Origin of the sequence: Methylobacterium phyllostachyos (assembly GCF_900103445.1) — a bacterium.
Classification (GTDB): Bacteria; Pseudomonadota; Alphaproteobacteria; order Rhizobiales; family Beijerinckiaceae; genus Methylobacterium; species Methylobacterium phyllostachyos.
This window is the reverse complement of the sequence record NZ_FNHS01000007.1, coordinates 113210-327591: the sequence shown is the minus strand read 5'-3', so window position 1 is coordinate 327591 and position 214382 is coordinate 113210. Positions and strand designations below refer to the sequence as shown.

Annotated in this window: 190 protein-coding genes, 1 pseudogene and 1 riboswitch (1 of these 192 cut by a window edge); of the genes and pseudogenes, 95 read left to right on the top strand and 96 right to left on the bottom strand. The window is 69.8% G+C overall.

Translation table 11 applies throughout. The annotated features are described in order from the left end of the window. The 4 genes from BLQ49_RS13780 to BLQ49_RS13765 form a co-directional block, all read right to left on the bottom strand. The coding region (locus BLQ49_RS13780; protein WP_091716466.1) for a HAMP domain-containing methyl-accepting chemotaxis protein at positions 1 to 1559 on the bottom strand (1559 nt) is incomplete at its 3' end. Between the two features lie 17 nt (positions 1560 to 1576). Next, on the bottom strand, positions 1577 to 2038 hold the full coding sequence (locus BLQ49_RS13775; protein WP_091716503.1) for a chemotaxis protein CheW: 462 nt from the start codon (positions 2036 to 2038) through the stop codon (positions 1577 to 1579). Beyond that, positions 2038 to 3999 (bottom strand): chemotaxis protein CheA, encoded by a 1962-nt coding sequence (locus tag BLQ49_RS13770; protein ID WP_091716465.1) that lies wholly within the window; start codon positions 3997 to 3999, stop codon positions 2038 to 2040. The genes BLQ49_RS13775 and BLQ49_RS13770 overlap by 1 nt, the downstream gene beginning before the upstream one ends. 433 nt (positions 4000 to 4432) lie before the next feature. Next, positions 4433 to 5584 carry a methyl-accepting chemotaxis protein gene (locus tag BLQ49_RS13765; RefSeq protein ID WP_091716502.1) on the bottom strand — a complete coding sequence of 384 codons (1152 nt, stop codon included), beginning with the start codon at positions 5582 to 5584 and terminating at the stop codon, positions 4433 to 4435. Positions 5585 to 6032: 448 nt separating this feature from the next. On the opposite strand from BLQ49_RS13765, the gene BLQ49_RS13760 reads away from it, so the two are divergent. The 3 genes from BLQ49_RS13760 to BLQ49_RS13750 all read left to right on the top strand — a co-directional run bounded on the left by BLQ49_RS13760 (position 6033) and on the right by BLQ49_RS13750 (position 8864). Next, positions 6033 to 6320, top strand: coding sequence for an STAS domain-containing protein (locus tag BLQ49_RS13760; protein WP_091716464.1), 288 nt, complete (start codon positions 6033 to 6035; stop codon positions 6318 to 6320). Between the two features lie 21 nt (positions 6321 to 6341). After that, entirely contained in the window at positions 6342 to 6707 is a 366-nt protein-coding gene (locus tag BLQ49_RS13755) for a response regulator (protein WP_091716463.1), read from the top strand. Positions 6708 to 6827: 120 nt separating this feature from the next. Then, positions 6828 to 8864: a molybdopterin-containing oxidoreductase family protein gene (locus BLQ49_RS13750; protein WP_091716462.1), complete on the top strand. Its 2037-nt coding sequence runs from the start codon at positions 6828 to 6830 to the stop codon at positions 8862 to 8864. 10 nt (positions 8865 to 8874) lie between these two features. Here the strand turns inward: BLQ49_RS13750 and BLQ49_RS13745 are convergent. Continuing rightward, positions 8875 to 11046, bottom strand: a pseudogene (locus tag BLQ49_RS13745) (TonB-dependent receptor). 627 nt (positions 11047 to 11673) lie between these two features. Between BLQ49_RS13745 and BLQ49_RS13740 the strand changes: the two are divergent. Beyond that, positions 11674 to 13848 (top strand): FUSC family protein, encoded by a 2175-nt coding sequence (locus tag BLQ49_RS13740; protein ID WP_244507580.1) that lies wholly within the window; start codon positions 11674 to 11676, stop codon positions 13846 to 13848. A gap of 135 nt (positions 13849 to 13983) precedes the next feature. Here BLQ49_RS13740 and BLQ49_RS13735 read toward each other — a convergent pair whose 3' ends face one another. Beyond that, positions 13984 to 14214, bottom strand: a complete 231-nt coding sequence (locus BLQ49_RS13735) for a hypothetical protein (RefSeq protein WP_091716460.1) — start codon at positions 14212 to 14214, stop codon at positions 13984 to 13986. A 483-nt stretch (positions 14215 to 14697) separates the two neighbouring features. Here BLQ49_RS13735 and BLQ49_RS13730 point away from each other — a divergent pair, with 483 nt between their 5' ends. The 7 genes from BLQ49_RS13730 (at position 14698) to BLQ49_RS13700 (ending at position 20336) form a co-directional block, all read left to right on the top strand. After that, positions 14698 to 15588 (top strand): serine hydrolase domain-containing protein, encoded by an 891-nt coding sequence (locus BLQ49_RS13730; protein ID WP_244507579.1) that lies wholly within the window; start codon positions 14698 to 14700, stop codon positions 15586 to 15588. Between the two features lie 74 nt (positions 15589 to 15662). Beyond that, entirely contained in the window at positions 15663 to 16271 is a 609-nt protein-coding gene (gene pth, locus BLQ49_RS13725) for an aminoacyl-tRNA hydrolase (protein ID WP_091716458.1), read from the top strand. A 45-nt stretch (positions 16272 to 16316) separates the two neighbouring features. Further along, on the top strand, positions 16317 to 16544 hold the full coding sequence (locus BLQ49_RS13720) for a hypothetical protein (RefSeq protein ID WP_091716457.1): 228 nt from the start codon (positions 16317 to 16319) through the stop codon (positions 16542 to 16544). After that, positions 16528 to 16983 (top strand): PIN domain-containing protein, encoded by a 456-nt coding sequence (locus tag BLQ49_RS13715; protein WP_091716456.1) that lies wholly within the window; start codon positions 16528 to 16530, stop codon positions 16981 to 16983. The genes BLQ49_RS13720 and BLQ49_RS13715 overlap by 17 nt, the downstream gene beginning before the upstream one ends. Positions 16984 to 16998: 15 nt before the next feature. After that, the gene (ychF, locus tag BLQ49_RS13710) at positions 16999 to 18096 is read left to right on the top strand and encodes a redox-regulated ATPase YchF (protein ID WP_091716455.1); all 1098 of its coding nucleotides are present in this window, start codon (positions 16999 to 17001) and stop codon (positions 18094 to 18096) included. 148 nt (positions 18097 to 18244) lie between these two features. Beyond that, positions 18245 to 19234, top strand: a complete 990-nt coding sequence (locus BLQ49_RS13705) for a MaoC/PaaZ C-terminal domain-containing protein (protein WP_091716454.1) — start codon at positions 18245 to 18247, stop codon at positions 19232 to 19234. Positions 19235 to 19292: 58 nt separating this feature from the next. Further along, on the top strand, positions 19293 to 20336 hold the full coding sequence (locus BLQ49_RS13700; protein WP_091716453.1) for an aldo/keto reductase: 1044 nt from the start codon (positions 19293 to 19295) through the stop codon (positions 20334 to 20336). Between the two features lie 7 nt (positions 20337 to 20343). On the opposite strand, the gene mtnA is transcribed toward BLQ49_RS13700, so the two are convergent. Further along, positions 20344 to 21447: an S-methyl-5-thioribose-1-phosphate isomerase gene (gene mtnA / locus BLQ49_RS13695; RefSeq protein ID WP_091716452.1), complete on the bottom strand. Its 1104-nt coding sequence runs from the start codon at positions 21445 to 21447 to the stop codon at positions 20344 to 20346. Positions 21448 to 21615: 168 nt separating this feature from the next. On the opposite strand from mtnA, the gene BLQ49_RS13690 reads away from it, so the two are divergent. The 6 genes from BLQ49_RS13690 (at position 21616) to BLQ49_RS13665 (ending at position 27558) form a co-directional block, all read left to right on the top strand. Next, positions 21616 to 24267 carry a DNA translocase FtsK gene (locus BLQ49_RS13690; RefSeq protein ID WP_091716451.1) on the top strand — a complete coding sequence of 884 codons (2652 nt, stop codon included), beginning with the start codon at positions 21616 to 21618 and terminating at the stop codon, positions 24265 to 24267. 444 nt (positions 24268 to 24711) lie between these two features. After that, the gene (locus BLQ49_RS13685) at positions 24712 to 25200 is read left to right on the top strand and encodes an Hsp20 family protein (RefSeq protein ID WP_091716450.1); all 489 of its coding nucleotides are present in this window, start codon (positions 24712 to 24714) and stop codon (positions 25198 to 25200) included. Positions 25201 to 25329: 129 nt separating this feature from the next. Beyond that, positions 25330 to 25878, top strand: a complete 549-nt coding sequence (locus BLQ49_RS13680) for an Hsp20/alpha crystallin family protein (RefSeq protein ID WP_091716449.1) — start codon at positions 25330 to 25332, stop codon at positions 25876 to 25878. A 99-nt stretch (positions 25879 to 25977) separates the two neighbouring features. Beyond that, positions 25978 to 26391, top strand: coding sequence for a hypothetical protein (locus BLQ49_RS13675; protein WP_091716448.1), 414 nt, complete (start codon positions 25978 to 25980; stop codon positions 26389 to 26391). Between the two features lie 14 nt (positions 26392 to 26405). Continuing rightward, positions 26406 to 26750 (top strand): hypothetical protein, encoded by a 345-nt coding sequence (locus tag BLQ49_RS13670; protein WP_091716447.1) that lies wholly within the window; start codon positions 26406 to 26408, stop codon positions 26748 to 26750. A 25-nt stretch (positions 26751 to 26775) separates the two neighbouring features. Then, positions 26776 to 27558, top strand: a complete 783-nt coding sequence (locus BLQ49_RS13665) for an NADH dehydrogenase ubiquinone Fe-S protein 4 (protein ID WP_091716501.1) — start codon at positions 26776 to 26778, stop codon at positions 27556 to 27558. Positions 27559 to 27748: 190 nt separating this feature from the next. Here BLQ49_RS13665 and BLQ49_RS13660 read toward each other — a convergent pair whose 3' ends face one another. The 3 genes from BLQ49_RS13660 to BLQ49_RS13650 all read right to left on the bottom strand — a co-directional run bounded on the left by BLQ49_RS13660 (position 27749) and on the right by BLQ49_RS13650 (position 31144). After that, positions 27749 to 28789 (bottom strand): aldose epimerase family protein, encoded by a 1041-nt coding sequence (locus BLQ49_RS13660; protein WP_091716446.1) that lies wholly within the window; start codon positions 28787 to 28789, stop codon positions 27749 to 27751. Between the two features lie 4 nt (positions 28790 to 28793). Further along, a complete protein-coding gene (locus BLQ49_RS13655; protein WP_091716445.1) occupies positions 28794 to 30068 on the bottom strand; it encodes a nuclease in 1275 nt (424 codons plus the stop codon). Positions 30069 to 30214: 146 nt separating this feature from the next. After that, positions 30215 to 31144 carry a hypothetical protein gene (locus BLQ49_RS13650; RefSeq protein ID WP_244507578.1) on the bottom strand — a complete coding sequence of 310 codons (930 nt, stop codon included), beginning with the start codon at positions 31142 to 31144 and terminating at the stop codon, positions 30215 to 30217. A 323-nt stretch (positions 31145 to 31467) separates the two neighbouring features. Here BLQ49_RS13650 and BLQ49_RS13645 point away from each other — a divergent pair, with 323 nt between their 5' ends. Genes BLQ49_RS13645 through BLQ49_RS13635 form a run of 3 tightly spaced genes read left to right on the top strand, consistent with a single transcriptional unit; the run spans position 31468 to position 33982 of the window. Then, the gene (locus tag BLQ49_RS13645) at positions 31468 to 32418 is read left to right on the top strand and encodes a lipid kinase (RefSeq protein ID WP_091716443.1); all 951 of its coding nucleotides are present in this window, start codon (positions 31468 to 31470) and stop codon (positions 32416 to 32418) included. Beyond that, positions 32415 to 33179: a TerC family protein gene (locus BLQ49_RS13640; protein WP_091716442.1), complete on the top strand. Its 765-nt coding sequence runs from the start codon at positions 32415 to 32417 to the stop codon at positions 33177 to 33179. The genes BLQ49_RS13645 and BLQ49_RS13640 overlap by 4 nt, the downstream gene beginning before the upstream one ends. Further along, a complete protein-coding gene (locus tag BLQ49_RS13635; RefSeq protein ID WP_091716441.1) occupies positions 33179 to 33982 on the top strand; it encodes a transporter substrate-binding domain-containing protein in 804 nt (267 codons plus the stop codon). Before BLQ49_RS13640 ends, BLQ49_RS13635 begins: the two co-directional genes overlap by 1 nt. A 184-nt stretch (positions 33983 to 34166) precedes the next feature. On the opposite strand, the gene leuS is transcribed toward BLQ49_RS13635, so the two are convergent. Then, on the bottom strand, positions 34167 to 36749 hold the full coding sequence (gene leuS / locus BLQ49_RS13630; protein ID WP_091716440.1) for a leucine--tRNA ligase: 2583 nt from the start codon (positions 36747 to 36749) through the stop codon (positions 34167 to 34169). A 452-nt stretch (positions 36750 to 37201) separates the two neighbouring features. On the opposite strand from leuS, the gene BLQ49_RS13625 reads away from it, so the two are divergent. Continuing rightward, positions 37202 to 37909, top strand: coding sequence for a YggS family pyridoxal phosphate-dependent enzyme (locus tag BLQ49_RS13625; protein ID WP_091716500.1), 708 nt, complete (start codon positions 37202 to 37204; stop codon positions 37907 to 37909). Positions 37910 to 37912: 3 nt separating this feature from the next. Here BLQ49_RS13625 and BLQ49_RS13620 read toward each other — a convergent pair whose 3' ends face one another. Then, on the bottom strand, positions 37913 to 38479 hold the full coding sequence (locus tag BLQ49_RS13620) for a L,D-transpeptidase family protein (protein WP_091716439.1): 567 nt from the start codon (positions 38477 to 38479) through the stop codon (positions 37913 to 37915). Positions 38480 to 38845: 366 nt separating this feature from the next. On the opposite strand from BLQ49_RS13620, the gene BLQ49_RS13615 reads away from it, so the two are divergent. The 9 genes from BLQ49_RS13615 to holA all read left to right on the top strand — a co-directional run bounded on the left by BLQ49_RS13615 (position 38846) and on the right by holA (position 48512). Continuing rightward, the gene (locus tag BLQ49_RS13615; RefSeq protein WP_091716499.1) at positions 38846 to 39532 is read left to right on the top strand and encodes a response regulator transcription factor; all 687 of its coding nucleotides are present in this window, start codon (positions 38846 to 38848) and stop codon (positions 39530 to 39532) included. A gap of 64 nt (positions 39533 to 39596) precedes the next feature. Beyond that, positions 39597 to 40088, top strand: coding sequence for a cyclic nucleotide-binding domain-containing protein (locus BLQ49_RS13610; protein ID WP_091716438.1), 492 nt, complete (start codon positions 39597 to 39599; stop codon positions 40086 to 40088). Positions 40089 to 40138: 50 nt separating this feature from the next. Beyond that, positions 40139 to 40984 (top strand): 2,3,4,5-tetrahydropyridine-2,6-dicarboxylate N-succinyltransferase, encoded by an 846-nt coding sequence (gene dapD, locus BLQ49_RS13605; RefSeq protein ID WP_091716498.1) that lies wholly within the window; start codon positions 40139 to 40141, stop codon positions 40982 to 40984. A gap of 85 nt (positions 40985 to 41069) precedes the next feature. Further along, complete coding sequence (locus tag BLQ49_RS13600) at positions 41070 to 41927, top strand: alpha/beta fold hydrolase (RefSeq protein ID WP_091716437.1); 858 nt, start codon at positions 41070 to 41072, stop codon at positions 41925 to 41927. A 523-nt stretch (positions 41928 to 42450) separates the two neighbouring features. Further along, complete coding sequence (locus tag BLQ49_RS13595) at positions 42451 to 43338, top strand: acid phosphatase (RefSeq protein ID WP_091716436.1); 888 nt, start codon at positions 42451 to 42453, stop codon at positions 43336 to 43338. Between the two features lie 130 nt (positions 43339 to 43468). Next, on the top strand, positions 43469 to 45697 hold the full coding sequence (locus BLQ49_RS13590; RefSeq protein WP_091716435.1) for a TonB-dependent siderophore receptor: 2229 nt from the start codon (positions 43469 to 43471) through the stop codon (positions 45695 to 45697). A 117-nt stretch (positions 45698 to 45814) separates the two neighbouring features. Then, positions 45815 to 46795: an AEC family transporter gene (locus tag BLQ49_RS13585; RefSeq protein ID WP_091716434.1), complete on the top strand. Its 981-nt coding sequence runs from the start codon at positions 45815 to 45817 to the stop codon at positions 46793 to 46795. Positions 46796 to 46928: 133 nt separating this feature from the next. Beyond that, positions 46929 to 47474 (top strand): LPS assembly lipoprotein LptE, encoded by a 546-nt coding sequence (gene lptE, locus BLQ49_RS13580; RefSeq protein ID WP_091716433.1) that lies wholly within the window; start codon positions 46929 to 46931, stop codon positions 47472 to 47474. A 6-nt stretch (positions 47475 to 47480) separates the two neighbouring features. Next, on the top strand, positions 47481 to 48512 hold the full coding sequence (holA, locus tag BLQ49_RS13575) for a DNA polymerase III subunit delta (RefSeq protein WP_091716432.1): 1032 nt from the start codon (positions 47481 to 47483) through the stop codon (positions 48510 to 48512). Positions 48513 to 48646: 134 nt separating this feature from the next. Here the strand turns inward: holA and BLQ49_RS13570 are convergent, their stop codons facing one another. The 4 genes from BLQ49_RS13570 to mnmG all read right to left on the bottom strand — a co-directional run bounded on the left by BLQ49_RS13570 (position 48647) and on the right by mnmG (position 53210). Beyond that, complete coding sequence (locus BLQ49_RS13570; protein ID WP_091716431.1) at positions 48647 to 49540, bottom strand: ParB/RepB/Spo0J family partition protein; 894 nt, start codon at positions 49538 to 49540, stop codon at positions 48647 to 48649. 61 nt (positions 49541 to 49601) lie between these two features. After that, positions 49602 to 50459 carry a ParA family protein gene (locus tag BLQ49_RS13565; RefSeq protein WP_091716430.1) on the bottom strand — a complete coding sequence of 286 codons (858 nt, stop codon included), beginning with the start codon at positions 50457 to 50459 and terminating at the stop codon, positions 49602 to 49604. After that, entirely contained in the window at positions 50456 to 51094 is a 639-nt protein-coding gene (gene rsmG, locus BLQ49_RS13560; protein ID WP_091716429.1) for a 16S rRNA (guanine(527)-N(7))-methyltransferase RsmG, read from the bottom strand. Before rsmG ends, BLQ49_RS13565 begins: the two co-directional genes overlap by 4 nt. 229 nt (positions 51095 to 51323) lie before the next feature. After that, a complete protein-coding gene (gene mnmG, locus BLQ49_RS13550) occupies positions 51324 to 53210 on the bottom strand; it encodes a tRNA uridine-5-carboxymethylaminomethyl(34) synthesis enzyme MnmG (RefSeq protein ID WP_091716427.1) in 1887 nt (628 codons plus the stop codon). 389 nt (positions 53211 to 53599) lie between these two features. On the opposite strand from mnmG, the gene BLQ49_RS29685 reads away from it, so the two are divergent. Then, positions 53600 to 53749, top strand: a complete 150-nt coding sequence (locus BLQ49_RS29685) for a hypothetical protein (RefSeq protein ID WP_167627704.1) — start codon at positions 53600 to 53602, stop codon at positions 53747 to 53749. 147 nt (positions 53750 to 53896) lie between these two features. On the opposite strand, the gene BLQ49_RS13545 is transcribed toward BLQ49_RS29685, so the two are convergent. Continuing rightward, on the bottom strand, positions 53897 to 54118 hold the full coding sequence (locus BLQ49_RS13545) for a heavy-metal-associated domain-containing protein (protein ID WP_091716426.1): 222 nt from the start codon (positions 54116 to 54118) through the stop codon (positions 53897 to 53899). 64 nt (positions 54119 to 54182) lie between these two features. After that, positions 54183 to 55079, bottom strand: a complete 897-nt coding sequence (locus BLQ49_RS13540; RefSeq protein WP_244507577.1) for a MipA/OmpV family protein — start codon at positions 55077 to 55079, stop codon at positions 54183 to 54185. Positions 55080 to 55363: 284 nt separating this feature from the next. Here BLQ49_RS13540 and BLQ49_RS13535 point away from each other — a divergent pair, with 284 nt between their 5' ends. Next, complete coding sequence (locus tag BLQ49_RS13535) at positions 55364 to 56818, top strand: EAL domain-containing protein (RefSeq protein ID WP_091716424.1); 1455 nt, start codon at positions 55364 to 55366, stop codon at positions 56816 to 56818. Between the two features lie 19 nt (positions 56819 to 56837). Here BLQ49_RS13535 and BLQ49_RS13530 read toward each other — a convergent pair whose 3' ends face one another. The 5 genes from BLQ49_RS13530 to bla form a co-directional block, all read right to left on the bottom strand. Further along, positions 56838 to 58121, bottom strand: a complete 1284-nt coding sequence (locus BLQ49_RS13530) for an OprO/OprP family phosphate-selective porin (protein ID WP_091716423.1) — start codon at positions 58119 to 58121, stop codon at positions 56838 to 56840. A gap of 259 nt (positions 58122 to 58380) precedes the next feature. After that, on the bottom strand, positions 58381 to 59229 hold the full coding sequence (panC, locus tag BLQ49_RS13525; protein WP_091716422.1) for a pantoate--beta-alanine ligase: 849 nt from the start codon (positions 59227 to 59229) through the stop codon (positions 58381 to 58383). Positions 59230 to 59323: 94 nt separating this feature from the next. Further along, complete coding sequence (locus tag BLQ49_RS13520) at positions 59324 to 59674, bottom strand: hypothetical protein (protein WP_244507576.1); 351 nt, start codon at positions 59672 to 59674, stop codon at positions 59324 to 59326. Positions 59675 to 59744: 70 nt separating this feature from the next. Then, complete coding sequence (locus BLQ49_RS13515) at positions 59745 to 60233, bottom strand: aminoacyl-tRNA deacylase (protein WP_091716421.1); 489 nt, start codon at positions 60231 to 60233, stop codon at positions 59745 to 59747. 19 nt (positions 60234 to 60252) lie between these two features. Beyond that, positions 60253 to 61134, bottom strand: coding sequence for a class A beta-lactamase (gene bla / locus BLQ49_RS13510; RefSeq protein WP_091716420.1), 882 nt, complete (start codon positions 61132 to 61134; stop codon positions 60253 to 60255). A gap of 142 nt (positions 61135 to 61276) precedes the next feature. Here bla and mnmE point away from each other — a divergent pair, with 142 nt between their 5' ends. Then, positions 61277 to 62602 carry a tRNA uridine-5-carboxymethylaminomethyl(34) synthesis GTPase MnmE gene (gene mnmE / locus BLQ49_RS13505; protein ID WP_091716419.1) on the top strand — a complete coding sequence of 442 codons (1326 nt, stop codon included), beginning with the start codon at positions 61277 to 61279 and terminating at the stop codon, positions 62600 to 62602. A 7-nt stretch (positions 62603 to 62609) separates the two neighbouring features. Here the strand turns inward: mnmE and BLQ49_RS13500 are convergent, their stop codons facing one another. Continuing rightward, the gene (locus tag BLQ49_RS13500; RefSeq protein WP_091716496.1) at positions 62610 to 63095 is read right to left on the bottom strand and encodes a hypothetical protein; all 486 of its coding nucleotides are present in this window, start codon (positions 63093 to 63095) and stop codon (positions 62610 to 62612) included. 177 nt (positions 63096 to 63272) lie between these two features. Further along, positions 63273 to 64895, bottom strand: a complete 1623-nt coding sequence (locus BLQ49_RS13495) for an ABC-F family ATP-binding cassette domain-containing protein (protein ID WP_091716418.1) — start codon at positions 64893 to 64895, stop codon at positions 63273 to 63275. Between the two features lie 184 nt (positions 64896 to 65079). Between BLQ49_RS13495 and BLQ49_RS13490 the strand changes: the two genes are divergently transcribed. Further along, positions 65080 to 65340: a hypothetical protein gene (locus BLQ49_RS13490; RefSeq protein ID WP_091716495.1), complete on the top strand. Its 261-nt coding sequence runs from the start codon at positions 65080 to 65082 to the stop codon at positions 65338 to 65340. A 37-nt stretch (positions 65341 to 65377) separates the two neighbouring features. On the opposite strand, the gene BLQ49_RS13485 is transcribed toward BLQ49_RS13490, so the two are convergent. The 4 genes from BLQ49_RS13485 to BLQ49_RS13470 all read right to left on the bottom strand — a co-directional run bounded on the left by BLQ49_RS13485 (position 65378) and on the right by BLQ49_RS13470 (position 68140). Beyond that, positions 65378 to 65776, bottom strand: coding sequence for a type II toxin-antitoxin system VapC family toxin (locus tag BLQ49_RS13485; protein ID WP_091716417.1), 399 nt, complete (start codon positions 65774 to 65776; stop codon positions 65378 to 65380). Next, a complete protein-coding gene (locus BLQ49_RS13480; RefSeq protein ID WP_091716494.1) occupies positions 65773 to 66039 on the bottom strand; it encodes an AbrB/MazE/SpoVT family DNA-binding domain-containing protein in 267 nt (88 codons plus the stop codon). The genes BLQ49_RS13485 and BLQ49_RS13480 overlap by 4 nt, the downstream gene beginning before the upstream one ends. Before the next feature lie 152 nt (positions 66040 to 66191). After that, positions 66192 to 67103: a KPN_02809 family neutral zinc metallopeptidase gene (gene ypfJ, locus BLQ49_RS13475; RefSeq protein WP_091716416.1), complete on the bottom strand. Its 912-nt coding sequence runs from the start codon at positions 67101 to 67103 to the stop codon at positions 66192 to 66194. Positions 67104 to 67249: 146 nt separating this feature from the next. Continuing rightward, complete coding sequence (locus tag BLQ49_RS13470; RefSeq protein WP_091716415.1) at positions 67250 to 68140, bottom strand: uracil-DNA glycosylase; 891 nt, start codon at positions 68138 to 68140, stop codon at positions 67250 to 67252. Between the two features lie 237 nt (positions 68141 to 68377). Here BLQ49_RS13470 and BLQ49_RS13465 point away from each other — a divergent pair, with 237 nt between their 5' ends. The 3 genes from BLQ49_RS13465 (at position 68378) to BLQ49_RS13455 (ending at position 74191) form a co-directional block, all read left to right on the top strand. After that, entirely contained in the window at positions 68378 to 70051 is a 1674-nt protein-coding gene (locus tag BLQ49_RS13465) for an electron transfer flavoprotein-ubiquinone oxidoreductase (protein WP_091716414.1), read from the top strand. A gap of 277 nt (positions 70052 to 70328) precedes the next feature. Continuing rightward, positions 70329 to 72197: a tetratricopeptide repeat protein gene (locus tag BLQ49_RS13460; RefSeq protein ID WP_091716413.1), complete on the top strand. Its 1869-nt coding sequence runs from the start codon at positions 70329 to 70331 to the stop codon at positions 72195 to 72197. A 320-nt stretch (positions 72198 to 72517) separates the two neighbouring features. After that, positions 72518 to 74191, top strand: coding sequence for a formate--tetrahydrofolate ligase (locus BLQ49_RS13455; protein WP_091716412.1), 1674 nt, complete (start codon positions 72518 to 72520; stop codon positions 74189 to 74191). Positions 74192 to 74220: 29 nt separating this feature from the next. On the opposite strand, the gene BLQ49_RS13450 is transcribed toward BLQ49_RS13455, so the two are convergent. From BLQ49_RS13450 to BLQ49_RS13440, 3 genes are all read right to left on the bottom strand, one after another. Beyond that, a complete protein-coding gene (locus tag BLQ49_RS13450) occupies positions 74221 to 74652 on the bottom strand; it encodes a type II toxin-antitoxin system VapC family toxin (RefSeq protein WP_091716411.1) in 432 nt (143 codons plus the stop codon). Then, positions 74652 to 74909 carry a type II toxin-antitoxin system Phd/YefM family antitoxin gene (locus BLQ49_RS13445; protein ID WP_091716410.1) on the bottom strand — a complete coding sequence of 86 codons (258 nt, stop codon included), beginning with the start codon at positions 74907 to 74909 and terminating at the stop codon, positions 74652 to 74654. The genes BLQ49_RS13450 and BLQ49_RS13445 overlap by 1 nt, the downstream gene beginning before the upstream one ends. Before the next feature lie 132 nt (positions 74910 to 75041). Next, complete coding sequence (locus BLQ49_RS13440; RefSeq protein WP_091716409.1) at positions 75042 to 76409, bottom strand: 8-oxoguanine deaminase; 1368 nt, start codon at positions 76407 to 76409, stop codon at positions 75042 to 75044. A gap of 191 nt (positions 76410 to 76600) precedes the next feature. On the opposite strand from BLQ49_RS13440, the gene BLQ49_RS13435 reads away from it, so the two are divergent. Together BLQ49_RS13435 and BLQ49_RS13430 are read left to right on the top strand one after the other, a co-directional pair. Further along, the gene (locus BLQ49_RS13435; RefSeq protein WP_244507586.1) at positions 76601 to 77113 is read left to right on the top strand and encodes a MarR family winged helix-turn-helix transcriptional regulator; all 513 of its coding nucleotides are present in this window, start codon (positions 76601 to 76603) and stop codon (positions 77111 to 77113) included. After that, entirely contained in the window at positions 77110 to 77817 is a 708-nt protein-coding gene (locus BLQ49_RS13430) for a response regulator (RefSeq protein WP_091716407.1), read from the top strand. Before BLQ49_RS13435 ends, BLQ49_RS13430 begins: the two co-directional genes overlap by 4 nt. An 18-nt stretch (positions 77818 to 77835) precedes the next feature. Here BLQ49_RS13430 and BLQ49_RS13425 read toward each other — a convergent pair whose 3' ends face one another. From BLQ49_RS13425 to rho, 14 genes are all read right to left on the bottom strand, one after another. Further along, positions 77836 to 78966, bottom strand: coding sequence for a M20 family metallopeptidase (locus BLQ49_RS13425; protein ID WP_167627701.1), 1131 nt, complete (start codon positions 78964 to 78966; stop codon positions 77836 to 77838). 207 nt (positions 78967 to 79173) lie between these two features. Continuing rightward, entirely contained in the window at positions 79174 to 79410 is a 237-nt protein-coding gene (locus BLQ49_RS13420; protein ID WP_091716405.1) for a hypothetical protein, read from the bottom strand. A gap of 101 nt (positions 79411 to 79511) precedes the next feature. Continuing rightward, a complete protein-coding gene (locus BLQ49_RS13415; protein WP_091716404.1) occupies positions 79512 to 80336 on the bottom strand; it encodes a 2-keto-4-pentenoate hydratase in 825 nt (274 codons plus the stop codon). A gap of 109 nt (positions 80337 to 80445) precedes the next feature. After that, on the bottom strand, positions 80446 to 81384 hold the full coding sequence (locus tag BLQ49_RS13410; protein WP_091716403.1) for a Brp/Blh family beta-carotene 15,15'-dioxygenase: 939 nt from the start codon (positions 81382 to 81384) through the stop codon (positions 80446 to 80448). Positions 81385 to 81389: 5 nt separating this feature from the next. Further along, the gene (locus BLQ49_RS13405; RefSeq protein ID WP_091716402.1) at positions 81390 to 82142 is read right to left on the bottom strand and encodes a bacteriorhodopsin; all 753 of its coding nucleotides are present in this window, start codon (positions 82140 to 82142) and stop codon (positions 81390 to 81392) included. 125 nt (positions 82143 to 82267) lie between these two features. Then, positions 82268 to 83158 carry a TIGR01459 family HAD-type hydrolase gene (locus BLQ49_RS13400; RefSeq protein WP_208859053.1) on the bottom strand — a complete coding sequence of 297 codons (891 nt, stop codon included), beginning with the start codon at positions 83156 to 83158 and terminating at the stop codon, positions 82268 to 82270. A gap of 131 nt (positions 83159 to 83289) precedes the next feature. After that, positions 83290 to 84486: an extracellular catalytic domain type 1 short-chain-length polyhydroxyalkanoate depolymerase gene (locus BLQ49_RS13395; protein WP_091716401.1), complete on the bottom strand. Its 1197-nt coding sequence runs from the start codon at positions 84484 to 84486 to the stop codon at positions 83290 to 83292. Positions 84487 to 84662: 176 nt separating this feature from the next. Further along, entirely contained in the window at positions 84663 to 85385 is a 723-nt protein-coding gene (gene dnaQ, locus BLQ49_RS13390) for a DNA polymerase III subunit epsilon (RefSeq protein WP_091716400.1), read from the bottom strand. 72 nt (positions 85386 to 85457) lie between these two features. Further along, a complete protein-coding gene (locus tag BLQ49_RS13385; RefSeq protein ID WP_091716492.1) occupies positions 85458 to 85667 on the bottom strand; it encodes a hypothetical protein in 210 nt (69 codons plus the stop codon). Between the two features lie 69 nt (positions 85668 to 85736). Further along, the gene (gene coaE, locus BLQ49_RS13380; protein WP_091716399.1) at positions 85737 to 86375 is read right to left on the bottom strand and encodes a dephospho-CoA kinase; all 639 of its coding nucleotides are present in this window, start codon (positions 86373 to 86375) and stop codon (positions 85737 to 85739) included. Further along, entirely contained in the window at positions 86372 to 87232 is an 861-nt protein-coding gene (locus tag BLQ49_RS13375; RefSeq protein ID WP_091716491.1) for a shikimate dehydrogenase, read from the bottom strand. Before BLQ49_RS13375 ends, coaE begins: the two co-directional genes overlap by 4 nt. Then, positions 87229 to 88215, bottom strand: a complete 987-nt coding sequence (locus BLQ49_RS13370) for a cation diffusion facilitator family transporter (RefSeq protein ID WP_091716398.1) — start codon at positions 88213 to 88215, stop codon at positions 87229 to 87231. Before BLQ49_RS13370 ends, BLQ49_RS13375 begins: the two co-directional genes overlap by 4 nt. Positions 88216 to 88230: 15 nt before the next feature. Then, on the bottom strand, positions 88231 to 88842 hold the full coding sequence (locus BLQ49_RS13365) for a Maf family protein (RefSeq protein ID WP_091716397.1): 612 nt from the start codon (positions 88840 to 88842) through the stop codon (positions 88231 to 88233). Positions 88843 to 89140: 298 nt separating this feature from the next. Beyond that, the gene (rho, locus tag BLQ49_RS13360; protein WP_091716396.1) at positions 89141 to 90502 is read right to left on the bottom strand and encodes a transcription termination factor Rho; all 1362 of its coding nucleotides are present in this window, start codon (positions 90500 to 90502) and stop codon (positions 89141 to 89143) included. Between the two features lie 400 nt (positions 90503 to 90902). On the opposite strand from rho, the gene BLQ49_RS13355 reads away from it, so the two are divergent. The 3 genes from BLQ49_RS13355 to BLQ49_RS13345 all read left to right on the top strand — a co-directional run bounded on the left by BLQ49_RS13355 (position 90903) and on the right by BLQ49_RS13345 (position 93612). After that, complete coding sequence (locus BLQ49_RS13355) at positions 90903 to 91406, top strand: DUF3429 domain-containing protein (protein WP_091716395.1); 504 nt, start codon at positions 90903 to 90905, stop codon at positions 91404 to 91406. Positions 91407 to 91763: 357 nt separating this feature from the next. Continuing rightward, on the top strand, positions 91764 to 93302 hold the full coding sequence (gene hisS / locus BLQ49_RS13350) for a histidine--tRNA ligase (RefSeq protein ID WP_091716394.1): 1539 nt from the start codon (positions 91764 to 91766) through the stop codon (positions 93300 to 93302). A gap of 67 nt (positions 93303 to 93369) precedes the next feature. Continuing rightward, a complete protein-coding gene (locus tag BLQ49_RS13345) occupies positions 93370 to 93612 on the top strand; it encodes a hypothetical protein (RefSeq protein WP_091716393.1) in 243 nt (80 codons plus the stop codon). A 151-nt stretch (positions 93613 to 93763) separates the two neighbouring features. Here the strand turns inward: BLQ49_RS13345 and BLQ49_RS13340 are convergent, their stop codons facing one another. Then, positions 93764 to 95011, bottom strand: a complete 1248-nt coding sequence (locus BLQ49_RS13340; RefSeq protein WP_091716392.1) for a histidine-type phosphatase — start codon at positions 95009 to 95011, stop codon at positions 93764 to 93766. A 420-nt stretch (positions 95012 to 95431) separates the two neighbouring features. Between BLQ49_RS13340 and BLQ49_RS13335 the strand changes: the two genes are divergently transcribed. Next, positions 95432 to 96571, top strand: a complete 1140-nt coding sequence (locus tag BLQ49_RS13335; RefSeq protein WP_091716490.1) for an ATP phosphoribosyltransferase regulatory subunit — start codon at positions 95432 to 95434, stop codon at positions 96569 to 96571. Beyond that, the gene (gene hisG / locus BLQ49_RS13330; RefSeq protein ID WP_091716391.1) at positions 96568 to 97548 is read left to right on the top strand and encodes an ATP phosphoribosyltransferase; all 981 of its coding nucleotides are present in this window, start codon (positions 96568 to 96570) and stop codon (positions 97546 to 97548) included. The genes BLQ49_RS13335 and hisG overlap by 4 nt, the downstream gene beginning before the upstream one ends. Positions 97549 to 97603: 55 nt before the next feature. On the opposite strand, the gene BLQ49_RS13325 is transcribed toward hisG, so the two are convergent. The 3 genes from BLQ49_RS13325 to BLQ49_RS13315 all read right to left on the bottom strand — a co-directional run bounded on the left by BLQ49_RS13325 (position 97604) and on the right by BLQ49_RS13315 (position 99614). Continuing rightward, a complete protein-coding gene (locus BLQ49_RS13325) occupies positions 97604 to 97951 on the bottom strand; it encodes a lysozyme inhibitor LprI family protein (protein WP_091716390.1) in 348 nt (115 codons plus the stop codon). An 84-nt stretch (positions 97952 to 98035) separates the two neighbouring features. Then, entirely contained in the window at positions 98036 to 98467 is a 432-nt protein-coding gene (hemJ, locus tag BLQ49_RS13320; protein WP_091716389.1) for a protoporphyrinogen oxidase HemJ, read from the bottom strand. A 10-nt stretch (positions 98468 to 98477) separates the two neighbouring features. Further along, entirely contained in the window at positions 98478 to 99614 is a 1137-nt protein-coding gene (locus BLQ49_RS13315; protein WP_091716388.1) for a uroporphyrinogen decarboxylase, read from the bottom strand. A 461-nt stretch (positions 99615 to 100075) separates the two neighbouring features. On the opposite strand from BLQ49_RS13315, the gene BLQ49_RS13310 reads away from it, so the two are divergent. Beyond that, positions 100076 to 100906 carry a pyruvate, water dikinase regulatory protein gene (locus BLQ49_RS13310; protein WP_091716387.1) on the top strand — a complete coding sequence of 277 codons (831 nt, stop codon included), beginning with the start codon at positions 100076 to 100078 and terminating at the stop codon, positions 100904 to 100906. Between the two features lie 135 nt (positions 100907 to 101041). On the opposite strand, the gene crcB is transcribed toward BLQ49_RS13310, so the two are convergent. From crcB to BLQ49_RS13260, 10 genes are all read right to left on the bottom strand, one after another. After that, on the bottom strand, positions 101042 to 101431 hold the full coding sequence (gene crcB / locus BLQ49_RS13305) for a fluoride efflux transporter CrcB (RefSeq protein ID WP_091716386.1): 390 nt from the start codon (positions 101429 to 101431) through the stop codon (positions 101042 to 101044). A gap of 83 nt (positions 101432 to 101514) precedes the next feature. Further along, a riboswitch (Fluoride riboswitch) is annotated at positions 101515 to 101587 on the bottom strand. Between the two features lie 48 nt (positions 101588 to 101635). Continuing rightward, the gene (locus tag BLQ49_RS13300; RefSeq protein ID WP_091716385.1) at positions 101636 to 102145 is read right to left on the bottom strand and encodes a hypothetical protein; all 510 of its coding nucleotides are present in this window, start codon (positions 102143 to 102145) and stop codon (positions 101636 to 101638) included. Positions 102146 to 102321: 176 nt separating this feature from the next. After that, the gene (gene lanM, locus BLQ49_RS13295) at positions 102322 to 102747 is read right to left on the bottom strand and encodes a lanmodulin LanM (protein ID WP_091716384.1); all 426 of its coding nucleotides are present in this window, start codon (positions 102745 to 102747) and stop codon (positions 102322 to 102324) included. A 120-nt stretch (positions 102748 to 102867) separates the two neighbouring features. Next, complete coding sequence (locus tag BLQ49_RS13290) at positions 102868 to 104145, bottom strand: hypothetical protein (protein ID WP_425283997.1); 1278 nt, start codon at positions 104143 to 104145, stop codon at positions 102868 to 102870. Between the two features lie 185 nt (positions 104146 to 104330). Next, entirely contained in the window at positions 104331 to 105251 is a 921-nt protein-coding gene (locus tag BLQ49_RS13285; RefSeq protein ID WP_091716383.1) for a tetratricopeptide repeat protein, read from the bottom strand. Beyond that, positions 105251 to 106180: a VWA domain-containing protein gene (locus tag BLQ49_RS13280; RefSeq protein ID WP_091716382.1), complete on the bottom strand. Its 930-nt coding sequence runs from the start codon at positions 106178 to 106180 to the stop codon at positions 105251 to 105253. Before BLQ49_RS13280 ends, BLQ49_RS13285 begins: the two co-directional genes overlap by 1 nt. Positions 106181 to 106457: 277 nt before the next feature. Continuing rightward, positions 106458 to 107492, bottom strand: coding sequence for a VWA domain-containing protein (locus BLQ49_RS13275; protein ID WP_244507575.1), 1035 nt, complete (start codon positions 107490 to 107492; stop codon positions 106458 to 106460). Beyond that, entirely contained in the window at positions 107489 to 107965 is a 477-nt protein-coding gene (locus BLQ49_RS13270; RefSeq protein WP_091716381.1) for a DUF4381 domain-containing protein, read from the bottom strand. The genes BLQ49_RS13275 and BLQ49_RS13270 overlap by 4 nt, the downstream gene beginning before the upstream one ends. 27 nt (positions 107966 to 107992) lie before the next feature. After that, positions 107993 to 108856: a DUF58 domain-containing protein gene (locus BLQ49_RS13265; protein ID WP_208859052.1), complete on the bottom strand. Its 864-nt coding sequence runs from the start codon at positions 108854 to 108856 to the stop codon at positions 107993 to 107995. A gap of 251 nt (positions 108857 to 109107) precedes the next feature. Continuing rightward, the gene (locus tag BLQ49_RS13260; RefSeq protein WP_091716380.1) at positions 109108 to 110109 is read right to left on the bottom strand and encodes an AAA family ATPase; all 1002 of its coding nucleotides are present in this window, start codon (positions 110107 to 110109) and stop codon (positions 109108 to 109110) included. Between the two features lie 217 nt (positions 110110 to 110326). Here BLQ49_RS13260 and BLQ49_RS13255 point away from each other — a divergent pair, with 217 nt between their 5' ends. The 3 genes from BLQ49_RS13255 to BLQ49_RS13245 all read left to right on the top strand — a co-directional run bounded on the left by BLQ49_RS13255 (position 110327) and on the right by BLQ49_RS13245 (position 114767). Then, complete coding sequence (locus tag BLQ49_RS13255; protein ID WP_091716379.1) at positions 110327 to 111037, top strand: MgtC/SapB family protein; 711 nt, start codon at positions 110327 to 110329, stop codon at positions 111035 to 111037. 138 nt (positions 111038 to 111175) lie between these two features. Further along, positions 111176 to 113884, top strand: coding sequence for a PAS domain S-box protein (locus tag BLQ49_RS13250; RefSeq protein ID WP_091716378.1), 2709 nt, complete (start codon positions 111176 to 111178; stop codon positions 113882 to 113884). 196 nt (positions 113885 to 114080) lie between these two features. Beyond that, positions 114081 to 114767, top strand: coding sequence for an SDR family oxidoreductase (locus BLQ49_RS13245; RefSeq protein ID WP_091716377.1), 687 nt, complete (start codon positions 114081 to 114083; stop codon positions 114765 to 114767). A 6-nt stretch (positions 114768 to 114773) separates the two neighbouring features. Here BLQ49_RS13245 and BLQ49_RS13240 read toward each other — a convergent pair whose 3' ends face one another. Further along, positions 114774 to 115106 (bottom strand): hypothetical protein, encoded by a 333-nt coding sequence (locus BLQ49_RS13240; protein ID WP_244507574.1) that lies wholly within the window; start codon positions 115104 to 115106, stop codon positions 114774 to 114776. A gap of 284 nt (positions 115107 to 115390) precedes the next feature. Between BLQ49_RS13240 and BLQ49_RS13235 the strand changes: the two genes are divergently transcribed. The 4 genes from BLQ49_RS13235 (at position 115391) to rnhA (ending at position 118908) form a co-directional block, all read left to right on the top strand. Beyond that, positions 115391 to 116236 carry a C40 family peptidase gene (locus tag BLQ49_RS13235; protein ID WP_091716375.1) on the top strand — a complete coding sequence of 282 codons (846 nt, stop codon included), beginning with the start codon at positions 115391 to 115393 and terminating at the stop codon, positions 116234 to 116236. A 121-nt stretch (positions 116237 to 116357) separates the two neighbouring features. Beyond that, positions 116358 to 117359: a 4-hydroxy-3-methylbut-2-enyl diphosphate reductase gene (gene ispH / locus BLQ49_RS13230; protein WP_091716374.1), complete on the top strand. Its 1002-nt coding sequence runs from the start codon at positions 116358 to 116360 to the stop codon at positions 117357 to 117359. Between the two features lie 90 nt (positions 117360 to 117449). Beyond that, positions 117450 to 118415 (top strand): homoserine kinase, encoded by a 966-nt coding sequence (locus tag BLQ49_RS13225; protein WP_091716373.1) that lies wholly within the window; start codon positions 117450 to 117452, stop codon positions 118413 to 118415. Between the two features lie 7 nt (positions 118416 to 118422). Beyond that, complete coding sequence (gene rnhA, locus BLQ49_RS13220) at positions 118423 to 118908, top strand: ribonuclease HI (RefSeq protein ID WP_244507573.1); 486 nt, start codon at positions 118423 to 118425, stop codon at positions 118906 to 118908. Between the two features lie 92 nt (positions 118909 to 119000). Here the strand turns inward: rnhA and BLQ49_RS13215 are convergent, their stop codons facing one another. From BLQ49_RS13215 to zwf, 3 genes are all read right to left on the bottom strand, one after another. Further along, the gene (locus BLQ49_RS13215; protein WP_091716372.1) at positions 119001 to 119288 is read right to left on the bottom strand and encodes a type II toxin-antitoxin system RelE/ParE family toxin; all 288 of its coding nucleotides are present in this window, start codon (positions 119286 to 119288) and stop codon (positions 119001 to 119003) included. Continuing rightward, positions 119285 to 119572, bottom strand: a complete 288-nt coding sequence (locus BLQ49_RS13210) for a CopG family ribbon-helix-helix protein (protein WP_091716371.1) — start codon at positions 119570 to 119572, stop codon at positions 119285 to 119287. Before BLQ49_RS13210 ends, BLQ49_RS13215 begins: the two co-directional genes overlap by 4 nt. 123 nt (positions 119573 to 119695) lie before the next feature. After that, positions 119696 to 121222 carry a glucose-6-phosphate dehydrogenase gene (zwf, locus tag BLQ49_RS13205; protein ID WP_091716370.1) on the bottom strand — a complete coding sequence of 509 codons (1527 nt, stop codon included), beginning with the start codon at positions 121220 to 121222 and terminating at the stop codon, positions 119696 to 119698. Positions 121223 to 121391: 169 nt separating this feature from the next. On the opposite strand from zwf, the gene dmeF reads away from it, so the two are divergent. Beyond that, complete coding sequence (gene dmeF / locus BLQ49_RS13200) at positions 121392 to 122384, top strand: CDF family Co(II)/Ni(II) efflux transporter DmeF (RefSeq protein ID WP_091716369.1); 993 nt, start codon at positions 121392 to 121394, stop codon at positions 122382 to 122384. A 163-nt stretch (positions 122385 to 122547) separates the two neighbouring features. On the opposite strand, the gene BLQ49_RS13195 is transcribed toward dmeF, so the two are convergent. The 6 genes from BLQ49_RS13195 to BLQ49_RS13160 all read right to left on the bottom strand — a co-directional run bounded on the left by BLQ49_RS13195 (position 122548) and on the right by BLQ49_RS13160 (position 133807). Then, positions 122548 to 124083, bottom strand: a complete 1536-nt coding sequence (locus tag BLQ49_RS13195; RefSeq protein WP_280140972.1) for an efflux transporter outer membrane subunit — start codon at positions 124081 to 124083, stop codon at positions 122548 to 122550. A 170-nt stretch (positions 124084 to 124253) separates the two neighbouring features. Next, positions 124254 to 127706 (bottom strand): efflux RND transporter permease subunit, encoded by a 3453-nt coding sequence (locus BLQ49_RS13185; protein ID WP_091716366.1) that lies wholly within the window; start codon positions 127704 to 127706, stop codon positions 124254 to 124256. Further along, a complete protein-coding gene (locus BLQ49_RS13180) occupies positions 127703 to 128548 on the bottom strand; it encodes an endonuclease domain-containing protein (RefSeq protein WP_244507585.1) in 846 nt (281 codons plus the stop codon). The genes BLQ49_RS13185 and BLQ49_RS13180 overlap by 4 nt, the downstream gene beginning before the upstream one ends. Continuing rightward, entirely contained in the window at positions 128548 to 131670 is a 3123-nt protein-coding gene (locus BLQ49_RS13175) for an MdtB/MuxB family multidrug efflux RND transporter permease subunit (RefSeq protein ID WP_091716484.1), read from the bottom strand. The genes BLQ49_RS13180 and BLQ49_RS13175 overlap by 1 nt, the downstream gene beginning before the upstream one ends. Before the next feature lie 244 nt (positions 131671 to 131914). Beyond that, positions 131915 to 133303, bottom strand: coding sequence for an MdtA/MuxA family multidrug efflux RND transporter periplasmic adaptor subunit (locus tag BLQ49_RS13165; RefSeq protein ID WP_091716365.1), 1389 nt, complete (start codon positions 133301 to 133303; stop codon positions 131915 to 131917). Positions 133304 to 133594: 291 nt separating this feature from the next. Further along, positions 133595 to 133807 (bottom strand): hypothetical protein, encoded by a 213-nt coding sequence (locus tag BLQ49_RS13160; RefSeq protein WP_244507572.1) that lies wholly within the window; start codon positions 133805 to 133807, stop codon positions 133595 to 133597. Positions 133808 to 134144: 337 nt separating this feature from the next. Between BLQ49_RS13160 and BLQ49_RS13155 the strand changes: the two genes are divergently transcribed. The 4 genes from BLQ49_RS13155 to BLQ49_RS13140 all read left to right on the top strand — a co-directional run bounded on the left by BLQ49_RS13155 (position 134145) and on the right by BLQ49_RS13140 (position 138380). Next, the gene (locus BLQ49_RS13155; protein ID WP_091716364.1) at positions 134145 to 135299 is read left to right on the top strand and encodes an aminotransferase; all 1155 of its coding nucleotides are present in this window, start codon (positions 134145 to 134147) and stop codon (positions 135297 to 135299) included. 81 nt (positions 135300 to 135380) lie between these two features. After that, a complete protein-coding gene (locus tag BLQ49_RS13150) occupies positions 135381 to 135857 on the top strand; it encodes a DUF4112 domain-containing protein (protein ID WP_091716363.1) in 477 nt (158 codons plus the stop codon). 352 nt (positions 135858 to 136209) lie between these two features. Beyond that, positions 136210 to 137421: an ABC transporter permease gene (locus BLQ49_RS13145; protein ID WP_091716362.1), complete on the top strand. Its 1212-nt coding sequence runs from the start codon at positions 136210 to 136212 to the stop codon at positions 137419 to 137421. 425 nt (positions 137422 to 137846) lie between these two features. Next, on the top strand, positions 137847 to 138380 hold the full coding sequence (locus BLQ49_RS13140) for a Ros/MucR family transcriptional regulator (RefSeq protein ID WP_091716361.1): 534 nt from the start codon (positions 137847 to 137849) through the stop codon (positions 138378 to 138380). 57 nt (positions 138381 to 138437) lie between these two features. On the opposite strand, the gene BLQ49_RS13135 is transcribed toward BLQ49_RS13140, so the two are convergent. After that, positions 138438 to 139871, bottom strand: coding sequence for an FAD-linked oxidase C-terminal domain-containing protein (locus BLQ49_RS13135; protein ID WP_091716360.1), 1434 nt, complete (start codon positions 139869 to 139871; stop codon positions 138438 to 138440). Positions 139872 to 140064: 193 nt separating this feature from the next. Between BLQ49_RS13135 and BLQ49_RS13130 the strand changes: the two genes are divergently transcribed. Both BLQ49_RS13130 and BLQ49_RS13125 read left to right on the top strand, forming a co-directional pair. Further along, positions 140065 to 141090: a KpsF/GutQ family sugar-phosphate isomerase gene (locus BLQ49_RS13130; RefSeq protein WP_091716359.1), complete on the top strand. Its 1026-nt coding sequence runs from the start codon at positions 140065 to 140067 to the stop codon at positions 141088 to 141090. Between the two features lie 66 nt (positions 141091 to 141156). Next, on the top strand, positions 141157 to 141912 hold the full coding sequence (locus BLQ49_RS13125) for an alpha/beta hydrolase family protein (protein ID WP_091716358.1): 756 nt from the start codon (positions 141157 to 141159) through the stop codon (positions 141910 to 141912). Positions 141913 to 142001: 89 nt separating this feature from the next. On the opposite strand, the gene BLQ49_RS13120 is transcribed toward BLQ49_RS13125, so the two are convergent. The 3 genes from BLQ49_RS13120 to BLQ49_RS13110 all read right to left on the bottom strand — a co-directional run bounded on the left by BLQ49_RS13120 (position 142002) and on the right by BLQ49_RS13110 (position 144597). Beyond that, on the bottom strand, positions 142002 to 142748 hold the full coding sequence (locus BLQ49_RS13120; RefSeq protein WP_091716357.1) for an SHOCT domain-containing protein: 747 nt from the start codon (positions 142746 to 142748) through the stop codon (positions 142002 to 142004). A gap of 102 nt (positions 142749 to 142850) precedes the next feature. Further along, positions 142851 to 143450, bottom strand: coding sequence for a nitroreductase family protein (locus tag BLQ49_RS13115; RefSeq protein WP_091716356.1), 600 nt, complete (start codon positions 143448 to 143450; stop codon positions 142851 to 142853). 79 nt (positions 143451 to 143529) lie between these two features. Continuing rightward, a complete protein-coding gene (locus BLQ49_RS13110) occupies positions 143530 to 144597 on the bottom strand; it encodes a GSCFA domain-containing protein (RefSeq protein ID WP_091716355.1) in 1068 nt (355 codons plus the stop codon). A 73-nt stretch (positions 144598 to 144670) separates the two neighbouring features. On the opposite strand from BLQ49_RS13110, the gene BLQ49_RS13105 reads away from it, so the two are divergent. Further along, a complete protein-coding gene (locus BLQ49_RS13105) occupies positions 144671 to 145705 on the top strand; it encodes a WcbI family polysaccharide biosynthesis putative acetyltransferase (RefSeq protein WP_091716354.1) in 1035 nt (344 codons plus the stop codon). A gap of 66 nt (positions 145706 to 145771) precedes the next feature. On the opposite strand, the gene BLQ49_RS13100 is transcribed toward BLQ49_RS13105, so the two are convergent. Beyond that, entirely contained in the window at positions 145772 to 146176 is a 405-nt protein-coding gene (locus tag BLQ49_RS13100; protein WP_091716353.1) for a response regulator, read from the bottom strand. A gap of 343 nt (positions 146177 to 146519) precedes the next feature. On the opposite strand from BLQ49_RS13100, the gene pal reads away from it, so the two are divergent. From pal to glmM, 6 genes are all read left to right on the top strand, one after another. Continuing rightward, on the top strand, positions 146520 to 147014 hold the full coding sequence (gene pal / locus BLQ49_RS13095; RefSeq protein ID WP_091716352.1) for a peptidoglycan-associated lipoprotein Pal: 495 nt from the start codon (positions 146520 to 146522) through the stop codon (positions 147012 to 147014). 119 nt (positions 147015 to 147133) lie between these two features. After that, a complete protein-coding gene (gene ybgF / locus BLQ49_RS13090; protein WP_091716482.1) occupies positions 147134 to 148156 on the top strand; it encodes a tol-pal system protein YbgF in 1023 nt (340 codons plus the stop codon). 115 nt (positions 148157 to 148271) lie between these two features. Beyond that, positions 148272 to 149396, top strand: a complete 1125-nt coding sequence (gene tilS / locus BLQ49_RS13085) for a tRNA lysidine(34) synthetase TilS (RefSeq protein ID WP_208859051.1) — start codon at positions 148272 to 148274, stop codon at positions 149394 to 149396. Between the two features lie 3 nt (positions 149397 to 149399). Continuing rightward, on the top strand, positions 149400 to 151322 hold the full coding sequence (gene ftsH / locus BLQ49_RS13080; protein WP_091716351.1) for an ATP-dependent zinc metalloprotease FtsH: 1923 nt from the start codon (positions 149400 to 149402) through the stop codon (positions 151320 to 151322). A 163-nt stretch (positions 151323 to 151485) separates the two neighbouring features. Then, a complete protein-coding gene (locus tag BLQ49_RS13075) occupies positions 151486 to 152232 on the top strand; it encodes a sulfite exporter TauE/SafE family protein (RefSeq protein WP_091716350.1) in 747 nt (248 codons plus the stop codon). Positions 152233 to 152372: 140 nt separating this feature from the next. Next, positions 152373 to 153713, top strand: a complete 1341-nt coding sequence (glmM, locus tag BLQ49_RS13070; RefSeq protein ID WP_091716349.1) for a phosphoglucosamine mutase — start codon at positions 152373 to 152375, stop codon at positions 153711 to 153713. A 121-nt stretch (positions 153714 to 153834) separates the two neighbouring features. On the opposite strand, the gene BLQ49_RS13065 is transcribed toward glmM, so the two are convergent. Further along, complete coding sequence (locus BLQ49_RS13065) at positions 153835 to 154167, bottom strand: MmcQ/YjbR family DNA-binding protein (protein ID WP_091716348.1); 333 nt, start codon at positions 154165 to 154167, stop codon at positions 153835 to 153837. Between the two features lie 300 nt (positions 154168 to 154467). Here BLQ49_RS13065 and BLQ49_RS13060 point away from each other — a divergent pair, with 300 nt between their 5' ends. The 3 genes from BLQ49_RS13060 to BLQ49_RS13050 all read left to right on the top strand — a co-directional run bounded on the left by BLQ49_RS13060 (position 154468) and on the right by BLQ49_RS13050 (position 156866). Continuing rightward, positions 154468 to 155457, top strand: a complete 990-nt coding sequence (locus BLQ49_RS13060) for an outer membrane protein (RefSeq protein WP_091716347.1) — start codon at positions 154468 to 154470, stop codon at positions 155455 to 155457. A gap of 222 nt (positions 155458 to 155679) precedes the next feature. Then, positions 155680 to 156585: an outer membrane protein gene (locus BLQ49_RS13055; RefSeq protein ID WP_091716346.1), complete on the top strand. Its 906-nt coding sequence runs from the start codon at positions 155680 to 155682 to the stop codon at positions 156583 to 156585. Positions 156586 to 156626: 41 nt separating this feature from the next. After that, positions 156627 to 156866: a hypothetical protein gene (locus BLQ49_RS13050; protein WP_091716480.1), complete on the top strand. Its 240-nt coding sequence runs from the start codon at positions 156627 to 156629 to the stop codon at positions 156864 to 156866. Between the two features lie 86 nt (positions 156867 to 156952). On the opposite strand, the gene BLQ49_RS13045 is transcribed toward BLQ49_RS13050, so the two are convergent. Next, positions 156953 to 157501 (bottom strand): HNH endonuclease, encoded by a 549-nt coding sequence (locus BLQ49_RS13045; RefSeq protein WP_091716345.1) that lies wholly within the window; start codon positions 157499 to 157501, stop codon positions 156953 to 156955. Positions 157502 to 158036: 535 nt separating this feature from the next. On the opposite strand from BLQ49_RS13045, the gene BLQ49_RS13040 reads away from it, so the two are divergent. From BLQ49_RS13040 to BLQ49_RS13030, 3 genes are all read left to right on the top strand, one after another. Continuing rightward, positions 158037 to 160721 (top strand): DUF3772 domain-containing protein, encoded by a 2685-nt coding sequence (locus BLQ49_RS13040; protein ID WP_091716344.1) that lies wholly within the window; start codon positions 158037 to 158039, stop codon positions 160719 to 160721. Between the two features lie 81 nt (positions 160722 to 160802). Next, entirely contained in the window at positions 160803 to 161312 is a 510-nt protein-coding gene (locus tag BLQ49_RS13035) for a CAP domain-containing protein (protein ID WP_425283995.1), read from the top strand. Between the two features lie 489 nt (positions 161313 to 161801). Further along, on the top strand, positions 161802 to 163577 hold the full coding sequence (locus BLQ49_RS13030; RefSeq protein WP_091716343.1) for a glucan ABC transporter ATP-binding protein/ permease: 1776 nt from the start codon (positions 161802 to 161804) through the stop codon (positions 163575 to 163577). Between the two features lie 191 nt (positions 163578 to 163768). Here BLQ49_RS13030 and BLQ49_RS28980 read toward each other — a convergent pair whose 3' ends face one another. The 3 genes from BLQ49_RS28980 to BLQ49_RS13020 form a co-directional block, all read right to left on the bottom strand. After that, positions 163769 to 164665 carry a hypothetical protein gene (locus tag BLQ49_RS28980; protein ID WP_143012253.1) on the bottom strand — a complete coding sequence of 299 codons (897 nt, stop codon included), beginning with the start codon at positions 164663 to 164665 and terminating at the stop codon, positions 163769 to 163771. 434 nt (positions 164666 to 165099) lie between these two features. Further along, on the bottom strand, positions 165100 to 165966 hold the full coding sequence (locus BLQ49_RS13025; protein WP_091716342.1) for an alpha/beta fold hydrolase: 867 nt from the start codon (positions 165964 to 165966) through the stop codon (positions 165100 to 165102). Then, complete coding sequence (locus BLQ49_RS13020; protein WP_167627700.1) at positions 165945 to 166862, bottom strand: YihY/virulence factor BrkB family protein; 918 nt, start codon at positions 166860 to 166862, stop codon at positions 165945 to 165947. The genes BLQ49_RS13025 and BLQ49_RS13020 overlap by 22 nt, the downstream gene beginning before the upstream one ends. Before the next feature lie 187 nt (positions 166863 to 167049). Here BLQ49_RS13020 and BLQ49_RS13015 point away from each other — a divergent pair, with 187 nt between their 5' ends. From BLQ49_RS13015 to BLQ49_RS13000, 4 genes are all read left to right on the top strand, one after another. Further along, complete coding sequence (locus tag BLQ49_RS13015; protein WP_244507571.1) at positions 167050 to 167916, top strand: DMT family transporter; 867 nt, start codon at positions 167050 to 167052, stop codon at positions 167914 to 167916. 231 nt (positions 167917 to 168147) lie between these two features. Then, positions 168148 to 169701, top strand: a complete 1554-nt coding sequence (locus BLQ49_RS13010; RefSeq protein WP_091716339.1) for an FAD-dependent oxidoreductase — start codon at positions 168148 to 168150, stop codon at positions 169699 to 169701. 78 nt (positions 169702 to 169779) lie between these two features. After that, positions 169780 to 169986: a hypothetical protein gene (locus BLQ49_RS13005; RefSeq protein WP_091716338.1), complete on the top strand. Its 207-nt coding sequence runs from the start codon at positions 169780 to 169782 to the stop codon at positions 169984 to 169986. A gap of 470 nt (positions 169987 to 170456) precedes the next feature. Then, complete coding sequence (locus BLQ49_RS13000; RefSeq protein ID WP_091716337.1) at positions 170457 to 172139, top strand: acyl-CoA dehydrogenase family protein; 1683 nt, start codon at positions 170457 to 170459, stop codon at positions 172137 to 172139. A gap of 186 nt (positions 172140 to 172325) precedes the next feature. Here the strand turns inward: BLQ49_RS13000 and BLQ49_RS29680 are convergent, their stop codons facing one another. Beyond that, complete coding sequence (locus BLQ49_RS29680; RefSeq protein WP_167627699.1) at positions 172326 to 172502, bottom strand: hypothetical protein; 177 nt, start codon at positions 172500 to 172502, stop codon at positions 172326 to 172328. Between the two features lie 260 nt (positions 172503 to 172762). Next, on the bottom strand, positions 172763 to 174019 hold the full coding sequence (locus BLQ49_RS12995) for a glycosyltransferase family 4 protein (protein ID WP_091716336.1): 1257 nt from the start codon (positions 174017 to 174019) through the stop codon (positions 172763 to 172765). 112 nt (positions 174020 to 174131) lie between these two features. Here BLQ49_RS12995 and BLQ49_RS12990 point away from each other — a divergent pair, with 112 nt between their 5' ends. From BLQ49_RS12990 to BLQ49_RS12970, 5 genes are all read left to right on the top strand, one after another. Then, positions 174132 to 175391 carry a glycosyltransferase gene (locus BLQ49_RS12990; protein ID WP_091716335.1) on the top strand — a complete coding sequence of 420 codons (1260 nt, stop codon included), beginning with the start codon at positions 174132 to 174134 and terminating at the stop codon, positions 175389 to 175391. Positions 175392 to 175721: 330 nt separating this feature from the next. Beyond that, positions 175722 to 176075, top strand: a complete 354-nt coding sequence (locus BLQ49_RS12985) for a phasin (RefSeq protein ID WP_091716334.1) — start codon at positions 175722 to 175724, stop codon at positions 176073 to 176075. A 234-nt stretch (positions 176076 to 176309) separates the two neighbouring features. Beyond that, positions 176310 to 176876: a hypothetical protein gene (locus BLQ49_RS12980; RefSeq protein ID WP_244507570.1), complete on the top strand. Its 567-nt coding sequence runs from the start codon at positions 176310 to 176312 to the stop codon at positions 176874 to 176876. 119 nt (positions 176877 to 176995) lie between these two features. Then, positions 176996 to 178255, top strand: coding sequence for an N-acetylmuramoyl-L-alanine amidase (locus BLQ49_RS12975; protein ID WP_091716333.1), 1260 nt, complete (start codon positions 176996 to 176998; stop codon positions 178253 to 178255). A 170-nt stretch (positions 178256 to 178425) separates the two neighbouring features. After that, positions 178426 to 180852 carry a penicillin-binding protein 1A gene (locus tag BLQ49_RS12970; protein ID WP_091716332.1) on the top strand — a complete coding sequence of 809 codons (2427 nt, stop codon included), beginning with the start codon at positions 178426 to 178428 and terminating at the stop codon, positions 180850 to 180852. 421 nt (positions 180853 to 181273) lie between these two features. On the opposite strand, the gene purQ is transcribed toward BLQ49_RS12970, so the two are convergent. The 5 genes from purQ to BLQ49_RS12945 form a co-directional block, all read right to left on the bottom strand. Continuing rightward, positions 181274 to 181954 (bottom strand): phosphoribosylformylglycinamidine synthase subunit PurQ, encoded by a 681-nt coding sequence (purQ, locus tag BLQ49_RS12965; protein ID WP_091716331.1) that lies wholly within the window; start codon positions 181952 to 181954, stop codon positions 181274 to 181276. After that, positions 181954 to 182193 (bottom strand): phosphoribosylformylglycinamidine synthase subunit PurS, encoded by a 240-nt coding sequence (purS, locus tag BLQ49_RS12960; RefSeq protein ID WP_091716330.1) that lies wholly within the window; start codon positions 182191 to 182193, stop codon positions 181954 to 181956. Before purS ends, purQ begins: the two co-directional genes overlap by 1 nt. Before the next feature lie 114 nt (positions 182194 to 182307). Then, the gene (locus BLQ49_RS12955) at positions 182308 to 182547 is read right to left on the bottom strand and encodes a hypothetical protein (RefSeq protein WP_091716329.1); all 240 of its coding nucleotides are present in this window, start codon (positions 182545 to 182547) and stop codon (positions 182308 to 182310) included. 95 nt (positions 182548 to 182642) lie between these two features. Then, complete coding sequence (locus tag BLQ49_RS12950; RefSeq protein ID WP_091716328.1) at positions 182643 to 183242, bottom strand: ActR/PrrA/RegA family redox response regulator transcription factor; 600 nt, start codon at positions 183240 to 183242, stop codon at positions 182643 to 182645. A 46-nt stretch (positions 183243 to 183288) separates the two neighbouring features. Continuing rightward, the gene (locus BLQ49_RS12945; RefSeq protein ID WP_091716327.1) at positions 183289 to 184680 is read right to left on the bottom strand and encodes an ActS/PrrB/RegB family redox-sensitive histidine kinase; all 1392 of its coding nucleotides are present in this window, start codon (positions 184678 to 184680) and stop codon (positions 183289 to 183291) included. 275 nt (positions 184681 to 184955) lie between these two features. Between BLQ49_RS12945 and BLQ49_RS12940 the strand changes: the two genes are divergently transcribed. The 10 genes from BLQ49_RS12940 (at position 184956) to BLQ49_RS12895 (ending at position 196507) form a co-directional block, all read left to right on the top strand. Beyond that, positions 184956 to 186233: a polyhydroxyalkanoate depolymerase gene (locus tag BLQ49_RS12940; protein WP_091716477.1), complete on the top strand. Its 1278-nt coding sequence runs from the start codon at positions 184956 to 184958 to the stop codon at positions 186231 to 186233. Between the two features lie 577 nt (positions 186234 to 186810). Then, on the top strand, positions 186811 to 188397 hold the full coding sequence (locus BLQ49_RS12935) for an ABC transporter substrate-binding protein (RefSeq protein ID WP_091716326.1): 1587 nt from the start codon (positions 186811 to 186813) through the stop codon (positions 188395 to 188397). A 15-nt stretch (positions 188398 to 188412) separates the two neighbouring features. After that, on the top strand, positions 188413 to 189354 hold the full coding sequence (locus tag BLQ49_RS12930; RefSeq protein WP_091716325.1) for an ABC transporter permease: 942 nt from the start codon (positions 188413 to 188415) through the stop codon (positions 189352 to 189354). Next, entirely contained in the window at positions 189351 to 190322 is a 972-nt protein-coding gene (locus BLQ49_RS12925; RefSeq protein WP_091716324.1) for an ABC transporter permease, read from the top strand. Before BLQ49_RS12930 ends, BLQ49_RS12925 begins: the two co-directional genes overlap by 4 nt. Further along, on the top strand, positions 190322 to 191320 hold the full coding sequence (locus BLQ49_RS12920) for an ABC transporter ATP-binding protein (protein ID WP_091716323.1): 999 nt from the start codon (positions 190322 to 190324) through the stop codon (positions 191318 to 191320). The genes BLQ49_RS12925 and BLQ49_RS12920 overlap by 1 nt, the downstream gene beginning before the upstream one ends. Beyond that, the gene (locus BLQ49_RS12915; RefSeq protein ID WP_091716322.1) at positions 191317 to 192333 is read left to right on the top strand and encodes an ABC transporter ATP-binding protein; all 1017 of its coding nucleotides are present in this window, start codon (positions 191317 to 191319) and stop codon (positions 192331 to 192333) included. The genes BLQ49_RS12920 and BLQ49_RS12915 overlap by 4 nt, the downstream gene beginning before the upstream one ends. A gap of 261 nt (positions 192334 to 192594) precedes the next feature. Further along, positions 192595 to 193734 (top strand): amidohydrolase/deacetylase family metallohydrolase, encoded by a 1140-nt coding sequence (locus tag BLQ49_RS12910; RefSeq protein WP_091716321.1) that lies wholly within the window; start codon positions 192595 to 192597, stop codon positions 193732 to 193734. 157 nt (positions 193735 to 193891) lie between these two features. Then, positions 193892 to 194665: an ABC transporter ATP-binding protein gene (locus tag BLQ49_RS12905; protein WP_091716320.1), complete on the top strand. Its 774-nt coding sequence runs from the start codon at positions 193892 to 193894 to the stop codon at positions 194663 to 194665. Next, the gene (locus BLQ49_RS12900; RefSeq protein ID WP_244507569.1) at positions 194658 to 195608 is read left to right on the top strand and encodes an ABC transporter permease; all 951 of its coding nucleotides are present in this window, start codon (positions 194658 to 194660) and stop codon (positions 195606 to 195608) included. Before BLQ49_RS12905 ends, BLQ49_RS12900 begins: the two co-directional genes overlap by 8 nt. 449 nt (positions 195609 to 196057) lie before the next feature. Beyond that, on the top strand, positions 196058 to 196507 hold the full coding sequence (locus tag BLQ49_RS12895) for a Ros/MucR family transcriptional regulator (protein ID WP_244507583.1): 450 nt from the start codon (positions 196058 to 196060) through the stop codon (positions 196505 to 196507). Between the two features lie 25 nt (positions 196508 to 196532). On the opposite strand, the gene BLQ49_RS28975 is transcribed toward BLQ49_RS12895, so the two are convergent. The 6 genes from BLQ49_RS28975 to BLQ49_RS12870 all read right to left on the bottom strand — a co-directional run bounded on the left by BLQ49_RS28975 (position 196533) and on the right by BLQ49_RS12870 (position 203725). Further along, a complete protein-coding gene (locus BLQ49_RS28975) occupies positions 196533 to 196832 on the bottom strand; it encodes a hypothetical protein (RefSeq protein ID WP_143012252.1) in 300 nt (99 codons plus the stop codon). A gap of 189 nt (positions 196833 to 197021) precedes the next feature. Continuing rightward, positions 197022 to 198626: an ABC transporter ATP-binding protein gene (locus BLQ49_RS12890; RefSeq protein WP_091716318.1), complete on the bottom strand. Its 1605-nt coding sequence runs from the start codon at positions 198624 to 198626 to the stop codon at positions 197022 to 197024. A gap of 3 nt (positions 198627 to 198629) precedes the next feature. Beyond that, positions 198630 to 200051, bottom strand: a complete 1422-nt coding sequence (locus tag BLQ49_RS12885) for a M20 family metallopeptidase (RefSeq protein ID WP_091716317.1) — start codon at positions 200049 to 200051, stop codon at positions 198630 to 198632. Positions 200052 to 200101: 50 nt separating this feature from the next. Beyond that, complete coding sequence (locus BLQ49_RS12880) at positions 200102 to 201037, bottom strand: ABC transporter permease (RefSeq protein ID WP_091716316.1); 936 nt, start codon at positions 201035 to 201037, stop codon at positions 200102 to 200104. A gap of 10 nt (positions 201038 to 201047) precedes the next feature. Then, positions 201048 to 201965, bottom strand: a complete 918-nt coding sequence (locus BLQ49_RS12875) for an ABC transporter permease (protein ID WP_091716315.1) — start codon at positions 201963 to 201965, stop codon at positions 201048 to 201050. A gap of 239 nt (positions 201966 to 202204) precedes the next feature. Further along, the gene (locus BLQ49_RS12870) at positions 202205 to 203725 is read right to left on the bottom strand and encodes an ABC transporter substrate-binding protein (RefSeq protein ID WP_091716314.1); all 1521 of its coding nucleotides are present in this window, start codon (positions 203723 to 203725) and stop codon (positions 202205 to 202207) included. A 170-nt stretch (positions 203726 to 203895) separates the two neighbouring features. Between BLQ49_RS12870 and BLQ49_RS12865 the strand changes: the two genes are divergently transcribed. Then, a complete protein-coding gene (locus tag BLQ49_RS12865) occupies positions 203896 to 204789 on the top strand; it encodes a LysR family transcriptional regulator (protein WP_091716313.1) in 894 nt (297 codons plus the stop codon). A gap of 16 nt (positions 204790 to 204805) precedes the next feature. On the opposite strand, the gene BLQ49_RS12860 is transcribed toward BLQ49_RS12865, so the two are convergent. Beyond that, positions 204806 to 205561, bottom strand: coding sequence for a CDP-diacylglycerol diphosphatase (locus tag BLQ49_RS12860; protein ID WP_091716312.1), 756 nt, complete (start codon positions 205559 to 205561; stop codon positions 204806 to 204808). A gap of 152 nt (positions 205562 to 205713) precedes the next feature. Between BLQ49_RS12860 and BLQ49_RS12855 the strand changes: the two genes are divergently transcribed. Beyond that, positions 205714 to 206718 carry a DUF2891 domain-containing protein gene (locus BLQ49_RS12855; RefSeq protein WP_091716311.1) on the top strand — a complete coding sequence of 335 codons (1005 nt, stop codon included), beginning with the start codon at positions 205714 to 205716 and terminating at the stop codon, positions 206716 to 206718. Positions 206719 to 207045: 327 nt separating this feature from the next. On the opposite strand, the gene BLQ49_RS12850 is transcribed toward BLQ49_RS12855, so the two are convergent. Beyond that, entirely contained in the window at positions 207046 to 209877 is a 2832-nt protein-coding gene (locus BLQ49_RS12850) for a PAS domain-containing protein (protein ID WP_091716310.1), read from the bottom strand. Between the two features lie 426 nt (positions 209878 to 210303). Between BLQ49_RS12850 and BLQ49_RS12845 the strand changes: the two genes are divergently transcribed. Both BLQ49_RS12845 and BLQ49_RS12840 read left to right on the top strand, forming a co-directional pair. Then, entirely contained in the window at positions 210304 to 213600 is a 3297-nt protein-coding gene (locus BLQ49_RS12845) for a DEAD/DEAH box helicase (protein ID WP_091716309.1), read from the top strand. Positions 213601 to 213879: 279 nt separating this feature from the next. Beyond that, positions 213880 to 214314 (top strand): GlcG/HbpS family heme-binding protein, encoded by a 435-nt coding sequence (locus tag BLQ49_RS12840; RefSeq protein WP_091716308.1) that lies wholly within the window; start codon positions 213880 to 213882, stop codon positions 214312 to 214314. Between the two features lie 7 nt (positions 214315 to 214321). On the opposite strand, the gene BLQ49_RS12835 is transcribed toward BLQ49_RS12840, so the two are convergent. Continuing rightward, on the bottom strand, positions 214322 to 214382 hold the 3' portion of the coding sequence (locus BLQ49_RS12835; protein WP_091716307.1) for a PAS domain-containing protein. It continues 491 nt past the right edge of the window; 61 of the gene's 552 nt are visible here — the last part of the coding sequence; its start codon lies beyond the right edge, outside the window; the stop codon is at positions 214322 to 214324.

Genomic DNA, 214382 nt, shown 5'->3' with positions numbered 1-214382 from the left:
ATCTCCTGCACGATCGTGATCTTCTGCGCGATCGTCTGCATCGCCTCGACCGCGCGCCCCACCGCGGCGCCGCTGGCCTCGGCGTCCTGCGCCGATTGCCGGGCGATCGCCTCGGTCTGGCCGGCGTTCTCGGCGTTCTGCTTCACGTTGGCGGCCATCTCCTCCATGGAGGCGGAGGCTTCTTCCGTCGATGCGGCCTGCTCGGTCGAGCCCTGCGACAGCTGCTCGGCCGAGGACGACAGCTCCTGAGATCCCGCCGACACGTTACCGGCCGCGGAACTCGCCTCGGTCACCACCGCCCGCAGCTTCTCCAGCATCGTCTGCAGGGAGAGCCCCATCTTATCCCTGTCGGAAAGCGGCTTGGCCTCGACGGTCAGGTCGCCCTGCGCGATCCCGTCGGCCAAAGCCGCGGTGGCGTTGAGGTTGACGGTCATCCGATTCATGGCGGCGATCAGGTCGCCGATCTCGTCGTCGGAGTTCGCCGTGATCGTCTGGTCGAGATCGCCAACCGCCACGGCTTCGGCGAGGGACACCGCCCGGGCGAGGCTGCGCGCGATGGAGAGGGCGAGCCAGCCGGCGATGACGAGGCCGATGAGGAATGCGCCGGCGACCGTGCCGAGCAGGATCGTCTGCCCGTCGCGGGAGGCGGCCTCCGCCTGTTCGATCGCTGCGGTCTTGCGCTTCTCCTGGAAGCCGATCAGCGCATCGAAGGCCTGCGCCGCCTCGGTGGTGGCGGTCGAGTACTCGCCCGATGCCAGGGCGACGGCCTGGAGCGAGGCGCCGCTCTCCACCAACGCGAGGGTCTTGTCGGCCGTGGCGTTCCAAGCATCGAATTTCCGCCGCAGCCCATCGACCGCCACCCCCTTGCCGTTGGCGGCGCGGACCAGCGCGTCCAGGTCGTTCGCGAGTTCGAGGCGGCTCTCCTTCGCGGCGTTCACGCGCTCCGTGAGCAACGCCTGCGTGCCCGCGCCCGTCACCGACTGCATCTGGCCCCAGGCCCGTTCGAGCCGGATCTGGAAGGTCGATACGGCGTGGCGGAGGTCGCCACCCGCCGAGGTACCGGCCTTCGCGGCGATCCCTTCGAGTTCGGCCCGCAGGGCGACCATCGCCGGGCGGCCGGCGGTCTCGAGATGGGCCCAGGTCCGGGCCGCGGAGTTGAGGCGCGTCAGCTCAATGACCCGGCTGCCGAGCGTCCGCTGCTTTTCGAACTTGCCGAGCGCCGTGTCGAACAGGTGCCGAGCCTCCTCGACGAACAGCAGGGGCTTGGCCTTGCCGAGTTCCGCCAACGCATCGGCCTCGCATTCCGAAGCACGCTGGGCGAAGTGCGCCATCCGGTCCTCGCTGGCGCTGATCACCACCGCACGCGTGTTGGAGACGGCCCGGATCGTCATGGCCTTGGCGGACAGGATACGGTTCTGCACCTCGGCGCGCTCGACGACGAAACGCATGGCCTCGTCGGCCGCGGTGAGCCTCTGATACCCGACGCCGCCGGCCAATGCGGTGAGCACGAGCATGAACCCGAAGCCGCCGGCCAGCTTGGCCTTGATCGAGAGTCGCATAGCGAAAGTCCAAATTCTCAGTTCAAGAGCTGCGGCATGTCCGGAATGATGACAAAGTCATCCCCGGACTTGACGATGGAGCGGATGTATTCGGGCCGCCACGCTGTACCGATCGTCGGCACTTGCTGACGGGTCTCCAGGGCGACCGCGGTCACTTCGAAAACCTTGTCGGCCACCAGCGCCACCAGGATCGGGTCGCCGTCGATGTCGAGCTCGATCACCACGAAGCGCGTGTCGGGCGTCGCGGCCGTCACCGGCATGCCGAAGCGCGTGCGGATGTCCGCGAGCGGCACCACGTTGCCGCGCACGTTCACGATGTGGGCGAGATGGGGCCGCGCCCCGGCCACCCGCGTGGTCGGGATCGGATCGATGATCTCCCGCACCATCCCGGCCTCGAGGGCGAAGGTCTCGGTGCCGATGCCCAGCATCACCACCTGCAGGGTGCCGTCCGCCCGGCCGGCCTCGACGAAGTCGGTCATCATGCCACCTCCCGATAGTCACCCTGGCCGGCCGCGTGCCCGCCCGCCGTGATCTGGGCGGGATCGATGATGAGCGCCGCGGTCCCGTCGCCGAGGATCGTGGCGCCCGAGAAGGTCGCGACGTCGGCATGAAGCTTCGACAGCGACTTGATCACCGTCTGGTGGTTGCCGAGGATCTGGTCGGCCACCAGACCGATCCGGGCCTCGCCCACCGCGACGATGATGACCTTCTGGTGGGGGTCGGGCTCGCCCGCCGCGTCGAACAGGTCGCGCAGCCGCAGGAACGGCACGAGGGCACCGCGGATGTCGAGGAAGTCCCGGCCGCGGCCCTGGCTTCGGTCCGCGGGCAGCTCGATGCATTCCTCGACGACCGCCAGGGGCAGGACGTAGCGGGCCTCGCCGACCCGGATCAGCAGCCCCTCGATGATCGCCAGCGTCAGCGGCAGGCGCAGCACGATGGCCGTGCCGGCGCCGGGCTCGGTGGTGATGTCGATGGAGCCGCGCAGGCCCTCGATGGTCTTCTTGACGACGTCCATGCCGACCCCGCGGCCCGAGAGCGCCGAGATCTCCTGCGCGGTGGAGAAGCCGGGGGCGAACAGGAACTGGTAGACCTGCTGGTCGGTGAGCGGCGTGCCGGGCTGGACGAGCCCCCGCTCCTCGGCCTTGGCGCGGATGCGGGCCACGTCGAGGCCCGCCCCGTCGTCGCGCACGCTCACCAGGACCTGGGCGCCGGCATGCTCGGCCGTGAGCGCGATCCGCCCGGTCGCGGCCTTGCCGGAGGCTGCGCGGCGCTCGGGCGCCTCGACGCCGTGATCGATCGCATTGCGGATCAGGTGCACGAGCGGATCGGCGAGGCGCTCGATCACGGTCTTGTCGAGTTCGGTCTCCTCGCCATCGGTCACGAAGGTGACGGGCTTGCCGAGATCGCGCGACAGGTCGTGGACCAGGCGCCGGAAGCGGCTGAACAGCGTACCGATCGGCACCATCCGGATGCCCATGGCGGTGTCGCGCAGCCGCGCCGACAGGCGCTCGATCTCCTCCGCGATGGTTTTGATCCCGGCGTCGGCGTGCAGGCCGGCCATCTGGCTCAGGCGCGCCTGGGCGATCACCAGCTCGCCGACCCGGTCCATCAGCTCGTCGAGCCGCTCCGCCTCCACCCGCATGGTGGCGGCGGCCCGCGGCGGCGCACGGCGCTCGGCCGGGCCGCGGACGGACGCATCCCGCTCCACGGCCGGCGCGACCGGATCGGCGGCCGGCGGAACCGGATCGGGCGCCGAGACGGGCAGCTCGCCGGCGAGGGGCACCAGGGTGAGTTCCATGACGTCCTGCACGAACAGGAACACGTCCTCGATCGCCGCCCGCTCGGCGGAGCCGACCAGGGTGACGTCCCAGCCGATATGCAGGCTTTCCGGGTCCAGATCCTCGATATCCGGGAGAACAGCGAGGCGGGGCACGACCGTGCAGGCGCCGAGATCGCGCAGTTCGTCCAACAGGGCCAGCGGGTTGGTGCCGTTGTGCAGGATATCGGGCGCAAAGCTGATCCCGATCTGCCAGCCCGTCGGCGCGGGTTCGGCCGGCGGCGCCGGCGCACCGCTCACGAGCCGGTCCAGCTCGGCCAGGATCGCGTCCCCGATCACCGCGGTATCGGAATCGGGGTCCTCGATCAGCAAGCGGATATAGTCCTTCGCCGAGAGGGCGACGTTGACGAGCTCGACACTCGTCGCGATCGCACCGCGCCGGACAAGATCGAATGCCGTCTCGAAATCGTGCGTGAAGGCGGCGACCCGGTCGAAGCCGAACATCGCGCCGGAACCCTTGATCGTGTGCAGCGCCCGGAAGGCCGTGTCGATCAGCGTCGTGTCGTCCGGCTGGTCGCCAAGATCGAGCAGCGTGGTTTCCAGGCGGTCGAGAAGCTCATTGGCTTCGGCCAGAAAAACCTCTCGAGGATCAAGCGTTGTCATGGTCAAGAAGATCCAAATACAGCGATACCGATCTCGGTGAAACGACCACCTGATCGCCTCCCACGGGTCAATCTATGCAGATGATTTAAACAATACCGCGGGGCGCTGCAGCGTTGTCGCCCGATGTTCCCGACCGACCGGCCGAACCCTAGCTTAGAATTGTTCACTTACGCTTCTTAAGAGTTCGTGTCCACGAAATTTTACAGATTATGATTTCGAACTTGAATGAGTTTCACTAAGAACGTAAATAACTAGAGAACACGCAAGCTTGGACGAAGGCGGGAACAGCACTGAGCAGTTTTTGTTCTTTTTGCGCGAAAAGAGTTATTGGCTGCACGAGCCAAATTTTTTCTGTCCTGCGCGAACGGAAGATCTAGTCAGCGCTTGATTTCGGCTGGCTTTGACACAGTGCCGGGCGACGCACGCGCGCGGCTCAGAACAGATCGACTCCGGCGAAGGGATCGGTGACGTCCGAATCAGATTGCGGCGCGGCCGGCGCGCCGAGCAGGCGCTGGGACATCCGAGCCCGGATCTCGCCGAGGGTGCAGGCGGCGATCGCCTCCGCGATCCAGGCGGATTGGGCCACCGGGCTCACCGGGGGGCCGACCGCTGCGCCCGTCTCGTCGGACAGGTGGTGCAGGCGGGCCTCCGCGGCGCGCAGCAGCACCTGCAAGTTCTGCAAGCGCTGCTTCGCCAGATCCTGGAACTGCATGGTGACGATGGCGCCGGAGACGTCCCCCGCGATGGCCTCCGTGGTCCGGACGGTCTGCGACAGAACATTGGCGAATCGCCGGTTCTGCTCGACCAGGGCCTCCATGACCAGGCGCACCCGGGCATCGGCGCTCCGGCTCTCGTCCGACATGTCGATCGTCGCGATGTCGTGCAGCAGGCTATGGCTGCTGCGCAGGCCGGTCGCGATCGAGCCGATTTGCCCCTTGATTACCCCCGAGAGGGCGTTGATGGAGCCCGCGAGCCCGCGCACCTCGTCGGCCACCACCGCGAAGGCCCGTCCGGCCTCTCCGGCGCGGGCCGCCTCGATCTTGGCGTTGAGCGCCAGGAGGTTGGTCTGGCGGTTGATCTTCTCGATCTGCGCCACGCTGCCGTCGATGGAGCCGAGTTCGCCGAGCACGGCGCTCAGCGCATCCGTCAGGGTCGTACCGCGGGACGACAGTAGGGCGATCTTGCCGATCAGCGAGGACAGGATGGCGCCGAGGCCCGCGGCCACCTCCGCCAGGGGCTGTTCGGACCCGTCGATGCGCACCGACTGGATCGCGCTCGCCAGCCCCTGCACGATCTCGGACTGCCCGCGGGTCGTGTCCGCAATGCGCTGGAACCGCTCCGAGAGCCCGTCGACGTGGGCCTCGAGATCCGTCGAGACGATCCCGAGTTCGTCGATCAGGGCGTCGAGCATGGCCCGCTGCCGGTCAGACAGGTCGAGCCAGACGTGAAGCAGGTCGGTGAGGCCGCGCCGCCCGTCAGGCGCCTCCGGGGCCGAGCGCGGGTCCTGCCGATCCGTCGACCGGCGCTCCGGCTCCGCGGCCCCTGTCTCATGCTGGCTGAGATGCGCGCGATCCCGGAAGGACATCCGCGTGTATTCCTTGAGCTCGGCCCGAGCAACCGACGGCGGCATACCATCGTTCTAAGTCTTATCCCAAGTGCTCGGCTCAGCGACTTGGACGGCAATCCCTCTCCTCCGAATCACGTTAAAAATTTATGCTCCAATCCGCATGTTATCAAAAACGTGATCGGTATTTTTGCTTGAAGCTTGAATACCAATATTGTCGAAATCGATTCATTGATAGTTGATATGGCGGTTTTGAGAATTAGCTCAATATCAGCAAAACCCTCTCCGGCGACAGTCAGGGTATTTATAGAGGCTTCTCAATATGAGCCGATATCGCATCGGATCGGATGGAAGGATGAATGTCGAATTTGTTTGACCGATGCATGCGAATGGGGGAAAATTTAAGACATCCGGCTTCTGAAGTGATCGGCAAGGGTCGATCCGCGCGAGCACATCCATCCGAGGCGTCATGTCAAAATCCCGAACACTCAGAATGCCGGCGCAGTGTGATCTTCGATCGGTCCAGCAACTCCGGGACGAGATGCTCGCTGCCTTCGGCGGCGATTCGCCGGTCACGCTGGATTGCACCGCCGTCGAGCGGGCCGACGTGGCCTTCGTCCAGCTCGTCCTGGCGGCCGAGCGGTCGGCGGCCCGTCGCGGCGCGACCCTCACGTTGACGAATCGGACCACGGGTCTCGACATCGCCTTTCGCCGGGCGGGTCTCGACCCATCCGCCCCGCCCACGCCTGTCCTCTGACGCGCAGATTCGGATCACGCCATGGCAACTGTTCTCACGGTCGACGACTCACCCAGCATCCGCCAGATGATCAAGGTCGTGCTGGGACCAGCTGGCCATACGGTGGTCGAGGCCGGCGACGGCGCGGAAGGCCTGGCCAAGGCCAAGGCGGAGCCGGTCAACCTTGTGATCACCGATCTCAACATGCCGGTGATGAACGGAATTGAGATGATCCGGCAGCTCCGGCAAGTACCGTCCTGCACTGGCGTGCCGATCCTGTTCCTGAGTACCGAGTCGGATGAAGGCATGAAGCAGCAGGCCAGATCCGCCGGCGCGACCGGCTGGATCACGAAGCCGTTCAAGCCCGAGCAGCTCCTGGCCGTCGTTTCGAAACTGATCCGCACCTGAGGCGTCGGCCCGCCGGCATGCCATCAATTGAGGCGCGCCCTGTGCCGCCTCAAAAACGCACGGTCTTTGCATCATCGCTGACGTTCCCTCATCCCTGCCGGTGCTACGGGAGTGCGTCGCTTGGTCCGGACCGTCTGCCCGCATGATTGCCCCTCCGCCTGCAGCCTCGACGTGCAGGTGGAAGACGGCCGCGTCGTCTCGGTCCGCGGGGGCGACAACCCCTACACGGCCGGGGTGATCTGCGCGAAGGTCAGCCGCTACGGCGAGCGCGTCCACCATCCGGACCGGCTCCTCCACCCGCTGGAGCGGGTCGGCCCGAAGGGGAGCGGGGAATGGCGGCGGATCTCCTGGGATACGGCGCTCGACCGGCTGGCCGCGGCCTTCGCGGAGACGGCGGAGCGCGACGGCCCCGAGGCGGTCTGGCCGTACAATTCGGGCGGCACCATGGGCCTCGTCCAGCGGGACGGGATCCACCGCCTGACCCATGTCATGGGTTATTCCCGGCGCAAGCGCACCATCTGCACGGCGATCGCCATCGCGGGCTGGAGCGCAGGGACCGGCCGGATCGCCGGGCCGGACCCGCGCGAGATGGCGCTGTCGGACCTGATCGTGGTCTGGGGCGGCAACCCGGTGAGCACCCAGGTCAACGCGATGACCCATATCAGCCGCGCCCGGAAGACCCGGGGCGCCAAGCTGGTGGTGATCGACCCCTACCGCACCGGCACCGCGGCGGCCGCCGACCTCCACCTCGCCCCCCGGCCGGGCACCGACGGGGCGCTGGCCTGCGCGGTGCTCCACGTCCTGTTCCGCGACGGCTACGCCGACCGCGCCTACCTCGCCGCCCATGCCGAGGATACGGCGGCGCTGGAGGCGCATCTGGCGTCGCGCACGCCGGAATGGGCCGCGGCGATCACCGGCCTGGAGCCCGCCGCCATCGAGGCCTTCGCGGCGCTCTACGGCCGGACGCCACGCAGCTACATCCGCTGCGGTTTCGGCTTCACCCGCAGCCGCAACGGCGCCGTGAACCTCCACGCGGTGACCTGCCTGCCGACCGTCACCGGGGCGTGGCAGCACGAAGGCGGCGGTGCCCTTTGGCAGCAGGCTGCAATCTTCAACTGGGACAAGACCCTGACGGAGGGGCTCGACGCCAAGGCGCCCGGCGTGCGCGAGCTCGACATGAGCCGGCTCGGCGCCATCCTGGCCGACGATCCCGACGCCCTGCAGGGCGGCCCGCCGGTGCGCGCCATGCTGATCCAGTCGGCCAACCCCGCGGTCTCGGCCCCCGACAGCGCCCGGGTGCGCGCCGGGCTCGCGCGGCCGGACGTGTTCGTGGCCGTGCACGAGCAGTTCATGACCGAGACCGCGGCGCTGGCCGACCTCGTCCTGCCGGCCACCACCTTCCTGGAGCACGACGACATCTACGGGGCCGGCGGCCATACCCACATCCAGGCGGGGCCGGCGATCCTGCCGCCGCCGGGGGAATGCCGCTCGAACCACGCGCTGCTGTCGGCCCTCGCCGACCGCCTCGGCGCGGACCATGCGGGCTTCCATTTGAGCGCCCGGGAACTGGCCGACGTTACCCTGGCCCGGTCGGGCTGGGGCGGCCTCGACCGGCTGGAGGCGGCGGGCTGGATCGACGCGCAGCCGGATTTCGCCGAGAGCCACTTCCTCAACGGGTTCGGCCATCCGGACGGACGCTTCCGCTTCGCCCCCGACTGGGCGGCGCTCGGCCCCCGGGCGGCCGGGATGCCGGCCCTGCCCGATCACTGGCCGGTGGCCGAGCCCGCCGACGCGGATCACCCGTTCCGGATGATCGCCCCGCCGGCCCGGCAATTCCTCAACACGACCTTCACCAACCAGCCCGAGTCCCTCCGCCGGGAGGGGCGGCCGACCTGCCTGCTGCATCCGGAGGATGGCGCACGGCTCGGGGTCGCCACGGGCGACGCCGTCGAACTCGGCAATGCCCGCGGCCGGGTGCGGCTGCACGCCCGCCTCGCCGAGGGACAGCAGCCGGGCGTCGTCGTGGTCGAGAGCCTCTGGCCGAGCGCATCCTTCGCGGACGGCGGCGGGATCAACACGCTGATCGGGTCGAGGCCGGCGGCGCCCAACGACGGCGCCGCCTTCCATGACACCGCAGTGTGGGTGCGGGCGGCCTGAGACACCCCGCTCAGAGATCCACCGCCATCGACAGCAGGTAGGTGCGCGGCGCGCCCTGGAAGAAGGTCCCGAACGAGGCGACGCCGGTCCAGTAGTTCGTCCCCGTCACGTTCAGCACGTTGGCCCGGAACGTCGTCGGGCGCCCGCCGATCGCGGTCGCATAGCGCAAGCCGAGATCGAGGCGTGCCCAGTCCGGCAGCGCCTGCCGGTTCGCGAGGTCGACGAACTGGCGCCCGGTGTAGATCACCGCGCCGTCGAGGGTCAGGCCGGTCAGGCCCGGCAGGTCCCATTCGGCGCCGAGGCTCGCCTGCACCGGCGGCACCCCGATCGGCCGGTGACCGAGATTGGCGGCGAGCGCGGTCCGGACGAGCCGCCCGTCGAGCAGCGTCATGCCGCCGAGCACGCGCAGCTGCGGCGTGATCTCGCCGAACAGGTTGAGTTCGAGCCCGCTCACGCGCTGTTCGCCAGTGGCGGCGAAGCGGTTCTGCGGGCCGAGTTCGCCGCCGGGCCTCGTGATCCGGAAGGCCGCCAGCGTGGCGCCGATCCGGCCGAGATCGAGCTTCACGCCGGCCTCGACCTGCCGGGCCACGGACGGCGCCAGGATCTCGCCGGAGTTTTTGGCGACCGTCGGAGCGAGATCGCCCCGGCTCAGGCCCTCGATGTAGTTGCCGTAGAATGAGACCGCCTCCCAGGGCCGGACCACGAGACCGGCGACCGGGCTGGCGGCGCTCCGGTCGTAGGCGGTGGTCGGCGTGCCGACATTCGACACGTAGTTGTGGGCCTCGATCCGCTGGCCGCGCACGCCCAATGTCAGCAGGACGCGCTCGTCCAGCGCCGCGAGCGTGTCGGCGATCGAGATCCCCGACAGGGTGCTGTCCGACAGGCGCGGCCGGCCGGCGCCGTCGATCGGCGCGATATAGGCCACGCGGGCGGGCGCGTAGAGGTTCGACAGGTAGGCGCCGCGACCGGGGGAGACCCACCGCCCCGTCGTCTCCGCGTAGGACGAGGCCTGCAGGGTGACGGTGTGGTGGAAGAACCCGGTCTCGAACCGCACCCGCAGCCCGCCGTCGTAGGTGAGGCGATCGACGCCGAGGGCGTAGAATTGCGGCGTGCTGGTCGTGTCGCCGCGCAGGTTGAGGATCGTCGGCGCCGACTGGAAGTAGCGCTCCACGGCGCCGCGCGAACCGCCGATATCGGCGAACAGTGTGAGCTGGTCGGTGAGGTCGTACTCGGTGCGCAGCAGGCCGCCGCGATCATCGACGTCGGAATATTCCCAGGGCTGGGTCAGGTTCAGGCGGCCGGCGGGCGCCCGCGGCACGGGCACGCCGGCCTTGAGCTGGAACGGGCGAAGCGGCGCATCGAACCGGTCGGTCTGCGCCAGCAGGTAGAGCCAGGCCCGGAATCGCTCACCCTGATAGTCGAGGGCCAGCGCCCCGACGCCGGTCGTCTCGGCCTGACGGTCGAAGGGTGTGGCGCCCCCGTGCAGGCTGCCGACCACCCGGGCGCCCCATTCCCGCTGGGTGCCCTAGCGGCGGGCGGTGTCGAGTTGCACGCCGCCCTGGGCCGCCGAGCCGTAATCCAGGGTGACCCGGGTGAGGTCCGCGCTGGCGCGCTTGGGCACCGCGTTGACCACGCCGCCGACCGCGCCGTTCGGCGAGACCCCGGTCAGCGCCGCGGAGGGTCCCTTCAGCACCTCGATGCGCTCGGCGTAGTCGGCGAAGATGCGAAAGCTCGGCGCGATGCCGTACAGGCCGTCGAACGCGACCTCGCCGCTGGTGTTCTCGTTGGCGGGAAAGCCGCGCACGGAGAAGGAATCGAACGGCGCCCCCGTGCTCTGGGTCGCGCGGACCGACGGATCGAGGACCAGGACCTCGTTGACCGTCCGGGCCTGCCGGTCACGGATCAGCGTGTCGGTGTAGCTGGTGATGCTGAAGGGGGCCTTGCGCGCCTCGACATTGCCGAGGAGGCCGAGCCGCCCGCCCTGCGCCACCTGCCCGCCGGCATAGGCCGGCATGAGCCCGCGGGGCGCCGACGACCCTTCGACGGAGAGTTCTTCGAGCACGACGTCAGGGCCGGCCGGCTGTTCTTCGGCCGCAGCGATGGTGATGAGGGACAGTAAGCCGACGGATAAGATCGATAACGTTCGTGCGCAATCAGCCGAAATCTTCAAACACAATCGCATCTTCGATCCAGCCGCCCGATAGTGTCCGGCCGGATGAGCTCGCCTTATCTGAACGAGCGCATCCGTTTTCCGATCCGGGTCGGATCTTTCATTTCAAAAATAATTCGGCAAGTTTAGGATTGTAGTTCTTCTTTTTATAAGTTCCAGAATACGTCTTCTTCGAGAGATTGTTTTGTTTTTCGGAGTAGCTCTTGTTTCATTTAAAGATATTATCGGGATAATCCTCATTCTCGCCAGGAGTTGTCACACGCGGACGGATTGCGAGTTCATAAGCATCGGTCCGCGCATAGGCGCGGCACGGTCCCATCCCCCTCCCCTGCATAAGCGACGATGTTCACCCAACTGCGCCGACACACTCTCCTCCCCCCTTCCGGGGATGAGTTGGAGGAGGGGGTGGTGCAGGAGACACCGTTCCGCATGATCCTGAACCACCCCCGCCCTTGGCCCCTCCCCGCAAGGGGGAGGGACAAGCGCGTTCTCCTGGGAGCGTCCAGCTTCGGAGAGACGTGTGAATCCGCAAGCCTGCACAAGGGAGAGCCCGGGGCAACGGAGGCCGTGGCCATTCCACCCCGGCGCACGAAAGGGCTTGCGCGGCCGGGCGGATCCGGACAGGCCCGGTTCCGGTTCATGCCGGGGCGTCACGCCCGCGTCCGGAGACCGCGCTTGGCCGCCCCGAGTCCGACAGCATCCCGTCCCCCCGCATCGCCACCCACGCGCGACCGGCGCCCCCGGAGCGCCGCCGGTCGGGGCAGCCTGAATCGGCCCGGCGGCGACCTCGGGCGCCTGCCGACCGGCCTCGATCTGCGGAACATCCGCCTCGTGGAGGGCGTGCGCGCCGCCTTCGCGTTCGGCGTCGTCATCCTGATCAACATCTGGCTGCAATGGCCGCCGCTGCTGACCATGGCGCTCGCCGCCAACCTCGCCTGCTTCTGCGACACGGGCGGGCCGATGCGGGCGCGCCTGCGGGTGCTCACCGCCTTCTCGCTCCTCGGCGGCCTGCTCTGGGCCGGGCTCGGCCTGATCCAGCCGTTGGGGCTGCCGGTCGTCGTGCCGGTGGCCTGCGCGCTGATCTTCGCCTGCTCGTATGCCCGCGTCTGGAGCGTGCAGGCGCAGGCCGCCGGCAATGTGCTGGTGGTGGTCCTGTGCATCGCCCTCGACCGGCCGCTCACCCTGGCGCAGGCGGGCACCACCGTGGTGATGTTCGCGGCCGGCGGCCTCTGGGCGACGTTCCTGGCCCTGGTGATCTGGCGGCTACACCCCTACCGGCCGGCCCACCGGGCGGTGGCCGAGGTCTGGCGCGACCTTGCGCGGCTCTGCGGCGACCTCGAACGGCTGGTCGCCCTGCCGGAGCCCGACACGGCGGCCTTCGACGGCCACGCGCGCGGCCACCGGCGCGGCGTGCGCACGAGCATCGAGACCGCGCGGACCATGATCCTCGACCTCGCCCGGTCCCGGGAGCGCGTCTCGGACCGGACCGCCCAGGCGCTCCTGCGCCTGGAGAGCGCCGAGCAGATTTTTTCGGCCTTGATCGCAGTCAGTGAGCTGATCGACAGCCGGCCCGACGCGCGCCGTCGTGCTCTCGCAAAGATCTTCCTGCGGCGCCTGCGCCCCCTGCTGGTGACCATCGCGCGGGCGATCCGTTACGATGTCGATCTCGACATCGCCCGCCTGGAACACTCGATCGCCCGGGCCGCCGAGGGCCTGTCGGAGGATCCGACCCTGGCGCGGCTGGCCGAGCGGATCGTCGGGCGCGTGCGGATCGGCGCCAAGCTCTCGACCCCGGAGGGCTATCGCCCCGGCGGCACGCTGACCGAGGGCGGCCGCATGGACCGCTGGACCCGCTATATCGAGCCGCTGCGCCAGAACTTCACCTTCGCGTCGCCGAACCTGCGCCACGCGCTGCGGGCGAGCACCGTCGCGGCCCCGGCCCTCGCCGCGACGCTGACCTATGCGGGCGCCTTCACGCACTGGCTGGTGATGACCGTGGTGCTGACCATGCAGCCCTTCTACGCGGCGACGTGGCAGCGGGCGCTGGAGCGGATCGGCGGCACGGTGCTGGGCGGCCTCGTGGGGGCGGTGCTGGCCTATTACGCCACGACCCCGCTCGCCGAGGCCGGGCTGATCCTCGTGCTGTCGATCGTCGGCTTCGCGGCGCGCCAGATCTCCTACGGCTTCTTCATCGCCTGCCTGACGCCCCTGGTGGTGCTGCTGGTGGAGTTGCTGGAACCCGGCCACAGCTCCTGGGAGATCGTCGCCATGCGGGGCGGCTTCACGGTGCTGGGCGGCGTGATCGCGGTGGCGAGCTGCCTCGTTCTGTGGCCGATCTGGGAGCCCGATCAGGTCCGCCAGGAATTACGGCGCGCGCTCAAAGCCCATGCGGCCTTCGCGGAGGCCGTGCTGGGGGCCGCCGCCGGGCCGGACCGGGAGGCCGCAATCCTGGCCGGCGCCCGCGCGGCCGGCCTCGCCCTCAACGACCTGGAGGCCGCCCTGTCACGGGCCCTGCAGCAGCCCCGGGCCGGGCACCATCCGGAGGTCGAATCCGCCCTGGTGGCCGACGCGACCCTGCGCCGGATCAGCGCCCGGCTCACCGTGCTGCGGCACGCCCCCGAGGCCGTAGACCCGGAGGCCGAGGCGTGGCGGGCGTGGATCGCCGCGACTCTGGCGGCTCTGGGCGAGGACCGGCCGCTGCCGGAGCGGCCCGCCCTCGACCGGGGGCAATCGCTCACCCGGCTCGTGAGCCAGGTGGATCTCTTGGTCGGAACCCTGCGGCCGGGGGAGATCCGCGGGGGCACGCCTGTCTGACACGGCCGTGTCCTGGTCTCGAAAGGTCGAGACCTTTCGCGGGTCCAGGGCAGAGCCCTGATAAACGTCTCAGGGTTCCACCCTGAGAACCCGCCAACGGGCTTCCGCCCTTTGGAAACCCGGATCCTGTTCGCCTCAGAACCGCGGCAGGGCGTTCGCCGGGCCGCCGGCATGGGGGCCGGCGTAGCGGTAGGCGAGCGGCCGGCCGTAGGGGGCGGGGACCTGCGACGCCACCGCGCCGTTGCCGATCCAGCCCGAATAGGCCGAGGCGGGATAGGGCGAGTGCTTGGAGTCCAGGCCCTGCGCGAGGGCTGGTGTGGCAACCGCGGCGACAAGAGCGGCAGCGGCGAGTATGCGGATCGTCATGATGATCTCCGAACGTGTTCGGTTGACTTCAGCGGGACGTCATCCGGTCAATCGTGTCGGGTGAGGAAGATCGTCGTCGTCATGGACGGACTGGCGGTCTCGATCGCTCGGCTTTGCTTGGCCGATGGTGACTTCTCAACCGAAATACTCTGCTTCCGGTTCGCGTATTGCTGTGCGTTGGCGCACGGGACCCGCCGGGAGGGTTTCTCGACGCGGATCGCGGCCGACATCCTTTCTCGGGTTGCTGGAGCGGGATAGAAGATCCGCCGCCCCTTTGCGTCGAATTCCGGGCTCGGCCAAATGCAAGATCGTACAGGAAACCGAAACGCCGATTCTGGTCGGCCACGTGACCTGACCGTAACCTTGCAATTACGCAGGCCTGCATCGCGGCGTGGGGTTTTACTGGGGATCCTGGCTTGCTCGTCAGCCGCGGTCGCGGCGGGTCATGACGAGCGCGACGCGCCGGGATGGCGAGACGGGGCGTTGCAAGCGCTCGCCGCGGAGATCCGAGCGGAGGGTGTCACGGCCTTCCTGATCCTTCGGCAGAACCGCCGCATCGCAGCCTGGGGCGACACCGCCCGCAGGGTCAACGTCGCCTCGATCCGAAAGAGCCTGCTGAGCGCCCTGTACGGGATCCCGGTGGCGGCCGGCCGCATCCGGCTCACCAGCACGCTGGCCGAACTCGGCATCGACGACCTCCCGCCCGGCCTGACCCCGCTGGAGCAGCGCGCGACGGTGCGCGACCTCCTGATGGCCCGCTCGGGCATCTATCACCCGGCCGCGTCCGAGACCGCCGACATGCGCCGCAAGCGGCCGCCGCGCGGCAGCCATGCCCCGGGCTCCTTCTGGTACTACAACAACTGGGACTTCAACGCGCTCGGCACGATCTACCGTCAGGCGACCGGCGAGGACATCTTCGCGAGCTTTGCCCGGCGCATCGCCGAGCCGATCGGGATGGAGGATTTCTCCGCCGCGGACGGGCGGTCCGTCAGCGAGGCGGCGTCCCGGCATCCGGCCTACCGGTTCGATCTCTCGGCGCGGGATCTGGCCCGCTTCGGCCAACTCATCCTCGGCGGCGGCCAGTGGCAGGGCCGGACCCTCATCCCGGCGGACTGGCTCGGGGAGTCGACACGCCCTTACTCGCGCACGGATCATGACGATCTGGGCTATGGCTATCTGTGGTGGACGCTCGATGCCGAACGGTTCGGCCCGGATGCCGTGATGGCCTCCGGCTATGGCGGCCAGAAGCTCGCGATCCTGCCCGCCAAGCAGCTGGTGGTGGTGCAGCTGGTCGAGAAGCGGGACGGCCCGCACCGCGACCGCACCGCAATCTTCCTGGACCGGCTAGCGCGCATCCTGGCGGCGGCGCCGTAGGCGCAGGAGGGGTGCGTCCGGCGGGGAAGCGTGCCACAGACCGCGCCGAACGGATCCTGCCGGAAGCCCTGGACATGAAGTTGATCGTCGGCCTCGGAAATCCGGGCGCGCGCTACGCGGGCAACCGGCACAATATCGGCTTCCTGGCCGTCGACGCGATCGCCCGCCAGCACCGGGCGAGCCCGTTCCGCCACCGCTTCCAGGGCGAGGCCGCCGAGGTGGTTCTCGGCACCGAACGGGCGATCCTGCTGAAGCCCTCGACGTTCATGAACGAGTCGGGCCGTGCGGTCTCGGAGGCGCAGCGCTTCTACAAGATCCCGCTCGGCGACGTGATCGTGCTCCATGACGAACTCGACCTCGCCCCCGCCAAGCTGCGGGTTAAGCTTGGCGGGGGCAATGCCGGCCATAACGGGCTGCGCTCGATCACGGCGCAATGCGGCAACGACTATCGCCGGGTGCGGCTCGGCATCGGCCATCCCGGCGACAAGGCGCTGGTGCACGCTTACGTGCTCAACGACTTCGGCAAGGCCGAGCAGCCCTGGGTCGAGGATCTCGGCCAAGCGGTGGCCGACCACGCCGCGCTGCTGGCGGCCGGCGAGGATGCGAGCTTCCAGAACAAGGTCCACCTCGCCATGGCGGGCCGCGGCTGGGACGAGGTGAAGACGCTGGGCGCGAAAAATTGACACGCAAACACGAGGACACGCTATGGATCGGCCTCGGAGGCTGCCATGAAGAACGTCACCGTGACGATGGATGAGGCCCTGCTGCAGCGGGCGCGTATTGCTGCTGCGCGCGACGGCAAGAGCCTGTCGCGCTTCATCGCCGAGGCCGTGGAGCAGCGTGTCGGCCGGCCGCTGACGCAGCGGGAGGCGCTCGAACGCTTCCTGGCCGGCCCTCTCATGAATCTGACGGACGAGAACGGCAAAGCACCCTCGCGCGATGAACTTTACGATTGAACCGATCTTCATCGACACGAATGTGCTGATCTACGCACGCGACGATCGCAGCGCCGACAAGCGGGAGCGCGCACGGGCGTGGCTGGCTGCCATCACGGATTTGGGCTGCGCGCGTACGAATCTTCAGGTTCTCAACGAACTCACGCGCTGGATCCTCAAGAACGAGCCGGGGCGTTCGCTGGGCGACATCCAGAACGAGGTCGAGACGATCGGGGCCTGGGGAGCGCGCCCAACCGATCAGGATGACACCGAACTGGCGTGGCTCGTTCGCAAGAATCTCGGCTATCAGTGGTTCGATTGCCTCCTGGTGGCTGCGGCCCAGCTCGCCGGATGCCGCTACTTCCTGACCGAGGACATGGCGCATGGCGCGGTGTTCGACGGCCTCACCCTCATCAACCCTTTCCGCACGTCGCCCGACGATGTGCTGCGACGAACCTGATCACGGAACGGACCCATGGGCTTCAAATGCGGCATCGTCGGCCTGCCGAACGTCGGCAAGTCGACCCTCTTCAACGCGCTGACGCAGACCGCGGCGGCCCAGGCGGCCAATTACCCGTTCTGCACCATCGAGCCGAATGTCGGCGAGGTGGCGGTGCCGGATCCCCGGCTCGACGACCTCGTCCGCATCGCGGGCTCGAAGGAGAAGATCCCGACCCGGCTGACCTTCGTGGATATCGCCGGGCTGGTGCGCGGTGCCTCCAAGGGTGAGGGCCTGGGCAACCAGTTCCTGGCCAATATCCGCGAAGTCGACGCCATCGCCCACGTGGTCCGCTGCTTCACGGATGGCGACGTCACCCACGTGGAGGGCAAGGTCGATCCGGCCGCCGACATCGAGACCATCGAGACCGAGCTGATGCTCGCCGACCTCGACAGCCTGGAGCGCCGGGCCGTCGCCCTGGAGAAGAAGGCCAAGGGCGCCGACAAGGAGGCCAAGGAGACCCTCGACCTCGTCAACCGGGCGCTGCCGCTCCTGCGCGAGGGCAAGCCGGCCCGCCTCGTGGAGCGCAAGCCCGACGAGGAGAAGCTGTTCCAGTCGCTCGGCCTGATGACGGCGAAGCCCGTGCTCTACGTCTGCAACGTCGACGAGGGCGATGCCGACAAGGGCAATAACTATTCGGACGCGGTCTTCGCCCGCGCCAAGGCGGAGGGCGCCGTGGCCGTGGTGGTCTCGGCCAAGATCGAGAGCGAGATCGCCGTGATGCCGGAGGCCGACCAGGCCGAGTTCCTGGAGGCGGTGGGCCTCGCCGAGCCGGGCCTCAACCGGGTGATCCGCGCCGGCTACGATCTCCTCGGCCTCGTCACCTACTTCACGGTCGGCCCCAAGGAGGCCCGCGCCTGGACGATCACCAAGGGGACCCGCGCCCCGGGGGCGGCCGGCGTGATCCACTCGGATTTCGAGAAGGGCTTCATCCGCGCCGAGACCATCGCGTTCAAGGACTACACGGCGCTCAACGGCGAGGCCGGCGCCCGGGACGCCGGCAAGCTGCGGTTGGAAGGCAAGGAGTACGTGGTGCAGGACGGCGACGTGCTGCATTTCCGCTTCGCCAACTGAGTTCGGCTCCCCCCGTCATCGCGCGCGCAGCGAAGCAACTCAGCGCAGCGCGCGCTCGGCGAGCGTGGCGCCGCTGGATTGCTTCGCTGCGCTCGCAAAGGCAGCGTATCCCGATCCCCTGCCCTGCCGGCCAACGAGGCGCGTTGCCATGCCCGATCCCGCCTTCGAAGATTTCTCCGTCGGCGACGTGATCGTCGGCGAGCCGCTGACGGTGACCCGCGACGCCATCGTGGGCTTCGCCAAGGCGTTCGACTTCCAGCCGTTCCATCTCGACGAGGCGGCGGCGGAAAGAACCTTTGCGGGCCGGCTGATTGGTTCGGGCTGGCACACGGCCGCGCTCGGCATGCGGCTGCTCCAGCAGGGGCCGTTCCGGGGCGGCTCGTCGCTCGGTGCGCCGGGGATCGACGACTTGCGCTGGCTCGCGCCGGTGCTGCCGAATGATGCCCTGACGCTGACCTTCCGGGTCCTCGGCCTGCGGGATTCGGCCTCGAAGCCCGGCCTCGGCTTCGTCACCGCGGAGGTCGCCCTCGGCAACCAGCGCGGTGAGACGGCGCTGACCCAGCGCTTCACCTTCATGCTGGCCCGCCGCGGCACCGATCCCCTGCCCCCGCGCCCCGTCGCGATCGGCGAGCCCGGCCCCGTGACGGAGCCGGAGGATGCCGAGCTCCTGCCGTTCCTGCGCGATGCCGAGATCGGCGCGACCCGCGACCTTGGCCCCTACCCGTTCAGCGCCGAGGCGATCATCGCGTTCGCGCAGGCCTACGACCCGCAGGCCTTCCACCTCGACCCCGAGGCGGCCGAGCGCAGCCATTTCGGGGGCTTGTGCGCCTCCGGCTGGCACACGGCCGCCGCCTACATGAACCGGCTGCTCACCACCCGCGCCCGCGACGAGGCCTACACGGCCGCGCGCGGACCCGTGCCCGAGGCAGGCCCCTCCCCCGGCTTCAAGAACCTGCGTTGGCTCAAGCCCGTCTATGCGGGCGATACGGTGCGGTTCAGCGCCAAGCTCACCGACAAGCGCGCCTCGGCCTCGCGGCCTGGTTGGGGCCTAGCATTCGCCCGCAACACAGGGGTGAACCAGCGCGGCGAGCCGGTCTTCGCCTTCGACAGCGCCGTGTTCCACCGTTGGGAACCCTGAGCGCACCGCACGTCGTCCCGCGCGTTGTCGCCCTGGGCAGGAACCGGATCAGACGCGCATGTACCAGAAGAAGCTCGGCAACACGGGGCTGTTCGTCTCGGAACTCTGCCTCGGCACGATGACGTTCGGCGGCGGCGCCGGGATGTGGCGTCAGATCGGCGCCCTCGATCAGGCGGAGGCCGGGCGCCTCGTCGGACGGGCGATCGAGGCCGGGATCAACTTCATCGACACGGCCGATGTCTACGCGGAAGGGCTCTCCGAGACGATCACGGGCCAGGCCCTGCGCGACCTCAAGGTCCCGCGCGACAGCGTCGTCGTGGCCACCAAGGGCTACGGGCCGACGGGGCCGGGCGCCAACGCGAAGGGTGCCTCGCGGCTGCACCTGATCGACGCCTGCAAGGCGAGCCTCAAGCGGCTCCAGCTCGATCACATCGACCTCTACCAGATCCACGGCTTCGACCCGGCAACCCCCATCGAGGAGCAGGTGCGCGCCCTCGACATCCTCGTGCAGCACGGCCATGTGCGCTACGTCGGCGTCTCGAACTGGGCGGCGTGGCAGGTCGTCAAGGCGCTGGGGATCAGCGCGCGGGCCAGCCTCGCCCGGTTCGAGACCCTGCAGGCCTATTATTCCATCGCGGGCCGCGACCTGGAGCGGGAGATCGTCCCGATGCTGCGCTCGGAGGGGCTCGGCCTTCTGGTCTGGAGCCCGCTGGCCGGCGGCCTGCTCAGCGGCAAATATTCCGAGGGCGCCGGTGAGGGCCGGCGCGCAAGCTTCGATTTCCCGCCGGTCGACCGCCCCCGGGCCGAGACCTGCATCGCGGCGATGCGGCGGGTAGCGGAGGCTCGCGGCGTCTCGGTGGCTCAGGTGGCGCTCGCTTGGCTCCTGCACCGCGAAGCGGTGACCAGCGTCATCGTGGGCGCCAAGCGCCTCGACCAGCTGGAGGACAACATCGCCGCGACCGAACTCAGCCTCACCGGCGACGAACTCGACGCCCTGGACGCGGTGAGCGCCCTGCCCGCCGAGTATCCGGGCTGGATGTTCGAGCGGCAGGGCGCCCGGGCGCAGCAGCTCGCAGAATCCGGCCGGCCCGGCGTCCGGTGACGGCCCCTCACGCCGCCTGTCGGCGCTCCGGGTAGAGCCCGTACAATCCTTCGGCGCTCGCGTCGCACACGCCGCGCTCGGTGATGATGCCGGTCACCAGCCGGGCCGGCGTCACGTCGAAGGCTGGGTTGGCCACGGGGCTGCCGGGCGAGACCACTTCGATCGTGGCGAAGCTGCCATCGGCCAGCCGCCCGGTCATGTGGGTGACCTCGCGCCCGTCGCGCTCCTCGATCGGGATCTCCTTCACGCCGTCCTGCAGCGTCCAGTCGATGGTCGAGAAGGGCAGCGCCGCGTAGAACGGCACGCCGGTGTCGTGGGCGGCGAGCGCCTTCAGGTAGGTACCGATCTTGTTGCACACGTCGCCGCGCGCCGTGGTACGGTCCGAGCCGACGATGCAGAGATCGACCTGCCCGTGCTGCATCAGGTGGCCGCCGGCATTGTCGGCGATCACCGTGTGGGGCACGCCGTGGCCGTTCAGCTCGAAGGCCGTCAGCGCCGCCCCCTGGCTGCGCGGCCGGGTCTCGTCGACCAGCACGTGGACCGGAACGCCTTGTTCGTGGGCAGCGTAGACCGGCGCCAGCGCCGTGCCCCAATCCACCGTGGCAAGCCAGCCGGCATTGCAGTGGGTCAGCACCGTGATGGGCCTATCGCCACCCTTGGCCTTGTGCAGGTCGGCGATGATCTGGCCGCCATGGGCGCCGATCGCCCGGCAGCTCGCAACATCCTCCTCGGCGATGCGGCCGGCCTCCGCGAAGGCGCGCTCGAAGCGCTCGTCGGGCGCCACCTGCCGCAGGTTGGCGGCGACCCGGTCCAGCGCCCAGCGCAGGTTGACCGCGGTCGGCCGCGTGGCGGCGAGCGTGGCCACCGCCCGGTCGATCCCGTCATGGGAGGCATCCGCCCGCATGGCGAGCGCCAGCCCGTAGGCCGCGGTGACGCCGATCAGCGGCGCGCCGCGCACGATCATGGTGCGGATCGCCACGGCGGCGTCGTCCAGCGTGGCGAGGCGCTTCAGCTCGAACGCGAAGGGCAGGCGTGTCTGGTCGATCACCTGGACGCTCACCCCATCGGGGTCCGGGAAGATCGTGCGGTAGGGCTGGCCGTCGATGTTCATAGCCGAACCTGTGCCACAGCGGGGCGGATTTTGCACCCTCGCGGGCCGCACCGCGACGGCCTGGGCACGCGCAACCGGCGACCGGTCAGGCTTCCTCAACCTTAGCGGCTCGTTAAGGCGGCCGTGCCTAGCCTCAGGGGTAAGTTCCCGTTCCGCGTCCGGTCCCGCATGCGCTCGCTTCGCCGTCCCGCATCGCCCTACGATACCTTCGTCGACAGCGTCCGCCCGTTCCTGGGCAAGCGCCTGACGGAACTCGGCGGGCTCGTGCTGTTCACCGGCGCGGTGGCGCTGACCGTGGCTCTGGCCACGTGGTCGATCGACGACCCGAGCCTGAACCACGCCACCGACCATGCCGCCCACAACGTGCTCGGCCAGCCGGGCGCCGTGGTGGCGGATCTCTGCATGCAGATCCTCGGCCTCGGCTCGCTCGCCTTCGTGCTGCCCCCGGCCCTCTGGGGCGTGCGGCTGATGCGCGAGCGCGACCTGCCCGATGGCGGAATGCGCATCGCGCTCTGGATCATCGGCTTCTGCGCCGCGAGCGCGGTGGCGAGCGCCCTGCCGCCGACGACGCGCTGGCCGCTGCCCACCGGCCTCGGGGGCGTGGCCGGCGACGGGCTGCTGTCGATGGCCCGGGTGATCGTCGGGGCGGTCTCGTCGGCCGCCGCCCACCTCGTCGGGTTCGTCTACGCGGCGGTGGCGATCCTCAGCCTCACCGGGGCCTGCCGCTTCGGCGCCGTGGAGGAGGAATCGTTTCACGATGAGCCCTATCCCGTCCGCCGTCCGCCGGTCAGGAACCGCGACGAGCGCGAGGATGCCGACGAGCCGGGACTCGGCCTCGTAGGGATCGGCGCTCTGGCGCAGGGCCTGATGCGGCTGCGCCTCGCGGCGTCCGACCGGATCGCCGGGTGGCGGTCGGGCCGGGCCGAGCCCTTCGACGGCGCCTCTCCGGCGCTGGCGGCCCGGCGCGCCTTCACGGATGCGGACCTGCCCTGGGCCGACCATCTGCCCGAAGGCGCCCAGCCCGGTACCGGCCGGCGCGAGCCCGTCTTCGACGCGCCGGACGCTCTGCCCGCCGATGCGGCATCCGATCCCTCGGCGATGCCGCACGATGATGGGTTCGAGACGGCGCAGCGCCCGCAGCCCCAGCGCGCGCCGCAGCGCCCCCAGCCGCCCCAGCCCGAGCCGACCGCCTCCCGGGTCGCTCCGCCCGCCCCCGCACCGGTGGCAGCCCGCCGCGCGCCGGCGCCACCGGTCCGGCCCGAGGATTATGCCCTGCCGGCCCTCGACCTGCTGGCGGCACCCCGCGGCCCGTCCCAGGCCAGCTTGGTCTCGGCGGATGCCCTGGAGCAGAATGCCACCCTGCTGGAGGCGACGCTCGGCGACTTCGGCGTGCGCGGCGACATCCTGGCGGTGCGGCCCGGCCCGGTCGTCACCCTCTACGAACTCGAGCCGGCGCCGGGCACCAAGTCCAGCCGCGTGATCGCGCTGGCCGACGACATCGCCCGCTCCATGTCGGCCGTCTCGGCCCGTGTCGCCGTGGTCCCCGGCCGCAACGCCATCGGCATCGAGCTGCCGAACGAGACCCGTGAGACCGTCTATCTGCGCGAGCTGCTGGCCTCGACGGATTTCGCCGAGAGCAAGCACAAGCTGGCGCTCTGCCTCGGCAAGAACATCGGCGGCGAGCCGATCATCGCCGACCTCGCGCGCATGCCGCACCTGCTGGTGGCCGGCACCACCGGCTCGGGCAAGTCGGTGGCCATCAACACCATGATCCTCAGCCTGCTCTACCGGCTGAAGCCGGAGGAGTGCCGCCTGATCATGGTGGATCCGAAGATGCTGGAGCTGTCGGTCTATGACGGCATCCCGCACCTGCTCTCCCCGGTGGTGATCGACCCCAAGAAGGCGGTGATCGCCCTCAAGTGGGCCGTGCGCGAGATGGAGGAGCGCTACAAGAAGATGTCCAAGATCGCCGTCCGGAATATCGACGGCTACAACGCCCGGGTCGCCGAGGCGGCCGAGCGCGGCGAGGTGCTGACCCGGACCGTCCAGACCGGCTTCGACCGCCATACCGGCGAGGCGGTGTTCGTGGATGAGGCGATGGACCTGTCGCCGCTGCCCTACATCGTGATCGTGGTCGACGAGATGGCCGACCTGATGATGGTGGCCGGCAAGGACATCGAGGGCGCGATCCAGCGTCTGGCCCAGATGGCGCGGGCGGCGGGCATCCACCTGATCATGGCGACGCAGCGCCCGTCGGTGGACGTGATCACCGGCACGATCAAGGCGAACTTCCCGACCCGGATCAGCTTCCAGGTGACCAGCAAGATCGACTCGCGCACGATCCTGGGCGAGATGGGCGCGGAGCAGCTGCTGGGCCAGGGCGACATGCTGTTCATGGCCGGCGGCGGGCGCACGACCCGGGTGCACGGGCCGTTCTGCTCGGACAGCGAGGTCGAGACCGTCGTGGCGCATCTGAAGCGCCAGGGCCGCCCCAGCTACCTCGACGCCGTCACGGCCGATGACGAGGAGGGCGCGCCCGAGAAGGGCGGCAAGGGCAAGGCCGGCGCGGCGGAGTTGGAACTCGACGGCGCGGTGTTCGACCAGGGCTCGTTCGGCGAGGCCGGCGGCGACCTCTACGAGCAGGCCGTGCAGGTGGTGCTGCGCGACCAGAAGGCCTCGACCAGCTACATCCAGCGCCGCCTGCAGATCGGCTACAACCGCGCGGCCTCGCTGATGGAGCGGATGGAGGTGGAGGGGATCGTCGGACCGGCCAACCACGCCGGCAAGCGCGAGATCCTGATGGAGGACGCGGTCGGCTGAGGAGCGCCGGGCGGTGTCGCGTCCACGGCACCTATTCCTCCGCAGAGCTACGCTGTTCACGCTTCGCGGGCCGGGGCGCGCGCTCCTCCCCCTTGTGGGGATGAGGTGGGGGTGGTGCAGACGACACCGCTGCGCCTCATCCTGAACCACCCAAACCCCTGGCTCCTCCCCACAAAAGGGAGGGGAAAAACGCCGGCTCTTCAGAAAGCAGGGGTCGAACCCAGACGCATGAATCCGCAAGCTCGCAGCGGGGCAGAGGACCCGCATCCGATCGCTTGATGCGGACCCCGGCATCCGGACCACGAAAAATTTCGTCCTCTTGCGGAACCCACACGCCACCCACACGTTACGCGCGTGCGAGGCCCACAAACGGGCTCGCAGGAGGGCGCCGGCCACGGTGTCCGGCGTCGCTTGTAGTCACGTTGCTCAGTGGAGGATGTGGTTATGAGGACTTACGACGTTTCGCCCCTGTTCCGGTCGTCCGTCGGGTTCGACCGCCTGTTCGATCTGCTCAACCAGGCCGAGCGCGTCGAGCCATCCGCCGCCTGGCCGCCTTACAACATCGAGAAGGTCGCCGAGGACCAGTACCGCATCACCATGGCGGTCGCCGGCTTCACCCCCGATGAGATCGAGCTGACCCAGCAGGACACCACGCTGCTGGTGTCGGGTCAGAAGGCGGGTCAGGAGGGCGAGAAACAGTACCTCTACCGCGGTATCGCGGCGCGCTCCTTCCGCCAGACCTTCAATCTGGCCGAGCATGTGAAGGTGGTGGGTGCGTCCCTGGAGAACGGCCTGCTCACCGTCGCGCTGAAGCGCGAGGTGCCGGAGGCCCTGAAGCCCCGCCGCATCGCGATCGGCGGCACGACGGCCGTGGCCGGTCAGGACAACGCCCCGGCCCAGATCGGCCGCGAGCGCGAGGCCAAGGCGGCCTGATCCGGCATCCGCTGGCCCGGGCCCCGCCGGGGCCGGACGGATACCCCGGACGACACTCCAGACGACACTCTCTTGCGGGTCCCCGGACCCGGGGCCCGCTCCTGCAACACCTGCAATGGAGAGAGCACCATGAGCGTGAGAGATCTGATTCCCTGGAACCGCAGCACCAGCAGCCCGGTCCCGGCCGGCCTGTCGAACGAGCCGGCCAGCCCGTTCCTGGCGCTGCACCGCGAGGTGAACCGCCTGTTCGACGACGTGTTCAACGGGTTCGGCGTCCCGAGCCTGGCCGGCTCGAACTTGGCGGGCTCGACCTTGGCGGGCCGGAGTTTCGGCTGGCCGAGCGTCGAGGTTGTGGAGGCGGATGGGGGCCTGCGCGTCTCAGCCGAGTTGCCCGGCCTCGACGAGAAGGATGTCGAGCTCCTGGTCGAGGACGGCGTGCTCACCCTGAGGGGTGAGAAGCGCGCTGAGACCACCGACAAGGAGCGCGGCTATACGGAGCGCAGCTACGGCCGCTTCGAGCGGTCGATCGCCCTGCCCTTCACGGTGCAGGAGGACAAGGCCGAGGCGACCTTCCGCAACGGCGTCCTCACCGTGACGCTGCCCCGGGCAGCCGATGCGCCGGAGCGACGCCGCCGTATTGCGATCAACGGCCAGGGCGCGCCGGCCTCCAAGCACTGAGCGCCGCCGGGGCGGTTTGAGACGGAACGCATGACGCGGCGGCCGGCGCCCTCCAGGGCGCGCCGGCCGCCCCAGCCTTTGCCCGCACGGGAGGATTTCATGCAGCAGATCGACACCCATCCCATTCAGGCCGGTATCAATCGGCTGGGCCCGGTGGCGGCGGCCAATCTCCGGGCGCCGGCGGTCGACCCGTTCGAGGCCTTCGTAGCGCCGGGTGACGTCTTCCGACATCCGAGCGAGGTGCTGACCTATCCCGGCCTGTCGTCGGCCGAGAAGCGGGCCGTCCTGGCTTCCTGGGCCTCCGACGCCCGGGCGGTCGAATCCTGCCCGAACCTGCGCTGCCTGCCCGGCTGCCGGGCCGAGCCGGTCCCGGTCGATGAGATCCTGGAGGCGCTCCAGGCCCTGGACGAGGACTCGCCCATACCCGCGGCGCCGCGCCGGCCCCTGTTTCCCGCGGCCTTCACCAGCCGCTGGGGCGGTGGGGAGGTGACGCCCAGCTCAGCCCTGAACTGATCCGGAGGCGTACCATGGCGACGTTCAACCTGAAGGATCGACGCCACGTCCCGTGGCCCTCCCGGCGGGACAGGAACCGTGCCCCGCTGGAGGCGGTGAACAGAACCGTGCTGGTGAGCTGGCTCCTGTCTGCCGTGCTGTGTCTCGCCCTTGCGGCGCCCTGCCCGCCCCCGGTCCTTCCCTGGGTGACGGCCGGGCTCCTGAGCCTGTCGGGCTTCGGCTGGCTCGGCATCGCCCTCACCGGGGACGAAAAGCCGGCCGCCTCCCCGCACCTGACGGCCTGGGACGCCGCGTTGCTGTCCTTCGCGGCGAGCTTCGGTGTGCAATCCGCGGCGCGCCTCGGGCTCCTCGGAGCCTGAGGGCGTCCTCGATGTGGAGGCTGTCATGCAGGATAGGAACGGACATCGCGAGATCGGACATCGTGAGATTGGACTTCGCGAGATCGGACTTGGACATAACGGACCGCCGCTGGGGATCGTCGCCGCGTCCTGGCTGGCTGGGCGCCAGGCGCTGATCCACCGGCGCAAGCGGCCGGTCGAGACGGCAGGCCGCGCCCGGGAGGGGGATTGGGTCCTTACCTTCGAGCGCGAATCGCCACCGGAGATCGAACCTCTGATGGGCTGGACGGGCGGCAGCGATCCCCTCGCCACGGAGGTGGAACTCACCTTCCCGACCCGGGCCGGGGCAATCGCTTACGCGGAGCGCCAGGGCCTCGATTATCGCGCCGAGCCCGAGGCGATGAGCCCGATCGGACCCCGGCCAGTCGCGCCGCCAGTCCCGACCTGGCGCCCGGGCCGGCGCCGCCCGCCCCGGGGCGAGCCGCCGCGCGGGTCGGCCCAAACCCTGCACCGGGATGGGCCGCGGATGCCGGATCTGGAGCGGGCCCTGGTCAACCCGGCGGCGGTGTTCGACAGCCCCGCGGCGGTGCTGGGCCATCCCTGGCTTCACAGGACCTGCAAGCAGGAGATCCTGCGGCGCTGGGCCTGGGACGAGTACCTGAAGGAGGTGGCAGCCGCCGAGGGCATGGCTGAGGGCGAGCCGTCGCGGCTCGACGCCGTGAAGGCGGCTCTCCTGGCGCTCGGCGAGAGCTGGCGCCCGCATCCCGCCGCGCCCGCGGCCGCGGTTCCGGTCATCGCCGAGACGGATCTGGAGCGTGCCGCCGCTTGAGGTCGGCCTGTCGGGTCGCAATCGATACCGAAATGCACCCGCAAGGTGGCCCGCCCCTCAGCGTGATCGTGACGGCGCGCATCGACGCCGAGCGGTGCAGGCCGCCCTGCTCGCACAGGGTGCGCATCGGCTGCACGCCGCGGGGGCCGGCGAGGTGGGCTCGCGCTCCGCTGAGGACGATGCGGCGCCCCTACACCACGGAGAACCGGAACTCCGTGGTGGTCGCAAACGTCTCGCCGGGCCGCAGCACCGCGGAGGGAAAATTCGGGTGGTTCGGGGCGTCGGGAAAACCCTGTGTCTCGAAGCAGACCCCGTCCCCGGAACGATAGATCCGGCCGGACGGCCCGATCAGGGTGCCGTCGAGGTTGTTGCCGCTGTAGAGCTGCAGCGCCGGTTGCGTGGTCCAGACCTCGAGCCGGCGCCCGCTGCCCGGATCGGTGCAGGTGGCCGCCGGCCGCAGCGTCCCGGCGGGTTCGCGTAGCGCGAAGGTGTGGTCGTAACCCTTGGCGTAGGCGAGTTGTGGATCCCCGGTGCGGATCCGCTCCTCCAACGTCCGCGGGGTGCGGAAATCGAACGGCGTTCCGGCGACCGGCTGGAGCGCACCGGTCGGGATCTGGGTCGCATCGGTCGGCGCGAAGGTGTCGGCCTCAAGCTGCACGACGTGGCCGAGGACGCTGCCCGCCCCCTCCCCGGCAAGGTTGAAGTAGCTGTGGTTGGTGAGGTTCAGGATCGTGGGCCGGTCGGTCACGGCGGCGTAGTCGATCCGCAGCACACCCTCCGCCCGCAGGCTGTAGGTCACGCGGACATCGAGGTTGCCGGGAAACCCCTCCTCCCCGTCCGGCGAGCGCCGGCTCAGGACGAGGCGCGTCGCATCGGACTGGTCCGTCCGCCACAGGCGCTTCCCGAAATTCAGCGGGCCGCCGTGCAGGGTGTTGGGCCCCTCGTTCACCGGCAGCTGGTAGTCGTGCCCGTCGAGGCTGAAGCGCCCGCCCGCGATACGGTTGGCGTAGCGTCCGACGATCGCGCCGAAGCTCGGGCTCACGGTCTCATAGCCCTCGAGCGTCGCAAGGCCGAGCACGACGTTGGCCGGACGGCCAGCGCGATCGGGAACCTCGATCGCCGTGACGGCCGCGCCGAAATCGATGATGGCGACCCGCAGGGCGCCCCGGCTCAGGACGTGGCGGACGACCGGTTGGCCGTCCGTCGTCGTCCCGAAGAATGGGCTCGGCATTCCTCTAGCGCTTCCAGACGCCGAGCCGCTCGCTCCGAGCGTGATCCTCGGCCGCGACCAGTTCGGGGCTCGCCTCCGGGGAGGCACGGCCGCCGCCGTTGAACAGCACCACCTCGGAGAGGTCGCGCCCATCCACGAGGCAGTTCATGGTCGTGCTGCCGGAGGCGGGCTGGCAGGTCACCGGCCGGCTGCCGATGTAGCGGGCGAGTTCCTCGGCTTGGCCGCCCCGCACCCATTCGACGCCGAACAGGTGCACGACCTTGCCGCCGACCTTGAGGGTCGCGGTATCGATCACCTGGGCCTGTCCGGCCACGGCGTTCGGTGGCAGCGGCGTGTCGGGCTCGGAATCGCCGCCCGTCTCGGGCGGCGGCGTCACCGTGTCGGGGGCAGCGGCGGGCGCGCTTTGGGAAACGCCGTTCGGGGTGCCACTCGGAGCGTCCGGCCGGGACGTGGCCGGAGCGGCCGGGCGTTTGGATTCCGGAGCTGGGTGTTCCAGGACGAGCCCCGCGGCGACCACCGCCGCCAGGGTACCGATCCCCGCACCCACCAGCAGGCGGCGGTGCCGGCGCGCACCCTCATCCTCGTGGCCTCCGCCGAAGCCGATCCGGTCGCGCAGATGGTCCAGACTGCCGCGGACAGCCTCGCCGAACCGGCCGGGTCCGGTGTTCCAGGCTGGCTCTACGCCGGCAATCGGCGCGGATGTCTGCGCAGGGCCGGCCTCGGCGGCAGCCTCAGCGGGGCGGGCGAACCGGCCCCGCAGGGTCGTCCGCAGGGTGGCGAACCGGCCGGCGGCGTTCTGCGCCAGGACCCGGCCCTGCTCCGACGAGCGCTCCGCCAGGGAGCGGGCCCGTTCGGACTGGGTGCCGACGAAGCGCGCGGTGGCGGCCTTCATCTCGTAAGCGCCGGTCAGCAGCGCCGAATCCCGGGGCTCCTCGCCGGGCGCCGGAACCGGGTCAACCTCGGGCTCGGGCGGCAGGAACAGGGCGGGATGCCGGGCGTGCAGGTCCGCCACGAGATCCGCCAGGGTCATCGGCTCGGACGTGCCGTCCCGCAGGCGGAGGTTGCCCTGCCGGTCGAGCACCCGCGGGCCGGCCCCGTCCGAATCGGGGGCGCAGGCGGCCTCGGCCAGGAGCTCGAGGGTCCGTACCGCCACGGGGCGCGGACGGGCGCGGACGATCTCGGCCCGGATCGCCGCGCGCAGGGCGAGGCGGCCGGGATCGTCGAGGGCCGGACGGTCCGGCTCCACCTCCTGTTTCCCCAACACGGTCGAAGACGTCATCCACCCGATCCCGGCATCAGCCACGCGACCCGAGCCCATCGGCCGGACCCACGCGGAAGCGCCAAACAAAACGTCCGATCACCGGGATTTATCCCCTCGGCCGTCCCCATGCACCCGCTCAGCAGCGGGACGATGATGGTGGCTCTTTACGCCTTGCCAGGCGAAGCAGCCAGGGTTCCGGCCTGGATGCTCCGCCGCAGGACCCGGCCGGTCTCCCCGAGGATGTAAGGCCGCGTGCCCGCAAAGCCCACTTCCAGGACAAGTTCGGCCTCGCCACTGGAAACGGCGCCGCGCCCCGGATTGGCCGTGCGGAAATCGACGCGCGTGCGGATCGTGCAGGTCTCGGCATCGCAGGCGGCCTGCATCGCCCGCGGCTCGTAGCGCCGCTCGGGCCAGCGCTGAACGAAGCTGCGCTTCTCGGCCACAAGCCCCGCCGTTGTGATCGGCCGACCGTAGAACCGCACCCGCGTCGCGTAGAACTGGGTCGCGGCCCCCACCATGGTGTCGCCGGAGCCCGAGACGGTGGCAAGATAGCGGGCCGTCAGCGCCCGGGCGGCAGCGGCGCGCTCGGCTGAGGCGCCCGGCGCCGCGCCGAGGGCAGCCGGCGTCTCGGCAAGCCGGTGTGGGCGGCGGACCTCGTGATGCGCGGCATGCCGGGCCTCGTGGCGCACGTCTTCGCGCGCTTCCTGGCGGCGCAGGCCCGCCCGGACCGGCGGACGCTCCAGGGCGGCTGCTCGCTTCGAATCCGGCACCCGCGTCGCGGCCGCCTTCGGCAGGGCATCCTCACCCGGCTCCGGTCTGGCAGCTTGACGGGACGGTGCGGCAGCGCCTTCGGGCTGGATCTTCGCCTGCGCAGTGCTGGTATCCTGGACACCGGAATCCTTCACCACGCCCTTCGCCGCCTCCTTGGCCGGCTCCTTGGCCGCAGCCGACACGGCGGCCCGCGGCGGCGGGTCGACCCAGCCGCTCCGGCCCGCCGGGCCCTGCTGCTGAGCCGCGGCGGTGCCGGCGAGGGCGAGCGGCAGGATCAGACCGAGGGCAAGGGTCTGTGGTCGTGCGGGGCGGGTGGCGGACATCGGTGCCTTCCTGGCGGCCGGGGCGGGCATGAATGGGAACGCGCCTGCGTGGGGGACGAGTTCCACGAACGGTTCGGGCGCGCCTTACATCCTGCCCGATCGTACGGCGGCGACCAGCCCTGGATTGCGGGGATGATGGGGTTGCGTTCGTGCGTTTGGGTACCAAGTCGGGGACAGTCACGGTCGAGGTCGATCTCGGCTCTGGGCGTTCCCTGGTTTCATCCGTTCGCTCCCCCGCCGCCCTCCGAGGATTCTGTGGTCCGACCCGACACCGAGGCCTATCCGACCCCGCGATCCCCGACCCTAAGATCGAGGAGCCGCCGATGAGCGCTGCACCGCGCCGGGCCCTGCTGATCTGCAACGCCAAGGCTCGCAACGGCGGCCTCGACCTCGACGAGGTCCGCCGGATCCTGCGCGCGGGCGGCATCGAGCCGGTGGAGCCGCCGCCGGACGCCGATTGCCGCGAGGAGATCGGCAAGCAGGCCGGGGCGGTCGACCTCGTGATCCTCGGCGGCGGCGACGGCACCATGAACTTCGCGGCCCCCGCTCTGGTGGAGAGCGGCCTGCCGCTGGCCATCCTGCCGCTCGGCACGGCCAACGACCTCGCCCGCTCCCTCAACCTGCCGCTCGATCCCCTGGAAGCCGCCCGCTTCATCCCGACCGCGCAGGCGCGGCCGGTCGATCTCGGCTGGGTCAACGGCCACTACTATTTCAATGTGGCGAGCATCGGATTCTCGGCGGAACTCGCGGGCGAGCTGACGGCGGACGCGAAGAAGACGTTCGGCGTGCTGGGCTACGCGGTGGCGGCGATCCGGGTGCTGCGCCGGGTCCGGCCCTTCACGGTGACGATCGAGCACGACGGCGTGGTGGAGAAGGTCACCACCATTCAGGTCTCGGTCGGCAACGGCCGGCACTACGGCGGCGGCATGACGGTCGCGGAGAGCGCCTCGGTGGATGACGGCAAGCTCGATTTCTACAGCCTGGAGATCAACCATTGGTGGCGGCTGATCGCGCTGCTGCCCGCGCTGCGGCGGGGCACGCACGGCCGGGCCGCCGACGTGCGCGCCTTCGAAACCCAGGAACTCCGGATCTCGACCCGCCGGCCCCGCCCGGTGAACACCGACGGCGAACTGACCACGCACACGCCCGCCCATTTCAAGGTCGTCCCGAAGATCCTGCAGGTCTTCGCCCCCGAGCCGGTGCGCGGTCCGAGCCCGTTCGACCTCCTGGCGCTGGGCAGCCGCCTGTTCCCCAGCAGCGAGGGCCCCCAGTGACCGACCTGATCCAGCTCGCCAGCCAGCCCGCCGTCTGGGCCGCCCTCGCGACCCTCGTGGTGATGGAGGTGGTGCTCGGCGTCGACAACCTGATCTTCATCTCGATCCTGACCAACAAGCTGCCAGCCGAGCAGCAGACCCGGGCCCGGCGCATCGGCATCGGGCTGGCGCTGGTGTTGCGGCTCGGGCTGCTGGGCACCGTCGCGTTCATCGTGCACCTGACCGAGCCGGTCTTCTCGGTGTTCGGCCAGGACTTCTCCTGGCGCGACCTGATCCTGATCGGCGGCGGCCTGTTCCTGCTCTGGAAGGCCACCAAGGAGATCCATCACAGCGTCGATCCCGATCCGGAGACCCAGGAATCCGGCGGCGGCGGCCTCGGCTTCGGCGCGGCGATCGGCCAGATCCTGCTGCTCGACCTCGTGTTCTCGATCGACTCGATCATCACGGCGGTCGGCATGACCGAGCATGTGCCGGTGATGATGGTGGCGGTGATCATCGCGGTCGCGGTGATGCTGATCGCCGCCGAGCCGCTCTCGGCCTTCATCGCCCGCAACCCCACCGTGGTGATGCTGGCGCTCGGCTTCCTGATCATGATCGGCATGGTGCTGATCGCCGAGGGTTTTGGGGCGCACGTGCCGAAGGGCTACATCTACACCGCCATGGCGTTTTCGGCCGGTGTCGAGGGCCTCAACATGCTGGCGCGCCGCCGCCGACGCGGCAGCAAGGGGGCGGCGCCGACGGGTCAGGTCGAGCGGGCCTGATGCGGATTCTTGCGGCGGCGCTCTGCGGGCTTCTCCTCCCGGCCCTTGCCCACGCGGAGACGACGCCCATGCCGCCCGTGTCCCTGACGCCCGATCCCGCGATCCTGCACGATCTCGCCCCCACCGGCACCCTCCGGGCGGCAATCAACCTCGGCAACCCGGTGCTGGCGCAGGCCGGACCGGATGGGCCCATGGGGGTCTCGGCTGACCTCGCCCGGGCGCTCGCCGCGCGGCTCGGCGTGCCGGTGACGTTCGTGACCTTCCCGGGGGCCGGCGCGGTCTCGGGCTCGGCAGGGTCGGGGAGCTGGGACATCTGCTTCCTGGCGATCGACCCCAAGCGAGCCGAGGGCATCGCCTTCACGGCGCCCTACGTGCTGATCGCCGGCAGCTACCTCGTGCTGGAGGCTTCACCAATCCGGTCCCCGGAGGCGGTCGACCGCGACGGCGTGCGGGTCTCGGTGGGTCGCGGCAGCGCCTACGACCTGTTCCTGAGCCGGAGCCTCAAGCACGCGACCCTGGTGCGGGCGCCGACCTCGGCCGAGGCGGTCACGGCCTTCGCGCGGGACGGGCTGGAGGTGGCGGCCGGGGTGGCGCAGCCGCTCGCCGCCTATGCGACCACGCATCCGGAGGTGCGGCTGCTGCCGGGGCACTTCATGGAGATTCCGCAGGCGATGGGTTTGCCGGTCGGGCGCGCGGCGGGGGCGGCCTATCTCGCGGCGTTCATCGCGCAGGCGAAGCGGGATGGGCTCGTGCGCCGCGGCCTGGAAGCCAGCGGTCAGGATCCGGGATTGGCGGCGCCGTAGCTTATAGGGCGGCCATCCAACTCTCGACCTCATCCTGAGGTGTGAGCGCAGCGAGCCTCGAAGGAGGGCTCCAGGGATCGCACGCTGGCTGAAGGTCTCCTTCGAGGCCTCCGCTGCGCTCCGGCACCTCAGGATGAGGTGCCGGTTGGGAGTGCGCCGGCCAGGGTCGCCGCCGCCCGACGCGTCACACCACCAGATTCACGATCCGCCCCGGCACCACGATCACCTTCCGGGGCGCCCGCCCCTCCAGGATAGTCTGCACCGCCTCCAGCGCCAGGGTCGCGGTCTCGACAGCCTTGGCGTCGGCGTCCCGCTTCACGGTGACGTCCGCCCGCTTCTTGCCGTTGATCTGGACCGGCAGGGTGATCTCGTCCTCGACCAGAAGCCCGGCCTCCGCCTCCGGCCAGGGCGCCTGCGCGACGAGACCCGGGCGGCCCAGCACCGACCAGCATTCCTCCGCCAGATGCGGCATCATCGGGGCGATGAGCTGAACCAGGATGCCCGCCGCCTCCTTGGCGACCGCCGGCGAGACCGGGCCGCGCAAGCCATCCTCCAGGGCGTTGGCCAGGGTGTAGATGTGGGCCACGCAGCGGTTGAAGCGCAGGCGCTCGATATCGTCCTGCACGGAGGCCAGCGCCCGGTGGGCGGCCTTGCGCAGGGCGAGATCCGCGGCGCCGTCGCCGGTGGCCTGCCCGGCGGCGTTCACCAGCCGCCAGACCTTCTGGACGAAGCGGGCCGCGCCCTGCACGCCCTCCTCGGTCCAGATCACGTCGCGCTCGGGCGGCGAGTCGGAGAGCATGAACCAGCGCGCCGTGTCGGCCCCGTAGCTCGCGATGATGTCGTCGGGATCGACCACGTTCTTCTTCGACTTCGACATCTTCTCGATCGGGCCGATCGCGATCGGCGCCTGAGTTTTCACGTGAAACGCGCGGCGCTCGCCCTCCTCGGTGGCGAAGCGGATCTCGGCCGGGGGCACCCAAGCGCCGGCCGCGTCCTTGTAGGTCTCGTGCACCACCATGCCCTGCGTGAACAGGCCGGCGAACGGCTCGGCAACGCCGGCCCAGCCGGTCTCGCGCATCGCCCGCATGAAGAACCGGGCGTAGAGCAGGTGCAGGATCGCATGCTCGATGCCGCCAATATACTGGTCCACCGCCAGCCAGCGATCGACCACGGCGCGGTCGGTGGGAGCGTCCGTGAGCCAGGGCGCGGTGAAGCGGGCATAGTACCAGGACGAATCGACGAAGGTGTCCATCGTGTCGGTCTCGCGCCGGGCCGGGGCGCCGCATTGCGGGCAGGCCACGTTGCGCCACGCGGCGTCCCGCTCCAGCGGGTTGCCGGGCTTATCGAAGGAGACCTCCTCGGGCAGCTTCACCGGCAGGTCGGCTACCGGCACGGGGACCGGCCCGCAGGACTCGCAGTGGATGATCGGGATCGGGCAGCCCCAGTAGCGCTGGCGCGAGACGCCCCAGTCGCGCAGGCGGAACTGCACCTTGCGGGTGGCGACCCCCTCCCCTTCCAGGCGCCGCGCCACGCTCTCGAAGGCTGCGTCGGTGCTCAGCCCGTCGAGGAAGCGCGAATTGATCATCCGCCCGTCCTCGACATAGGCGGTGTCGGTGATCACGAACGTCGCCGGGTCCTGGCCCTCGGGGCAGACCACGGGCGTGTTGCCGAGCCCGTACTTGTTCGCGAAATCGAGGTCACGCTGGTCGTGTGCCGGGCAGCCGAACACGGCGCCAGTGCCGTATTCCATCAGGACGAAGTTCGCCACGTAGACCGGCAGCTCCCAGGACGGGTCCAGGGGATGGCGCACGGTGAGCCCGGTGTCGAAGCCGTGCTTCTCGGCGGTGTCGATCGCGGCCTGCGCGGTGCCGGTGCGGCGGCACTCCTCGATGAAGGTCTGGAGCGCAGGCCGGTCCGCGGCCAGAGCGGCGGCGAGCGGATGGTCGGCGGCGATCGCCAGGAACTTGGCACCGAACAGCGTGTCGGGCCGGGTCGTGTAGACGGTCACCGAATCGGCGGCGCCGGCCACCGGCCGCGCCAGGGCGAACCGGACCTCCAGCCCCTCCGAGCGGCCGATCCAGTTCTTCTGCATCAGCCGGACCTTCTCCGGCCAGCGATCCAGCCCGTCGAGGGCGGTCAGCAGATCCTCGGCGAAATCGGTGATCTTGAAGAACCACTGGGTCAGCTCGCGCTGCTCCACCAGGGCGCCGGAGCGCCAGCCGCGCCCGTCGATCACCTGCTCGTTGGCCAGGACCGTGTGGTCCACCGGGTCCCAGTTCACCTTGGCGGTGCGGCGGGTAACGAGGCCCTTGTCCAGGAAGTCCAGGAACATGCGCTGCTGGTGCTTGTAGTAGTCGGGATCGCAGGTCGCGATCTCCCGGCTCCAGTCGAGCGACAGGCCCATGGCCTTCAGCTGGTCGCGCATCGACGCGATGTTGGCGTAGGTCCAGTCCCGCGGGTTGACCTTGCGCTCCATGGCGGCGTTCTCGGCCGGCAACCCGAAGGCGTCCCAACCCATCGGGTGCAGAACGTTGAAGCCGCGGGCGCGCTTGTAGCGGGCCACCACGTCGCCCATCGCGTAGTTGCGGACATGGCCCATGTGGATGCGCCCCGACGGATAGGGGAACATCTCCAGCACATAGTATTTCGGGCGGGGGTCGGAATTGTCGGTCTCGAACAGGCGCTGCGTGGCCCAGGCCTCCTGCCAGCGCGGCTCGGCATCCTTGGCGTTATAACGCTCGACGGGTTGGGTGGTCGTGCTGGTCATGGATCCGGCGGGGTCAGGGGCTCGTCGGTCGTTCCGCGGAACGACGACGGCACGGTTGCGCCGCGATAGCATATCTGCGCGGGAGCCGGTCAACGCAGCGCGCGATTCGGGCTTGCGTGGGGCGCGCGAGCGCATAGGTCCGCCGAGACGAGAAACGAGATGGCCTCAATGCCGGGGTCATCCCATCCACCCCCTCATCCTGAGGTGCCCGCGTCAGCGGGCCTCGAAGGAGGGTTCCAGAGATCGCGCGGCCGGCTGGAGGACTCCTTCGAGGCCTGCGCTGCGCGCCGGCACCTCAGGATGAGGGGATGGATGGGAGAGCTGGCCTTTCGGCACGGCCCGCATCGCTATCGTCTTGGCACCGTGGGACGCAGAGTGGCGCCCGACAGCGACAGGACAGGCACGCCATGGACGATCAGGCGATCGACACGAACGCCCCGGTGACGGACGGGATGGGGCACCGGACGGAAAAACCGCCGGTCGGGCAGGCCGATGTGGCCGCCGGGCTCGCCGAGGTGCGGGCGGCGATCGCCCAGGCGGCCGAGGATTCGGAGCGCGACCCGTCCGAGGTCCAGCTGGTCGCCATCTCCAAGACCGTGCCGGCCGAGGGCATCCTGCCGGCGCTCAGGGCGGGGCAGCGTGTGTTCGGTGAGAACTACGTGCAGGAATCCACGGCCAAATGGCCGGCTTTGCGTGATCGCTATCCGGATGTGGAGCTGCACCTCGTCGGGCCGCTGCAATCCAACAAGGCCCGCGAAGCCGTGGCGCTGTTCGACGTGATCCATTCCCTGGATCGGCTATCGCTGGCGGCAGCTCTTGCCAAGGAGATCGACCGGTCCGGCCGGACCCCGAAGCTGCTGATCCAGGTCAACACCGGCGCGGAGCCGCAGAAGGGCGGCGTTCTCCCGGACCAGCTCGCCACGCTGCTCACCGAATGCCGCGAAACGCACGGGCTGGCGATCCAGGGGCTGATGTGCATCCCTCCCGCGGAGGATCCGCCCTCGGCGCATTTCGCCCTGCTGGCCCGGTTGGCCAAAGAGCACAACCTGCCGATCCTCTCCATGGGCATGAGCGCGGACTTCCCGGCCGCGATCCAGCTCGGCGCCACCCATGTCCGGGTCGGGACCGCCATCTTCGGGGCGCGGCGGCCGAAGACGTAGAAATCAGCCGATCCGCAGATGCGTCTGTGGCCCGAGACGGCGGATGAGCCGCAACAGGTCCGCCCGGGCCAGCGCGACGCAGCCCTCCGTGGGGCGATAGCCGTCCCGGGCGATGTGCAGGAAGATCGCTGAGCCCCGCCCCTTCCGGATCGGACCCCGGTTGTAATCAAGGTCGATCACCACGTCGTAGAGCCCGTCGTCCCGCCACATCGCTTCGGCGCTTACCCCCGGTGCCGGCAGGGGAAGCGGCCGGTTGTAGCGGCGGTCGCGGCGATCGTCGCACCACCCGTCCCCCGGTCGGGTCGCCCGCAGGGGCAGCGCCGTGCGCGGGCGGATCCGGAGGTGGTCCGGCCGGTAGGCGCCGCCGCGCAGCCGGAACCGCCCGCGCGGTGAGCCCCCATCGCCCTCGCGCTTGTCGCTGACGATGCCGCCGGCACCGAGCGCGCAGGGGATCACCGCCGGCCCGACCAGCAATTGACCCCGGCTCCTGTTGCCCACCACGGCCCGCACACGGATCTCCCGGACCGTCACGCGGACACCCGCAGCCTGTCCACCGAAGCGCCGCCGCATGTCCCCCCTCCTTCACTCGTAGCACCGCCCGCCCGGCGCGCTTTATGGCCGATCACCGCCGGTTGACCGATAAAAATTGCGCACAAGCCAATTTCCAGCCAGAAAGGCTGCACTATCCTTGGCTGGATCCTGGACTTCCGCGCCGGGATTCGGAAGGATTCTCGTCCGTGGCCTGTCGCGGGCCGGGCCCCTTCCGGTCCCGGTTCGGCTGGCCTGGTCACCGCATCCATCCCGGTGGGAAACACGGATGCGGACACGAAGCCTCCGCAGAATCACCGCGATCCTGCCGAGAACCGTCAGTTATCGCGCGCTGCGGCCGGGGCGGATCGCCCGCCCCTGTCGATGGCCTGCCCTGGGACCCGGACGATGCCGAATGCCTACCGCCTGCTGATCTGCGACGACGACGCGATCCTGCGCGACACCCTTACCGAGCAGCTCGACCTCTGCGAGGAATTCTCGGTGGTCACCGAGACGAACGCCGCGGACGCGATCCGGCGGGTGGCCGCGGAGCGCATCGACCTCGCCGTGATGGATGTCGGCCTGCCCGACCTCGACGGGCGCGAGGCCGTGCGCCGGATGCGCGCCGGCGGCTATCGCGGCCCGGTGATCATGCTCACCGCCCAGGATTCCGAGACCGACCATGTCGAAGGGCTGGAGGCCGGCGCCAACGACTACGTCACCAAGCCGTTCAAGTTCGGCATCCTGCTGGCCCGGATCCGCGCCCACCTGCGCAGCCATGAGGCCTCCGAGGATGCGGTGTTCCAGATCGGCCCCTACACGTTCCGGCCTGGCGCCAAGCTGCTGGTCGGCGAGCGCGGCTCGAAGCTGAAGCTCACCGAGAAGGAGACCGCGATCCTGCGCTTCCTCTACCGGGCGGGCCGGGCCGTGGTGAACCGCGACACGCTGCTGGCCGAGGTCTGGGGCTACAACGCCCACGTCACCACGCACACGCTGGAGACGCATATCTACCGGCTGCGCCAGAAGATCGAGCCGAACCCGGCCACCGCCGCCATTCTGGTGACGGAGGGCGGCGGATACAAGTTGCTGCCCTGACGAAAAGACGTTTACCGTATAGGCGATCAATCGAGTCGCGTATGCGCAGGGTGGTGAGGCGTTCTTGGGGCTCGACGACGATATCGCGATCCTCGCAGCCGCGCCGCTGTTCGGGTTCCTCGATCGGGATGCCCTGCGCCTGCTGACCTTCGCGGCCGAGCGCCGCGACCTTGCCGATGGCGACTTGCTGTTCGCCCGGGGCGATCCGGCCGATGGCGGTTTCGTGGTGATGTCGGGCACGATCCGGCTACCGCCCCGCACCGGCGCGGGCGAGGCGGTGCGGGCCGGGCGATCCGCGCTGATCGGCCAGCTCGCCCTGTTCGTACGCGGTACGCGCCCCACCGAGGCCCGGGCCGAGGGCGCCGCCGCGGTCATGCGGATCACCCCGACGCTGATGCGCCGTGTGTTGGAGGAGTTCCCCGATGCCGCGCAGGCCGTCCACGACACTCTGGCGGACGACCTCGCCGGTCTGGTGGCCGACCTCGATCAGGTGCGGGCGCTCCTCGTGGCGATCGACGGCATCTCCTCAGGTGACAGCCCCGGTGCCCGCTTGTAAGCACGGGCACCCGCCACGAGAGTGTTTCGACCTTCATGTCCCAGGCCGGCATGCCCCATTCCGATCTCGCCCAGACCATCGAAGCCGCCTGGGAGGACCGCGCCAATATCTCGACCGCCACCCAGGGCGCGGTGCGCGAGGCCGTCGAGGCGGCGCTCGACCTGCTCGATTCCGGCAAGGCCCGGGTCGCTGAGAAATCCGGCGACCAGGATTGGGTCGTCAACCAGTGGCTGAAGAAGGCGGTGCTGCTCTCCTTCCGCCTCAACGACATGGCGACCATCGAGGGCGGCCCCGGCGGCGCGCCCTGGTGGGACAAGGTCGCCTCCAAGTTCGCCGGCTGGGGCGAGGCCGAGTTCCGGGCCGCGGGCCTGCGCGCGGTGCCGGGCTGCTTCGTGCGCCGCGGCTCCTACATCGCCCCGGGCGCCGTGCTGATGCCGAGCTTCGTCAACCTCGGCGCCCATGTCGGCGAGGGGACGATGGTCGACACCTGGGTGACGATCGGCTCCTGCGCGCAGGTGGGGAAGAACTGCCACATCTCCGGCGGCGCCGGCATCGCGGGCGTGCTGGAGCCGCTCCAGGCCAACCCGGTGATCATCGAGGACGACTGCTTCATCGGCGCCCGCGCCGAGGTGGCGGAGGGCGTGATCGTCGGCCAGGGCAGCGTCCTGTCGATGGGCGTCTATATCGGCGCCTCCACCAAGATCGTGGACCGCACCACCGGCGAGGTGATGTATGGCCGCGTGCCGCCCTACTCGGTGGTGGTCTCGGGCACGATGCCCGGCAAGGCCCTGCCGGACGGCTCGCCCGGCCCGGGCCTGTACTGCGCGGTGATCGTCAAGCGCGTCGATGCCGGCACCCGGTCGAAGACCGCCATCAACGAGTTGCTGCGCACCTGACGCGCGTTGCCGTCAGCCAGGGCTTTGCCCTGGCGACCCACCCAAGGGCACGGCCCTTTGGGATCCCCGATCGGTGGAAAGCCGGATGGAAACGCAGGCGCTGAACCTCACGGTGGCGGGTCGGCCGGTGCCGACACCCTGCGACGGGATCGGGCAGGGGCCGGAGGCGCTGCTGCTCCCGGCCCTCTCGACCATCTCGGCGCGGGCTGAGATGCAGGCCCTCGCCCGTGCACTTGGGTCCGACTACCGTTGCCGCATCCCCGATTGGCCGGGCTTCGGCGCCCGTCCGCGGACGCGGGTGCCGCTGGCCCCGGAGACGTTCCACGCCTTCCTGGACGCGCTGCTCGACGCCGCTCCGGGCCCCTATGCGCTCGGGGTCGCAGCTGGCCACGCCGCCGGCTATCTGGTCGCGGCGGCGCGGCGCCACCCAAAAACCTTCGGCCGGCTGGTGCTGGTGGCACCGACCTGGCGGGGGCCGCTGCCCACCGCGATGCCGGACCGCGCCCACTGGTTCCCGCGCATCCGGCGGGCCGTGGAGGCGCCGCTCCTCGGCGAGGTCCTCTACCGGATCAACATCAGCCCGCCGATCATCGGCCGGATGATGCGCGCCCACGTCTTCGCCGATTCCGCCCGGGTGACCCCGGCTCTGATCCGCGAGAAGCACGCCATCACCCGCCAGCGCAACGGCCGGTTCGGCACCGCCGCCTTCGTGACCGGCGGTCTCGACCCGGCGGCGAGCCGCACGGAGTTCCTCGACCTGTTCACAGAGACGCTTCCGCCGATCCTGGTCCTGCGCCCCGAGGGCGCCCCGCGCCGCTCGGGCGCCGAGATGGACGCGCTGATCGCCTCCGGCCGGGTGACGGGCGCCGTGATCCCCGGGGCGCTCAGCCCGCACGAGGAGCACCCGGACGCCGTCGCGGCCGCGATCCGGAAGCCTGTCTGATCAGAAATCCGGGGTTTCCCAAGGGCGAGCCCTTGGGCAGGGGTTCGGGGGCGGAGCCCCTGAGATCCGGGCGCTGCCCTGGACCCGCGAAAGGTCTCGACCTTCCGAACCCGGGATCGAGGCGCACTTGGGTCAGCCGGGCTCCGAGGGTTCTTGGGGCGGGCACCCGGGGAGGTGCCGGCCAACGCGAACAGGGTTTCGTCCTCGTCCAGCGGCGTGAACATGCCGACCACGTCGTTGAGCCAGTCCCGCTCGAAGCCCATCCGCTCGGCGACGCGCCGGACCGACGGGGCGAGGGCGACAGGCTTCGAGGAGTCGGGCGCGGTCGAGCTGCTGAGCCATCGGGGGGGGGCCGGAAACGGTTCGCTCAGGGTTCGCGCCTTCGGCCGCCGGGCTCAACAGCGGGAATCCCGCCCCTGGACACGATCCCCCCGCCTGTGCACGGACTGATCGGGCTGGCTGAACCGTTCGTCCGGCAGCGCGGGGGCATCCCGCGGAAGCGTCCGACAGAGCCCCGGATCCGATGATGCGCCTCCCGCTCCGCCCTGCCTTCCCTTCGGCGATCCTCGTCCTTCTGCTGGCATCCGCTATCCCGGCCCAGGCCGAAGAGGCGCCCCGCCCTGCCCCGTCGGCGCAGCCCTCGGCCCCGCCCTCCCTCGGCGCCGATACGCTCAAGCCCGGCAAGCCGGCCGTGAAGCCCTACCTCGCCGACGCGGCGCTGCCGGACGCGGTCCAGATCCTGCCGCCGCCGCCCGGCCACGACGCGCCCCTCGACAAGGCCGACCGGGCGGCCTTCGCCAACACCCGCGCCCTCAAGGGCAGTCCCCGCTGGGAGATCGCCGCCAACGACGTGGCGGAGGGTGCGGCGGCGGTGCTGGAGAACTTCGCCTGCGTGCTCGGCACCCGGATCGACCAGGCCCGGGTGCCGGCCGTGATCAACCTGCTGGAGCGCGCCCGCCTCGACCTCGCCCATGCCACTCGGGGTCCGAAGGTTCATTACCGGCGCCTGCGCCCCTTCGTGGGTAACGAAGCGCCGATCTGTGTGCAGCGGACCGAGAAGCTCGCCGACAGCTTCAGCTACCCGTCCGGCCACGCGACGCAGGGCTGGGCCTACGCGCTGATCCTGGCCGCCCTGGTGCCCGAGAAGGCGACGCCGATCCTGGTGCGCGGGCGTGCCTATGGCGAGAGCCGAGTCGTGTGCGGCGTGCACTGGCTCAGCGACGTGGTGGCGGGACGCCTCACCGGCACGTCGGTTTTCGCCGCCCTGATGGGCGATCCGACCTTCCGGGCCGATCTGGAAAAGGCCCGCGCCGAGCTCCGCGCGGCCATGACGGGGGCCGGGACGCCCCCCGATCAGGCCATCTGCAGCCGGGAGACAGAAGCCTTGCGCGAGCCGCCGCTGGACTTCTAGGCTCGAATCGTTCCAGATTTTAAGTCTTCTAAGTGTGTGATTTACAACACGTTTCTGGCTTGATCAACAAAGCGTGAAGATCCCATCGTGAGCTGGAGTGCTGACAGAAGGCACGACAACAGGGTTCTCGATGTTCATGCGTTCCGCCCCCCTTGGGCTGCTTCTCGCCTCCACAGCCCTCGCAAGCCCCGCTTTTGCCCAGAGCTCGAGCGTCCAGCTCAACGAGATCTCCGTGGAGGCCGTCGGCCCCCGCCCGGCCCTTCCGGGCGGCGCCGGCACCGGCGGCGCCAACGTTAGCGGCGGTGACGGCAACAGCGCAGCCACGAGCGGCGGTGGCGGTGGCCCCTCTGGCGTCACCGGCTACGTCGCTCGGATCAGCCCCACCGCCACCAAGACCAACACCCCGTTGATCGAGACCCCGCAATCCGTCTCGGTGGTCACCCGCGAGCAGCTCAACGATCGCAACGTACAGAGCCTCAACGAGGCGCTGGCCTACACGCCGGGCGTGTCGAGCAACGTGTTCGGCTTCGACCCGCGCGCCGATTCCTTCTACATCCGCGGCTTCGCCGAGACCTATGACGGCATCTTCCGTGACGGGCTGCGCCAGACCGGCGTCGGCTTCGCCGTGCCGCGGATCGAGCCCTACGGAGCTGAGGCGCTGACAATCCTGCGCGGCCCGGCCAGCGGCCTCTACGGCCTGGGCTCGCCCGGCGGCATCGTCGACGTGACCAGCAAGCGTCCGGTTTTCGCCCCGTTTGGCGAAGTCTGGTTCCAAGGCGGCAGCTTCGACCGCTATCAGGGCAATTTCGACATCGGCGGCCCGATCGAGGGTTCGGACGGCACGATGGCGTATCGGCTGACCGGCGTCGCGCGCCAGTCCGACACCTTCCTGCCCGGCCCCGGCGTCCGGGACGACCGGTTCACCATCGCGCCGGCCTTCACGTGGCGGCCCGCAGCCGACACCACCTTCACGCTGCTCACCGAATTTCAGGAATCGAACGTCCCGGGCAATGCGAGCTTCTACAACTTCCCGGGCTTCCGGGTGTCACGGATCTACTCGGGCGACGGCGCGCTCAACACGTACCGGACGGATCAGCACCGCATTGGTTATGCCTTCGAGCATGTGTTCTCGCCGGATCTGATCCTGCGGCAGAACTTCCGCTATTCCGGCGCGGACGCGAACTTCTCGTACACGCAGGTTGATTCGGTCACAGGGCTCAGCGCGCAGCGCTCCACCGGCCTGTTAAAGCAGTCCCTGACCTCGTTCGCGGTGGACACCCAGCTCGAAGGCCATGTCCGGACCGGCCCGGTCGCCCACACGCTGCTGGCCGGCATCGACTACTATCACTACGACTTCGACAGCATCGCCGGCTTCGGCGTGGCGCCGGACCTCGACCTGCTCACCCTCAACTACGGGCGCCAGCCGATCGCCCGCCCCAGCATCGATCGCTCGTCGCGTCAGGCGCAGGATCAGGTTGGGCTCTACATCCAGGAACAGGCGAAGTGGGGGCAGTTCGTGCTCACGCTGACCGGCCGGCAGGACTGGGTCGCCTCCGATACGGCGAGCAACACCCGGGGCGTGATCGCCGGCCCGCAGAGCCAGAACGACAGCGCCTTCACATACCGCGCCGGCCTCAATTACGAGCTGGCCCCCGGCCTCGTGCCCTACGCGAGCTACGCCACGACCTTCACCCCGCAGGTCGGCGTCAATACGGTTACGGGCCGCCCCTACAGGGCCGCGACCGGCGATCAGATCGAGGCCGGCGTGAAATACCTGATCCCGGGCACGAACATCAGCGCCGCCATTGCAGGCTTCGACATCAACCAGACCAGCATCCTGCGTCAGGATCCCACGAACTTCGCCAACCAAGTGGCGACCGGCGCGGTGAATTCCCGCGGCTTCGAGATGGAGGCGACGGCGAATTTCGCGCCCGGCACCAACCTGACGGTTGCCTACACCCACCTGGATTTCCGCTTCGTCCGGCAGACTTCGGCCGTCACCGGCGCGGCCATCGACGGCAACCGGCTGTCGGGTATCCCGGGTGACACGTTCGCGTCCTTCCTGACCTACCTGTTCCCACCCTCCTCCGCGTTGCGCGGATTGACGATCGGCGGCGGCATCCGGTTCAATGCCAACAGCTTCGCCGATGACGAGAACACGGTGCGCAATCCCACCGTCACGCTGTTCGACGCGCTGGTGGCCTACGATTTTGCTGCGATCGATCCGAAGTACAAAGGTTTTCGCGCGCAGATCAATGCGTTCAACATCTTTGACCGGGACTACTACAACTGCCAAGCCGGCTACTGCTACCGCGGCGCCCCCGCGACCGTCATCGGCAGCTTGATCTACCGCTGGTAGCGGTCTCGCGGGCAGGGGGGCGGGAACACCGGCATGGCAGGTCCCCGCCCCCGGCACTGGAGATCGGCGGGCAATCCGTCCTAAGGCCGGAGCCTCGTCCTCCGGTCCGGACCCGCCATGCTGTCGACCCTCCTGGTCGTGCTGCCGATCTTCGCGCTCGTCTTCGCCGGGTGGCTCGCCCGGCGGATCGGCGTGCTCGGCGCCGCCGCCACCACGGAGCTCAACCGGTTCGTGGTCTTCCTGGCCCTGCCGGCGCTGCTGTTCGACGTCACCGCCCATGCCCACTGGGCCGCCCTCTGGAAGCCCGGCTTCATCGGCGCCTTCGGGCTGAGCAGTCTCGCGGTGTTCACGTTCACTGTCCTGATCCAGCGCGGGGCAGGGCGCCCCCTGGCGGATGCCGCCCTCGACGGCCTCAATGCGGGCTACGCCAATGTCGGCTTCATGGGCTTCCCCCTGGCGCTCGTCGCCTTCGGGCCGGAGGCGCTCGCTCCCACCACGGTGGCGGTGATCCTCACGGTCTGCGCCGTGTTCGCGGTGGCGATCGTGCTGATCGAGATCGGGCTGCGCCGGGCGGATCCGGCGAGCGGGCCGGGGGACTTGAATGCGGGTCGGTGTGTGCCGATCTGGCTTGCGGTGGGCCGCTCCCTGGTGCGCAACCCGTTGCTGGTCGCCCCGGCGCTCGGCGCCCTGGTGCCGAGCCTCGGCCTCGCCGTGCCGGCGCCCGTGGAGACGTTCCTGAAACTCCTCGGGGGCGCGGCCTCGCCCTGCGCCCTGGTAGCGCTCGGCCTGTTCCTCGCCCAGAAGCGCCGGAACCGGGGCGGGCCGGGGAGGGACGGGCACGCGCGGGTTGCAGGCTTACTGGTCGGGCTGAAGCTCGCCGCCCACCCGCTGCTCGCCTACGGGCTCGGCCGGTACGTGTTCGATCTCCCACCCCTCCTGCTCCACACCGCCGTGCTGATGGCGGCGCTGCCCACCGGCACCGGGCCGTTCATGCTGGCGGAGTTCTACCGGCGTGAGGCGGACCTGACCGCCACCGTGGTGCTGGTCTCCACCGTGCTGGCCGTGATCACCGTTTCCGGCTACTTGGCGACACTCTGAAACCAGACGACCACGCTCTCGCCGCATGGGGTGCGTAACAGAGGAATCGTAACACTTGGCCTTTAGCCTCGTGGCGCGGCACGCGGTGTCCGCGCTAGAACGATCCGGCGAAGCGGGGCGGAACGACAGCGTGATGGTGGGTACGGGCGTATCGGTTGCGGGGCGGATCGCACGCCTCGCCTGTGTGGTCGGGCTCAGCGTGAGCCTGTCGGCCTGTTTCCGCCCGCTCTACGGGCCGACCGCCTCGGGCGAATCGGTTCCGGCGCTGCTGGCCTCCGTGCAGGTGGACGACGTCGCGATGGCACAGGGCCAGGAGCGGCTCGGCCACTACCTGCGCAGCGAGCTGGTGTTCGACCTCGACGGCTCGGGCCAGCCCGCGACCAAGCGCTACCGGCTGAAGCTCTCGGGCTCCGAGATCGTGCAGACCCCGATCGTGTCCTCGACCACCGGCCGCGCCGAGGCCGGCACCCTGGTGGCCAACATCAAGTACAGCCTGGAGGATATGTCGGGCACCAAGGTCTACACCGAGGGTGTGGCGACCTCGACCGCGACCTACGATCGCTCGGTCCAGCGCTTCGCCAGCCAGCGGGCGGCGCGTGACGCCGAGATCCGGCTCGCCAGCGTGCTGTCCGACCAGATCAAGAGCCGGCTGGCCGCCGTGCTGTCGACGAAGCCGTAAGCCGACGTGGTTGCCGTCAAGGCCGGTGAGATCGAGGGGCTGATCCGGCGCGGGCCCGACCCGCGCATCCCGGTGATCCTGGTCTACGGGCCCGATACCGGCCTCGTGACCGAGCGCGCGCGCAAGCTCGCCGAAGATTTCGTCACCGACCCGTCGGACCCCTTCGCGCTGGTGCGGATCGACGGCGACGCGCTCGCCTCCGATCCGGGCCGGCTCTGCGACGAGGCCGGCACGATGGGCCTGTTCGGTGGCCGCCGGTCGATCTGGGTTCGCCCCGGGACCCGCAACTACGCGCCGGCCGTCGAGGCCGTGCTGGGCGCGTCGGTGGCCGATGCTCGCATCGTCGTGGAGGGCGGCGATCTCGCCAAGAACAATCCCCTGCGTACCCTGTGCGAGCGTTCACCCAAGGCGCTGGCGATTCCCTGCTACGCCGACGACGAGCGGACCCTTGCCGACCTGATCGACCGGACCCTGCAGGAGCGTGGCCTGCGGATCGACCGGGCCGCCCGGGAGGTGCTGGCGCGCAGCCTCGGTGGCGACCGCCGGGCGAGCCTGATGGAGATCGAGAAGCTCGCCCTTTACGCCGCGGGGGAGGGCACCGTGACGCTCGACCATGTGGAGGCCATCACCAGCGACGTGGCGGCGAGCGTGCTCAACACCCTGATCGACGCCGCCTTCGACGGGCGCCGGGAGGCCGTGGAGCGCGATTACCGGCGGTTCCGGCATGAGGGCCTGGACCCTGGCGTGGTGCTGGGCTCGGCCCTGCGGCACGCCCTGACGCTGCTGACGACCCGGCTGGACAACCCTGAGAAGACGCCCGCCATGATGGTGGCGACGTGGCGGGGCCTGCATTTCAAGCGCAAGGCCAGCCTGGAGGGGCAACTCGGCACCTGGGCACCCGGCACCCTACGTCAGGCTGCGGTGGCCCTACAGGCCGCCGTCCTGGCCTGCCGGCGGGCCGAGCCGGAGCTGGCGCATGCCCTGGCCTCCGCGGCGCTGCTGCGGGTCGCGGAAGCCGGGGCGCGCCGGCGGCGGTAGGATGCGGGTTTCAAAAGGCCAAGGCCTTTTGCGGGTTCAAGGCAGAGCCCTGATGGGTTCGGGCGAAGCCCGATGTCGGGGCTCTGCCCCAACACCCCGCCAAAGGGCTCGCCCTTCGGGAACCCCGCGTCCGCTCAGCCGTCCGACACCTTGAACCGGTTCAGCAGACCCTGCAGCTCGTCCTGGGTCTCGTAACGGATCCGGATCTCGCCCGAGGTCTCGTCCTTCGGCCGGTACGTCACCTCGACGCCCAGCGCCCGGCGGATCCGCAGTTCCAAGTCGCGCACCGGTGCCGAGCGCTCGGCCGAGAGGCGCGGGCGGCCGGGGCGGGGGGTCTCGGACGGCTCGGCCTCGGCCGAGGCCAGAGCCTCCACCTGCCGGACCGACAAGCCCTCGGCCACGACCCGGCGAGCCAGACCTTCCGGATCCTTCACCGACAGCAGGGCGCGGGCATGACCGGCGGTCAACTCGCCCGCCGACACGCGGTCCTGCACGGCGGGCGGCAGGTTGAGCAGGCGCAGGGTGTTGGCGAGATGGCTGCGGCTCTTGCCCAGAATCTCCGCCAGATCCCGCTGGGTATACGAGAAGTCCTGCATCAGGCGCTCGTAGCCCGAAGCCTCCTCGATCGGGTTCAGGTCGCTGCGCTGGACGTTCTCCAGGATGGCGAATTCCAGCGAGGCGCGGTCGTCGATCTCGACCACCACCACCGGCACCTCGTCGAGCCCGGCCCGCTGGGCCGCCCGCCAGCGCCGCTCGCCGGCCACGATCTCGAACGTGCCCGGCACGTCGCCGATCGGGCGCACCACGATCGGCTGGATCAGGCCGCGCTGGGTGATCGAGGTCGCCAGTTCCGCGAGTTCGACCTCGCCGAAGCTGCGCCGTGGGTTGCGCGGGTTGGGCCGCAGGAACTCGATGGCGACCTTGCGCTGCCCCTCGACCTTCTCGGGCGTCGGCGCGGCATCGCCGAAATCGCCGATCAGCGCGGCGAGACCGCGCCCCAGCCGGGGTCTTGCCCCCTCCTCCGCCATGCTTGCCACCCGTCTCACACTCCACACACACCCCTGAGTCCCAGGGGCTCTTCACGCGCCGTCAGGCGGCCGCCGGGACCCGGCCCTCGCGCTGGATCACCTCCGAGGCGAGGCGCAGATAGGCCTGACTGCCGGCACATTTCAGGTCGTACAGCAGGGCAGGCTTGCCGTGCGAGGGCGCCTCCGAGATCCGCACGTTGCGCGGGATCACGGTCTCGTAAACCTTGTCGCCCATGAAGCCGCGCACATCCGCCACCACCTGGGCGGAGAGGTTGTTGCGAGGATCGAACATCGTCAGCACGATGCCCTGGATCGTCAATTTCGGATTGAGGGCGCCGCGCACCTGCTCGACGGTCCGCAGCAATTGGCTGAGGCCCTCAAGGGCGAAGAACTCACATTGCAGCGGCACCAGCACGGCGTCGGCCGCCGCCAGGGCGTTGATGGTCAGGAGGTTCAGCGAGGGCGGGCAGTCGATCAGCACGTAGCTGATCCGGCTCAGGCTCGGCGCCTGGGTCAGGCTCTTCAGCGTGCCGCGCAACCGGTGCGCCCGATCGGGCAGGGTGGCGAGTTCCAGCTCCAGCCCGAGGAGATCCATGGTGGAGGGCGCGATCGACAGCCGCGGCACCGCTGTGGGGATCACCGCCTGGGCGAGCGACGCCTCGCCGGCCATCACCTCGTAGGTCGAGACCCGCCGGTTCGCCCGGTCGATCCCTAAGCCCGTCGAGGCGTTGCCCTGGGGGTCGAGGTCGATCACCAGCACGTCCTCGCCGATCGCCGCCAGCGCGGTGCCGAGGTTGATCGCCGTCGTGGTCTTGCCGACGCCGCCCTTCTGGTTGGCCAGCGCCAGGACACGCAGGGGGCGACGCACGGAAGACTCCATGGACCGGTCGGCGGGCTCGCCGAGGATGGCTTCGCTCATCGATGACTCGGGGCGGCGAGGGCGGTGACGCGCACGATCCGGGCGTCGGAATCGGTCCGGCTCGGCACGAGGTCGTTAACGACTGTCCACTGCGCAGCAGCCTGGGTCAATTCGGCATGCGCATCCCGGCCCTTCGGAAACAGTCCGGTGGTACCCGTTTTCAACAATGGCTGCGTCCACGTGAGGAGTTGCGTCAGGGGCGCGAGGGCGCGGGCGCAGACGATTTCGGTGGTTCCGACATATTCGTCGATCACCGTCTCGATCCGCGCGTTGCGCACCCGGGCCGGGGCGCCGGTGAGCCGGGCCGTCTCGGTGAGGAAGGCGCATTTGCGCGCGTTGCTCTCGACGAGATCGACCCGGATACCCCGCTCCGCCCCCGCGATGGCGAGGATCAACCCGGGGATGCCGGCGCCGGAGCCGAGATCGAGCCAGCGCTTCGCCCCAGGGGCGAGGTCGAGCAGCTGGAGCGCATCGTCGATGTGCCGGCTCCAGACCTCCGCCAGGGTGGCGGGGCCGACGAGGTTCTTGATCGGCTGCCAGCGGCGGAGCTGGGCGACGTAGAGGTCGAGGCGCTCGGCTGTTTCACGTGAAACACCGGAGGTGGCGAGGACCCGCGCGCGGTCAGAGTCGGTCATGGGCAGCTCGGAGATCCGGCGGGACAAATCGCCATGGTCCATCCAGCCCACGACCTCATCCTGAGGTGCCGCGCAGCGGCCTCGAAGGAGGGCTCCAGGGGTAGCACGGCCGGCTGGAGGGCTCCTTCGAGGTCTCCGCTGCGCTCCGGCACCTCAGGATGAGGGTGAGGGTGGGATGACGTGTGATCGACCCGAACTTCTTCGCGATCCCACGACCCGCTCCGCCCCATCACCGACTCACCGCCGCGACGCGGTCCCCGCGCCGGGCATGGGCGGCCAGCAGCGTCAGGGCCGCGGGCGTCACGCCCTCGATCCGGGCCGCCTGCCCCAGCGTGCCGGGGCGGATGGTCTCGAGCTTGGTGCGCATCTCGTTCGAGAGGCCGCTGATCGCCGCGTAGTCCAGGCTGGCCGGAAGCCGCACCGCCTCGTCCCGGCGGAAGGCCGCGATGTCGGCGTTCTGTCGGTCGAGATAAACCGCGTAGGTCGCATCGGTCTTCAGACGATCGGCGACCTGAGCCGGTACGGCGGCGAGGTCCGGCCAGATCACCGCCAAATCACGCCATGCGATTTCCGGATAGGCCAGCAGCTGGAAGGCCGTCCGCCGGATGCCGTCATGGTTCAGGCTGATCCCATGGCCGGCGGCCTGGCTCGGCGTCAGCGCGAGCGTGTCCAGTTGGGTACGGGCCGCGTCGAGCGCCTGCTGGGAGGCCGCGAAATGGGCCGCGCGCCCCGCGCCGACGCAGCCCAGATTGATGCCCCGCGGGGTCAGACGCGCATCGGCGTTGTCGACCCGCAGGGACAGGCGATACTCGGAGCGCGAGGTGAACATCCGGTAGGGCTCGCTGACTCCATGGGTCACGAGGTCATCGATCATCACGCCGAGATAGGATTCGGCCCGGTCGAAGGTCGTGATCTCACGGCCGCCCGCCCGGCGCGCGGCGTTCAGGCCGGCCACCAGCCCCTGCCCGGCCGCCTCCTCGTAGCCGGTGGTGCCGTTGATCTGCCCGGCCAGGAACAGGCCCGGACACCGCTTCACCTGAAGGCCGGTATCGAGCTCCCGGGGATCGACGTAATCGTACTCGATGGCGTAGCCCGGCCGCAGGATCTCGACCCGCTCCAGGCCCGGGATCAGCCGCACGAGCTCGTGCTGCACCGCCTCCGGCAGGGCCGTCGAGATGCCGTTCGGGTAGATCGTCGGATCGTCCAGCCCCTCGGGCTCCAGAAAGATCTGGTGGCCCTCCCGGTCGCCGAAGCGCACCACCTTGTCCTCGATCGACGGGCAGTAGCGCGGCCCCCGGCTGGCAATGCCGCCGGAATACATCGGCGAGCGGTGCAGGTTGGCGCGGATCAGGTCGTGGACCGCCTGCGTCGTCCGGGTGATGCCGCAACGGATCTGCGGGTTGGTGATGCGCTCGGTGAGCGTCGAGAACGGCACCGGATCGGCATCGGCGTCCTGCATCTCCAGGCCCGACCAGTCGATGGTCCGGCCGTCGAGGCGTGGGGGCGTTCCGGTCTTCAGGCGCCCGAGGCGCAGGCCGAGGCGGTCGAGGGTCTGGGCCAGCCCGACGGCCGGCGCCTCGCCGACCCGGCCGGCCGGGATCTGGCGCTCGCCGATATGGATCAGGCCGCGCAGGAAGGTGCCGGTGGTCAGCACCACCGCGCTGCAGGCGAGGCTGCGCCCGTCCGCCAGGACGAGGCCCTGGATCCGACCCTCCGCATCCAAGACCAGATCCTCGCAGGCCCCCGCCACCACGGTCAGGCCCGGCGTGTCGGCGATGGCCGCCTGCATGGCGGCGGCGTAGAGCTTCCGGTCGGCCTGGGTCCGGGGCCCGCGCACGGCCGGGCCCTTCCGGCGGTTGAGCAGGCGAAACTGGATGCCGGCCGCATCAGCGACCCGGCCCATCAGACCATCCAGGGCATCGACCTCGCGGACGAGATGGCCCTTGCCGAGCCCGCCGATGGCGGGGTTGCACGACATCGCGCCGATCGTGGTGGGATCGTGCGTCACCAGGGCGGTGCGGGCCCCGCAGCGCGCCGCGGCCGCAGCCGCCTCGACGCCGGCATGGCCGCCGCCGACGACCGCGACGTCGAACCGGTCGGGGGAGGGGAGGGGCATCGGGTCTCGAACAGGATCTGCGGGATTGTCGCCGGGTCGGATCCCTGAGGGATGATGCGGGCCGGGCGCGTTGCCTGCCGGTCTAAAGGCCGCCGGGCGGAGCGGTCAACGGGGCGCCCCGGCGCGGACCATTGCGGGTCAGCGGCTGAGCGTGCCACGCCGCGCGCTGAATACAGTATTATCCTCGTGCACAGCGCTCGAGCAAAATAGACGACGCTGCTTTACTTTTCATCAAACAATGAAGACTGGAGGAATCGTCTTGCCAGCGGATTCCACCCGTGCAAATCTGTCCCGTCCCCGATTCCTGGCCGGGCGCCCGTGTCCGGCAGGCACCCGGGAGACCTCGCTTCGCAGCGTCGCCCTGGCGACGCGCGGTGGGGGAGACAACGATGTCCTCGCTCACGATCGGCCTGGGAGCCGCCTGTTGCGCGGCCGGCGCCGCGGCCCATTTCCTCGACACGACCCATCGCAAGGAGGGCCTGTTCGGCCTTGCGGCCTTCGCCCTGCTGCTGACCGGGATGTACCTGACCCGCTCGTAGCGCCTGGCCGTCCCAGGATCCCGGGTTTCCAAAGGGCCCTGCCCTTTGGCGGGTGCTCAGCGCGGAGCCCTGAGACCTCCGGTCCTGAGCCATTCACCGGGGCTCTGCCCTGGACCCGCGAAAGGTCTCGCCCTTTCGAAACCCTGCTCAGCCCGTCATAGCCGTGGCGGTGTAGCCAGCCTTGGTGAGGGCGTCGGCGATCGCCAGCGCCTGGGCGTCGGTGCGGATCGCCACCTGCCCCGCGGGCCGGTCCACCTGAACCTCGGCCCCGGGGTCGAGGCGTTTGACCGTGCGGGTCACCGCGGCGGCGCAGCCGTCGCAGGTCATACCTTCGACCCGCATCAGCAGATCGGCGCGCGTCGCATCCATGTCGGCCTCCGTGAACTGGATCGCCGGGATGTCGGGGCTCGATCCGGTCCGCGCAAGCGGCAGCTCAGAACAGCGCCGGCATCCGGAACGCGTAGTCGATCCGCAGGCCGAACTGGTACTGGTTCGGATTGCCGAAGGGCCGGCGCACCAGCGGGCTGTCGCCGGAAGCGCCCAGGATGCGGGTATAGCCGGCATAGGCCGTGTACGCCCAGGTCTCGCTCTGCGTGTAGGTGACGCCGCCGAGCACACCGGCCGAGTAGAAGCTCGCCGGATCGTACGGGGTGACGCGGCCGTTGAGCGCGGCCTCCTGGGGCGAGACGCCGAAATACTTCCGGGCGTAGCTGGCATCGCCGATGTTGAAGCGCGGCCCGATGGAGAACAGGAACTTGTCCGCCGGGATCAGGTAGTCGGCCGCCACCGAGCCCACCATGCCGTGATGCCCGTAGACCCCCTGCCGGGCCTCAACGCGGGTGCGGATGAAGGAGACGGGGTAGAATTCCGCGAACACGCCGGGCTCGACCGCGAAGCGCGCGTCGCGCAAGCCGAACAGGTGGCGCCGGTCGTCGCCGTAATAGCGCCCCGGCACGAACCGCGCGGTCGGGCCAATGCGGAACGTGTCGCTGTCGTAGAGGGCCAAGCTGAAGCCGTCATCCGGCGTCGAGAAGCGGCGCGGCTCGCCGACCCGGCGGATATCGATCGAGGGGTAGCCCACCGCCGTGTAGTCGCTGGCCCCGGGATAGCGCGGGATCGCCTGGATCGAGCCACCCAGGGTGACGATCCAAGTGTTGGGATCGACCATGGCGAAGGTCGGCGTCTGTCGTGGAAGGTCAGCGGCGAGATCGGCGGCCCGGGCGACGGTCATGCCAAGATCGGCAACGAACAGACCGGTGCCCAGGGTGGTGCCCAAGATGGCGCCCGAGATGGCGCGGAGGCGGGGATTACGCGGGCGGACGGACTTCATGGCAACGCTTATGGCGCCTTTTGTTTTCGCGCGCATTTGCGGTGCGTGCAACGCACCCCGGATCGCGGCGTAATCGTGCGGGCCGTGACGATTCAGCAACGTTCCAGCGGGCGCAGGCGTCACACCGCCCGGAATTAACAGGCCGCCGGCGCGACAACACCGACCGACGGCCTTGCCGCGCCGGCCCGGCCGGGCCAATGATCCCTCGATTCGGTTCGCGCCCGGCGGGGCTTCGCCCGGGACTTCCCGGGGTCCGGCGCGCGAGCCTGGTAGGTGTTCAGACGATGGTCCCGGTCCTCGGCCGGTACGCGGGGCTGTTGACGGTCGCCCTCCTCGGGCTCGTCGTGTTCGGGCCGCTCGCCGTGTTCCTGCCGCTCTGGAGTGCGCTGACGCTCGGTGCCGCCGCGGCGGCAGGCTCCGGCCTCGCCCTGTCGCGCATCGCGGCCCTGAAGGCCCGCTGCGAGAAACTGTCGGGCGAGGTCGATCTGCTGTCCCGCCGCCTGCTCAAGGTCGAGACCGGTGCCGCCCAGCCGCGGCCGGAGACCGGCGAGCCCGCGCTCCGCGCCCAGATCGAGGAACTCACCGTCGAATTCGGGCTCCTTTCCGGCATCGTGCGCGACCTGACCAACGTGGTGAGCACGCAGGATGCCGAGATCGCGGGCCTCAAGGCCCGGCCCGAGCCGGCTCCCGCCCCCCCGGCGGCCATCCCGGCGCTGGTCGCAGCGGCACCCGTGGCGGCTCCTGTCCCGACAGCAGCAGCACCGCTCTCCGACTGGACCCAAGCCGCACCGCCGCCGCGCTCGCCCTTGCCGCCCGCGGCGGCAGCGGTTCCGCCCCGGCCCATTCCCCCGCAACCGGTCTCAGTCCGACCGATCCCGCCGCCCCGGCCCGCGCAGGATCCGGAGCGCGAGGCCGATATCATCCGCGCCTTCGAAGGGGACGGGCTGGAGATCCACCTTCAGCCGGTCGTCAGCCTGCCCCAGCGCAAGGTCGTGGCCTACGAGGCCCTGGCCCGGCTGCGGATCGAGGGTCGGGACCCCGCGGCCGCGGCCGAACCGGATGCGTTCCTGCCGGTGCTGGAGCGCCAGGGCCGCACCACCGAGCTCGACCGCCGCATGCTGCAGCGGGCCGCCGTCGTGGTACGCCATCTCGCCCGCCGCGGCAGCGACACCCTACTGACCTACGGCCTGTCGCCGCTGTCGCTGTTCGAGCCCAGCTTGCTGCGGGACCTCGGCCGCATGGTGGTGGAGGATCCGGCCCTGGCCGGGCTGGTGATCGCCCTGCCGCAGGCGAGCTGGCGGAGCCTCGACGCCGGCCAGCGCGGCCTCCTGGCGCCGATGCGTGGCCGGATCGGGTTTAGCCTCGACCGTCCGGACGACCTGCGTTTCGATCCGCTGGAACTCGCCGCGCTCGGCATCGGTCAGGTCAAGGTGCCGGCCGAGATGCTGCTGCGGCCGGAGGAGGCCAGTCGCAGCCTGTCCGACATCGCGGTCGAGGACACGGCCGCAGCCCTGGCGCGGGCTGGGATCCGCCTCGTCGCCACGGGGATCAGTGACGAGGCCGATATCCCCGACCTGATCGACCTCGACGTGGCCTTCGCCCAGGGCGCCGCCTTCGCGGCGCCGCGCCCGGTGCGGGCCGAGGTCCTGACCGCCCTGCCGCCCGAGGCGCCCCCGCCCCCCACGGAGCCCGGCCCCGAGCGCCGTTCCTTCCGCTCGGTCCTGCGCCGGGCGGTCTGAGCGTCCGCACCGCCCGAGCTCACCAGTAGATCTGCAGGCGCCCGATGATGGTGTCGACCGAGAACGGCGCGGTACCGTAGGTCTCGGACTGCGCGTCCCCGGGCCGCACGCGTCCGTGGACGTAGTTGGCGATCAGGCGGAGATTGGGTTCGGGATACCAGCTCAGACCGAGCGTCACGTCCTGCTCCAGGCCGCCGCGGAAGCCGCGGGTGTCCAGATCGATGGCACTGTAGCGCGCCGCCAGCTCGAACACGCCGGTCCCGCCCCGCGAGACCCGCTGGCCCTCCGCCACGGCGACGCCCTTGAAGGTCGCGTAAGTGGTGCCCCCCTGGGGGGCGCGTGTGTAGCCGCGGCCCTCCCCGTTCAGCACCCAGGCGGCCTCCACGTAGCCGCCCTGGAAGCCCAGGACCGAGGTGGCCATCCCGGGGCCGGCGAAGGGCTGAAGCGCCGCCCGGATATACTCGGCCTGAAGCAGGAACGGCCCCCGACGATAGGCGAATTCGGCCCCGAGCCGGGTGACCCGTGCGGCGTCGGGGAGGTCGCCGGTATCGACCAGCTGACGCTCGAACAGGGCCGAGCCCGCCGGAGCCGAGAAGCTGAAGGCGCCGTCGCTGCGGGAGCGGCGCCGGTCGATCACCGCCAGCCCGAGATGCAGGGTCTCGCGCTCCTCCAGGATCGGCGCGACCGTGGCGCGGCCGCCCACCGCCACCCCGTCCCCGGCAATGCCGTTGCTGGCGGCGTTGGCGAACACGCCGGCCACCGCGGTCCAGGCCTGCCCGTTCCGCCCGACCGCAACACCGAACCGGCGCTCCGGCACCAGGGCGTTGGCCCCCGAACGCTCGACGAACAGCGTGTCGTTGTTGCTCTGCAGCCATTCGAGGCTGAGCGGCACCTTCATGTTGCCCAGCGTCACGATCGTGTCCGGCAGCCCCTTCCAGGCCACGAACGCGTCGTTGATCGGCAGCACGGGATCGCTGAAATCGTACTGGAAGGCGATCAGCCAGTCCCGGCCGATCGTGAGCGTCGGCTCGATCCAGGAGCGGCGCACCGCGACGTGATCGGGGAAGGCCTCGGGCAGGCCGGGCCGGCTGAAGAGCGCGCCGCCGGCATCGATATGGAGCCGGCCACCGATCTGGAGGCTCACATCCGGCTCGGGAAAGGTGAGGCTCAGGCCCTTTTCGTCGTAGCGCAGGCGCTCGCCATAGGGTCCCGCCATGCCCTCAAAAGCGTCGCCCGCGCGGGCCGGCGCGATGCAGGCGAGGGTGGCGGCCAGAAAGGTGGGGGCCGGGCGGGCTCTGATCACGTCGCAAGCAGAGAGCAGGTCGGTGCCACGCCGCCAACATCACAGGGTTAGATCGCGCATGAAATCCCCCGCGGGTGGCTTGGCCGCCACGGCGGCTGCAATACCGACCGGCGGGACCAGCCTCAGGGCTGGATGTCGGCCCCCGGCGCCCTCTGACCTGGCCGCGTCCCGCCGGCCGAAGACGGCTGTTTCATCGCCGAGGAACCCGGGAGGCGCTGCGGTTGGGGAAGGGTGGCATGCCCCGGCGGAGCGGGTCCGCTCAGACCGCCAGATTGTCGATGAGCCGTGTCCGCCCCAGGAAGGCCGCAGCGAGGACCCGGGCCGGGCCATCCACCCGCTCGACCGGTGCCAGGGTTCGGGCATCGCAGACCGTGAGATACTGGACCCGGAAACCCGCCACCTCCAGGGCGGCACGCCCGGCTGCGATCCGGCCGGCGACGCCGGTGCCATTGCGTGAGGCGGCGGCGATGTCGGACAGAACCGCGTGGAGCTTCGGGGCGACCGCGCGCTCCTCGGGCGACAGGTAGCGGTTGCGCGACGACAGGGCGAGGCCGTCGGGTTCGCGCAGGGTTGGGACGCCACGGATCTCGACCGGAATGTCGAGGTCGGACACCGCCTGCTGGATCACCCGGAGCTGCTGGAAATCCTTCTCGCCGAACAGGGCGACGTCGGGGCAGACTTGGTTCAGGAGCTTGGTCACCACCGTGGCGACCCCGGCGAAGTGGCCGGGCCGGAACGGGCCGCACAGCCCCTCGGACAGGCCCGCCACCTCGATCCGCGTGGCGAAGCCGGGCGGGTACATGGTCTCGACCGAAGGCGTCCAGGCGGCGGCGGCACCCGCCTCCCGCAACAGGGCGAGGTCCGCCTCGAGGTCCCGCGGATACCGGGCGAAATCCTCGTTGGGGCCGAACTGGGTCGGGTTCACGAAGATGCTCGCCACCGCGCGCTGTCCGATCCGCCGGGCCTCCGCGATCAGGGCCAGGTGCCCCGCATGCAGCGCCCCCATGGTCGGCACGAGCACGACGCGCTCGCCTGCCGCCCGCCACGTGGTCACGCAATGGCGCAGGGCGGCGCGGTCGCTGAAGCGCTGAAGGACCGAATCGGGCACGGGACGGGCTCCGGGCAACGGGATCGCCCGTCTAGAACATGATGCGGGGGAGGGGAATCCGATCGGCGGTCCTGTGCCCCTCCGTACCCTCGGCTCAGGGGCAGTAGGGCAGCAGCGAGCGGCCGTAGGGATCGTCGATCCCGAGGGGTGGCGTGAACCCGTAATAGCTCGGATGCGACAGGCCGTATTCGGAGCCGACATAGCTCGGATCGTCCGGTGCGTTCGTGGGAACGGGCGCCCGCCGCGGCGTGCAGCCGACCGGAACGGCCCGGGTCCGGAGCGCATAGACCGGGGGACGGTCGATACCGTCGCTGCGCGGGAAGAAGCGCAGGCGGGTGCTGGTTCCCGGCGCATAGGCACCGCGGACATCGAGATCCGCCGCCATGCAGGAACCGCCGAGCCAGAGGGCGAATCCGAGCGCCATCAGCCCCGTGCGCTCGCCCATCCGATGCCGCCCCATCTCAACTGTCGGCGCGACCGTGGCCGAACAGGGTAAACGCTCGCTTACCCATGCTTCACGTGAGCGGGACCACCAGGGCCTTCAGCAGCGAGGTGAGGTCCCCCTCGGTCAGGCGGATCTGCAGACCCCGGCCGCCGCCGTTGACGTGGATCTCGGCCTCCGGATCCCCGAGGGAGCCAGCATCGACCGCCGTGGGGAAGGGCCGCTTCTGGCCCAGGGGGCTGATGCCACCGACATGATAGCCGGTCAGCCGCTCGGCATCGGCGGGCTTGAGCATCGCCGCCGCCTTTCCCGAGAAGGCGGCCGCGACCCGCTTCATCGAGACCTCCCGGTCCGAGGCCACCAGCAGGCAGACCGGGCGCCCGTCGACCGACGCCATCAGGGTCTTCAGCACGCGGCCGGGCGGGACACCCAGCGCCTCCGCGGCCTGGAGGCCGATGCGTTGGGCCTCCGGATCATAGTCGTAGGCGTGGAGGCTGTAGCGGAGGCCGGCCCGGTCGAGGATTTGGGTCGCCCGGGTTGTCTTTGGGGCAGTCTTGGCCATGGCTTGCGGTCGGAGTCTCCTACGCGGCGCTCACGCGCGTGGCGATAAGCCGGCCGATCTCGGCATGGGCCGCCTCGACCGTCGCCATGGGCGCCGTCGAGCCCGTGATGTACACGGCCGCCGTCACCGGTGCATGCCCCGGCGGCCGCAGGATCGCCACGTCGTTGATCGAGCCGTTGGTGCCGGTGCCGGTCTTGTCGCCCATCGTCCAATCCTTCGGCAAGCCGGCGCGGAGGCGCTTCAGGCCGGTCTGGCTCCCGACCATCCAGCCCTCCAGCCGGTCGCGCGAGGCGGGGGACAGCACCGTCCCGAGCAGGATCCGGCCGAGGCTTGCACGCATCGCCTCCGGCGTGGTGGTGTCGCGCGGATCGCCCGGAATCGCGCTGTTCAGGGTCGGCTCGTCGCGGTCGAGGCGGGTGACAGGGTCCCCGGTCCCCCGCAGCCATTCGGTCAGCCCCTCCGGTCCGTCGAGGCGCGTGAGGAGCAGGTTGACCGCGGTGTTGTCGCTCCACACAATCGCGGCCGCACAGAGATCGCCGACCGACATCCGCCCTGTGCCGCCCTGAGCCTCCAGGGCCTTCCGGGTCACCGGTGCGTAGCTCAGCAGGTCACCGGGGTGGTACGACAGGGTCCGGTCGAGGCTCTCGGACCCGGTCTCGACCCGCGCCAGGGTCGCGGCTACGGCCAGGACCTTGAAGGTGCTGCACATCGGGAAGCGCTCGTCCGCCCGGTAGCCGACCAGGATGCGCTCCGCTGATCCGGCCGCGACGCCGACCCGGCCACCGATTCGTCGCTCGATCGCCTCGAGCTCCGGCTCGGCCCCAGCCAGCGCGCGCCGCATCGGTGGGATCAGCGGTGCGGCGAGCATCAGGCGGCAGAGCGTGCGGCGCGTCCGATCCATCGGCTTCTCCTGCGGTTCGACGATCCGGATCCAACAGGATCGTGCGGTGCGGCGTCGGGATGGGTATAGGGTGGCCCCGCGTGTTTCACGTGAAACGCGTCAGGGCCCAAAGAATGGCAGAGCTTGTCCGAAGCTGCGAACCATGACCGAGACCGAGACCCTTTTCGCCCCGGCCAGCGGCTTCGGCCGGGCTGCCGTCGCGGTGGTCCGGATCAGCGGACCGGCCGCGCGGGATGTCCTGATCGCCCTGGGTGGGACCCTGCCGGCACCGCGCCGTCTGGCCCTGCGCAGGCTCCGGAACCCGGCCGACGGGACCGAGATCGACCGGGCACTGGTGGTCTGGCTCCCGGGCCCGGACACCTACAGCGGCGAGGACATGGCCGAGCTGCATCTGCATGGCGGGCCGGCCGTGCGGATGGGGGTGCTCACCGTCCTATCCCACATGCCCGGTTGCCGCGCCGCCGGGCCCGGCGCCTTCACCCGCCGGGCGGTGCTCAACGGCCGGATGGATCTCGCCGAGGCTGAGGCCGTCGCCGACCTGATCGACGCCGAGACCGAGGGCCAGCGGCGGCAGGCCCTACGCCAGCTCGACGGTGCCCTCAGCCGCCAGGTCGCGGCGTGGCGCGCGGAGGCGATCGACTGTCTGGCCGCCGCCGAGGCGGCCCTGGATTTCGCTGACGAGGGCGATGTGGACGATGTCGGGCTCGATACCGCCCTGTTCGCCCGGGCAGCCCGGCTGCGCGACCAGATCGCTGCCGCATTGCGCGACGGGCGGCGGGGTGAGCGGCTGCGGGACGGCTTCACGGTGGTTCTCGCCGGCGCGCCCAATGCCGGCAAATCGACCTTGCTGAACGCGTTGAGCCGGCGAGACGTCGCCATCGTATCGGAGATCCCTGGCACGACGCGGGACGCGATCGAGGTCCGGCTGGATCTCGGCGGCCTACCGGTGCTCCTCGTGGACACTGCCGGGCTGCGCGATACCCAGGAGCCCGTGGAGGCCGAAGGCATCCTGCGGAGCCGGGCACGGATCGACACGGCCGACCTCGTGCTGGCCCTGTTGCCCCCCGGCGGCGCGGCGCCCGATCTCGGTGACGGGGTCGATCAACCCCTGATCGTCCACACCAAAGCCGACTTATTAGCCGGCCATACAAATACTGAGCCGGGCAATGCGTTGCGAGTCTCGGCCCGAACCGGGCAGGGGCTCGATGCCCTCGTCGACGCCATCCAGACGCGTGCCGAGTCAGGTCTGGGACAGGGCGACGCGCTGATCACACGGGCCCGTCACAGGGCTGCCTTCTCGGCCTGTCTCGGGCATCTCGACCGATTGCTCGAAGCCGATGGCGGCCCGCCGGAACTCGCAGCCGAAGATCTCAGGCTTGCCGTCCGGGCCCTGGGCGAAGTGGCCGGCCATGTCGGCGTCGAGGACGTGCTCGACCGTTTGTTTGCCGGCTTCTGTATCGGAAAATAGCGGGCGTTCACGTCGCGTGCGGGATTCGCAGGACGCGCGGTCGCCAGATCCCGAGGGCGACATTCGCCGCCGAGACGAGGAGGAGAACCCACAAGGTCCCCCGCTCCCCGGGGAGCGAGACCGCCAATGTCGCGGGGTTGCCGAGGCCGGCCAGCACCTTCGCGCTCAGCTCGGCCTCCCGCTGCATCGGCCCCTGTACGTAGACCAAGCCGCCCTCGAACATCAGGACGCCGGTGGCGAGCTTCAGCCAGGCCCAGCCGGCGTTGAGGTAGGCCCGGTTCACCGCCATGGCCACCAGCCCGGACATCAGCGTCACGGCGAGCGACGGCAGGAAGACCCAGGTGGCGACGGCGCCCATCGCGCCGCGCGTCGCCGCGTAGCCGGGCAGGGCGGCTGGGTTCGGCGCGAGACTGAGCATGACCACCAGGGAGGCCAGCGCCCCCAGCAATCCGGCGGATCCCATCGTGTGGAGGAACTTGAGCAGGCGTCGCACGGCGTCTGGCACCCGGCCGTTTCGCGTGAGCCTAACCCGGGTGGTGTGCTGGCGTAAGCGGTGCAGCCGTCGCAGGGTGCCGTGACCCGTCTTTGCGAGCGGAGCGAAGCAATCCAGCGGGTCCCGAACCACCCAGGGCCGCGCTGCCCTGGGTCGCTGCGCGCGCGATGACGGCCCTCAGCTCCGCAGGCCCGGCGCCTCCTGGCCGGTGCGGGCCACGTACTCGGTGTAGCCGCCACCATACTGGTGGATGCCGTCCGGCGTCACCTCCAGCACCCGGTTGGAGAGCGCGGCCAGGAAGTGCCGGTCGTGCGAGACGAACAGCATCGTGCCCTCGTAATTGGAGAGCGCCGCGATCAGCATCTCCTTGGTGCCCATGTCGAGGTGGTTGGTCGGCTCGTCGAGCACCAGGAAGTTCGGCGGGTCATAGAGCATCAGCGCCATGACCAGCCGGGCCTTCTCGCCGCCGGACAGCACCCGGCAGCGCTTCTCGACATCGTCGCCCGAGAAGCCGAAGCAGCCGGCGAGCGCCCGCAGCGACCCCTGGCCGGCCTGCGGGAAGGCCTCTTCCAGGGTCTCGAACACGGTGCGGTCGCCGTCGAGCAGGTCCATGGCGTGCTGGGCGAAGTAGCCGAGCTTGACGCTGCCGCCGATCGTGACCGCGCCGTCATCCGGCTCCGTGGTGCCGGTCACGAGCTTCAGCAGCGTCGACTTGCCGGCGCCGTTGATACCCATCACGCACCAGCGCTCCCGGCGCCGCACCGAGAAATCGAGCCCCTCGTAGATCGTGCGGCTGCCGTAGCGCTTGTGCACCCCTTTGAGCATCACGACGTCGTCGCCCGAGCGCGGCGCCGGCTGAAACTCGAACGCCACCGATTGCCGCCGGCGGGGCGGTTCCACGCGCTCGATCTTGTCGAGCTTCTTCACCCGGCTCTGCACCTGGGCGGCGTGGGAGGCCCGGGCCTTGAAGCGCTCGATGAAGGCGATCTCCTTCGCCAGCATCGCCTGCTGGCGCTCGAACTGCGCCTGCTGCTGCGCCTCGTTGAGCTTCCGCTGGCCCTCGTAGAAGGCGTAATCACCCGAATAGGTGGTGAGCGCGCCGCCGTCGATCTCGATCACCTTGGTGACGATGCGGTTCATGAACTCGCGGTCGTGCGAGGTCATCAGCAGGGCGCCGTCATAGGCCTTGAGGAACGATTCGAGCCAGATCAGGCTCTCCAGGTCGAGGTGGTTGGACGGCTCGTCGAGGAGCATCACGTCCGGGCGCATCAGCAGGATGCGGGCGAGGGCGACGCGCATCTTCCAGCCGCCCGAGAGGGCGCCGACATCCCCGTCCATCATCGCCTGGCTGAAGCTCAGGCCGTCGAGCACTTCCCGGGCCCGGCCCTCCAGGGCGTAGCCGTCGAGCTCCTCGAACCGGGCCTGGACCTCGCCGTAGCGCTCGATCAACGCATCCATCTCGTCGGCCCGGTCCGGGTCGGCCAAAGCCGCGCCGAGCTCGGCGAGTTCGGCCGCCACCGCGCTCACAGGGCCGGCGCCGTCCATCACCTCGGTGACGACGCTGCGGCCGGACATCTCGCCGACATCCTGGCTGAAGTAGCCGATCGTGATGCCCCGGTCGGCCGAGACCTGCCCCTCGTCGGGCTGCTCCTGGCCGATGATCATCCGGAACAGGGTGGTCTTGCCGGCCCCGTTCGGGCCGACGAGTCCGACCTTCTCGCCCTTCTGCAAGGCGGCCGAGGCCTCGATGAAGACGAGCTGCCGCCCGTTCTGCTTGGTGATCTTGTCGAGGCGTATCATGGGGCAGGCTCTATCCGGCGGGCTCCCGGGCGCTTACGGCATTGGCCGCGGCGGCGCAAAGCCATGACGCCGCAGTGCGGGATAACGCTTGCGTCCCACGCAGACCTGGGCGCATGCCGGGACCCGAAACCAGGCTCGGCCGTTGCCCTACGCAACAGTTGCCATGGGCAACATGAGGAACGCGATGCTGTTCGGTTGGTGGAAGACAGGCCTGGACATGGCCATGCTGGGACTGGAAGCGCAGGGCGTGATCGCGCAGCGCCTCGCGATGTTCGCCCTCGGTGGACCCGCCGCCCAGGCGGAGGCACAGCTCATGGTGACCGAGAAGATGCTGGCCGCCGGCGAGGCCGCCCTGATGCTCGCCACAGGCGCCTCGAACGGCAAGGTGATCCGCAGCTACCGCCGGAAGGTTCAGGCCAACGCAAAGCGGCTGAGCCAAGCGTGACCCGCCCCGGTCGGGGGGGGGCCGGCCGGACGTGCGATTAGGCCAGGAGTCGGGCGGCTTCGCCCTGTTGCGACAGCAGCGCCACAGCCTTCTGATCGAAGGAGACGAAGGTCTCACCGCCCAGCCATCGGCCCTCATAGGCAATGACGCCATCGGCGAAGTCGCCGCCGGCCTCGAACAGCCTGAGGCCGGCTTCCACAGCGGGCCGGTTCATGGCGACGTTCCTCGCGTTGAGCAACGCGCGAATCGCAGCCGCCACATCCTCCGTCGTAAGCTTGGCGCCCCGCCGGAGGATCCAGACCAGCTCGCACAGACACGGCAGTGGAACCGCGATTGAGGCTGCGTCTCGGAGCAGGTTTCGCGCCGCGCGCGTTTGTGCAGGATCGTCGGCGAGAAGCGCACGCGCCAACACGTTGGTATCAATGGAGACGTTCATTCGTCGTCCCGCACGCCGGCCCAGCCCGCGGCGGTGATGTCGTTCATCGCCTCGATCGTCACCGGCTTGTCCAGCCTCACTTTGCCGTCAAGACTATGAAGAAAATCGTCGATAGAGCCGGCAGTCCGGGCCGCCCGTACGCGCAGCTCACCGCCCGGCAGTTTCTCGAAGTCGATTCGTTCCCCCGGCTTGATGCCGAGATGCTGCAGCAGATCACGCTTGAGCGTGATCTGTCCTTTCGCCGTCACCGCAAGGGACGCCATCACGACCTCCACGTGTCCGAAGCGGTGAAACAGGAATTGAAAAACCCATTCCCGTCAATGCGCGCAACGGAGCAATCCGGTGTCGCGCTGTCCCTGAGCCGTTTCGCTATGCTCGCAATGACTTGGTTGGCTCGTAAAGCCGTGAGCTGTCCTCAGTTCCCCGCCGTCCGGAACGTATCGCACGCCTTGGTCTGGCCGCTCTTGTAGCCGGCTGAGAACCAGCGCTGGCGCTGGGCCGAGGAACCGTGGGTGAAGGAATCCGGCACCACGTAGCCCTGCGAGCGCCGCTGCAGCGCGTCGTCACCGATCTGGGCGGCGGCGTTCAGGGCCTCGTCGATGTCGCCCTGGTCGAGTTCGGCGTATTTGTCGTTGGAATTCTTGGCCCAGACGCCCGCGAGACAATCGGCCATCAGTTCGATGCGCACCGAGAGGGCGTTCGCTTCGGTCTTGCTGGACGCCTGCTGCTGGCGGGCCTGGACCTTGCCGAGGATGCCGAGCACATCCTGCACGTGGTGGCCGACCTCGTGGGCGATCACGTAGGCGTAGGCGAAATCACCCTTCACGCCGAACTTCGAGGACATCTCCTTGAAGAAGCTCGTGTCGAGATAGACCTTCTTGTCGAGCGGGCAGTAGAACGGTCCCATCGCGGCTTGGGCTGAGCCGCAGCCCGAGCGGGTGCCGCCGGTGTAGAGCACCAGGGTCGTTGGGGTGTACTGCTTGCCGGTCTGCTGCGGCAGGATCTGGCTCCACACATCCTCGGTGTTGCCGAGGATCTTCGCGGCGAACCGGCCGCTCTCATCAGTCGGGGCCTGGCGGCGCTTGGCCTGCGTCTGCGGGTCGGTCTGCTCCTGCTGGCTGCGGCCGCCGCCGCCGATCTGCTGGGCGCCCCCGATCAGGATCGCCGGGTTGATACCCGTGAAATAGCTGATGATCAGCAGCACCACGATGGTGCCGATGCCGAGTCCGCCGGCGCCGCCGCCGGGAAAGCCCATGCCGCCACCACCGCCGCCCTCGCCCCGGCGATCCTCGACATTGTCGGAGCTGCGTAATTCGTCCCAGCGCATGGTGGGTCCCGCCATCGATGCTGCTGCGCCGGCCGCCCGTGGGCGGGACGCAAGGTGTCGTGCGTCGTCCTGTCCGGACGGCGGCGAACCGCCGACGGGAACGAAGCTCTAATGGCGGGAGGGGAGAGCCGGTTCCGCTTCCGCGGTCAAGCTTTCCCGTCGAGGAGGGCGCGCAGGGACCGGAAGTCCCGCCACGCCAGACGCTTCTGCACCGGCTGGCGCAGCAGGAAGGCCGGGTGGAGCGTGGCGAGGAGCTTCACCTCGCGACTCGGCAATTTGTACGGGAACAGCCGCCCACGGGTGCGCAGGATGCCGTCCTTGGAGCCGGTGAGCGTCTGGGTCGCGGGCGCGCCGAGGCAGACGATGATGTCGGGATCGACCAACTCGATCTGCCGCTCCACGAAGGGCCGGCACACCGCTACCTCCTGGGGGGTCGGGTTGCGGTTGCCCGGGGGCCGCCAGGGTACGATGTTGCCGATATAGGCGCTCGTCCGGTCGAGCCCGATCGCCTTCATCATCTTGTCGAGGAGCTGGCCCGAGCGGCCCATGAACGGCTTGCCGATCCGGTCCTCGTCGGCGCCCGGCGCCTCGCCGAGAAACATCACCCGCGCCTCGGGATTGCCGTCGGCGAAGACGAGGTTCTTGGCGGTGAAGCGCAGCGGGCAGGCGTCGAAATCCGCGAGAATCCGCTCCAGCTCGTCGAGGGTCTTGGCCTGTCGGGCCCGGGCGCGGGCGTCAGAGGCTGCCTCGTCGGGCTGAGCGCTGGCGGCCCGGCCGAAGGTCCGCGGCGCGGCGGCGGGCGGGGCCGAGCCGGGGGGCGGCACGAGGGTGTTGGCGACCGGAGTGACGGGCGATTCGGCGGCCCGGGGCGCCGACCGGCGCGGTGCCCGCAGGGTGGGCGCCGGCGTGTCGGCCTCGCTGAAGCGGTCGTGCGGGTGCTCGTCGAGGGCCGCGTCGGCACCGGCCTCCACGTGGAAGTCGAGATAGGCGATCAGGTCGGCTTGCGCGTCGGAGGGACTCGGCATGTGATCAGTCATGTGGGATCGCCGGGGCCTGTGGACAACTCTCGAAACCTCCTAGTCGGCCAAGGCCTTGCGTGACGGAACAGCGCGGCACGGCGCCCTGTCGTAACCCCTCCCTTGCGGCAAAGGGAACTTTGCCTTGAGCTTGAGCGTCGGCAACTTGCCTTTCTAGCTTGGAATCGCTTGAGACGGCATCAGCGTTGCCGGTCCGGCGAGAGATCGGGGCTGGAACAAAGAAAAGGAGAGGCGAGGATGGCGCTGCCCGAACGCGAGAGCATGGATTTCGACGTGGTCGTGGTGGGCGCCGGGCCGGCCGGCCTCGCCACCGCGATCCGCCTGAAGCAGCGCGCCGCCGAGATCGGCGAGGAAATTTCCGTCGTCGTCGTCGAGAAGGGCTCGGAGGTCGGCGCCCACATCCTGTCGGGGGCGGTGATCGATCCGATCGGCCTGGATCGCCTGCTGCCCGAGTGGCGCACAGACCCGGAGCGTCCGCTGAAGACCGAGGTTCAGCGCGACGAGTTCATGATGCTCACCAAGAACAGCGGCATCACCCTGCCGAACCTGTTCTTTCCCAAGCTCATGTCGAACCACGGCAATTTCGTCGGCTCGCTGTCCAACACCTGCAAGTATCTCGGTGCCCAGGCCGAGGCGCTCGGGGTCGAGATCTATCCGGGCTTCCCGGCCTCCGAGGTGCTGTTCGACGAGAACGGCGCCGTTGCGGGCATCGCCACGGGCGATCTCGGCATCGGCAAGTCGGGCGAGCCGCGCGACGACTACACCCGCGGCATGGAGTTGCGCGGCAAGTACACGGTGTTCGGCGAGGGCGCCCGGGGCAACCTGACCAAGGGGCTGATCCAGCGGTTCGAACTCAACCGGCACAGCGATCACTTCAAGTACGGGCTCGGCGTGAAGGAGCTGTGGCAGCTCGCCCCCGGCAAGTTCGAGCCCGGCCTCGTGCAGCACACGATGGGCTGGCCGCTGCCCAACAAGGCCGGCGGCGGCTCCTGGCTCTACCATTTCGACGACCACCTGCTCTCGGTCGGCTTCGTCACGCACCTGAACTACGAGAACCCGACCCTGTCGCCGTTCGAGGAATTCCAGCGCTTCAAGACCCACCCGATGATCGCCGAGACCTTCGAGGGTGCCAAGCGCATCGGCTACGGCGCGCGCGCCATCATGGAGGGCGGCTGGCAATCGGTGCCGAAGCTGGTCTTCCCCGGCGGCTGCCTCGTCGGCTGCTCGGCGGGCTTCGTGAACGTGCCGCGGATCAAGGGCTCGCACAACGCGATCCTGTCCGGCATGCAGGCGGCCGACGCCATCGCGGACGCCCTGAAGGCGGGCCGCGCGGGCGACGAGCTCACTGCCTACGAGGCCGGCTGGCGCGAGAGCCCCATCGGGCAGGACCTCAAGGCGGTGCGCAACGTCAAGCCGCTCTGGTCCAAGTACGGCACGCTGGTGGGCGTCGGCCTTGGCGGGATCGACATGTGGGCGACCTCGATCCTCGGCGCCTCGCCGTTCGGCACGCTCTCGCACGGCAAGCCGGACCACGCCTGCCTCAAGCCGCTCTCCGAGGTGACGCCGATCGTCTACCCGAAGCCCGACGGCAAGCTGACCTTCGACCGGCTCTCCTCGGTCTACCTGTCGAACACCAACCACGAAGAGGACCAGCCGCCCCACCTCAAGGTCCGCGATATGGAGCTGCAGAAGCGCTCCGAGCACGACGTCTACGGTGGGCCCTCGGGGCGCTACTGCCCGGCCGGCGTCTACGAATGGGTGGAGGATTCCTCCACCAGCGACGGGGTGCGCTACCAGATCAACGCGCAGAACTGCGTCCACTGCAAGACGTGCGATATCAAGGATCCCAACCAGAACATCGACTGGGTGACGCCGGAGGGGCCGGGCGGGCCGAACTACCCGAACATGTGAGGGGGCCCTCGGCTGAGGAGCCGAGGCACCCGTCTTTGCGAGCGCAGCGAAGCAATCCAGCGGCGCTACGCTTGTCGCGGTGGCGCTGCCCTGGGTCGCTTCGCTCCGCTCGCGATGACGGGAAGGCAGACGACGTGCTCCGCCGCCCCCGCGCCATCCTTTCGCCTTGCGGGGCTGGCGGGATGGGTTCAGTGTCCCCAGCGATTTTTCGGGGATAACCCGCCCGTTTCGCGCCCGGCCCCTTGGCGGCCCGGCGCCCAGGAGCCGCGATCGGTTCATGATGACATCCCGCGCCCGCCGGAGCGTTTCGGCGCTCGCCCTTCTGCTCGCCGCCGGCCTGCCGCAGGCCGTGCTGGCCGCGCAGCCGAAGGAATCGACCCCGGTGCTCGATTACGAGCCCGCGGATTCGCTGGAGGGCAACTTCCTCTCCGCCTACATCGCGGGCGCCGCCCGGGACACGGCGGCGGCCGCCACCTACTACCGCGAGGCCGTGAAGGCCGACCCGCGCAACGCCGAACTCGTCGAGCGCGCTTTCATCTCGCTCTTGGCCGACGGCGCCCTGCCGGACGCGTTCCGCACCGCCGAGAAGCTGATCGCCCGCGATCCGACCAACGGGCTCGCCAACCTCTCCCTCGGGGTGCGCCAGATCAAGGCCGGCCAATGGGCCGCCGCCCGCCAGAATTTTTCGCGCAGCGGCCGGGGCGCGGCGACCGATCTCACCGCCACGCTGCTCACCGCCTGGGCCTATGCCGGCGCCGGCGATGGCAAGAAGGCGCTGGAGACCGTCAACAAGCTCCGCGGCGAGCGCTACTACAACACCTTCCGCGATTACCACGCGGGCCTGATCGCCTCGGTGACCGGGGACAATGCCGAAGCCGAGCGGCGCCTCAAGGCGGCTTACGACGCCGACCACAACACCCTGCGCATCGTCGACGCCTACGCGCGGCTCGAGGCCAGCCTCGGCCGCACAGACCTCGCGATCCAGGCCTATTCGGATTTCGATCAGCTCTCGCCCCGCCACCCGCTGGTGCGCGACGCCCTCGACAAGCTCAAGGAGGGCAAGCCCCTCACGCGGCTGATCGCCAACGCCCAGGAGGGTGCCGCCGAGGTGCTGTACGGGCTGGGCTCGGCCGGCTCGACGCAGGGGGACGAGCTGCCGGCCGTCATCTACCTGCGGCTCGCCCTCTACCTCGCCCCCGACCATGCGCTCGCCCGGCTGACGCTGGCCGACACCCTCGATCGGATGAAGCAGCCCGAGCGCGCCAACGAGGCCTACGCGCAGATCCCGGCCAATTCCCCGCTCAAGCTCAACGCCGACATTCAGGTCGGCCTGAACCTGGAGCAGATGGGCAAGAGCGATGAGGCGCTGGAGCACCTCGACGCCACCATGAAGGCGCATCCCGACGACATCGACGTCATCACGGCGCTCGGTAACGTCCAGCGCGCGCACAAGAAGTACGAGGAGGCGGCCGCCACCTACACCCGGGCGATCGATCTGATCGGCAACCGGCCGCAGTCGAACTACTGGACGACCTACTACTTCCGCGGCACCGCCTACGAGCGCGCCAAGCAATGGCCGAAGGCCGAGGCCGATCTGAAGAAGGCGCTGTCCCTGGTGCCGGCCAACCAGCCGGCCGCCAAGGCGCAGGTGATGAACTACCTCGGCTATTCCTGGGTCGACCAGAACACCAACATCGACGAGGCGTTCAAGCTGCTGCAGCAAGCGGTCGATGCCAGCCCGCGGGACGGCATGATCGTCGACAGCCTCGGCTGGGCCTATTACCGCCTGGGCCGGTGGGACGACGCGGTGCGCGAGTTGGAGAAGGCGGTCGAGCTGAAGCCCGGCGACCCGACCATCAACGACCACCTGGGCGACGCCTACTGGCGCTCCGGCCGGCGGCTGGAGGGCAAGTTCCAGTGGCAGCACGCCAAGGACCTGAACCCCGAGCCGGACGACCTCGCGCAGATCAACGCGAAGCTGAAGGACGGGCTGCCCGAGATCGAGAAGCCGACCGCCACCGCCGAGACGGTGCCGGCCCCGGTCGCCGCGCCGCACAACGCCGAGAACCCGGAGCTCCCGAAGGGCGCGCCGCAGCCGCACGAGGCGCCGGGCGCCGCCGACAAGGCCAAGAAGTCGGGGGGGTAGTAGCGGACTGCACCGTCATCGCGAGCGCAGCGAAGCGACCCAGGGCAGCGGGACTTATCAGGACGTAGCGCGGCCCTGGGTTGCTTCGCTCCGCTCGCAAAGACGGGTTGGGGGCCGCCTTCGCCAGTCCCGGGCGGCCTGTGCCCGTTCACCATCGACAAAGGTATTTTGTCGCCCACCTCATAAAAATCGACGCGCTTTTCCCATTCGTTTGACGCACAGTGCGCAGCCGTTCGCGGGCGGCCGCCCGCACGGGTGGACATCCGCACGGCAACAGCCGGCGGCGGGCTCCGGGCCCGTGATTCAGGGAGGGAACGCCCATGCCGTCAGATATCGAGATCGCCCGCGCCGCGACCCTGAAGCCGATCGCGCAGGTTGCGGAAAAGCTCGGCATCCCGGACGACGCGCTCCACCATTACGGCAAGCACATCGCCAAGATCGACCACGGCTACATCACCGGGCTGGAGAACAAGAAGCCCGGCAAGCTCGTGCTGGTCACCGCGATCTCCCCGACCCCGGCCGGCGAGGGCAAGACCACCACCACGGTGGGCCTCGGCGACGCGCTGAACCGCATCGGCGAGAAGACCATGATCTGCCTGCGCGAGCCCTCGCTCGGGCCGTGCTTCGGCATGAAGGGCGGGGCGGCCGGCGGCGGCAAGGCGCAGGTCGTGCCGATGGAGCAGATCAACCTCCACTTCACCGGCGACTTCCACGCCATCACGGCGGCCCACAGCCTCGCGGCCGCGCTGATCGACAACCACGTCTACTGGGCGAACGAGCTCAACATCGACGTCCGCCGCATCCACTGGCGCCGCGTCGTCGACATGAACGACCGGGCTTTGCGCCAGATCACCCAATCGCTCGGCGGCGTCGCCAACGGCTTCCCGCGCGAGGACGGGTTCGACATCACGGTGGCCTCGGAGGTGATGGCGGTGTTCTGCCTTGCCAAGGACCTCGCCGACCTGGAGGAGCGCCTCGGCCGCATCGTCATCGCCGAGACCCGGGACCGCAAGCTCGTCACCCTCAAGGACGTGAAGGCGACCGGCGCCATGACGGTGCTGCTCAAGGACGCCTTGCAGCCGAACCTCGTGCAGACGCTTGAGGGCAACCCGGCGCTGATCCATGGCGGCCCCTTCGCCAACATCGCCCACGGCTGCAACTCGGTGATCGCCACCCGGGCCGGCCTGCGGCTCGCCGAGTACACGGTGACGGAAGCCGGCTTCGGCGCCGATCTCGGGGCGGAAAAATTCCTGGACATCAAGTGCCGGCAGGCGGGCCTGACCCCCTCGGCGGTCGTGGTCGTGGCGACGATCCGCGCCCTCAAGATGCATGGCGGCGTCGACAAGAAGAACCTCGGAGCCGAGAACATCGACGCCCTGGAGAAGGGGTTTGCGAATCTCGCCCGGCACGTGACGAATCTGCGCGGCTTCGGCCTGCCGGTGGTGGTCGGCGTCAACCACTTCTACGCCGACACGGACGCCGAACACGCCAAGCTGAAGGAGCTGTGCCGCGCGCGCCTCGACGTGGAGGCGATCACTTGCCGCCACTGGGCGGAGGGCGGCGCCGGGGCCGAGGAACTGGCCCGCGCGGTGGTGAAGCTTGCCCAGGCTGAGCCGGCGCCGATCCGGCACGCCTACGAGACCGAAGCACCGCTCACCGACAAGATCCGGGCGATCGCCACCAAGCTCTACGGGGCCGCCGACATCCAGATCGAGACCAAGGCGGCCGGCAAGCTCGCCACCTTCGAGAAGGACGGCTACGGCCACCTGCCGATCTGCATGGCCAAGACCCAGTACTCGTTCTCCACCGACCCGACCCTGATGGGTGCGCCCGAGGGGCATATCGTGGGCGTGCGCGACGTCCGGCTCTCGGCCGGCGCCGGCTTCGTGGTGGCGATCTGCGGGGAGATCATGACCATGCCGGGCCTCCCCCGGGTGCCGGCCGCCGACACGATCCGGCTGGATGCCAACGGGCAGATCGACGGGCTGTTCTGAGAAGCGCGCGCGGCCTTGCCAAGGTTGGCTCAAGGCCGCGCGGAACTTTCCCAAGGGTTCAGCAGGGACACACCGGTCCTCGCGAAGTCAACGACGTTGCGGGTTACCACCGTCGCGCCTCGGACGAGCGCCGTAGCGGCCATCAGCCCATCGCGGTAGGGCCGGGGATCCGGAACATGCAGGCGTGCGCTGCGACGGGCGATGGCTGCATCGATGGGCAAGATGCGATCGGAGAAGGTCGGTAGGACATGATCCTCCAGCCACGCGCGCAGGAGCGCCGCTTGAGCCGTATCCCTTCGTTCGACCTGCAGTATTCCGATCTCTAATTCCTGAATGACGATCACCGAGAGGAAGAGTTCGCTCGCCGGTATCGTGCTCGCCCAGGCTGTGACTCGTGGATCGGCCCTACCGGTCCGCGCCTTGCGCAGCTCCGAAACGACGTTGGTGTCGAGCAGGAACATCAGGAGAAGTCGGCCGCCCTAGGCAAATCGCCGGAACGCGGAAACTCGATCTCGACATCCTCGATGCCCGCCGGCCACCCCAAAGCTTCGATGATACTGGGCTGCTGCCCTGTCAGTCGCTCGTACTCGGCAATGCTGAGCAGGACATGTGCAGGCTTGCCGCGATCAGTGATGAAGACAGGTCCATCGGCCGCTGCCTTCTTGGCGCGGCCCGTATCCTGATTGAATTCTCGGCTTGTGAGAGTGGTGACCGCCATGCTCAAAGCTCAGATAAGATCGAACAGCTTTTGTAGAAACGTTACTACAAATTTCTGGTCTGAGCAATTGCGACTGCCCGCAGGGCTCTGCCCTGCACCCCCAAAAGGTCTCAAACCTTTTGAAACCGAGACTTACGCGCCCCCGAACAGCGCCACCGCCAACCGCGAATGGTCCTCGCGCAGGCGACCCACATCGACCCCCACTGGCTGCCCGTCGATCACCCGCCAGCGCCCCGCCACCATCACCCGGTCGGCCCGGTGGGCGCCGCACAGGACCAGGGCCGCCAGCGGATCGTGGGCGCCGGAAAAGCGCAGCTCGTCCAGGGTGAACAGCGCGAGATCTGCCTCCCGCCCCACCTCGATCCGACCGATATCGGAGCGGCCCAGGCACGCGGCCGACCCCTCGCTCGCCCAGCGGAGCGCGTCGAGATGCGTCACCGCCTCCGCGCCATAGGTGAGCCGGCTCAGCATCACCGCGTGGCGCACGCCCTCCATGAGGTTCGAGCTGTCATTCGAGGCCGAGCCGTCGACCCCGAGCCCCACGGGGGACCCCGCCGCCTCCAGCTCGCAGGTGCGGCAGCGGCCAGACGCCAGGGTCATGTTCGAGGTCGGGCAGTGGCACACGCCGACCCCCGCCTTGCCGAGCCGGGCGACCTCCGCGTCGTTGAAATGGATGCCGTGGGCGAGCCACACCTGGTCGTTCAGCCAGCCAACCTCCTCCAGATACTCCACCGGCCGGCACTGGAACATCGACTGGCAGTAATCGTCCTCGTCGAGCGTCTCGCCGAGATGGGTGTGCAGCCGGCAGCCGTAGCGGGCGGCGAGATCCGCACTCTCGCGCATCAGGCGCTTCGTCACCGCAAAGGGCGAGCACGGCGCGAGCCCGATCTGCACCATCGCGCCGGGAGCAGGGTCATGGAACAGGTTCAGCACCCTCTCACTGTCGGAGAGGATCGTGTCGTCGTCCTGCGTCAGCGCCTGGGGCGGCAGGCCGCCCTCCCGGTCGGACAGGCTCATCGAGCCGCGGGTCACGAAGGCACGGATGCCCAGCGCCCGGGCCTCGTCCACCTGGACGTCGACCGAATCCTCCAGCCCCTTCGGGAACAGGTAATGGTGGTCGCCCGCCGTGGTGCAGCCCGAGAGCAGCAGCTCGGTATAGGCGACCCGCGTGGCGAGCCGGAACGCCTCCGGGGTGATCCGCCCCCAGATCGTGTAGAGCGCCTTCAGCCAGGGGAAGAGCGGCTTGTTGATCGCGATCGGATGGGCGCGGGTCAGCGTCTGGAAGGCGTGGTGGTGGGTGTTGATCAGCCCGGGGATCACCACGTGGCGCGATGCATCAAAGGTCTCGTCCACCGGGCGGCTGGGCTGGGCACCCGCCGCCACGTGTTCGACGATCCGGGTGCCCTCCACCACGATCCCGCCTTCGGCCCCCACGGCCAGGATGGCGAGCGGGTTGCGGATCCAGAGGCGGCGTGGTGCCGGTTCAGCTGCTTGCGCCATGCGTCCGACCGCTCCCATTGCTCCGATAGCCCTGCCTAGCGGAGCGGAGGGAGTGCCGGCAACCGTCGCGTCACCGCCAAGCCCAGGGTTGACGGGCCCGGGCCGCCTTGAGAAACGTCACGGGGACTGACCTATCACCCGTTGGGAGCGGCCGCCCCGTGACACGGACAGCCCCGCGCCAAGAGGCCTTCGTGGAGAGCTTCGCGGCGACACCCGTCCCGGGGGCCGCGCCGGCCGCCCTCGGCAGCGACGACCTGATCGAACTCCTGTTCTTCGCCTATCGCGACTTCGTGGGCGACCCAGACCGGATCCTGGCGGATTACGGCTTCGGCCGGGCGCACCACCGGGTGCTGCACTTCGTCGACCGCTATCCCGGCCTGACCATCGCCGAACTCCTCGACATCCTGCGGATCACCAAGCAGAGCCTCAACCGGGTGCTCAAGGATCTGATCGGCCAGGGCTACGTCGCGCAGAAGCCCGGATCCAGCGACCGGCGCCAGCGTCTCCTGTACTGCACGGCCTCCGGGGCGGAACTGGCCGCCGACCTGACCCGCGTCCAGGCGCGCCGCCTCGCCCGGGCGCTGGCCGCGCCGGATGCCCGGGGCTCGCCGGAGGATTTTCTGATGGCGATGATCGAGCCGGAGGATCGGCCGGCGGTCCAGCGTCTGATGGCGCGGCGCGGGAGCGACGGGGGCGGCGCATGAGCCATCCCGCCCGGGCCGACCTGCCCGATGAGGCCCCGCACGTGCTGGTGGTCGACGACGACCGCCGCCTGCGCGAGCTGCTCGCCCGTTACCTCACCGACCAGGGGTTCCGGGTCACCGCGGCGGCGAGCGCCGCCGAGGCCCGGGCCCGGGCGCAGAGCGTGGTGTTCGACGCCATGGTGCTCGACGTGATGATGCCCGGCGAGAACGGCTTCGATTACGCCCGCAGCGTGCGCGAAACCTCCCGGGTGCCGATCCTGATGCTCACGGCGCGCTCCAATCCGAACGACCGGGTGATGGGCCTGGAGATCGGAGCCGACGATTACCTGCCCAAACCCTTCGAGCCGCGGGAGCTGACGCTCCGGCTCAACAACATCATCAAGCGCGGCGTGCGTCCCCGCGAGGCGGCGGCCGAGAGCGTGACGTTCGGGCCCTTCGCGTTCCGGATCGACCGGGGCGAATTGCGCCGGGACGATGAGCTGATCCGCATCACCGAGCGCGAGCGCGAGATCCTGACCATCCTGGCGCTGGCCGGCGGCGCCAACGTGGAGCGCGAGCAGCTCGCAGGGAGCGGGGGCGCAGCCGCCGAGCGCACGGTCGACGTCCAGATCAACCGCCTGCGCCGCAAGACCGAGGTCGATCCCGCCAACCCGGTCTTTTTGCAGACCGTGCGGGGGGTGGGCTACCGGCTCGCGGTGGATTGAGGCTTCGGTCGCTGGGCCTCACTCCGCATGGCCGCAGCACATCCGGAGCATCAAGTCTCTGTAGATGGCTTGCGCCTCCTCAATGCGCTCGACGAGGCAGTACTCGTCCGTCTTATGACACTGCGCCGCTTCGCCGGGTCCGATGACCACCGTGGCGACGCCGTCGAAGGCCGGCACGAGCGCCGACGCATCGGTGAAGTAGGGCGCCCCGGCTGGTTCCGCCGGCGCGCCCGTGCGCTCGCGCAGCAGAGACAGGAGCGGAGCGGCCGACGGATCGTCCGGATCAGTGGCGAATCCAGGGAAGCTCGTGACCACGCGGATCTCAGCCTCTGATCCGAAGAGGTGGCTCAGTTCGGCGATCAGCGCCGCGTGCTTCTGCTCCGGCAGGGTCCGGATATCTATGGTGAACTCGGCGAAGTCGGGGACGGAATTGATATTTTCCCCACCGCGGACAGTGGTGACGCAGGCTGTGGCGCTACCGAGCAAGGGATGACGGGCGCCGAAATCGTGGCCCTCAAGCGTCCGGATCCACTCCGCTGCCTTGCTGATGGCGTTCTCGCCCTCATGCGGCATCGAGGAATGTGCCGTCCTCCCGCGCGCAGAAACGACGACGCGAAGCGAGCCCTTGTGGGCGAATATGGGGGCGTTAGACGTCGGCTCGGCCACAATCAGGAGTTCGGCCGGCCCGAGGGCTTTCTCGCGACCGACATGGAAGGCGCCTTCACACCCCGTCTCCTCTCCGGCGGTGATCACGAGCGTGACACCGCGGCGGAAGCTGTGCCCGTCCTCGATCAGGTTGCACACAGCCGCGATGAACGCGGCTACGCCGGCCTTCATGTCGCTGGCACCGCGGCCGTACAGCCGGCCATCCTGCACGACCCCTTCGAAAGGCGGGAATCGCCATTCGTTCGATCCGAGGGGCACGACGTCGATGTGCCCGGTGAAGCAGAGCGGCTTGCCACCTGCCAATCCAGGGATGCGCGCGACCAGCGTCGGTCGATCTTTGGCGAACGCGTAGCTGGCGACGTCGAACCCGTGCTCGGTCAACAGTCGCGCAATGAACTCGGAACACGCTTTCTCCTCACCCGGCGGATTGATCGATCGGAACCGTATGAGCTGCTGCGCGAGGTCGAGACCGTTGAGAGGCATTGGTGCTTCCCCATGACGTTTCGCCTCTTTGTCGACGGCGGGCTCCGGGGCAGCCATGTTAGACGATGCAGACCCCGCGTCTTCATCGAAGATGGCCGCTTTCGGGACGAGTCCGAGGCTGTTCGGACGACGGGGTTGGGTCGAGAGTAGCCACCTTCCGCTCAACCCGCCTGGATTCCGGCGACGAACGGATGGAAGCTGGGAGCCTCACACCGCGCGCGGCTCGTCGGGCTTCAGCTTGAGCGCCTTGGCGATCCGGGTGGAGAGCCCGCCGACCAAAGCGACGTCGGCCTGGGGTTCGGCGAGGCCGCGGACGGCGTCCAGGGCCTCCTCGGCATTGGGTTTCATCACGGCGTAGACCACCGGGCGCGGCGCCTTGCGGGTGCGCTCCGGCGTCACGGCGACCAGGAAGGTGGTGTAGCGTCTCCGCGCGCGACCAGGCATGCTCTTGGATGTGGCATGGCAACTTGACAGCGCCAAGACCTGGACCCCGGGGCCGGCGCATGATCCATCGCGCGATCCCCCGATAATCCCTGCCGCCCGCCTCAGATCACGGTGAGGTCGAGATCGGGCAGCGGCAACCCGTCGATCCGGGCCTGCCAGCGCTGACCGAGCGCCACCGGCAACGCGTCGGTCAGGGTGCCGGTCGTGATGATCTCGCCGGCCGCGAGGGGCGGGGAGGGCGGATCGTTAGCCAGCACATCGACGAGGTGACTGAGGGCGGCGAGCGGGCCTTTGCCCATCACGTTCCGGCCGCTGCCCCGTTCGGCGAGCGCCCCATCCCGCAGGAGATCGACCGAGAACCGTTCGAGCCGGCCGATCCAGGTCGGCCGCTCCGCCGCAATGATCGGCACCCGTTCGCCGACGACCAGCAGCCCGTGCAGCCCGAAGGCGGCGACCGTGTCGGGGGCCGTGAAGCGCCAGCCGGGATAGAGGGACTGCACGATCTCGAATCCGGCGGCCGCCCAGGCGACGCATCCGATCAGGGCAGCTGCGTCCATGCCGGGTTCCGGGGCGCGGGCGAGTCCGAACACGATCTCCGGCTCAATGCGCGGTTCGACGAACGCGGCGAGCGCCACGGGGCCGGCTAGCGCGGCGCGATCGCACAGGGTCGTGTCGTAGATGTCGCCCCAGATCGGCGCCCGGACGCCGTACCGGTCCCAGAGGGTCGTGTTGGTGAAGCCGATCTTGCGGCCGACCGTCCGCTCGCCCCGGGCGACGCGCAGGCGGCGCACCTCCGCGGCCACCCGGTAGGCAGCCGGCAGGTCGAGGGTCGGATCCCAGCCGGTCAGCGGCGCGATCGGCCGGCGATGCTCGTGCGCAGCCAGGATGGTCCGGGCATGGGCGGCGGCCGAGATGGGGACGGTCATAGAGCGCGGCTCCCGAAACCGAACGTGGGTGCGGGGCAACCGGTCGTTTGTCCAGCGCGGATGGCGAGCGGGCGACGGTTCGGCCGACATGGCCTCCGGACCGTCGCGGTCATGGGCGCGACGACCGGGCCGCGAGGTGATCGAGCAGGATGTGGGGAACCGTCAGGGCGGACAGCATCCGGAGCGTCACGGTCAGGAGGTTGGCCACCGCATCCGGCGCGCCAGCGGCGTAGAGCGGCCAGAGTCCGGCGCCCAGGCCGAGGGTCAGGGCGAAGATCGGCAGCGCGGCCCGGACGGCTCGCGGCATCGTGTCGACGCCCGGGGCCTTCATCGGATCGCGCACCAGCGCCCGCATGTGCCGGGGCGCGTGGAGGCCGATGAAGTACAGGGTGAAGGCCGTGAGCGGCGGCAGCGCCAGGAAGGCCGCCGCCAGGACGGCCATCTCGGCGAGCACCGCCGGCCGCGGCCGGCCGACCAGAAGCCAGGCCGCCGCCAAGGCAAGCCAGAGCCAAGCGGCCGCCGACCACCAGCCGGGGAGTTCCGGCATCGGCACGCGGGCGACGACCGCGAAGACGCGCGCCGTTGCCGCCGGGTGCAGCAGCGCCGGCAGGGCGACCGGCAGGCCCCCGCGCACGAGGGCTTCGAACGGTCGGCCGGATCCGGCATCCTCCGTGCCGAAATGCAATACCGAGATGGCCAGGAACGCCGCCAGGGTGGCCAGGGGGGCGAGCTGCCACGCCAGGAGCACAGCGCCCGCGAGCCCCAGATACGGGACCGCGAAGACCGGAAACCACGCCCGCCCCCAGCGCGGACGCAGCAGGGGTGCCGCCACCGCGCCGTCCAGGGCCCCGTGGGGAACCCCGAGACCGATCACCGCCGTCAGCGCCACCAGCCAGGCGGCGTCGCGCGGCAGGCCGGAAGAGGCGACCAGCCCGAGCCCAACCAAGCCGGCCGCCCCTTGCAGGATTTGAGTCCCCGACGAGCGGATGCGGGCGCGGCGCACGCCGACCGCGATCCCGGGACGGGAGACGGAGGCGCGCGCCGCCATCGGCTTCAGGCCGCCCGGCGCAGCGGCGAGGCGGTGACGGGCCGTTCCTTGAGGTCGCGATCGACCGCGCGGGTCGTCTCGAGGGTCGCCATGATGCCGTAGACGACCTTGGCGGTCAGATCGAGGATCGCGATCACCGCCAGGGCGACGGTCGGCGATAGGAGGCCGAGGCCATCCTGACCGAGGAGCAGCACGATGGGGTAGCCGCACCAGACACCGGTCAGGAATACGGCATTGCGCAGGAAGGCCTTGCGCACGTCGGCCCGCTCCGTGGCGTTCTCCTCCCGCAACTGCACGAAGATCCCGTAGAACACCGCCAGGAAGGCGCCGCACGAGATGGCGAACCACGTCCACTTCACCGCGGCGACGTCGGACAGGCCGAACGCGAAGGCCGTCACGATCATGATCAGGTCGGAGCCGACCAGCCCCCAGACCACGGCCGGCCGGCGCAAACCGGAATGCATCGCGGTGCGGGCGAGGCCCACGAGCAGCAGGGGCGTGGTGAACGTCCAATCGATGTAGCGGGCGAAGTAGAACTGGCGCGCGGCCTCCGCGGCATCGGGACCGGCGGGCAGGACGACGCTCCCCTGGCCCGTGGCCATGGCGAAGTACGAACAGGCCGCGATGATCGGCACGATCCCGTGGATGATCCCGTCGGCCTCTTCGGCGGGAGTCCGCCGCTTGGCCAGGAACAGGATCGCGGCAGCTCCCGCCGCCATGCCTGCAAAACCCAGCCACAACCAGAATTGGGGCGTCATCGAAATCCCGCTGTCATATGGATGAAGTGTCTGCACGCGAACGCTGCAGCGCCTCTCCAATGGGACTTGGACGGGATTGTTTCGAAGGACCGGTGTCGCAGCAGGCTGCCGCGCGGCGTACCGTCCTACCAGCGCAGCCGCTCGATCACCGCGTCGGGATGCACCGCCTGCCGGCCGAGCCAATCCGCCACGTCGCCGAGCCGGTGGTGCTCGGCCGTGACGCCGAGTTCCTCCGCGTGGATGCCCCGGGCGACCAGCAGGCTCGCGATGCCGAATCCGCGTGCGCCCGCGATGTCGGTGCGGATCGCGTCGCCGATCGCCAGGACCCGGGCCGCATCGACCGGGGCGCCGGAGAGGTCGCCGCCCAGATCACGGTCCTTGGCGAGCGCCGCCTCGTAGACCGGCCGGTGCGGCTTGCCGGCATAGACCACCGGGCCGCCGATCTCCGCATAGGCCGCCGCCAGCAGGCCCGCGCAGGGGATCAGCCGGTTGCCGCTCTCCACCACGAGGTCGGGATTGGCGCAGATCATCGTCAGCCCGCGGGCGGCGAGCCGCGTCAGCTCCGGCCGGTAATCGTCGGCGGTCTCGCTGCGGTCGTCGAACAGGCCGGTGCAGACCACGAGGTCCGCCTCCTCCTCCGGCACGAGGCTGAGGTCGAGGCCCTGGAAGATGCCGAGGTCCCGCTCCGGCCCGATATGGCGGATCCGGGCGCCGGGCCGCGCCGCGATCAGGCCGCGGGTGAGGTCGCCCGAGGTGAGGATCGCGTCATAGGCCTCCCGCGGCACGCCGAACCGGTCGAGGATCCGCCCCACGCCGTCCCCGGGCCGCGGCGCGTTCGAGACCAGCACCACCCGGCGCGGCCGCGGCCCCGGCAGACCCCGGAAGCGAATCAGCGCCTCGCCCGCGGGCCCATGGGCCTTCTGACCGTCGTGCAGCACGCCCCAGACATCGCAGAGGATCAGGTCGTACCGATCGGCGATGTCGCCGAGGCCGTTCAGGGTCGGGATGGCGGTCATGGACAGTCCTGGTTTCAAAAGGTCCGGGACCTTTTGCGGGTGCAGGGCAGCGCCCCGCGTTCGGCGACCGTGGCTACACATCAGGGCTCCGCCCCGATACCCCGCCAAAGGGCTCGCCCTTTGGAAACCCGTTACCGGTGTTTCGGGCCGAGGCGGTGCTCGGCGAAGAAGTCGAGCATCGCCCGGGAGGCATCGGGGCCGTCGCGGTCCGTGTAGCTGCCCTCGGGGTGGCCGCCCGACCACGCGTGGCCGGCGCCGCGCACCCGCCAATCCTCCACCACCACCCGGCCGGACGAATCCCGATAGCGGGTGCGGGTGAAAGGGTGGCCGCGGCCCTCGATCGTCTCGGACCGCGCGGTCAGCCCCGCGACATCGGCCTGCGCCAGGACCTGATCGGCGTTGCGCACGCTCACCGTACCGTCGTCCTCGCCGTGGAAGATGATCGTGGGCACGCGGGTCGCCGCGGCGGGCGCCCCGAACGGCGTCACCGTGCCGAGGCCCGGTGCTCCGACCTGCATGGCCATCAGCGCCGAGCCGAGGTCGCGGGCGCAGCCGGCCGCGAGGCCCGAATGCACGCCTACGGCGGCGTAGAGGTCCGGATAGGCTCGGGCGATGTTGAGGGCGGCCGCGCCCCCCGCCGAAAGCCCTGCGATGTAGACCCGGGCCGGGTCGATCGGGTGTTCGGCCATGATGGCACGGGTGAGGCCCGCGATGATCGCCGGCTCGCCCGATCCGCGGGCCTGATCGCGGGGATCGTACCAATTCCAGCAGCGCTGGGCATGGGCCTGCCGGCTCTGCGCCGGGTAGGCGACGAACACGCCCGCGCGCTCGGCCAGGGCATTCATGCCGGTGCCGGCGGCGAAGTCGTCCGGGTTCTGGGTGCAGCCGTGCAGCATGACGACGAGCGGCGCCGGGTCGTCAGGACGGCTGGGGATGAACAGCTTGTAGTCGCGGCTGCCGGCGGCCACCGCATGGCTCAGGGACACGAAGCTGCTCGCCCGGGTGCCGGGACGATCGGGGGTGGCCGCAGGCTGCCGCAGGGGCTTGCCCAGTCCCTTCAGCACGGGCGCAAGGCCGCGCACGACCTGACCGACCACCTCGCGCACCCGCGTGCCGGCCTCGTCCGTGGCTCCATCGCGGCGGGGAGGCGTGTCGGCCGGGCGCGGCGGGGCGGCGTCCGGGACGCCGAAGCTCCGCTGGATCAGAGCGGTGGCCTCGTCCAGGCGGCCGAGGCCGGTGAGACGGGTCGCCTCGATCATGGCGGCGAAGGGCGAGCTGCCGGGGCCACGGGTGTGCCCGTCGTTGCGGCTGCCGAGATCGTCGGTCATGCGTGCGCGCCTCGCTGCCTCAGCATTCCTGTCGCGGCCGGGGCCTGCACGCCAACGCCACAGCATGGACCATCCTCCCCACCGGACCGGCGGGACTCAGACCTCGAATTGTGCGTTGCAATAAACGCCGCTCTGCTGCGCCGCAACACCCCGCGAACGCAGATCAGCCGGTCGCCTCAGGCTGGCTCGTCCGTCCCGATATACTCGGCCCAGATCGCGGCGGGACCGAGGCTCGCCCGGAAGGCCTCGTGGCGGGCGCGCTCCGCTTCGGTCAGCCGGCTCCGGTATGGCCGGGGCGCCGCGACGGCGCCCTGCTGGGCGAGCGGTCCGGCGAGAGGAGCCGCCGCCTCCACCGCCGTCAGTCCGAGGCTGGTCTGCTTGCCGCCGAGCAGCTCGACATAGACCTCAGCCAGGATCTGGGCGTCGAGCAGCGCCCCGTGCTTGGTGCGCTTCGTGTTGTCGATGCCGTAGCGGGCGCAGAGGGCGTCGAGGTTGTTGGCCGCCCCCGGGTGCTTGCGCCTGGCCATCGGCAAGGTGTCGACCACGTCCTCCAGCCGGATCGGGGGCGGGGCGCGGTCGCCGAGCCGCGCGTATTCCATGTTGAGGAAGCCGACGTCGAAGGGCGCGTTGTGGATCACGAGCCGCCCGTCGCCGAGGAACTCCAGGAGTTCGCCGACGATCTCGGCGAAGACCGGCTTGTCGGCGAGGAACGCGTCCGACAGGCCGTGGACGTTGAACGCGCCTTCGGAGACCGCCCGCTGCGGGTTGCAGTAGCGGTGGAAGGTCCGGCCCGTGGGGATGTGGTTGAGGAGCTCGACGGCGCCGATCTCGATCAGCCGGTCACCGCCCTTGGCTTCCGTGCCGGTGGTCTCGGTGTCGAGGACGATCTCGCGCAGCATGGGTTTCGCGGCTCGCAGACAAGGGGCAGAGCCTTAGCCTGATAGGCTCTCACGGTTAAGCTCCGGTGCCCCCTACCGTGAGGTGTTGCGGTAGACGCAGACGTGGCCCTGATCCTCGTAGCCGGCCGGGCAGGCGATGACGCAGGCGCCGGCAGCGAACTTTTTTGGTGGCGGACAGGAGGCGGCGTACTGAGCCTGTGCCGGTACGGGGCCGAAAAGGGTCGCCGCCGCCAGGACGCAGGTGAAGCCGGTTCGACCAATTCCATCGAAACGCCACGTCATCGCATCCACCTTGCGATTGGTCCGCTCCCCCGAAAACCACAACCGCAGACGTGCAACCGCGTGGCCGCGTCATCCGTTCGGCGGGTGCGGCGGCGCACGGCCCTCCGTCAGCTGGGCGACGATCCGCGCCACCTCGGCCTCGGCCGCAGGAAAGCCTCGGCTCGTGTCGATGATGAAATCCGCCCGCGCCCGCTTCTCGGCATCGGGCATCTGCTTGGCCAGGATCGCCGTGAAGGCGGCCTCGGTCATGCCGGGGCGGGCCAGCACCCGGGCCCGCTGAACCTCGGGCGGCGCGCTCACCACCGCGACCGCGTCGCAGCGGCCCTCGCCGCTGGTCTCGTAGAGGAGGGGGATGTCGAGGACGACGAGCGGCGCGTCCGCATGCCGGGCGAGGAAATCCGTGCTGGCCGCCCGGACCAGCGGGTGGACGATCTGTTCGAGCGCCGCCATCCGGTCGGGCGCGTCGAGCACCGCCGCGCGCAGGCGCGTCCGGTCGACGCCGCCTTCCGCATCGAGCACGCCGGGAAAAGCCGCCCCGATCGCCGCCGCGGCCGCGCCCCCCGGTCCATAGAGCGCATGGACGGCGGCATCCGCGTCGTGGACCGGGACGCCCCGCTTGGCGAACAAAGCCGCGGTGGCCGATTTGCCCATGCCGATCGAGCCGGTGAGCCCGAGCACGATCGGTCCGGACCCGGCCCTCGGCTTCATGAGGCCGGATTCGGGGCGAGATCCGCCACGATCCGGTCGCGCAATGCGGGGGTGACGGCCGGGCGGGGCCCGAACCACGCCGCGAAGCCCGGCACCGCCTGATGCAGCAGCATGCCGAGCCCGTCCACGGCGTCGAGCCCCCGGCGGCGCGCCGCCGCCAGGAGATCGGTTTCGAGCGGCGCATAGACGATGTCGGCCACCGCGGCTCCCGGCGGCAGGCGCGCGAGGTCGATTTCGAGGGGCGGCTGGCCCTTCATGCCGAGCGAGGTGGTGTTGACGAGGAGCCCGGCCTCGGCGAGCGCTGCCGGCAGGTCGTCCCAGGCGAGGGCGTCGGCGATGCCGGGGGCCAGCGCCGCCACCGCCTCGGCCCGGGCCGGGGTGCGGTTGGCGACGCGGATGCGCCGCATCCCCCGCTCGGCCAGCCCGACCACGATCGCCCGCGCCGCGCCGCCTGCGCCCAGCACCACGGCGGTGCCGTTGCCGCGCGCAGGCCAATCTGCCCCCAGGCTGTGATCGAGATGCGCGCAGAAGCCTGGGGCATCAGTGTTGTCGCCGCGGATCCGCCCGTCGGGCTCGACCACCAGGGTGTTCACCGCGCCGATCTTTTGCGCCCGCGGCGTCAGGGTATCGGCGAGCGCGCAGGCCGCCTCCTTGTGGGGGATCGTGACGTTGCCGCCCCGGAAGCCCGAATCCAGCAGCGCCCGGATGAACTCCGGAAAAGCCTCCGGGGTCACGTCGAGGCGCTCGTAGGAACCGGCAATCCCGTGCTCGGCGAGCCAGTGGCCGTGGATCAGGGGCGAGCGCGAATGGGCGATCGGGTGGCCGACCACGAAGGCGCGGGGGGTTCCGGTGGTCACGCCGCGCAATCCTGTGCGAGCCGGCAGGCTGGGCCGCCGGCCTCCTCGATCTGCATCGTGGCGTGGACGATGCCGAAGCGCGCGCGCAGCCCCTCGGCGGTCTCGGTCAGGAACCCGTTGTCGGGCACGCGATGGGTCTGATGGCCCTCCTGCATCACGAGATGGACCGTCAGGGCGACGCTGGTGGTGCTCATCGGCCAGATGTGCAGGTCGTGGAGGTCGGCGACGCCGGGCCGTTCGCGCAGGAAGCCGGTCACCGCCTCAGGGGAGATCTCCGACGGCACCGCGTCGAGCGACATCGCCACGCTGTCGCGCAGGAGCCCCCAGGTCGCCCAGACCACGAGGCCGGCGACCACGAGGCTGACGGCCGGATCGAGCCAGACGAGGCCGGTAAGCTGGATCACCAGGCCGGCGATCACCACCCCGGCCGAGACCGCGGCATCGGCCGCCATGTGCAGGAAGGCGCCGCGGATGTTGATGTCGCCCTTGGCGCCGCTGGCGAACAGCCACGCGGTGATGCCGTTCACCAGGATCCCGATGGCGGCTACCACCATCACGGTGGTGCCGGCCACGGGCTCGGGATGGACGAGCCGGACCAGAGCCTCCCAGATCACCGCTCCCATGGCGATCAGCAGGAACACGGCGTTGAACAGGGCGGCCAGGATCGAGGAGCCGCGATAGCCGTAGGTGAAGCGCGCGGTGGCCTGCCGGCGCACGAGGATCGCGGCGACCCAGGCGGCCACAAGGCCCAGAACGTCCGACAGGTTGTGGCCCGCATCGGCCACAAGCGACATGGAGTTGCCAAGATAGCCGTAGATCGCCTCCACCACCACGAAGACGGTGTTGAGCGCGATGCCGATCGCGAAGGCCGGCCCGAAGTTTTTTGGCGCATGGACGTGGCCGCCGGGCCCGCCATGAGAGTGGCCACCGTGGGAATGGCCCGCGTGATCGTGGCCGCCGTGCGAATGGTCGTGTCCGGCCAAGACGGTACTCCCCCTTCAGAACGCCAGGTAGCCGGCGGCGCGCAGCCGCGCGAGGAGCGGCAGAAGCGGCAGGCCCAACACCGTGCTGTGATCGCCCGCGACCGATTCGAACAGGTGGATCCCCGGCCCTTCGAGCTGGTAGCCGCCGACGCTCGCCCGCACGCGATCCTCGCCGGCACACGCCACATAGGCCGCGATCGCCCGGTCATCGAGGGGGCGCAGGGTCAGCCGGGCAGTCTCCACGAAGGTATCTTGGACGGTTCCGGCCAGCGCCACGGCGGAATGCAGGGCGTGGGTGCGGCCGGATAGACGGGCGAGCTGCGCCCGAGCGGCCGCAGCATCGGCCGGCTTGTGGAACACCGTGCCGTCGCAATCGAGCACCTGATCGGCGCCGAGGACGAGGCGTCCGGGGAACCGGGCTGCCACCGATTCGGCCTTGGCGCGGGCGAGGTGCAGGGCGAGATCGGGCGGCGACAGGCCGGCGCTCTGCGCCTCCAGGGCACGCTCGTCGACATCGGGCGCAGCGGTCTCGACCGGCAGGGCGGCGCTCTCCAGCAGGAGGCGCCGGGTGGGGCTGGTCGAGGCGAGGAGGAGCGGGTGCGGACCGGTCCAGGGCGAGCGGGGCATCGCGCCAGTGTCACGGATCCGGTGACGGGCGCAAGACGCGGATCGCGTCAGCGACGGGGCTGCGACGAGCCCCGCCGCCGGAATGGACCGACCGGCGGGGCTGTCGCGGGGCCGTTACGCAACCTGGCGCCCGGAGATGGTTGTGGCAGAGGCCGGTTAGGGGAAGGTCAACGGCTGGAAATTGGGGCCGATGCGTTCCGTGCCGGGGTGGGACAGGTGCCGCTTCTCTCCCTCCCCCGCAGAGGGGGGAGGGGTACGCGCGGGTGAGGTCCGGAACAGCTCCCCTGGATCGCCCGCCTTAGGTGTTCATCGAGTCGAAGAAGTCGCTGTTGCTCTTGGTCTGGCGCAGCTTGTCGAGCAGGAACTCGATCGCGTCGGTGACGCCCATCGGGTTGAGGATGCGGCGCAGCACGTAGGTCTTCTTGAGCGAATCCGGCGGGACCAGCAGCTCCTCCTTGCGGGTGCCCGAGCGGGTGATGTCGATCGCCGGGAAGATGCGCTTGTCGGAGACCTTGCGGTCCAAAATGATCTCGGAATTGCCGGTGCCCTTGAACTCCTCGAAGATCACCTCGTCCATGCGCGAGCCGGTGTCGATCAGCGCGGTGGCGATGATCGAGAGCGAGCCGCCTTCCTCGATGTTGCGGGCGGCGCCGAAGAAGCGCTTGGGCCGCTGTAGGGCGTTGGCGTCGACACCGCCGGTCAGCACCTTGCCGGAGGACGGCACCACCGTGTTGTAGGCGCGGCCGAGGCGGGTGATGGAATCCAGCAGGATCACCACGTCGCGCCCGTGCTCCACGAGGCGCTTGGCCTTCTCGATCACCATCTCGGCGACCTGCACGTGGCGGGTGGCCGGCTCGTCGAAGGTCGAGGCGATGACCTCGCCCTTCACCGAGCGCTGCATGTCGGTGACCTCCTCGGGCCGCTCGTCGATGAGCAGCACGATCAGGTAGCACTCGGGGTGATTGAGGGTGATCGACTGCGCGATGTTCTGCATCAGCACGGTCTTACCCGTGCGCGGCGGCGCCACGATCAGGGCGCGCTGGCCCTTGCCGATCGGCGCCACGATGTCGATGATCCGCGGCGAGAAATCCTTCTTGGTCGGGTTGTCCAGCTCGAGCTTGAACCGCTTCGTCGGGAAGAGCGGCGTCAGGTTGTCGAAGTGGACCTTGTGCTTGATCTTCTCCGGGTTCTCGAAGTTGATCGTGTTGACCTTCAGGAGCGCGAAATACCGCTCGCCGTCCTTGGGGCCGCGGATCGGGCCCTCGACGGTGTCGCCGGTCCGCAGGCCGAAGCGGCGGATCTGGGTCGGCGAGATGTAGATGTCGTCCGGACCCGGCAGGTAGTTCGAGTCGGAGGAGCGCAGGAAGCCGAAGCCGTCCTGCAGCACCTCGACGGTGCCCGAGCCGATGATCTCGACCTCCTTGGCAGCGAGCTGCTTCAGGATGGCGAACATCAGCTCCTGCTTGCGCATGGTCGAGGCGTTCTCGACCTCGACCTCTTCGGCGAAGGCCGTCAGGTCGGTGGGCGTCTTCGACTTGAGGTCCTGGAGCTTGACCTCGCGGACGCCTTCGAGGGCGGCCGGCATGGTGGGCCGATCGGCGGGCAGATCGGCCTGCTCCGCGGTCTCGATCTCGGCGAGGGCGTCGGGGTGTGGCGTCATGGGTGTCTTGCAACCGACGGAAAAGGTGGGGGGGCCGGTTCTATGCCAAAGCACCCGGGGGACGGGCGCCGAAGGGCGGGCCGCGCTGCGGCGAGGGGCCCGAGGATCAGATTGGCGAAACCGTACTGGCAGGACCCTCAAGCTCACGGGCGCGCTGCGGCGCAGACCTTGTGGTGAGGGCCCATCACAGATAACGCGTTTCCCGGCCGTACTCAAGAGCCCCAAATAGGCCATCGCGCGGACAGGAGCCATCGCGGATGTAGGCCCTCGCGGACGGGCCGCGCCGGGGTTAGACAGGCCGCGCAGCGGCCGGGACCGGAACCGGGTCGACACGGGATCGTTCACCGTCCCGGCGCTGCGGCGCAGCAGATCCGTAACCCGAGAGCCCCAACCGACCGCTATGCGCGACGACGCCACCGGACGCACCCTCACCACCCACGAGCCGCGCCGGATCCCATGGCTCGACATCGTGTTCGGCTTCGGCCCGATGGTGCCGATCGCGGTCGGCGCCGCCGCGGCGTGGTGGCTGAACGGTCAGCCGCTCGACTACCTCGTGGCCCTGTTCACCCTGCTGTACGCGGCCTCGATCCTGCTGTTCCTGGCCGGCGTCCACCGGGGCGTCAGCTTCCGGACCGAGGGCGGCCCGCGGCTGTCGCAGATCGTCACCATGCTGATCCTCTACGCGCTCGGGCTGTTCAGCCTGTGCGCCGCCGTGATGGGCAAGGCGGTGCCGGCGCTGGCGATGCTGATCCTCGGCTACGCCCTCATCGGGATCCTCGATCCGATCCAGGCCCGCGCCGGCGAGGTGCCGCTCGCCCATGCCCGCCTGCGCCCGCTCCAGATGCCCATCGCCGTGGTGAGCCTCGCGGCCCTGCTCTGGCTAAAGCTGACGGCGCCGTATTGAATCGCTGCCTCAGAAGACCTTTGCGGATGAACGACGCTCCTTTCCCGAACAGGTGGAGCGTCAGCGGAACCTGATCCGGGACCCAGCACAGGATACGCCGCGCAAGCGGCACACCGTGCGGATGTCAGGACGCTTCGCGGCGTCTCGCGCTGGATCCCGGGCCGCATTCCGCTATCGCTGCATGCGCCCGGGAAAGGGTCGGGTGTCAGATACAAGGGCGGCACTGACGGTTCCGCAAACCGAATTCCCCTTTCGCCCGGCATGCTCTAGAGCCCGGGCTAGGATCCCCGGCCGCCGGGGGCGACTCAATCCGATGCCGGATCCGGGCTTCGGCCCGCGAGAAGCGAACGCCTTCACATGTCCAAGCCCGAAACCGCGAAGCCCGAAACCCTGAAGCCCCGCCTGCCGCGCGGCTTCGTCGACCGCCGCGCCGGTGAGATCGCCGCGCAGCATCGGATGCTAGAGACGATCCGGCGGAGTTTTGAGCTCTACGGCTTCGAGGCCCTGGAAACCCCCTTCGTCGAGTACACCGAGGCGCTGGGCAAGTTCCTGCCCGACCTCGACCGGCCGAATGCGGGCGTGTTCTCGTTCCAGGATGACGACGAGGCGTGGCTCTCGCTGCGCTATGACCTCACGGCGCCGCTCGCCAGGTTCGTGGCCGAGAATTTCGACGCGTTGCCCAAGCCCTATCGCAGCTACCGAGCGGGCTATGTCTTCCGCAACGAGAAGCCGGGGCCGGGCCGCTTCCGCCAGTTCATGCAGTTCGACGCCGACATTGTGGGCGCCGGCAGCGTCGCGGCCGATGCCGAGATCTGCATGCTGATGGCCGACACGCTGAACCGGCTCGGGCTCGGCGGCCAGTACGTCGTGAAGGTCAACAACCGCAAGGTGCTCGACGGCGTGATGGAGGCCGCGGGGCTGGCGGGCGAGACCCGCGCCGGCCAGCGCCTCACCGTGCTGCGGGCGATCGACAAGCTCGACCGGCTGGGGGTCGACGGGGTGCGCCAGCTGCTGGGTGCCGGCCGCAAGGACGAGAGCGGCGACTTCACCAAGGGCGCGGGCCTCGACGAGGCGGCGATCGGGCGGATCCTCGCCTACGTGTCGTTCCAGGCCGATGCGGCGGATGGCGCCGACAAGGTGGCGTTCTGGGAAAAGTTTTTTGCCGGCTGGCACGATGCGGTCGGCGACTCGGAGACCGGCCGGGAAGGCATCGCCGAGCTGCACGCGATCATGCGCCTCTGCGCCGCCGCCGGCTACGGCCACGACGTGATCCGGGCCGATCCGAGCGTGGTGCGTGGGCTCGAATACTACACCGGCCCGGTCTACGAGGCCGAGCTGACGTTTCCCGTCACCAACGAGGACGGCCAGACCGTGCGCTTCGGCTCGGTGGCGGGGGGCGGGCGCTATGACGGGCTGGTCGGGCGCTTCCGAGCCGAGCCGGTGCCGGCGGCGGGCTTCTCGATCGGCGTCTCGCGCCTGTTCTCGGCCCTGCAGCTCGTGAACAGCCCGCTGCTCGCCGGCTCCGAAGCGCCTGGGCCGGTGGTGGTGCTGGTTCTCGACCGGGAGAACATGGCCGATTACCAGCGGCTCGTGGCGCTCCTGCGCGCCGACGGCATCCGGGCCGAGCTCTATCTCGGGTCTGCGGGCATGAAGGCGCAGATGAAGTACGCCGACCGCCGCCGTGCCCCGGTGGCGATCATCCAGGGCTCGAACGAGCGCGTGGCCGGCGAGGTCCAGATCAAGGACCTGATCGAGGGCGCAAAGGCGGCGGATTCCATCGCCAGCAACGCCGAGTGGAAGGCGGCCCGGCCGGCGCAGTTCTCGTGTCCCGAAGCCGATCTGGTGGCGCAGGTGCGGGCCGTGCTGGCTCGGCATTTCCTATCGACCGCGGGTTGAAACGCGAAGGCTCCGGCGGCGTTGTCCCCGGTCGATGCCGCGACCCTGTCGGCAGGGAGTGTCCGGGATGCGTGCTGAGACCCTGATCCTGTCGGCCGCCTTGCTGGTCGCCTGCGCGGCGCCGGCCGCGGCAGCCCGCCCGATCCCCGGCCTGCTGCCCAGCGCCGTGGCTCTGGCCACGCCCGGCACCGGCAGCGCTCCCATCCTCAGCGCCGGCGTCGCCGCGGGTCCCGCGCTCTCCGCCCTGACCCGGCGCAAACCGGGCCGTCGGCCCCGCGGGGCGCGCCTCGGCAGCGCCCGTCCACTCTGACAATTCGGATTCCCCAAGGGCGAGCCCTTGGGCAGGGGTTCGAGGGCGGAGCCCCGTGATCGGGCGAAGCCCGACACTGGACGAAGTCCGGCATCAGGGTTCTGCCCTGGACCCGCGAAAGGTCTCGACCTTTCGAAACCGGGACGCGGCGCTACCGCACGCAGACGGGCGGGAGGGCGGCGCGGACCTTGGTGGCGAACGCCTCCAGGTCGCAGCCGCCGTCCCGCGCGGGGCAGATCCCGATCGCCAGCGGCAGGGAGACCGGCGGATCGCTGGGGCCGAGCGCCCGGGCCGAGCGCAGCTGATCGAGGGTCTGGGCGAAGATCCGGATCCGGATCGTCCGCCTCCCGGTCTCCGGATGGTGCCAGACCTCGAAGGCGAGAGTCGCGCCGGGGGCCGTCGGGTCCGGCTGGCCGGGCAGCGACCAGCCGAGGCCGAGGGCGCCCGACAGGTTCGACAGGGTGGTGTCGTGGCCGGCCAGCACGACGAGGCGCGCGCTGGCCCCAAGCGGCGGGACGCCGAGGCCCCGGGGCGCCTCGCCCATCAACAGGTCTGCCAGCATCTGCAGCAGCGTCGCCGCGCGGAACGTGGCGATCTCGGGCGTCCGGCGCAGGAGGTCGGCCGAGCGCCGGTGGGCGGGCAGCAGCGCCGCCAGGGTCTCGGGCGTGCCCTGCCCCCAGGCGACCTGATCGGCCGGCAGGCCCTCCGCGTATTCCAGGAGCAGGTTCTCCGACACGGTGGCGGCCAGCGCCAGCGGGCCCTCGATCTTCGGCCCGGTGGGTGTGGCGACGAGGGTGCTCGGGCCGTCCAGGCAAGCTGCCGGGACCGCCTTGCAGGCCGCTGGACCCAGAACCCGTTTCAGTGCCGCGATGGCCTTCTCGGAGGGCTTGTCGGTCACCGCGGTCCCGCCCACCGTCCGACGCTGGATCGCCGCCAGGGCCTCGACCGGTTCCAGGGGACAGACGCGCCCGCTGTCGAACACCGGATCGACAGCGCCCACCGGCCCGTGACGCGCCACGAGGCCGCAACCCGGGACGATCGCGTCGGCCAGGATCTGGCCACTCCGGCGGGTGCGGTTCGCGGCGCCGTCCGCCCAGACCTGCACGGCGTTCACCGCCGGGCAGCCGGTCTCGGGCAGCAGCTCCGCCTTGGCGTAGACGCTGCGCAGGTAGGCCCCCATGCGCGACAGGGCCTCGGCGCCGTGCGCCGTCAGTTCGCCCGGCTCGGCCGGGAAGGCCGGCCAGGGCCGGCCCGTCCTGGTCTCCAGCGCGGCCAGCGAGGCAGTCGGCGCCCGTATGCCGTGGCGGGAGACCAACACGACCCGTTCGAGCTTGGGCTCGGCCCGGGCGGGCGCTTGGGCTGCGAGGAGGGTCAGGACGGCGATCCCGAGGCTTCGCAACCGGCCGGGAGCAGATCGGATTTTTCGAGCCCGCACGGTATTTCGACATCTCCTCATGGTGTGACCCGAGGATCCTGACCATGGATCAAGCTTTCAGGCCAGGGCAATCCGTCTCGGTTCAGATCATGTCGGGGCGGTAAACGGATGATGCGATAACATTCCCGGATGAACATGCATCATTTTTTGGCTTGATAATTTATATTCGAGGCCAATTTGATACGTAAATCCGTGTCTATCGCCCGGATATTGCGATTGATCATCACGAAGACATCGCGGCCGCGGGGCGCCGGGCTTTCCGGGCCGCAGCACCGGGGATCTCCACCGGTGGTCGCCCAGATGTGGGGCGTGCCGCCCCCCGCTATCGGCCACGGTCGCCAAGCCCGGCCGCGGTTGCTACAGAGCGCCCGCGAGGTGGACACGATGACACGACCGGAGGCAGGCGAGACGGGGGCGGGGGATGCGGCGCGCGCGCGGCTCTCCGCCCATCTGAATGCGGCGGGCTATCGGCCGGTGACGCCGCCGGTGCTGCAGCCGCTGGAGCCGTTCCTGGAACTGTCCGGCGAGGATATCCGCCGCCGGATCTTCGTGACCCAGGATGCGGGTGGGGCCGAGCTGTGCCTGCGGCCGGAATTCACGATCCCCGTCTGCCGCCTGCACCGATCGCAAGCCGACGGGCAGGCGGCCGATTACAGCTATTGCGGCCCGGTCTTCCGGCTCGCCGCCGACGAGCCCGACGAGTTCTTCCAGGCCGGGATCGAGTCGATCGGGCGGACCGACACGCCGGCCGCGGATGCCGAGGTGCTGGGCCTCGCCCTCGAAGGCCTTGCGCTGTTCGGCCGGCATGATCCGGCGGTCCGGCTCGGCGACATGGGCCTGACCGTGGCGCTCCTCGACGGGCTTGCGGTCCCGCCCGCGGCCAAGCGCCGGACGCTCCGGGCTCTGGCCGCCGGGCGCTCCCTCGATGCCGTGACCAACGGCGCCGGCGCGCGGCCCGAGGATCCACATGCCGGCCTGCTGGCGGCGATCCAGGGCCAGGATCCGCGCGGGGTGCGCGCCTTCGTGGAGGACGTTCTGGCGATCGCCGGGATCTCGGCGGTGGGTGGACGCAGCGCCGGCGAGATCGCCGAGCGCTTCCTCGCCAAGGCGGCCGCCCAGGCCCATGGCGGGGCCGGGCTCAACGCCGAGAACCGCGCCGTGCTCGACCGCTACCGCGCGATCGCCGGCCATCCGGACGCGGCGGCGCGCGACCTGCGGGCGCTGGTCGCCGAGGCGAATATCCGCCACGACGCCCTCTCGGCCGCCCTCGACCTGTTCGAGGAGCGCACCGGGTTCATCGCCGCCCGCGGCCTGCCGATCGAGCGGTTCCGGTTCCAGGGGGGCTTTGCCCGCAACCTCGACTACTACACCGGCTTCATCTTCGAGGTGGCCGAACCCGACGGGCCGATCCTGGTCGGCGGCGGGCGCTACGACGGCCTGCTCGGCCATCTCGGCAGCCCGGTGCCCCTGCCGGCCGTCGGCTGCACCTTCTGGATCGAACGTGTGGCGGGAGCCGGACGATGAGCTCTTCCGAACCCCTGATCCTGGCCGTCCCGTCCAAGGGCCGGCTTCAGGAGAACGCCAACGCGTTCTTCGGCCGGGCCGGGCTGAAGCTCGCGCAGGGCGCGGGCGCCCGCGACTACCGCGGCAAGCTTTTGGGCGTGCCGGATGTCGAGGTGCGCTACCTCTCGGCCTCCGAGATCGCCGCGCAGCTCGCCTCGGGGGCCGCCCATCTTGGGGTGACCGGCGAAGACCTGATCCGCGAGACCCTGCCGGACGTGCGCGATCAGGTGGAGTTGTTGACGCCGCTCGGCTTCGGCAACGCCACCGTGGTGGTGGCGGTGCCCCAGGCCTGGATCGACGTGCGTGACATGTCGGACCTCGACGAGGTCGCGGCGGGGATGCGCGCCCGCCACGGGCGGCGCCTGCGGGTCGCCACCAAATACGTGAACCTGACCCGCCGGTTCTTCGCCGAGAAGGGCGTGGCCGATTACCGGATCGTCGAGAGCCTGGGCGCCACCGAGGGGGCGCCAGCCGCAGGCTCGGCCGAGATCGTGGTCGACATCACCACCACGGGGGCGACACTCTCGGCCAACGCCCTGAAGATCCTGGAGGACGGCATCATCCTGCGCTCGGAGGCGAATCTCGTCGCCTCCCTGAAGGCGCCCTGGGGTGAGGGCCAGCGGGCGGCCCTGCGCACCGTGCTCGGCCGAATCGCCGCCGAGGAGCGCGCCCGGACGACCCGGGAGGTGCGCGCCGCCCTGCCGGAGAGCGGCACGATCGACCTCGCCACTCTGGCGGGCCTGCACGAGGCGGAACTGCCCTACGGCGCCCCGCGGGGACCCGAGGGCGAGATCGTGCTGCGCTGCCCGGAGGGCTCGGTGTTCGAGCTGGCCGGCGCGCTGGTCGAGGCCGGGGCGCGGGCCGTGACGGTGCGGCGGGTGGATTACGCCTTCGCGGCCGAGAACCCCCTGGCGGAGCGGCTGCTGGCGCGGTTGTGAGAGGGTTCGGACCTTCTGGATCGCGAAGATCGCCAGTCCGGCGGGGAGCCGTCGTTTACTGCGGCCCCTGCTTGGCGAATTCCGACAGCACCGCGCGCAGTACCTTCAGTCGCGCGTCGTAGGTGGCCGTCAGGCAGGCCACGTCGGCGCCGCAGGTCCGGCGCTCCTTGAGCCACGCCTCCTGATCCTCGCGCAGCTTCGTCTGGCCGCCCATCGGCAGCACAGCCTTCAGGATCTCGAACCGGGTCGCCATCTCGACGTCCCGGTCGTTGAGGGGGAGATGCGCGCAGATCGCCTTCTCGTCGGGCGCCTCGGCCTTGTCGCAGGGGAAGCTCGCCGCGTGGGCGGACGGGCTGAAGCCCAGGAGGGTCAGGGCCAGGGCGGTGGAAAGGCGCTTCGACATGGCCTCAGAACGAGCCGCCCCGCGAAAAGCTCCCAAGGCCACGCCGGCGTGGTGAATCCGGCCCGGGATCACAGGATCCCCGGATCAAAGGCCCGGCTTGACGATCGCCAGGATGACGATGCCGATCATCAGGAGCGTCGGCACCTCGTTGAGGATCCGGTAGAACCGAGGCGCGCGGGTGTTCCGGTCGGCGGCAAAATCCTTGATCATCCGGGCGAGCCAGCCGTGGATGCCCGACATCGCCAGCACCAGCACGAACTTCGCCTGCAGCCACGGGGCCGCGTAGTAGCCGCTCATCCAGGCAAGGCTCAGCCCGAACACCCAGGTGGCGATCATGGCCGGAGTCATGATCGCCTTGAGGAGCCGGCGCTCCATCACCTTGAAGGTCGCCGACTGCACCTCCGAGCCCGCCGGCAGGCCGGCATGGTAGACGAACAGCCGCGGCAGGTAGAGCATCCCCGCCATCCAGGCGATCAGGCTGATGACGTGGAGGGCCTTGATCCAGTCGTACAGCACGCGCTTGGCCTCAGCTCTGCCCGCGCAGCCGGGCGAGCATCCGCTCGACATGGGCGACCGGCGTCTGCGGCGTGATGCCGTGGCCGAGATTAAAGATGTGCGGCAGGCCGGCCGTCGCCGCCAGCACGGCATCGACCGCCGCGTCGAGGGCCGGGCCGCCCTCGATCAGCGTGTCGGGATGTAGGTTGCCCTGCGTCACCGTCGAGGCTGGGACCCGGCCGCGCAGGGCCTTCAGGTCCACGCCCCAATCGACCCCGACGGCGTCGGCGCCGGTCTCGGGCACCACCCGGGCATGGCCGTCGAGCCCCGAGCCGCGGGCGAACACGATGATCTTCGCCCCCGGCACCCGGGCGCGGACGCCCGCGATCATCCGGGCGATGGGTTGGAGCGACCAGCGGGTGAGGGCGTCGGCGGCGGGCGCGTCCGGCAGGGCGCTCTCGGCGACGTCGCCCACCGGCTCGACCACCCCGCCGGCGGCCGGCACGGCCTGCGGCAGGGTGCCGGCATGGGATTCGAAGATCTGCACGGCATCGGCGCCGGCCTCGAGCTGGCGCACGAGGTAGTCGGTCTGCACCGTGACGAGCCGGTCGATCAGGGTATCGACCAGCGCGGTATCGCCCTCGGCGAGCGCCCGCGCGGGGGCGAGGTCCGGGGTGCCGCGGCCGCCGATCATGTAGCTCGCCACCGTCCAGGGGGCGCCGCAGAAGCCGAGCAAAGTGGTCTCGCCGGGCAGTTCGGAGCGCAGCCGCTTCACCGTCTCGAAGACCGGCGCGAGATGATCCATCACCGCCGGGTCACCGGCCTCGCGCAATCGCGAAAAGTTGTCCCGTCCGTCGAGCGGGTCGAGCCGCGGCCCCTCGCCCTCCACGAAGCGCACGTCCTGGCCGAGCGCGTGGGGGATGACGAGGATGTCCGAGAACAGGATCGCGGCGTCGAAGCCGAAGCGCCGGATCGGCTGGAGGGTGACCTCGACGGCGAAGTCCGGGCTGTAGCAGAGGTCGAGGAACGAGCCGGCTTCCGCCCGGGTCGCCCGGTATTCCGGCAGATAGCGGCCGGCTTGGCGCATCATCCAGGCGGGGGGTGGCCCGATGGCCTCTCCCTCGAGGACACGCAGGACCTTGCGCTCCCCCTTCGGCGTCCCCGTCATCTGCGCTCCACCCCGTTTGCCCCACCCCGCATGCCCGTCGGCGCGCCTCCTGTCGAGTCGAGGCACGCCGATCCCCACACAGGCCCCTTCGAAAAGAAAAGAGAGATTCTAGGACTCTGTTTTTTCTATTGGGGGCCTGAGATTCGGGGTCACAAACGGGTCCACAGGCCGTCCCCGCCGCCGCGCCGTTAACGAGGCTTTAAAGGATTTGCTCCATCTTGAGGGAAGCGGATGGTCCATCAGCGGCTTGGCAACGCCGAGTCCTGTGCGCACCCCGATTGCGTCCCGGATTCTCCCACGGGCCCGGATTCTCACGCGGCCAATCAACGGCCTGTGAACGGCGGAGTCGATAACCGGACATCGCCTGACGCTGGACCGGCCCGGCGGGGCATCCTATCCACACTCATCGACTCCCCTGGCGGCCGGCGGTGGACAACCTGGGCCTCGCGAAAGGCGTCCGGATGGGCCGCAGCTATTTCCATCTCCACCTCGTCTCCGACTCGACCGGCGAGACGCTGATCAATGTCGGCCGGGCGGCCGCCGCCCAGTACGAGGGCGTCTCGGCGATCGAGCACGTCTATCCCCTCGTGCGCTCGGCCGCGCAGCTCGACCGGGTGATCTCGGAGATCCGGGCGGCGCCGGGCCTCGTGCTCTACACGCTGGTGGGCGGGGACCTCGGCGAGCGGCTGGAGGAGGTCGCCCGGGAGACCGGTTCGCCCTGCCTGTCGGTGCTGCGGCCGGTCCACGACCTGCTGCGCGCCTATCTCGGCGCCGAGACCACGGCCCGGCCGGGCGCCCAGCACATGCTGAACGCCGAGTATTTCAAGCGCATCGACGCGATGAACTTCACGCTGGCCCACGACGACGGCAACCTGCCGGAGGATCTGGAGGAGGCCGACGTGATCCTGCTCGGGGTCAGCCGGACCTCGAAGACGCCGACCTCGATCTACCTCGCCAACCGCGGCCTCAAGACCACGAACCTGCCGCTGGTCCCCGGCATGCCGCTGCCGCCGGCGATCGAGCGCGCCCGCAAGCCCCTGGTGGTCGGCCTGTTCGCCTCGCCGGAGCGGATCGTGCAGATCCGGCAGAACCGGCTGTCCAGCCTCAACGCCGACGAGTCGTCGCTCTACGTCGACCGCTCCGCGGTGGCCGACGAGATCACGATGTCGCGCCGGCTGTTCACCAAGAACCGCTGGCCGACAATCGATGTCACCCGCCGCTCGATCGAGGAGACCGCGGCCGCGATCGTCGATCTCTACCGCGACCACCGCCTGAAATTCATCGCGGACTAGGTCCGGGGATCCCAAAGGGCTCAGCCCTTTGGCGGGGTCCAGGGGCAGCGCCCCTGAGGCACCGGGCGAAGCCCCGCAGCAGGGTTCTGCCCTGCACCCGCAAAAGGTCGAAGACCTTTTGAAACCGGGACTTTTTCAGCTGCCACTCAGGACCGCCCGGACCAGAGCGAGGCCCGCCACCAAGCCTAGAAGGCCGGCCGCGACCGAGGCCAGCACGTAGAGGGCGGCCGTGGCGGTCTCGCCGCGCTCGTACAGGCTGATCGCGTCGAGCGAGAAGGTCGAGAAGGTGGTGAAGCCGCCGAGCATCCCGGTGGTTAGGAACAGCCGCGCCGGGTGACCGGCGGCACCCCGCAGGGCGAAGGCCTCGGCGAGCACGCCCATCAGGAACGAGCCCAGCACGTTGATGATCAGCGTGGCCAGGGGAAAGCCGAGGCCTGGCATCAGCCGCGATACCGCGACGTTGACGCCGTGGCGTGCCCCGCCGCCGAGCCCGGCTCCGAGGATGACGATGAGGGTGTTGATCATGCCTGCCCTTCCTGTTCGGTCGGGCGGCGTCGCGCGTCGCGGCTTCGGCGCACGGCCCCACCGCGGACGGCGGAACGCGCGCCCGTGCGGTAGGAGCCATCAGCCCGGCTTGGCGCGGCCGGGCGGTTGTCGGGGAGCTCCATCCCCATCGGCGACAGGCTTAGCGCAGGATCGCCGACAGGGGAATCCGGTTTTGCGGGCTCGTCACCGGGCGAAGGCGAAATGGCTGCGCTGCTCGATCTGGGCGGCGTAGAAATCCTCCACCACCTCGCGGACCACCTCGGCCAGCTCATCGCCCCGGTGCTCGTCGAGCTGGATGTCGCTGCCGACCGTCCGGCCGCTGGCGCAGCGCCCCGCACCGGGCATGAGCCGCTCGTTGTAGCGCTGGTTCAGGCCCGAGACCGAGATGAAGTTGCTGCCGCCGAGTTCCGGCCCGTACGTGATCTTGATCTTCTGCTCAGCCTCGGTCCCGCGCAGCTGCGCGCACAGGCTGATGAAGTTATCCTGATCGATCTTGGCCTCGAGGCCCGTGATGCTGCCGTGGACATTGTCCTCCTCGTTGAGCACCTCGGCCATGAGGTTCAGGACACCCATCACCGGCTGCAGCGCCCGGGTGCCTTCTTCGAGAAGTTTCTTACGGAAATCGTTGCTCCGGGCGTCGGCCTCCTGCAGCCGCGCGCGGAACCTGTCCTTGACGTCGATCGCGCGTGGCATCGCGCTCCTCCCTGTTGGTTCATCCGGTTCTTGCCCGACCGGATACTAGGAACCTATGGAGGTGACTCAGATGATGCAAGATCGTGCAAAATATTGATGCCTGCCCAGATCTTGAGCCATTGCACAGGAATAATACTTGCCCAGGAACTGTGCAATGGCCCGCGATCAGGTCGGCCTCACTTGAGGAGCTGCAGCAGGCTCCGTCCGGCCGGGGTCTTGAGTTCCTTGGCGTCGAGCTTGCCGTCGTTATCGGGATCGGCCGCCTTGAAGCGTTGCTCGACCAGGGCGAGGTATTCCTTGCGGTCGAGGGTTCCGTCCGCATCGGTGTCGGCGGCCTTGAGGTCCTTCTTGCTGAGCCGGCCCTTCAGCTCCTTGGCGTCGACGGTGCCGTCCTTGTCCTTCTCGGCACTGTCGAAGACCTTCCCGGCGGCCGCCTGAGCCTCGGCGAGGTCGATGGTGCCGTCATTATCGGTGTCGACCATCTTCAGCGTGCGCTCGGCGCCGGCGGACCGGGCGGAGGCCGCGACCGGAAGCGCTGCCGGCAGGACCAGGGCGGCACTGAGCGCCGCGGCGAGGACGGGTCGGGTCAGGATCGTGGGCATGTCGGAAGGGTCTCCATAGCGATCGGAACCGGCGACTCAAATCATGATTGTACGCGCCGTTCCCGGACCGCCCTTCACAAGGCGAGGATCGATGAACCCTTTGCGACGGAGCGGCTGCGCTCAGCGGGCCGGTCCGTCGAGGGGCGCCAGCCGGTCCGGGCCGGGCGCCGCGGCCACCGGTTGGGCGCGCGATAGGGCGCGGGCCAGAGCCGGCAGGTCCGGACCGGCCGCACCCGAGGCGCCGAACACCGACCGGTCGAGATCCGCGAAGGCGGCGGCGAGGTCGGGCCGCGCCCGCCAGATCCGGGCGAGTTCCGGCGCCTCGCGCAAAGCCACGTCGAGGGCGGCGCGGAACCCGGCCGGGTCCTGGGCGCGGGCCGCCGCCCACAGGCGGCGCCGGGTCGGTGCGGACAGCCGCAGGGTCGGCCGGCCGAGGCCGAAGCCGATCAGCGCCAGCCCGAGCCCGAAGGCGGCGAGCGCCGCGGCGGCGACCGTGAGCGGGGCGGGGATCGGCGGGGGCGCCCGGTCGGTCTCGCGGTCGGGCAGGCCGCCGCCGATCTGCCGCGCCGGGATCTCGGTCTCGCGCATCGTGCGGGTGTTGGTGTCGAACCAGGGGATCGCGATCGCGTCGAGGGGGATGATCTCCGGCACGCCGGGCTTCACATCCCACTGATAGGTGGCCCGCGCCACGGGGCCCGAGGGCGTCAGCAGGGTCTCGCGGGTGACGGGCCCTGCGAAGGTGATGATGCCGCGGGTGCGCATCACCGGACGGGGCGGCAGGCCCTCGGCCACCATGCCCTGGGCCTCCAGGGTGACGATCCGGCGGGCGGTCTCGCCGACCTTGATGGTCTCGGGGTCCGGGCTCCAGGAATCCGTGATTGCCACATCCTTGGCGGGCAGCCACCAGGGCTCCTTGGCGTCCGGGCCGCCGGTGGGGGCAGTCCATTGTGCCACCGGGAACGGGATCGGTTGCGAGCGCACCTCGACCACTCGGCGCTCGCCGACATCGTTGACGGTGAGCTTGTGGGTGAATGGCTCGATGGTGAACTGCCCGGCATGGTGCGGGAAGATCGCCACGGTGCGGTCGAATGCGATGGCGCTCTGGCCGTCGGGGAGCTTGGCCTTGCTCCAATGGTCGCGGCCGAGCTGGGTCCAGGAGAAGTTGGCGAGCGACGGCTGCACCACCTCCTCCAGCAGGATCGGCTGCTTGTAGACCCCGTGGATCTTCAACAGCACCATCTCGCGGGGGAAGGGGGCGCTGTTGCCGTTCAGCTCCGCAGTGACCGTGAGGGTGAGGTCGCCGGGTTCGATCTCGGCATGGGCGGGGAGGGGGGTGAGGGCGAGGAACAGGACGAGGTGCCAGACGCGCGTCCCCCTCCAATGCGCAAGGGCTCCGATGTTCGCATGTCGTCGGCCGTTGGGCTCTCTCCTCCCCCTTGTGGGGAGGAGCCGGAGGTGGGGGTGGTGCAGGATCGCGCGTGGCGGTGTCTTCTGCACCACCCCCACCCCTGACCCCTCCCCGCAAGGGGGAGGGGATTGGCGCATCTCGGCAAGGGTACGCCGACCCGAAACCCCAAAAAGCATCACCACGGGTTGCTCCCAGCGGGAATCGCGGTGCCGGCTTCGACCCGGCGGGTCTGCTCGGCACGCAGGCGCAGCTTGAGATAGCGGCCCGGATCGTCCGGTAGGGTCTGGAGCCAGAGCCGGTCCGGGCGGATCTCGTGGGCCTCAAAACTCTTGGTCACCCGGCGGACCTCGCGTTCGGGGGCCTCGGCCACCATGGCGGAGCCGCCCCCGGTCCGGCCGCGGCCGGCCGCATCGCCGGCCGAGCCCCGGGCCTGGCCCTTGCCGGTGTCGATCGATTGCTGCTCGGCCTTGCCGCGGCGGGCGACCTTGCTGTTGCCGGGGAGCGACGCGCTGGCGTTCGACTCCTTGTTGCCGGCCAGACCCTCGCCGCTGGAGGCGGCATTGATGTCGTTGTTCTGGTCCTGGTTGCTGGTGTTGTTGTAGCGGGCGCCGTACTGGGCGGTGCCGTTGGCGATGCCGCCGCCGGGGCCGCGGTCGATCACCTCGGCGCGCATCCGGGCGATCAGCGAGCGGTTGGCCTGGGCGTCGGCGTCCCGGGGGTTGAAGTGCAGGGCCTCGTCGTAGGCGGCGAGCGCCCCGTCGAGGTCACCGGCCTTGGCGAGCGCGTTGCCGAGGTTGTAGCTCGCCCGGCGGCCACCGGCGCGGAACAGCGCGATCGCCGCGTCATAGTGGCCGGCCTCGTAGAGGGCGGCGGCGCGCCAGGCCGGGTCGGTGAAGACATCGGCGGCGAGCCCCGGCAGGCCGATGCCCATCAGAAGGCGCCCGAACCCGGTGCGGGGCTGCGAGACGGCGAGCAGCGCAAGGAGACCGAGGCCGGCGAGTGCCAGACCGGCGAGCCGGGCGAGCCGCCGCCAGCGCGGCGGCAGGCCAGCCCGGAGCGGGGCGGCGAAGCCCGTATCGGGGAGGGTGAGCCGCATCACGCGCTCCTGCGAAACAGGACCAGGGCCGGCACGGCGGCGAGCAGCAGCAGCCAGCGCCCGAGATCCGCGTAGGCCAGCACGCCGTAGCCGCCCGCCGCGAGGTGCTGGGCCAAGCCGGCGCCGACCGCATCGAGCACCGGGCCGGGCGTCGCGATATCGGCCACCGTGCCGCCGCCGGCCCGGGCGAGGGCGTCGAGGGCGGCCCGGTCGGGCTTCGGGGCGTTCGCTGGCAGCGGCTTGTCGGCGGGGACGAACAGGGCCTGGAGCCGCCAGCCTTGTGCGGCGATGGCATGGGCTTCCCGCGTGGCGGCCTCGCCGATGCCGTCGCCATCGCTGATCAGCACCACGTCGGCCGACACCACGTTGGCCTCCGCGAGGGTGCGGCGGGCGAGCGCCAGCCCGCGCTCGGGGTGGGAGCCGCGATCCGGCACCGTGTCGGCGTCGAGCGCGAACAGGGTGGTGCCGAGGCTGTCGCGATCGGTGGTGGGCGAGGCGGCGAGGTAGGCGTCGCCCGCGTAGACCACCAGGGCGACCGCCCGGGTTCCGGCGGCCTCGGCGACCGCGGCGGCGGCCTGCCGGACCCCCTGGAGGTTGCCGCCCTCCGCGACCGAACGCGAGAGGTCGACGACGATCACGGTCTCGTCGAGATTGCGGAAGGTGCGCCCATCCGCCCGCTCCACGGCGGGCCCGGTCAGCGCCAGGGCGATCAGCCCGGCGGCCAGCGCGGCGGCGAGGTTCGCCTGCCGGCGTCCGCCCAGCACCGCGCCGGTGCGGGCGAGGTGGGCCATCAGCGCCGGATCCACCGCCCGGACCCAGTCGCCGAGCGGCGCCGAGCGGGATGCGGCGCGGAGCGCCAGCAGGACGACGACGGGGATCGCCAGGAACCACCAGGGGCGCAGGAGCGCGACGGCGTCGAGGGCGCTCATTGGGCTGACCCGGAGAAGGCGCGCGCGCTCCCTCCCCCCTCTGCGGGGGAGGGTGGCCCCCGAAGGGGGTCGGGAGAGGGGAGCGACGGTGCAGAATTGGGCTGTGTCCGTCGTGCAGGAAGCGGTTCTTCCCGAAACGTCGCTCCCCTCTCCCGACCCCTGCTGACGCAGGGGCCACCCTCCCCCGCACAGGGGGGAGGGAGGGGCGCGCGGCGCCGGTCGTCGCCCTTATCGATCCAGGGACGCGCCGGAGCCGGGACTTCAAACGCCGCACCCATCACGCCCCCCTCCGGCTGGCGAGCAACGCGGCGGCACTCAGCAGCGCCAGGGCGGCCGGCCAGGGCCAGAGGTCCCGGCGCAGCGGCAGGGGTGGGGCGAGGGCGCGGCCGCCCTCCAGCCGGTCGATCGCGTCGGCGACCTTGATGAGATCGTCGGTGGTGCGCACCCGGAACGCCTCGCCGCCGCTGGCCTGCGCCATGTCGCGCAGGGTCTCGGTGTCGACCACGTCCTGCTCGCCGTCGGCGTCGGCCATGTCGCGGGGGCCGAGCGCGATCGTGTAGACCTTGATGCCCAGCTCCTTGGCGAGGTCGGCGACATCCTTGGGGGCGGTCTGGCCGGCATTGTTGGCGCCGTCCGAGAGCAGGATCACGGCCTTCGCGGCCTTGCCGCCCGCGGGGTTGGACGCGGCGTCGCCCCCGGCGTCCCGCGGGTCCAGCCGCCGCAGGGCCAGGCCGAGCCCGTCGCCGATGCCGGTGGAGCGGCCGCTGATGCCGATCGTCGCCTCGTCCAGCGCGCGGGCGACCGCCGCGGTGTCGAAGCTCGGGGCGGCGGCCACGTAGGCCTGATCGGCGAAGATCACGAGGCCGATCCGGTCCCCGGCGCGGCGCCGGATGAAGTCGGTGCCCACGCGCTTGACCGCGGTGAGACGGGTCACGGTCTCGCCGTCGAGGGCGAAGTCGCGCCGCTCCATGGAGCCCGAGAGATCCATGGCGATCATGATCTCGCGGCCGGAGGCCGGCAGCGCGGTTGCCGGCATGACGAGGCGCGGGCCGCTGAGCGCCACCACGAGGGCGATCCAGAGCGTCCAGGTCAGGGCGGCCCGGCGCCGGCCGCGGGCGGCGAGATCGGCGCCGGAGCGTCCCGCACCCACCAGCGTGCCAGGGACGCGCAGCGCCCCGCTGCCGCCCTCGGGCTCGGCCGGGATCAGGCGGGCGGCCAGCAGCGGCAGCGGCAGGGCCAGGAGCGCCCAGGGCGCGGCGAGGTCGAAGGCCGACAGGAGAGCGCTGAGCCAAGCGGGCAGGAAGGCGCTCATGCCCGCACGTGCCCGATCAGGCGGCCGAGTTCGGCGTCCAGGGCGTCGAGGTCCGGCGCCTGCCGGCGGTACAGGCCGTCGGCCAGCACCCGCCCGGCGCCCCGCGTGAAGAAATCGGTCTTGAACAGTTCGTCGAGGCGGGCCGCCCAATCCGCACCGGTCACCTGGGTTTCGGCGTCGCCCGCGAGCGTCCGGCCGAGGCGGCGCAGCAGGCGGGCCTGGGCCAGGAGGCGCGCCTCCGGATCGAGGCCGCGGCTTCGGGCGAGTTCGGCGAGCGCCGCCCGGCGCACCGTGGCCCGCGTCCGGCCGCGCCAATAGCGGATGAGCCCCACCAGCAGGGCGGCGCAGAAGCCCAGAAGGGCCGCCGCGACGATTTCACCCTGCATGGCCCCCGCGGCGCCGCCCGGCAGATGGAGGCCGCGGAGCTGATCGAGGCCGAGGGGTGTCTCGGTGGGTATCGTGGCGGGGTTCATCGCCGTGTCCCTGGCGGCGACCCGGCCTCACAGCACCGCATCGAGGCGCTCCATCAGCGGCGCGTAGGCTTCCGGCCCGGTCTCGACATCGAGGCGCACGCCCGCGATGCCCCGGTGCGCGTAATCGGCGAGCCGGGCCTCGGCCTGTCCGGTGGCCGTCGTGGCCGGCAGCGCGGTTCCGCGGTGCCCGTCCGCCAGCGCGAAGGGGTAGTAGCCCGGCGGCCGGGCGCGCTCGAAGGCGTCGCTCACCAGGATCAGCCGGATGGCGATCCGCTCGGCCAGCAGGGTCAGGAGGTCATCGAAGCCGGGGCCCGGATCATCCAGGGCGCTCGCGATGACGACGTGGCCCCCGGCGGGGAGCAGGCTGCGGGCGAGGCCGAGCGTCGCCTCGAGGGGCGGCTCCGGCGCGGCGCGGGCGCTCGAGACCGTCCCCAGGGCCTCCGCATGGGCCTGCGCGAGGGCACCGGTCACCGCGATCATGGCGCGCTCGCCGCCCGCCGGCCGCAGCACCGTGGGGGCACCGGCCGACGCCACCGCGAGGCCGACCCGGCCGCCATCGGCCGCGACCCGCCAGCCGAGCAGCGCCAGGGCCTCGGCGGCGGCCACCGAACGCAGGGTCCGGCGGGTGCCGAACAGCATGGAGGGCCGGAAATCGGCGAGCAGCACCACGGCGCGGTCGCGCTCGTCGTGATGGGTGCGCACGTGGAGCTGCCCGGTCCGGGCGGTGGCGTTGCGGTCGATGAAGCGGCGGTCGTCCCCCTCCGACCAGAGGCGGACATCCTCCGGCTCGGAACCGCGGCCGCGACGGCGGGTGACGATGCCGCCGGGCAGGCCCGCCAGCGTTCGCGTCGCGGGCGCGGAGCCCCGGCGGGCGAGGTGGCGCAGGCCCATCAGGGCCTCGCCGGAGAGGTGGATGCCGCCGTCGGCGCTGCCTCTCCCTCCCCCCTCTGCGGGGGAGGGTGGGCCTCGCGTCAGCGAGGGTCGGGAGAGGGGAACCCGGCTTTCGGAAGGGGCGCGACCGTCATGAAGGCCGACGCTCAAACCCGCCCCGTCGCTCCCCTCTCCCCCCCTGCTCCGCAGGGTACCCTCCCCCGCGGAGGGGGGAGGGGGGGCGCGGCGCGGGATCTTCAGCCCGAACACCGTCAGAGCGCCCGCACCCGCTGCACCAGCTCGCCGACGAGCCCCCGGGCGGTCTTGCCCTCGGCGGCGGCCCGCCAGGTCAGGCCGATCCGGTGGGAGAGGGCGTCGCGGGCGAGTTCGGTGACGTCCTCAGGGATCACGTGGTCCCGGCCCCGCAGCCAGGCCCGGGCCTTGCCGGCCATCATCAGCGCCAGGGTGCCGCGCGGGGAGGCCGGGTGCTCGATCATGGCGCGCAGGTCCGGCGCCGCCGCATCGGTGCGGGTCGCCGCCACCAGCCGGACGAGATAATCCTTCAACGCCGGCGACACGTAGGTGGCGAGCGCCGCCTCCCGGGCCGCGCGCACGTCGGCGAGCGACAGGCGCACCGGCATCGCCTCGATATGATGCGTGATCTCGCCCTCCACGAGGTCGAGGATCGCCCGCTCGGTCTCAGCATCGGGCATCTCGACCACGACGTGCAGGAGGAAGCGGTCGAGCTGCGCCTCGGGCAGCGGGAAGGTGCCGGCATGCTCGATCGGGTTCTGGGTCGCCACGACCATGAAGGGGTCGGAGAGCCGGTGCGTCGCCCCCGAGACCGTCACCTGCCCCTCGCCCATGGATTCGAGCAGCGCCGACTGCACCTTCGGCGGCGCGCGGTTGACCTCGTCCACCAGCACGAGGGCGTGGAACAGGGGGCCGGGCAGGAACTCGAAGGTGCCGCTATCCTGGCGCCACACGGTGGTGCCGGTCAGATCCGCCGGCATCAGGTCCGGCGTGCACTGGATGCGCGCGAAGGAGCCGTCGAGCCCGTCGGCGAGGCGCTTGACCGCGCGGGTCTTGGCCAGACCCGGCGCGCCCTCGATCAGCAGGTGCCCGCCGGTGAGGAGCCCGATCAGCAGGCGCTCGACCAGGCCGGCGCTGCCGATCAGGCCGCGTTCCAGCCCCTCGCGGAGCGCCATGACGCGGCCGTGCAGGGCCGCATCCGGGATGGTCTCGGGTCGGCGTTCGGCGAGGGCGCCGCTCATGCGCGGACAAGTCCTGCGCGGGCCGGGGCCGCATGGGCTTTGTCCTGCATCCTGCACGTCTCCTCGGCCGGGTCCCGAATTCTTAAAGGATCCTCAGGCTTGTGCCGGTGTGCCCGCTGCCCGGTGCGGCCGTCAATCCCGGTTCAGACCTGCTTTCGGGCCGGGGCCGGGCCATGGTGTCACGGTTTCGTCACCGCCCTGCTCTCAAGAACCGCCGATGACCAGCTACGCCGCTCTCCCTGAAGAAGCGAAATCCGCGATCGGCCTGCTCGTGGCCTTCGTGCTCGGCACGATCATCGGGGCCGAGCGGCAGTACCGGCAGCGCACCGCGGGCCTGCGCACGGCGGTGCTGGTGGCGGTGGGTGCTTCGGCCTTCGTCGATCTCGGCATGCGGCTGACCGGGCCGGACGGCGGGGTCCGCACGGTGGCGTACGTGATCTCCGGCATCGGCTTCCTCGGAGCCGGCGTGATCATGAAGGAGGGGATGAACGTCCGCGGCCTCAACACGGCCGCGACCCTGTGGTGCTCGGCCGCTGTCGGGGCGTTCTGCGGCGCCGACCTGCCGCTCGAGGCGGTGTTCGTGATGGTGACGGTCCTGGCCTGCAACACGGCGCTCCGGCCGCTGGTGAACGCCATCAACCGCGCGCCGATCCGCGAATCCTCCACCGAGGCGACCTACGAGGTCCAGGTCACCACCGCGCCCGGTGAGGCCGGCCCGGCGCAGGACCTGCTGGTGGAGCTTCTGGAGGCGGCCAACTACCCGGTCAGCAGCGTCGAGGTGGAGGAGCGCGGCGAAACCGCGATCGACGTGGTGGCGACGCTGACGGCGAGCGCCGTGAAGGCCGAGGAACTCGACGCCGTGACCAACGAGCTGGCGCGGGCTCCCGGCATCCGCCACGCCACGTGGTCGGTCCAGACGGCGGATTGATTTTTTTCGGGGTAGAGCCCGGTTCGCCTGGGGGTATCAGGACTCCTGGCGATCCAACCCAGCTGCCCGGCAACTGCAGCGCGGGGTGGATAGTGGCCTTTAAGGTGACTACCCAAAGCGGCCGTGCGTTCATGCGGCATGGACCAGACCGCCGAAATCGCTGACCTGAAACGTCGCCTCATCGAGAGCGAGACGCGGCACCGCCTCCTGATCGGGGAATGGGCGCAGGCGGAGTGGGAGACGGATGCCGATGGCGTCGTCGTCGCCGATAGCCCGAGCTGGCGGGCATACACGGGCCAAACCGTCGACGCGTGGCTCGGCAAAGGCTGGCTCGACGCGATCCATCCCGACGACCGCGCTTTCGCCGAGCGTCAGTGGTGGGAGGCCATCGCGGCTCGCCGCATCGTGGATGCCGAGTTCCGCCTTCGCGCGCCGGATGGCGGGTGGCGTTGGACCAACGTTCGCGCGGTGCCTTTGCGCGATGCGCAGGGCAATATCGAGAAATGGGCCGGCCTGAACATCGACATCGATGCGCGCAAGCGAGCCGAGCTGGCGCTGCGGAGGAGCGAGGGGCGGCTGCGCGCCCTGTTCGAGTCCATCGACGAGGGCTACTCCGAGATGCAGGTCATTCTCGACGGGGAAGGCCGTGTCGTCGATTGGCTTCATCTGGCCCTGAACGGCAACTTCAGCCGGGTCACCGGCATCCCCGACATCACCGGGCGCCATGCGAGCGAAGTCTTTCCGAACTTGGAGGGAGAGTGGTTCAGGCGGATGGACCTCGCCTATCGCACCGGCGAACCACAGCGTTTCGAAACCGAGTTGGCGGAGCTGGGTCGCTGGTTCGACAACTACATCACCCGCTTGGGCGGCGAAGACGATGACCGGGTACTGGGGGTCTTCGGCGACATCACTGAGCGCAAGTTGGCGGAGCGGACGCTGCGCGAGAGCGAGGAGCGGCAGGCGTTTCTTCTGGCGCTGAGCGACGCGATGCGGCCGATCAGAAACCCGGTCGCGATCCAGCACACCGCCACACGGATGCTCGGCGAACACCTCGGAGCGAGCCGCGTCTTCTACGTGACCGTCGAGGATGACGGCGATACGGCAGACATCCTAGCCGACTACACGAATGGTGTTCCGAGTCGGGTCGGTCGGTACTCGCTCGCGACCTTCTCGTTGCACGGGCTCGGCGAGTGGCGCGCCGGACGGACGGCCAGTACCAGCGATGTCGACACCGATCCGCGCTACAGCGAGGCCGCACGAAAATCCTATGCCTCGGTGTCGACGCGAGCCGGGTTCGGGGTTCCCTTGATCAAGGACGGGCGACTGGTGGCGATCCTGGGCGTCAACCAGTCGACCCCTCGGCATTGGTCCGAGCAGGATCTGACCTTGACTGCCGAGGTTGCCGAGCGGACCTGGGCCGCTGTCGAGCGCGCCCGCGCCGAAGCCGCGCTGCAGGAGAGCGAGGAGCGGTTCGCGCAGTTCGCCGCGTCCTCGGCCGACGCACTCTGGATCCGGGATGCGGCGACCTTGGCGATGGAGTACGCCAGTCCTGCCATCGAGACGATCTACGGCGTGCCACCAAAAACCATCCTCGGGGATGTCAGGCAGTGGGCTGCCCTCATCGTGCCTGACGACCGCGACAGTGCCTTCCGGCAGCTCGAACGGGCTCAGCGCGGTGAAACGGTCGTGCATGAGTTCCGCATCCAGCGGCCGTCGGATGGTCGCTTTCGCTGGATCAGCAACACCGACTTCCCGCTTCACGACGCGGAGGGCCGGATCCAGCGCATCGGCGGCATCGCCCATGACGTGACCGAGGCCAAGCTCGCCATCGGGCACTCGGCGGTGCTGCTCGCCGAACTGCAGCACCGGGTGCGCAACATCATGGGCATGATCCGCTCCATGGCCAACCGCACCGCACCCGGTGCCTCGGACGTCGCGGATTACCGTGCGCTTCTGGAAGGGCGGTTGCTCGCGCTCGCCCGTGTGCAAGCCCTGCTCACGCGGGAGGCCAATGCCGGCGGCTCGCTCAAGGACATCATCGAAAGCGAGGTTGCGGCTCAAGCTCATCAGGGCGGGCAATATGCGCTGATCGGACCGGACGTCACACTCGCGCCCAAGGCCGTCGAGGTGCTGACGCTGGCCTTCCACGAGCTTTCGACCAACGCCCTCAAGTACGGTGCCCTGTCCGTCCCCGAGGGCCGCCTGACGGTGAGTTGGACGTCCAGCGAGAAGCGCGGAAAACCGTGGTTGGCGCTCGACTGGATTGAGGAAGGCGCGCCGCTACGCGAGCCTTCGACGCGTCGCGGCTTCGGCAGCGAGTTGATCGAGGGCCGTATCCCCTACGAACTGGGCGGCCAGGGGAAGATCACGATCTGCGCGGAGGGTGCGCGGTGCCACCTGGAGTTTCCCTCGCAGGGCGGTGAGAGCATATTAGAGACCGACGCGCCGCAGCCGACGGCCGTCTTCGGAGGAACGCTCGACATGGCCGGAGCCCCTGACCTGACGGGCCGCAGGGTCCTCGTCGTCGAGGACGATTACTACATGGCCTCCGACACCGCGGCGGCCCTGCGGGGTGCGGGCGCCGCGGTGCTCGGTCCTTGTCCGAACGAGAAGGCGACGCGAGAGCTGCTCGAAGATGAGGCGCCGACCCATGCAGTGCTGGACCTGAACCTGGGCGGAGAGGGGCCCCGTTTCGAGATCGCAAACCTGCTGAAGGCGCGCGGCGTGCCCTTCGTGTTCCTCACGGGCTACGATCCGGACGTGATCCCGCCCAACCTGGCGGATGTGGTGCGGCTGCAGAAGCCACTGCCGTTCCGCGACGTCATCGAGGCGGTGGGCCAGCTCTAGGCTCAAAGGGGCTGCCGAGAAGCAGACCCTTCTGGGACCGCAGAAGGGTCGAGCGTGGACGCGACGGCGACGTCCGCTCCAGTGGATCCGCTGTCCAGACGCGGACGGGCAGAAAACCACCCAACGCGGACCCTCACCCGGTCATGAAACCACGGGACCCAATGAAGCCTTATCAGGCCGATCCCGGAGACCGACCATGACCCAATCCCAGAAGAACGCGCTGATCGTCGGGGCCTCGCGGGGCCTGGGGCTCGGCCTCGTCGAGACGTTTCTGGCGCGGGGCTGGCGCGTCACCGCGACCCAGCGCAGCCCGTCCCCCGATCTCGCCCGGCTCGACGCACAATCCTTGCGCATCGAGACCGCCGACATCGACGACGAGGCGAGCGTCGTCGCCCTGCACGACCGTCTGGCCTCCGAGCGGTTCGATCTGATCTTCGTGGTGGCCGGCGTCGCCACGCAGGCGCACGATCCCGTGCATGCGGTGCCGCGGGAGGTGGCCGCGCAGGTCTTCCTCACCAACGCGGTCAGCCCGATTCGCTTCGCGGAAGCGTTTCTGGATCGCCTTGCCCCCGGCGGCAGCATCGCGCTGATGAGCTCGATCCTCGGTAGCGTCAGCCTCAACGAGTCGGGCGGCTGGGAGACTTATCGGGCCAGCAAGGCGGCGCTCAACACCTTGGCGCGCAGCTTCGAGATCCGCCACCGGGCCGAAAATATCTCGGTGCTGATCCTGCACCCGGGCTGGGTGCGCACCGACATGGGCGGACAAGAGGCCGATATCGACGTCGCCACCAGCGTCACGGGCCTCGCCGACGTGATCGAGGCCCAGCTCGGCCGGCCGGGCGCCCAGTATCTCGATTACCGGGGCGAGACGCTGGCCTGGTAGGGCCGGTCAGCGCGAGGGCGCGAGGGGCCGGGAGCGGCGCTCGATCACCACGGTCGGGCGGGTGCGCCGCTCCACGACAACGGTGCGCGGCGCGCGGCTCGGGCTGGCCTGGGTCAGGATCCGCTCGGGCACGCGCTCGGGCTTCGCCGTCTTGGCCGCCAGGACATGGGGGCGGACCTCATCGACGGCCAAGCCCATCAGGCCGGCGGCGATCTCGGCCTGCTGCTCGACATCGTCGGCAAGGTCCTGGGCGGCCGCGACCGCCTCGGTGATCGTCGGCGGCTCGCGGCGCACCCGGATCGGCGGCAGGTCGGCGAAGCTCTTCTGCGTCTTCTTCACGGGGCGACTCGCAGTCTTCATGGGACAGACATAGCGCCTTCCGTCCCGGTTGTGCAGTGCATCAAAAACGTTTGACCGCCGCCGCGGACGCATGCCTGACGGGTCGTTTCCGCCGCCGCGCACAGGCTAGCAGCGGCGGCGAGGACGCGAACCCGTCGCCTCCGACTCGTTTCCCGCCGGCGACCGCGTGCGACATAGACGCGCATTCGTGCACGCACAATGGTTTCTTGCGCCCGGCGCGAAGCCGCAACCCATCGTGAAGGCAGCTGTGATAGCGTCGCCTCATGACCGAGACCCTCGATCCGCGGCTGACCCCCGCCCGCGCCGACATCGCCGATGAGCGCCTGCGCGGCCGGGTCGAGGCCACCCGCTTCGTGGCGGGCAGCCCCCGCCGGGTCACGGCCGCCTCGGCCCCCCTGCGGCGTGAGCCCTCTCCGGTGGCCGGGCTCGACACGGAGGCGCTGCTCGGCGATGCCGTCACCCTCTACGACACGGCGGACGGTTTCGCCTTCGTGCAGCTCGCCCGCGACGGCTATGTCGGCTACCTGCCCGCCGACAGCCTTGGCCCGGCCGGGCCGGAGCCGACCCACCGGGTCACGGCCCTGCGCACCTTCCTGTACCCGGAACCCGACCTGAAGCGGCCGGTCCTGGCCCATCTGAGCCTCGGCGCACGACTCGTCGTGACCGGGGAATCGGGCGCTTACCTAGAGACGCACGGCGGCTACGTGTTCGCCCGCCACTGCGCCCCGGTGGCGGAGCACGCACCGGATTACGCCGCCACCGCGATGCGCCTTGTCGGGACGCCCTACCTCTGGGGCGGCCGGACAACGCTTGGGCTCGACTGTTCCGGCCTCGCCCAGCTCTGCCTCGACATGGCGGGCCTGCCCTGCCCACGCGACGCCGACATGCAGGAGCGCGCCCTCGGGACAGCGCTGCCGCTCGATGTCGCGGGCCTGCGCCGGGGCGATTTCGTATTCTGGCGCGGCCATATGGGGCTGATGCTCGATGCCGAGACGCTGATCCACGCCAACGGCCACCACATGGCGGTGGCGGTGGAGCCCCTGGCCGAGGCCGTGGAGCGGATCCAGGCCCACAGCTACGGGGCGGTCACGGGGCTCCGGCGCCTGTAAAACGACACGGGTCCAAACCGCGCGGTAATCGTGCTACACGTGGGTCCCGCCTCCGTCGCACGGTCCGGTTCCACCACTTGGCCTGTTGACAGGATAGCCCCGCCCTCGCCACATCCCCTGCATGACCGCTACGATCACGCCCTCCGAGCCCGTCGCGAGTGCCTCCGGCAAGCCGCCGCTGGAGATCCTGCTCTGCGCCCCACGCGGCTTCTGCGCCGGGGTGGTGCGGGCCATCGACGTGGTGGAACGAGCCCTCGCCATCTACGGGCCGCCCGTCTACGTCCGTCACGAGATCGTCCACAACAAGTACGTGGTCGAGAGCCTGAAGCGGAAGGGCGCCGTGTTCGTCCGCGAACTCGACGAGGTGCCGGATAGCGGCGCCCCGGTGATTTTTTCCGCCCACGGCGTGGCGAAGACGGTACCGGCGAACGCCGATTCGCGTGGGCTCACCACGATCGACGCCACCTGCCCGCTGGTGACCAAAGTCCACCGCGAGGCCGAGATCCATCACAAGCGCGGCCGCCACGTGCTGCTGGTCGGCCATTCCGGTCACCCGGAGGTGGTGGGCACGATGGGCCAATTGCCCAAGGGCTCGATCACCCTGGTTGAGGATCTCGACCAGATCGCCGCCCTGAACCCCGAGAATCCCAACAATCTCGCCTGGGTGACCCAGACGACCCTGTCGGTGGACGACACCCGGCACATCGTCGAGGCGCTCAAGCAGAAATTCCCGGCCATCACCGGGCCGCACAAGGACGACATCTGCTACGCCACCACCAACCGCCAGGAGGCGGTGAAGCAGGTGGCGCCGCTGGTCGATGCGCTGATCGTGGTCGGCTCCTCGAACTCCTCGAACTCGCAGCGCCTGCGCGAGGTCGCCGAGCGGGTCGGCTGCCCGATCACCCGCCTCGTGCTGCGCGCCGAGGAGATCGACTGGCCGGCCTTCGAGGGTATCCGCAAGCTCGGCCTCACCGCCGGCGCCTCGGCCCCCGAGGTGCTGGTCGAGGAAATCATCGACGCCTTCGCGGCCCGCTACGACGTGATCGTCGATACGGTCTCGACCGTGATCGAGGACATGGTGTTCCCGCTGCCGCGGGAGCTGCGCAGCGAGGCCGCCGAGTAGGCAGCCTGGACACAGACGCAGCAGGTCTTATGCAGGGGCGCTTCGGCGCCCCTCGTCGTATCGAAGTTCCAAAATTCAGAGCGCGAACACGTGGCCGTCTACACCGAGGTATCCGACGCGGCGCTCGCCGACTTCCTATCGGCTTACGCGATCGGCAGCCTGCTCTCCTTCAAGGGCATCGCCGAAGGCGTCGAGAACTCGAATTTCTTTCTTCATACCACCGACGGCTCCTACATCCTGACGCTCTACGAGAAGCGGGTGCGGGAAGCCGACCTGCCGTTCTTCATCGGGCTGATGGAGCATCTCTCGGCCCGCGGCCTGGCCTGCCCGCAGCCCGTGCGGGACCGGACCGGCCAGGCCCTCGGGCAGCTCTGCGGCCGGCCCGCCGCCATCGTCAGTTTCCTGGAGGGCGTCTCGGTCAAGGCGCCGGGCGTCGAGCATTGCCGGGAACTCGGCCGGGCGCTGGCCGCGCTCCACGCTGCCGGCCGTGACTTCCCGATGGTACGGGAGAACAATCTTTCGGTGTCGTCCTGGCGGCCGCTCTTCGTGCAGGCCGAGGCCCAGGCGGACTCGGTCGAGCCCGGCCTCGCCGAGCGCACCCGGGCCGACCTCGCCGTCCTGGAAGCGCATTGGCCGAAAGACCTGCCGGGCGGCGTGATCCACGCGGATCTCTTCACCGACAACGTGTTCTTCATCGGTGACGCCCTGTCGGGCCTGATCGACTTCTACTTCGCCTGCACGGATGCCTTCGCGTACGACATCGCGGTCTGCCTCAACGCGTGGTGCTTCGACCCCGACGGCACCTTCCACCGGGACATGGCAACAGCCCTGTTTGCCGGCTACGAGGCGGTGCGTCCGCTGGAACCCACCGAGGTCGCGGCCCTGCCGATCCTGTGCCGGGGCGCGGCACTCCGCTTCATGCTGACCCGGCTGGTCGACTGGCTGAACGTGCCCCCCGGCGCCCTGGTGAAGCCGAAGGATCCGCGGGAATTCGACCGTCGGCTCACCTTCCACCGGCAGGCGAAGGACGTACGGGATTACGGGCGGCAGGGCTGAAAACCGGATGAGCACCGAGATGACCGGGCCGGATACCGAGTCCGCGGCCGAGCCGACGCGGGTCAAGATATACACCGACGGCGCCTGCTCGGGGAATCCCGGGCCCGGGGGCTGGGGTGCGATCCTGATCTTCGGCGAGACCCGAAAGGAACTGTCCGGCGGCGAGGCCCACACCACCAACAACCGGATGGAGATCCTGGCGGCGATCGAGGCGCTGGAGGCGCTGAAGCGCCCCTGCCGGGTCGACCTGTTCACGGACTCTCAGTACCTGCGCCAGGGCGTGACCAGCTGGATCCATAATTGGAAGGCCCGGGGCTGGCGCACGGCCGACAAGAAGCCCGTGAAGAACGAGGACCTCTGGCGCCGCATCGACGCCGCCCGAGAGCGCCACGACGTGGCGTGGCACTGGGTGAAGGGTCATGCCAGCGACCCGCTCAACAATCGGGTGGACGCGCTGGCGGTGGCCGCGATGCTGCCGTTCAAGCGGCGGTGAGGGCGGGTTCGGCATCGAAACTCGCAAGACGCCCGGTCACCGGACGTCCTTCGACGACATAGCCGGTGCCGCAGGCGCTTTATGAGGGCTTGTCACCTCGGCCCAGGCGGCCCTTGCAGAGCGGCGTGCAGGACGCGAAGAATTCGCACGGCGCTATCATCGACCTTGTAGACAATGATGTACCTGCGGTGGACGATCATCTCGTGGGTGCCCGCGAGCCGACCTCGCCGACCGAGTGCGGGATGAGCCACCAAGCGGGCGGCCCTCTCGGTAAACCGCTTATCCAACGCAATGGCAGCCGCCGGATTGTCGGCTTCGATATAATCGTAGATCGCGTCGCGGTCCTGAAGCGCTTCGAGCGTCCAGACCAACGCCTTCATTTCGCGGCGTCGAGTCGCCGCTGTGTGGCTGCCCGCTTGGCAGCGAACCGGGCTTCGACATCCTCGGCAGAGATGACACGGCCGCTCTGGGCGGAATCCAGCCCAATCTGAACCTGCCGGCGAAACCAAGCCTCATGCTCCGTTTCGTCCCGTTGCTGTTGGACATACGCCTGCATGAATTCACGCAAGAGCTGAGCGCTGTTGCGATCCCGGTCCTGTGCTGCCTGAGAAAACGCGTTCTTCAGGGTTTCATCGACCTGAAAGGTAAACGTCGCCTCGCCCAAAGTCGTCGTCCCTAAGCTCGACGGACCATCTCCAAGATCGTTGGAGGCTAACACATCGTAGCCACCTGGAAAACGGCCGGATCCGAATGCCTGATCGTCAGACCCGACCCGGTTCCTCGGTTCTCAATCCGTCTCTCCGTCCAATCCGAGCCAATGCCGGCCGTCCCGGGCCAAGAGCTCGTCGGCCTCCTTGGGGCCGGCGCTTCCGGCCGGGTAGAAGGCCACCTGTGCCTGGGGCCAACCCTTGAGCAGCGGGTCCACCGCCGCCCAGCCGGCCTCGATGTTGTCGGCTCGCTGGAACAGGGTCGCGTCGCCGGTCATGCAATCGTACAGCAGCGTCTCGTAGCCGACATTCGGCGTGTCGGCGAAGAAATCCTTGTAGCGGAAGCCGGAGCGCACCCGCCCGATCTTCATCTGCGGCCCCGGCACCTTCACGTTGAATTCGGTGCTCACCCCGTGATCCGGGTCGATCAGGATCCGCATCACGGTCGGCCCCAGATCGGCCGTCGGCGTGTCCTCGAACATCTTGAACGGGGCCGGCTTGAACAGCACCGCGATCTCGGTGCGCCGCCCCGTCATGCGCTTGCCGGTGCGGATGTAGAAGGGCACCCCCGCCCAGCGCCAGTTCTCGATGTGGAGCTTCAACGCGATGTAGGTCTCGGTGACCGAGTCCTTGGCGACATGCGGCTCGTCCCGGTAGGCGGGCACGTCGCGCCCCTCCGCGGTGCCGGCCGTGTACTGACCGCGTACCGCGTCCTCGGGCGGGATCGGCCGCACGGCCTCGGCGAGCTTGGCCTTCTCGGTGCGCACGGCCTCCGCGTCGAAGGAGTTCGGCGGCTCCATGCCGACCATGCAGAGGAGCTGGAACATGTGGTTCGGGACCATGTCGCGCAGCGCGCCCGTCGGCTCGTAGAACCCCCCGCGCTCCTCAACGCCCACCGTCTCGGCCGCCGTGATCTGGATGCTGTCGATGTATTCCCGCCGCCAGACCGGCTCCAGCAGCCCATTGGCGAAACGGAACGCCATGATCGACTGCACCGTCTCCTTCCCCAGGAAATGATCGATCCGGAAAAACTGGCTCTCGTCGCCCTGTTTCAGGATGCGGGCGTTGAGGTCCCGGGCCGAGGCGAGGTCGGAGCCGAACGGTTTTTCGATCACCACGCGACGGAAGGTGTCGCCCTCCTGCTTGAGCAGGCCGGCTTGGCCCAGCCCGTCCACGATCGTCCCGAAGAACCGCGCCGCCACCGCGCAATAGAACACCGCATTGCCGGTGATCCTCTGCTTCACGGCCTCGAAGGTCTCGGGCTTCTCGAAATCGCCCTTCAGGTAGTGCAGGCGCTCGCGGATGAAGCCCCAGCTCGTTTGATCGATATGGTCCGCATGGAACTCCGAGGTCGGGTCCTTGCTGAACGCCTCCAGGGTCTTGGTAAGATTGTCGCGCAGCGACTCATCGGTGCCCTCGCCATGGTCGACGCCGAGGATCGAGAACCCATCCGAGAGAAGCCCCGCGCCCGCGAGGTTGTAGAGGGAGGGCATCAGCAGGCGCTTCGTCAGGTCACCGCCCGCGCCGAAGATCACCAGCGTGCAGGGGGGCGCCGGCTTGGTGCCGCAGGCCGCATCGTTCTTGAGAGCTGTCGTCTGCTCGGCCATCCCCGACTCCCGTCCGTCTGCGGTGCAGCAAACCGGCGGGACAACCCGCCGCAGCAAGGGCCGTTCCGGCTCCGGGCCCGCATCGCCACACGCCCGCATGCGCGAAGCACTGTCCACGCTGTCCGAGCGCGCTCTATGCTCGGCTGATTCTCGGATCGCGGAGACCCGCATGCATACGCACTCGCTCGAACCCTGGACCCACAGTCACACCTTCCTGGGGGCGCGGCACGACCGGCACGCGCGCCGGACCCGGGCGGTGGTCGCGCTCACCGCCGCCATGATGGTGGGCGAGATCGTTGGTGGCACGTGGTTCGGCTCCATGGCGCTGGTGGCCGATGGCTGGCACATGTCGACCCATGCGGCGGCGCTCGGCATCGCGGCGCTCGCCTATCATTTCGCCCGGCGCCACGCCGATGATCCCCGGTTCAGCTTCGGCACCGGCAAGTTCGGGGATCTGGCGGCCTTTGCCAGCGCGATCCTCCTTGGGCTGATCGCGCTCTTGATCGGTGCCGAGAGTCTCGACCGTCTGCTTCACCCGGTGGCGATCGGCTTCGGGCAGGCGATCCCGATCGCGGTGCTGGGCCTTGCCGTGAACGTCGCCAGCGTCTGGCTGCTGCACGACGACCACCACGATCATGACGCGGCGCATGGTGGGCACGGGCACGGCGGCCATTCCCACAGCGGCCATTCCCACGGCGGCCACAGGGGGCACGCCCACGGCGGCCATGACGCCAACTTCCGGGCCGCCTACGTCCACGTTCTCGCGGATGCGTTGACCTCCGTCCTGGCCATCGCGGCCCTGCTCGGCGGGCGCTATCTCGGCCTCGCTTGGCTCGATCCGGCTATGGGCCTCGTCGGCACGGTCGTGATCCTGGCGTGGTCATGGAGCCTGCTGCGCACCGCCGGTCTCGTTCTCCTCGACGCCCGGCCCTCGCCCGCCGCCACCCGGGAGATCCGCGAGCGGCTGGAGACCGGCGGCGACCGGGTCAGCGATCTGCATCTCTGGCAGGTGGGCCCGGGCCACCGCGCCGCCGTGATCGCGCTCGTCAGCGACGATCCCCAGCCGCCGGCCCACTACAAGGCGCGGCTGGCTGGCCTGCGGGGACTGAGCCACGTGACGGTCGAGGTGCAGCCCTGCCCGGGCCACACGGCCGAAACGTAACGGGGTCCCAAAGGGCGGGCCCTTTGGTGGGGTGTCAGGGTGAAACCCCGGCCTACGGATCCTAGACCTCCGAGAGGGGATCCAGGATCCGTACAGCAGGGCTCTGCCCTGCACCCGCAAAAGGGACTTGTCCCTTTTGAAACCCGGGACCGCCCGTCGGGCTCTACTCGTCCGGGCGGACCGCCTGACCGCCCCGGTCGATCGGCAGGCTTGGGCCCTTCAGCTCGGAATCGCTCGGCAGGGAGCGCACGTCCCAGCCGCCGCCGAGCGCCCGGATCAGGGTCACCGCCGCGGTGAAGCGGCTGAGCCGGACCTGCAGGGCGTTGATCTCGTTGGTCACGAGCAGGCCCTGCGCGGTCACCACGGTGGTGAAGTTCTGGGTGCCGGCCCGGTACTCGTTGAGCGTGATCTCCACCGCCTTGCGCGACAGCTCGACCGCCTTGTCCTGCGCGGCCTGCTGCTGGCCGAGGATGCGCAGGGCCGCCATCTGGTTCTCGACCTCCGCGTAGGCCGCCAGCACCACCTGCCGGTAGCTGGCCACCTGCGCGTCGTAGGCGGCCTCGGCCGAGCGCAGGGCCGCCGTGCGGGCGCCGCCGTCGAACAGCACCTCGCTGGCCGAGCCCGCCACCGACCAGAACTGGTTGGCGGCCGAGAACAGACCGGTGCGGGTAAGCCCCGAGACGCCGCCCTGGGCCGAGATCGTCACAGTGGGGAAGAACGCCGCCACCGCCACGCCGATGCGCTCGCTCTGCGCCTGGACGAGGCGCTCGGCCTGGGCGACGTCCGGGCGCCGCTCCAGCAGATCGCCGGGGATGCCGACCGGTACGGCGGGGGGATTACGGCTGATGCCGGAGACCGGGATCGACACCTCGGAGGGCGGGCGCCCGATCAGGGTGGCGATGGCGTTCACGTACTGCACCCGGGTCAGCCGCACCGCGATGGCCTGGGCCTCGATGGTCTGGACCTGGGTTTGCGCAGTGATGACATCGGACCGGGCCGCCACGCCCGCGGCATACTGGTTCTCGGTGATCTGCGCGGTCTTCCTGAAGTTCTCGACATTCTCGTCGAGCACCCGCTGGAGGGAATCGGCGTAGCGGACGGTCAGGTAATCGGCCGCGACCTCGGCCTGGATGGTCAGGCGGGTCAGGGCGATCGTGGCGGCGTCGGATTGGGCGAGTGCCGCCTCGCTCTCGATGGTGCGGCGGGTGCCGCCGAACAGGTCGAGCTGCCAACTCGCTTGGCCGATCAGGGACTCGCTGGTGCGGACGGTGCTGCCGGTGCCGCTGCGGGTGATGCTCGGGGCGCCGATCACCGTCGGGTACAGGGCGGCCTGCGCGGAGGCGACCAGCGCCCGCGCCTGCCGATAGTTCGCCACCGCCTGCCGAAGCGACTGGTTGTCGACGTCGACGAGGCGGATCAACCGGTCGAGGGTCGGATCCCGGAAGACCCGCCACCAATCGCCCCGCTCGACGGCGTCGCTCGGCCGGGCCTCGCGGAACCCCTTCTTGCGGGCGCCGATGTAGGCCGGGCTGTCCTCTCGAACGCCGCCCTGCTTGTAGCCGAGCGGCGTCTCCACGGAGGGCCGGGAATAGTCGGGGCCGACCACGCAGCCAGTCATGAGGGGGGCGGCGAGGAGGAGGGCGGCGAAGCTGGAGAGCCCGCGATGGGTGGGGAGCGCACTGCCCACCCTGAACCTCATCCTGAGGTGCCGGAGCGGAGCGCACGCCTCGACGGAGCCTTCCAGCCGGCCGTGCGATCCCTGGAGCCCTCCTTCGAGGCGGCTTCGCCGCACCTCAGGATGAGGGTGTGGGTTGGACCAACCCACGCGGCTCATCGCGGCCGCCGATGTTTCACGTGAAACCTTAACCATCATTCTCCGGCCGGCAGGGCTGCTTCTCCGCCCCGTCCGGCGCGCCTGCGGCGGTCGAGCACCCTGTGCCTGAGTCGGTCAAGGGTGAGATACACGACGGGGGTGGTGTAGAGCGTCAGGATCTGGCTCACGATCAACCCGCCCACGATGGCGATGCCCAGCGGCCGGCGCAGCTCCGCGCCCTCGCCGTTGGCCAGGATCAACGGCACGGCGCCGAGCATCGCCGCCAGCGTGGTCATCATGATCGGCCGGAAGCGCAGGAGACAGGCCTCCCGGATCGCATCCACGGGATTCGCGCCCCGGGTCCGCTCGGAATCGATCGCCACGTCGATCATCATGATCGCGTTCTTCTTCACGATGCCGATCAGCAGGAACACCGCGATCAGCGCGATGATGGTGAAGTCGGTCCCCGTCACCAGCAGGGCCAGCACCGCGCCGACGCCGGCCGAGGGGAGGGTGGAGAGAATCGTGAGCGGGTGCACGAAGCTCTCGTACAGGATCCCCAGCACCGCGTAGACCGCCAGGATCGCCGCCAGGATCAGCAGCGGCTGGCGCGAGGCCGAGGCGACGTAGTTCTTGGCGGCGCCCGCATACTCGCCGTGGATCGTGGCCGGCAGGTGCAGGTTGGCCATCGCCCGGTCGATGGCGTCGGTCGCGTCCGACAGGCTCTTGCCCGGGGCGAGGTTGAACGAGATCGTGGTCGCCACGAACAGGCCCTGGTGGCTGACCTGCGTGGGGGCGTTGCCGGGCTCGATCCGCGCGAAGGCCGAGAGCGGGACCATGGTCTCCTTGGCGGCCGAGACCGGGGCGCTCGACGAGGCGCCGCCCTTCGAGGCCGCGATGGCGTTGGAGGAGGCGTTGCGGGCGGAATCCGACGCGATGGCGGCGGCGTTCGAGGCGGTGTCGGCCGTGCTGGCGGACGCGGCCGCCGCGGCGGCGCCCGTGCTTCCAGATGCGGCGCCGACCGCCCCCGAGCCAGCGGAGGCGCCGGACGCGGACGCCGCGCTGCCCGGGCTGCTGGTGCCGGTCGCCGCATTGGTGTTGACGCCGCCCGCCGTCGCCACCGTGCCGGCCACCGCGTTGGTGGTGGCCGAACCGGCCGCGTTGCCGCCCGAGGTCGAGACGTAGATCTGCTTCAGCGTCTCCGGCGTCTCCAGGTAGCGCGGCGCGATCTCCATCACGACGTGGTACTGGTTCAGCGGGTTGTAGATCGTCGAGACCTGCCGCTGCCCGAAGGCATCGTAGAGGGTGTTGTCGATCTTGTTCGGCGTGATGCCGTAGCGGAAGGCCGTGTTGCGGTCGATCACGACCCGGCTCTCCAGGCCGCCCTCCTGCTGGTCGGAGGTCACGTCCGCGAAGGTCGGGTCCTTCTGGAGGGCCGCCACCAGCTTCGGGGCGGCGGCGAACAGCTCCTCGGGGGTGTCGCCTTGGAGGGTGTACTGGTACTGGGCGAAGCTCTGGCGGCCGCCCATCTGCAGGTCCTGGCGCGGGAAGACGTAGAGCCGTGCGCCCGCGACCTGGGCGAGCTTCGGCCGCAGCCGGGCCATCACGGCGGAGATCGGCGCCCGCTCGTTGAGGGGTTTGAGGCCGACGAACACGTTGGCCGAGTTGGTGCCGCGCCCACCCGTGAAGCCCACGACGCTCTCGATCGCCGGATCCGCGCCGACGATTGCGGCCGCCTGCTTGAGCTTCTGCTCCATCGACTGGAACGAGATGCGCTGGTCGGCCTGGACGCCGCCCATCATCTGGCCGGTATCCTGCTCAGGGAAGAAGCCCTTCGGGACGATGATATAGAGGTAGACGTTGAGCCCCACCGTGGCGAGCAGGGTCAGCAGCACTAGGCGCGGATGAGCGAGCGCCACCTCCAGCGTCCGCGCATAGGCGCCGAGCAGCCGGGAGAAGCCGCCCTCCAGCATCCGGATCAGTAGGTTCGGCCGCCGCCCTGATGCCGGTGCCCCATCCGGACCGTGCCCCTCGGCCCGGAGCAGCCGGGCGCACATCATCGGCGTGGTTGTGAGCGAGAGAACCAAGGAAATCAGGATCGACAGCGACAGGGTCACCGAAAATTCCTGGAAGATGCGGCCGACGAGGCCGCCCATCAGCAGGATCGGCAGGAACACCGCGATGAGCGACAGGCTCATCGAGATCACCGTGAAGCCGACCTCCCGGGCGCCGATCAGCGCCGCCTGGAGCCGGGGCTTGCCCGCCTCGATGTGCCGCTGGACGTTCTCCAGCACCACGATGGCGTCGTCGACCACGAAGCCGGTGCCGATGATCAGCGCGGTGAGGGACAGGATGTTGAGCGAGTAGCCGAGCAGGTACATCGCCGAGAAGGTGCCGATGATCGAGATCGGCACGGCGACCGCCGGGATCAGCGTGGCCCGCCAGGAGCGCAGGAAGCCGAACACCACCAGGATCACGAGGCCGACCGCCACGAGCAGCGTCTCCTCGGTGGCCGAGAGGGAGGCGCGGATGGTCGCGCTGCGGTCGCCGGTGAGCTTGATATCGATGCCGCCGGGCAGCGCCGCGGTGATCTGTGGCAGGGCCTCCTTCACGGCCTTGATGGTCTCGACCACGTTGGCGCCGGGCTGCTTATAGACGAACAGCAGCACGCCGGGCTTGCCGTTGACGATGCCGAGGTTGCGCTTGTCCTCAACCCCGTCGAGCACCTGGCCGACATCGGTGAGCTTCACCGCGGCGCCATTGCGGTAGGCCACGATGATGTCGCGGTAATCGGCGGCCTTCCGACCCTGGTCGTTGGCGTAGAGCTGGTAGCGCCGGTCGCCCGCGTCGATCTCGCCCTTGGGCGAATTGGCGTTGGCCGAGGCGAGCGCGGCGCGGATACCCTCAAGGCCGATGCCGTAATTGAACAGGGCCGTAGGATCGAGCTCGACCCGCACCGCCGGCAGGGACGAGCCGCCGATATCGACGTTGCCGACGCCCGGCAGCTGCGACAGCTTCTGCTGCACCACGGTGGCGGCGGAATCGTAGACCTGGCCGCGGGTGAGCGTGTCCGAGGTCATGCCGAGGATGATGATCGGCGTGTCGGCGGGGTTGAACTTCCGGTAGGTCGGGTTCTGGCGGAGCGCCGTCGGCAGGTCGGCACGCGCCGCGTTGATGGCAGCCTGGACGTCGCGGGCGGCGCCGTCGATGTCGCGGTTGAGGCCGAACAGCAGCACGATCCGGGTGGAGCCCAGCGTATTGGTGGACGTCATCTCGTTGACGTCCGCGATGGCGCCGAGCCGCCGCTCCAAGGGCGCCGCCACCGTGGTGGCCATGGTGTCGGGGGAGGCCCCGGCCATCTGGGCCTGAACCAAGATGACCGGGAAGTCGATCTGCGGCAGCGGTGCCACCGGCAGCTTCAGAAAGGCGAACAGCCCGGCAAGCAGCACGCCGATGGTGAGCAGCGTGGTCGCCACCGGCCGCCGGATGAACGGCTCGGAGATGTTCACGGGCGGGGGCTCCCGTGGGCTGGCGCATCCTGATCGAAAGAAGAACGATCGGCCCAGCGCATCTCCCTCCCCCCTCTGCGGGGGAGGGTGGCCCCTGCGTCAGCAGGGGTCGGGAGAGGGGACGCGGCTTCAGAATGAGGCGCGGCCTGCATGACGGGCACAGCCTCGTTCTGCACCGTTGCTCCCCTCTCCCCCCCTGCTGCGCAGGGTACCCTCCCCCGCAGAGAGGGGAGGGAGGAGCTTTGACTTGTCTTTGTCGCGACGGCTTCAGCAACTCTATCAAGCACAGCGTCCAGATTGCTCAGCACAAGCTCGTTTGGGAAGCGCAGAATCGTGAACCCTTGGCCTTTCAGCCAAGCATCGCGCTTCGCATCGCGGAGACGACGCGCCTCGGTCTCGTGCGGCTCGCCATCCAGTTCGACGATCAGGCGTGCGGAGGCACAGAGGAAATCGGCAATGTATGGCGGGATCGGAACCTGCCGCCGGAACTTCAGCCCGTGGAAGCGCCCGGCGCGCACCTGCTGCCAGACGGCATCCTCGGCGCGGGTGTAGAATCGCCGCTGCTTGCGGGCGAAGGCGCGCAGGCGCGGATCGGGCTTGCCAGGACGCTGGCCGTTCAGAGGTATTTCTGAGTCGGACCTGCCACACGCTTTCCCTCCCCCCTCTGCGGGGGAGGGTGGCCCCCGAAGGGGGTCGGGAGAGGGGAGCGACGCATCCGGAAAGGTCGTGACGAACCTCAGATCCTGAACCGTCGCGCTGCCCCTCTCCCGACCCCTGCTGACGCCGGGGCCACCCTCCCCCGCAGAGGGGGGAGGGGGTGAGGCGGCATCGTCCCGCTTCATCATGGCAGCACCTCGCCGCCCTCAATCTCCGGCCGCCGCCCGGAAATCCGCCGCTCCAGCCGGTCGAACGCCAGATAGATCACCGGCGTCGTGAACAGCGTCAGCACCTGGCTGACGATCAGGCCGCCCGCGATGCAGATGCCGAGCGGCTGGCGCAGCTCCGAGCCGACGCCGGTGCCGAGGATCAGCGGCACCGCCGCGAAGAGCGCCGCCAGCGTCGTCATCAGGATCGGTCGGAAGCGCAGCAGGCAGGCCTGGAAGATCGCGTCCCGGGGATCGAGCCCGTCCTCACGCTCCGCCTGGAGCGCGAAGTCGATCATCATGATGGCGTTCTTCTTCACGATGCCGATCAAGAGCACGATGCCGATCACCGCGATGATGTCGAGCGACAGCCCGAACAGCATCAGGCCGAGCAGTGCCCCGATCCCCGCCGAGGGCAGGGTCGAGAGGATCGTGATCGGGTGGATGAAGCTCTCGTAGAGCACGCCCAGCACGATGTAGACGGTGACGATCGCCGCCAGCACCAGGAACAGCTCGTTGCTGAGCGCCGCCTGGAAGGCGAAGACCGAACCCTGCGGTACCACCCGGAACGAGGGCGGCAGGCCGATCGCGACCTTGGCCTGATCGATCGCCTCGACCGCCTGCCCCAGGGCCGCGCCGGGCGCGAGGTTGAACGACACGGTGGTGGCCGGGAACTGGCCGAGATGCGAGATCAGCAAAGGCGCCCGCCGCTCGCTGATCCGCGCCACGGCCGAGAGCGGCACTTGCCCGTTCGTCGCCGTCGAGGAGGGCAGGTAGATCGAATCGAGGCTGCGGAGCGTCGTGTGCAGCTTCGGGTCCGCCTCCAGGATCACCCGGTACTGGTTGGACTGGGTGAAGATCGTCGAGATGATCCGCTGCCCGAAGGCGTCGTAGAGGGCGTTGTCGATGGTGGCGGGGGTGATGCCGTAGCGGCCGGCGGTGGGCCGGTCGATGGTCACGTAGGCGGCGAGCCCCTGGCCCTGGTGGTCGCTCGCCACGTCCCTGACCACGGGCGATTGCGCCAAGGCCTCGGTGAAGCGCGGCACCCAGGTCTCGAAATCGTCGATGTTCGGGCTCTCCAGGATCACTTGGTACTGGGTCGCGGAGACCGCGGTGTCGATGGTCAGGTCCTGGACCGGCTGCATGTAGAGCCGCATGCCGGGCTGGTTGGCGGCGGCCGCCGAGATCCGCCGGATGATCGCGCTGGCGGACGCCGTGCGCGCCTCCCGGGGCTTCAGGTTGATCAGCATCCGGCCGGAATTGAGCGTGACGTTCTGGCCGTCGACCCCGATGAACGAAGACAGGCTCGCCACGTCCGGGTCCTTCAGGACGATCTCGGCCATCCGCTGCTGGCGCTCGGCCATGGCGGCATAGGAGACCGACTGATCGGCCTGGGTGATGCCCTGGATCACGCCCGTATCCTGCACGGGGAAGAAGCCTTTTGGGATCACCATGAACAGGTAGACGGTGAGGGCGAGGGTCCCCAACGCCACCAGCAGCGTCAGGCCCTGGTGGTTCAGCACCACCCGGAGCGCCCGGCCATAGGCCTCGATCGTGCCGTCGATGGCGCGGCGCCCGAGGCGGCCGATCGCGCCCTCCCGGCGGCGGTGTCCCGCCTCGGGGACGTGCTTCAGGAGCCGGGCGCAGAGCATCGGCACCAGGGTCAGCGACACCACCGCCGAGATGACGATGGTCGCCGCGAGCGTGATGGCGAATTCGTGGAACAGCCGTCCGACCACGTCGCCCATGAACAGGAGCGGGATCAGCACGGCGATCAGCGAGACGGTCAGCGAGATGATGGTGAAGCCGATCTCGCGGGAGCCCTTGAGCGCCGCCTCCAGGGGCGAATCGCCGGCCTCCACGTGCCGGGCGATGTTCTCGATCACCACGATGGCATCATCGACCACGAAGCCGGTGGCGATGGTGAGCGCCATCAGCGACAGGTTGTCGAGGGAGAAGCCGTAGAGGTCCATCACCGACAGGGCGCCGACCAGCGACAGGGGCACCGACAGGCTCGGGATCAGGGTCGCCGACAGGCTGCGCAGGAACAGGAAGATCACCAGCACGACGAGCGCGATGGCGAGGCCGAGCTCGAACTGCACGTCCTCCACGGAGGCGCGGATCGTGTTGGTCCGGTCGGTGAGCGGCGCCACCGCCACGGCGGCCGGCAGGCTCGCCTGGAGCTGCGGCAGCAGGGATTTGATCTTGTCGACGGTCGCGATGACGTTGGCGCCGGGCTGGCGCTGGATGTTGAGGATTACCGCCGGCGTCGTGTCGGCCCAGGCGCCGAGCTTGGTGTTCTCCGGCCCCTCGACCACGTCGGCCACCTCCGAGAGCATCACCGGAGCGCCGTTGCGGTAGGCAATGATCGCCGAATTGTAGGCCTTCGGGTCGCGGATCTGGTCGTTGGCGTTGATCGCGTAGGATTGCTTCGGCCCGTCGATCGTGCCCTTCGGCGTGTTGACGTTGAGGTTGGTGATGGTGGTGCGCAGGTCGTCGATGTTGAGCCCGTAGGCGGCGAGCGCCCGGGCGTTGAACCGCACCCGCACGGAGGGCCGCTGGCCGCCCGAGATGCTCACGAGGCCGACCCCCGCCACCTGGCTGATCTTCTGGGCCAACCGTGACTCGGCAAGGTCGCGCACCTGGGTCAGCGGCAGGGTCTTGGAGGTGAGCGCGAGCGTCAGGACCGGCGCGTCGGCCGGGTTGACCTTGGCGTAGATCGGCGGCGCCGGCAGGTCCGAGGGCAGGAGGTTGCCGGCCGCGTTGATCGCCGCCTGGACCTGCTGCTCGGCGATGTCGAGCGGCAGGTCCAGGCTGAACTGCAGGGTGATGACCGAGGCCCCTGCGGAGGATTGCGAGGTCATCTGGTTGAGGTTGGCGAGCTGGCCGAACTGCCGCTCCAGCGGCGCCGTGACCGAGGAGGTCATCACCTCGGGGCTGGCACCGGGATAGAAGGTCTGGATCTGGATCGTCGGGTAATCGACCGACGGCAACGCCGAGATCGGCAGGCTCAGGTACGACACGCCGCCGACGATCAGGATCGCCAGCATCAGCAGCGTCGTGGCGACCGGGCGGAGGATGAAGAGGCGGGACGGGTTCATGGACGCGCCGCCTTTTTCCCCTCTCCCCGCGCGCGGGGAGAGGCCCGCAGGCACCTTGTCGTGCCTGCGGGAAGCGGAGGCGTAGCCGCAGCGGCGGTGAGGGGGTGCCGCAGGATGAGGCTCCTACGGCCAAGCCCCCTCACCTTCGGCTGCCGCCTCGCTCCGGCGACGACGAGGTCGCCGGAGCCCTCTCCCCGCGCGCGGGGAGAGGGGAGGAAGCCGCACACGCGCGCTGCCAACCGCCTCACTGCGCCTGACGGCGCCGGTGCCGACGACCGCCCTCCGTTGTCCCTTGCGAGTCCGCCGTGCCGTCGGCCGGCGCCCCGGACTTCACCTCACCCGTGCCGTCCGGCTTCGCCTCCGCGGCCTTGCCCGCATCGGCCTGCGCGCCCTCGGTGATGCGCACCGGCGCGCCGTCCTTCAGCCGGTCGGTGCCGTCCGTGACGACACGGTCGCCCGGGTTCAGGCCGGAGACCACCACGGTGTGGGTCCCGTCGGTCTCGCCGGTCTTGATCGGCCGGACCGTGACCTTGTTGTCCCCGTCCATCAGGTAGACGTAGGTGCCGGGCGTGCCCTGGAGCAGGGCGGCGTTCGGCACCAGCGTCGCGCCCCGCACCGTGTCGACCGTCAGTTTCGCGTTGACGAACTGGTTCGGGAACAACTCCTCGTCGCCGTTGTCGAACAGCGCGCGCAGCTTCACCGTGCCAGTGGTCGTGTCGATCTGGTTGTCGACCGTGTCGAGCCGGCCGGTGGCGATCTCGTGGGCGTCGCCGCGATCGTAGGCCCGCACGGTGAGCTTCGCGCCGGCCCGCACCTGCCGCATCACCCGCGCGACGTCGTCCTCCGGCAGGGTGAACACCACCGAGATCGGGTGGAGCTGGGTCACCACCACGATCGCCGTCGAGGCGGCCGAGATGTAGTTGCCCTGGTCGACCTGCCGTAGGCCGACCCGCCCGTCCACCGGCGACGTGATGTGCGTGTAGGCGATGTTGAGCTTCTGCTGGTCGACCAGCGCCTGGTCGGCCGCGACTGTGCCCTCGTTCTGCTTCACCAGCGCAGCCTGCGTGTCGACGTTCTGCTTCGAGATCGAATCCTGCCGGTTCAGCGTCTGGTAGCGCTGAAGATCGAGCTTCGAGTTCTGCAGGAGCGCCTGATCGCGGGCGAGCTGGCCCTGGTACTGGGCGAGCAGGGCCTCGTAGGGCCGCGAATCGATCCGGGCGAGCTCGTCGCCCGCCTTGACCATCTGGCCTTCCCGGAACTGCACCTGCGTGAGGTAGCCGCTGATCTGCGACTTCACCGTCACGGTGGCCAGCGGCGTCACGGTGCCGAGGCCCTGGAGGATCACCGGCATGTCGCCGGTCGCGACCGTCGCGATGCCCACCGCCTGCGGCATGTCGGCCCCGCCGTGCCGGCCGCCGCGGCCGCCGGTCCGGTGCGCTGTCGCGGGCTCGGCCGCCTTGTCGGTCCGGGCCTCGTACCAGCGATGGCCGATCGCCCCGGCGCCGGCCAGCAGCACCAGGATCACGAGCCAGCGGATCGGCCGGAACCGCCGCGTCCGAACCTCGCGCGCGGGCGCCTCGCCGGGCTGGTAGGCGCGGGCCGTGTCGGTCCGGATCGGTGAACTCTCGTTCATGACTGACTCATGTCTGACGGGAGCCGAGCCCCATCACATCTGCGACGATGGAAGCTCCGGCCCTGCGTGTCCAAACCCCGTGCCGGCCCCCGCGACATCGGTCCCGGAGACTGGGTCTGAGGTCGTTGCCGTCCCGTGTCGCCGTATGGCGGAAACGACCCCTGGCGCCTGAGCCTAAACCCAGGATGTTATCTGGGGCCTGTACGGCTCCTGACCGCGGCGACATCTTCGCCGCCCGTGCGGTGCCTGATCGGTGCCCGCCCAATGCGCCGTCACTAGGGCGGCGAGGTTTCAGTCGTGTTGCTGGTGGTCCGGCTGCGGGACCGCATAGGCGCGCAGCACCGCCTGGAACGCCCCGTCCACGGGGGTCACCGGCACGGCGCGCCGCAGGGTCACGCCGAGACCGGCGATCAGCAGGGCGAGGAGAAGGCAGCGTGAGACCGTCCGCATCGTCGGTTCCGAACGGCCGCTGGCGGTCATGGCGCTGCGCCGTGACTGCTTCATCAGCCCGCCCATCCGTCATACGCCCCTAGGCGGCGATCCGAAGAGCCTAGCCCTAAAACGTCGAAAGGACCACCGACCCGCAAGTCGATGGTCCTCTCTGAGGACTGGAACGGCGTCCTGCTGACAGGGCGAGGGGGCGAAGCCCTGCCGGCAGGAGCGCCGTTCCAGCCGTGAGAGGAACCTACGATACGAGTGATGAAAGTCAACATTCGTCAGCCGTCCGTTTTCGGCGAGGCGGTGCGTCTGTGCGAAGGCGCACATTCCGCATTCCGCCACGGCCATGCTACAGGCCACCTATGCTGAGCCCGTTCCGGCCCGACCTTCCGTTCCGCCCCGCATGAACCCAGTCTTCGCGACGCTGCCCACGACGGTGTTCGAGACGATGTCGCGGCTCGCTCGGGCCCACAGCGCGATCAACCTCGGCCAGGGTTTCCCTGACGATCCCGGACCCGCCGATATCCGCCAGCACGGCGCCCGGGCCCTGGTCGATGGCTGGAACCAGTACCCGCCGATGATGGGCCTGCCGGCTCTGCGCGAGGCCGTGGCGGCGCATTACGCGGCGCATCAGGGGCTCACCCTCGATCCCGAGACCGAGGTGATGGTCACCTCCGGCGCCACCGAGGCGTTGGCCGGGGCGCTGCTCGCCCTGATCGAGCCCGGCGATGAGGTCGTGCTGTTTGCGCCCCTCTATGACGCCTACCTGCCGCTGGTCCGGCGCGCCGGGGGCGTGCCGCGGATCGTGACCCTGACGCCGCCGGCCTTCCGCCTCGACGAGGCCGCCCTGACGGCGGCCTTCAGCGACCGCACCAAGGTCGTGGTGCTGAACAACCCGCTCAACCCCAGCGCCACCCTATTCGGCCATGACGACCTCGCGCTGCTGGCCAAATTTTGCTGCCGCTTCGACGTGACCGCGCTCTGCGACGAGGTCTGGGAGCACGTGGTGTTCGACGGGACGCGCCACGTCCCGCTGATGGCGCTGCCCGGCATGCGCGAGCGGACGGTGAAGATCGGCTCGGCGGGCAAGATCTTCTCGCTCACCGGCTGGAAGGTCGGCTTCGTGATGGCCGATGCTCGGCTGATGCAGGGGCTCGCCAAGGCGCACCAGTTCCTCACCTTCACCACGCCGCCGAACCTGCAGGAGGCGGTGGCCTACGGCCTCGCCAAGCCGCCGGACTGGTTCGACGCCATGCGGGCCGGCTATGCGTGCTCCCGGGACCGGCTCGCCGACGGCCTGCGGGCGCTGGGCTTTCCCGTCCTGCCCGCGCAGGCGACGTGGTTCCTCAACATCGACATCGCGGGCCTCGGCCTGGGGGAGGATTTGGCGTTCTGCGAGGCGCTCGTCACCCGCCACGGTGTCGCGGCGATCCCGGTGAGCGCCTTCTACCCCGACGCCTCCGTGCGGACTCTCGTGCGCCTCTGCTTCGCCAAGGCGGACGCCACCCTGGATGCCGCCCTTGACCGGATGAGCGGTCTCGCCCGGAACGCCGCATGAGCCGCGCGCGCCCCGTCCTTGCGGGGATCCGACCGGGGGGCCACATCGTTGAATGCGATGGCTTCCCCACGGACCACAACCATGGATTTCACCCAGGCTCCCCCGGCCGGGCGCTTCGCCCGGGCCGAAACCACATCCGGCGGCCGACCGCCCTTCCTGTCGGCGGATCTCGGCCGCGAGGCGAGCCTCGCCCGGCTGGAGACGCTGGCCCATCTGATGGACACGGCGTTCATCATCCCGGGCATCAACCGGCGGGTCGGGTTCGACGCGCTGATCGGCCTCGTGCCGGTGATCGGCGACGTCGCCGGCATGGTGATTTCGTCCTTCATCGTCTACGAGGCCAAGCGCCTCGGGGCGCCGCGCTGGCTGGTGGCCCGGATGGGGCTCAACGTGGCCTTCGACGGGCTGCTGGGCGCGGTGCCGATCGCCGGCGACCTGTTCGACGCCGCCTTCAAGGCCAACCGCCGCAACGTCCGGCTGCTGCGCCACTGGATGGAGCGCAGCGGCGGTCTGCGCCCGAGCGAGATCGAGGGCACGGCGACCCGGCTCGACGGCTGAGGAAGTCTGTACGATCGCGTTTCAGCGTCCTCTCTCCCGCCTCCGCTGGCGAAGGCCTTTACCCTGCGCGTAGGGTAACGCGGCTGCCGAATGAGGCGCGGGTCCCCTCTCCCGATCGGGAGAGGGACAGGGTGAGGGTCGAGAACGTTCAGAATAAAGCGGACGCCGTCGGCGCGTCGACAGCGTGCCCTATCCGGCGCGTTCTCATCCCTCACCCCAACCCTCTCCCGCTCGGGAGAGGGGGCCTGTTGCGCTCTGTCGCCAGTGTCGGTGCCTGGCCGAGAGGCGTGAAGGTCCTTGCCCACAGAGGCGGGAGGGGGACGCGAGGACACGGCGCTCGGAGACCCCAGCGATGAACGAAGTCGCCCGCCCCGGCGAGAGCGCAGCCGTGCCGGCTCCGATGCCTGGTGCCCAGCCGATCGTGCTGCGGCCGGACGAGGGTGCTCCCCCGCCCCCCGCCCCGGCGGGACGGCGCGGCCTGTCGCCGATCAATCGGCGGCGGCTGGACAATTTCCGCCGCAACCGCCTCGGCTACGCGTCGTTCCTGATCTTCACGGTCCTGTTCGTCGCCAGCCTGTTCGCCGAGTTCATCGCCAACGACCGGCCGATCCTCCTGTCCTACAAGGGCGAGTGGCTGGTGCCGGTGCTGGTCGATTACCCGGAGGAGAAGTTCGGAGGCTTCCTCGCGCAGACCGATTACCGCTCCCCTGAGATCCGCAAGGAGATCGCCGAGAACGGTTGGGCGCTCTGGCCGGCGATCCGGTTCTCCTACGACACCATCAACGAGGATCTGCCGACCCCATCGCCGTCGCCGCCGACCTGGATGCTCACGGACGCCCAGTGCAAGCCGGTCGCGGAAAAACTCGGCGGCTCGACCTGCGCCGACATCCCCTGGCACTGGCTCGGCACCGACAACACCACCCGGGACGTGCTGGCGCGGGTGATCTACGGCTTTCGCATCTCGGTGCTGTTCGGCCTGATCCTGGCGGCGGTCTCCTCCGCCATCGGCGTGGTGGCGGGCGCCGTGCAGGGCTATTTCGGCGGCTGGGTCGATCTCGCCTTCCAGCGCTTCATCGAGGTCTGGGGCGGGATCCCGACCCTCTACCTGATCATCATCATCTCGGCCTTCATCGCCCCGGGCTTCTTCGTGTTGCTCGGGATCATGCTGTTGTTCTCCTGGGTGGCGCTGGTCAGCGTCGTGCGCGCCGAGTTCCTGCGTGCCCGGAACTTCGAATATGTCCGCGCCGCCCGGGCGCTGGGGCTGTCGAATATCCGGATCATGGCGGTTCACCTGCTGCCGAACGCCATGGTGGCGACGCTGACCTTCCTGCCGTTCATCCTGAACGGATCGATCACCACGCTGACCTCCCTGGATTTCCTCGGCTTCGGCCTGCCGCCGGGCTCGCCCTCGCTCGGGGAGCTGCTGGCGCAGGGCAAGGATAACCTGACCGCGCCCTGGCTCGGGCTCACGGGCTTCCTCGTGATCGCCGTGATGCTGAGCCTGCTGGTCTTCGCCGGCGAGGCTGTGCGCGATGCCTTCGACCCGCGCAAAACCTTCGTCTGATATCCGCCCGATAGGATCGCGCCGCGAATCATGAGGACCGCGATCGATGCCGAGTGACGCAGGTCCGCCTGCTCGTCACGAAATCTTGCACGAAGCGAGCGTATATTTTTAGCGGGACCGATGAACGCTGCCGCATGACCGTCCGAGACTGCGGCTGTTCCTGGGGTTAAAGGTCTCTGCCATCAACAAAAACTTGCCTTCAGGATCCGTGCAGAATTCAGCCGGCGGGCGGTTGTGAAGCGGCCGTGAAGTGCGTTCCAAATGTCGCCAATGCAACCGCACCCTGTAGGTATGCCAGGGTGATGCATACTTAGACTTTCGGCTGGGTCCAACGCGATATAGAGCTCACCTTGCTTTTTTCAGACAGTGTCTTAACTCGCGAAAAGAGGGGACCTCATTAGGCTTTGAAGCCAAGGAAAGAGAGAATGTCTGACACCGCGCCGACAGCCCAACTGGATTACATCGAACGGACCGTGGACGTCGTCGCGGCCTACGTCTCAAACAACTCACTGCCCTCGGCCGAACTGCCCGGCCTGATCGCGAGCATCCACGACGCGCTGAATTCGATCGGATCCGGCCCGTCCGCTCCGGCGACCGAGACTGTCGATCGGCCGACGCCGGCTCAGATCCGCAAGTCGATCCGCCCCGACGGACTCATCAGCTTCATCGACGGCAAGTCGTACAAGACGCTGAAGCGTCACCTGACCAAGCACGGCCTGGATCCGCAATCCTACCGCGAGCGCTACGGCCTGCCGGCGGATTACCCGACCACCTCGGCGAACTACTCGGCGCAGCGCTCGGCGCTCGCCAAGAGTCTCGGCCTCGGTCAGCCCGGCCGCAGCCAGTCGGTTGATCGGGAGGAGCCCGAAGCCGCCGACGAGGCAGCCGCCCCGCAGGGCCGCCGCAAGGCGGTCGCCAGCAAGGGACGTGTCGGCAGCCGCAAGGTCGAGGCCGCCTGAACGCCATACGGCGGATGACCGGGGCTCCCGATCGGGATGATCGGGAGCCCGCCCGACTCAGGCCGCGAGCCGGCCCTCCAGCGGGAAGACCTTGGCGGGGTTCAGCATCCAGTCCGGATCGAACACCGCCTTGACGCGCATCTGCTGCTCGAGATCGACCTGATCGTACTGGAAGCGCATCAACTCACGCTTCTCGATGCCGACCCCGTGCTCGCCCGTGAGGCAGCCGCCGACCTCGACGCAGAGTTTCAGGATCTCGTCGCCCGCTGCCTCGGCCTTCTGCAACTCGCCGGGTCGGTTGATGTCGAACAGGATCAGCGGGTGCAGGTTGCCGTCGCCGGCGTGGAACACGTTGGCCACGCGCAGCCCCTTCTCGGCGCAGATCGCTCCGATCCGCTCCAGCACCGGACCGAGCTGGCCGGTGGGGATCGTGCCGTCCATGCAGATGTAGTCGGAGATCCGGCCCGTGGCGCCGAAGGCCGACTTACGGCCCTTCCAGATCGCGGCGGATTCGGCCTCCGAGCGGGAGACCCGCACGCTGGTTGGACGGAAGTCCTTAGCGATCGTCTCGATCCGGGCCAGCATGGCGTCGCACTCGGCGTCCGAGCCCTCGACCTCGATGATCAGCATCGCCTCGGCGTCGCGGGGATAGCCGGCCTGGGCGAAATCCTCGGTGATCAGGATCGCCTCGCGGTCCATGTACTCGATCGCCACGGGGATGATGCCGGCCGCGATGATCGCGGCGACGCAATCGCCCGCATCCTCGACCTTCGAGAAGCCGACCAGCACCGGCCGCGCCCCTTCGGCGGCGCGCAGGATCCGCACGGTCGCCTCGGTGACGATGCCGAGCTGGCCCTCCGAGCCGCAGACGAGTCCGAGCAGGTCGTAGCCGCCGCTGTCGAGGTGCTGGCCGCCGATCTCCACGACAGTGCCGTCGTTGAGCACCAGGGTGACGCCGAGCAGATTGTTGGTGGTCACGCCGTACTTGAGGCAATGCGCGCCGCCGGAATTCATTGCGATGTTGCCGGCGATCGTGCAGGCGAGCTGGCTCGACGGGTCGGGGGCGTAGAAGAAGCCCTCGTGGCTGACCGCTCCGGAGATCGCCAAGTTGGTGATGCCGCTCTGCACTCGGGCGGTGCGGTTGGCGAAGTCCATGTCGAGGACCTTGGTCATCTTGCCGACGCCCAGGATGATCGCGTCGGCCTGCGCGATGGCGCCGCCCGCGAGCGAGGTGCCGGCGCCCCGGGGCACGACCCGCACGCCGTTGGCGTGGCAATACGCCATCACGGCCGCGACCTCCGCGGTGGTGGAGGGCAGCACCACGGCGAGCGGCATCTGCCGGTAGGCGGTGAGCCCGTCGGTCTCGAAGGCCCGGCGCTCGTCCTCGCTCACCACCAGCGCCTCCGGCGCCACCAGGGGCGCGAGGCCGGCCAGGATCGCCTCGCGCCGAGCGAGGATGGCGGGATCGGGTTCGGGGAAGCGGATCGACATGGGGCGTGTGCCCTCTGTTTGTGGGTGGCGTGCTGGTAGCATGGACCCGGGCGGCTGCGGCTTCAACCGCGTTGCGGGCGATCGACCTGCGGCGCCCCGTCGTCCCGGCGTCACATTTCAACCACGACCCCTGCCTAGCGTCGCCGCACATGCTTCGCATCGCCGGCCCGGCGCCGGGTTCAGAACGGAACCGATGAACGCTCCCGCCTCCAGCGCCCTGCGCGATGACCTCTACGACGCGCCGGCACCGCATCTGGCCACCACCCGGGATCTCGGGATCCGCAGCCTGCAGCTCGGCATCGCGGCCCTCCAGGAGGCGAGCGCGGCGTTCCAGGGCCGGCTCGGCGTGGCCTTCGAGGAGGCGGTGCAGACGATCCTCCAGAGCAAGGGCCGGGTGATCGTCAGCGGCATCGGCAAGAGCGGCCATGTCGGGCGCAAGATCGCCGCAACTTTAGCCTCCACCGGCACCCACGCGTTCTTCGTCCACCCGACCGAGGCGAGCCATGGCGACCTCGGCATGATCGCCCGGGACGACGTGATCATCGCCCTGTCGTGGTCCGGCGAGACGGCGGAACTCTCCGACCTCGTGGGCTTCAGCCGACGCTTCTCGATTCCGCTGGTCGCCATCACCCGCAACGGCGAGAGCACGCTCGGCCGGGCCGCCGACGTGCTGCTGGAACTGCCCCGGGTGCGGGAATCCTGCCCCCACGACCTCGCGCCGACCTCCTCCAGCCTGATCCAGCTGGCTTTGGGCGACGCGCTGGCGGTGGCGCTGCTGGAGCGGCGCGGCTTCACCTCGGCGCGCTTCCACACGCTCCATCCCGGCGGGACGCTCGCCGCCCGCCTCAAGACCGTGCAGCAGGTGATGCACGGGCCGCAGGACATGCCGCTCGTCCACGAGTCTGCGCTGATGTCCGAGGTGCTGATCGAGATCGCGGCGCGGCGCTACGGCTGCGTCGGCGTCACTGACGGCGCGGGGCGCCTCGTCGGCATCGTCACGGACGGCGATCTACGCCGCCACATGGGCCCGGCGCTCCTCGACACGCCGGTCTCCACGATCATGACCCGCGATCCGGTCACCGTGGAGCCGCACAAGCTTGCCCAGGCGGCCCTGGAGCTGATGAACCGCCGGCTCATCACCGCGGTCTTCGCGGTGACGGACGGCCGGCCGGTGGGCATCGTCCACGTCCACGACCTGCTGCGCGCCGGCATCGTCTGATCGCCGCGCGGTCTCGCGGCCGGATCGGGAGCTGCGACCAGGACGGCGTCGTGGCAAGCTTCGGGCATGCTGCGAATCGTCAACCGTCCGCTCGCCGGCTGGGGCATGACCTACGGGCCGCCGGGCGACGGTCCGTTCCCCACCGTGATGGTGCTGCACGGTTCCGAAGGCGCTTGGTCTGGCTACAGCTATCTGACCGCCGCAATCCTGGCGGCCCACGGCTTCCTGACCTTTCCGATCGGCTATTCGCAGGGCGGAAACGTCTGGAATGCCGGCAATATCGTCGATGTGCCCCTGGATCGCACGGTCGAGGCGCTGGGCGTCCTGCGGGCCCTTCCGATCACCGGGCGCGTCGGCCTCTACGGCGTCTCTCGCGGCGCCGAGCATGCCTTGCTGGTCACGTCCCTGATGGCGCGGGACGCCATGTCCGGCCTGCCCGACGCCGTGGCGGTTCACGCCGCGCCGGATGTCATCTGCGGCGCCTTCGTGGGCGCGGAATGGCGTGATGCCGGCGATCCGGGCTGGCAAGCCTGGGATCCGGCCCGAAGGGCCTGGACGTGGCGCGGCACGTCGGACGGGTTGCCCCCCACCACGGCGATCGAGATCGAGCGCTACCGCGGCCCCTTGTACCTGAGCCATGGCTTGCAAGACGCGATATGGTCGGCCGCAATGACGATGCGTCTCCGGGACCGGCTGCACCGGCACGGGCTCGATCCCGAGGTCCATCTTCTCGCGGATCAGGGGCACGTACCCGAAGGGGAGGGCGAGAACGCTCACCATCGCCGGCTGATCGCGTTCCTGCACCGGACCTTGGGCGTCTGAGACGGCTCTGGTTCCAGAAGGTCGCGATTGACCGCCGGCGCCAAGCGCAGCCCGATCGGCCAGGGCTGGGTCTGCACTCGGGGCACGCCCTAAAGCCGCGCCAGCAACTCCGCCTTCTTGTCGGAGAACTCCCGGTCGGTGAGCACGCCCCGGGCGTGCAATGCGGCCAGCCGCTCGATGGTGGCGAGCACGTCGCCGGGCGGTGCACGCTCCGGCGGCGGAGCCTGCGCGGGATCTACCTGCCGCGGAGCGGCCGCCTCCGCCTCGATGCGGCGCAGCCGGGCGAGATCGACGGCCCCCGCCGGCCCGGTGAAGCCGAGGCTGCCGTTGGCTTGCGAGACGCCGGTGATGTGGTGCTCGCCCGTATCGTAGACCACCACGCCGGAACCTGCCTCGACGGCGAGCCGCCGGCTCTCCGGGAAATAGGCGTAGCGCATCCCGTTCTGGGAACCGGTGCTCGCCGGCGATCCGAGGTCCGCCGGCCACCATTCGCCCCCACTGCGCCGGGCGGCGGGGGCCGCCTCCGAAAAGCCGCCCGCCGGCAGTGACGCAGCGAGTTCGGTGCAGAGGGCGCCAACCCGCGCCTTCAACCCGTCATCGAACATCCGGCCGACCATCACCATGCCGCCGGAGAACCACTGGCCCATCCCGCCGAGATCGGGATGGTCGAACTGCGCCATCGTGCCGTGGCCGCGCTCCAGCGCCTGCACGAGGTGCCGCACCGCATCGAGGCTGACCCCATGGCGGTCGGCGATGCTCTGCAACCCCGAAGCGTGATCGAACCGCCCGTCATCGAGGAACCCAGAGGCCGAGGCGCCGCTGTCGGAGGAACCCATGAGCCAGCTCCCGAATCGTCGCATGACGGACAGGAGGAACCGGTCCGACCGCTTCGCGATGCGGACACAATTCGCGGTCGGAGACACCGGTTCCGGTTCGCTTCAGCCTACGGCCGGTGGGAACGGGCCCGCGATGGTGAAGTCCGAGATCGGCCGGCGGCCGTTCGGAGCCTCCCGCGGCCGCTGCTCTTCGGTGAGCTCCGCCTCGGGCGTCTTGCGGCCGACCGCGAAGGCGGCCTCGATCCGGTGGTTCTCGGGCAGGCGCAGCACCGCGGGGGCGCCAACATGGTCGAAGCCCACCATGCCGTGGGCGTGCCAGCCCTGGTGGATCGCCTGGAGCTGGAACGCCAGCGAGGCGGTGCCGGCATCGAAGGAGTGGCTGTAGGACGGCTTCAGTTCGTCGCCGACTTTCATGAAGCCGTTCGACACGAGGAACACGATCGCGCCGGTGCCCGAGACCCATTTCTGATTGCCGGGCACCAGCAGGTCGAAGAACGTGTCCCAATGGGCATCGCCCCGCAGCGCGTAGAGGAAGCGCCAGGGCTGCGAGTTGTAGGCGGAGGGCGACCAGCGGGCCGCCTCGATCATCCGCATCAACTCGGATTCGGGCACGGCCTCGCCCGTGAAGGCGCGGGGCGAGTGCCGCTTCACGAAGACAGGATCGATGTCGTGGTCGGCGTGGCGGGGCGCGGGCAGGCTCAAGGGATTCGTCTCCGAATGGGCGTGGGCGCCCGGGTGGCCGAGCTTGCCCGAAACGCCCGTCCGGAGGCAAACTCCGGGCCTACGCCACGCTGCGCTCGATCTCCTCCTCGTCGCAGATCACGCCGGCATTGCCCTCGAACTCCGCTGCGAGGTCCACGGGGGCGTGGGTCGGCGCCGGGGAGACCCGGTCGCGGGCGAAGGTCGCCAGGAACAGGCGCATCACGTGGCGCACCCCCGCGTCGTTGATGGTGCGCTGGTCCTCGTTGTAGTAGCGCCCGGCATTCACGTTGCTCGTGACGATGTCGTAGGCGGGGAAGTAGACCGCCCGCGGGTCGCCCCGGCCCACCACTTCGCCGGCCGCCACCCGCAGCACCGACTTGGAGTAGCTGTTCGACTCCATCACGTGCCGGTCCATGTAGGTGGCGATCATCGGCACCGGCGAGACCGTGAAGATCACCCGCGCCTTCGGGTTCACGCTCCAGAGCCGGTCGAGGAAGCCGTTGAGGTCGCCCAGAACCTCGGCCGCGCCCGCATTGACGCATTCGTAGAGCTCCGGATCGAAGGTGCCGCCCGCGACGCCCGGGGCCAGCGGCAGCGCCGCCCCGTCGGCCCGCCAGCGCCAGCCTTCCGTCAGGCCGAGCGTCAGCACGAACACGTCGAGCGTCTCGAACAGGCGGCGCACCTCGGCGAGGTGGGCGTCCCGCGCCGCGATCACTTCCGCCTCGCTCGCAAAACCCGCCGGCTCGACCGTGGGACGGAACGGGTCGACGTAGCGGCCGTCGTCGCGCAGCCACGCCTTCAGCTCCGGCTCGAACTTCCCGTAGGCCCGGTCGAACAGCTGCACGAATTGGCGCGTGTAGTAGAGATTGCCGTACCGCGCCGAGAAGGTGCCGAACTGGCGGGCATTGGCCTCCTCGGGGCTCATGCCGGGGGGCGGCGGCTCGGTCAGGTAGTAGTTGAAGCCGGCGCCGCGCACCGCCTCCGCCACCCGTTGCGCGAAGCAGGAGCCGCCCGTAGCGACCTTGTCGGTCGGCGCGATCACGAACGTATCCTTCGGGTGCGGATTGACCGCGAAGGGCGGCACGTTGGTCACGACCTTGCGCCAGAATCGCTCGGCCGGTAGACCCGTATACGGATTCAACGCCATCCTCGAACCCTCTTCCTCACGACGGCGACGGCCCTCGGGACCGCTGACCCGTCCGCTGACCCCGGCACGCGACGTGGCCCTGAACGACCTGCCCCGGCGCGCCCGCAGCGCGTTCACGCTCTCGACGCCCAGTTGGGCCCCCACCTGGGCGACACCATGGCGGAACCGCGCCCGCGCCGCTACGGGGCGTGACGGGCCGAGCATCGCGGTGCTGGGCAATTGCCAGGCCCGCGGCATCGCCCGGGCGATGCGCCTGCTGGCACCGAAGAGCCCGGTCAATTACTTGCCCATGGGTTCGCTGAAGCGCGACCACGGCCATGTCGATGGTCTGGTCCGGACCCTGCTGGCCCACGACCACGTCTTCTCGCAGGCCTTCCCAGCCGGGCTGCTCCCGGGCGGCGATGTCGCCACCGTGCGGGCGGCCGACCCGCGGCTCAAGCTGTTCCCGTCGATCGTGTTCTCGGCCTTCCACCCCGACATGGTCTATGTCGGCCAAGCCTCGGACCTTGCCGCCCTGAAGCTGACGCCGTCGCCATTGGGCCAGTACCACTCGGCCATCGTCCTCACCGGCCACCGGCTCGGTCTTGATGCCGGCCGCACCGCCGGCTTGTTCCGCGAGGACGTGTTCGCGCGCCTGGGCTATCTCGACCACTGGGATCCGGCCGTGCGCGAACTCATCGGCGCGGCCGACGCCCTGGGCTTCGGACTGGAGCGCGAGGTGACCCGCTGGGCGCGTCGCGGCGCCTTCATGCACCTGATGAACCATCCCAAGGTCCATGTCCTCGGCGACATCGCCCGGCGCCTGCTCGCGGAGAGCGGGATCACCCCGGAGCCGGTGGAGATCGAGGATTACCTTGGTGACGAACTGGCCCAGGACGTGGTCTGGCCGATCTACCCGCCCATTGCCGAGCATTTCGGCCTGACCGGCTCGTACCTGTTCAAGACCAAGCCGCGCGGCGCGGACTTCCCGGTGCTCTACGACCTGCCGGGCTTCATCGCGGCGAGCTTTTCCATCTACGACGCCCTGCCGGCGAGCGACCTCACCTGTCCGCGGGTGGAGTCCTGGCTCGCGGTGCCGGAGATCGTCGCGCTGTTCCGGGCCCGCTGAACGCGGTCCGCCGAACCCGACAGCTGTTCGACGCCAGGGCGCGCCGGAATACGGCTCTGGACCCGTTCAGCCCGCCGCGCAGAGCGGCGCCCCGGAAGCCGCTTCGCCGAGGCCCTCGACCATCATCCGGACCAGCCGATTGACCTCCTGCACCTGGAACGGCTTGCGCAGGAACAGGCTGCCGGGCACGCCGCTGCGCCGGTTCGCCTCGGTCGAGGTGTAGACCACGGGGCGATCCGGGTGGAGGGCGCGAAAAGCGTGCGCCACCGTCCAGCCGTCGATCAGCCCCGGCAGGTGGATATCGGTGAACAGCCAGTCGATCTCGCCACCGCGGGTCCGCAGGAGCGTCAGTGCCGCCTCGCCGCTCGACGCTTCGAGGACCCGGATGCCTTGCGTCTCGCACAGGCTCGCGATGATCTCGAGCAGAAGATAACTATCCTCGACGATGAGAACACAGTGTGCGGGGTGCATGACGGATGTCCGGTGGTCGGCTATGCCATTCAAGGGCCGGCATGGTTGACGATATCTTAAAGGCCCGTTCGGGCCGTTCACCCTGCGCGTCGAAGCCCGCGCTGTGGCATCGCCGCAACCTGCGCGACGGAAATGCCCTTTTGAGGTCGGCCGCCCCGCGGCTGCCGTATTCCGGGTGCGACAGCGCACGACGCCGCCGGGCCCGGATCGCCATCACGCGCCCGTGCCACCCGGCGGAACCGTCGCTTAACCATCCGCGCCTACGAACGGCATCAGAACGACGCGGACCCGCCTCGAAGACCCGCAGCCGGCCTTCGGCACCGCTCGAGGAGTTTTGACGATCATGCCCCAGCGTTTCCGCGCCGCCGCCCTCGGCCTCGCCCTCGTCGCCGGCCTCGGCCTCGGCGCCTGCAGCAACGACAAGGACCTCGCCGACGCCTCCGCGTTCGGTGCCGGCGCCGCGACCCCGGGCAGCGCGCAGGACTTCGTCGTCAACATCGGCGACCGGGTCTTCTTCGAGTCGGACTCCACCGACCTGACGCCCACCGCGACTGCGACCCTCGACAAGCAGGCCGCGTGGCTGCAGCGCTACCCGCGCTACACCTTCATCATCGAGGGCCATGCCGACGAGCGCGGCACCCGCGAGTACAACTTCTCCCTGGGTGCCCGCCGCGCTCAGGCGGTGAACGACTACCTCGCCACCCGCGGCATCGCGGGCAACCGGATGCGGACCGTGTCGTACGGCAAGGAGCGGCCGGTGGCGGTGTGCAACGACATCTCCTGCTGGTCGCAGAATCGCCGGGCGGTGATCGTGCTGGACCGCGGCGCCGGCGCTTAAGGCCGGACAGGTTCGCGGGGGCGGGGATCGATCCCCGCCCCAGTTTTGCCGCGGACCGGCGCATCTGTTAGGGCCACGCGCCGCCATCGGACTGCAGCCGCCCCATGCCCGCCGATTTCATGCCCGCCCGCCTTCGCACCCGTCTGGTGCTTGCCACGGCCCTCGCCACCGCGCTCCTCGGCCAGCCGGCCGCCGCGCAGGACGCCTCCGAACTGGTGGTGCGCCTCGGGCGCATCGAGAACCAGTCCCGGATGATGGCCGGGCAGATCGAGACCCTCCAGTACGAGAACCGCCAGCTCAAGGAGCAGCTGCGCAAGTTCCAGGAGGATGTCGAGTTCCGCCTGAGCGAGGGCAAGGGCGGCGGCAAGCCCGCGCCTTCGGCTGCCCCGTCCTCCGGATCGGGAGGCGGCACCGTCAACGGCGTCAATCCGGGCTCCGGGCGGCCGGGCAAGCGCGGTGACGCCTTCGACCCGTCGCAAGCCCCCGGGGCGCCGGGCGCGCCGATGCAGCTCGGCAGCACCCAGCCCTCGGTGCCCCTGCCGCCCCGCGAGGCTGTCGAGGCGGCCGAGGCCGCGCCCAGACCGCAGCGCCTGCCCCAGGGAGCGATCGACGGGGCCATGGAGGGAGCTGGCGAGGACGAGGAGACGGAGGCCGCGTCCCCCGGCTACGATCAGCCGGTGGACCTGCGTCCGCCGGCCCGGACCGGGGCGATCCCGGCTCACCCCCCCGAGAGCGTGGCCGCCACGCGCACGGGCGATCCGGCCTTGGACTACGAGGCCGCGGTGGAGTTGTACCGGGCCAAGCAATACGAGCAGGCCGAGATGGGCCTGCGCCAGTTCATCCAGTCGCATCCCCGCGACAACCGCGTCGCGGGTGCCACCTACTGGCTCGGCGAGAGCTACCTCGCCCGGGGCCGCAACCGCGAGGCGGCCGAGCAGTTCCTGAAGGTCTCCACCGACTACGCCCGCTCCTCGCAGGCCCCCGACGCCATGCTGAAGCTCGGCGTCACGCTCGCTGCGCTCGGCGCCCGCGAGCAGGCCTGCGCGACGCTGGCCGAACTCGACCGGAAGTTTCCGAATGCAGGGGCGGGAGTCCGCCAGGGTGTCGCGCGCGAGCAGAAGCGCGCCCGCTGCGGCGCCTGACCGATCGGGGTTTCCAAGGCGCTCAGCCCTTCAGCGGGGTGTCGGGGTGGAGCCCTGATGGATCTTCGCGGGGCTCTGCCCTGCACCCGCAAGAGGTCGCGGACCTTCCGAATCCATGACGGGCTCTGCGAACGACCCGGTTCTTCAGGCGCTCGAACCCTGGCTCGATGGCGGAGTGCTGCTTGCCGTCTCGGGTGGGCCCGATTCGAGCGCGCTGATGCACGCCGCCGCTTCCCTGGGGGCGGCCGTGCGGGTCGCGACCGTGGATCACGGCCTGCGTCCGGATTCCGGCGCGGAGGCCGAGGCGGTCGGCCGGTCGGCCCGGGCCCTCGGCCTGCCGCATGCGATCCTGACCTGGGCGGGCCCGAAACCCGGCACCGGTCTTCAGGCGGCGGCTCGGGCGGCCCGCTACCGGCTGCTGGCCGCCGAGGCCACCGCGGTCGGCGCGGCCCGTATCCTCACCGGCCATACCCAGGACGACCAAGCCGAAACCGTGCTGATGCGCATCGCTGCGGGCAGCGGCCCCGCCGGCCTCGCCGGCATGCGCACCACGCGGGTGCTCGCACCCGGCCTCGATCTCGCGCGGCCGTTTCTCGGCCTGCCGAAGGCGGTCCTGGTGGCGTGGTGCGAGGCCCGCGGCATCGCGTATCTGCGCGATCCCAGCAACGCCGACCCGCGCTTTGCCCGGGGCCGCCTGCGCGACGCCTGGCCGATCTTGGCGCGGGAGGGGCTGACCCCCGGCCGCCTCGCCCGTCTCGCCGAGCGCGTCGCCCGCGACGAGGCCGCGCTGCGAAGCGCCGCCGAACAGGCCTTCGAGACCGCGCGGCGGCCCGCTGCGGACGCGATTCTGCGCCTCGACGGAACCATCCTGGCGGCCCTGCCGGAGGCCGTGGCACTGCGCTGCCTCGATCACGCCCTCACGCAGGCTGGGGCAGCGCCGCGCCGCCTCGAACGCCTCGAAACCCTGGTCCTCGAATCACTCCTGCCGGCCCTGCGGCGTCGGGTGGCGATCCGGCGTAGCCTCGCGGGATTCCTGATCGCGGCGGACACCGCCGGCACGGTGAGGCTTGACCCCGCGCCACCCCGTCGCGCGAGAGCAAAGAGTGCTGCCCTCGCCGCAGGGGTGTCGCCATTACTTGGCAAGGGAGAGCCCCCCGCCTACATTGGTGGAGTGTGCACGGATGGACCGGCCGAGCCGGGCGAGGCGTCCGTCTTGGGGGTCGCACGCACCAAGGATTGATCGATGAACCCGAATTTTCGCAACTTTGCCTTGTGGGTCGTCATCTTCCTGCTGGTGCTGGCCCTCGTCACCCTGTTCCAGAATCCGGGGCACCGGGGCGGCGGCAGCGAGATCGCCTACAGCCAGCTCCTGAACGACGCCGATGCCGGCAAGATCCAGTCGGTGGTGATTTCCGGGCAGGACGTGTCCGGCACCTACGTGGGCGGCGGCAACTTCACGAGCTACGCGCCCAATGACCCGAGCCTAGTCTCGAAGCTCCAGGGCAAGGGCGTTCAGATCACCGCCCGTCCCCCGTCCGACAACACCCCCTGGTTCATCCAGCTGCTCGTGAGCTGGCTGCCGATTCTCGTCTTCATCGGCGCCTGGATCTTCCTGTCGCGCCAGATGCAGTCCGGCGCCGGCCGCGCCATGGGCTTCGGCAAGTCGAAGGCGAAGCTCCTCAACGAGGCCCACGGCCGCGTATCGTTCGACGACGTGGCGGGCGTCGAGGAGGCCAAGGAGGATCTGCAGGAGATCGTCGAGTTCCTGCGCGATCCGCAGAAGTTCCAGCGGCTCGGCGGCCGGATCCCGCGCGGCGTGCTGCTCGTCGGCCCGCCCGGCACCGGTAAGACCCTGATCGCCCGGGCGGTTGCGGGTGAGGCCAACGTGCCGTTCTTCACCATCTCGGGCTCCGATTTCGTCGAGATGTTCGTGGGCGTCGGCGCCAGCCGCGTGCGCGACATGTTCGAGCAGGCCAAGAAGAACGCCCCCTGCATCATCTTCATCGACGAGATCGACGCGGTCGGCCGCCATCGCGGCGCCGGCCTGGGCGGCGGCAACGACGAGCGCGAGCAGACCCTGAACCAGCTCCTCGTGGAGATGGATGGGTTCGAGGCCAACGAGGGCGTGATCATCATCGCGGCGACCAACCGCCCCGACGTGCTCGACCCGGCCCTGCTGCGTCCCGGCCGCTTCGACCGCCAGATCATGGTGCCGAACCCCGACGTCACCGGCCGCGAGCGCATCCTGCGCGTCCACGTGCGCAAGGTGCCGCTGGCTCCCGATGTCGACCTGAAGACCATCGCGCGCGGCACCCCGGGCTTCTCGGGCGCCGACCTGATGAACCTCGTGAACGAGTCCGCGCTGCTGGCGGCCCGCCGCGGCAAGCGCATCGTGACGATGCACGAGTTCGAGGACGCCAAGGACAAGGTCATGATGGGCGCCGAGCGGCGCACCCTCGTGATGACCGAGGACGAGAAGCGGCTCACCGCCTATCACGAGGGCGGCCACGCGATCGTCGCGCTCAACGTCCCGGCCACGGACCCGGTGCACAAGGCCACCATCATCCCGCGTGGCCGGGCGCTCGGCATGGTCATGCAGCTGCCCGAGCGGGACAAGCTCTCCATGAGCTTCGAGCAGATGACCTCGCGGTTGGCGATCATGATGGGCGGCCGCATCGCCGAGGAGATGATCTTCGGCCAGGATAAGGTGACCTCGGGCGCCCAGTCGGACATCGAGCAGGCCACCCGCCTCGCCAAGATGATGGTGACCCGCTGGGGCTTCTCGCCCGAACTCGGGACGGTCGCGTACGGTGACAACAACGACGAGGTCTTCCTCGGCATGTCGATGGGCCGGCAGCAGTCGGTCTCGGAGTCGACTGCCCAGAAGATCGACGCCGAGGTCCGCCGCCTCGTGGAGACCGGCCTGGAGGAGGCACGCCGCATCCTCGCCGAGCACAAGGACGACTTGGAGGCGCTGGCGCAGGGGCTCCTCGAATACGAGACCCTCTCGGGCGAGGAGATCCGCAAGCTGCTCAAGGGCGAGCCCCCGATCCGCGACGGCGGCGACGTGCCGCCGACCCCGGCCCGGGGCTCCTCGGTCCCCTCGGCAGGCCGCGGCCGGCCGAAAGAGAGCGACGGCGGGCTGGAGCCGCAGCCGCAGGCCTGAGCCTGGGTTGGATGGACGAAGAGGGCGCCGCGAGGCGCCCTTTTTCGTGCGTGACAAAGCGGATCCGCTGCCAGCAAACCGACATCCGCAGCTTGGCGGGAGACTCCGCCGACTTCTCCGAATCGAAAAAGACCGGTCCCTCCACAAGGCGCAGCCAAGTCCCATGCCGGTCTCGACCTATCTCGTCGTCGCCCTCGGCGCCGTCGTCGCCGGCTTCGTGCAGGGGCTCTCGGGTTTCGGCTTCGGGCTCGTCGCCCTCTCATTCTGGGCCTGGGTACTCGATCCGAAGCTCGCGGCGGTCCTCGCCGTCGCGGGCGGCTTCACGGGTCAGGTCGTTGCCGCCGTCTCGGTCCGGCGCGGCTTCGATCTCAAGCGGCTTGCGCCCTTCGTACTCGGCGGCCTCGCCGGACTGCCCCTCGGTATCCTCCTGCTGCCGCGGCTCGACGCCGACTGGTTCAAGGTGATCCTCGGCCTGCTGCTGCTGGTCTGGTGTCCGGCCATGCTGTTCGCCAGGAACCTGCCGCGCATCACCGTGGGCGGCCGGTTCGCCGACGCGGTGGTCGGCCTCGGCGGCGGCATGATGGGCGGGCTCGGCGGCTTCACGGGTGTGCTGCCCACCCTCTGGTGCACCCTGCGCCGCTACGAGCGCGACGCGCAGCGGGCGGTGATCCAGAACTTCAACCTCGCCATGCTCAGCGTCACGGTCGTCACCTACGTCGCCTCCGGCCTCGTCACGCGGGCGATGCTGCCGATGCTGGCCGTGGTGCTGCCGGCCATGCTGATCCCGGCGCTGCTCGGCGCGCGGATCTATCTCGGCATCAGCGAGGCGATGTTCCGCACCCTGGTGCTGAGTCTCCTGATCCTCTCCGGCCTCGCCCTGGTCGGCGCATCGCTCCCGCGGATCCTGTAGCCCCCGTCAGCGGCTTGGCCGCATTTCGACCGCCTTTGTCGGGAAGCACCCGTCTGACTGCCGGACGGACCACATCCGGCGTAAACGATTGTCTGCTAAGCCTTGTCAGGCCGGCGAGGCCGGGCCTCGGAGACGACCTCGTGCGCAAGTATTTCGGAACCGACGGGATCCGCGGCCGCGCCAACGGCGTGATCACCCCCGAACTCGCCCTGAAGGTCGGTCAGGCGGCGGGCCTCGTGTTCCAGCGCGGTGACCACCGCCACCGGGTGGTGATCGGCAAGGATACCCGCCTGTCCGGCTACATGATCGAGACCGCGCTGGTCGCGGGCTTCACCTCGGTGGGCATGGACGTGCTGCTGCTCGGGCCGGTGCCGACGCCGGCCGTCGCGATGCTGAGCCGCTCCATGCGGGCCGATCTCGGCGTGATGATCTCGGCCTCGCACAACCCATTCGAGGATAACGGCATCAAGCTGTTCGGGCCCGACGGGTTCAAGCTCAACGACGCGATCGAGCACGAGATCGAAGAGCTGATCGACGCCGACATGCACAAGCGCCTGTCCGGCTCCAACGATCTCGGCCGGGCCAAGCGGATCGAGAGCGTGCATGCCCGCTACATCGAGTTCGCCAAGCGCACCCTGCCGCGGCAGGTGACCCTCGACGGGTTGCGGGTGGTGGTCGATTGCGCCAATGGCGCCGCCTACCGGGTCGCCCCCGAGACCCTGTGGGAGCTCGGCGCCGAGGTCATCGCCATCGGCACCGAGCCGGACGGGTTCAACATCAACCGCGATGTCGGTTCCACCGCACCCGCGGCCCTGATCGACATGGTGCGCGAGCGCCGGGCCGATATCGGCATCGCGCTGGACGGCGATGCCGACCGGGTGCTGATCGTCGACGAGAAGGGGCAGGTGGTCGACGGCGACCAGCTCATGGCGGTCGTCGCCCGGTCATGGAAGGAGGACGAGCGCCTCACCCAGCCGGGCGTGGTGGCCACGATCATGTCGAACCTCGGCCTGGAGCGCTATCTCGGCGGCCTGGGGCTGACGCTGGCCCGCACCGCGGTGGGGGACCGCTACGTCCTCGAGCACATGCGCGAGCACGGGTACAACCTCGGCGGCGAGCAATCCGGCCACATCATCATGTCGGATTACACCACCACGGGCGACGGCCTCGTGGCGGCGCTCCAGCTGCTCAGCGTGGTGCAGCGTCAGAACCGGCCGGTGAGTGAGGTCTGCCACTGCTTCGAGCCGCTGCCGCAGATCCTCAAGAACGTGCGCTACAGGGCCGGCGAGCCACTGCGGCAGGACAGCGTGGTGAGCGCGATCGAGCACGCCCGCGAGCGGCTGGGCAATGCCGGCCGCCTCGTAATCCGCCCCTCCGGCACCGAGCCGGTGATCCGGGTGATGGCCGAGGGCGACGACCGCGGCCTCGTCAACGCCGTGGTCGACGAGGTGGTCGACGCCGTGACCCGCGCCGCGGCCTAGAGTTCGGGATCCCAAAGGGCGAGCCCTTTGGCGGGGTTCGGGGGCGGAGCCCCTGACGGCACCAGGGCTCTGCCCTGGACCCGCAGAAGGTCGCAGACCTTTTGAAAGCCAGACGTGGGGTTCAGTCGTAGGCGGCGCTCAACTCCGGAGGCGCCGTCACGCGCCACGCCGCCAGGAGCCCGGTGCGCAGTGTCTCCTCCTCGCACAGGTCGAGATCGAGGTTGGTCCAGCCCCGGCGGCCCCAGGCCCCGTCGAGCGGCGTGAACAGGTCCGGCTCGGCCTCGCACAGGGCGGCCTGATCGTCGGGCGCGAGTCGCAGCACCACCCGCGCCTCCTCGACCCACAGGGTCGCGAAGACCCGGCCGCCGACGCGGAAATCCGGGTTGCCGCTATGGGCGCCTGCTACCGCCTCGGGCAGCATCAGCGCCAGGATGCGCACGTCCTCCGGGAGCATGGGCGCCTCAGCCCGCCATGCCCGGATCCACGACCGTCCCGATCCCGGCCTGAGCGGCGGTCAGCATTCTGCTCATACAGTCTTTCTCCTGCGACAGTCGATCCCAGAAAAGGCGGCGGTGTCCCGTACTGACGGCCGGCCAATATTTATGGAGCAACGGTTTGCGCTGAAGGGTCGAAAACACGCAAGCCTAAGACTTAACGTTAAGCCGGATTTAAGACGTTGCGCGCATTCTTCACAGGCTAACCACAGAGCGCGCACGCGGAGCGTCGGGCTCACGGATCCAGTAAAGGAATTCTTATGGCCCGCTCCAAGCTCAACGCTTTGGTGCGTAGCCTGACGCTCGCGGCGAGCGTCGGCGCGCCCTGCCTCGCCGCCGCGGCGGACCTGCTGCCCCCGCCGCCCCCGCCCCCGCCCGAGCCGATCGAAGTCGGTGGCGGCTGGTACCTGCGCGGCGATGTGGGCGCCAGCGTCTACAACCGCCCGAAGTACAGCACCGCCTACGATTACACCGGCTACCCGGATGCCAACCGCTCCTTCGGCAACGAGATCGGCGGCGGCGGCTTCGCGGGCGTCGGTGTCGGCTACCAGTTCACCCCGTTCTTCCGCGGCGACATCACGGGTGAGTATCGCTACGCCACCGGCCTGCGCGGCAGCGAGTACTACCGCGGCCCGGATTACGATGACGGCCTGGGCTCCTACGGCGTCAACAAGTCGAGCGGCAATTTCGATTCCGCCGTGGTGATGGCCAACGCGTATTTCGACCTCGGCACGTGGTACGGCATCACGCCGTTCATCGGCGGCGGTGTCGGCTATGCCTTCAACCACGTCTCGTCGTACTCGACCAACCAGCAGTTCACCAGCCCGACCTACGGTTACGATTACGGCAACCCGGTCTATGGCTGCGATTGCGGTCAGCCGAGCTACAACTACAAGCCGGTTTACGACTCGAACGGCAATCCGGTCTACAACACCAACAGCGGCAGCAAGTTCTACAAGGACAAGTCGAGCGGCAGCTTCGCCTGGGCGCTCCATGCCGGTCTCGCCTACAACGTGACCGACGCGCTGAAGATCGAACTGGCCTACCGCTACCTGAACCTCGGCAAGGCCGAGACCGGCGCCGGCTACGTGCCGTGCTGCACCGGCAGCCTCAACGCGATCAAGGTGAAGGACATCGAGGCGCACGACGTGAAGATCGGCCTGCGCTACTACCTCGGCGGCGTCGTCGCGGCCCCGCTGCCGCCGCTGATGCCGGAGCCGATCCCCGGCCCGCTGGTGCGCAAGTACTGATCGCAGCGCGATCCCATTACCGGACGGCGACGGCGCGGAGGCTCTCCGCGCCGTTTCGCGTTTCGGGGCCGGACGACGGGGCCCGGAGATCGGCGGCAGCATCGTGAAAGTAGAATTGGTGTCCGAAGATTTGTCTTAAGCAACGGATAATTAAGGTTACTCGACTATCTCGATATCGAGGCTCGATCCGCCGTCTATCACTGCTGTTCCAGGACGATCCCGATGCGTACCGTCACCTTTCCGCTTCTGGCGGTCCTCGGTCTCTGCGGCGTCAACTCCGCCCGGGCCGCCGACCTGGATTACGATTACCTGCGCGGCGCCGACTACGACCCGGTCCCGGCTCCGATCCGCGTGGTCGACTGGAGCGGCCTGTATGTCGGCGGCCATGGCGGCTACACCTCGGCGGCACTGGGCAGCAAGGGCGCGCTGCAGCCCCTGATCTTCCGGGATTCGCACAATACGACCGGCGAGTCCGATTTCAGCGCCTCGACCCTGCTCAGCCCGGCGTCGAAGCGGGTCGGCGCCGCGAGCTTCGGCGCCTTCGCGGGCTACAATGTCCAGTTCGACCAGTTCGTCTTCGGCGTCGAGGCCGATTACACCTATTTCGGTAAGATGGGTGTCTCGAGTGACAGTATCGGTCGCAGTCAGACCACTGCGGCCGGTGTGTATGAAGTCGTGAACCTGGGCGGGGCCACCGCCACCCGGGTCAACGATTACGGCACGCTGCGCGCGCGGATCGGTTACGCGTTCGAGAATTTCATGCCCTATGTGACCGGCGGCGTCGCCATCGGCCGGGCACGCATCGCCGACTCGACCGTCTACCGGAATTACGGGTTCAACCTGACCGCCTACAACGCCAACCTGGCCGGGACGCCCACCGCGGTGAACAGCTTCGGCTACACGAGCTTCGATCAGAGCGCGCCCTACAGCGGCACGCCGTTCACGTCGATCCAGGCGCAGTCGCGGACCAAGGTCGTCGCCGGCATGGCGGGGGGCGTCGGCATCGAGTACGCGATCACCCCGAACATCCTGCTGCGCGCCGAATATCAGTACGTCCTGTTCAGCGATTTCGACGGCCACAAGGTCAACCTGAACACCGTCCGCGCCGGCGCGGCCGTCAAGTTCTGATGGTGCACGGTCTGGGATCGACAGCCGGCGGGAGCCTGTCCATGCGCGTGTGTCGCTGTCTCGCGGTCGCCGCGGCCCTGCTCGCGGCGGGCCCCGCCCAGGCGTCCCCCACCGCCTGGTCCGGGCACCGGACCGAGTCGCGCGTCATCCGCCACCGAATCCGGGTGCGGCCCGTCGCGGTCGTTCCGGTCGTCCCGCCGCCCGTGCTGGTGTGGGACTACCTGCCGCGCAACCACAGCGTCCCGCTGTACAACCAGCCGCCCCGCTCCATGGCCTGGTGAGAGGGTCGCCGGGAAGGCATGACGGACGGTCCGTTGTTGACTAGCCTAGTCCCCGGCTGCGAAGCGCGACCGGCGCTGCCCCCACCTCAGCTCTCCAGTTCGCTGTCCCAGTACAGGTAGTCGAGCCACGTGTGGTGATATTGCCGGTGGTCGAATTCCGGCTGCCGGTGGTGCAACTCATAGCGGGTCGGCCGCCGGGGCTCGGTCATCAGCGGCATGTCGGCCTCGGCCGGGGTCCGGTTGGCCTTGCGCAGGTTGCAGGGCGAGCAGGCCGCAACGACGTTCTCCCAGCTCGACAGGCCGCCCCGGGATCGCGGCACCACGTGGTCGAAGGTCAGGCCGCCGGAGGGCAGCCGCAGGCCGCAATACTGGCAGCTGAACCCGTCCCGCAGGTAGATGTTGTAGCGCGTGAAGGCCGGGCTGCGGGCGAGCGCCACGTAGTTCTTGAGCGCCACCACGCTGGGCACCCGCAGGGAGCGCGAGGGCGAGCGGGCCTCGACATCGTAGCTCGCCACCAGGGTGACCCGGTCGAGGAACAGGGCCGTGAAGGCATCCTTCCAGGACCAGAGGGAGAGCGGATTATACGAGAGCGGCCGATAATCCGCGTTGAGGACGAGGGTTTGGAGATCCATCATCGGCGCGACTCTTCACACTAGCTCTGACGCGGATAACACGCGGGACCGGGGTGACGCCTCACCGGCTCGTCCGGACCGGCCCGGAGCCGATGCGGGACAAGCCGGCGCCCGGGGCGACGACCTGAAGGGAGCGGTGGAGGGAGCAACAGGGCGGCGGGCCGGCGCGCGAGGGCGCCAGTCGGGGCGATCAGATCCGGAACGCGGCCGGGCCGGGCCGGCACGATCGCCGGCCGTGCCCTTTCGCGTGATGACGAAAAGGCCCTGTCCATCAGGTGCTCATCTAATCTCAGCATGACACCCTTGTGAAGCTGTTCCCGGCGGGCCCAGGGACGCACCCACAGGGCACACACACACGGGGCACCCGAAGAGCGGCCCGGCGCGCGGGGCCGTGCGAGCCGGTGCCGGATGGCAGGAGCACGGTTTCGCCCTATTGCTCCCGCAGAGGGCTGGGCCGCCAGGAGGGCCCCCCGGTCCCCTATCGCCGCCGATTCGCCGATGCCGAGCGCGCATCGGCGCGCCCGACGCGAGGTCGCCCATGACGTGTACGCCAGCGCGTACCAGCAAGCCGGATGGCGGCGCGCGCCCGTCCCGTCTCGCCACCCTCTTCGCCGCAGTGATGCTCGGCCTCGCCGCCGCATCCCCGCCGGCCTCTGCCGAGACGCCGGCCCAGTCTCCCGCGCAAACGCCCGCTCAGACGCAGGGGCCGGCCGGCAAGCCTGCGGATGCAAAGGCTGCAGAAACCAAGCCCGCAGAAGCCAAACCTGCGGCGGCCAAACCGGCATCCGCGGAGGTCCCCGAACAGTTCAAGGCGGTGCGGGCCAAGCTCGACGCCGCCAAGGCCGAGCTCGACGCCCGGGAGAAGCAGCTCGGCCATACGGACCTGACGGTGGCGGATCTCACCGCCATCCGCGACAGCGCCGTCACGGTCACAGACGAGATCCGCACCCTGGTCACGCGGCTCGACGCGCCGCTGGAGGCTGCCCGCGAGCGGCTGGCCCAGCTCGGGCCGAAGCCCAAGGACACTCAGGAGAGCGCGGACGTCGCCGAGCAGCGCGCCGAGCGCGAGGCCGCCGTCACCCGGATCGACGAGACCCAGCGGCTGGCCCGCTCGCTCGTGGTGCAGGGCGACCAGATCGTCGACCGCGTCTCGAACCGCCGGCGCGAATCCTTCACCCGCGACCTGTTCCTGCGGTCCCAGCTGCTGATCGGCCCGGGCTTCTGGGCCAAGGTGATGGCCGACGTGCCGCGCGATACCCGCGCGCTGCAGAGCGCAGTCTCCGATATCGGGCTCCTGTTCTCCCGCAATGGCAGCCTCACCAACCTGCTGTTCCTCGGGCTGGCCTTCGGGATCTCGGTGGCTTTGTATTTCGGCCGCCGCAACATCGCGCCCCGGGGCGCCCGCCGGGATGCCGGCAAGACGGAGCCATCGCGCCGGGCCAGGCTGCTCGCCGCCTGGCGGGTGATCCTGCTCGGGACGGTGCCGGCGGTGGCGGGCTCCTACGCGGTCTATTACGCGCTCGACGCCACCAATCTGCTGCCGTCCCGGCTCCTGCCGGTCGCCGCCGCGATCTCCGGTGGCCTCGCCTTCATCGCCTTCGTGGAAGCCCTCTGCGACGGCCTGCTCAGCCCGGAAAAGCCCGCGTGGCGGCCCACCCCCGTGAGTGACGCCGCAGCCACGCGCCTGACCCGGCTCGCGGTCGGCATCGCCACGGTGGTGACCGTGGTGAAGTCCGTGGAGGCCCTGAATTCCGGGATCTCGGCGGCCCTGCCGATCTCCATCGCCACCCGCGGCCTCGGCGCCGTGGCGACCGCCCTGATCCTCGGGATCGGCCTGCATCGCTTCGCCGATACCGAGCAGGAGGAGGAGGCCTGCTTCGGCCCCTACGTGCCGACCAAGACCACCACGGGCATCGGCGGCCCGGCCCGGCTCCTCGGCTGGGCCGCCATGGCGGTGATCGGGCTCGGTGCCCTGGTGGGCTACGTCGCCTTCGTGACCTTCCTGATCGACCAGCTGATCTGGGACGCGGGCGTCCTGGTGCTGCTCTACCTGCTGGTCCAGAGCGTCGATGTCTTCATCGGCCGCGCGCTCTCCGACGAGACCCGGCTCGCCACCGCGCTCCAGGCCAATACCGGCCTGCGCAAGCGCTCGCTGAACCAGATCTCGGTCCTGGCGACCGGTGCCGCCCGGGTGGTCCTGTTCCTGGCGGCGGCGGTCCTCGTGCTGGCACCCTGGGGGCTCGATTCGACCGACATCGTCTCGTCGGTCCGACAGGCCTTCTTCGGCTTCAAGGTCGGCGACGTCACGATCTCGCTGTCGAGCATCGTGCTGGGGATCGGCATCCTGGTGGTCGGCATCTTCATCACCAAGGGCGTCCAGCGCTGGCTGGAAAACACCTACCTGCCGGCGACCGACCTCGACGCGGGCCTGCGCAACTCGATCACCACGGTGGCGGGCTATTGCGGCTTCCTGCTCGCGCTGGCGCTGGCCTTCTCGTATCTCGGCCTGAGCCTCGAAAAGCTCACCCTGGTGGCCGGCGCCCTGTCGGTCGGTATCGGTTTCGGCCTGCAATCGATCGTCAACAACTTCGTCTCGGGCCTGTTGCTCCTGTGGGAGCGGCCGATCCGGGTGGGCGATCAGGTGGTGATCGGCGATTCCGAGGGCATCGTGAAGCGGATCTCGGTGCGCTCCACGGAGATCCAGACCTTCGACCGCTCGGCCGTGATCGTGCCGAACTCCAACCTGATCTCCGGGGTGGTCAAGAACCGGGTGCGCGGCGACCGCTCCGGCCGGGTGAGCATCACAGTCAGCGTCCTGCGCAACCAGGATCCGGTCCGGGCCGCCGAGATGATCACGGGCTGCGCGCAGGCCCATGCCGACGTGCTGCGGGATCCGCCGCCCCGGGTGGTGTTCAAGAAGATCGGCGATCCGTTCCTCGAATTCGAGCTGCTGGTCTGGATCACCGACGTCAGCCTCGGCCAGAAGGTGCTGACCGACCTTAATTTCTCCGTGTTCTCGACACTGGTGCAGGCGGGCTTCATCCCGCCGCTCGGCCCCGGCTCCAGCATCGTGACCGTGCAGGGCCTCGACACGATGCAGAGCGCCATGGGCGAGATCGCCAGTCGCTTCGGGCTGGCGGCGCCGGCCGCAGCACCCGCCGCCGAGGCCGGGGAGGGGGCCCGGACACAGCGGGATCGAAGCCTGCGGAGCGCGGGGGGCTGAGGGGGCGGGTGCGGATCCGCCAGACCCTGCCTATATGGCTGCGGCATCCGAGCCGGTTGCCGCAGCAGGGATTTTGAGAACGTGGGCGGACGAAGCGTGAGACGGACCCTGCCGCGGTTGCTCTGCCTGTCGGCGCTGGCGCTTCTCGGTGCCTGCGCCGCCCAGGCACCGACCTCCTCGGCACTGCCGAGCATCTACCTTCCGCTCGCCAGCGACAGCGCCCATATCGACGTGGAGGCGGCCCGGGACATGATCTCGTCCTACCGCCGCAACCGTGGCGCGCCGCCGCTCGCGGTCGATCCCGAATTGCAGCGGCTGGCCGAGGCCGAGGCGGCCGCGATGGCGCTGGCCGACCGGCCGAGCCAGGCGCAGACCGTGAAGGCCGCGGTGCAGCGGCTCGGCTACGCGGACGTGAACGCCAACCTCTCGGCCGGCTATCACACCCTGGCCGAGGCCTTCTCGGGCTGGCGCGAGAGCAAGCCGCACGACGCCACGATGCTCGACCCGAGGGCCACCAAGATGGGCATCGCCACCGCCTACGCGCCGGGCTCGAAATACAAGGTCTACTGGGCGCTGCTCACGGCCCAGTAGCGCCGCCCCTGCGGCAGCCCCGTCACGTTCGGCACCGGTGGCGCTTCCGTGAGCGGCGTCACCGTTACCCAAGGGTTGGCCGGCCGGTAGCGGGTGTCAGGGAGCCTCGGCCCGGTTCGGCCGCATAGGCGCCGATATGGACGCCATCGCGCATAACCCGCCCGATCACGACGCGGAGCCCGGGAGCTGCCCGGGTGCGGATGCGAGAGCCGTGTGCCCGATGCCGAATCGTCACGGAAAACCGGGTGCTGGATCCGAAGAGACCTGGGCAGCCTACCGGGTTGGTAACCTTACTGAACGAGCAGTAAAGACGCCTGTTTCCAATCTGTATCATCCCGTCATCGCCCGTTCAGGCAGAGCCTGGCATACACCTGTCGTACGAGGGGTTTGGCGGCAGGAACGGCGAAGCGGCCGGGCAGCCGAGCCCCGTTAAGATATGGCGCAGGACCCGGGGCACACGGGCCGCGCCAGGGGTGGCGGAGCGGTACGATGGTTCGTCTCTACGGACGGGTCCTAGGGTTTCTGAAGGCGGAACGGCGGCTGGCGATCGGCTTGGCGGCGACCAACGTCGTGCTGGCGATCGCGGCCTTCGCCGAGCCCCTGCTGATGGGCCGGATCATCGACCAGCTCACCCATCTCCAGCGCGGCGGCAACGCCATGGGCACGATGCTGCCCCTGCTCGCCGCCTGGGTGGCGTTCGGCTTCTTCACCATTGCGGCGGGCGTGTTCATCGCGCTCCATGCCGACCGGCTCGCGCACCGCAACCGCCTGTCCTCGATGGCGAGCTACTTCGAGCACGTGCTCGACCTGCCGCTGGCCTTCCACTCGGCCAACCATTCCGGCCGCGTCCTGAAGGCGATGCTGGAGGGCACGAACGGCATGGCGTGGCTGTGGCTCGGTTTCTTCCGCGACCACCTCGTCGCCCTGGTCTCGCTCGGCGTGCTCCTGCCGATGACCCTGTTCATCAACTGGCAGCTCGGCTCGATCCTGGTGGTGCTGGTGCTGGCGTTCACGGCGCTCACCACCTTCGTGATGCGCCGGACCGAGACGCTCCAGGGGCAGGTCGAGGAGTTCAATTCCGGCCTTGCGGCCCATGCCTCGGACGCGCTCGGCAATGTCGCGGTGATCCAGTCCTTCACCCGCGCCAAGGCCGAGAAGGACGCGATGCGCGGCATCATCACCAACCTGCTCGCCGCGCAGATCCCGGTCCTGTCCTGGTGGGCGCTCGCCAACGTGGCGACACGGGCGTCCGCGACCATCACGATGACGGCGATCTTCGTCACCGGCATCTGGCTCTATCAGGCCGGCACCACCACGGTGGGCGAGGTCGTGGCCTTCATGAGCCTCGCCACCGCCTTCGTGGCCCGGCTCGACCACGTGGTCGGCTTCGTCAACGGCCTGTTCCAGCAGGCGCCGAAGATCGCGGAATTCTTCGAGATTTACGACACCGTCCCGGCGGTGGCCGACCGGCCGCATGCCCGGCAGGTGGCGCGGTTCGAGGGCGCGGTGACCTTCGACAACGTCGCCTTCTCGTATGACGGCAAGCGGCAGGCGCTCGACGGCGTGTCGTTCTCGGCGCGGCCCGGCGAGACGATCGCGCTGGTCGGCACCACCGGCTCGGGCAAGTCGACGACGCTCGGCCTCCTGCACCGCAGCTTCGACCCGGCCTCCGGTTCGATCCGTATCGACGATATGGACATCCGCGACGTCGGACTCGCCTCCCTGCGCCACAACATCGGCGTGGTGTTCCAGGAGCCGATGCTGTTCGCCCGCTCGATCCGCGAGAACCTGCAGGTCGGCTGCCCGGACGCCACCGACGCCGAGATGCTCGACGCCCTGGAGCGGGCCCAGGCCAGCGCCTTCCTGGCGCGCCAGCCGAACGGGCTCGACACGGTGATCGGCGAGCGCGGCCGGTCGCTCTCGGGGGGCGAGCGCCAGCGGCTCTCGATCGCCCGGGCGCTCCTGAAGAACCCGCCGATCCTGATCCTCGACGAGGCGACCTCGGCGCTGGACGCCGCCACCGAGCGCAAGCTCCAGGGCGCGCTGGAGGCGGTGATGGAGGGGCGGACCACCTTCGTGATCGCCCACCGCCTCGCCACGATCCGCGACGCCGACCGGATCCTGGTGTTCCACGAGGGCCGGATCGTCGAGGCCGGGACCTTCGACGCGCTGGTGGCCGAGGGCGGTCGCTTCGCCGAGCTCGCCCGGGCGCAGTTCATGGCGACCGAGGCCGAGGCGGAGGACGGGCTGGCGCTGGCTGCGTGAGGACGGGCTGGCGTTGAGGGCCCAGGTCGGTGCGCGGGGCCCTTCGCCGGAAGGCAGACATCGGGTCACGGGCGGGGGTGAGGGGGGTAACCCTCACCCCCGCCCGTTCCTGGCGAGCGTGATGGGGATCCATCGCCGAAAGACCGAAGCGTAGCCTCATCTCGTTTTCTAGAGGCGTATGACCGAATTTTTTATGTGATTGGCTGAGATGCGATCTGCGTGGCGTTCGGCGCTATGGGATAAATCACGAGAGCAACGTCGTCGTAAAGGTGGATTGGGGAGACTGTAAAACCCGGATTTTTCTGCTCAAAGTCGTCGATAAGTTTCTTATCTTCTTCGGCAATTTTCTTGTCATTGGTTTCAAGCCAGGTTGTGGTACCTCTTGCCTCGACGATCCCAGTGACTGGATCGCGACCATAGACTTCCTTGCTGTGCAACATGGATCCCGCCTCAACCGGCTCAGGACCGCGAACGATCTTAGCCGTCCCATTCAAGACGGCCTGAACCCTCGCGTCATTCGGATCGTAAGGACCGGAATGGGACATGTGGAGCGCGACCCATTCTTGCGCTTTTTTGTCTGTCGTGGCGATTTCGTAGACACCGAGCACATGATTACGCGCCAATCTCACCAGACTTTCATCATCGAGATGGATTCTTGGCCGCGCGGTAAAGTCTGAAGAATTGCGGCTCTCGATTTGTTTCGCCAAATATTCTGGAAGGCCAGATGTGATATTTTTTATGTCTGAACTGGGATTTTCTGATATGGATAGCAGATCGAGTTGCAGAATAGGCGCATCGCTCGCACGTACGTTTCGAAATACCACTGGATTGGGATTTGATTTTTGAGAACGATCATCGAGTTTATTGTCGACGGGCGACGGATCTGTCGTACGCTCGTGCGTTTTGTCTGAGAAAGATAGGAGAACATTGGCTACAGGTAGTGAGAACAGATAAGCGCTGCGCGGATCCGGTGATGGAAGTATGGGGTTTCCATTTCCCTGAGCGGCTTTTGTCCATGGGGATGCGTCGACTCGAAGGGTGCTCAGGGCAATGATTGAGGAAGATAATGCCGTTAATTTAGAGTTCATCTTGAAATTCCGCCTCAGTATTTACTTCGATATACTATTAAATCCGTTGTAAAATTCAGCCGAGTGAGTCCAAAGCTCCGGCCATGTGACTCATGAAAGGCGTGCGAGGCCATCAGGTCAAGATTAAAACTGATGTTTTGAAAAATCTATCTTTGGGCAAGCGCAAAATCAGCGCAATGCGATGCAGGGCGCGGCTCAAGTAGGCCGAATGTCTTGTTCTGCGGAGCAATCGCAGTCGCACGATATCCCATACGGATTCGGATCCACTCGCCGCCATCGAAAGCGCGGCGAACCACACACATGCCCCATCCTGACAGCGCGCACCCCTGATCTCTGCTCTCACGAAGCCGGCGCGGGGGCCGGCGCAGCCGTCGCTACTTCCGGATGCGGCAAGCCCGGCCTTGGGATGTTCCGGCGAGGGGCGCCTTCAGCCTCTACCCGATCCGCGCGAAAAACCCCGCGATCGCCTCCGCGGCCCGCTCCGGATCCTCCCGATGCGGGAAGTGTCCAACCCCCGGGAATGGCGCCAGATCGAGATCCGAAAAGGTCTCGCCCAGGCGGTCGGTCCAGGCATAGGGGAAGATCGGGTCGTGCTCGGCCCAGCGCACGCAGGTCGGCACCGTGATCGGCGGCAGGGGCGGGGCCTCGCCCTTCAGCATCGCCACCCGGCCGGCATGGGCGGCACGATAATGCGCGAAGCCGCCCGCGAGGTTTCCCGGCTTCCAGTAGGCATCCACGAAGGCGTCGAACACGTCGTCGAACGCGTCCTTGCGGTGCGACCAGTGCCGCAGGAAATGGCCGATATAGGCGGCGCAGCTCTCGCGGCTGGCCCCCACGAGCTGCACGGCCAGATCCATCTGGTTGAAGGACTGGTACCAGATCTCGTTGAGCCGGTCCGGCGCCCCGAGGCGGGGGCCGATCCCCGGATAGACAAAATCGAACAGGACCAGGCCGGCGCAGCGCTCTGGGTTCGCCCGGGCGAGCGCCTGGATCACCGCCCCACCGACATCGTGGCCGACGATGCCGGCCCGCGCGATCCCGAGACTATCGAGGAGCGACACCATATCGGCGGCGTGGTCAGCCGGGCCGAAGGGGCCTGCCGGCTTGTCGCTGTCGCCGAAACCGCGCAGGTCCGGGGCGATCAGCGTATGGCGGTCCGCGAGCCGGGCCATCACGGGCTCCCAGGTCAGCCAGAATTCCGGCCAGCCGTGGAGCAGCAGCAGCGGCGCCCCCGTGCCGCAGCGCGCGACGTGCAGGTCCGCGCCGTTCGCGCGGATCGTCAGGTGCTCGACTCCGTCCATTTGCCCTCCATCTCGGCCCGGCGGGCCAGCATCCGCGCCTGCAGCCGGCTGCGGCGGGCGGCGATCACCGTGCCGTTGATCTCGCCGCCGAACAGGAACATGGCGGCGAGCCAGTAGAGGAACACCAGGAACACCATCGCGGTGGCCAAGCCCCCGTAGGTCGACGCGTAGGCGTTCGAGAACCGGTCGAGATAGAAGCCGAAGCCGAGGCCGGCGAAGAACCACAGCACCAGCGTCACCCCGATCCCCGGCAGGACCGACAGGATCGAGCGCCGCCCGGCCGCCACGAACTTGTGGGCGATCACTAGGATCACGGCGAGCAGCAGGGCGGTGACGGCGATCCGCCCGATCGCCACCGTGAGACTCAGGGGCTCCAGCCCCGGCGCCACCAGCACGAGGGCGCGCCAGATCAGCGGCCCCAGCACCACGAGCAGCGCGAAAGCCAGCATCGCGAAGGCGCCGCAGATCACGTAGCCGATCGATTCGAGCCGGGTCAGCCACCAGGGTCGACCCTCGCGCAGGCCATAGGCCCGGTTCAGTCCGACGCGCAGGCTCTCGACCCCCGAGGAGGAGAAGTAGAGGGCGAACAGCGCGCCCAGCGTCAGCACCCCGCTGCGCTGCTCGGTGAGCACCCGGTGCACCTCGCCGACGATCGGCTTGGCGATCTCCCGGGGCCATGCGTCGAAGATCAGCACGCCGGCCTCGTCGGCGAGCGACTGCGTGCCGAACAGGCCGGCGAGCGCGGCGAGCAGGATCAGGAACGGGAACAGCGACGTCAGGGTCGACAGCGCGATGTGGCTCGCGATCGCCCAGCCGTCATGGGAGACGAAGCGCTGCGCGGCGACGCCCATGACCTGCAATCCGTTGCGGAGCGGTTTCACGATCCTCGGTCTCATCATCCTCTGGCAGCCGGCCGATGAACGGCGCCGGGGCCGGCCCGTCAACGCGGGTGACGCGATCCGGTCCCGAACACGAACCGGTGACGCATGGGCGCCACGCCCCTGGCATGCGCCGCATCGCCGTTGCGACTCGCGGGCCGGATGCGCCTTAGATACGGCCATGCCGACATCCTCACGACCCTCGATGCGCGCGGCCAGCGCCCTCCCGGCCCTGTTCGTGCCGATCTGGGCGACCGGCTTCATCTCCGCCCGCGCGGTGGTGCCGCACGCGGACCCGCTGGGCTTCACGGCAATCCGCTTCACCGCGGTCGCCGTGGTGTTGGCGGGGATCGCCCTGGCGTCCCGCGTACGCTGGCCGGCCGACCGCGCGGGCTGGCGCGATCCGGTCATTGCGGGCTTCCTGATGCAGGGGGTCTATCTGTCGAGCACCTTCTGGGCGGTGAGCCGCGGGCTGCCGGCCGGGATCGCGGCCCTCGTGGGCAGCCTCCAGCCGCTGCTGACCGCGCTCCTGGCGCAGCCCCTGCTCGGCGAGCGGGTGAGCCCCCGGCGTGCGCTCGGCATCCTCATGGGCTTCATCGGGGCGGGGCTCGTGCTGGCCCCGAAGATCGGCGCCGCCGACCCGTCCGGGATTCCACCGCTGGCGCTGGCGGTCAGCTTCCTGGCGGTGCTGTCTCTGACGTTCGGCACCCTCTGGCAGAAGCGCACCGGCGGCCGGGTCGATCTGCTCGCCGGGGCGACGCTCCAGTTCGTCGGCGGCATGGCCTGCGCGATCCCCCTGGCGCTCGCGTTCGGCAGCGCGCAGTTCGAGCCTGTGGCGCCGGTCTGGCTCGGGCTCGCCTGGGCGGTGCTGATCAACTCGGTGGCCGGCATCCTGCTGCTGCTGGCGCTGATCCGGCGCCGCGCCGTAGCGGGGGTGGCGGCCCTGTTCTTCCTCGTGCCGCCGGTGGCGGCCGTGCTCGGCTATCTCTTGTTCGGCGAAGTGCTCACACCGCTGCAGGGCGCCGGGATGGCGCTGGCCGCCCTCGGGGTCGCGGTGGCGAGCCGAGGCTGAATGTCTCCGGCCCGGGATTCCGGGTTCCCCAAGGGCGAGCCCTTGGGCGGGTTTTCAGGGCAGAGCCCTGATGCTCGGTGTGCCAGGGCTCCGCCCTGGACCCGCGAAAGGGCTCGCCCTTTCGAAACCCCGACCTGGGCCTGCGACCGCAGGGCCCGGAAACCCTTCGTCGACTCGCGGTTTGATGCGCGCGGGCCGCAACAGCCCGGGCCGGCACCGAGCGCGACACGCATGGACCAGGACAAGCCCCGCGAGATTCGCCTCGCCCTCGACGCAATTCCCCTGGGCGGCAAGGCCGAGGGCAAGGCGGGCGACGACGCGGTCCTGTTCGTGCGCGACGCGGACGGCGTGCGCGCCTTCCAGGCCAAGTGCCCGCATCTCGGGGCGCCGCTCGCCAAGGGCGAGATCTGCGGCGGCCGGCTCTACTGCCCGTGGCACAAGGCGGCCTTCGCCCTGTCCGACGGCAGCCTGGAGGAGCCGCCGGCGCTGGAGGCTCTGACCCGCTATCCCGTCCGGATCGAGGGCGGCGAGGCGGTCGCGACGCTCACCCCCGAACCGGCCCCGGCCAAGCACGCCGCGGCACCGGTCGAGCATGTCCTGATCGTCGGCACCGGCGCGGCCGCCGTCGCCTGCGTGACGACCCTGCGCCGCGAAGGATTTTCGGGCCGGATCACGATGATCGGCCGCGAGGGGCATCCGCCCTACGACCGGACCAAGCTGTCCAAGCAGTTCCTGGCCAAGCCCACGCCGCCGGAAAAGACCCTGCTGGAGCCGGATTTCGCCGCTGCCCATCGGGTCGACCGGATCGAGGCCGAGGAGGCCACCCGGGTCGATCCGGCCGCCCGCAGCGTGACCCTGGCGGATGGGCGCACGCTCACGGGCGACGCCCTGCTGATCGCCACCGGCAGCCGCGCCGTGGTGCCGGATTTCGAGGGCAAGGACCTCGACGGCGTGATGACGCTGCGCAGCCTCGACGACGCCGTTCGGCTCAGCGAGGCCGCCGAGGAGGCCAAGCGGGTGGTGGTGATCGGGGCGGGCTTCATCGGCCTGGAGGCGGCGGCCTTCCTGACCAAGCGCGGCCTGTCGGTGACGGTCCTGTCGCGGGAGGAGGTTCCCTTCGCCAAGCGATTCGGCGAGGCCGTGGGGAAGGCGCTGAAGCACTACCATGCCGGCAACGGCGTCACCTTCGTCACCGGCAACGTCGCCCGGATCGCCGGGAACGGCCGCGTCTCCGCGGTCGAGACCAAGGATGGTGGGAGCCTGCCGGCCGATCTCGTCCTGATCGGCGCCGGGGCCGCGCCGGAGACCGGGATCGTCTCCGGGGTCGAGCCGGACGAGAATGGCGGCCTCCCGGTCGGCGCGGACCTTACACTCGCCGATCGCGTCTGGGTCGCGGGCGACATCGCGGCTTTCCCGGAGCACGGCAGCGGGGTCACAGCCCGGATCGAGCACTGGCGGCTTGCCCAGCAGCACGGCACCCACGCGGCGCGGGCGATCCTGGGGGCGCAGGGTGATTTCTCGGGGGCGCCGTTCTTCTGGAGCAACCAGGGCGACAAGCGCCTCGACTACGGCGGCTACGCGCCGGATTTCGAGCGCATCATCCTGCAGGGCGATCCGGCGGCGCTCGACTTCATCGCCTACTACGTCCGGGAGGGCCGGGCGGTGGCGGCCTGCAGCATCGGCCGCAACAAGCCCTTCACGGCGTTCCTGCACCTGCTGGGCGAGGGCCGGGTGCCGGACCCAGCGACGATCGAGGGCGGTGCCGATTTGGCCGCGCTGGTGTGATGGAACCTGCCCCCACACCCGCGCCTTTCGCTTGACGCCGCCCGCCGTCCGAGAAGCCGGGCCGAGCCGGGAGGCCCCATGAACCAGATCCTCGTCGTCGCCCTCATCTGCGCTGCCTCGGTGCAGGCCCCGGATTGCTCGCGCGAGACCGCCATCGACGTGGTCACAGGCCCGGCCCACACGCTTCAGGAATGCCTGATCCAGGGCCCGGTGCTGGCCGCCAATTCCGGCTTCAAGGGCGAGGACGGCGCGTATGTGAAGACGCGCTGCGAGCAGAAGCACTGAGGCTGACAGGCCCGAGCTTCCAGACGCGCGGAGGCCGCCGAAGCCACACATCTCGTCGGCTGCCAACCCCCTAGGGAGCTGCGGCTTTTCCCCTCGCCCTTGTGGGGAGCGATCAGGGGTGGGGGTGGTGCAGAAGGCGGCACAGCGCTCGATCCTGCACCACCCTCACTTCCAACTCGTCCCCGCAAGGGGGAAAAGAGAACGCGTCGGCCAGAGATGGCTAAACACCCGAGCTCAAAGGAAAGGGTTGGTGACACGCGGTTCCGGCCCGTCGGTCCGCCGGCGGATGAACGCCCGAACCCCGACGCAGCCTGGCATCCCAAGTTGAACAGATCCAAGTCGAATCGACTCTTGCCGAAAGGATCGGTCTTCAACTTCAGTTCAAGACGCCGCAAACGAAATCTGCTTCGGCTTGCGCCGCGGACAGGTTAAAAGAGACGATCCAGAAAAACGCCAGGCGAGCAAGAACCATGTCCGCATCCCCCGCCATCCAGACCGAGCCGCAGGACCTCGTGTCCCTGACCAAGAGCGCCGGCGAGAGTGCCAAGGCGTTGGCCGCCGAGGCCACGCGCCGGGTCCGCACGCGGATCCTCGGGACGGACGGGCGGATCGATGCGGCCAAGCTCGAAGGCCAACAGCACGCCGCCCACGGGCTCGCGTGGCTCGCCACCTACGCCGAGGCGATCCGTGAACTCGGCGGCTATGCCGAGCGTCTGCAGGCCGAGGGCCGGTTCGGCGAGACCGAGGCGCTCCTCGTGCGGATCGGCGCGGGCGAGTATCTCGACCAGCTCTTCTCCGGCATCCCGATGAGCCAGGGCGAGATGGTCCGCCCGACCGGCTCGCTTGGCCTCTCCGTCAAGGAGGTGGCGCAGTACCACACCGACGCGGTCGAGACCCTGATCGCCGAGGGCAACACGCCCGAGAACCGCGCCGCCCTGGTTGCTCGGATGCGTGACGGCAGCGGCTCGGCGACCGTCGGCGCCTCGGGCCTCGACGAGGACATGGAGGCGATCCGCTCCGAGATGCGCCGCTTCGGCAAGGCCGAGGTGGTCGATCAGGCGCATGAGTGGCACCTGAAGAACGCCTACATCCCGATGGAGATCGTGACCAAGATGGCCGAACTCGGCGTCTTCGGGCTGACGATCCCCGAGGAATACGGCGGCATGGGCCTGCCGAAGACCGCCATGTGCGTGGTCTCGGAGGAATTGTCCCGGGCCTATATCGGCGTCGGCTCGCTCGGCACGCGCTCGGAGATCGCCGCCGAGCTGATCCTGTGCGGCGGCACCGAGGAGCAGAAGCAGCGCTTCCTGCCGAAGATCGCCTCGGGCGACATCTTGCCGACCGCCGTCTTCACCGAGCCGAACACGGGTTCGGATCTGGCTTCGCTTCGCACCCGCGCGGTGAAGGAGGGCGACACCTGGAAGATCACCGGCAACAAGACCTGGATCACCCACCCGGTCCGCGCCGACATCATGACGGTGCTGGTCCGCACCAAGCCCGAGGAGAAGGGCCACAAGGGCCTCTCCATGCTGATCGCCGAGAAGCCGCGTGGGACGGATGAGGAGCCCTTCCCGGTCCAGGGTCTGTCGGGCGGCGAGATCGAGGTGCTCGGCTACCGGGGCATGAAGGAGTACGAGCTGGCCTTCGAGGGCTTCGAGGTCCCGGCCGCGAACCTCCTCGGCGAGGTCGAGGGCAAGGGCTTCGCCCAGCTCATGCAGACCTTCGAATCGGCTCGCATCCAGACGGCGGCGCGCGCCATCGGCGTCGCCCAGTCGGCCCTCGATGTCGGCCTGCGCTACGCCGAGGAGCGGGTGCAGTTCGGCAAGCCGCTGGTCAGCTTCCCGCGGGTCGCCGACAAGCTCGCCATGATGGCGGTGGAGATCAACATCGCCCGCCAGCTCACCTACTTCTCGGCCCGCGAGAAGGACGAGGGCAAGCGCTGCGACCTTGAGGCCGGGATGGCGAAGCTGCTGGGCGCCCGCGTCGCCTGGGCGGCGGCCGACAACGCCCTCCAGATCCACGGCGGCAACGGCTTCGCGCTGGAATATCCGGTGAGCCGGATCCTGTGCGATGCCCGCATCCTGTCGATCTTCGAGGGCGCGGCCGAGATCCAGGCCCAGGTGATCGCTCGCCGGCTGCTCGAAGCCGCCTGATCGGTCGGGCGGTTCACGGCGCGTCCGTATGCGCTTTCCCCTCCCCCTTGTGGGGAGGGGCTAGGGGTGGGGGTGGTGCAGAAGGCATCGCTCCGCGCCATCGCCCTCTCCTCCCCACAAGGGGGAGGAGAGGGCGGTTCTCCGGTCGACAGGTGACTGGCTCAGCCAGCTGGTGGAGGCGGCCGCCTACTTGGTGATCTTCACCGAGACCGGGTCGCTCGACGGGAAGGTCTCCTCCAGGGCTTCGTCGAGCCGCTCGTTGAGCTTCTCCTGCTTGTTGTCGGGGTGCTTCGCGTCGCCCGGCTTGGCGCTGCCCTGCTGGAAGCCCGGCTTGGTCTCGTTGCGCTTCTGCTCGTCGGCCATGTCGCTCGCTCGTCCGTGACGGGGGCACGCAAGGGTGCCGGTGCGGAACAACGCGGGCGGCGGCGGGTGTTTCCGATCTTTCCGGCGCGTGCATCGATCGGCCGGACGTTTGGATTGTCCGATTGAAGCGGCCACACCGTCATCACGAGCGCAGCGAAGTGACCCAGGGCAGCGCGACATAGGCGATCGTGGCGCTGCCCTGGATTGCTTCGCTGCGCTCGCAAAGACGGCGGCGCCACACCCCCCGACCGAAAGCGGCGTCAGGCCGTCGCGACCGCCCGGGCGCCGACGGGCCCGCGGGCATCGGCGCCGCGCATCACGGTCTCGTAGACGCGTGCCAGACGGTCGAGATGGGCGTCGAGGCTCAGCGGCGCCGCCCAATAGCGGTCGTAGGCGGCCCGGCCCATCCGGGTGGCGAGCCCATCGTCTGACAGGCTGCGCAGATGCGTGGCCAGCGCCGCCGGGTCGCCCGAGCGGAACCAGAACCCGGTCTCGCCGTCGACAACCGCCTCCCGGCCGGCGCAGACATCGCTGACGATCACCGGTGTGCCGCAGGCCAGGGCCTCGTAGACGGTGAGCGGCTGGCCCTCGTACCAGACGCTCGGGAAGACCAGCGCCCGGGCCTGCCGCATCAGGTCCTGCACGCCGGCGGCGTCGCGCCAGCCCAGCATGACGGCCTCCGGATAGCGCGCCGCGAGGTCCGCCCGCTCGGGGCCGTCGCCGACGAACACCGCCCGCGCCCCCGCAAGCCGGGCCGCCTCGGCGAAAATCGGCGCGCCCTTCTCGGTGGAGATTCGCCCGACGAACAGGAAATCGCCCGGCGGCCCGTCCCGTAGCGGTGCCTGCGCCACCGCGATCGGGTTGTCGACCCGGTGAAACACGGTTCCCGGGGGCAGCAGCGGTCGCACGACCCGCTCCTGAAGGTCGCTGATCGTGATGACGTGGGACAACAGCTCCGGCAGCCGGGCCACCTGCGTGAGCCCGACATGGCGGACCATCCGGGCGGCCTTGCGCGGGTAGCTGCGCGCGTCGCAGTTCGCCACGATGCAGGAGACCGACATCGGCGTCCGGTGGCAGATCTGCTGCTCCGGGTAGGCGTAGAAGCCGCCGGTCGGGCAGACCAGGAAGAACTCGTGCATCGTGTAGAGGCAGGGCAGCCCCGAGGCCCGCAACGCCGGGCCGATCGACGGCGAGAGTGCCTTGGCGAAGGCGTGGACATGGACAACGGTATCCCGCGGGTCGCAGGCCGCGAGTTCCCGGGCGAGCGCCCGGCGCGCGGCGCCGTTCCAGATCGCCTGCGCGGCGAACACCAGCTTGTTGCGCGCCGTGGCGATATCGTCCTGCCCCAGGCAGACGACGCGGATGCCGGCGGGTTCGAGGCGCGGATCCACCGGCCCGACGGCGGCGAACAGGCTCACCCGGACCCCGCGCGCGGCGAGCCCCAGGGCGGATTCGATCGCCACCTTGGCCTGGCCACCGTTGATCGCGGCGTGATCTGCAACGAGGACGACGTGCACGGGCGTGTTTCCGACGCTCGAGTTCGGGATTTGGTGTTGTAACGACCCGCGGTTGATCCCCCGTAAACTGGTTTTTGCCATCATCCCGGCCGTCGATGCCGGGGCTCTAACCATGCATGTCGTGATCCTGGCCGAGTTCGCGTCTGCCAGCGGCGGGGCCGAGAAGGTCGCGCTGGAATCAGCCCGGGGACTGGCCGAGGCCGGCGTTTCGGTCACCTACCTCCAGGCAATCCCGGGCGAGGCCGACCCGCTGCTCGATCATGGCAACATCCGGCGGGTCGTGCTCGGGCTGCCAGACATCTGGTCGCTTGGCGGGGCCAAGGCGGCGGCCGCCGGAATCTGGCATGCGGAGGCTGCGCGCCGGCTCGCGGCGGCGCTCGTTGCCCTGCCGGAGCGGCCGCACTGCATCCACCTGCACCAATGGACCCGCGCCCTGTCGCCAGCGGTCTTTCCAGTGCTGTCGGGCGCGGGCGTGCCGTTGGTGGTCACCCTGCACGACTACGCCTTGGCCTGCCCGAACGGCGTCTATTACCGCTTCGACCGGGCGGAGCCCTGCGGGCTGGCGCCGCTCTCGGCGTCCTGCATCACGGCACCCTGCGATGCCCGTAGCCGCGCCCACAAGCTGGTGCGCGTCGCCCGCACCGTGGCACTGCGTCAGGCGGTGCGGGGGCGGCCGCTCCACGCGGTCCATGTCTGCGACGCCAGCCGCCGGCGAATGGGCGACCTGCTCGGCGGCTACGCCGTCACGCACCATCGGATCGATAACCCGGTCCGGATCGCCGAGGGGCCGGCAGCCACGCCCGAACGCGGCGACGCGATCGCCTATGTCGGGCGCCTGACCCGCGAGAAGGGCGCCGACCTCGTGGCGGATTCCGCTCGGGCGGCCGGACTGCCCGCGCTGTTCATCGGGGCCGGCCCCCTGGAGGCGGAGCTGCGCGCCCGGGACGGCGTGGAGGTGATCGGCTGGCAGAGCCCCGCCGCGGTCTGGGACATCCTGCGCCACCGAGCCCGGGCGCTCGCCGCGCCGTCGCGCTGGTACGAGACCGGGCCGCTCACCGTCTACGAGGCGCTGGCGGCGGGGATCCCGGTGGTCGCCTCGGACCGGTCCGGGGCCGCCGAGAAAGTCCGCCACGGGCGGACCGGCTTCGTGGTCGCCCCGGAGGTCGGCCCCCTGGCGGCGGCTTTCACGGCTCTGCGGGACGATGCCTGCGCCCGAGACTTTGGCGCCCGGGCCTACGCCGAAGCCCGCGCCGTGCCGATGACGCTGGCCGCCCATGCGGATGCGCTCCGGACACTCTATGGTGGCCTCGCGACGAGCGCCCCTGCCGCGATGCAACATCATGCAGGATCTCTCATCGGGCACCGATCCTGAGATGCCTTGGCCCAAGGGCAGCATTAAGAATTCAGGATCCGTTCGCTGTGGCCTAGACAAGGTGTTGGATTTTTGTAAACCGATGCCCGATCCGAATCAGCAGTTCAGGTGACCGATATAAACGGCAGAGCTTGCCGTGAGTCTGATGCATCGATGCGCTCTCGGTTTGGTGACTGTCCGAGATCATGGATCCGGCATTTTATCGATGCGCACGCGGCGAGCCCAGACGGGGCAACATGCACTTGACTTCTTGTTGCAGTGCAACATATAGGGGCGCGTCACGGCGGACGCAGCCGGCGTCCCGCTCCACGAATTGACCTGGAGACTTCGATGCAGACCCCGAACTTCGAGATGCCGACCGAGATGCGCGACTTCGCCGAGAAGAGCGTCGATCAGGCCCGCAACGCCGTCGGCAGCCTGATGGCCAACGCCGTCAAGGCCACCGAGCAGGCTCAGGCCTCGGGCCAGACCTTCCAGTCGACCTTCAGCGCGGTGATCGCGAAGGGGTTCGATCACGCCCAGGCCAACGCCAACGCGACCTTCGACTTCGCGCAGAAGCTCGTGCGCACCAAGGACCTGCGCGAGGCCTTCGAGCTGCAGTCCGAGTTCGTCCGGAGCCAGTTCGCCGCCTTCCAGGCCCAGGCCAAGGATTACGGCACCCTCGCTCAGAACGCCGCCCGCTAAAGGCCGGCTTCCCCCGGTCCGCACGGATTGGGGGTGTTCTCAGGATTCGGGCGGCCGCTTCGGACCGGCCGGATCCCACAAGATGGCGCCCAGGCGTCAAAGGCCGGACGCCGGCCGACCACCGCTCCTGCGGGTCGGCCGAAGCGGACAGGAGGAGATCGCGCGATGGGAAAGCCGCGTCGGCCGAGAGCGGGCCATTCCAACTGGCAGCCGAAACCGCCCCTGGATACCGAGATGCCCGCTCCGCCGGAATCCGTGGCCGAGGCCTTGGTGGACGAGTCGGATGTGTCCGTGGCGGCCCTGTCCCGTACCGTGTTCGCGGATGCTGAGCCGGTTCTGGCGTCATCTCCGGAGCTTGACCCCGTCGCCCCGATTGAGCCCGAAGCCCAAATCCCGGGCAGCATTATCCACGCCGTGAGCCACCCCGAGGCGCATCGCCACGCGGCAACCCGGCAGGACATTGCGGACGAACCGCATGCGGCCGACCGCGCGGATCGGGAGATAGAGCTCGATGCGGCTCCCCCGCCAGATCTCGTCCCTGCCGATGGGCCCTCGGCGCTGAACCAGGTCATGTTCACGCCCGATCGCATCGACATGATCGAGATCGGCTCGACCATCGCCCGCTACGTGCAGGGTGAGGGCGCAGCCGCCCTGGCGCATTTCCGGGCGCTGTCGGATGTCCGCACGCCGGCCGATCTGATCCGCTTGCAGGTCAACGAGGCCCAGCGCGCCGCCGACGCCTCCCTGAGCTGCTGGGTCACGGTGATGGGCAAGGCGAGCCGCGTCGTCGCGTTCCGCTGAATGCTCTGCTGTCGCCCGGCGGCCACATCGGCTGCCGGATCGAACCACGCCTGGCAACCGGCCGTTAACCAAGCCGGTCCCATGCCGTATCGGAGGGCACGGGAAACCAAACCGCACCGATGCCGAGCTGCGCGCGCCTGATCCGTTCCGTTTGCCTCTGCCTCGCCCTGGCGCTCGTGCCGGCGCTGGCGAGTCCGCCCGCTTCTGCGCAGAATGGCGACAAGCCCGCCATCGCCATCGGGGCCGACCTTGCGAGCCAGGCTGGGACGACGCGCCTCACCCTGACCCTGTCCCGGGCGGTCGAGGCCCGCGGCTTCGTGATGGAGCGGCCCGACCGGGCGGTGATCGACCTGCCCGAGGTCAACTTCCAGCTCGAATCCGGCACCGGCAGCCGCCGGGACGGCCTCGTGCAATCCTTCCGCTACGGCCTGTTCGCCCCCGGGCGCTCCCGCATCGTGATCGACCTCGCGAACCCCGCCACGGTGGGGAAGATCGAGACCACGACCCGGGCCAAGGACGGCGCCGTGCTGCTCACGATCCCGCTCCAGAAGGCCGACCGCGAAACGTTCCGCAAGGCCGCCGCCGCGGCCGATCCCGCCCCCGCCCAGGCCCGGGCCGCCGCGCCCGAGCCCGCCGACCAGCGCCCGCTGATCATGGTCGATGCCGGCCACGGCGGCACCGATCCGGGCGCCATCGCGGTGGGCGGGGTGTTCGAGAAGGACATCGTGTTCGGCTTCGCCCAGGCGCTCGTCGAGAAGCTGGAGGCGGGAGGCCGCTACCGGGTCCGGATGACCCGCGACCGGGACGTGTTCGTGCCCTTGGGCGAGCGTGTCCGCCTCGCCCGGGAGGCCAAGGCCGACCTGTTCGTGTCGATCCACGCCGATTCGATCTCGGCCGCCCCGCAGGTACGCGGCGCCACGATCTACACCAACGCCGAGAAGGCGACCGACCTCGAATCCGCCAAGCTGGCCGAGCGCGAGAACCGGGCCGATGCCGCCGCGGGCGTCGACGCCGCCGAGGCGCCACCCGACATCGCCGACATCCTGCAGGAACTGACCCTGCGGGAGACCCGGGGCTTCTCGTCGGGCTTCGCCCGGACCCTGATGGGCCAGCTGAGCCCCGTGATGGAGATGAGCACCAAGCCCCACCGCGAGGCCCGCTTCGTGGTGCTGCGCTCCCCCGACGTGCCGAGCGTGCTGGTGGAATTGGGCTACTTGTCGAGCAAGCGCGACCTGGATCTGCTGCAATCGCCGGAGTGGCGGGCGGGTGTCACCGGCTCCATGGCCAAGGCGATCGACCTGTTCTTCACCAATCGCGCCACCCTGGGACGACCCACGATGACGCGTCGCTCGGCCGCCGCCGCCCCAGTTTTACCATAGAGTAAGTGTGGATACGGGCCGTCCGAACGCCCCGTCGCACCGCCGTCGAACCGGCAATCCGAGGGGGCCTCACGGGATCATCCGGGGGCCGACCGCATCGTGAGCGGACGTCACGCGCCGGGTGAGCCGATTCCGGCATGCGGCCGGGCCAGCGACGAGCGGAACACCGGATGCGTCTGATCCTTCGTTTCTTCGGGATCCTGTTCAGCGCCGCCGCGGTGGTGTTCGTACTCGCCGCCGGGGCGGGCGCGTACTTCTATTGGAAGTACAGCCAGGATCTGCCCGACCACGCCGCGCTCGCCAATTACGAGCCGCCGGTGATGACCCGCATCCACGCGGCCGACGGCTCGCTGCTCGCCGAATACGCCCGCGAGCGCCGGCTCTACCTGCCGATCCAGGCGATGCCGAAGATCGTGGTCGCCGCCTTCCTGTCGGCCGAGGACAAGAACTTCTACAAGCATGGCGGCATCGACCCCGAGGGGATCGTCCGCGCCGTTCTGACCAATGCCAAGAGCGGCAAGAAGCAGGGCGCCTCGACCATCACCCAGCAGGTCGCCAAGAACTTCCTGCTGTCCTCCGAGCAGACCTATGACCGGAAGGTCAAGGAGGCGCTGCTGGCGCTGCGGATCGAGGCGGCCTACTCCAAGGACAAGATCCTCGAGCTCTACCTCAACGAGATCTTCCTGGGCACGATCGTCCCGGGCCGCAACCTGCACGGCGTGGCGGCGGCGGCGCTCGACTATTTCGGCAAGTCGGTCCACGAATTGACCATCAACGAGGCGGCCTACCTCGCCGCCCTGCCGAAGGGGCCGAACAACTATCACCCCTACCGCAAGACCCAGGCGGCGCTGGACCGCCGCAACGAGATCATCCGCCTGATGGCGGAGAACGGCTACATCACCAAGGACGAGGCGGAGGCCGCCAAGAAGATGCCGCTCGGCGTCAACCCGCGCGTCGCCTTCCCGAACGCCGCCAACGCCAACTACTTCACCGAGGAGGTCCGCCGCGAGATCTCCGAGCGCTACGGCGAGAAGAAGCTCTACGAGGGCGGCCTCTCGGTGCGCGCCACCCTCGACCCGAAGATGCAGGCCTGGGCCCGCAAGGCGCTGGTCGACGGCCTCGTGCGCTACGATCAGGCCCATGGCTGGCGCGGGCCGGTCACCAAGGTCGACCTGACCGGGCGCGACTGGGGCATGGCGGCGGCCGAGGTTCCGGCGCTCGGCGACGTGGCGCCCTGGCGGCTGGCCGTGGTGCTGGGCAACGGCGCCGGCGGCGTGCAGGTCGGCCTGCAGCCCAAGCGCGAGGCCTCCGGCCAGGTCGGCAAGGATCGCGAGACCGGCGTGATCACCCCCGAGGGGATGCGCTGGGCCGGCCGCGCCAATCTCCAGCCCGGCGACATGGTCTATGTCGAGGCGATCGAGGGCGGGAAGGGGCAGTTCCGCCTGCGCCAGAAGCCCGAGGTCTCCGGCGCGATCGTCGCCATGGACCCGAATACCGGACGCGTCCATGCCATGGTGGGCGGCTTCTCGTACGACGAATCCGAGTTCAACCGCGCTACCCAGGCGATGCGCCAGCCGGGCTCCTCGTTCAAGCCGATCGTCTACTCGGCGGCGCTCGACAACGGCTACACCCCGGCGTCGATCGTGCAGGATTCACCGATCACCATCGAGGCCGGCCCCGGCCAGGAGGCGTGGACACCTTCGAACTACGACGGCAAGTCCGGCGGCCCCCACACCCTGCGCTACGGCATCGAGCACTCGAAGAACCTGATGACGGTCCGGCTCGCCAAGGATGTCGGCATGCCGCTCATCGCCGAGTACGCCCGCCGGTTCGGCGTCTACGACGACATGCTGCCGGTGCTGCCGATGTCGCTGGGCGCGGGCGAGACCACGGTGATGCGCATGGTCACCGCCTACTCGATGCTGGCCAATGGCGGCCGGCGCATCCGGCCGACCCTGATTGACCGGATCCAGGACCGCACTGGCGAGACCATCTACCGGCACGACAACCGCAAGTGCATCGGCTGCGACGCCGAGAAGTGGTCGGGCCAGGACGAGCCGAAGCTGGTGGACGATTCCGAGCAGGTGCTCGACCCGCTGACCGCCTACCAGATGGTCTCGATCATGGAAGGCGTGGTCCAGCGCGGCACCGCCACGATCCTGAAGCAGATCGGCAAGCCGCTGGCCGGCAAGACCGGCACGACGAACGACGCCAAGGACGCGTGGTTCGTGGGCTTCTCGCCGGATCTGGCGGTGGGCATCTACATGGGCTTCGACAAGCCGCGCTCGCTCGGCGATCGGGCGACCGGTGGCGGGCTCTCGGCGCCGATCGCCCTCGAATTCCTGAAGATGGCCCTCAAGGACAAGCCCCCGACCCCGTTCCGCGTGCCGCCGGGCATCAAGCTGATTCGCATCAACCTCGCGAGCGGCACCCGCGCCGGTTCGAGTGAGGGGGCGGGGACGATCCTGGAGGCGTTCAAGCCCGGCACCGCGCCGCCGGATTCCTACGTCGCCCCGTCCGGTGGCAGCCAAGCCCCAGCGGCGGCCGCCGTGCCGGCCGATCCCGACCGGGCGGCTCAGGCGGGTGGGTTGTATTAAGAGCGGACCTAGGCGCCGCGCGTCCCCCTCGCAGAGGCTACGGTATTCATACCTCGCTGGCCGAGACGCGCTCTCCTCCCCTGGCGATCCCGGGCCTGCCCGGGATCGCTCGCGCTTGCGGGGAGGAGTTGGAGGTGGGGGGCATAAGGCCCCGTTCCGCTCGATCCGGCACCACCCCTGACCCCTCCCCACAAGGGGAAGGGGAAACGCGCTTGAAGCCGGTAACCCGCAGCGGGGGGGGACCTCGCGTGACTTGATCCCGAACAGAAAAAAGCCGCCCCGGAGGGAGCGGCTTGGAGGAGTCTTCAGGGAGGCATCAAACAGAGCGGACGAGTTGGTCCAACTCCACATCCAGAACTCTGGATGCCTCTTTATGAATCAAGAACCATAACGAACGGTAAATACCAGTCTTCGCGATGGCTTACGCCGCGAGACTGTCGAACAGCCCGCGCCCGTCGGTCCCGCCGATCAGGTCCTCGACGAAGTTTTCCGGGTGCGGCATCATGCCGAGCACGGCCCGGTTCTCCGAGAGGACGCCCGCGATCGCGTTGAGCGAACCGTTGCGGTTGGCCTCCACGGTGATGTTCCCCTCCGTGTCACAGTAGCGGAAGGTCACCCGGCCCTCGCCCTCGATCCGCGCCAAGGTCTCGGGATCGGCGAAGTAATTGCCCTCGCCGTGGGCGACGCAGATGTCGATCACCTGTCCGGGCCGGTAGGCGCTGGTGAAACGGGTGTCGGTGCGCTCGACCCGTAGCGTCTGCCGGTGGCAGATGAAGCGCCGGTTCACGTTGCGCATCAGCACGCCCGGCAGCAGACCCGATTCGCACAGGATCTGGAAACCGTTGCAGATGCCGAGCACGAGGCCGCCCCGGGCCGCGTGGGCGCGCACCGCATCCATGGCGGCGGCCCGGCCCGCGATCGCCCCGCAGCGCAGATAGTCGCCGTAGGAGAAGCCGCCCGGCAGGACAGCCAGATCGGTGCCGGCCGGCAGGTCGTGGTCCGCGTGCCAGACGAGGCTCACCTGCGCGCCCGAGCGGCGCAGGGCTCGCACGACATCGCTCTCGCGGTTCGAGCCCGGGAAGACGACGACGGCGGCATGCATCACAGGATCTCGATCGCGTAGTTCTCGACCACCGTGTTGGCCAGGAGTTTGTCGCACGCCGTGCGCAGCGTCGCCTCGGCGGTGGCGGCGTCCATGGCCGACACCTCGATGTCGAACACTTTGCCCTGCCGCACGCCCTCGACACCCTCGATGGCGAGCGACTTGAGCGCGGCCTCGATCGCCTTGCCCTGTGGGTCCAGCACGCCGTTTTTCAGGGTGACGATGATACGGGCTTTCATGGATCTTCGAGTCTCGCGCGTCGCCGGGACGAGGGTGTCACCTGCGGCAACGTTTCACAGGCTGCCGCGAGTCTTTGTAACAGGAAGGCTGCCGGCCTGTCGAACGTTGCCCACCTACCGGCGAGACGCGGCGGCGCCCGCACGCAGCGGCTCGATGCTGGTCGCCCGGCGCCAGAGCTGCAGCATGATCCAGGCCGCGAACAGGCTGAACAGGCCCATCAGGACATGGCCGACCCGATCCCCGAGATCGAACAGGCCGGCCAGCGCCCAGCCGGCCGCGATGGCCACGGCGAACACCTCGGTGCCGACGAGGACCATCATGCTCACGATGGTGATGGCGTTGCGCCCGTTCACGCGATCGACCCCTGAAAACACGTTCGGGTCCCGGACGGAACCGTCCGAGACCCGCGCAGCTAGCCCGGCAGGGCCGTGGATGCAACCGATGGCCTTCAGCGCGGCGCGCGCTTGGCCAGGATCCGCTGCAGCGTCCGCCGGTGCATGTTGAGGCGCCGGGCGGTCTCGCTGACATTGCGGCCGCACAGCTCGTAGACCCGCTGGATATGCTCCCAGCGCACCCGGTCCGCCGACATCGGGTTCTCGGGCGGGTCGGCCCGCTCACCGGGCTGGGCCATCAGCGTGCCGTGGATCTCGTCGGCGTCGGCAGGCTTGGCGAGATAATCGAAGGCGCCGAGCTTCACCGCGGTCACCGCGGTCGCGATGTTGCCGTAGCCCGTGAGGATCACGCCCCGGGCTTCCGGCCGGCGTTCCTTGAGGCGGGCGATCACGTCGAGGCCGTTGCCATCACCGAGGCGCATGTCGATCACCGCGAAGGCAGGCGCCCGCGTCTCGACGGCCGAAACGCCGTCCGCGACGCTGTCGGCGACCTGCACGTGGTAGCCGCGGCTCTCCATGGCGCGGGCCAGCCGTGTCGAAAAGGGCTTGTCGTCATCGACGATCAACAGGCTGCGATCGGAGAAGGCGGCCAGCGGATCGGCGTCGCTGAGCACGGCAGCGTCGGTCGCCGCCGCGGTCCCGGGCTGCGTCAGCATCGGGTATTCCTTTCGGGTTTTCGTCGTCGGGTTCTTGGTCTGTCCCTTATATAGGGACGACATCGCCCGGGGGCAGGGGGTGGCGGATATTGAGTTCCGGCGAATGACGTGGGACTGCCCCGCGCTCGAAGATGTGCCGGGCCCAGGAGACGCGCACCACCGCCCCGTGGGTCTCCGGGCTGGACATGTTCGTCAGGACGAGCTGGGCGCCGGAGCGCTCGATCAGGGTTTTGGCGATGAACAGGCCGAGGCCCAGCCCGGCGCCCACGGTGCCCCCCGATTGCGGCCGGTCCTGGCTGCGGGTGGTGACGTAGGGCTCGCCGGCGCGCAGCAGAACCTCGCTGGAGAAGCCCGGGCCGTCGTCGCGGATCTCGATCCAGACCCGCTCCTGGGTCCAGCGCCCCTCCACGGAAACCCGGGCTTCCGCGAAATCGACGGCGTTGTCGAGGATGTTGGCGAGCCCGAACATCACCCCGGGGTTGCGGCGGCAGGCGGGCTCCGGCCCGTCCCCGAGGCTCGTGACATCGAGCGCGGTGCCCAGCGCCCGCTGCGGTGCCACCAGCTCCTCCACGAGGTGGCTGAACGTGACCGTCTCCAGGAAGCCGGCGCCCGCACCGTCACCGTCGAGGGAGGTGAGCTTCCCCAGGATGCCGCGGCAGCGGTCGACCTGCTCGCGCAGCAAGTTCAGATCCTCCGCCACGGCGGGCGAGGCTGTGGGGCCGAGTTGGCGGATCAGCTCCTTGGTGACCACCATGATGGTGCCCAGCGGCGTGCCCAATTCGTGGGCCGCCGCCGCCGCCAGCCCGTCGAGCTGCGACAGGTGCTGTTCCCGGGCGAGCACGAGTTCGGTGGCCGCGAGCGCCTGGGCCAGCAGCCGCGTCTCCTCCGCCACCCGCCATGCATAGACACCCGTGAAGGCGGTGCCGAGCAGGATCGCGGTCCAGACGCCCGAGACGTACAGGAACGGCAATTCGATCCGCCCATCCGCGAACCAGGGCAGCGGCCGGTGGACCAGGGCCAGCAGGGTCGCGAGCCCCACCGCCAGGAGGCCGAGCGCCAGCGTCCGCTCCGGTGGCAGGGCGGTTGCCGAGATCAGCACGGGGGCGAGGAACAGCAGCGAGAACGGGTTCTGGAGCCCGCCCGTGAGGAACAGGAGGGCTGCGAGCTGCACGATGTCGAAGGCGAGCAGCAAAGCCGCGGAATCGTCGCTGAGCCGGTAGCTCGCCGGGAAGCGGATGCGCAGCGCCAGATTCAGCCAGGACGAGGTGGCGATCACCAGGAAGCACCAGCCGAAGGGCAGCGGCAGGCCGAGGCCGAACTGCGCCCCGACGACAGCAGCACTCTGGCCCGTGATGGCGAGCCAGCGCAGGCGGACGAAGGTGTCGAGCCGCAGGTGCCGCGCGTCGCGGACGAGGCTGTTGAGTTCGGTATCGGGCATGCGCTGCTTCAGTCGAGCATCCAACGGACTGGACCAGCGGGGAATTTTCGCTGAACCCGGCGCTGTTCAAGTCCGGCGATGTCGCGGATGCGGGAAGCCCGCCGCCGTCCGGGCCGAATCGTCACAGGCGTCGTCGTCACAGGCAAGTCGCCCCAAAAGGGTATGTTCCATTATCGTTCAGGGTGGAACATTATCCTGCCGATCCAGGTTGCAGGGGGTTCCATCGTCGGCAGGCGTGGCGCGTCGCTGGCCGGATGACGACCCGCGAGGTGACGATGCTCCTGGCCTATTCGCTATACGAGGGCGCCCGCGCCCTGATGACGCCGGCTCGGATTGCCGCCGACCTCACGCGCTACGGCCTCCAGATCCCCGGCAATCCCCTGGCCTACGGGCCCTACGCGCGGGCGGTCAGCGCCGGCTGCGAGATGTTCGAGCGGGTCACCCGCCAGTACGGCAAGCCGGCCTTCGGCTTCACCGAAACGGTCGTCGACGGCCAAGCGGTGCCGGTGAGCGAGCGGGTGGTCTGGGAGCGGCCGTTCTGCCGCCTGATCGCCTTCGATCGTGCCTTCGCGACGCCGCCCGCCGAGGCGCAGCCGAAGCTGCTGATCGTGGCGCCGATGTCGGGCCACTACGCGACGCTGCTGCGCGGCACCGTGGAGGCGATGCTGCCGAACCACCGGGTGTTCATCACCGACTGGACCGACGCCCGGATGGTGCCGCTGCTCGCCGGGCGCTTCGACCTCGACGACTACATCGATTATCTGCAGGAGATGTTCGCTTTCCTGGGGCCGGACCTGCACGTCATGGCGGTGTGTCAGCCGGCGGTGCCGGTCCTCGCCGCGGTGGCGCTGATGGAGGCCGCCGACGAGCCGGGGGTGCCGAACTCGATGACCCTGATGGGTGGCCCGATCGACACGCGCCGCTCGCCGACCGCGGTGAACTGTCTCGCGCAGGAGCGCGGCCAGACGTGGTTCGAGCAGAACACGATCAGCCTCGTGCCGCCGATCTATCCGGGGGCGTGGCGCCGGGTCTATCCGGGCTTCCTGCAGCTCTCGGGCTTCATGGCGATGAACCTCGACCGGCACGTCACGGCCCATACCGACATGTTCGAGCATCTGGTGAAGGGCGACGGCGAGCCGGCCGAGAAGCACCGGGAATTCTACGACGAGTACCTCGCGGTGATGGACCTCACGGCCGAGTATTACCTCCAGACGGTGGAGACGGTGTTCGTGAATCACGCATTGCCGAAGGGCGAGATGCAGCACCGGGGCGTCCCGGTCGATCTCGGCGCCATCCGCCGCTGCGCGATCCTGGCGGTCGAGGGCGAGAACGACGACATCTCCGGCGTCGGCCAGACCAAGGCGGCCCTCGACCTGACGCCGAACCTGCCCGAGGCGCGCAAGGCCTATCACCTCCAGGCGGGGGTGGGGCATTACGGGGTGTTCAACGGCTCGCGCTACCGCACGGTGATCGCGCCGCGCATCGCCGCCTTCATCCGCGCCATGCAGGCGGTCCCGGGGGTGCGGGGCGGGCATCTGCGGCAGGTGGGGTAAGGCGGCCGAAGCTACGGATCGCCGATAGATCTGACAGGCGGCCGCGTATCCCCTTCCTTCCGCAGTGGGGGATACGCGTGCTTCAGCCCTCAAGCTTTCTGCATCCGTCCCGCATGGGCGCGTGGAACATTCCCGCTCATTGCAACGAGCGCGAGAAGGGACTTGTACCCAGCTCCTCCACGGTGTTTGGCGCCCGTTCCGTCATCGCGAGCGCAGCGTAGCGACCCAAGGCAGCGCGCCCTCGATCGGTGCAGCGCGCGCTGGATTGCTTCGCTGCGCTCGCAAGGACGGCGTTGCGCGTGTCCAGCCGTGCCGCCCCCCAATCATCCTGAATACATAACGCAGTATCTATGAAGCTGGCGCGGGCCTTGCGACACGCCGCCCGTGACCGCGACAACCGCACTGCCCGCCCGTGTCCCGACCCTGCCCACTGCCGATCCGGCGGTCGCGTCGGCGCGCGTCCCATCCCGGTTGTCACGCCGGGCCATTGCGCCCCTGCCTAAGAATTGTTCAAACTCGCCCACAAGGTGTGGGCCGGCGACGCGTGCCTGAGATCCGCACCGCCAGGGAGATCACGATGGACCGCAGGACCTTCCTCAAGGGCTCAGCCGCGCTCGGGCTTGCCGCGCCGCAGGTTGCGATGCCGGCCCTGGCGCAGGGCGCCAAGGTCCTCCGCTTCGTCCCCCAGGCGAACCTCGCCAATTTTGATCCGATCTGGGGGACCCAGTACGTGGTGCGCAACGCCGGCACCCTCGTGTGGGACATGCTGTACGGCGTCGACGACCAGCTGAAGCCGCAGCGCCAGATGGTCGAGTCCGAGGAGGTCTCGGGCGACAAGCTGACCTGGACCTTCCGGCTGCGCCCCGGCCTGATGTGGCACGACGGCGAGCCGGTCCTGTCGAAGGACGTGGTGGCGAGCCTCACCCGCTGGATGGCCCGGGACCCGATCGGCCTGATGATCCGCGGCGTCCAGGACGAGCTCTCGGCAACCGACGACCGGACCTTCCGCTGGCGCCTCAAGAAGCCGTTCCCGAAACTGCTCTACGCGCTCGGCAAGACCAATGCCCCGATGGCGCTGATCATGCCGGAGCGGATCGCCAAGACGGACCCGTTCACGCAGATCACCGAGTATGTCGGCTCCGGGCCGATGAAGTTCGTCCGCAATGAGTGGGTGCCGGGCGCCCGGGCGGTGTTCGAGACATTCGCCGGCTACAAGCCCCGCGAGGAGCCGAATTCCTGGCTCGCCGGGGGCAAGCGCATCCTGGTCGACCGGGTCGAGTGGGTGATCATGCCGGACGCCGCCACCGCCTCGGCGGCCCTGCAGAATGGCGAGGTCGACTGGTGGGAGAACCCGATCTCCGACCTCGTGCCGCTGCTGCGCAAGAACAGTAACCTCAACGTCGATATCGCCGACCCGCTGGGCAATGTCGGGTCGTTCCGGATGAACCACCTGCACCCGCCCTTCGACAATCCGAAGATCCGCCAGGCCGTCCTGACGGCGATGAGCCAGGAGGACTACATGCGGGCGATCGTCGGCGACGACGACAGCCTCTGGAAGACACTGCCGGGCTTCTTCACCCCGGGCACGGCGCTCTACAGCGAGGCGGGCGGCGGCAACGTGGGCAAGGGCGACATCAAGCTCGGCCAGAAGCTGCTCAAGGAAGCCGGCTACAAGGGCGAGCCCGTCACCTGCGTCGTGGCGCAGGACCAGCCGATCACCAAGGCGCAGGGCGACATCACCGCCGACCTGCTGAAGCAGATGGGCTTCAACGTCGATTTCGTCGCCACCGACTGGGGCACCACCGGCACCCGCCGGGCCTCCAAGGCGCCCCCCAGCCAGGGCGGCTGGAACATGTTCCACACGTGGCACGCCGGCGCCGACTGCATCAACCCGGCGGGCTACCCGGCGGTGCGCGCCAACGGCGACAAGGCGTGGTTCGGCTGGCCCAACATCCCGCCCGTGGAGGCGGCGATCACCGAGTGGTTCGACGCCGCCGACCCGACGTCCGAGAAGGCCGCCATCGACAAGGTCAACGCCGCCGCCTGCGAGGGCGTGGTCTACGTCCCGACCGGGTTCTTCCTCGGCTACCAGGCGTGGCGGAAGAACGTCTCGGGCATCGTGAAGGGGCCGATCCCGTTCACCTGGGGCGTGTCGAAGGCCTAGGACCGGAGACACCCCATGCTCGGCTATATCGGCAGGCGCATCCTCGCCACCATCCCCGTCATGGCGGTGGTCGGGCTGTTCGTCTTCAGCCTCCTCTACTTCGCCCCCGGGGATCCGGCCGCCATCATCGCGGGCGATCAGGCGAGCCCCGAGGATATCATCCGCATCCGGGCCACGCTCGGCCTCGACCGGCCCTTCCTGGTGCGGTTCGGGGAATGGTCCTGGCACATCCTGCACGGGGACCTCGGCACCTCGATCTTCACCAACCTGCCGGTCACCACCATGATCGGCCAGCGGGTGCAGCCCACCGTCTCGCTGATGCTCGTCACCCTGGTCTTCGCCATCGCGGTGGCGGTGCCGCTCGGCGTCGTCGCCGCCTGGAAGGCCGGCAGCCTGATCGACCGCCTCGTGATGGGGCTCGCCGTAACGGGCTTCTCTGTGCCGGTCTTCGTGGTCGGCTACATCCTGGCCTACGTCTTCGCCCTTCAGCTCGGCTGGCTGCCCGTGCAGGGCTACACGCCGATCGAGCAGGGGCTCTGGCCCTGGCTGTCCCACCTGATCCTGCCAGCGGTGACGCTCGGCCTCGTCTACATCGCGCTGATCGCCCGGGTGACCCGGGCCACCATGCTCGACGTGCTGAGCCAGGATTACGTGCGCACCGCGCGCGCCAAGGGGCTGGCGCAGGGGCCGGTCCTGTTCGTCCACGCCCTCAAGAACGCCGCGGTGCCGATCGTCACCGTGATCGGCATCGGCATCGCCCTGCTGATCGGCGGCGCGGTGGTGACCGAGACGGTCTTCGCGATCCCCGGCCTCGGGCGCCTCACCGTGGATGCCATCCTGCGGCGCGATTACCCGATCATCCAGGGCATCGTGCTGCTGTTCAGCTTCGTCTACGTGCTCGTGAACCTCGCCATCGACCTCTTCTACACATTGCTCGACCCGAGGATCCGCTATTGACCGCGACCGTCGCGCCCTTCCCCGATCGCGTCCCGCAGGCGGGCGCCCCGCCCGGAGGCCTGCCCAAGGCCCCCCCGCCCCCGGGCCTCGCCGTCGCGGCGCCGCTGCCGGACGTGATCCCGGTGCGCAAGCACAGGGGCAAGGTCTGGACCTATGTCCGCCGCAACCCGACCATCGTGGTCGGCGGCGTGATGCTCCTCATCGTCTTCCTGATGGCCTTGCTGGCGCCGTGGCTCGGCACGGTCGACCCGACCGCCCTCGCGCCGGCCAAGCGCACCCGGATGCCCTCCGCGCAGTACTGGTTCGGCACCGACATGCTCGGCCGCGACGTCTATTCGCGGGTGGTGTACGGCGCCCGGGTCTCGCTGCTGGTCGGCTTCGCGGTGGCATTCCTCGCCTCGGTCGCGGGGCTGGCGGTCGGGCTCGTCTCCGGCATGGTGCGCTGGCTCGACGGCGTGGTGATGCGGGTCGTCGACGGCATGATGTCGATCCCGCCGATCCTGCTCGCCATCGCGCTGATGGCGCTGACCCGCGGCTCGGTCCAGAACGTGATCATCGCCATCACCATCGCGGAGATCCCCCGCGTCGCCCGCCTCGTGCGCGGCGTGGTGCTGTCGCTGCGTGAGCAGCCCTACGTCGAGGCGGCCGTGACCACGGGCACCCGGATGCCTGCGATCATCTGGCGCCACATCCTGCCCAACACGCTCGCGCCCATGACCGTGCAGGCGACCTACATCTGCGCCTCCGCGATGATCACCGAGGCGATCCTGTCGTTCATCGGCGCGGGCGTGCCGCCCTCGACGCCCTCCTGGGGCAACATCATGGCCGAGGGCCGGGCGCTCTGGCAGGTGAAGTTCTACATCATCCTGTTCCCGGCCATCTTCCTCTCCATGACGGTGCTCGCCGTGAACCTCGTGGGTGACGGCCTGCGCGACGCCCTCGATCCCCGCATGGCGAAGGACGTCTGATGAGCGGCGCACCCCTCCTGTCGATCGAGAACCTGCAGGTCCATTTCCGCACCCCCGACGGGGTGAACCGGGCGGTGGATGGGGTGTCGTTCGCGATCGGCTCCGGCGAGACCCTGGCGATCGTGGGCGAATCCGGCTGCGGCAAGTCGGTGACCTCGATGTCGATCCTGCGGCTCCTGCCCGAGCCGCCGGCCCGCATCGCCGGCGCGATCAAGTTCGAAGGAAAAAACCTCCTCGATCTGCCGAACAGCGCCATGCGCAAGATCCGCGGCAACGACATCAGCGTGATCTTCCAGGAGCCGATGACCTCGCTGAACCCGGTGCTGACGGTCGGCCGCCAGATCGGCGAGACCCTGCGCCTGCACCAGGGCCTCAGCCGGCGCGCCGCCGAGGAGCGGGCGGTGGAGATGCTGACGCTGGTCGGCATCCCCGAGCCGCGGCGGCGGGTGCGGGAATACCCGCACCAGCTCTCCGGCGGCATGCGCCAGCGGGTGATGATCGCCATCGCGCTCGCCTGCTCGCCTAAGCTGCTCATCGCCGACGAGCCCACCACGGCCCTCGACGTGACCATCCAGGCCCAGATCCTCGACCTGATGCGCGACCTGAAGGCCCGGGTCGGGGCCGCCATCATGCTGATCACCCATGATCTCGGCGTCGTGGCCGAGGTCGCCGACCGGGTGGTGGTGATGTATGCCGGCCGCAAGGTCGAGGAGGCGCCGGTCCGCGACCTGTTCCGGGCGCCGCGCCATCCCTACACCCGGGGCCTGATGGGGGCGGTGCCGAAGCTCGGCGCGGTCGAGCACGGCGGCGACGAACGGCTCGCCGAGATCCCCGGCATGGTGCCGAGCCTCAAAGGTCGGATCGAGGGCTGCGTCTTCGCCGGCCGCTGCCCGGACGTGACCGACCTGTGCCGCGCCTACGCCCCGGCCCTGGAGCCGAAGGCGCCGGGCCACCTCGCCGCCTGCCATTACGCGCCGAAGGACGCCCTCGCGGCATGAGCGCCACGCCCGCACCCGCCCCCCGCACCCTGCTGGAGGTCAACGACCTCAAGAAGCACTTCGCCCTCGGCGGCGGCCTGTTCGGCCAGTCCAAGCGCGTGCTCAAGGCGGTGGACGGCCTGTCCTTCACGGTGGCCCGGGGCGAGACCCTCTCGCTCGTGGGTGAATCCGGCTGCGGCAAGTCCACGGTCGCCAAGGCCTTGATGCGGCTCTACGCGCCCACCGCCGGTCAGGTGGTGCTCGATGGGCGCCGGATCGACGACCTCTCGCCCGGGACGCTGCGGCCCCTGCGGCGCCACATCCAGATGGTGTTCCAGGATCCGTTCTCGTCGCTGAACCCGCGGATGCGGGTGCGGGCGATCCTGGCCGAGCCGATCCGCAATTTCGGCCTCGCCCGGAACAAAGCCGACCTCGAGAGCCGGCTCGCCAGCCTGATGGAGCGGGTCGGCCTGCCGCGGGAGGCGCTGGGACGCTTCCCGCACGAGTTCTCGGGCGGCCAGCGCCAGCGCATCGGCATCGCCCGGGCGCTCGCCGCCGAGCCGGACCTCATCATCTGCGACGAGGCGGTCTCGGCGCTCGACGTCTCGGTGAAGGCCCAGATCGTCAACCTGCTGCGCGAGCTCCAGCGCGAGCTCGACCTCGCCATGCTGTTCATCTCGCACGACCTCGCGATCGTCGAGCACATGACCCACCGGGTGGCGGTGATGTATCTCGGCACGATCGTCGAGATCGGCCCGCGCCGCGACATCTTCCTGGCGCCCAAGCACCCCTACACCCAGGCCCTGCTCTCGGCGGTGCCGATCCCCGAGCCGGGGGCCGGCCGGACGCGCATCGTGCTCAAGGGCGACGTGCCGAGCCCGATCAACCCGCCGTCGGGCTGCCGCTTCCACACCCGCTGCCCGCACGCCTTCGACCGCTGCCGGACAGAGGTACCGGGCCTCGATCCCGTGGGCGCCGGCCACTTCGCCGCCTGCCACCTCAACGACACGGCCGTCCCCGCGCAGGCGGCCTGACATGATGATCACGCTCGCCGCGCCGGCGCCGGACCAGAGCACGTCGTGCTTTCAAAAGGTCCGGGACCTTTTGCGGGTGCAGGGCAGAGCCCTGCTGTCGGGCTGCGCCCGATCGTCGGGCTGTGCCCGATCGTCGGGCTGCGCCCGATCTGTCAGGGCTTCGCCCTGACGACCCACCAAAGGGCCACGCTCTTCGGAAACCCCGGCGCGCTTCGCGCACCATGACGGTTCGGCGTCCCGTCAAAGCATCTGGAGTCTCACGTGCAACACGACCTCATCCTGAAGGGCGCGCGGGTTATCGACCCATCGCAGAACCATGACGGGATCTGTGATGTCGCCTTCGCGGATGGCCGGGTCTCGGGCTTCGGCCGCGACCTGCCGGTGGGCCCCGGCACGCAGGTGCGCGACATGGCCGGCGCGATCGTCACACCGGGCCTGATCGACCTGCACACCCACGTCTACTGGGGCGGCACCTCGATCGGCATCGACGCCGACGAATTCTGCCGCACCTCCGGGGTGACCACGTCGGTCGATACCGGCAGCGCCGGGCCCGGCAACTTCGCCGGATTCCGGAAGCACGTCATCGACCGCTCGGAGGCCCGGATCCTCGCCTACCTGCACGTCTCCTTCGCGGGCATCTACGCCTTCTCGAAGACCATCATGGTCGGCGAGAGCCAGGATCCGCGCCTCATGGCGCCCCGGGAGGCGGTCGAGGTCGCCGAGGCCAACCGGGACGTGATCATCGGCATCAAGGTCCGGGTCGGGCGCAATTCCTCCGGGGACCAGGGCACTGCGCCGCTCAATATCGCCCTGCAGGTGGCGGAGGAGACCGGCCTGCCGCTGATGGCCCATATCGACGAGCCGCCGCCGAGCTACGAGGAGGTGCTGGCGATGCTGCGCCCCGGCGACGTGCTGACCCACGCGTTCCGGCCCTTCCCGAATTCCCCCGTGACCGCTCAAGGCGCGGTGAAGCCCGCCCTGCGCGAGGCCCGGGCGCGCGGCGTGCTGTTCGATATCGGCCACGGCAAGGGTTCGTTCGCGTTCAAGACGGCGCGGGCCATGATGGCGGGCGGCTTCCTGCCCGACACGATCTCGTCGGACGTGCACCAGCTCTGCATCGACGGGCCGGCCTTCGATCAGGTCACCACCATGTCGAAGATGCTCTGCCTCGGCATGAGCCTCACCGACGTCATCGCGGCCTCCACGGTGAACGCCGCCGTGGCGGTGAAGCGGATGGAGTACGGCACCCTGAAGGTCGGCGCGCTCGGCGACGCCACCGTGCTGGCGGTCCGGGATGGGGCATTCGACTACGTCGACACACGCGGCGAGCACATGCAGGGCGCCCAGCGGATCACCGCGGAAGGCGTGGTGCTGAAGGGCCGATGGTGGCACCCGGTCTGAGGGTCGAAGCCGGATCTTCCAGGATTGTGGTCCTGTTACATACAGAATAACGGCCTTTACAGCGTCTTCGGCACACCGATACACTTTCCCGTGAGGGCCGGTCCATCGCCGCGCCCTCAGCGAAACGCGGACCAAGCCGCGGCGCCCGGGAGGATGGATGGATACGGATCACCCTCTCCTTGAGGTGGACGGGGTCACGCTTCGGTACAAGACGCGCGACCATCTCGTGACGGCGACCTACCGGGTGAGCTTCCGAGTGTTCCCCGGAGACCGGTTCGTGCTCCTGGGCCCGTCGGGCTGCGGGAAGTCGACGCTCCTGAAAGCCGTGGGCGGCTACATGGCGCCGACCGAGGGGGAGATCCGCCTCAAGGGCCGGCCGGTCACCCAGCCCGGGCCCGACCGGATGATGGTGTTCCAGGAGTTCGACCAGCTCCTCCCCTGGAAGACGGTGCGCCAGAACGTCGTGTTCGCGCTGGAAGCCTCCGGCCGGCTCACCGGCAAGGCCGCGCGCGAGCGGGCGGACCTGTATATCGACAAGGTGCATCTGACGCGCTTCGCCGACAGCTACCCGCACACGCTCTCGGGCGGCATGAAGCAGCGCGTGGCCATCGCCCGCGGCATGGCCATGGAGCCCGACATCCTGCTGATGGACGAGCCGTTCGCGGCGCTCGACGCACTCACGCGCCGGCGCATGCAGGACGAGCTTCTGGCCCTGTGGGAGGGCACACGCTTCACCGTGCTGTTCGTCACCCACTCGATCCCCGAGGCGATCAAGGTCGGCGCGCGCATCCTGCTGCTGTCGCCCCACCCGGGCGAGGTCAAGGCCGAGCTCAACAGCGCCGACACCCCCGAGGCAGCGTTGCGCCTTGAGAGCCGCATCCAGCAGATGCTGTTTGCCGAGGAGATCCCGGAGGCCGCCGAGAATGTCTAGCGCCCCCCTCGCCGCCCCAATCCCCGTCCCACCGGCCGCCGCGCCGCCCGCGCCCACCGCCCCAGCCCGCCCGCCCGTGGCGGCGCGGCCCGAGATCGTGCACGAGCTCGGGCCGGCGCGGAGCGGGGCGGCCGCGCCGGTGGTGGAGAAGCCGCTGTCGCTCTTCGAGCGGCTCTACAACCAGAGCTGGCTGCGCAAGCTGGTGATCCTGGCCGTGCTGGCGGGGATCTGGGAGGCCTACGGGCGCTACCTCGACAACGACCTCCTGTTCCCGACCTTCTCGGCCACCGTGGAGGCGTTCTTCCGCGGCATCGCGGACGGCACGCTGCCGGCGCGGGCGTGGTCTTCGCTCAAGGTGCTGCTGATGGGCTACGCCGCCGGCGTTGCCCTGGCGAGCCTGCTGACGGGGCTCGCCATCGCCACCCGGGTGGGCACGGACGTGCTGGAGACGCTGACCGCGATGTTCAACCCGCTACCGGCGATCGCGCTGCTGCCACTGGCGCTGATCTGGTTCGGGCTGGGCAACGGCAGCTTGATCTTCGTTCTGGTGCACTCCGTGACTTGGGCGATCGCGCTCAACACGCATTCGGGCTTCCTGTCGGTGAGCCGAACGCTGACGATGGTCGGGCGCAATTACGGCCTGTCGGGTCCGCGTCTGATCGGGAAGATCCTGATCCCGGCCGCGTTCCCGGCGATCCTGACCGGCCTGAAGGTGGGCTGGGCCTTCGCGTGGCGCACGCTGATCGCGGCCGAGTTGGTCTTCGGGGTGTCGTCCGGCTCGGGGGGATTGGGCTGGTTCATCTTCGAGAACAAGAACATGCTCGACATCCCCAACGTGTTCGCGGGGCTTCTGACCGTGATCCTGATCGGTCTGGTGGTCGAGAACCTGATCTTTCAGACCCTCGAAACCAGGACCGTCCGCCGCTGGGGCATGCAGGCCTGAGCGGACCCGGTACGGACAGGAGATCAACGCCGACGTGCCCGACATCCTCGGCAGGGCCGCGGCGATGCCCTGCCGCTCGCGCGCCTTGAACACGCGATCCGCGGCGGAGAGTCGTGCGCCGGCCGCGCCGCCCTGCGTGCCGGCGCACGACTCTCCGCCGCGCAATCCCCAATTGAATGGCGTTGGGAACGGTCTCGCAGCGTACAGAACGATCATTCCGTCCTGTGACGGGGCGTTTCCGATCCATCGCCGGTTTTAGGCCTGTAGATATCCACAGATCGGTGCCCGGACGCAGATGAATGCTTCTGTTCGATACCGGGTCCCAGCCGGCTCGCATCAAAATGCGCTTTCCGAGGCCGGACGTCGGTCAAGAGCATCTTGACACATCCCGAGTTTTTGCTTTTGGAACTGTCGACGTCACCCACGAAAGCTTTGAGTGGACTCGCCCCGTGCCCGAACAAAATCCAGAGCGCGCTCTTGAGCGCATCAAGCTGGCTGCCGAGATCGTCGCGGCCTACGTCTCGAACAACTCTGTCCCGCCGACCACGCTGCCCGATTTGATGGCGGGTGTGCACGCGGCACTGAACAACCTTGGCGGCAAGCCCGCCGTCGAGGCACCGCCGCCGGTCGAACAGCCGACGCCCGCACAGATCCGCAAGTCGGTCCAGCAGGACGGCATCATCAGCTTCATCGACGGGCGGTCGTACAAGACGCTGAAGCGCCACCTCACCGCTCACGGCCTGACGCCCGAGTTGTACCGCGAGCGCTACGGCCTGCCGGAGGATTACCCGATGACGGCCCCCGGTTACGCCGCGCAGCGCTCGGCGCTCGCGAAGGCGATCGGACTCGGTGTCCCCGGTGGCCGGATCGATCAGCGCCGGACCGGAACGAACGGCTGATCGCCGCCGCGCGGTCCGCTGGGCCTTATCGGCTTGCGCGGTCCCGGAACGGCAGCACCTGCGCGCTGATCGGAGCGGAGCGGAACGCCAGCCCGAAATCCGGACGGGCGGGCCGGCCGAACGTGTCGGCCCAGCTCAGCTTGATGACCTGGCCCGCCGGCACCACGGCCGCTTGCTCCACGCCGGGCGGCGCTGCCGTGCGATAAGCCGGGCCGATCCAGCGGGCGTCCCGTTTCTCGGACCCGCGACGAAGCCCGGGGGGCGCCGTCGGCACGGAGCGCTTAGCGATTCGCCGGATATCGTTGGGCTTGTCTGAGGTCGACACGCTGCATCATCCCGTCCGCATCCGAGGTGCGAGCGTGGACGGATAGCGGTTTCGGCCGTGGTCCGCCGGGGCGCTCGACCCTCGACACGGCGCTACTCTACCGAAACGACCGCCCTGCGACAGGGCAGCTCTGTCCAAAAAACTTGTCCCAGCGTCCCAACATCCGTCCGCCTCCAGCCGCGGAGGCCGTTAGGACGCATGCGCACCCGGCACCGCCGCCAGGAGACTGCGCGTGTAGGCGTGCTCGGGCGCCGCAAACAGGTCGGCGGTGCCCCGCATCTCCACGATGGCGCCCCGGTGCATCACGGCGATCCGGTCGCAGATCGTGGCGGCCACCCGCAGATCGTGGGTGATGAACAGCATCGCCAGGGACAACCTCTGCTTCAGATCCTCCAGCAGGTCCAGCACCTGCCGCTGGACCGAGACGTCGAGCGCCGACACCGCCTCGTCGGCCACCAGCACGTCCGGCTCCATGGCGAGCGCGCGAGCGATGCCGATGCGCTGGCGCTGACCGCCCGAGAACGCGTTCGGGTAACGGGCGGCGGCCTTCGGATCGAGGCCGACGAGGTCGAGGAGGCTGCGCGCCCGTTCCCGCGCCTCGGCGGCCGGGACCCCATGGGCGATCGGCCCCGCCGTGATGATCTGCTCCACGGTGCGCCGGGGATTGAGCGAGGCGAACGGATCCTGAAAGATCATCTGGATGCGGCTGCGCTTGTCGCGCAGGGCGCCGCTCTTCAGCGCCGTGTAGTCGAGGTCGCCGAGCCGGACCGTGCCGCCGTCGGGCTCGATCAGACGGATCGCCAGCCGCGCCGTGGTCGATTTGCCGGAGCCGGATTCGCCCACGATCCCCAGGGTCTCGCCGCGGCGCACGTCGAAGGAGACTTGCCTGACCGCCGCCACCACCCGCGGCTTGCCGAACAGGCCGGAGCGTCCTGCGTAGGTCTTCGACAGGCCGGCCACCGACAGGGCGATTGGGGCCGCCGCCGGGGCTGGGCGCGCCGGCGGCGTCAGGCTCGGGACGGCGGCGAGGAGCGCCCGGGTGTAGGGCGCCTGCGGGTTGCGCAGCACGGCCTCGGCCGTACCGGATTCCACGAGCCGGCCGCGCTGGAGCACCGCCACGTGGTCGGCGATCTCCGCCACCACGCCGAAATCGTGGGTGATGAACAGGACGCTCATCCCGCGCTTCTGCTGCAGGTCGCGGATCAGCCGGAGGATCTGGGCCTGGGTGGTGACGTCGAGCGCCGTGGTCGGCTCGTCGGCGACCAGCACCGAGGGCTCCAGCGCCAGCGCCATGGCGATCATCGCCCGCTGCCGCTGTCCGCCGGAGAGCTGGTGCGGGTAGGCCCGCACCGCTTCCTCGGGGTTCGGCAGGCCGACCTCCGTGGCCAGCGCCACCGCCCGGGTCCAGCGCTCGCTGCGGGTGAGCAGGTTGTGTGCCTCGAACATCTCGGCGATCTGATCGCCGATCCGCATCACCGGGTTCAGCGCTGTCATCGGCTCCTGGAACACCATGGCGATGCGCCGGCCGCGCAAGCGGCGCCACGCGGGCTCGTCGAGGGTCAGGAGGTCCCGGCCCTCGAACAGGATCGTGCCGGAAGTCGGCTTCAGCGCCCGGGGCAGGAGGCCGGTCAGCGCGTAGGCGCTCATCGACTTGCCCGAGCCCGATTCCCCGACCACGCAGAGGATCTTTCCGGCCTCAAGGTCGAGGTTCAGGCTCTCGACCGCGTGCGGCCGGTCGGCGCCCTTGGGGAGCGCGATCGTCAGATCGCGGATGCGGACGACCGGCTCGCTCATGGTTCAGGCCCTCGCGGTGCGGCGACGGAGGATGTCGGGTCCGGCTTCGGCCAGATCCCAGAACAGGCCGGCCATGATCGCCAGGCCCTCGCGGGTGCCGGAGGCCAGCATGTGCTCGTCGGGCCCGTGCTGGCGGCAGGCCGGGTAGGAATGCGGCACCCAGAGGGTCGGCAGGCCTAAGATTTCCGAGAAGGCGTCGTTCGGCAGCGAGCCGCCGAGATTGGGCAGCAGCGCCGGTTTTTTGCCGGAGCTCGCCTCGATCGACTCCAGCGCCCACTCCACCCAGGGGTCTTCAACCGGCAGCCGGGTCGCCTGAAAAACCTCGGCGGCGCGGGCCGGACGGACCTCGATCATCGGGAAACCGTGCGCGTCGAGATGGGCGCGCACGTTCTGGATCAGGTTCTGCCAGTCGGTGCCGACCACGAAGCGCAGCTGCAGGGTCGCCTTGGCGTGGGGCGGCACGGCGTTGAGCGGGCCGTCGGGATCGCCGGTCTTGAAGGCCAGCACCTCCAGGGTGTTCCAGGCGAAGACCCGCTCGGCTGGGGTGAGGCCCGGCTCGCCCCAGTCGGCATCGATCTTCGGCGCGGTCGGGTCCTCGCCGACGCGGATATCGGCAAGCGCCGCGCGCACGCCCTCGGGGATCGGCGGCGGCCGCAGGGCGTCCACCAGGATGCTGCCGCGGGCATCGACCATCGAGGCGATCGCCGAGGCCAGCACCGTGCCGGGGTTGCGTAGCAGGCCGCCCCAGTTGCCGGAATGGTGCGGGCCCTCCCGCAGGTTGAGGCTCAGCTCGAAATTGTAGGCGCCGCGGGAGCCCAGGAAGAGGGTCGGGCGCTCGCCGTTGAGGCGGGGGCCGTCCGAGGCGATCAGCACGTCGGACCGCAGGGCCTCGGCCTGCGCCCGGCAGAACGGCCGCAGGCCCGGGGAGCCGGATTCCTCGCCCATCTCGATCAGCAGCTTCACGTTGAAACCGAGATGACCCTCGCGCGCTGCGATCACCTGCTCCAGGGCGGCGAGGTTGAGGACGTGCTGGCCCTTGTTGTCGGCGGTGCCGCGCCCGTACCAGCGGTCGCCCTCGACCACGATCTCCCAGGGGCCGAGGCCCTCGCGCCACTGCTCGGGGTAGCCCCGCACCGTGTCGCCGTGGCCGTAGATCAGCACGGTCGGCAGGTCGGCGCCCTCGTGCCGCTCGGCGATCAGGAACGGGCCATGCACCCCGTCCGGGTTCGGGAAGATTTTTGGAGTTTCAAATCCGAGCCGGCTGACCAGCGGCGCGATGAAGCTGTCGAGGTAGGCGCGGAGCGCCGCCTCCTGGTCGGGGGCCTGGCTCTCGGTGGGCATCGCCACCGCCTCCCGTAGGAGCGCGAGGAACGCACCTGAATCGAAGGCCTCGGTGGCGCGCGCGATGGCGGCGTCTCGCGTCATGGTGTGTTTCCCGTGAAACATTCTGGTGCTGGGCCGGCTGGGCGGGCGCGTCAGTGGCGCGCCTCGGGCGCCGTGATGTCGCGCAGGCCGTCGCCCAAAAGATTGATCGCCAGCACGAGGAGGAGGAGCGCCACGCCCGGGATGGTGATCACCCAGGGCTGGAAGAACATGTACTGCTTGCCCTCGGCGATCATCAGGCCCCAGGAGGGCAGAGGCGGCTGCACGCCGAGGCCGAGGAACGACAGGGCGGCCTCCAGCAGGATCGCGTGGGCCATCTCCAGGGTCGCCACGACGATCAGCGCGTTCATGATGTTGGGCAGGATCTCCTGGCCGATGATCCGCAGGTCCGTGAGCCCGGCGGCGCGGGCGGCCGAGACGAAATCCTGGTTGCGGATCTGCTGGGTTGCGGCCCGGGTCACCACGGCGAAGCGGTCCCACAGCAGGAAGCCCAGCACCAGCACCACCACCTTCAAGGAGCCGCCGACCAGCGCCGCCATGGCGAGCGCCACCAGCACCACCGGCATGGCAAGGCGCGTGGTGACGATGTAGCTCACCACCGAATCGACCCAGCCGCCGAAATAGCCGGCGCACAGGCCGAGCGTCGTGCCGATCAGCCCGGAGATCAGCGCCGCCGAGATCCCGATCAGCAGCGAGATCTGGCCGCCGTAGAGCAGGCGGCTCAGGTAGTCGCGGCCGAGCTTGTCGGTGCCGAGCACGTGGTCCCAGGTGCCCTTGGCCTGCCAGATCGGCGGGATCAGGCGGCGGGACACGTCCTGCGCGTAGGGGTCGTGCGGCGCGATGAGCGGGGCGGCGAGGGCCGCCAGCACGATCAGCCCGAGGATCCCGGCCCCGATCAGGAAGCCGGTATGGCGCAGGCCCCGCCGCAGGATCAGCCGGGTGGGGGACGGCACCGGCGCGAGGGCGATCGGCACGTCCGGCGGCAGGGCTGGGGCGGCGAGCGCCGCCGTGTCGGGGGGGAGGCTCATCGGCGGATCCTCACGACTGGCGCAGGCGCGGGTCGAGGAAGGCGTTCAAGAGGTCGGCGGCGAGCGTCAGGCCGATGTAGATCATGGCCAGAACCAGCACGATCGCCTGGACGACCGGGAAGTCGTTGCGGGCGATCGACTCCCAGGCGAGCTGCCCGAGGCCTTGGAGCGAGAACACCGCCTCGATCACAATCGAGCCGCCGAGCATGAAGCCGAACTGCACCGCCGCGAGCGCAATCACCGGGATCACGGCGTTGCGCAACGCGTGCCGCACCAGGATTTTTCGGGGCGGCAGCCCCTTGGCGCGGGCGGTGCGGACATAGTCGGAGGCCAGCACCTCCAGCATGCCGTTGCGGGTGAGGCGCATCACGGCCGGCATCGCGTAGTAGCCGAGCGCGATCGCCGGCAGCACGAAGTTCTTCCAGCTGGCGTTGCCCGAGACCGGCAGCCAGCGGAGGTTGACGGAAAAGATCAGGATCAGCGTCAGGCCGAACCAGAAGCTCGGCATCGCCTGGCCGAGCACCGAGACGGCGAGCGCCGTACGGTCGATCCAGGTGTCCCGCTTCACGGCCGCGATGACGCCGAGGGGAATGGCCACGAACAGCGCGACGGCGAGCGCGATGAACCCGAGATAGAGGGTGATCGGCAGGCGGGCTGCGAGCAGATCGATGACCCGCTCGCGGAAGTAGAAGGAGTTGCCGAAATCGAGGTGCAGGGCCCGCCAGCCCCAGGTGAAGAACTGGGTGAGCAGCGGCTGGTCGAGTCCGTAATCCTGGCGGATCTGCGCGATCTGCGGCCCGGTGGCCTCGGGCCCGGCGATGGCGGTGGCGAGGTCGCCCGAGAGGTGGAGGAGCAGAAAGCTCGCTACCGAGACGGTGACGGCCACCGCCAGGGCGACCAGCACGCGCCGAACCGTGAAGGCCAGCATGGCTCAGGCTCCTTCCTGGCGATGACGATCGCGCGGGTACCCCCTCCCCCCTCTGCGGGGGAGGATGGCCCCCAAAGGGGGTCGGGAGAGGGGAACCCGGCTTCCGGAAAGAGCGCGGCTTTCGTGAAGGCCAACGCCCCATTCTGCACCGTCGCTCCCCTCTCCCGACCCCTGCTGACGCAGGGGCCACCCTCCCCCGCAGAGGGGGGAGGGGGACCGTTGCGCCACGGCCACCACCCTCACTTCCACGACGCCGCGTAGAAGCGCGCCACCTCGTCGGGCTGGGCGGTGAAATTGAGGTCCGACGTGAAGGCGTAGTTGGTCGAGTAGGAGAACATCGGCAGGGCATAGGCCTGCGCGGCGATCCGCTGGAGCGCCTTGGCGTAGGCGGCCTTGCGCGTCTCGGGATCCGTCGAGCCGTCGCCCTCCTGCAGGTCGGCGATCACCTGCGGATCCTTGGTCAGATCCTCCTCGCCGCCGCGGAAATACACCCCGTCGAAGGCCGAGACGTCCAGCACCGAGAACGAACCCCAGGTCTGGTAGCCGATCGAGACCTTGCCGGCCCGCAGCGAATCCCGGAACGCCGCGTAGCGCAGATAGTTGAGCCGCGCCTTGATGCCGACGGCGCCCAGATACCCGATCACCGCCTCGGCATAGTCCCGCTCGCGGTAGGCGCCGAGGTCGATCTCGAACCCGTTCGGATAGCCGGCTTCCTTGAGCAGCGCCTTGGCCTTGGCCGGGTCGTAGGGGTAGCGCATCACCCCCTGGTCGGTGCAGCCGAACTGGTCGACGAAACACAGCGCGTTCATCACCCGCGAGGCGCCGCGCACGAGGTTGTCGACCATCGCCTTGCGGTCGATGGCGTAGGAGATCGCCTGCCGGACGCGCACGTCCTTGAGCGGCGAGTTCTCCTTCGCCCGGCCGAGCGTGTCGAATTGCAGGAAGCCGACCCGCATCGTCTCGGAGTTCAGCACCGTGATGTTGGGCGCGGCGCGCAGTTGCTCGGCCTGGTCGCTCGGCACCCGCCAGATCCAGTCGACGCCGCCGGTCATCAGCTCGGCCATCCGGCTCTCGCCGTCCGGGATGACGCGGAACTGCAGCTTGCCGATCTTCGGTTTCCCGAGGGGGCTGTCCGGCCAGTACTTGTCGAACCGCTCCATGCTGACGCCGCGGCCGCTATCGACCTTGGTGATCCTGTACGGGCCGCTGCCGATCGGCGCCTTGGCGAAGCCGTCGAGGCCGACCTTCTTGAAGTAGGCGGCCGGGAAGATCGGGGTCGGGCCGGCGAGGTATTCGAGCGCCGCCGGGAAGGGCGCCTTCAGGTGGATGCGGACCGTGTGCGGGCCGGTCACCTCCACAGACTTCATCCAGTCGACGTTCTGGCGGGTGACGGTGCGCGCCTCGGGCGTCAGCACGTAGTTGAACGTGAAGGCCACATCCTCCGGCCCGAGCGGGTCGCCGTTGTGGAAGACCACGCCCTCGCGGATCGTAAGGTCGAGGGTCGTGTCGTCCGCCCAGGTCCAGGCGGTCGCCAGCATCGGCTTGTAGGTGCCGTCCTTGGGGTCCCGGTACAGCAGCGTGTCCCAGCAGTTCCGGGCCAGGATCACGCCCTCGCGGGCACTGTTATGATACGGGCTGACGTTCTCGGGCTCGCTGTCGGAGGCGTAGACCAGCGTATCGTTGGCCTTGCCGGCGAGCGCCGGATGCGCGGCGATCAGGGTCGCGAGCGAAGCTGCGAGGGTGAGAGTCCGTAGCGGCATTGAGGCTCCGACGGCGAGGCGGACAGGTCCCGCGGAGCAATCCGCGTCTGCCGCCTTTTTCACCCTGCGATGATGTTGTGCATCTGGGATCGCAACAAGTAGAATTTGGCGAGTGCTGCCTTGCCGGATCGGCAACGGATGTGGCTGTATAGTCTTGCCGAGGTAGGATAGTGCAAACGACAGGCCTCCGCTACTTCCTGGCCGTGGCCCGCACCGGCTCGATTGCTGCGGCCTCCGCACAGCTCAACGTGGCGGCCTCGGCGATCAGCCGGCAGATCGCCAACCTGGAGGCCGAGCTCGACTGCGTGCTGTTCGAGCGGCGCCCGCGCGGCATGGTGCCGAGCCCGGCGGGGGAGCTGCTGGCCCAGCACGCCCATCAGGTGCTGATCCGCGCCGAACAGGTGGTCACGGAAATCCGCGAGCTGGAAGGGCTCGCCCGGGGGTTGATCCGGGTGGCGAGCGCCGAAGGCTTCGCCTTGGATATCGTGCCGAACGCCATCGCGGCCTTCCACGCCGCCCATCCGGGCATCCGGTTCGAGGTGACGGTCCTGCCGCCCGCGCAGGTCACCCAGACGGTGGCCATGGGGGAGGCCGATCTCGGGATCACCTTCGCGCTCGCGCCCACCGCGCAGGTCGAGGTGCTGTACGACGGGCAGGTCGAGATGCGGGTGCTCGCCGCCGCCGACCATCCCCTGGCGGGCGCCTCGGTCCTGCGGCTGGCCGATCTGGTGGCCTATCCGGTCGCGCTGACGACCCGCGACACGACCCTGCGGCAGGCCTTCGACGCCGCCTGCGCGCTGGAGGGCATCGCGGTCGAGCCGGTTCTGACCGCCAACAATCTCTCGACGCTGCTGCCCTTCGTGCGGTGCTCGCGCGGGCTGGCGCTGATGTCGGCGCTGTCGGTGCAGACGCCCGTGCAGCTCAAGGAGCTGGTTAGCCTGCCGATCCGCGCCCGGGCGGGCCTCGCGCGGGGCATCCAGGTCCAGGCCATGCGCGACCGGCGGCTGCCGAAGGCGGTGCGGGCGTTCCTGCGTCAGCTTATCGACGCGCTGCCGCCGCCATAGACCGATTGAGGATCGCTCAGGCGCCCCGGTCGGCGACCGTGCAGCTGTGGTCCAGCACATCCTCGGCGCTGGCACTCGGCGCCCGGTAGGCCAGCAGGATGTAGCCCGGCTCGGGATCGCCCGGTTGCGTCGCCACCGCCGCAAAACTCGTGCGGTGCAGGTCGGGCCGGGCGCCCGGCAGGCCGTGCAGGGCGGCGAAGGGGTTGAAGCGCTCGGCCTCCGCCTCCGGCACGCGCAGGGCATAGTAGCGGTCGCCGGCAAGCGCCACCGGGAAGCGGCTCCAGCGCCGCTGGACTTGGCGGCCGTGGGCCTTCAGGGCCGCCAGCACGCTCGGCCGCAGGCAATCGAGGTGGATGTGCAGCTGGTCCTGGCTGCGGCCCCGGGCCGAGTTGACCGCGAGCCCCACCGCGGCGGGCGACAGCTTCCCCTTGAACACGTCCGCCACGAAGGGCCGCGCCGCCAGCGCCGCCCGCCAATAGGCGGCCCCGCGCGGGCCCCGCAGCACCGGCGCCTCCAGGCCCGCCACCGTGTCGGTGGGCATGATCACGCTGTGGGTCGGCTCCCCCGGCGCACGCAGGACCGCCGTGCCCGGACGCTCGCCGTCGCCCAGATCGACCGAGAGGCAGGGAAAGGTCCGGTTGGCGAGCCGCTTGGCGAGCACGCAGGTCTTCAGCGCCGCCCAGAGGACATCGCGGCTCGGGTCGGGCGCCGCCGCGAGCGGCGTGGGAACCACGAGGGCGGCGAGGAGGACGGCGAGCAGCGCGCGGCGCATGGGGCTTCCGGTGAGGCCGGCTAGGCGGTGGTGCTGTCGATAGCCGATCTTCCCGCGCGCCGGCAAAGCGTCCCGATGCCCTGACGGCCGCGCGCGAACGCGCTAAGCCAAACCCTCCAAAACCGGAATCCCGCACTACTCGGAGTCCCGCGATGGCGCCCGCCCTCACCCCGGAGATCGCCGCCCGCTTCGCGGCCATCGCCCTCGGCCACGTCACCCAGGAATACCCGAACAAGCCGGGCCACGTCCTGGCGGGGCCGGAGGATGCCCGCACCCCCGCCGCGCTGCACCCGGTCTTCCACGGCAGCTACGATTGGCATTCCTGCGTTCACGCCCACTGGCTGCTCGCCCGGGTGCTGCGCCTGTTCCCGGAGGGCGTGCAGGCGGGCGCGATCCGCGCGCATTTCGACGCGCAGCTGACCTTCGAAAAGGTCGCCGGGGAATGCGCCTACTTTGGCCAGCCCACCGCCCGGGGCTTCGAGCGACCCTACGGCTGGGCGTGGCTCCTGAAGCTCGCCGACGAACTCGCCCACCTAGACGAGCCCCGCTGGGCCGAGGCACTGGCGCCGCTCGCCGGGATCGTGGTCCAACGCATTCGCGATTTCCTGCCGCTGGCCGCCTACCCGGTGCGGGTGGGGACCCACTTCAACACCGCCTTCGCCCTGCGGCTCGCGGCCGACTACGCCGAGGGGGCGGGGGATGCGGCGCTCCGGGCCCTGCTGCTGCAGAAGGCCGAGCGCTGGTACGGAGCGGACGAGGCATGCCCCGCCTGGGGTGAGCCGGGCGGCGACGACTTCCTGTCCTCCGCGCTGATCGAGGCCGAGTGCATGCGCCGCCTGCTCCCGCCGGAGCGGTTCGGGCCCTGGTTCGACCGGTTCCTGCCCGATCTGGCTTCGGGCCGGCCCGCGACCCTGTTCCGCCCGGCCGAGGTCATGGATCGCAGCGACGGCAAGATCGCCCATCTCGACGGGCTGAACCTCAGCCGGGCGTGGTGCTTCCGGGCGCTGGCCGCTGCCCTGCCTCCAGAGGATCCCCGCCGGCCGTTGCTGATCGCGGCGGCCGAGGTGCATCTGGCGGCGGGGCTTCCGCATGTGGCGGGCGACTATATGGGCGAGCATTGGCTGGCGACCTTCGCGCTGCTCGCCCTGGAAGCATGAGCCAGATCCACGGAGCGGCCGGCAAACGATAAGAGATTTCTGAGAACGTTCTGTCGCGGGCTGCGTTGATCTCGGTTGGACAAAAAAAGACCGCCCTCGAGGAGCGGTCCGAAGTCTAGGGAGGAAACGCCCACGAGGGGCAGCAGCGCGACGACGCCATCGTCGTGCTGCACTGCGTCAACCCCAGAGGGGCGGGGTTGTTCCGGCTCGGGCATCCCGAGGCGCGGGGCTTGGTTGACGGGGGCTCACCGATCCGTGGCACGACCCTTTCCCGGGTGCGTGCAGCGCGCGCTCAACCCTGGACCTCGCCGCCCCGATCAGGTGCCGTCACTCCTGCGCCGCACCTTCCACGGGAAGGCGGCGTAGCGCCCGCGATGGGCCGCGCCCCTTGGCCGCCTCGTAGAGGACCTGGGCGAGCTGCGCGGCCGAGTAGGGCTTGCGCACCAGGGCGAAGCCGTGGGTGTCGTCCTTGGCCAGGACGTGGCTGTAGCCCGAGGTCAGCACCACCGGCAGATCCGGGCGATTGGACTGCAGCCGGCGGGCGAGGGCGACGCCGCCCATACCGGGCATCACCACGTCCGAGAACACCACGTCGAAGCGCTCCGGCGTGCTGTCGAGTTCGGCCAGCGCCTCCTCGGCGGATTTCGTCCAGACCGGCGCATGGCCCAGATCCTCCAGGATCTGGGTGCAGAAGCGGCCGACCCCGAGATTGTCCTCGACCACGAGGATGCACAGGCCCCGCTGCGGCTCCGTCTCCGGCTGCGCGTCGCGGCCGGCCTCGACCGTCGCCGCGGGGGCCGCGACCTGCGGCAGGTAGAGGGTGAAGGTGGTCCCGCCGCCCAGCGCGCTCGCCACGTCGATGTCGCCGCCCGACTGCTTGGCGAAGCCGATCACCTGGGAGAGGCCGAGCCCGGTCCCCTTGCCGACCTCCTTGGTGGTGAAGAACGGCTCAAAGATCCGCCCGAGATCCGGAGCCGGGATGCCGGCGCCGGTGTCGGAGACCCGCACGGCTACGAACGGCCCCTTGGCGCCGGCATGCCCGCGGATCGGCGGCATCGGGCAGTCGGCGTCGAGGCGCAGGGTCAGACCGCCTTCCCCGTCCATGGCGTCCCGGGCGTTGACCGCCATGTTGATCAGGGCCGTCTCGAACTGGCTCTCGTCGGCGCGCACGTAGCGGGGTGTCTCCGGCAGGTCGATGGTGACGCGGATCCGCGCGCCGGTCACCGAATCCAGCATGTCGGCGATGCTGCGCAGCCGGGCGCAGATGTCGAACACCTGGGGCTTCAGCGCCTGCCGCCGGGCGAAGGCGAGGAGCTGGCCGGTCAGCTTGGCGGCCCGGTCGACCGTGTCGGAGACCGCGTCGAGGTAGCGGCGGCGCCGTTCCTCCGCGAGGTCGGGCCGGCGCAGGAACTCCATGGAGGAGCGGATGATCGTGAGCAGGTTGTTGAAGTCGTGCGCCACGCCGCCGGTGAGCTGGCCGATCGCCTCCAGCTTCTGCGATTGGCGCAGGGCCTCCTCGGCCTGACGCTGCTCGGTGATGTCGCGGCCGAACCCGTAGAACAGCCCGTCTTCCGGCACGACCGTCCAGAGTACGCGCCGCCGGTCGCCGGAATGGGTCACGCAGGCCAGTTCCACGTCCTCGACCCGCCGGTCCTCGCAGAGCGGCCGCAGGGCGGCCCGCGCGGCCTCGCGCTCCGGCTCCGCGATGAAATCCAGGGCTGCCCGGCCCAGGGTCTCGGCCTCGGACCAGCCGAGCGCCCGGCTCCAGGAGGGGTTCACCGACTGGACCCGCCCGTCCCGGTCGCAGACCACCTTCAGCACCGGCGAGAGCGTCCAGACCCGGTCGCGGTCCCGGGTCTGCGCGGCGACCTGCGCCTCCAGGCGCTCCGCCCGCGACTGGAGCAGGTCTTCGGCCCGCTTCCGTTCGGAGACGTCGTGGGCGAAGACGTAGAACCCATCAACCTGCCCGTCCGGCCCGCGCCGCGGGAGGTAGCGTGTGTCGGCGGTGCGGCTCCCGCCGTCCGGGAAGGTCCAGGCCCATTCGTGCCGGATCTCCTCGCCCGCGAGCGCCCGCTCGATAGCGGGGCGCCGGGCCTCGAAGGCCTCGGGGCCGAGGAGGTCGATCACGGTCCGCCCCACGACCTGGCTGGCGGACTGGCCCGTCCAGGTCTCGTAGGCGGCGTTGGCGAACTGGTAGACGAGATTGCGGTCGATGAAGGCGATCAGCACCGGCATCGCGTCCGCCACGAGGCGCAGTTCGGCCTCCCGCGCCTGCAACACCATCTCGCTCCGGCGGCGCTCGGTGATGTCGTTGAACAGGATCGCGACGCGGTTCCGCAGCGGCCCGTCGACCCGGTAGGCGTGCACGTCGTACCAGCGGCCGAGGCCCGCGGCCTGCTGCTCGAACCGGACCGGCTCCCCGGTCCGGGCGACCTGGCCGTAGAGATCGAACCAGTGCTGCTCGTGGCCGGGCACGAGCTCCCGCATGGTGCGGCCGACCGCGCCGGTCAGGCCGGTCTGGCTCTCGAAGGCGGCATTGACCTCCAGGAAGCGGTAATCGACCGCACGGTCGTCCGCGTCGAAGATCATCTCGACGATGCAGAAGCCGGCGTTGAGGAAGGCGAACAGCGAGCGGTCGCGCTCCTCGGTGCGGCGCAGGGTGGCCTCGGCGCAGCGGGAGTCCAGCTGGGTCATCACCGCCCGGGCGAGCGCCTTCAGGACGAAGACCTGCTGGTCGGTCAGCGTGTGCGGCTCCCGGTCGAGCACGCAGAGGGTGCCGATGGCCCAGCCGTCGGACGTCACCAGCGCGACGCCCGCATAGAAGCGCAGGTGCGGCTCCCCGGTGACGAGGGCGTTGGCGGCGCGATCCGGCTCTGCCGCCAGGTCGGGCAGGATCAGGATGCCGTCCGTGCGCATCGCCTCGGTGCAAAAGCCGAGTTCGAGCGGCATCGCCTGCCGGGCGTGGCCTACAGCGGCCTTGATCCACTGCCGGTCGGCGTCGATGAAGTTGATATGCGCCATCGGCGTGCCGCAGGCCTGTGCGGCCATCTCGGCAATCTCGTCGAACGCCCGTTCCGGGGGCGTGTCGAGGATCGCGTAGGCCCGCAGGGCGGCGAGACGCTGGGGATGCTGGGGCTCGAAACCCGACGGGCGGGGCATTGTCTGGGTCCGCGACACGGGGGCGTCATAGCCCACGCCTTCGACCCTCCCAAGTGGATCCATGCAACTCCGACCCAGCGATACGGCCAACGAATGGTGTGTGTGGGGGTAAGCTCTTGAACCAATGGAGCAGATTCTGCTTCCGCCGCGGTGCGCACGCGCGCGGCGGATGGCAGCAGATGCCCGTGGCGTGTGGTAACTCAATTCGAAGTCGTAAAACCTTCGCTCATGTTCGGTTGTCGCTAGCGCCTCGCCCCGAATCTCGGACGCCCCAACCGACGATCACGGATTCGTGTTCCGGCCAGCGCCCGTTTCCAGCAGATGGAGCGCACTGCCGAACGCGGCGCTGTGGATTGGATCGCCGCGCCCGGGAGCCCCGGCGGCCCATGCTGCGTTGGCGGCACGGGAACATGGGTTTGGATCGGTATGGCCAATCGCAGGTTGAAACTGGGCGTGCAGCAGGGCGCCGAGGACGCGCCGCTGATGCCCACGGGCGCCCTCGCGGTGGCACTCCTGAGCTACGCCGCCGGGACCACGCCCCTCGTCCACGTCGCCCGGGACGGCCGCCGCCTGGAGGAGTTGGCCGCAACCCTCCGGGCCCTCAACCCCGAGGCCCGGGTTGTGGTCTTCCCCGAATGGGATTGCCTGCCCTTCGACCACGCCTCGCCGTCCCGGGCCACCATGGGCGCCCGGGCGGCCGTGATGCGCTGGCTGACCGACCGTGACGCGCTGCCCGACTTCGTGCTGACGACGGCCCCGGCCCTGATCCAGCGGGTGCCCCCGCCTGAGACCTGGGCCTCGGCCCGGGTGACGCTTCGGGTCGGCGATCCGCTCGACGTCGCCGCCGCGACCACCGACCTCAAGCGCCTCGGTTATATCCTCGACGAGCGTGTCGACGAGCCCGGCGAGATCGCCGTCCGGGGGCGGACCGTGGAAGTGTTCCCCGCCGCGGCATCACGGCCATGCCGGATCGAGCACGCGGACGGCCATGTCACCGCGATCCGCTCCTACGACCCGATCTCGCAGCGCTCGGTCGCCGAGGCGGACGAACTCGTGATCGACCCGGCCACCGAGATCATCCTGGAGCCTGGCTCCGGCCAGAGCTTCGAGCCCTTCACCGGCCAGGAGCACCGGCTGGAGCGCTACTATCCGCGTCTCGTCACCCTGCTCGACTACGTGCCCGAGGCGCGCCTCGTGGTGGAGGAGGGCACCCAGGCCCGGATCGATGCCGTGTTCGAGCAGATGACGGAGGCGCAGGGCAGGCTCGGCGGTCGGGGGCAGGCCGGGGCGGGCCTCTATCTCACGCCACAGGCGTGGCGCGATATCGTGGCGGCGCACGACCGGATCGCCGCCACCGAGGAGGCCGCAGAATCGCTGGCGCTGCCGTCCTTCGCCCGGGAGCGCCGACCAGGCACCGCTTTCGCCAAGCTGCTGCGCGAGCGGCTGAAGGCCGGCGACGTGATCGTCCTCGCGGGCAGCCGCCAGCCGCTGCGGCGCCTCGTGCGCCAGACCGGGCGGATCACCGAGCGCACGATCCGGCTGATCGACGCCTGGACCGACGTCGCCAAGGCGACCCCCGGGGATGTCCTCGCCCTGGAGGCGCCCCTCGGGGCCGGGTTCCGGGTGCCCGATCAGGGCGCGACCGTCATCGCCGCCGCGGACCTGTTCGGGCCGGACGCCGCGATCACGGGCGGCACCCGGGCGATCCTGCCGATGGGTGAGGTCGACCTGCGCCCCGGCGATGTCGCGGTCGACCGCGACCGCGGCCTGTGCGTGTTCGAGGGGCTGGAGCCGGTGGCCACCTCGGGTGCCACGCAGGGCGAGGAGGCCTCCGAGGCCCTGCGCCTGCGCTTTGCCGGCGACGCGATCCTGATGGTGCCGGTCTCCCAGGCGGACCGGATCTGGCGCTACGGCCCGGAGCCTGACGCCGTCACCCTCGACAAGCTCGACGGCGGCACCTGGCCCCGCCGCCGCCTGGAGGCCGAGGCCACCATGGCGCGCACGGCCCGCATCATGCTGGAGGCCGCCCGCGCCCGCCGGGAGACGGACGCGCCGGTCCTGGCGCCGCCCGCCAACGACATGGAGCGTTTCACCGCCGGCTTCGGCTTCGCGCCGACTCCGGATCAGGCCGCCGCCATCGACGAACTGATGGCCGATCTCGCCTCCGGCCGGCCGATGGATCGGCTGGTCTGCGGTGATGTCGGCTTCGGCAAGACCGAGGTGGCGCTGCGGGCGCTGGCGGCCGCGATCTTCTCCGGCAAGCAGGCCGCGCTCATCGCCCCCACCACCGTCCTGGCCCGCCAGCACGCCGAGACCCTGCGCCGCCGCTTCGGTCGGTTTGGCATCGAGGTGGCGCAGCTCTCCCGCCTCGTGGCGCCGGCCGAGGCCAAGCGCGTCAAGGCGGGGCTCGCCGACGGTTCGATCCGGCTTGTGGTCGGCACCCACGCCCTCGCCGGCAAGGGCGTCGCCTTCGCCGACCTCGCCCTGACGGTGATCGACGAGGAGCAGCGCTTCGGCGCGAAGATGAAGGCGGATCTCCGCCGCCTCGCGGAGGGCGGCCATGTGCTGACGCTCACCGCGACGCCGATCCCCCGTACCCTGCAGGCGGCGCTCGTCGGCCTCCAGAGCCTCAGCGTCCTGGCCACGCCCCCGGCGCTCCGCCAACCGGTTCGGACCGTGGTGGCGCCCTACGACGCGGAAGCGGTGCGCGAGGCGCTGATCCGCGAGCACCGGCGCGGTGGCCAGAGCTTCGTGGTCTGCCCGCGGATCGAGGACATCGCCCCGATGGCCGAGCGGCTGCGCGCCCTCGTGCCGGACCTCTCGATCCTGGTGGCGCACGGGGAGCTGAAGCCCTCCGCCATGGACGAGGTGATGGTCCGGTTCGCCGAGGGCGACGGCGACGTGCTGCTCGCCACCGCCATCGTAGAGAGCGGGCTCGACGTGCCCCGGGCCAACACCATGCTGGTCTGGGAGGCGGCGAAATTCGGGCTGGCGCAGCTCCACCAGCTCCGGGGCCGCGTCGGCCGCGGCCAGCGGCGCGGCACCGTCCACCTGCTGAGTGACCCGGCCGCGCCCCCGCCGCCGGCCGCGCTCCAGCGCCTGCGCGCCCTGGAGGCCCTCGATCGCCTCGGCGCCGGCTTCGCGGTGAGTGCCCGGGACCTCGACCTGCGCGGGGCCGGCGATCTCGTCGGCGAGGATCAGGCGGGCCACGCCAAGCTCGTCGGGCTCGGTCTCTACCAGCACCTGCTGCAACTGGCGCTCACCGACGCCAAGGGCGGCCGCGCCGAGGATTGGAGCCCGGAGATCGACCTCGGACTTCCGAGCCGGATCCCCGAGGATTACGTGCCGGAGCCGGAGATCCGTCTGAGCCTCTACACGCGGCTCCTGCGCCTGCGCGAGGCCGAGGCGATCGACGCCCTGGCCGGCGAGGTGGAGGATCGGTTCGGCATGGCTCCCGCCCCCATGCTCGCGCTGTTCGATCTGGCGCGGCTGCGCGCGGCCTGCTGCGAGCTGGGCGTCGCCCGGCTCCGCGCCGGGCCGCAGGGCGTGGCGGCCGATCTCAGGCCGGACCGGCCTTTGCCCGCCCTGCCGGTGACGGACGGCGTGATCCTGCGCGAGGGCCGCGTGGTCTGGAAGCGGCCCTGTCCCGACGCGGCCGCCTGTGCGGCGCTGGCGGGCGATCTCCTCGACCATATCCGCACCGCCCGGGAACGCGCCGGCTGAGCGCAGGCCTTACTTCCCGAGCGGGCTACGAAGTTTCACACATCGCCGACCCCTCCCCACAAGGGGAGGGGAAATGCGCTCCCTTCCCTGGCCTTTATCGTTCAGCTGAGTCGGGTGACTCCGGCAGCCCGCACGGGGGAGTCCCCGTTCCCTGTGGGTCGATGAAGCGGCGCTGTCGTGTCCCGGGCCGGAAACCCCGAGGCCGCGATGGCTGATCTTGCGCCCGGCGCTTCAAACGGTCACAGCCTGTCGCGCAGAAACCGCGAACGGGAGTGTCCCATGCACGTCACGATTGAGCAGGCCGAGAAGGCCATTGCCGCCGCCCGGGCGAAGGCGATCGAGCTCGGCACCCAGATGTGCATCGCGGTGGTGGATTCCGGCGGCAACCTGAAGGCGTTCCATCGCATGGACGACGCCTGGGTCGGCTCCATCGACATCGCCCACAAGAAGGCCAAGACGTCGGTGTTCTTCGGCATGATGACCGGCCAGATCGGCCAGCTGTCGCAGCCCGGCGGTCCGCTCTACGGGATCGAGCACTCGAATGACGGTCTGATCACCTTCCCGGGCGGGATCCCGATCGTCGATGCCGACGGCGTGATGTCGGGCGCCATCGGGGTCAGCGGCTCCACGGTGGAGAACGACCACACGGTCGCGGAGGCCGGTGCCAAGGCCATCGGCCAGACCGAGCTGCCGGCCCATCCCTGGCGGACGTAACCGGGGGTCAGGAGGCGCGCTGCGCGAGCGCGCGTCCGATTCCGAGCAGCAGCATGCCCGAGAGCAGG

Excerpts from the sequence above, each read along its gene's own strand:
- BLQ49_RS13775 (WP_091716503.1), bottom strand. The coding sequence starts at position 2,038 with ATGACCGACTTCGTCGAGGCCGGCCGGGCGGACGGCACCCTGCAGGTG.
- BLQ49_RS13770 (WP_091716465.1), bottom strand. The coding sequence starts at position 3,999 with ATGACAACGCTTGATCCTCGAGAGGTTTTTCTGGCCGAAGCCAATGAG.
- BLQ49_RS13765 (WP_091716502.1), bottom strand. The coding sequence starts at position 5,584 with ATGTCCTTCCGGGATCGCGCGCATCTCAGCCAGCATGAGACAGGGGCC.
- BLQ49_RS13760 (WP_091716464.1), top strand. The coding sequence starts at position 6,033 with ATGTCAAAATCCCGAACACTCAGAATGCCGGCGCAGTGTGATCTTCGA.
- BLQ49_RS13755 (WP_091716463.1), top strand. The coding sequence starts at position 6,342 with ATGGCAACTGTTCTCACGGTCGACGACTCACCCAGCATCCGCCAGATG.
- BLQ49_RS13740 (WP_244507580.1), top strand. The coding sequence starts at position 11,674 with ATGCCGGGGCGTCACGCCCGCGTCCGGAGACCGCGCTTGGCCGCCCCG.
- BLQ49_RS13735 (WP_091716460.1), bottom strand. The coding sequence starts at position 14,214 with ATGACGATCCGCATACTCGCCGCTGCCGCTCTTGTCGCCGCGGTTGCC.
- pth (WP_091716458.1), top strand. The coding sequence starts at position 15,663 with ATGAAGTTGATCGTCGGCCTCGGAAATCCGGGCGCGCGCTACGCGGGC.
- BLQ49_RS13720 (WP_091716457.1), top strand. The coding sequence starts at position 16,317 with ATGAAGAACGTCACCGTGACGATGGATGAGGCCCTGCTGCAGCGGGCG.
- BLQ49_RS13715 (WP_091716456.1), top strand. The coding sequence starts at position 16,528 with ATGAACTTTACGATTGAACCGATCTTCATCGACACGAATGTGCTGATC.
- ychF (WP_091716455.1), top strand. The coding sequence starts at position 16,999 with ATGGGCTTCAAATGCGGCATCGTCGGCCTGCCGAACGTCGGCAAGTCG.
- BLQ49_RS13705 (WP_091716454.1), top strand. The coding sequence starts at position 18,245 with ATGCCCGATCCCGCCTTCGAAGATTTCTCCGTCGGCGACGTGATCGTC.
- BLQ49_RS13700 (WP_091716453.1), top strand. The coding sequence starts at position 19,293 with ATGTACCAGAAGAAGCTCGGCAACACGGGGCTGTTCGTCTCGGAACTC.
- mtnA (WP_091716452.1), bottom strand. The coding sequence starts at position 21,447 with ATGAACATCGACGGCCAGCCCTACCGCACGATCTTCCCGGACCCCGAT.
- BLQ49_RS13690 (WP_091716451.1), top strand. The coding sequence starts at position 21,616 with ATGCGCTCGCTTCGCCGTCCCGCATCGCCCTACGATACCTTCGTCGAC.
- BLQ49_RS13685 (WP_091716450.1), top strand. The coding sequence starts at position 24,712 with ATGAGGACTTACGACGTTTCGCCCCTGTTCCGGTCGTCCGTCGGGTTC.
- BLQ49_RS13680 (WP_091716449.1), top strand. The coding sequence starts at position 25,330 with ATGAGCGTGAGAGATCTGATTCCCTGGAACCGCAGCACCAGCAGCCCG.
- BLQ49_RS13675 (WP_091716448.1), top strand. The coding sequence starts at position 25,978 with ATGCAGCAGATCGACACCCATCCCATTCAGGCCGGTATCAATCGGCTG.
- BLQ49_RS13670 (WP_091716447.1), top strand. The coding sequence starts at position 26,406 with ATGGCGACGTTCAACCTGAAGGATCGACGCCACGTCCCGTGGCCCTCC.
- BLQ49_RS13665 (WP_091716501.1), top strand. The coding sequence starts at position 26,776 with ATGCAGGATAGGAACGGACATCGCGAGATCGGACATCGTGAGATTGGA.
- BLQ49_RS13660 (WP_091716446.1), bottom strand. The coding sequence starts at position 28,789 with ATGCCGAGCCCATTCTTCGGGACGACGACGGACGGCCAACCGGTCGTC.
- BLQ49_RS13655 (WP_091716445.1), bottom strand. The coding sequence starts at position 30,068 with ATGACGTCTTCGACCGTGTTGGGGAAACAGGAGGTGGAGCCGGACCGT.
- BLQ49_RS13650 (WP_244507578.1), bottom strand. The coding sequence starts at position 31,144 with ATGTCCGCCACCCGCCCCGCACGACCACAGACCCTTGCCCTCGGTCTG.
- BLQ49_RS13645 (WP_091716443.1), top strand. The coding sequence starts at position 31,468 with ATGAGCGCTGCACCGCGCCGGGCCCTGCTGATCTGCAACGCCAAGGCT.
- BLQ49_RS13635 (WP_091716441.1), top strand. The coding sequence starts at position 33,179 with ATGCGGATTCTTGCGGCGGCGCTCTGCGGGCTTCTCCTCCCGGCCCTT.
- leuS (WP_091716440.1), bottom strand. The coding sequence starts at position 36,749 with ATGACCAGCACGACCACCCAACCCGTCGAGCGTTATAACGCCAAGGAT.
- BLQ49_RS13625 (WP_091716500.1), top strand. The coding sequence starts at position 37,202 with ATGGGGCACCGGACGGAAAAACCGCCGGTCGGGCAGGCCGATGTGGCC.
- BLQ49_RS13620 (WP_091716439.1), bottom strand. The coding sequence starts at position 38,479 with ATGCGGCGGCGCTTCGGTGGACAGGCTGCGGGTGTCCGCGTGACGGTC.
- BLQ49_RS13615 (WP_091716499.1), top strand. The coding sequence starts at position 38,846 with ATGCCGAATGCCTACCGCCTGCTGATCTGCGACGACGACGCGATCCTG.
- dapD (WP_091716498.1), top strand. The coding sequence starts at position 40,139 with ATGCCCCATTCCGATCTCGCCCAGACCATCGAAGCCGCCTGGGAGGAC.
- BLQ49_RS13600 (WP_091716437.1), top strand. The coding sequence starts at position 41,070 with ATGGAAACGCAGGCGCTGAACCTCACGGTGGCGGGTCGGCCGGTGCCG.
- BLQ49_RS13595 (WP_091716436.1), top strand. The coding sequence starts at position 42,451 with ATGATGCGCCTCCCGCTCCGCCCTGCCTTCCCTTCGGCGATCCTCGTC.
- BLQ49_RS13590 (WP_091716435.1), top strand. The coding sequence starts at position 43,469 with ATGTTCATGCGTTCCGCCCCCCTTGGGCTGCTTCTCGCCTCCACAGCC.
- BLQ49_RS13585 (WP_091716434.1), top strand. The coding sequence starts at position 45,815 with ATGCTGTCGACCCTCCTGGTCGTGCTGCCGATCTTCGCGCTCGTCTTC.
- lptE (WP_091716433.1), top strand. The coding sequence starts at position 46,929 with ATGGTGGGTACGGGCGTATCGGTTGCGGGGCGGATCGCACGCCTCGCC.
- BLQ49_RS13570 (WP_091716431.1), bottom strand. The coding sequence starts at position 49,540 with ATGGCGGAGGAGGGGGCAAGACCCCGGCTGGGGCGCGGTCTCGCCGCG.
- BLQ49_RS13565 (WP_091716430.1), bottom strand. The coding sequence starts at position 50,459 with ATGAGCGAAGCCATCCTCGGCGAGCCCGCCGACCGGTCCATGGAGTCT.
- rsmG (WP_091716429.1), bottom strand. The coding sequence starts at position 51,094 with ATGACCGACTCTGACCGCGCGCGGGTCCTCGCCACCTCCGGTGTTTCA.
- mnmG (WP_091716427.1), bottom strand. The coding sequence starts at position 53,210 with ATGCCCCTCCCCTCCCCCGACCGGTTCGACGTCGCGGTCGTCGGCGGC.
- BLQ49_RS29685 (WP_167627704.1), top strand. The coding sequence starts at position 53,600 with ATGTCCTCGCTCACGATCGGCCTGGGAGCCGCCTGTTGCGCGGCCGGC.
- BLQ49_RS13545 (WP_091716426.1), bottom strand. The coding sequence starts at position 54,118 with ATGGATGCGACGCGCGCCGATCTGCTGATGCGGGTCGAAGGTATGACC.
- BLQ49_RS13540 (WP_244507577.1), bottom strand. The coding sequence starts at position 55,079 with ATGAAGTCCGTCCGCCCGCGTAATCCCCGCCTCCGCGCCATCTCGGGC.
- BLQ49_RS13535 (WP_091716424.1), top strand. The coding sequence starts at position 55,364 with ATGGTCCCGGTCCTCGGCCGGTACGCGGGGCTGTTGACGGTCGCCCTC.
- BLQ49_RS13520 (WP_244507576.1), bottom strand. The coding sequence starts at position 59,674 with ATGGGCGAGCGCACGGGGCTGATGGCGCTCGGATTCGCCCTCTGGCTC.
- BLQ49_RS13515 (WP_091716421.1), bottom strand. The coding sequence starts at position 60,233 with ATGGCCAAGACTGCCCCAAAGACAACCCGGGCGACCCAAATCCTCGAC.
- bla (WP_091716420.1), bottom strand. The coding sequence starts at position 61,134 with ATGGATCGGACGCGCCGCACGCTCTGCCGCCTGATGCTCGCCGCACCG.
- mnmE (WP_091716419.1), top strand. The coding sequence starts at position 61,277 with ATGACCGAGACCGAGACCCTTTTCGCCCCGGCCAGCGGCTTCGGCCGG.
- BLQ49_RS13495 (WP_091716418.1), bottom strand. The coding sequence starts at position 64,895 with ATGATACGCCTCGACAAGATCACCAAGCAGAACGGGCGGCAGCTCGTC.
- BLQ49_RS13490 (WP_091716495.1), top strand. The coding sequence starts at position 65,080 with ATGCTGTTCGGTTGGTGGAAGACAGGCCTGGACATGGCCATGCTGGGA.
- BLQ49_RS13485 (WP_091716417.1), bottom strand. The coding sequence starts at position 65,776 with ATGAACGTCTCCATTGATACCAACGTGTTGGCGCGTGCGCTTCTCGCC.
- BLQ49_RS13480 (WP_091716494.1), bottom strand. The coding sequence starts at position 66,039 with ATGGCGTCCCTTGCGGTGACGGCGAAAGGACAGATCACGCTCAAGCGT.
- ypfJ (WP_091716416.1), bottom strand. The coding sequence starts at position 67,103 with ATGCGCTGGGACGAATTACGCAGCTCCGACAATGTCGAGGATCGCCGG.
- BLQ49_RS13470 (WP_091716415.1), bottom strand. The coding sequence starts at position 68,140 with ATGACTGATCACATGCCGAGTCCCTCCGACGCGCAAGCCGACCTGATC.
- BLQ49_RS13465 (WP_091716414.1), top strand. The coding sequence starts at position 68,378 with ATGGCGCTGCCCGAACGCGAGAGCATGGATTTCGACGTGGTCGTGGTG.
- BLQ49_RS13460 (WP_091716413.1), top strand. The coding sequence starts at position 70,329 with ATGATGACATCCCGCGCCCGCCGGAGCGTTTCGGCGCTCGCCCTTCTG.
- BLQ49_RS13455 (WP_091716412.1), top strand. The coding sequence starts at position 72,518 with ATGCCGTCAGATATCGAGATCGCCCGCGCCGCGACCCTGAAGCCGATC.
- BLQ49_RS13450 (WP_091716411.1), bottom strand. The coding sequence starts at position 74,652 with ATGTTCCTGCTCGACACCAACGTCGTTTCGGAGCTGCGCAAGGCGCGG.
- BLQ49_RS13445 (WP_091716410.1), bottom strand. The coding sequence starts at position 74,909 with ATGGCGGTCACCACTCTCACAAGCCGAGAATTCAATCAGGATACGGGC.
- BLQ49_RS13440 (WP_091716409.1), bottom strand. The coding sequence starts at position 76,409 with ATGGCGCAAGCAGCTGAACCGGCACCACGCCGCCTCTGGATCCGCAAC.
- BLQ49_RS13430 (WP_091716407.1), top strand. The coding sequence starts at position 77,110 with ATGAGCCATCCCGCCCGGGCCGACCTGCCCGATGAGGCCCCGCACGTG.
- BLQ49_RS13425 (WP_167627701.1), bottom strand. The coding sequence starts at position 78,966 with ATGCCTCTCAACGGTCTCGACCTCGCGCAGCAGCTCATACGGTTCCGA.
- BLQ49_RS13420 (WP_091716405.1), bottom strand. The coding sequence starts at position 79,410 with ATGCCTGGTCGCGCGCGGAGACGCTACACCACCTTCCTGGTCGCCGTG.
- BLQ49_RS13415 (WP_091716404.1), bottom strand. The coding sequence starts at position 80,336 with ATGACCGTCCCCATCTCGGCCGCCGCCCATGCCCGGACCATCCTGGCT.
- BLQ49_RS13410 (WP_091716403.1), bottom strand. The coding sequence starts at position 81,384 with ATGGCGGCGCGCGCCTCCGTCTCCCGTCCCGGGATCGCGGTCGGCGTG.
- BLQ49_RS13405 (WP_091716402.1), bottom strand. The coding sequence starts at position 82,142 with ATGACGCCCCAATTCTGGTTGTGGCTGGGTTTTGCAGGCATGGCGGCG.
- BLQ49_RS13400 (WP_208859053.1), bottom strand. The coding sequence starts at position 83,158 with ATGACCGCCATCCCGACCCTGAACGGCCTCGGCGACATCGCCGATCGG.
- BLQ49_RS13395 (WP_091716401.1), bottom strand. The coding sequence starts at position 84,486 with ATGACCGACGATCTCGGCAGCCGCAACGACGGGCACACCCGTGGCCCC.
- dnaQ (WP_091716400.1), bottom strand. The coding sequence starts at position 85,385 with ATGCTGCGCGAGATCGTCCTCGACACCGAGACCACCGGCACGGAAGCC.
- BLQ49_RS13385 (WP_091716492.1), bottom strand. The coding sequence starts at position 85,667 with ATGACGTGGCGTTTCGATGGAATTGGTCGAACCGGCTTCACCTGCGTC.
- coaE (WP_091716399.1), bottom strand. The coding sequence starts at position 86,375 with ATGAAGCCGAGGGCCGGGTCCGGACCGATCGTGCTCGGGCTCACCGGC.
- BLQ49_RS13365 (WP_091716397.1), bottom strand. The coding sequence starts at position 88,842 with ATGCCCCGCTCGCCCTGGACCGGTCCGCACCCGCTCCTCCTCGCCTCG.
- rho (WP_091716396.1), bottom strand. The coding sequence starts at position 90,502 with ATGACGCCACACCCCGACGCCCTCGCCGAGATCGAGACCGCGGAGCAG.
- BLQ49_RS13355 (WP_091716395.1), top strand. The coding sequence starts at position 90,903 with ATGCGCGACGACGCCACCGGACGCACCCTCACCACCCACGAGCCGCGC.
- hisS (WP_091716394.1), top strand. The coding sequence starts at position 91,764 with ATGTCCAAGCCCGAAACCGCGAAGCCCGAAACCCTGAAGCCCCGCCTG.
- BLQ49_RS13345 (WP_091716393.1), top strand. The coding sequence starts at position 93,370 with ATGCGTGCTGAGACCCTGATCCTGTCGGCCGCCTTGCTGGTCGCCTGC.
- BLQ49_RS13335 (WP_091716490.1), top strand. The coding sequence starts at position 95,432 with ATGACACGACCGGAGGCAGGCGAGACGGGGGCGGGGGATGCGGCGCGC.
- hisG (WP_091716391.1), top strand. The coding sequence starts at position 96,568 with ATGAGCTCTTCCGAACCCCTGATCCTGGCCGTCCCGTCCAAGGGCCGG.
- BLQ49_RS13325 (WP_091716390.1), bottom strand. The coding sequence starts at position 97,951 with ATGTCGAAGCGCCTTTCCACCGCCCTGGCCCTGACCCTCCTGGGCTTC.
- BLQ49_RS13315 (WP_091716388.1), bottom strand. The coding sequence starts at position 99,614 with ATGACGGGGACGCCGAAGGGGGAGCGCAAGGTCCTGCGTGTCCTCGAG.
- BLQ49_RS13310 (WP_091716387.1), top strand. The coding sequence starts at position 100,076 with ATGGGCCGCAGCTATTTCCATCTCCACCTCGTCTCCGACTCGACCGGC.
- crcB (WP_091716386.1), bottom strand. The coding sequence starts at position 101,431 with ATGATCAACACCCTCATCGTCATCCTCGGAGCCGGGCTCGGCGGCGGG.
- BLQ49_RS13300 (WP_091716385.1), bottom strand. The coding sequence starts at position 102,145 with ATGCCACGCGCGATCGACGTCAAGGACAGGTTCCGCGCGCGGCTGCAG.
- lanM (WP_091716384.1), bottom strand. The coding sequence starts at position 102,747 with ATGCCCACGATCCTGACCCGACCCGTCCTCGCCGCGGCGCTCAGTGCC.
- BLQ49_RS13285 (WP_091716383.1), bottom strand. The coding sequence starts at position 105,251 with ATGCGGCTCACCCTCCCCGATACGGGCTTCGCCGCCCCGCTCCGGGCT.
- BLQ49_RS13280 (WP_091716382.1), bottom strand. The coding sequence starts at position 106,180 with ATGAGCGCCCTCGACGCCGTCGCGCTCCTGCGCCCCTGGTGGTTCCTG.
- BLQ49_RS13275 (WP_244507575.1), bottom strand. The coding sequence starts at position 107,492 with ATGAGCGCCTTCCTGCCCGCTTGGCTCAGCGCTCTCCTGTCGGCCTTC.
- BLQ49_RS13270 (WP_091716381.1), bottom strand. The coding sequence starts at position 107,965 with ATGAACCCCGCCACGATACCCACCGAGACACCCCTCGGCCTCGATCAG.
- BLQ49_RS13265 (WP_208859052.1), bottom strand. The coding sequence starts at position 108,856 with ATGGGCCTGCGCCACCTCGCCCGCCGGGGCTCCGCGCCCGCGACGCGA.
- BLQ49_RS13260 (WP_091716380.1), bottom strand. The coding sequence starts at position 110,109 with ATGAGCGGCGCCCTCGCCGAACGCCGACCCGAGACCATCCCGGATGCG.
- BLQ49_RS13255 (WP_091716379.1), top strand. The coding sequence starts at position 110,327 with ATGACCAGCTACGCCGCTCTCCCTGAAGAAGCGAAATCCGCGATCGGC.
- BLQ49_RS13250 (WP_091716378.1), top strand. The coding sequence starts at position 111,176 with ATGGACCAGACCGCCGAAATCGCTGACCTGAAACGTCGCCTCATCGAG.
- BLQ49_RS13245 (WP_091716377.1), top strand. The coding sequence starts at position 114,081 with ATGACCCAATCCCAGAAGAACGCGCTGATCGTCGGGGCCTCGCGGGGC.
- BLQ49_RS13235 (WP_091716375.1), top strand. The coding sequence starts at position 115,391 with ATGACCGAGACCCTCGATCCGCGGCTGACCCCCGCCCGCGCCGACATC.
- ispH (WP_091716374.1), top strand. The coding sequence starts at position 116,358 with ATGACCGCTACGATCACGCCCTCCGAGCCCGTCGCGAGTGCCTCCGGC.
- rnhA (WP_244507573.1), top strand. The coding sequence starts at position 118,423 with ATGAGCACCGAGATGACCGGGCCGGATACCGAGTCCGCGGCCGAGCCG.
- BLQ49_RS13215 (WP_091716372.1), bottom strand. The coding sequence starts at position 119,288 with ATGAAGGCGTTGGTCTGGACGCTCGAAGCGCTTCAGGACCGCGACGCG.
- zwf (WP_091716370.1), bottom strand. The coding sequence starts at position 121,222 with ATGGCCGAGCAGACGACAGCTCTCAAGAACGATGCGGCCTGCGGCACC.
- dmeF (WP_091716369.1), top strand. The coding sequence starts at position 121,392 with ATGCATACGCACTCGCTCGAACCCTGGACCCACAGTCACACCTTCCTG.
- BLQ49_RS13195 (WP_280140972.1), bottom strand. The coding sequence starts at position 124,083 with ATGAGGTTCAGGGTGGGCAGTGCGCTCCCCACCCATCGCGGGCTCTCC.
- BLQ49_RS13180 (WP_244507585.1), bottom strand. The coding sequence starts at position 128,548 with ATGAAGCGGGACGATGCCGCCTCACCCCCTCCCCCCTCTGCGGGGGAG.
- BLQ49_RS13175 (WP_091716484.1), bottom strand. The coding sequence starts at position 131,670 with ATGAACCCGTCCCGCCTCTTCATCCTCCGCCCGGTCGCCACGACGCTG.
- BLQ49_RS13165 (WP_091716365.1), bottom strand. The coding sequence starts at position 133,303 with ATGAACGAGAGTTCACCGATCCGGACCGACACGGCCCGCGCCTACCAG.
- BLQ49_RS13160 (WP_244507572.1), bottom strand. The coding sequence starts at position 133,807 with ATGAAGCAGTCACGGCGCAGCGCCATGACCGCCAGCGGCCGTTCGGAA.
- BLQ49_RS13155 (WP_091716364.1), top strand. The coding sequence starts at position 134,145 with ATGAACCCAGTCTTCGCGACGCTGCCCACGACGGTGTTCGAGACGATG.
- BLQ49_RS13150 (WP_091716363.1), top strand. The coding sequence starts at position 135,381 with ATGGATTTCACCCAGGCTCCCCCGGCCGGGCGCTTCGCCCGGGCCGAA.
- BLQ49_RS13145 (WP_091716362.1), top strand. The coding sequence starts at position 136,210 with ATGAACGAAGTCGCCCGCCCCGGCGAGAGCGCAGCCGTGCCGGCTCCG.
- BLQ49_RS13140 (WP_091716361.1), top strand. The coding sequence starts at position 137,847 with ATGTCTGACACCGCGCCGACAGCCCAACTGGATTACATCGAACGGACC.
- BLQ49_RS13135 (WP_091716360.1), bottom strand. The coding sequence starts at position 139,871 with ATGTCGATCCGCTTCCCCGAACCCGATCCCGCCATCCTCGCTCGGCGC.
- BLQ49_RS13130 (WP_091716359.1), top strand. The coding sequence starts at position 140,065 with ATGAACGCTCCCGCCTCCAGCGCCCTGCGCGATGACCTCTACGACGCG.
- BLQ49_RS13125 (WP_091716358.1), top strand. The coding sequence starts at position 141,157 with ATGCTGCGAATCGTCAACCGTCCGCTCGCCGGCTGGGGCATGACCTAC.
- BLQ49_RS13120 (WP_091716357.1), bottom strand. The coding sequence starts at position 142,748 with ATGGGTTCCTCCGACAGCGGCGCCTCGGCCTCTGGGTTCCTCGATGAC.
- BLQ49_RS13110 (WP_091716355.1), bottom strand. The coding sequence starts at position 144,597 with ATGGCGTTGAATCCGTATACGGGTCTACCGGCCGAGCGATTCTGGCGC.
- BLQ49_RS13100 (WP_091716353.1), bottom strand. The coding sequence starts at position 146,176 with ATGCACCCCGCACACTGTGTTCTCATCGTCGAGGATAGTTATCTTCTG.
- pal (WP_091716352.1), top strand. The coding sequence starts at position 146,520 with ATGCCCCAGCGTTTCCGCGCCGCCGCCCTCGGCCTCGCCCTCGTCGCC.
- ybgF (WP_091716482.1), top strand. The coding sequence starts at position 147,134 with ATGCCCGCCCGCCTTCGCACCCGTCTGGTGCTTGCCACGGCCCTCGCC.
- tilS (WP_208859051.1), top strand. The coding sequence starts at position 148,272 with ATGACGGGCTCTGCGAACGACCCGGTTCTTCAGGCGCTCGAACCCTGG.
- ftsH (WP_091716351.1), top strand. The coding sequence starts at position 149,400 with ATGAACCCGAATTTTCGCAACTTTGCCTTGTGGGTCGTCATCTTCCTG.
- BLQ49_RS13075 (WP_091716350.1), top strand. The coding sequence starts at position 151,486 with ATGCCGGTCTCGACCTATCTCGTCGTCGCCCTCGGCGCCGTCGTCGCC.
- BLQ49_RS13065 (WP_091716348.1), bottom strand. The coding sequence starts at position 154,167 with ATGCTCCCGGAGGACGTGCGCATCCTGGCGCTGATGCTGCCCGAGGCG.
- BLQ49_RS13060 (WP_091716347.1), top strand. The coding sequence starts at position 154,468 with ATGGCCCGCTCCAAGCTCAACGCTTTGGTGCGTAGCCTGACGCTCGCG.
- BLQ49_RS13055 (WP_091716346.1), top strand. The coding sequence starts at position 155,680 with ATGCGTACCGTCACCTTTCCGCTTCTGGCGGTCCTCGGTCTCTGCGGC.
- BLQ49_RS13050 (WP_091716480.1), top strand. The coding sequence starts at position 156,627 with ATGCGCGTGTGTCGCTGTCTCGCGGTCGCCGCGGCCCTGCTCGCGGCG.
- BLQ49_RS13045 (WP_091716345.1), bottom strand. The coding sequence starts at position 157,501 with ATGATGGATCTCCAAACCCTCGTCCTCAACGCGGATTATCGGCCGCTC.
- BLQ49_RS13040 (WP_091716344.1), top strand. The coding sequence starts at position 158,037 with ATGACGTGTACGCCAGCGCGTACCAGCAAGCCGGATGGCGGCGCGCGC.
- BLQ49_RS13030 (WP_091716343.1), top strand. The coding sequence starts at position 161,802 with ATGGTTCGTCTCTACGGACGGGTCCTAGGGTTTCTGAAGGCGGAACGG.
- BLQ49_RS28980 (WP_143012253.1), bottom strand. The coding sequence starts at position 164,665 with ATGAACTCTAAATTAACGGCATTATCTTCCTCAATCATTGCCCTGAGC.
- BLQ49_RS13025 (WP_091716342.1), bottom strand. The coding sequence starts at position 165,966 with ATGGACGGAGTCGAGCACCTGACGATCCGCGCGAACGGCGCGGACCTG.
- BLQ49_RS13020 (WP_167627700.1), bottom strand. The coding sequence starts at position 166,862 with ATGAGACCGAGGATCGTGAAACCGCTCCGCAACGGATTGCAGGTCATG.
- BLQ49_RS13015 (WP_244507571.1), top strand. The coding sequence starts at position 167,050 with ATGCGCGCGGCCAGCGCCCTCCCGGCCCTGTTCGTGCCGATCTGGGCG.
- BLQ49_RS13010 (WP_091716339.1), top strand. The coding sequence starts at position 168,148 with ATGGACCAGGACAAGCCCCGCGAGATTCGCCTCGCCCTCGACGCAATT.
- BLQ49_RS13005 (WP_091716338.1), top strand. The coding sequence starts at position 169,780 with ATGAACCAGATCCTCGTCGTCGCCCTCATCTGCGCTGCCTCGGTGCAG.
- BLQ49_RS13000 (WP_091716337.1), top strand. The coding sequence starts at position 170,457 with ATGTCCGCATCCCCCGCCATCCAGACCGAGCCGCAGGACCTCGTGTCC.
- BLQ49_RS29680 (WP_167627699.1), bottom strand. The coding sequence starts at position 172,502 with ATGGCCGACGAGCAGAAGCGCAACGAGACCAAGCCGGGCTTCCAGCAG.
- BLQ49_RS12990 (WP_091716335.1), top strand. The coding sequence starts at position 174,132 with ATGCATGTCGTGATCCTGGCCGAGTTCGCGTCTGCCAGCGGCGGGGCC.
- BLQ49_RS12985 (WP_091716334.1), top strand. The coding sequence starts at position 175,722 with ATGCAGACCCCGAACTTCGAGATGCCGACCGAGATGCGCGACTTCGCC.
- BLQ49_RS12980 (WP_244507570.1), top strand. The coding sequence starts at position 176,310 with ATGCCCGCTCCGCCGGAATCCGTGGCCGAGGCCTTGGTGGACGAGTCG.
- BLQ49_RS12975 (WP_091716333.1), top strand. The coding sequence starts at position 176,996 with ATGCCGAGCTGCGCGCGCCTGATCCGTTCCGTTTGCCTCTGCCTCGCC.
- BLQ49_RS12970 (WP_091716332.1), top strand. The coding sequence starts at position 178,426 with ATGCGTCTGATCCTTCGTTTCTTCGGGATCCTGTTCAGCGCCGCCGCG.
- purQ (WP_091716331.1), bottom strand. The coding sequence starts at position 181,954 with ATGCATGCCGCCGTCGTCGTCTTCCCGGGCTCGAACCGCGAGAGCGAT.
- purS (WP_091716330.1), bottom strand. The coding sequence starts at position 182,193 with ATGAAAGCCCGTATCATCGTCACCCTGAAAAACGGCGTGCTGGACCCA.
- BLQ49_RS12950 (WP_091716328.1), bottom strand. The coding sequence starts at position 183,242 with ATGCTGACGCAGCCCGGGACCGCGGCGGCGACCGACGCTGCCGTGCTC.
- BLQ49_RS12945 (WP_091716327.1), bottom strand. The coding sequence starts at position 184,680 with ATGCCCGATACCGAACTCAACAGCCTCGTCCGCGACGCGCGGCACCTG.
- BLQ49_RS12940 (WP_091716477.1), top strand. The coding sequence starts at position 184,956 with ATGCTCCTGGCCTATTCGCTATACGAGGGCGCCCGCGCCCTGATGACG.
- BLQ49_RS12935 (WP_091716326.1), top strand. The coding sequence starts at position 186,811 with ATGGACCGCAGGACCTTCCTCAAGGGCTCAGCCGCGCTCGGGCTTGCC.
- BLQ49_RS12930 (WP_091716325.1), top strand. The coding sequence starts at position 188,413 with ATGCTCGGCTATATCGGCAGGCGCATCCTCGCCACCATCCCCGTCATG.
- BLQ49_RS12920 (WP_091716323.1), top strand. The coding sequence starts at position 190,322 with ATGAGCGGCGCACCCCTCCTGTCGATCGAGAACCTGCAGGTCCATTTC.
- BLQ49_RS12915 (WP_091716322.1), top strand. The coding sequence starts at position 191,317 with ATGAGCGCCACGCCCGCACCCGCCCCCCGCACCCTGCTGGAGGTCAAC.
- BLQ49_RS12905 (WP_091716320.1), top strand. The coding sequence starts at position 193,892 with ATGGATACGGATCACCCTCTCCTTGAGGTGGACGGGGTCACGCTTCGG.
- BLQ49_RS12900 (WP_244507569.1), top strand. The coding sequence starts at position 194,658 with ATGTCTAGCGCCCCCCTCGCCGCCCCAATCCCCGTCCCACCGGCCGCC.
- BLQ49_RS12890 (WP_091716318.1), bottom strand. The coding sequence starts at position 198,626 with ATGAGCGAGCCGGTCGTCCGCATCCGCGATCTGACGATCGCGCTCCCC.
- BLQ49_RS12885 (WP_091716317.1), bottom strand. The coding sequence starts at position 200,051 with ATGACGCGAGACGCCGCCATCGCGCGCGCCACCGAGGCCTTCGATTCA.
- BLQ49_RS12880 (WP_091716316.1), bottom strand. The coding sequence starts at position 201,037 with ATGAGCCTCCCCCCCGACACGGCGGCGCTCGCCGCCCCAGCCCTGCCG.
- BLQ49_RS12875 (WP_091716315.1), bottom strand. The coding sequence starts at position 201,965 with ATGCTGGCCTTCACGGTTCGGCGCGTGCTGGTCGCCCTGGCGGTGGCC.
- BLQ49_RS12870 (WP_091716314.1), bottom strand. The coding sequence starts at position 203,725 with ATGCCGCTACGGACTCTCACCCTCGCAGCTTCGCTCGCGACCCTGATC.
- BLQ49_RS12860 (WP_091716312.1), bottom strand. The coding sequence starts at position 205,561 with ATGCGCCGCGCGCTGCTCGCCGTCCTCCTCGCCGCCCTCGTGGTTCCC.
- BLQ49_RS12855 (WP_091716311.1), top strand. The coding sequence starts at position 205,714 with ATGGCGCCCGCCCTCACCCCGGAGATCGCCGCCCGCTTCGCGGCCATC.
- BLQ49_RS12850 (WP_091716310.1), bottom strand. The coding sequence starts at position 209,877 with ATGCCCCGCCCGTCGGGTTTCGAGCCCCAGCATCCCCAGCGTCTCGCC.
- BLQ49_RS12845 (WP_091716309.1), top strand. The coding sequence starts at position 210,304 with ATGGCCAATCGCAGGTTGAAACTGGGCGTGCAGCAGGGCGCCGAGGAC.
- BLQ49_RS12840 (WP_091716308.1), top strand. The coding sequence starts at position 213,880 with ATGCACGTCACGATTGAGCAGGCCGAGAAGGCCATTGCCGCCGCCCGG.